At 59.6% G+C, this 228,985-nt stretch carries 210 protein-coding genes, 4 tRNA genes and 2 pseudogenes (1 of these 216 running past the window's edge); 77 read left to right on the forward strand and 139 right to left on the reverse strand.

Annotated elements, in window-relative coordinates; translation table 11 throughout:
• The 7 genes from gmk to fabD form a co-directional block, all read right to left on the reverse strand.
• Entirely contained in the window at positions 1-660 is a 660-nt protein-coding gene (gene gmk, locus ACM561_RS08810) for a guanylate kinase (protein ID WP_425909500.1), read from the reverse strand.
• Between the two features lie 3 nt (positions 661-663).
• Positions 664-1,551: a YicC/YloC family endoribonuclease gene (locus ACM561_RS08815; RefSeq protein WP_425909501.1), complete on the reverse strand. Its 888-nt coding sequence runs from the start codon at positions 1,549-1,551 to the stop codon at positions 664-666.
• Between the two features lie 263 nt (positions 1,552-1,814).
• Positions 1,815-3,026: an endolytic transglycosylase MltG gene (mltG, locus tag ACM561_RS08820; protein WP_425909503.1), complete on the reverse strand. Its 1,212-nt coding sequence runs from the start codon at positions 3,024-3,026 to the stop codon at positions 1,815-1,817.
• A 120-nt stretch (positions 3,027-3,146) separates the two neighbouring features.
• Positions 3,147-4,418 carry a beta-ketoacyl-ACP synthase II gene (fabF, locus tag ACM561_RS08825; RefSeq protein WP_425909505.1) on the reverse strand — a complete coding sequence of 424 codons (1,272 nt, stop codon included), beginning with the start codon at positions 4,416-4,418 and terminating at the stop codon, positions 3,147-3,149.
• Positions 4,419-4,513: 95 nt separating this feature from the next.
• Positions 4,514-4,753 carry an acyl carrier protein gene (locus ACM561_RS08830; RefSeq protein WP_009799564.1) on the reverse strand — a complete coding sequence of 80 codons (240 nt, stop codon included), beginning with the start codon at positions 4,751-4,753 and terminating at the stop codon, positions 4,514-4,516.
• A gap of 274 nt (positions 4,754-5,027) precedes the next feature.
• Complete coding sequence (gene fabG / locus ACM561_RS08835; protein ID WP_425909506.1) at positions 5,028-5,765, reverse strand: 3-oxoacyl-[acyl-carrier-protein] reductase; 738 nt, start codon at positions 5,763-5,765, stop codon at positions 5,028-5,030.
• 16 nt (positions 5,766-5,781) lie between these two features.
• Positions 5,782-6,741: an ACP S-malonyltransferase gene (gene fabD / locus ACM561_RS08840; RefSeq protein ID WP_425909508.1), complete on the reverse strand. Its 960-nt coding sequence runs from the start codon at positions 6,739-6,741 to the stop codon at positions 5,782-5,784.
• A 371-nt stretch (positions 6,742-7,112) separates the two neighbouring features.
• On the opposite strand from fabD, the gene rpsF reads away from it, so the two are divergent.
• From rpsF to rplI, 4 genes are all read left to right on the forward strand, one after another.
• On the forward strand, positions 7,113-7,532 hold the full coding sequence (rpsF, locus tag ACM561_RS08845) for a 30S ribosomal protein S6 (RefSeq protein WP_079446828.1): 420 nt from the start codon (positions 7,113-7,115) through the stop codon (positions 7,530-7,532).
• Positions 7,533-7,537: 5 nt separating this feature from the next.
• Positions 7,538-7,777: a 30S ribosomal protein S18 gene (gene rpsR / locus ACM561_RS08850; RefSeq protein ID WP_079446829.1), complete on the forward strand. Its 240-nt coding sequence runs from the start codon at positions 7,538-7,540 to the stop codon at positions 7,775-7,777.
• A gap of 129 nt (positions 7,778-7,906) precedes the next feature.
• Positions 7,907-8,893: a hypothetical protein gene (locus tag ACM561_RS08855; RefSeq protein ID WP_425909510.1), complete on the forward strand. Its 987-nt coding sequence runs from the start codon at positions 7,907-7,909 to the stop codon at positions 8,891-8,893.
• A gap of 39 nt (positions 8,894-8,932) precedes the next feature.
• Complete coding sequence (gene rplI / locus ACM561_RS08860) at positions 8,933-9,538, forward strand: 50S ribosomal protein L9 (RefSeq protein ID WP_079446831.1); 606 nt, start codon at positions 8,933-8,935, stop codon at positions 9,536-9,538.
• Between the two features lie 256 nt (positions 9,539-9,794).
• On the opposite strand, the gene clpA is transcribed toward rplI, so the two are convergent.
• The gene (gene clpA / locus ACM561_RS08865) at positions 9,795-12,203 is read right to left on the reverse strand and encodes an ATP-dependent Clp protease ATP-binding subunit ClpA (RefSeq protein WP_425909512.1); all 2,409 of its coding nucleotides are present in this window, start codon (positions 12,201-12,203) and stop codon (positions 9,795-9,797) included.
• Between the two features lie 245 nt (positions 12,204-12,448).
• On the reverse strand, positions 12,449-12,781 hold the full coding sequence (clpS, locus tag ACM561_RS08870; RefSeq protein WP_244553481.1) for an ATP-dependent Clp protease adapter ClpS: 333 nt from the start codon (positions 12,779-12,781) through the stop codon (positions 12,449-12,451).
• A 351-nt stretch (positions 12,782-13,132) separates the two neighbouring features.
• Here clpS and ACM561_RS08875 point away from each other — a divergent pair, with 351 nt between their 5' ends.
• Positions 13,133-14,977: a pilus assembly protein TadG-related protein gene (locus ACM561_RS08875; RefSeq protein ID WP_425909514.1), complete on the forward strand. Its 1,845-nt coding sequence runs from the start codon at positions 13,133-13,135 to the stop codon at positions 14,975-14,977.
• Between the two features lie 74 nt (positions 14,978-15,051).
• Here the strand turns inward: ACM561_RS08875 and ACM561_RS08880 are convergent, their stop codons facing one another.
• The gene (locus ACM561_RS08880) at positions 15,052-15,390 is read right to left on the reverse strand and encodes a phasin family protein (RefSeq protein ID WP_425909516.1); all 339 of its coding nucleotides are present in this window, start codon (positions 15,388-15,390) and stop codon (positions 15,052-15,054) included.
• Positions 15,391-15,752: 362 nt separating this feature from the next.
• On the opposite strand from ACM561_RS08880, the gene ACM561_RS08885 reads away from it, so the two are divergent.
• A complete protein-coding gene (locus ACM561_RS08885; protein WP_425909518.1) occupies positions 15,753-17,507 on the forward strand; it encodes a serine hydrolase in 1,755 nt (584 codons plus the stop codon).
• Positions 17,508-17,780: 273 nt separating this feature from the next.
• Here the strand turns inward: ACM561_RS08885 and ACM561_RS08890 are convergent, their stop codons facing one another.
• Complete coding sequence (locus ACM561_RS08890) at positions 17,781-18,503, reverse strand: DnaJ domain-containing protein (RefSeq protein WP_425909520.1); 723 nt, start codon at positions 18,501-18,503, stop codon at positions 17,781-17,783.
• Positions 18,504-18,588: 85 nt separating this feature from the next.
• Positions 18,589-19,365, reverse strand: coding sequence for a VWA domain-containing protein (locus ACM561_RS08895; protein ID WP_425909521.1), 777 nt, complete (start codon positions 19,363-19,365; stop codon positions 18,589-18,591).
• Between the two features lie 301 nt (positions 19,366-19,666).
• Here ACM561_RS08895 and panC point away from each other — a divergent pair, with 301 nt between their 5' ends.
• Positions 19,667-20,518, forward strand: coding sequence for a pantoate--beta-alanine ligase (gene panC / locus ACM561_RS08900; RefSeq protein WP_425909522.1), 852 nt, complete (start codon positions 19,667-19,669; stop codon positions 20,516-20,518).
• A gap of 22 nt (positions 20,519-20,540) precedes the next feature.
• On the opposite strand, the gene ACM561_RS08905 is transcribed toward panC, so the two are convergent.
• The 5 genes from ACM561_RS08905 to ACM561_RS08925 form a co-directional block, all read right to left on the reverse strand.
• On the reverse strand, positions 20,541-20,978 hold the full coding sequence (locus tag ACM561_RS08905) for a DUF1489 family protein (RefSeq protein WP_425909524.1): 438 nt from the start codon (positions 20,976-20,978) through the stop codon (positions 20,541-20,543).
• 26 nt (positions 20,979-21,004) lie between these two features.
• On the reverse strand, positions 21,005-21,952 hold the full coding sequence (locus ACM561_RS08910; RefSeq protein ID WP_425909526.1) for a hypothetical protein: 948 nt from the start codon (positions 21,950-21,952) through the stop codon (positions 21,005-21,007).
• A 157-nt stretch (positions 21,953-22,109) separates the two neighbouring features.
• Entirely contained in the window at positions 22,110-22,313 is a 204-nt protein-coding gene (locus tag ACM561_RS08915) for a hypothetical protein (RefSeq protein WP_087881150.1), read from the reverse strand.
• 252 nt (positions 22,314-22,565) lie between these two features.
• On the reverse strand, positions 22,566-23,222 hold the full coding sequence (locus tag ACM561_RS08920; protein ID WP_425909528.1) for a glutathione S-transferase family protein: 657 nt from the start codon (positions 23,220-23,222) through the stop codon (positions 22,566-22,568).
• A 61-nt stretch (positions 23,223-23,283) separates the two neighbouring features.
• Positions 23,284-24,054, reverse strand: a complete 771-nt coding sequence (locus tag ACM561_RS08925) for a hypothetical protein (RefSeq protein ID WP_425909530.1) — start codon at positions 24,052-24,054, stop codon at positions 23,284-23,286.
• A gap of 136 nt (positions 24,055-24,190) precedes the next feature.
• On the opposite strand from ACM561_RS08925, the gene ACM561_RS08930 reads away from it, so the two are divergent.
• Entirely contained in the window at positions 24,191-24,460 is a 270-nt protein-coding gene (locus ACM561_RS08930) for a DUF3253 domain-containing protein (protein ID WP_425909532.1), read from the forward strand.
• Positions 24,461-24,468: 8 nt separating this feature from the next.
• Here ACM561_RS08930 and ACM561_RS08935 read toward each other — a convergent pair whose 3' ends face one another.
• From ACM561_RS08935 to ACM561_RS08945, 3 genes are all read right to left on the reverse strand, one after another.
• Positions 24,469-25,272 (reverse strand): YdcF family protein, encoded by an 804-nt coding sequence (locus ACM561_RS08935; RefSeq protein WP_425909534.1) that lies wholly within the window; start codon positions 25,270-25,272, stop codon positions 24,469-24,471.
• Between the two features lie 87 nt (positions 25,273-25,359).
• The gene (locus ACM561_RS08940; protein WP_425909687.1) at positions 25,360-26,169 is read right to left on the reverse strand and encodes an aldo/keto reductase; all 810 of its coding nucleotides are present in this window, start codon (positions 26,167-26,169) and stop codon (positions 25,360-25,362) included.
• A gap of 100 nt (positions 26,170-26,269) precedes the next feature.
• Positions 26,270-26,617, reverse strand: coding sequence for a helix-turn-helix domain-containing protein (locus ACM561_RS08945; protein ID WP_425909536.1), 348 nt, complete (start codon positions 26,615-26,617; stop codon positions 26,270-26,272).
• Between the two features lie 145 nt (positions 26,618-26,762).
• On the opposite strand from ACM561_RS08945, the gene ACM561_RS08950 reads away from it, so the two are divergent.
• Both ACM561_RS08950 and ACM561_RS08955 read left to right on the forward strand, forming a co-directional pair.
• Entirely contained in the window at positions 26,763-27,527 is a 765-nt protein-coding gene (locus tag ACM561_RS08950) for a polysaccharide deacetylase family protein (protein WP_425909537.1), read from the forward strand.
• Between the two features lie 193 nt (positions 27,528-27,720).
• Entirely contained in the window at positions 27,721-29,010 is a 1,290-nt protein-coding gene (locus ACM561_RS08955) for a polysaccharide deacetylase family protein (RefSeq protein WP_425909538.1), read from the forward strand.
• Between the two features lie 119 nt (positions 29,011-29,129).
• Here ACM561_RS08955 and ACM561_RS08960 read toward each other — a convergent pair whose 3' ends face one another.
• Entirely contained in the window at positions 29,130-29,312 is a 183-nt protein-coding gene (locus tag ACM561_RS08960) for a hypothetical protein (RefSeq protein ID WP_425909539.1), read from the reverse strand.
• Between the two features lie 293 nt (positions 29,313-29,605).
• Here ACM561_RS08960 and topA point away from each other — a divergent pair, with 293 nt between their 5' ends.
• From topA to ACM561_RS08975, 3 genes are read left to right on the forward strand one after another with little or no spacing between them, the layout of a single operon-like run.
• A complete protein-coding gene (topA, locus tag ACM561_RS08965; protein WP_425909540.1) occupies positions 29,606-32,341 on the forward strand; it encodes a type I DNA topoisomerase in 2,736 nt (911 codons plus the stop codon).
• A gap of 1 nt (position 32,342) precedes the next feature.
• Positions 32,343-34,691, forward strand: coding sequence for a ribonuclease R (rnr, locus tag ACM561_RS08970; protein WP_425909541.1), 2,349 nt, complete (start codon positions 32,343-32,345; stop codon positions 34,689-34,691).
• Positions 34,688-35,131 carry a DUF983 domain-containing protein gene (locus ACM561_RS08975; protein ID WP_425909543.1) on the forward strand — a complete coding sequence of 148 codons (444 nt, stop codon included), beginning with the start codon at positions 34,688-34,690 and terminating at the stop codon, positions 35,129-35,131. The genes rnr and ACM561_RS08975 overlap by 4 nt, the downstream gene beginning before the upstream one ends.
• A gap of 160 nt (positions 35,132-35,291) precedes the next feature.
• Here the strand turns inward: ACM561_RS08975 and prfB are convergent.
• From prfB to ACM561_RS08990, 3 genes are all read right to left on the reverse strand, one after another.
• Positions 35,292-36,423, reverse strand: a protein-coding gene (gene prfB, locus ACM561_RS08980; RefSeq protein ID WP_139372876.1) for a peptide chain release factor 2 whose coding sequence is annotated in 2 segments (ribosomal slippage) — positions 35,292-36,353 and positions 36,355-36,423 — 1,131 coding nt in all. Because the reading frame shifts where the segments join, the coding sequence is not laid out codon by codon here.
• Between the two features lie 279 nt (positions 36,424-36,702).
• Complete coding sequence (locus ACM561_RS08985; RefSeq protein ID WP_425909544.1) at positions 36,703-39,195, reverse strand: penicillin-binding protein 1A; 2,493 nt, start codon at positions 39,193-39,195, stop codon at positions 36,703-36,705.
• Between the two features lie 201 nt (positions 39,196-39,396).
• Complete coding sequence (locus tag ACM561_RS08990) at positions 39,397-40,665, reverse strand: N-acetylmuramoyl-L-alanine amidase (RefSeq protein WP_425909689.1); 1,269 nt, start codon at positions 40,663-40,665, stop codon at positions 39,397-39,399.
• A 694-nt stretch (positions 40,666-41,359) separates the two neighbouring features.
• On the opposite strand from ACM561_RS08990, the gene ACM561_RS08995 reads away from it, so the two are divergent.
• On the forward strand, positions 41,360-44,464 hold the full coding sequence (locus ACM561_RS08995) for an Rne/Rng family ribonuclease (protein WP_425909546.1): 3,105 nt from the start codon (positions 41,360-41,362) through the stop codon (positions 44,462-44,464).
• Positions 44,465-44,543: 79 nt separating this feature from the next.
• Here the strand turns inward: ACM561_RS08995 and thiL are convergent, their stop codons facing one another.
• The 8 genes from thiL to ACM561_RS09035 form a co-directional block, all read right to left on the reverse strand.
• Positions 44,544-45,512, reverse strand: a complete 969-nt coding sequence (thiL, locus tag ACM561_RS09000; protein WP_425909548.1) for a thiamine-phosphate kinase — start codon at positions 45,510-45,512, stop codon at positions 44,544-44,546.
• A gap of 45 nt (positions 45,513-45,557) precedes the next feature.
• On the reverse strand, positions 45,558-46,040 hold the full coding sequence (nusB, locus tag ACM561_RS09005; RefSeq protein ID WP_425909550.1) for a transcription antitermination factor NusB: 483 nt from the start codon (positions 46,038-46,040) through the stop codon (positions 45,558-45,560).
• Between the two features lie 7 nt (positions 46,041-46,047).
• Positions 46,048-46,539, reverse strand: a complete 492-nt coding sequence (ribH, locus tag ACM561_RS09010) for a 6,7-dimethyl-8-ribityllumazine synthase (protein ID WP_425909552.1) — start codon at positions 46,537-46,539, stop codon at positions 46,048-46,050.
• A 69-nt stretch (positions 46,540-46,608) separates the two neighbouring features.
• The gene (locus tag ACM561_RS09015; RefSeq protein ID WP_425909554.1) at positions 46,609-47,238 is read right to left on the reverse strand and encodes a riboflavin synthase; all 630 of its coding nucleotides are present in this window, start codon (positions 47,236-47,238) and stop codon (positions 46,609-46,611) included.
• A 159-nt stretch (positions 47,239-47,397) separates the two neighbouring features.
• Complete coding sequence (gene ribD, locus ACM561_RS09020) at positions 47,398-48,549, reverse strand: bifunctional diaminohydroxyphosphoribosylaminopyrimidine deaminase/5-amino-6-(5-phosphoribosylamino)uracil reductase RibD (RefSeq protein ID WP_425909556.1); 1,152 nt, start codon at positions 48,547-48,549, stop codon at positions 47,398-47,400.
• Positions 48,546-49,028, reverse strand: coding sequence for a transcriptional regulator NrdR (gene nrdR / locus ACM561_RS09025; protein WP_425909557.1), 483 nt, complete (start codon positions 49,026-49,028; stop codon positions 48,546-48,548). Before nrdR ends, ribD begins: the two co-directional genes overlap by 4 nt.
• 158 nt (positions 49,029-49,186) lie before the next feature.
• On the reverse strand, positions 49,187-50,494 hold the full coding sequence (gene glyA / locus ACM561_RS09030; RefSeq protein ID WP_425909559.1) for a serine hydroxymethyltransferase: 1,308 nt from the start codon (positions 50,492-50,494) through the stop codon (positions 49,187-49,189).
• Between the two features lie 176 nt (positions 50,495-50,670).
• A complete protein-coding gene (locus ACM561_RS09035; protein ID WP_425909561.1) occupies positions 50,671-50,862 on the reverse strand; it encodes a DUF3606 domain-containing protein in 192 nt (63 codons plus the stop codon).
• Between the two features lie 258 nt (positions 50,863-51,120).
• Here ACM561_RS09035 and ACM561_RS09040 point away from each other — a divergent pair, with 258 nt between their 5' ends.
• Positions 51,121-52,116, forward strand: a complete 996-nt coding sequence (locus ACM561_RS09040; RefSeq protein WP_425909562.1) for a DUF4062 domain-containing protein — start codon at positions 51,121-51,123, stop codon at positions 52,114-52,116.
• Positions 52,117-52,249: 133 nt separating this feature from the next.
• Here the strand turns inward: ACM561_RS09040 and ACM561_RS09045 are convergent.
• Together ACM561_RS09045 and ACM561_RS09050 are read right to left on the reverse strand one after the other, a co-directional pair.
• Positions 52,250-52,334: transfer RNA gene (locus ACM561_RS09045), tRNA-Leu, on the reverse strand.
• A 221-nt stretch (positions 52,335-52,555) separates the two neighbouring features.
• Positions 52,556-52,798: a FliM/FliN family flagellar motor switch protein gene (locus ACM561_RS09050; protein WP_079446861.1), complete on the reverse strand. Its 243-nt coding sequence runs from the start codon at positions 52,796-52,798 to the stop codon at positions 52,556-52,558.
• 65 nt (positions 52,799-52,863) lie between these two features.
• On the opposite strand from ACM561_RS09050, the gene lipB reads away from it, so the two are divergent.
• Positions 52,864-53,589 (forward strand): lipoyl(octanoyl) transferase LipB, encoded by a 726-nt coding sequence (lipB, locus tag ACM561_RS09055; RefSeq protein ID WP_425909564.1) that lies wholly within the window; start codon positions 52,864-52,866, stop codon positions 53,587-53,589.
• Positions 53,590-53,655: 66 nt separating this feature from the next.
• On the opposite strand, the gene ACM561_RS09060 is transcribed toward lipB, so the two are convergent.
• The 3 genes from ACM561_RS09060 to ACM561_RS09070 all read right to left on the reverse strand — a co-directional run bounded on the left by ACM561_RS09060 (position 53,656) and on the right by ACM561_RS09070 (position 56,895).
• Positions 53,656-53,955, reverse strand: a complete 300-nt coding sequence (locus ACM561_RS09060; RefSeq protein ID WP_425909565.1) for an acylphosphatase — start codon at positions 53,953-53,955, stop codon at positions 53,656-53,658.
• Between the two features lie 76 nt (positions 53,956-54,031).
• The gene (locus ACM561_RS09065; protein ID WP_425909567.1) at positions 54,032-56,047 is read right to left on the reverse strand and encodes an acetyl-CoA carboxylase biotin carboxylase subunit; all 2,016 of its coding nucleotides are present in this window, start codon (positions 56,045-56,047) and stop codon (positions 54,032-54,034) included.
• A gap of 275 nt (positions 56,048-56,322) precedes the next feature.
• Positions 56,323-56,895: a hypothetical protein gene (locus tag ACM561_RS09070; protein WP_425909569.1), complete on the reverse strand. Its 573-nt coding sequence runs from the start codon at positions 56,893-56,895 to the stop codon at positions 56,323-56,325.
• A gap of 364 nt (positions 56,896-57,259) precedes the next feature.
• Here ACM561_RS09070 and ACM561_RS09075 point away from each other — a divergent pair, with 364 nt between their 5' ends.
• Together ACM561_RS09075 and ACM561_RS09080 are read left to right on the forward strand one after the other, a co-directional pair.
• Positions 57,260-57,919 carry a peroxiredoxin gene (locus ACM561_RS09075; protein WP_425909570.1) on the forward strand — a complete coding sequence of 220 codons (660 nt, stop codon included), beginning with the start codon at positions 57,260-57,262 and terminating at the stop codon, positions 57,917-57,919.
• Positions 57,920-58,117: 198 nt separating this feature from the next.
• Entirely contained in the window at positions 58,118-59,245 is a 1,128-nt protein-coding gene (locus ACM561_RS09080) for an S-(hydroxymethyl)glutathione dehydrogenase/class III alcohol dehydrogenase (RefSeq protein WP_425909572.1), read from the forward strand.
• A gap of 63 nt (positions 59,246-59,308) precedes the next feature.
• Here the strand turns inward: ACM561_RS09080 and ACM561_RS09085 are convergent, their stop codons facing one another.
• Positions 59,309-61,570 (reverse strand): CHASE2 domain-containing protein, encoded by a 2,262-nt coding sequence (locus ACM561_RS09085; RefSeq protein WP_425909573.1) that lies wholly within the window; start codon positions 61,568-61,570, stop codon positions 59,309-59,311.
• 375 nt (positions 61,571-61,945) lie between these two features.
• Positions 61,946-63,286, reverse strand: a complete 1,341-nt coding sequence (locus tag ACM561_RS09090) for a tetratricopeptide repeat protein (RefSeq protein WP_425909575.1) — start codon at positions 63,284-63,286, stop codon at positions 61,946-61,948.
• Positions 63,287-63,609: 323 nt separating this feature from the next.
• Between ACM561_RS09090 and ACM561_RS09095 the strand changes: the two genes are divergently transcribed.
• Together ACM561_RS09095 and ACM561_RS09100 are read left to right on the forward strand one after the other, a co-directional pair.
• Positions 63,610-63,686: transfer RNA gene (locus ACM561_RS09095), tRNA-Arg, on the forward strand.
• A gap of 361 nt (positions 63,687-64,047) precedes the next feature.
• The gene (locus tag ACM561_RS09100; RefSeq protein ID WP_425909577.1) at positions 64,048-64,398 is read left to right on the forward strand and encodes a GrlR family regulatory protein; all 351 of its coding nucleotides are present in this window, start codon (positions 64,048-64,050) and stop codon (positions 64,396-64,398) included.
• Between the two features lie 75 nt (positions 64,399-64,473).
• Here ACM561_RS09100 and ACM561_RS09105 read toward each other — a convergent pair whose 3' ends face one another.
• The 3 genes from ACM561_RS09105 to ACM561_RS09115 all read right to left on the reverse strand — a co-directional run bounded on the left by ACM561_RS09105 (position 64,474) and on the right by ACM561_RS09115 (position 71,876).
• Positions 64,474-67,155: a PAS domain S-box protein gene (locus tag ACM561_RS09105; protein WP_425909579.1), complete on the reverse strand. Its 2,682-nt coding sequence runs from the start codon at positions 67,153-67,155 to the stop codon at positions 64,474-64,476.
• Between the two features lie 131 nt (positions 67,156-67,286).
• Positions 67,287-70,781 carry an indolepyruvate ferredoxin oxidoreductase family protein gene (locus ACM561_RS09110; RefSeq protein WP_425909580.1) on the reverse strand — a complete coding sequence of 1,165 codons (3,495 nt, stop codon included), beginning with the start codon at positions 70,779-70,781 and terminating at the stop codon, positions 67,287-67,289.
• 279 nt (positions 70,782-71,060) lie between these two features.
• Positions 71,061-71,876, reverse strand: a complete 816-nt coding sequence (locus ACM561_RS09115; protein ID WP_425909582.1) for an isocitrate lyase/PEP mutase family protein — start codon at positions 71,874-71,876, stop codon at positions 71,061-71,063.
• 227 nt (positions 71,877-72,103) lie between these two features.
• On the opposite strand from ACM561_RS09115, the gene ACM561_RS09120 reads away from it, so the two are divergent.
• Complete coding sequence (locus ACM561_RS09120; RefSeq protein ID WP_425909583.1) at positions 72,104-72,379, forward strand: GCG_CRPN prefix-to-repeats domain-containing protein; 276 nt, start codon at positions 72,104-72,106, stop codon at positions 72,377-72,379.
• A 268-nt stretch (positions 72,380-72,647) separates the two neighbouring features.
• On the opposite strand, the gene ACM561_RS09125 is transcribed toward ACM561_RS09120, so the two are convergent.
• On the reverse strand, positions 72,648-74,768 hold the full coding sequence (locus ACM561_RS09125; RefSeq protein ID WP_425909585.1) for a sodium-translocating pyrophosphatase: 2,121 nt from the start codon (positions 74,766-74,768) through the stop codon (positions 72,648-72,650).
• Between the two features lie 293 nt (positions 74,769-75,061).
• On the reverse strand, positions 75,062-76,249 hold the full coding sequence (locus tag ACM561_RS09130; protein ID WP_425909586.1) for a pyridoxal phosphate-dependent aminotransferase: 1,188 nt from the start codon (positions 76,247-76,249) through the stop codon (positions 75,062-75,064).
• 133 nt (positions 76,250-76,382) lie between these two features.
• On the opposite strand from ACM561_RS09130, the gene ACM561_RS09135 reads away from it, so the two are divergent.
• The 10 genes from ACM561_RS09135 (at position 76,383) to aat (ending at position 86,248) form a co-directional block, all read left to right on the forward strand.
• Complete coding sequence (locus ACM561_RS09135) at positions 76,383-77,786, forward strand: M48 family metalloprotease (RefSeq protein WP_425909588.1); 1,404 nt, start codon at positions 76,383-76,385, stop codon at positions 77,784-77,786.
• Between the two features lie 38 nt (positions 77,787-77,824).
• Positions 77,825-78,589 (forward strand): DsbA family protein, encoded by a 765-nt coding sequence (locus ACM561_RS09140; protein WP_425909590.1) that lies wholly within the window; start codon positions 77,825-77,827, stop codon positions 78,587-78,589.
• 168 nt (positions 78,590-78,757) lie between these two features.
• Complete coding sequence (locus tag ACM561_RS09145) at positions 78,758-79,507, forward strand: DUF1236 domain-containing protein (RefSeq protein ID WP_425909592.1); 750 nt, start codon at positions 78,758-78,760, stop codon at positions 79,505-79,507.
• A gap of 260 nt (positions 79,508-79,767) precedes the next feature.
• Positions 79,768-80,229, forward strand: a complete 462-nt coding sequence (gene aroQ / locus ACM561_RS09150) for a type II 3-dehydroquinate dehydratase (RefSeq protein ID WP_425909594.1) — start codon at positions 79,768-79,770, stop codon at positions 80,227-80,229.
• Positions 80,230-80,274: 45 nt separating this feature from the next.
• Positions 80,275-80,757, forward strand: coding sequence for an acetyl-CoA carboxylase biotin carboxyl carrier protein (gene accB, locus ACM561_RS09155; protein WP_425909596.1), 483 nt, complete (start codon positions 80,275-80,277; stop codon positions 80,755-80,757).
• A gap of 25 nt (positions 80,758-80,782) precedes the next feature.
• Positions 80,783-82,138, forward strand: a complete 1,356-nt coding sequence (accC, locus tag ACM561_RS09160) for an acetyl-CoA carboxylase biotin carboxylase subunit (RefSeq protein ID WP_425909597.1) — start codon at positions 80,783-80,785, stop codon at positions 82,136-82,138.
• Between the two features lie 127 nt (positions 82,139-82,265).
• Positions 82,266-83,804 (forward strand): sensor histidine kinase, encoded by a 1,539-nt coding sequence (locus ACM561_RS09165; RefSeq protein WP_425909691.1) that lies wholly within the window; start codon positions 82,266-82,268, stop codon positions 83,802-83,804.
• Positions 83,801-84,241, forward strand: coding sequence for a response regulator (locus ACM561_RS09170; protein WP_425909599.1), 441 nt, complete (start codon positions 83,801-83,803; stop codon positions 84,239-84,241). Before ACM561_RS09165 ends, ACM561_RS09170 begins: the two co-directional genes overlap by 4 nt.
• Positions 84,238-85,326: a sensor histidine kinase gene (locus ACM561_RS09175; protein ID WP_425909600.1), complete on the forward strand. Its 1,089-nt coding sequence runs from the start codon at positions 84,238-84,240 to the stop codon at positions 85,324-85,326. The genes ACM561_RS09170 and ACM561_RS09175 overlap by 4 nt, the downstream gene beginning before the upstream one ends.
• Before the next feature lie 247 nt (positions 85,327-85,573).
• A complete protein-coding gene (gene aat / locus ACM561_RS09180) occupies positions 85,574-86,248 on the forward strand; it encodes a leucyl/phenylalanyl-tRNA--protein transferase (protein WP_425909602.1) in 675 nt (224 codons plus the stop codon).
• A 66-nt stretch (positions 86,249-86,314) separates the two neighbouring features.
• Here the strand turns inward: aat and ACM561_RS09185 are convergent, their stop codons facing one another.
• Together ACM561_RS09185 and ACM561_RS09190 are read right to left on the reverse strand one after the other, a co-directional pair.
• Positions 86,315-88,072, reverse strand: coding sequence for a methyl-accepting chemotaxis protein (locus tag ACM561_RS09185; protein WP_425909604.1), 1,758 nt, complete (start codon positions 88,070-88,072; stop codon positions 86,315-86,317).
• Between the two features lie 195 nt (positions 88,073-88,267).
• Positions 88,268-89,206, reverse strand: a complete 939-nt coding sequence (locus ACM561_RS09190; RefSeq protein ID WP_425909693.1) for a DUF2155 domain-containing protein — start codon at positions 89,204-89,206, stop codon at positions 88,268-88,270.
• Positions 89,207-89,633: 427 nt separating this feature from the next.
• On the opposite strand from ACM561_RS09190, the gene ACM561_RS09195 reads away from it, so the two are divergent.
• A complete protein-coding gene (locus ACM561_RS09195) occupies positions 89,634-91,394 on the forward strand; it encodes a FecR domain-containing protein (protein WP_425909606.1) in 1,761 nt (586 codons plus the stop codon).
• Positions 91,395-91,440: 46 nt separating this feature from the next.
• Here the strand turns inward: ACM561_RS09195 and ACM561_RS09200 are convergent, their stop codons facing one another.
• Positions 91,441-91,851, reverse strand: a complete 411-nt coding sequence (locus ACM561_RS09200) for an NADH:ubiquinone oxidoreductase subunit NDUFA12 (RefSeq protein ID WP_425909608.1) — start codon at positions 91,849-91,851, stop codon at positions 91,441-91,443.
• A 330-nt stretch (positions 91,852-92,181) separates the two neighbouring features.
• Here ACM561_RS09200 and ACM561_RS09205 point away from each other — a divergent pair, with 330 nt between their 5' ends.
• Both ACM561_RS09205 and ACM561_RS09210 read left to right on the forward strand, forming a co-directional pair.
• Complete coding sequence (locus ACM561_RS09205) at positions 92,182-92,463, forward strand: GNAT family N-acetyltransferase (RefSeq protein WP_425909610.1); 282 nt, start codon at positions 92,182-92,184, stop codon at positions 92,461-92,463.
• A gap of 134 nt (positions 92,464-92,597) precedes the next feature.
• Positions 92,598-92,867 carry a GNAT family N-acetyltransferase gene (locus ACM561_RS09210; RefSeq protein ID WP_425904575.1) on the forward strand — a complete coding sequence of 90 codons (270 nt, stop codon included), beginning with the start codon at positions 92,598-92,600 and terminating at the stop codon, positions 92,865-92,867.
• A gap of 109 nt (positions 92,868-92,976) precedes the next feature.
• On the opposite strand, the gene ACM561_RS09215 is transcribed toward ACM561_RS09210, so the two are convergent.
• A complete protein-coding gene (locus ACM561_RS09215) occupies positions 92,977-93,351 on the reverse strand; it encodes a DUF3597 domain-containing protein (RefSeq protein ID WP_425904577.1) in 375 nt (124 codons plus the stop codon).
• 408 nt (positions 93,352-93,759) lie between these two features.
• Between ACM561_RS09215 and ACM561_RS09220 the strand changes: the two genes are divergently transcribed.
• The 3 genes from ACM561_RS09220 to ACM561_RS09230 all read left to right on the forward strand — a co-directional run bounded on the left by ACM561_RS09220 (position 93,760) and on the right by ACM561_RS09230 (position 97,520).
• A complete protein-coding gene (locus tag ACM561_RS09220) occupies positions 93,760-94,686 on the forward strand; it encodes a DUF2189 domain-containing protein (protein ID WP_425904579.1) in 927 nt (308 codons plus the stop codon).
• A gap of 271 nt (positions 94,687-94,957) precedes the next feature.
• Positions 94,958-96,391, forward strand: coding sequence for a methylenetetrahydrofolate--tRNA-(uracil(54)-C(5))-methyltransferase (FADH(2)-oxidizing) TrmFO (gene trmFO, locus ACM561_RS09225; RefSeq protein ID WP_425904581.1), 1,434 nt, complete (start codon positions 94,958-94,960; stop codon positions 96,389-96,391).
• A 28-nt stretch (positions 96,392-96,419) separates the two neighbouring features.
• On the forward strand, positions 96,420-97,520 hold the full coding sequence (locus tag ACM561_RS09230) for a serine/threonine protein kinase (RefSeq protein WP_425904583.1): 1,101 nt from the start codon (positions 96,420-96,422) through the stop codon (positions 97,518-97,520).
• Between the two features lie 6 nt (positions 97,521-97,526).
• On the opposite strand, the gene ACM561_RS09235 is transcribed toward ACM561_RS09230, so the two are convergent.
• From ACM561_RS09235 to yajC, 5 genes are all read right to left on the reverse strand, one after another.
• On the reverse strand, positions 97,527-98,387 hold the full coding sequence (locus ACM561_RS09235) for a phytoene/squalene synthase family protein (protein WP_425904585.1): 861 nt from the start codon (positions 98,385-98,387) through the stop codon (positions 97,527-97,529).
• 211 nt (positions 98,388-98,598) lie between these two features.
• Entirely contained in the window at positions 98,599-98,985 is a 387-nt protein-coding gene (locus ACM561_RS09240) for an Mth938-like domain-containing protein (RefSeq protein WP_425904587.1), read from the reverse strand.
• Positions 98,982-100,004, reverse strand: coding sequence for a protein translocase subunit SecF (gene secF, locus ACM561_RS09245; RefSeq protein WP_425904588.1), 1,023 nt, complete (start codon positions 100,002-100,004; stop codon positions 98,982-98,984). The genes ACM561_RS09240 and secF overlap by 4 nt, the downstream gene beginning before the upstream one ends.
• A gap of 16 nt (positions 100,005-100,020) precedes the next feature.
• Positions 100,021-101,622, reverse strand: coding sequence for a protein translocase subunit SecD (secD, locus tag ACM561_RS09250; RefSeq protein ID WP_425904590.1), 1,602 nt, complete (start codon positions 101,620-101,622; stop codon positions 100,021-100,023).
• Positions 101,623-101,664: 42 nt separating this feature from the next.
• Positions 101,665-102,066 (reverse strand): preprotein translocase subunit YajC, encoded by a 402-nt coding sequence (gene yajC / locus ACM561_RS09255; protein ID WP_079446897.1) that lies wholly within the window; start codon positions 102,064-102,066, stop codon positions 101,665-101,667.
• Between the two features lie 187 nt (positions 102,067-102,253).
• On the opposite strand from yajC, the gene ACM561_RS09260 reads away from it, so the two are divergent.
• The gene (locus ACM561_RS09260) at positions 102,254-103,225 is read left to right on the forward strand and encodes an ATP-binding protein (protein WP_425904592.1); all 972 of its coding nucleotides are present in this window, start codon (positions 102,254-102,256) and stop codon (positions 103,223-103,225) included.
• 16 nt (positions 103,226-103,241) lie between these two features.
• Here the strand turns inward: ACM561_RS09260 and chrA are convergent, their stop codons facing one another.
• The 3 genes from chrA to ACM561_RS09275 form a co-directional block, all read right to left on the reverse strand.
• Positions 103,242-104,435, reverse strand: coding sequence for a chromate efflux transporter (gene chrA / locus ACM561_RS09265; RefSeq protein WP_425904594.1), 1,194 nt, complete (start codon positions 104,433-104,435; stop codon positions 103,242-103,244).
• A 156-nt stretch (positions 104,436-104,591) separates the two neighbouring features.
• The gene (locus ACM561_RS09270; protein ID WP_425904595.1) at positions 104,592-105,911 is read right to left on the reverse strand and encodes a peptidoglycan DD-metalloendopeptidase family protein; all 1,320 of its coding nucleotides are present in this window, start codon (positions 105,909-105,911) and stop codon (positions 104,592-104,594) included.
• 142 nt (positions 105,912-106,053) lie between these two features.
• Positions 106,054-106,707, reverse strand: coding sequence for a protein-L-isoaspartate(D-aspartate) O-methyltransferase (locus ACM561_RS09275; protein WP_425904596.1), 654 nt, complete (start codon positions 106,705-106,707; stop codon positions 106,054-106,056).
• A 226-nt stretch (positions 106,708-106,933) separates the two neighbouring features.
• On the opposite strand from ACM561_RS09275, the gene ACM561_RS09280 reads away from it, so the two are divergent.
• Complete coding sequence (locus ACM561_RS09280; RefSeq protein WP_425909695.1) at positions 106,934-107,314, forward strand: response regulator; 381 nt, start codon at positions 106,934-106,936, stop codon at positions 107,312-107,314.
• 76 nt (positions 107,315-107,390) lie between these two features.
• Here the strand turns inward: ACM561_RS09280 and surE are convergent, their stop codons facing one another.
• The 6 genes from surE to ACM561_RS09310 all read right to left on the reverse strand — a co-directional run bounded on the left by surE (position 107,391) and on the right by ACM561_RS09310 (position 112,547).
• Complete coding sequence (gene surE / locus ACM561_RS09285; protein ID WP_425909697.1) at positions 107,391-108,158, reverse strand: 5'/3'-nucleotidase SurE; 768 nt, start codon at positions 108,156-108,158, stop codon at positions 107,391-107,393.
• 220 nt (positions 108,159-108,378) lie between these two features.
• Entirely contained in the window at positions 108,379-109,872 is a 1,494-nt protein-coding gene (serS, locus tag ACM561_RS09290) for a serine--tRNA ligase (protein WP_425904597.1), read from the reverse strand.
• A 106-nt stretch (positions 109,873-109,978) separates the two neighbouring features.
• Positions 109,979-110,788, reverse strand: a complete 810-nt coding sequence (gene tatC, locus ACM561_RS09295) for a twin-arginine translocase subunit TatC (protein ID WP_425904599.1) — start codon at positions 110,786-110,788, stop codon at positions 109,979-109,981.
• Complete coding sequence (gene tatB, locus ACM561_RS09300; protein ID WP_425904600.1) at positions 110,785-111,309, reverse strand: Sec-independent protein translocase protein TatB; 525 nt, start codon at positions 111,307-111,309, stop codon at positions 110,785-110,787. Before tatB ends, tatC begins: the two co-directional genes overlap by 4 nt.
• A gap of 176 nt (positions 111,310-111,485) precedes the next feature.
• A complete protein-coding gene (locus ACM561_RS09305; protein WP_425904602.1) occupies positions 111,486-111,722 on the reverse strand; it encodes a twin-arginine translocase TatA/TatE family subunit in 237 nt (78 codons plus the stop codon).
• Between the two features lie 159 nt (positions 111,723-111,881).
• Complete coding sequence (locus tag ACM561_RS09310; RefSeq protein WP_425904603.1) at positions 111,882-112,547, reverse strand: protein-L-isoaspartate O-methyltransferase family protein; 666 nt, start codon at positions 112,545-112,547, stop codon at positions 111,882-111,884.
• 250 nt (positions 112,548-112,797) lie between these two features.
• Here ACM561_RS09310 and ACM561_RS09315 point away from each other — a divergent pair.
• A tRNA-Asn gene (locus ACM561_RS09315) sits at positions 112,798-112,872 on the forward strand.
• A 37-nt stretch (positions 112,873-112,909) separates the two neighbouring features.
• On the opposite strand, the gene ACM561_RS09320 is transcribed toward ACM561_RS09315, so the two are convergent.
• A complete protein-coding gene (locus tag ACM561_RS09320; RefSeq protein ID WP_425904605.1) occupies positions 112,910-113,137 on the reverse strand; it encodes a hypothetical protein in 228 nt (75 codons plus the stop codon).
• 712 nt (positions 113,138-113,849) lie between these two features.
• Here ACM561_RS09320 and ACM561_RS09325 point away from each other — a divergent pair.
• Entirely contained in the window at positions 113,850-114,059 is a 210-nt protein-coding gene (locus ACM561_RS09325; protein WP_425904606.1) for a hypothetical protein, read from the forward strand.
• Positions 114,060-114,602: 543 nt separating this feature from the next.
• Here ACM561_RS09325 and ACM561_RS09330 read toward each other — a convergent pair.
• Positions 114,603-114,779 carry a hypothetical protein gene (locus ACM561_RS09330; protein ID WP_425904608.1) on the reverse strand — a complete coding sequence of 59 codons (177 nt, stop codon included), beginning with the start codon at positions 114,777-114,779 and terminating at the stop codon, positions 114,603-114,605.
• 1,087 nt (positions 114,780-115,866) lie between these two features.
• Here ACM561_RS09330 and ACM561_RS09335 point away from each other — a divergent pair.
• Positions 115,867-116,145, forward strand: coding sequence for a hypothetical protein (locus ACM561_RS09335; RefSeq protein ID WP_425904609.1), 279 nt, complete (start codon positions 115,867-115,869; stop codon positions 116,143-116,145).
• A gap of 193 nt (positions 116,146-116,338) precedes the next feature.
• Here ACM561_RS09335 and ACM561_RS09340 read toward each other — a convergent pair whose 3' ends face one another.
• On the reverse strand, positions 116,339-116,845 hold the full coding sequence (locus ACM561_RS09340) for a hypothetical protein (RefSeq protein ID WP_425904611.1): 507 nt from the start codon (positions 116,843-116,845) through the stop codon (positions 116,339-116,341).
• 4 nt (positions 116,846-116,849) lie between these two features.
• Positions 116,850-116,951: pseudogene (locus tag ACM561_RS09345) on the reverse strand (tryptophan-rich sensory protein); the annotation flags it as partial.
• A 281-nt stretch (positions 116,952-117,232) separates the two neighbouring features.
• Between ACM561_RS09345 and ACM561_RS09350 the strand changes: the two are divergent.
• A complete protein-coding gene (locus tag ACM561_RS09350) occupies positions 117,233-117,475 on the forward strand; it encodes a hypothetical protein (RefSeq protein WP_425904612.1) in 243 nt (80 codons plus the stop codon).
• Between the two features lie 522 nt (positions 117,476-117,997).
• The gene (locus tag ACM561_RS09355) at positions 117,998-118,159 is read left to right on the forward strand and encodes a hypothetical protein (protein WP_425904614.1); all 162 of its coding nucleotides are present in this window, start codon (positions 117,998-118,000) and stop codon (positions 118,157-118,159) included.
• A 124-nt stretch (positions 118,160-118,283) separates the two neighbouring features.
• Here the strand turns inward: ACM561_RS09355 and ACM561_RS09360 are convergent, their stop codons facing one another.
• Positions 118,284-118,460 (reverse strand): hypothetical protein, encoded by a 177-nt coding sequence (locus ACM561_RS09360; protein ID WP_425904616.1) that lies wholly within the window; start codon positions 118,458-118,460, stop codon positions 118,284-118,286.
• Between the two features lie 316 nt (positions 118,461-118,776).
• Between ACM561_RS09360 and ACM561_RS09365 the strand changes: the two genes are divergently transcribed.
• On the forward strand, positions 118,777-119,007 hold the full coding sequence (locus ACM561_RS09365) for a hypothetical protein (RefSeq protein ID WP_425904618.1): 231 nt from the start codon (positions 118,777-118,779) through the stop codon (positions 119,005-119,007).
• 41 nt (positions 119,008-119,048) lie between these two features.
• On the opposite strand, the gene glmU is transcribed toward ACM561_RS09365, so the two are convergent.
• Entirely contained in the window at positions 119,049-120,407 is a 1,359-nt protein-coding gene (gene glmU / locus ACM561_RS09370) for a bifunctional UDP-N-acetylglucosamine diphosphorylase/glucosamine-1-phosphate N-acetyltransferase GlmU (protein WP_425904620.1), read from the reverse strand.
• Between the two features lie 144 nt (positions 120,408-120,551).
• Between glmU and ACM561_RS09375 the strand changes: the two genes are divergently transcribed.
• Both ACM561_RS09375 and ACM561_RS09380 read left to right on the forward strand, forming a co-directional pair.
• Positions 120,552-121,907: a hypothetical protein gene (locus ACM561_RS09375; RefSeq protein ID WP_425904622.1), complete on the forward strand. Its 1,356-nt coding sequence runs from the start codon at positions 120,552-120,554 to the stop codon at positions 121,905-121,907.
• Positions 121,908-121,969: 62 nt separating this feature from the next.
• Entirely contained in the window at positions 121,970-122,350 is a 381-nt protein-coding gene (locus tag ACM561_RS09380; RefSeq protein WP_079447045.1) for a hypothetical protein, read from the forward strand.
• On the opposite strand, the gene ACM561_RS09385 is transcribed toward ACM561_RS09380, so the two are convergent.
• Positions 122,310-123,944: a beta-(1-6) glucans synthase gene (locus ACM561_RS09385; protein WP_425904624.1), complete on the reverse strand. Its 1,635-nt coding sequence runs from the start codon at positions 123,942-123,944 to the stop codon at positions 122,310-122,312. The two genes, ACM561_RS09380 and ACM561_RS09385, sit on opposite strands and share 41 nt — an antisense overlap.
• A 235-nt stretch (positions 123,945-124,179) precedes the next feature.
• Between ACM561_RS09385 and ACM561_RS09390 the strand changes: the two genes are divergently transcribed.
• The 4 genes from ACM561_RS09390 (at position 124,180) to ACM561_RS09405 (ending at position 128,857) form a co-directional block, all read left to right on the forward strand.
• Complete coding sequence (locus ACM561_RS09390) at positions 124,180-124,746, forward strand: beta-1-3, beta-1-6-glucan biosynthesis protein (RefSeq protein WP_425904626.1); 567 nt, start codon at positions 124,180-124,182, stop codon at positions 124,744-124,746.
• A 185-nt stretch (positions 124,747-124,931) separates the two neighbouring features.
• On the forward strand, positions 124,932-127,598 hold the full coding sequence (locus tag ACM561_RS09395) for a glycosyltransferase (RefSeq protein WP_425904628.1): 2,667 nt from the start codon (positions 124,932-124,934) through the stop codon (positions 127,596-127,598).
• A 146-nt stretch (positions 127,599-127,744) separates the two neighbouring features.
• Positions 127,745-127,820, forward strand: a tRNA-Lys gene (locus ACM561_RS09400).
• Between the two features lie 836 nt (positions 127,821-128,656).
• Positions 128,657-128,857, forward strand: coding sequence for a twin transmembrane helix small protein (locus tag ACM561_RS09405; RefSeq protein ID WP_079446955.1), 201 nt, complete (start codon positions 128,657-128,659; stop codon positions 128,855-128,857).
• Positions 128,858-129,033: 176 nt separating this feature from the next.
• On the opposite strand, the gene ACM561_RS09410 is transcribed toward ACM561_RS09405, so the two are convergent.
• Positions 129,034-130,179, reverse strand: a complete 1,146-nt coding sequence (locus ACM561_RS09410; RefSeq protein WP_425904630.1) for a PcfJ domain-containing protein — start codon at positions 130,177-130,179, stop codon at positions 129,034-129,036.
• Positions 130,180-130,712: 533 nt separating this feature from the next.
• Between ACM561_RS09410 and ACM561_RS09415 the strand changes: the two genes are divergently transcribed.
• Together ACM561_RS09415 and ACM561_RS09420 are read left to right on the forward strand one after the other, a co-directional pair.
• Positions 130,713-131,063, forward strand: a complete 351-nt coding sequence (locus ACM561_RS09415) for a hypothetical protein (protein WP_079446957.1) — start codon at positions 130,713-130,715, stop codon at positions 131,061-131,063.
• Positions 131,064-131,079: 16 nt separating this feature from the next.
• Positions 131,080-131,577, forward strand: a complete 498-nt coding sequence (locus tag ACM561_RS09420) for a hypothetical protein (RefSeq protein ID WP_425904632.1) — start codon at positions 131,080-131,082, stop codon at positions 131,575-131,577.
• Positions 131,578-131,697: 120 nt separating this feature from the next.
• Here the strand turns inward: ACM561_RS09420 and cysK are convergent, their stop codons facing one another.
• Positions 131,698-132,675, reverse strand: coding sequence for a cysteine synthase A (cysK, locus tag ACM561_RS09425; protein ID WP_425904634.1), 978 nt, complete (start codon positions 132,673-132,675; stop codon positions 131,698-131,700).
• Between the two features lie 208 nt (positions 132,676-132,883).
• Between cysK and ACM561_RS09430 the strand changes: the two genes are divergently transcribed.
• Positions 132,884-133,099: a hypothetical protein gene (locus ACM561_RS09430; RefSeq protein WP_425904636.1), complete on the forward strand. Its 216-nt coding sequence runs from the start codon at positions 132,884-132,886 to the stop codon at positions 133,097-133,099.
• Between the two features lie 27 nt (positions 133,100-133,126).
• Here the strand turns inward: ACM561_RS09430 and tgt are convergent, their stop codons facing one another.
• The 6 genes from tgt to coaD all read right to left on the reverse strand — a co-directional run bounded on the left by tgt (position 133,127) and on the right by coaD (position 137,520).
• Positions 133,127-134,260, reverse strand: coding sequence for a tRNA guanosine(34) transglycosylase Tgt (gene tgt / locus ACM561_RS09435; protein WP_425904637.1), 1,134 nt, complete (start codon positions 134,258-134,260; stop codon positions 133,127-133,129).
• Complete coding sequence (gene queA / locus ACM561_RS09440) at positions 134,257-135,339, reverse strand: tRNA preQ1(34) S-adenosylmethionine ribosyltransferase-isomerase QueA (protein WP_425904639.1); 1,083 nt, start codon at positions 135,337-135,339, stop codon at positions 134,257-134,259. Before queA ends, tgt begins: the two co-directional genes overlap by 4 nt.
• Positions 135,340-135,554: 215 nt before the next feature.
• Positions 135,555-136,016, reverse strand: a complete 462-nt coding sequence (locus tag ACM561_RS09445; protein WP_079446961.1) for a peptidylprolyl isomerase — start codon at positions 136,014-136,016, stop codon at positions 135,555-135,557.
• Positions 135,992-136,420 carry a hypothetical protein gene (locus ACM561_RS09450; RefSeq protein WP_425904642.1) on the reverse strand — a complete coding sequence of 143 codons (429 nt, stop codon included), beginning with the start codon at positions 136,418-136,420 and terminating at the stop codon, positions 135,992-135,994. Before ACM561_RS09450 ends, ACM561_RS09445 begins: the two co-directional genes overlap by 25 nt.
• A 9-nt stretch (positions 136,421-136,429) precedes the next feature.
• Positions 136,430-136,990 (reverse strand): peptidylprolyl isomerase, encoded by a 561-nt coding sequence (locus ACM561_RS09455; RefSeq protein ID WP_425904644.1) that lies wholly within the window; start codon positions 136,988-136,990, stop codon positions 136,430-136,432.
• A gap of 32 nt (positions 136,991-137,022) precedes the next feature.
• Positions 137,023-137,520 (reverse strand): pantetheine-phosphate adenylyltransferase, encoded by a 498-nt coding sequence (gene coaD, locus ACM561_RS09460; RefSeq protein ID WP_425904646.1) that lies wholly within the window; start codon positions 137,518-137,520, stop codon positions 137,023-137,025.
• A gap of 321 nt (positions 137,521-137,841) precedes the next feature.
• Here coaD and ACM561_RS09465 point away from each other — a divergent pair, with 321 nt between their 5' ends.
• Complete coding sequence (locus ACM561_RS09465; RefSeq protein ID WP_425904648.1) at positions 137,842-138,096, forward strand: hypothetical protein; 255 nt, start codon at positions 137,842-137,844, stop codon at positions 138,094-138,096.
• 91 nt (positions 138,097-138,187) lie between these two features.
• Here the strand turns inward: ACM561_RS09465 and gyrA are convergent, their stop codons facing one another.
• From gyrA to ACM561_RS09500, 7 genes are all read right to left on the reverse strand, one after another.
• Positions 138,188-140,929, reverse strand: coding sequence for a DNA gyrase subunit A (gene gyrA / locus ACM561_RS09470; protein ID WP_425904650.1), 2,742 nt, complete (start codon positions 140,927-140,929; stop codon positions 138,188-138,190).
• A gap of 350 nt (positions 140,930-141,279) precedes the next feature.
• Positions 141,280-142,017 (reverse strand): SMC-Scp complex subunit ScpB, encoded by a 738-nt coding sequence (scpB, locus tag ACM561_RS09475; RefSeq protein WP_079446967.1) that lies wholly within the window; start codon positions 142,015-142,017, stop codon positions 141,280-141,282.
• Positions 142,018-142,036: 19 nt separating this feature from the next.
• Positions 142,037-142,873, reverse strand: coding sequence for a segregation and condensation protein A (locus ACM561_RS09480; RefSeq protein WP_425904653.1), 837 nt, complete (start codon positions 142,871-142,873; stop codon positions 142,037-142,039).
• Entirely contained in the window at positions 142,870-143,895 is a 1,026-nt protein-coding gene (gene nagZ, locus ACM561_RS09485; protein WP_425904655.1) for a beta-N-acetylhexosaminidase, read from the reverse strand. Before nagZ ends, ACM561_RS09480 begins: the two co-directional genes overlap by 4 nt.
• Before the next feature lie 47 nt (positions 143,896-143,942).
• A complete protein-coding gene (locus ACM561_RS09490; protein ID WP_425904657.1) occupies positions 143,943-145,349 on the reverse strand; it encodes an SPOR domain-containing protein in 1,407 nt (468 codons plus the stop codon).
• Between the two features lie 101 nt (positions 145,350-145,450).
• Entirely contained in the window at positions 145,451-147,424 is a 1,974-nt protein-coding gene (locus ACM561_RS09495) for an arginine--tRNA ligase (RefSeq protein ID WP_425904659.1), read from the reverse strand.
• 38 nt (positions 147,425-147,462) lie between these two features.
• Positions 147,463-148,677 carry a deoxyguanosinetriphosphate triphosphohydrolase gene (locus ACM561_RS09500; RefSeq protein ID WP_425904661.1) on the reverse strand — a complete coding sequence of 405 codons (1,215 nt, stop codon included), beginning with the start codon at positions 148,675-148,677 and terminating at the stop codon, positions 147,463-147,465.
• A 110-nt stretch (positions 148,678-148,787) separates the two neighbouring features.
• Between ACM561_RS09500 and erpA the strand changes: the two genes are divergently transcribed.
• Both erpA and xth read left to right on the forward strand, forming a co-directional pair.
• The gene (gene erpA, locus ACM561_RS09505) at positions 148,788-149,120 is read left to right on the forward strand and encodes an iron-sulfur cluster insertion protein ErpA (protein WP_309772763.1); all 333 of its coding nucleotides are present in this window, start codon (positions 148,788-148,790) and stop codon (positions 149,118-149,120) included.
• 100 nt (positions 149,121-149,220) lie between these two features.
• Positions 149,221-150,021 carry an exodeoxyribonuclease III gene (gene xth, locus ACM561_RS09510; RefSeq protein ID WP_425904663.1) on the forward strand — a complete coding sequence of 267 codons (801 nt, stop codon included), beginning with the start codon at positions 149,221-149,223 and terminating at the stop codon, positions 150,019-150,021.
• Between the two features lie 64 nt (positions 150,022-150,085).
• Here xth and ACM561_RS09515 read toward each other — a convergent pair whose 3' ends face one another.
• From ACM561_RS09515 to ACM561_RS09570, 12 genes are all read right to left on the reverse strand, one after another.
• The gene (locus ACM561_RS09515; RefSeq protein WP_425904664.1) at positions 150,086-150,901 is read right to left on the reverse strand and encodes a tetratricopeptide repeat protein; all 816 of its coding nucleotides are present in this window, start codon (positions 150,899-150,901) and stop codon (positions 150,086-150,088) included.
• Positions 150,888-151,244 carry a hypothetical protein gene (locus ACM561_RS09520; RefSeq protein WP_425904666.1) on the reverse strand — a complete coding sequence of 119 codons (357 nt, stop codon included), beginning with the start codon at positions 151,242-151,244 and terminating at the stop codon, positions 150,888-150,890. Before ACM561_RS09520 ends, ACM561_RS09515 begins: the two co-directional genes overlap by 14 nt.
• A gap of 343 nt (positions 151,245-151,587) precedes the next feature.
• On the reverse strand, positions 151,588-153,009 hold the full coding sequence (gene lpdA / locus ACM561_RS09525) for a dihydrolipoyl dehydrogenase (protein ID WP_425904667.1): 1,422 nt from the start codon (positions 153,007-153,009) through the stop codon (positions 151,588-151,590).
• 18 nt (positions 153,010-153,027) lie between these two features.
• Entirely contained in the window at positions 153,028-153,993 is a 966-nt protein-coding gene (locus ACM561_RS09530; RefSeq protein ID WP_425904669.1) for a DUF4892 domain-containing protein, read from the reverse strand.
• A gap of 28 nt (positions 153,994-154,021) precedes the next feature.
• Entirely contained in the window at positions 154,022-154,351 is a 330-nt protein-coding gene (locus ACM561_RS09535) for a hypothetical protein (protein ID WP_425904671.1), read from the reverse strand.
• 19 nt (positions 154,352-154,370) lie between these two features.
• On the reverse strand, positions 154,371-155,732 hold the full coding sequence (locus tag ACM561_RS09540) for a pyruvate dehydrogenase complex dihydrolipoamide acetyltransferase (RefSeq protein WP_425904672.1): 1,362 nt from the start codon (positions 155,730-155,732) through the stop codon (positions 154,371-154,373).
• A 12-nt stretch (positions 155,733-155,744) separates the two neighbouring features.
• Positions 155,745-157,166 (reverse strand): pyruvate dehydrogenase complex E1 component subunit beta, encoded by a 1,422-nt coding sequence (locus ACM561_RS09545; RefSeq protein ID WP_425904674.1) that lies wholly within the window; start codon positions 157,164-157,166, stop codon positions 155,745-155,747.
• Positions 157,167-157,192: 26 nt separating this feature from the next.
• Entirely contained in the window at positions 157,193-158,215 is a 1,023-nt protein-coding gene (gene pdhA, locus ACM561_RS09550) for a pyruvate dehydrogenase (acetyl-transferring) E1 component subunit alpha (RefSeq protein ID WP_425904676.1), read from the reverse strand.
• A gap of 189 nt (positions 158,216-158,404) precedes the next feature.
• Positions 158,405-158,722 (reverse strand): FtsB family cell division protein, encoded by a 318-nt coding sequence (locus ACM561_RS09555; protein WP_425904678.1) that lies wholly within the window; start codon positions 158,720-158,722, stop codon positions 158,405-158,407.
• A 60-nt stretch (positions 158,723-158,782) separates the two neighbouring features.
• Positions 158,783-159,340: an NADPH-dependent FMN reductase gene (locus ACM561_RS09560; protein WP_425904680.1), complete on the reverse strand. Its 558-nt coding sequence runs from the start codon at positions 159,338-159,340 to the stop codon at positions 158,783-158,785.
• Between the two features lie 129 nt (positions 159,341-159,469).
• On the reverse strand, positions 159,470-160,057 hold the full coding sequence (locus ACM561_RS09565; protein ID WP_425904681.1) for a protein-S-isoprenylcysteine O-methyltransferase: 588 nt from the start codon (positions 160,055-160,057) through the stop codon (positions 159,470-159,472).
• 15 nt (positions 160,058-160,072) lie between these two features.
• Positions 160,073-161,326, reverse strand: a complete 1,254-nt coding sequence (locus ACM561_RS09570; RefSeq protein WP_425904683.1) for a hypothetical protein — start codon at positions 161,324-161,326, stop codon at positions 160,073-160,075.
• A 221-nt stretch (positions 161,327-161,547) separates the two neighbouring features.
• Here ACM561_RS09570 and ACM561_RS09575 point away from each other — a divergent pair, with 221 nt between their 5' ends.
• Positions 161,548-162,222 carry a hypothetical protein gene (locus tag ACM561_RS09575; RefSeq protein WP_425904684.1) on the forward strand — a complete coding sequence of 225 codons (675 nt, stop codon included), beginning with the start codon at positions 161,548-161,550 and terminating at the stop codon, positions 162,220-162,222.
• Between the two features lie 99 nt (positions 162,223-162,321).
• Here ACM561_RS09575 and eno read toward each other — a convergent pair whose 3' ends face one another.
• Positions 162,322-163,605 carry a phosphopyruvate hydratase gene (gene eno / locus ACM561_RS09580; protein ID WP_425904686.1) on the reverse strand — a complete coding sequence of 428 codons (1,284 nt, stop codon included), beginning with the start codon at positions 163,603-163,605 and terminating at the stop codon, positions 162,322-162,324.
• Positions 163,606-163,819: 214 nt separating this feature from the next.
• Between eno and queF the strand changes: the two genes are divergently transcribed.
• Complete coding sequence (gene queF, locus ACM561_RS09585) at positions 163,820-164,296, forward strand: preQ(1) synthase (protein ID WP_425904688.1); 477 nt, start codon at positions 163,820-163,822, stop codon at positions 164,294-164,296.
• Between the two features lie 17 nt (positions 164,297-164,313).
• On the opposite strand, the gene ACM561_RS09590 is transcribed toward queF, so the two are convergent.
• Together ACM561_RS09590 and kdsA are read right to left on the reverse strand one after the other, a co-directional pair.
• Positions 164,314-165,525, reverse strand: coding sequence for an MFS transporter (locus tag ACM561_RS09590; protein ID WP_425904690.1), 1,212 nt, complete (start codon positions 165,523-165,525; stop codon positions 164,314-164,316).
• Positions 165,522-166,385, reverse strand: a complete 864-nt coding sequence (gene kdsA / locus ACM561_RS09595) for a 3-deoxy-8-phosphooctulonate synthase (protein ID WP_425904692.1) — start codon at positions 166,383-166,385, stop codon at positions 165,522-165,524. The genes ACM561_RS09590 and kdsA overlap by 4 nt, the downstream gene beginning before the upstream one ends.
• Before the next feature lie 138 nt (positions 166,386-166,523).
• On the opposite strand from kdsA, the gene ACM561_RS09600 reads away from it, so the two are divergent.
• Positions 166,524-166,880 carry a PAAR domain-containing protein gene (locus tag ACM561_RS09600; RefSeq protein WP_425904693.1) on the forward strand — a complete coding sequence of 119 codons (357 nt, stop codon included), beginning with the start codon at positions 166,524-166,526 and terminating at the stop codon, positions 166,878-166,880.
• Positions 166,881-166,984: 104 nt separating this feature from the next.
• On the opposite strand, the gene ACM561_RS09605 is transcribed toward ACM561_RS09600, so the two are convergent.
• The 3 genes from ACM561_RS09605 to tpiA form a co-directional block, all read right to left on the reverse strand.
• Positions 166,985-168,616, reverse strand: coding sequence for a CTP synthase (locus ACM561_RS09605; protein ID WP_425904695.1), 1,632 nt, complete (start codon positions 168,614-168,616; stop codon positions 166,985-166,987).
• Positions 168,617-168,782: 166 nt separating this feature from the next.
• Complete coding sequence (gene secG / locus ACM561_RS09610) at positions 168,783-169,172, reverse strand: preprotein translocase subunit SecG (protein WP_425904696.1); 390 nt, start codon at positions 169,170-169,172, stop codon at positions 168,783-168,785.
• A gap of 199 nt (positions 169,173-169,371) precedes the next feature.
• Positions 169,372-170,124 carry a triose-phosphate isomerase gene (tpiA, locus tag ACM561_RS09615; protein ID WP_425904698.1) on the reverse strand — a complete coding sequence of 251 codons (753 nt, stop codon included), beginning with the start codon at positions 170,122-170,124 and terminating at the stop codon, positions 169,372-169,374.
• 255 nt (positions 170,125-170,379) lie between these two features.
• Here tpiA and ACM561_RS09620 point away from each other — a divergent pair, with 255 nt between their 5' ends.
• The 3 genes from ACM561_RS09620 to trpC are packed head-to-tail and all read left to right on the forward strand — an operon-like array spanning position 170,380 to position 174,142.
• Positions 170,380-172,287, forward strand: a complete 1,908-nt coding sequence (locus tag ACM561_RS09620; RefSeq protein ID WP_425904700.1) for a SurA N-terminal domain-containing protein — start codon at positions 170,380-170,382, stop codon at positions 172,285-172,287.
• A 36-nt stretch (positions 172,288-172,323) separates the two neighbouring features.
• A complete protein-coding gene (trpD, locus tag ACM561_RS09625; RefSeq protein ID WP_425904701.1) occupies positions 172,324-173,337 on the forward strand; it encodes an anthranilate phosphoribosyltransferase in 1,014 nt (337 codons plus the stop codon).
• Between the two features lie 10 nt (positions 173,338-173,347).
• Complete coding sequence (trpC, locus tag ACM561_RS09630; RefSeq protein ID WP_425904702.1) at positions 173,348-174,142, forward strand: indole-3-glycerol phosphate synthase TrpC; 795 nt, start codon at positions 173,348-173,350, stop codon at positions 174,140-174,142.
• A gap of 151 nt (positions 174,143-174,293) precedes the next feature.
• Here the strand turns inward: trpC and ACM561_RS09635 are convergent, their stop codons facing one another.
• From ACM561_RS09635 to ACM561_RS09675, 9 genes are all read right to left on the reverse strand, one after another.
• Entirely contained in the window at positions 174,294-175,964 is a 1,671-nt protein-coding gene (locus ACM561_RS09635; RefSeq protein ID WP_425904704.1) for an arylsulfatase, read from the reverse strand.
• A gap of 84 nt (positions 175,965-176,048) precedes the next feature.
• A complete protein-coding gene (locus ACM561_RS09640; RefSeq protein ID WP_425904705.1) occupies positions 176,049-177,437 on the reverse strand; it encodes a BatD family protein in 1,389 nt (462 codons plus the stop codon).
• Entirely contained in the window at positions 177,434-178,969 is a 1,536-nt protein-coding gene (locus ACM561_RS09645; RefSeq protein WP_425904707.1) for a VWA domain-containing protein, read from the reverse strand. The genes ACM561_RS09640 and ACM561_RS09645 overlap by 4 nt, the downstream gene beginning before the upstream one ends.
• Positions 178,962-179,954, reverse strand: coding sequence for a vWA domain-containing protein (locus ACM561_RS09650; RefSeq protein ID WP_425904709.1), 993 nt, complete (start codon positions 179,952-179,954; stop codon positions 178,962-178,964). Before ACM561_RS09650 ends, ACM561_RS09645 begins: the two co-directional genes overlap by 8 nt.
• Positions 179,947-180,426, reverse strand: coding sequence for a DUF4381 domain-containing protein (locus tag ACM561_RS09655; RefSeq protein ID WP_425904711.1), 480 nt, complete (start codon positions 180,424-180,426; stop codon positions 179,947-179,949). Before ACM561_RS09655 ends, ACM561_RS09650 begins: the two co-directional genes overlap by 8 nt.
• Positions 180,419-181,408 carry a DUF58 domain-containing protein gene (locus ACM561_RS09660; RefSeq protein ID WP_425904712.1) on the reverse strand — a complete coding sequence of 330 codons (990 nt, stop codon included), beginning with the start codon at positions 181,406-181,408 and terminating at the stop codon, positions 180,419-180,421. The genes ACM561_RS09655 and ACM561_RS09660 overlap by 8 nt, the downstream gene beginning before the upstream one ends.
• Positions 181,409-181,418: 10 nt before the next feature.
• Entirely contained in the window at positions 181,419-182,453 is a 1,035-nt protein-coding gene (locus ACM561_RS09665) for an AAA family ATPase (protein WP_425904714.1), read from the reverse strand.
• A 76-nt stretch (positions 182,454-182,529) separates the two neighbouring features.
• The gene (locus ACM561_RS09670) at positions 182,530-184,173 is read right to left on the reverse strand and encodes an arylsulfatase (protein ID WP_425904716.1); all 1,644 of its coding nucleotides are present in this window, start codon (positions 184,171-184,173) and stop codon (positions 182,530-182,532) included.
• A 96-nt stretch (positions 184,174-184,269) separates the two neighbouring features.
• Positions 184,270-184,467: an SUMF1/EgtB/PvdO family nonheme iron enzyme gene (locus tag ACM561_RS09675; protein WP_425909698.1), complete on the reverse strand. Its 198-nt coding sequence runs from the start codon at positions 184,465-184,467 to the stop codon at positions 184,270-184,272.
• A 363-nt stretch (positions 184,468-184,830) separates the two neighbouring features.
• Here ACM561_RS09675 and ACM561_RS09680 point away from each other — a divergent pair, with 363 nt between their 5' ends.
• The 5 genes from ACM561_RS09680 to lexA all read left to right on the forward strand — a co-directional run bounded on the left by ACM561_RS09680 (position 184,831) and on the right by lexA (position 188,927).
• The gene (locus ACM561_RS09680; protein WP_425904718.1) at positions 184,831-185,076 is read left to right on the forward strand and encodes a DUF3302 domain-containing protein; all 246 of its coding nucleotides are present in this window, start codon (positions 184,831-184,833) and stop codon (positions 185,074-185,076) included.
• On the forward strand, positions 185,073-186,014 hold the full coding sequence (locus tag ACM561_RS09685; RefSeq protein WP_425904719.1) for an HlyD family secretion protein: 942 nt from the start codon (positions 185,073-185,075) through the stop codon (positions 186,012-186,014). The genes ACM561_RS09680 and ACM561_RS09685 overlap by 4 nt, the downstream gene beginning before the upstream one ends.
• Positions 186,015-186,090: 76 nt before the next feature.
• The gene (gene moaC / locus ACM561_RS09690; RefSeq protein ID WP_425904720.1) at positions 186,091-186,621 is read left to right on the forward strand and encodes a cyclic pyranopterin monophosphate synthase MoaC; all 531 of its coding nucleotides are present in this window, start codon (positions 186,091-186,093) and stop codon (positions 186,619-186,621) included.
• Positions 186,622-186,844: 223 nt separating this feature from the next.
• Complete coding sequence (gene glp, locus ACM561_RS09695; protein WP_425904721.1) at positions 186,845-188,059, forward strand: gephyrin-like molybdotransferase Glp; 1,215 nt, start codon at positions 186,845-186,847, stop codon at positions 188,057-188,059.
• Positions 188,060-188,222: 163 nt separating this feature from the next.
• Positions 188,223-188,927 carry a transcriptional repressor LexA gene (lexA, locus tag ACM561_RS09700; protein ID WP_425904723.1) on the forward strand — a complete coding sequence of 235 codons (705 nt, stop codon included), beginning with the start codon at positions 188,223-188,225 and terminating at the stop codon, positions 188,925-188,927.
• A 40-nt stretch (positions 188,928-188,967) separates the two neighbouring features.
• On the opposite strand, the pseudogene ACM561_RS09705 reads toward lexA, so the two are convergent.
• Both ACM561_RS09705 and ACM561_RS09710 read right to left on the reverse strand, forming a co-directional pair.
• Positions 188,968-190,677, reverse strand: a pseudogene (locus ACM561_RS09705) (ComEC/Rec2 family competence protein); the annotation flags it as partial.
• 146 nt (positions 190,678-190,823) lie between these two features.
• A complete protein-coding gene (locus tag ACM561_RS09710; RefSeq protein WP_425904724.1) occupies positions 190,824-191,003 on the reverse strand; it encodes a hypothetical protein in 180 nt (59 codons plus the stop codon).
• Positions 191,004-191,313: 310 nt separating this feature from the next.
• Between ACM561_RS09710 and ACM561_RS09715 the strand changes: the two genes are divergently transcribed.
• Positions 191,314-191,784: a hypothetical protein gene (locus ACM561_RS09715; protein ID WP_425904726.1), complete on the forward strand. Its 471-nt coding sequence runs from the start codon at positions 191,314-191,316 to the stop codon at positions 191,782-191,784.
• A gap of 45 nt (positions 191,785-191,829) precedes the next feature.
• Here ACM561_RS09715 and ACM561_RS09720 read toward each other — a convergent pair whose 3' ends face one another.
• From ACM561_RS09720 to ACM561_RS09730, 3 genes are all read right to left on the reverse strand, one after another.
• Positions 191,830-191,985, reverse strand: coding sequence for a hypothetical protein (locus ACM561_RS09720; protein ID WP_425904727.1), 156 nt, complete (start codon positions 191,983-191,985; stop codon positions 191,830-191,832).
• Between the two features lie 64 nt (positions 191,986-192,049).
• Positions 192,050-192,250 carry a cold-shock protein gene (locus ACM561_RS09725; protein ID WP_425904729.1) on the reverse strand — a complete coding sequence of 67 codons (201 nt, stop codon included), beginning with the start codon at positions 192,248-192,250 and terminating at the stop codon, positions 192,050-192,052.
• Positions 192,251-192,466: 216 nt separating this feature from the next.
• Positions 192,467-193,018, reverse strand: coding sequence for a hypothetical protein (locus tag ACM561_RS09730; RefSeq protein ID WP_425904730.1), 552 nt, complete (start codon positions 193,016-193,018; stop codon positions 192,467-192,469).
• Between the two features lie 511 nt (positions 193,019-193,529).
• On the opposite strand from ACM561_RS09730, the gene ACM561_RS09735 reads away from it, so the two are divergent.
• The 5 genes from ACM561_RS09735 to ACM561_RS09755 all read left to right on the forward strand — a co-directional run bounded on the left by ACM561_RS09735 (position 193,530) and on the right by ACM561_RS09755 (position 197,297).
• Positions 193,530-193,736 (forward strand): hypothetical protein, encoded by a 207-nt coding sequence (locus ACM561_RS09735; RefSeq protein WP_425904732.1) that lies wholly within the window; start codon positions 193,530-193,532, stop codon positions 193,734-193,736.
• Between the two features lie 1,324 nt (positions 193,737-195,060).
• Complete coding sequence (locus ACM561_RS09740) at positions 195,061-196,026, forward strand: IS481 family transposase (protein ID WP_425904734.1); 966 nt, start codon at positions 195,061-195,063, stop codon at positions 196,024-196,026.
• Positions 196,027-196,089: 63 nt separating this feature from the next.
• Positions 196,090-196,230 carry a hypothetical protein gene (locus tag ACM561_RS09745; RefSeq protein ID WP_425904736.1) on the forward strand — a complete coding sequence of 47 codons (141 nt, stop codon included), beginning with the start codon at positions 196,090-196,092 and terminating at the stop codon, positions 196,228-196,230.
• Positions 196,231-196,593: 363 nt separating this feature from the next.
• Positions 196,594-196,920: a PadR family transcriptional regulator gene (locus tag ACM561_RS09750; protein ID WP_425904738.1), complete on the forward strand. Its 327-nt coding sequence runs from the start codon at positions 196,594-196,596 to the stop codon at positions 196,918-196,920.
• A complete protein-coding gene (locus ACM561_RS09755) occupies positions 196,917-197,297 on the forward strand; it encodes a hypothetical protein (protein ID WP_425904740.1) in 381 nt (126 codons plus the stop codon). Before ACM561_RS09750 ends, ACM561_RS09755 begins: the two co-directional genes overlap by 4 nt.
• 169 nt (positions 197,298-197,466) lie before the next feature.
• Here the strand turns inward: ACM561_RS09755 and ACM561_RS09760 are convergent, their stop codons facing one another.
• From ACM561_RS09760 to ACM561_RS09775, 4 genes are all read right to left on the reverse strand, one after another.
• Complete coding sequence (locus ACM561_RS09760) at positions 197,467-198,084, reverse strand: hypothetical protein (RefSeq protein WP_425904741.1); 618 nt, start codon at positions 198,082-198,084, stop codon at positions 197,467-197,469.
• Positions 198,048-199,274, reverse strand: coding sequence for a tyrosine-type recombinase/integrase (locus ACM561_RS09765; RefSeq protein ID WP_425904742.1), 1,227 nt, complete (start codon positions 199,272-199,274; stop codon positions 198,048-198,050). The genes ACM561_RS09760 and ACM561_RS09765 overlap by 37 nt, the downstream gene beginning before the upstream one ends.
• Before the next feature lie 116 nt (positions 199,275-199,390).
• Complete coding sequence (locus ACM561_RS09770; protein WP_425904744.1) at positions 199,391-199,903, reverse strand: DUF4131 domain-containing protein; 513 nt, start codon at positions 199,901-199,903, stop codon at positions 199,391-199,393.
• Between the two features lie 197 nt (positions 199,904-200,100).
• Positions 200,101-201,780: a glutamine--tRNA ligase/YqeY domain fusion protein gene (locus ACM561_RS09775; RefSeq protein WP_425904745.1), complete on the reverse strand. Its 1,680-nt coding sequence runs from the start codon at positions 201,778-201,780 to the stop codon at positions 200,101-200,103.
• A gap of 214 nt (positions 201,781-201,994) precedes the next feature.
• Here ACM561_RS09775 and gltX point away from each other — a divergent pair, with 214 nt between their 5' ends.
• Both gltX and gltA read left to right on the forward strand, forming a co-directional pair.
• Entirely contained in the window at positions 201,995-203,419 is a 1,425-nt protein-coding gene (gene gltX / locus ACM561_RS09780) for a glutamate--tRNA ligase (protein WP_425904747.1), read from the forward strand.
• Between the two features lie 142 nt (positions 203,420-203,561).
• The gene (gltA, locus tag ACM561_RS09785) at positions 203,562-204,863 is read left to right on the forward strand and encodes a citrate synthase (RefSeq protein ID WP_425904749.1); all 1,302 of its coding nucleotides are present in this window, start codon (positions 203,562-203,564) and stop codon (positions 204,861-204,863) included.
• 161 nt (positions 204,864-205,024) lie between these two features.
• Here gltA and lpxB read toward each other — a convergent pair whose 3' ends face one another.
• The 16 genes from lpxB to pyrF all read right to left on the reverse strand — a co-directional run bounded on the left by lpxB (position 205,025) and on the right by pyrF (position 225,207).
• Positions 205,025-206,212, reverse strand: coding sequence for a lipid-A-disaccharide synthase (gene lpxB, locus ACM561_RS09790; RefSeq protein WP_425904751.1), 1,188 nt, complete (start codon positions 206,210-206,212; stop codon positions 205,025-205,027).
• Positions 206,212-207,069 carry an LpxI family protein gene (locus ACM561_RS09795; RefSeq protein WP_425904753.1) on the reverse strand — a complete coding sequence of 286 codons (858 nt, stop codon included), beginning with the start codon at positions 207,067-207,069 and terminating at the stop codon, positions 206,212-206,214. Before ACM561_RS09795 ends, lpxB begins: the two co-directional genes overlap by 1 nt.
• Before the next feature lie 19 nt (positions 207,070-207,088).
• A complete protein-coding gene (lpxA, locus tag ACM561_RS09800; protein ID WP_425904754.1) occupies positions 207,089-207,895 on the reverse strand; it encodes an acyl-ACP--UDP-N-acetylglucosamine O-acyltransferase in 807 nt (268 codons plus the stop codon).
• A complete protein-coding gene (fabZ, locus tag ACM561_RS09805) occupies positions 207,895-208,350 on the reverse strand; it encodes a 3-hydroxyacyl-ACP dehydratase FabZ (RefSeq protein WP_425904755.1) in 456 nt (151 codons plus the stop codon). The genes lpxA and fabZ overlap by 1 nt, the downstream gene beginning before the upstream one ends.
• A gap of 31 nt (positions 208,351-208,381) precedes the next feature.
• Positions 208,382-209,458, reverse strand: coding sequence for a UDP-3-O-(3-hydroxymyristoyl)glucosamine N-acyltransferase (gene lpxD, locus ACM561_RS09810; protein WP_425904756.1), 1,077 nt, complete (start codon positions 209,456-209,458; stop codon positions 208,382-208,384).
• A 32-nt stretch (positions 209,459-209,490) separates the two neighbouring features.
• On the reverse strand, positions 209,491-212,019 hold the full coding sequence (bamA, locus tag ACM561_RS09815; protein WP_425909700.1) for an outer membrane protein assembly factor BamA: 2,529 nt from the start codon (positions 212,017-212,019) through the stop codon (positions 209,491-209,493).
• 284 nt (positions 212,020-212,303) lie between these two features.
• The gene (rseP, locus tag ACM561_RS09820; RefSeq protein ID WP_425904758.1) at positions 212,304-213,455 is read right to left on the reverse strand and encodes an RIP metalloprotease RseP; all 1,152 of its coding nucleotides are present in this window, start codon (positions 213,453-213,455) and stop codon (positions 212,304-212,306) included.
• Between the two features lie 44 nt (positions 213,456-213,499).
• A complete protein-coding gene (dxr, locus tag ACM561_RS09825; RefSeq protein ID WP_425904760.1) occupies positions 213,500-214,723 on the reverse strand; it encodes a 1-deoxy-D-xylulose-5-phosphate reductoisomerase in 1,224 nt (407 codons plus the stop codon).
• 3 nt (positions 214,724-214,726) lie between these two features.
• Entirely contained in the window at positions 214,727-215,569 is an 843-nt protein-coding gene (locus ACM561_RS09830) for a phosphatidate cytidylyltransferase (RefSeq protein WP_425904762.1), read from the reverse strand.
• Between the two features lie 189 nt (positions 215,570-215,758).
• Positions 215,759-216,517, reverse strand: coding sequence for an isoprenyl transferase (locus ACM561_RS09835; protein ID WP_079446653.1), 759 nt, complete (start codon positions 216,515-216,517; stop codon positions 215,759-215,761).
• A gap of 18 nt (positions 216,518-216,535) precedes the next feature.
• Positions 216,536-217,099, reverse strand: a complete 564-nt coding sequence (frr, locus tag ACM561_RS09840) for a ribosome recycling factor (RefSeq protein ID WP_425904764.1) — start codon at positions 217,097-217,099, stop codon at positions 216,536-216,538.
• 51 nt (positions 217,100-217,150) lie between these two features.
• The gene (gene pyrH / locus ACM561_RS09845) at positions 217,151-217,867 is read right to left on the reverse strand and encodes a UMP kinase (RefSeq protein ID WP_079446655.1); all 717 of its coding nucleotides are present in this window, start codon (positions 217,865-217,867) and stop codon (positions 217,151-217,153) included.
• Positions 217,868-217,916: 49 nt separating this feature from the next.
• Positions 217,917-218,840, reverse strand: coding sequence for a translation elongation factor Ts (gene tsf / locus ACM561_RS09850; protein ID WP_425904767.1), 924 nt, complete (start codon positions 218,838-218,840; stop codon positions 217,917-217,919).
• Positions 218,841-218,967: 127 nt separating this feature from the next.
• Positions 218,968-219,966 carry a 30S ribosomal protein S2 gene (locus tag ACM561_RS09855; protein ID WP_425904768.1) on the reverse strand — a complete coding sequence of 333 codons (999 nt, stop codon included), beginning with the start codon at positions 219,964-219,966 and terminating at the stop codon, positions 218,968-218,970.
• Positions 219,967-220,156: 190 nt separating this feature from the next.
• A complete protein-coding gene (gene dnaE / locus ACM561_RS09860) occupies positions 220,157-223,663 on the reverse strand; it encodes a DNA polymerase III subunit alpha (RefSeq protein ID WP_425904770.1) in 3,507 nt (1,168 codons plus the stop codon).
• Between the two features lie 821 nt (positions 223,664-224,484).
• A complete protein-coding gene (pyrF, locus tag ACM561_RS09865) occupies positions 224,485-225,207 on the reverse strand; it encodes an orotidine-5'-phosphate decarboxylase (RefSeq protein ID WP_425909702.1) in 723 nt (240 codons plus the stop codon).
• A gap of 231 nt (positions 225,208-225,438) precedes the next feature.
• On the opposite strand from pyrF, the gene ACM561_RS09870 reads away from it, so the two are divergent.
• Positions 225,439-225,690 (forward strand): DUF3551 domain-containing protein, encoded by a 252-nt coding sequence (locus tag ACM561_RS09870; RefSeq protein ID WP_425904771.1) that lies wholly within the window; start codon positions 225,439-225,441, stop codon positions 225,688-225,690.
• Between the two features lie 36 nt (positions 225,691-225,726).
• Here the strand turns inward: ACM561_RS09870 and ACM561_RS09875 are convergent, their stop codons facing one another.
• From ACM561_RS09875 to proS, 3 genes are all read right to left on the reverse strand, one after another.
• On the reverse strand, positions 225,727-226,425 hold the full coding sequence (locus tag ACM561_RS09875; RefSeq protein WP_425904773.1) for an ABC transporter ATP-binding protein: 699 nt from the start codon (positions 226,423-226,425) through the stop codon (positions 225,727-225,729).
• Positions 226,426-226,432: 7 nt separating this feature from the next.
• Entirely contained in the window at positions 226,433-227,713 is a 1,281-nt protein-coding gene (locus ACM561_RS09880) for a lipoprotein-releasing ABC transporter permease subunit (RefSeq protein ID WP_425904774.1), read from the reverse strand.
• A gap of 73 nt (positions 227,714-227,786) precedes the next feature.
• On the reverse strand, positions 227,787-228,985 hold the 3' portion of the coding sequence (gene proS / locus ACM561_RS09885) for a proline--tRNA ligase (protein WP_425904775.1). It continues 121 nt past the right edge of the window; only the last 1,199 of its 1,320 coding nucleotides appear in the window; its start codon lies beyond the right edge, outside the window — the gene reads right to left on this strand; it ends in the stop codon at positions 227,787-227,789.

Here is a 228,985-nt window from a genome sequence, read left to right on the forward strand (position 1 = left end):
CTAAGTCTCAAGTTGCCGCTGCAATTCTCGCACGAACGCCGTCAATCCGGTTCGGCGTTCGCGCTTGAGCCGTTCAGCCTTTAGAATTGACTGCACCTCAGCAAACGCGTCATCAACATTCTGGTTGATGACGATGTAATCGTACTCGGCCCAGTGGCTGAGCTCATGCGTGGCGCGGTCCATTCGTTCGCGGATAACATGGTCGGCATCTTGGGCGCGGGTATGCAAGCGTCGTTCCAGATCAGTGGCGGACGGCGGCAGAATAAAGACGCTGACCACGTCGGCCCGTGCCTTCTCGCGCAATTGCTGCGTGCCTTGCCAATCGATATCGAACAATACGTCGCGGCCGGATGACAGTGCCGCATCCACAGGTGCGCGCGGCGTGCCGTAGCGATTGTCGAACACGACGGCCCATTCCAGCAGATCATTGTGCTTGACCATGGCCGCAAAGGTCGCGTCGTCGACGAACTTATAGTCACGACCATCGACCTCGCCCGGCCGCATCGGTCTCGTGGTCGCAGAGACCGACAGACTCAAGCCCTCAACGCGCTCGATCAGCAGCCGTGACAGCGTGGTTTTTCCGGCACCGGAAGGCGACGATAGCACGAACATCAGGCCGCGCCGTTCGACTCCGTCGAAACCCCGATCGTGAGCAGTCATCGATCACTCCAGATTCTGGACCTGTTCGCGAAACTGTTCGACGGCGTTTTTCAGTTCAAGTCCGACATTGGTCAGTTCGAGATCGTTCGACTTCGAGCAGCAAGTGTTGACTTCCCTGTTGAATTCCTGCGCAAGAAAATCAAGCTTTCGTCCGATCGGACCGCCCCTGCCGATCAACTCGCGCGTCTGCGAAATATGCGAGGCAATGCGATCCAATTCCTCGCGGATATCGGCCTTCGTTGCGATCAAGATCGCTTCCTGATGGAGTCGATCCTGATCGAAGCGGTCCGATGTGTCGAGCAATGCGGTAATCTGCTCGGCAAGTCGCGCCTTCACTGCGCCCGGTTGACGGCCAGGGGCGGCCTCTGCCCTGCGCGCGAAACGCTCGATCTCATCCATGCGCTGCATCAGTACGCCGCCAAGCGTAGCTCCTTCACGCTCGCGCATATCAACAAGGCTGCGCAGCGCCTGCTCGAAAGTTTCAGCAACGGCGGTCTTTGCTGCGAGTTCCTCGACATCGTCGGACTCCGGTTCAACGACTTCCATAACACCCTTTATCGATAGCAAACCGTCAATGCTCGGCGCGAGCGCGTCGATTTTGCCGCACAAATCGCGCGCGACCTTCAGAAGAGATGCCAGGACCTGTTCATTGACGCGAACGAGGGGAGCCGCGTTGCTGCGCTTCACCGTTAGATTGGCGTAGACCGTTCCGCGTGACAACACTTGTACTGCGCGCTTCCTTATCGTCGCTTCTATATCGTCCCAGCCGGTCGGTAGCCGCGTCCGAAGGTCGAACCCTTTGGCGTTTACGGATTTTAACTCCCATTCGAACGCATACGGCCCACTGGCGCCGTGGCTTCTTGCAAAGCCGGTCATGCTCGACAACGCCATCGCGTGGTTTCTCCGAAGCACCCAGATGTGAGATTCGTTTAACGGATCGTCCCGACGTTAGAGAATTTTGTGGCCGAGTGAAATCCGCTTCTAATGGAATCAGAATCGAAGTTCTGCGCTTTTGGTTGATGCGTTTTCACGCGAACATGGAAACCGGTTTTGGATAAGGTGATGCGCGATCAAAGGTGAATCAGGCACCAGGCCGAATGCGGTCTGATTCGATCCCTGTTGTTGAATAATGTGCTGCGAGGCTCTACAGCGCCCTACCGGTTTGGCCGGGTTCGCGCCCGCGGCGCAGGCTTCGGGGCAGGCTCATCTTGTGTTGCGCCGGTTTCTGGTGTGGCGGGCGCGACAGCCGGCGCCGGCTCCTCCATCGGCTCAACCGCATCGTTCTGAATCTGCTTTTCCATGGTCCGCAACCGAGCGACATTCTTCTGGTGTTGCTCGTAAGTCTCGGTGAAGCTGTGCCCCCCGTTTCCATCGGCAACAAAGAACAAATCGCGGGTTCGCGCCGGATTCGCCGCTGCTTCGAGCGAAGCTCGGCCGGGATTAGCGATCGGTCCCGGCGGCAACCCTTCAATCACGTAGGTGTTGTATGGAGACCCTTGCATAATTTCGCTGCGCTTGATCGGCCGCCCCAGTGTCCCCTTGCCTCCGACCAGACCATAAATGATCGTTGGGTCGGACTGCAGTTTCATTTTCTGTTTCAGACGGTTGGCGAACACGGCCGCAACCCGGCTGCGTTCATCCGCCTTGCCTGTTTCCTTTTCAATGATAGATGCCAGCGTAACGAGTTGATCAGATGTTTTGACGGGCACATCTGAGGCACGACGCTCCCAGATTTCTGCGAGCACGCGCTTCTGGGCCTGCTGCAAGCGCTGGATCACTTGCTCCCGACTGGTGCCTCGCGGAAACTTGTAAGTCTCGGGCAGCAATGTGCCCTCGCGTGGAATCTCTCGAACGGTCCCTGAGAAAATCTCATTCTCCGAAAGCCGTTCTATAATCTGTTCGGAGGTCAGGCCTTCTGGGATAGTCACGGGATGCTGCACCACCTTGCCTTCGACAATAGTGCCTATGACTTCGCGCAGGCTGGCCTGTTTCTGAAACGCATACTCTCCTGGCTTCAGATCCGCGCGCGCTTTTAACGCAAATACGCTTCCGATAAACGCCCAGCGATTGTCGTCGATCACACCTTCGCGCTGGAGAATTTCGGCAATGTCGTTCATTCCGGCGCGGGCGGGAATGTTGACGATCTTTTCGTCCTGTAGCGGTCCCGGCGCTTCGATCTTCTGCTTGCCGTAGAAGAAAACGCCGCCGGCACCAAGCATCCCGATCAGTAAAACCGTAATGATCGCGTTGCCCGCAACCACCAGCGGGTTTCGCACGCGCGCAGAACGCTTAGGCGGTGGGGGTACCTGTTCGGGTTCAAGCGCGGCGCGCGGACTGCGCGGAGAGATGGGCGGCCTTTCAGTCATCGATGCAACATAAATCCTGTCGGTTTAATCGCGGCCGGCGAATTCCCTGCCCCGGCCAACAGCATGCGGCCGTCTCTAGGATTTATCATCGAATGCGGCGAAACAGTGGATTTGCGTCCATCACAGGTTAATTGGCGAGCGCCGCATGATAATTGATGCGTTGGTACCGCCGAACCCGAACGAATTTGACAGTACGACGTTGATTTCCCGCTGACGCGCCTTGTGTGGGACGAGATCGATCGCTGTTTCCACCGAAGGATTATCGAGATTGATTGTTGGTGGGGCGATGTTGTCGCGAATCGCAAGGACGCTGAAAATAGCTTCGACTGCGCCCGCGGCACCCAGCAGATGGCCGATAGAGGACTTTGTGGAGGACATCGACATCTTTGACGCGGCGTTGCCCAGCAATCTTTCCACCGCCTTCAGTTCGATTTCATCGCCGACCTGGGTCGATGTACCGTGGGCGTTGATATAGTCGATATCCGATGGAAATATGCCAGCGCGCTTCATCGCCGCGGTCATGCTCCGAAACGCACCGTCGCCGTCCGGGGACGGCGACGTGATGTGATAGGCATCCCCCGAAAGGCCGTATCCCGTAATTTCGGCATAAATTCTCGCACCGCGCTGCCGTGCATGCTCGTACTCCTCGAGCACAACGACACCAGCACCTTCTCCCATGACGAAGCCGTCGCGATTGTTGTCGTAAGGACGCGATGCCTTTTGCGGCGTGTCGTTGAAGCCGGTGGACAGCGTCCGCGCGGCGCAGAAGCCTGCCATGCCGATGCGGCAGATCGGCGATTCCGCGCCGCCAGCCACCATGACATCGGCGTCGCCGAGTGCGATTAGGCGGCTCGCATCGCCGATTGCATGCGCGCCTGTCGAGCAGGCTGTCACCACAGCATGGTTCGGTCCCTTCAGTCCGTGTTCGATCGACACGTATCCCGAAGCGAGGTTGATCAGACGTCCCGGAATGAAGAATGGCGACACCTTGCGGGCTCCCCTCTCCTTCATGAGGACCGCAGTGTCGGCGATACCCGAAAGGCCGCCAATGCCGGAACCAATCAGGGTGCCGGTCGCGCAACGATCTTCGTCGGTTGAAGGATGCCAATCCGCATCGTCGAGCGCCTGTCTGGCGGCGCTCATCGCGAAGATAATGAAATCGTCGACCTTGCGCTGGTCCTTCGGCTCCATCCACAGGTCAGGATTGAAGGTTCCGTCAGTCCCGTCGCCACGTGGTACGACGCAAGCGATTCGGCACGGCAAGTCGGTAACGTCGAACGTCTCGATCTGCTTCGCGCCGCTCATGCCGTCGAGTATGCGCTTCCAGGTCGGCTCGACTCCGCAGCCAAGCGGCGACACCATGCCAAGTCCGGTGACGACGACGCGCCTCATCTGGAAAACTCCAGCTTCCTTACAAATCATAAGGAAAAGCCGGTGGGCCGTTCGAACACGACCCGTCCGGCTTCATGTAAGACCGCGGAAGAGCGTCAGCTTTTCGCGTTCTTCTCGAGAAACTTTGTGGCATCGCCGACGGTTAGGATCGTCTCCGCCGCGTCATCGGGAATCTCACAACCAAACTCTTCCTCGAAGGCCATCACGAGCTCGACCGTATCGAGACTGTCTGCGCCAAGATCGTCAATGAAGCTGGCACTCTCGACGACTTTCTCGGGCTCTACGCCAAGGTGCTCGACCACGATCTTCTTAACCCGCTCGCCAATCTCGCTCATCATTAAACCTCGCGCTTGTTCAATTGGACCCGACCGCAAACGAGCCATCGTGGAGCATTAAACTAGCTAATTCCTGTCGCTATTTGCAGTCGTGTAGGATTCGGTCTTTTCCGCCTTGTGCGGGTGCGGACCGGCAAACGACGGCAGCCGCCACACCGCCAATATACAGGGTTTCATATTCCTGCAATGGCGTTCTTTGCCCACCCGTTCTTGGTCCGGTTATCACACATCGAAAGCCTTGACCACAAGCCCGGTAGGCGGGGCCAAAAGCGCCTCAAATCATTGCCATTCCGCCATTGACATGAATCGTCTGTCCCGTCACGTAGGCTGCTTCGTTCGAACTCAGATAGACCGCCGCCGCCGCAATATCTTCCGGCGTTCCGAGGCGGGCTGCGGGGACTTTCGTCAGAATCGTCTCTCGCTGCTTCTCGTTCAGCGCGTCGGTCATCGGCGTTGCGATAAATCCGGGTGCAATGCAATTGGCTGTCACCCCGCGCTTCGCGTATTCCGCGCCTAGCGTTTTGATCATGCCGATCAGTCCGGCTTTCGATGCGGTGTAATTCCCCTGCCCCGGATTTCCGGTGACGCCGACCACCGAGGTGATCGCGATGATGCGGCCGAAGCGTTTGCGCATCATCAGTTTTGTTGCCGCGCGCGCCAGGCGGAATGTCGCTGTCAGATTGATCCTGATCACATCATCCCAATCCTCGTCGCGCAATTGCACAAACAGGTTGTCCCGTGTGACACCCGCATTGGCGACGAGAATATCGACGCGTCCCATCGCCTTCTCGGCATCCGGCACCAATGCTTCGACCTCCGCCGTATCCGATAGATTGCAGGGCAGCACATGAACGCGTTCGCCAAGCGTACCCGCCAGCGCCTCCAGCACCTCCCGACGAGTACCGGAAATCGCGACCGTCGCCCCTTGCGCATGGAGCGCCTTCGCAATGGCGCCGCCGATACCGCCTGTTGCGCCTGTCACAAGCGCGGTCCTATCGGTCAAGTCGAACATCGCTCCTCCTTGTCTTTTAAGCCGAGCGTGCGGCCGCTAGTGCTTCCCTGGCCGACGCGATATCGTTCGGTCCGCCGACGGCCACGCCGATGGCGCCATCCGCTATGCGCTTGACGAGTCCGCTCAGAACCTTGCCGGCTCCGATCTCGAAAAAGCGCGTCACCCTGTGTTCGGCCATATAGGCGACCGACTCGCGCCAGCGGACGGTTCCTGTCACCTGCTCGATCAGCCGCCGGCGGATTTCGTCAGGGTTCGTGATCGGGGCGGCCAGTACGTTGGAAATGACTGGCACCACCGGCGTGCTGATCGCCACGTCAGCTAGTGCCTTCGCCATCGCGTCGGCCGCGGGTTGCATCAGCCTGCAATGAAACGGTGCCGACACCGGCAGCAGCATCGCGCGCTTGGCGCCTTTGGTCTTCGCGATCTCGACTGCCCGATGAACCGCCTCCTTGTCGCCGGACACGACAACCTGTCCGCCACCATTGTCGTTCGCGGCCTGGCAAACCTGACCCTGCGCGGCTTCGTCGGCAACGGCGACCGCGGCTTCATAATCAAGGCCCAATAGAGCCGCCATAGCGCCAGCACCGACAGGAACCGCCTTCTGCATGGCGAGGCCACGCGTCCGCAGCAGCCGCGCTGTATCCGCGATGCTCAGGCTGCCCGCGGCCGCCAGCGCGGAATATTCTCCGAGCGAATGTCCGGCCACGAAGGCGGCATCCCTTGCCACCGAAAATCCGGCCTCGGCTTCGAGTACGCGGAGAGTGGCAATAGAGACTGCCATCAAGGCCGGCTGGGCATTCTCGGTCAATTGCAGGGTTTCAGCAGGCCCATCCCAGATGGTGGCGGTCAGCTTTTCGCCGAGGGCCGCATCCACCTCGTCAAAAACGGCTTTTGCGACGTGAAAAGCCTCGGCCAGCGCCTTGCCCATACCTACGGTCTGGGAACCCTGCCCCGGAAAGGTGAATGCCGCGGTCATATGCTCGCCCCTTGAAACCCCGGGCGGAGAGACACCGCTGACCGAATGATGTCAAGACAGGTGGTTGCAAGGCTCATCAACTGCTTGCGGCGGTCCTTGAGCTTCGTGGTTTGATGGCTTAGGCCGCGCGCCGCGACGGCGTTATCTCTTGCAACCGGCCCGAATATCCGTATAACCCGCGCCATCCGCAGATCCCGGCCGGGAGCTGAACGGACGGTCTCAGCAATATCGCCTGTCAGGCGATATTGATGCGGCAGGGCCCATCGGCCCGTCGTCCCGTGCTTCCGCCTTCTGAGCTTATCCCGAGTCCTTTCCCAAGGTCTCGAAGGGCTTGCCGCCGGGGTCCGCGCCAATTTGAGGAAAGGACATCCATGCCTCTCTATGAGCATGTTTTTCTCGCGCGCCAAGATGCGAGTTCCCAGCAGGTCGAGGAATTGACCAACCAGATCACGGGCGTAATCACGGGATTGGGCGGCAAGGTCACCAAGACCGAGAACTGGGGTGTACGTTCGCTCACCTATCGCATGAAGAAGAACCGCAAAGCGCATTTCGTGCTGCTCAACATCGATGGGCCTGCCACGGTCGTCAATGAGATCGAGCGCCAGGAACGCATCCACGAAGACGTCATCCGCTATCTCACCGTGCGGGTCGAAGAACATGAAGAAGGTCCTTCGGCGATGATGCGCAAGGCCGATCGCGACCGTGAGCGTGACGATCGTGGCGGCGGTTTCCGTGGCGACCGCGGTCCGCGCAGACCGCGCGATGACGCCAACGCAGTGGTTGAGGAGTAAGAATCATGGCTGATGCCGGTGCACGCCGTCCATTTTTCCGCCGCCGCAAGACCTGCCCGTTCACGGGTGCGAATGCGCCGAAACTCGATTACAAGGATTCCAAGCTGTTGATGCGTTACGTCTCCGAGCGCGGCAAGATCGTGCCGAGCCGCATCACCGCTGTATCCGCCAAGAAGCAGCGTGAGCTCGCGCGCGCGGTTAAGCGTGCGCGTTTCCTCGGTCTACTTCCTTACGTTATCCGGTAATTAACGGCCGCCGGCGGCATCGCCGGCGTCTATCATCGTTATGTTTCATAAGGCTTCCGGGTTATCCCGGGGGCCGATGGTTGGGGCTCGAACGAGACCTCTAACCGCTCGAGAGGAGCGGGACAGCTGATGACTATGAACCTCCTCATTGCGGTCGCAGCCGGATGCGCCTCCGCGCTGATGTTCGCGTCGATCATTTCGGGCGCGCTGATCTCGCTGCTGCTGTTCTATCTGGCTCCATTGCCGCTGATGGTCGCGGCAATGGGATGGGGTCCGACCTGCGCAGCTATCGGCGGTGCGTTCGCCGGTGCCAGCCTTGGCGTCTTGTTCGGTCCGCCGTATTCCGCAGCTTTCGTGCTGACTGTCGCGCTGCCCGCGTGGTGGCTGGGACATCTGGTGCTGCTCGGCCGCCCGGTCATCGCGGATACGCCGCCGCAAAGCACCGACGCAGTGCCGCCCGCTCTGTACCCGGTCGACTGGTATCCACTTGGACGCATACTGATCTGGATTGCCTGCTTCGCCGCGCTGACCACGACCGCCGCGCTTCTTACGCTCGGCTCCGACGCATCGACGATTACGGATACCCTGCGGCGCGGTCTGGTACGCATCGCCAATGTGCAGGATGCAGCGTCACGCGATCGGGCCTCGGAGGTCGTCGATGCGTTTGTGGCCATTGCCCCTGCCGCTGCCGCAACGATTGCTATGGCGACGCTGACGCTCAATATGTGGCTGGCGGCCAAAGTCACCGCCACCTCCGGCCGGCTGCGGCGCCCCTGGCCCGACATGAGGACAACGACGCTTCCGCCGATGGCTCTGGTTGCGATGATGGTCGCGCTGGCGATGTGCTTCGTCGGCGGCTTGCCTGCGATCCTGGCCCAGATCGTTACCGCGTGTCTGATGATGACGTATGCGCTGGTAGGTTTCGCCGTGTTGCACACGATCACCCTAACGATGCGGAACCGTGGGCTATGGCTCGGCTCGGTCTACGCCGTCGTGCTGATGTTCGTATGGCCCATTGTCACGATTGTAGGCATCGGCATCGCAGACGCAATTTTCGGATTTCGGCAACGTTACCTGCAACGGCACAGGCCTCCGCCGCTCGCGCCGAAATCGTGACTCAATACAGTTACTCAACACCGAACAAGAGGATCGAACATGGAAGTCATTCTGCTGGAACGTGTGGCCAAGCTTGGGCAGATGGGCGAGGTCGTGAAGGTCAAGGACGGTTTCGCCCGCAACTTTCTTCTCCGACGCGGCAAGGCCCTGCGTGCGACTGCCGAAAACCGGGCCAAGTACGACGGCATGAAAGCCGAGCTTGAAGCTAACAACATTAAGGCCAAGGGCGAAGCCGCCAACGTCGCCGAGAAGATCAACGGACGCGACATTGTCATTATCCGCCAGGCTTCCGAAACCGGCCAGCTATTCGGTTCGGTCACCGTCCGCGACATCGTCGCTTCGTTGGCCGCCGACGGCATTATCGTCACCCGTCCCCAAGTCTGGCTAGATGCGCCGATCAAGACGATAGGTAAGCAGAAACTGACGGTAGCGGTCCACCCGGAAGTTGAGGCTGAAATCACGGTGACTGTCGCCCGCAGCGTCGACGAAGCCGAACGCATCCAACGCGGCGAGGACATCAGTACTCGACAGGAGGATCGCGACGCCGCCGCCGAAGCGATTGCCGCCGCCGGCGAATTCTTTGATCCGGAAGCACAACATGACGAGCCAGCCACGGGTGACGAGCAGAACACTGAGGAGAGATAAATCCCGTTTTCACGAGCGGCGCTCGCGTCTTTCTGCCAAGCTCGTCAGAAGTTCCTAGCCGCCGGCGCCATCGCCTCAACAAGGCTGTGGATGCACGCTTATGCGTCCACACCGTCGTGTTTCGAGCGAAGTGGATACCGGTTCGCGTAGATTGCGGCTTTGATTTCAAAGCCGCAATGGCTCCATCGCTCAAGCCCACGAACAACGCAAAACGGCCGGCACTTTCGTGCCGGCCGTTTGTTTTTTGTATCCGCGGTCAGACTTTGAGGAGCGGTTCCTTCGACGTGAGCCCTCCGCCGCCAGGCTTGGGTTTGCGCGGCGGTGTCCGCTTGCGGGCGCCCGGAAGTTTCTCCGGTTTGGGTGTGACCGGCCCATCGAGGAACTCGAAACCGATCTTCTCGAGATCGACGCCCGCGACCGCTTCGTCCTTGACGAGAACGACGCGTACGTGGCCGCCACCCTTGAGCTTGCCGAACAGCACCTCGTCTGCCAGCGGCTTCTTGATGTGCTCCTGGATCACCCGCGCCATCGGCCGGGCACCCATTTGCTCGTCGTAGCCGTGCTCGACCAACCAAGCTTTGGCCGGATCAGAAAGATCGATCGTCACAAAACGATCCGCAAGCTGTGCCTCGAGCTGCAACACGAACTTCTCAACCACCAAGCCAATCACGTCGGTGCTGAGATGGCCGAATGAGACAGTAGCGTCGAGCCGGTTACGGAACTCAGGCGAGAACTGACGGTTGATCGCCTCGCGATCGTCCCCTTCCCGCTTGCTACGCGTGAAGCCGAACGCAGCCTTCGCCATGTCGGAAGCGCCCGCATTGGTGGTCATGATCAGGATCACGTTACGGAAGTTAACCTGCTTGCCGTGGTGATCGGTAAGCCGCCCGTGGTCCATGATCTGCAACAGCACATTGTAGACATCCGGATGCGCCTTCTCGATTTCGTCGAGCAGCACCACCGAATGCGGATGCTGATCGACGCCATCAGTCAGCAGACCACCTTGATCGAAACCGACATAGCCGGGAGGCGCACCGATCAACCGCGAAACGGTGTGCCGTTCCATATATTCGGACATGTCGAAGCGCAGCAGCTCCACGCCAAGCGCCTCTGCAAGCTGTTTGGCGACCTCCGTCTTGCCGACACCAGTCGGGCCGGAGAACAGGTAGGAGCCGATCGGCTTTTCCGGCTCGCGCAAGCCGGCGCGCGCGAGCTTGATCGCCGCCGTCAGAGCCTCGATTGCGCGATCCTGTCCGAACACCACGCGCTTGAGAGTCTGCTCAAGATGCTTGAGAACCTCCGCGTCATCCTTCGACATACTCTTGGGCGGGATCCGGGCCATGGCCGCGATCGTCGTCTCGATTTCCTTGATACCGATCGTCTTCTTCCGCTTGCTCTCGGTCACCAGCATCTGCGCCGCGCCGGATTCGTCGATCACGTCGATCGCTTTGTCGGGCAGCTTGCGGTCGTGAATATACCGCGACGACAATTGTACCGCCGCCTCGATCGCATCGTTGGTGTACTTCAGCTTGTGGTAGTCCTCGAAATACGGCTTGAGGCCCTTGAGAATGGCAATGGCATCCTCGACCGACGGTTCGTTGACGTCGATCTTTTGGAACCGTCGCACCAGCGCGCGATCTTTCTCGAAATGCTGCCGGTATTCCTTGTAGGTGGTTGAACCCATGCAGCGGATCGTTCCCGACGCCAGCGCAGGCTTGAGCAGATTGGAAGCGTCCATCGCACCGCCGGAGGTCGCTCCCGCGCCGATTACCGTGTGAATCTCATCAATAAACAACACTGCGTTCGGATGGGCTTCGAGTTCCTTGAGAACCTGCTTCAATCGTTCTTCGAAATCGCCGCGATAGCGTGTGCCGGCCAACAGCGTTCCCATGTCGAGCGAGAATACGGTCGCGGCCGCCAACACCTCGGGAACTTCGCTGTCGACGATGCGCTTCGCTAACCCTTCGGCAATCGCGGTCTTACCGACACCGGCGTCGCCCACAAAGAGCGGATTGTTCTTCTGCCGGCGACACAGCACTTGGATCGCTCTGTTGATCTCGGCGTTTCGTCCGACCACCGGGTCGATCTTGCCGTCCCGCGCCTTCTTGTTCAGATTGACGCAGTAGGTTTCAAGCGCATCGCCCTTCTTCTTGGCATCGTCGCCACTCTTCGTTTCGGTCTCTTCGTCGACGCCGCGCACCGGTCGCGCTTCGGAGACGCCGGGGCGCTTGGCAATGCCATGACTGATGTAATTCACCGCGTCGTAGCGCGTCATATCCTGCTCTTGCAGGAAGTAGGCGGCATGGCTTTCGCGCTCCGCGAAAATCGCAATTAGTACGTTTGCGCCCGTCACTTCCTCCCGGCCGGACGACTGCACATGAATCACAGCCCGCTGGATCACGCGCTGGAAACCAGCGGTCGGCTTGGCGTCGTCAGCAGCTTCCGCCGTGACCAGATTCTCAAATTCGGTCTCGAGATAGTTCACCAGGCTGCCGCGCAGCTTGTCGAGATCTACGCTGCAAGCCCGCATGACCGCTGCCGCATCCGAATCGTCGACCAGCGATAGCAAAAGGTGTTCGAGCGTGGCGTATTGATGATGCCGCTCATTTGCGATTGCGAGCGCCCGATGCAGGGATTGTTCCAGGCTTTGAGAAAAAGTTGGCATTCCGCGTCCTCTAGGGTCTCTTGGCCATCATGATCGCCATCGCCCCGTCAGGCAACAACAACCTTCGTCAACAATATAGTAATATACCGCCCGAGGGGAAGGTCCGTCTCCGCGAACATAGTGCGCGGCAGACGCGAATCGCACAGAGGCTTGGCCGAATCACGAGCTTTGCCGAGCCGCAGCGCTGATTGAACCGGCCTGACCAGAAAGCAAAAAAATCGTTCCGACTAATCGGGTCGGCGCAGTTACTTTTTTTCCATCACGCATTGCAGCGGATGCTGGTGCTTGCGCGCGAAATCCATCACCTGCGTGACCTTGGTCTCGGCAACCTCGTAGGTGAACACGCCGCATTCGCCGATACCATGATGATGGACATGCAGCATGATCTGGGTGGCGGCCTCCAGATCCTTTTGAAAGAACTTCTCGAGGACGTGAACGACGAACTCCATCGGTGTGTAGTCGTCATTCAATATAAGCACACGATAAAGACTGGGACGTTTCGTCTTCGGCCTGACTTTGGTGATTACCGACGCGGCCGGATCGCCCTGGCCGCCGACGCGGTCTTCGTCTTCACTCATTCTTGGTGCTGAAGGGACATCCCTCACGCACGATCCAGGTATTTGAATGACAGGCAGCTTCAACATGGCTCAAGCGTTCGATATCTGCTCACGATCAACGACGGCCCCGGCCAAGTTACCGCGCGCCGTGTCAAGCTGCGACGCATAGGGCCGCTCATCCCTGTGTGAACGTCGGCTGGTCCGGACGGCTTAAGTATGGGTTTGTATTCGCCTCACCGCAAGATCGTAATTGTCACTGAGTCAGCTGGCGATCGAGGTTCAACCGTCCAGTTGGCGGTTAACCAACTCCTTCTGACCCTCAATAATCTCAGCTAATCCCATTTAAGCTCCATTGACGATGGATAAGCAATTTTGAACGATCGTCGCAATTTGTGCGGCTATTTACCTGCTTTCTCAGGACAACTTTACCACCCGTTTAGCCCAGAGGCTCGAAAATGCGCTGGAACCAACGGATCGGTGACAGCTATGTCTGGGACGTCAATTTACAAACGGACTCGCAACTCAATCGGGCATTTTAGTCGCGATTCTCGAGGTAATATCGCACCTATTTTTGCGATCGCGCTCCTGCCGATATTAGGCTTCGTGGGTGCCGCCGTCGATTATACGCGGGCGAATGCCGCACGCTCCTCGATGCAGGCCGCCATGGATTCGGCGGTGCTCATGGTTTCCAAGGACGCTGCGGCCAACCCGACGATGTCTTCACAACAGATTACGGAGGCGGTGCAGCGGTATTTTTCGTCGCTTTATACGGACAAATCCGCTTTCGGCGTGACCGTAAGCGCGACCTATACCCCGAGCACGTCATCAGCGGCGGCAACAATCCTCGCCTCCGGACAGGGCTCGATCAAAACCGATTTCATGAAGGTCGCCGGCTTTCCGGAACTTAGTTTCGGCACCAGTTCCACGTCCACATGGGGCAATTCGCGCATGAGGGTCGCGATGGTGTTGGACAATACCGGCTCGATGGAGTCCAACGGCAAAATGGCGGCGTTGCAAACCGCCGCGAAGGATATGGTCGATTCGCTGTCCGCTTTCTCCAAAACCACTGGTGACGTCTATATTTCAATCATTCCGTTCGCAAAGGACGTCAACGTCGGAACCGCCAAGGTCAATGCGGCTTGGCTGAATTGGTCGGAGTGGGAGGGTGAACCTCCAATCCTCGACACAACCAAAACCATTTTCGGTAGCAGTCAAAAAGGTTCGAAGCCGAGTAATTGGGACACCACAATCGGCGGATCATCTTGCCCGTTTACAAACACCAATCACAGGTTCACCTGCATGGATCGACCCGCAACTTTGAGCGGAGCAAAGAGCGTAAGTACAATTCCCTCGAGTGGAACCTATGCAGGTTACATCTGCCCCAGCGTGGATAGCGGCAAGAAAATTCCCGGTAAGACCGGCATTTTCTACAATGGATGCTACACGACTGTTACGACGCCAGGAAAAACCATTGCCTCTGGCTCGGGCGCAAGTTGTGGATCGACCAGTAACTGCACCTGCTCGGGAAGCGGCAAGAACAAGGTTTGCAGCACACCGACGACCTACTCGCACCTTTGGCGTGGCGATGGCACGAGTGCCACTGCCGCTGCGGCACCGGCGCGGAGCACCTGGACCGGTTGCGTCAACGACCGCGACCAAGACTACGACATTTCAAATGTCGCTCCCTCCACGGCCGTTGGCAGCGACACAGCGCCCTCCACGAAATTCTACACCGAACAATGGTCAGACTGTCTCCCGGCCACGATCACGCCTATGAGTTACGCGTGGGGCGATCTGAAAAACCAGATCGACGCGATGACGCCCAGCGGCAACACTAACCAGGGTATCGGCCTTGCCTGGGGTTGGCAGTCGCTCAGTACGACGAATGGTCCCATCGCGGCACCCGGAAAAGAGTCAGCGTACGTCTATCAGGACTATATCGTCCTTTTGTCCGACGGCCTGAACACGCAGAATCGCTGGTACACGAGCGCGTCCAATATCGATGCGCGACAGGCATTGTTATGCCAAAAAGTCAAGGATAGCGGCGTCGTCGTCTTTACAATCCAGGTCAACGTCGGCAGCAAGGATCCTCTATCGGAAGTGCTCAAAAACTGCGCCACCGACGGAAATTTTCAGATGATCACATCGGCGACGCAGACTGCCGACGCCTTTCAGAACGTTCTCACGCAAATCTCGCAGCTGCGCATCGCCAAATAACGCGCTCGCGGTAGCACAACAAATAGCCCGGCCGATGATATTGGCCGGGCTATTCTTTTATTTGAGAATTTTTCTTAGCGCGCTGTTGGAGCAAACTTCGCTGTAAAGTCCTCAAGCGGCTTGTAGGCTTGTTTGGCGAGATCGGCGTAGAGGCCGCCGATCTTTTGAGACTCATTCACGAATGTCTCGTAAGCCGTTCTGACATATTCAGTTTGTGCCGCTACGGTTTGGTCCAGCGATTTCGCCCCGGCGAGTTTCTCGGTGAATACGTTGCCATCTTCAACCGATTTCCGAGTGTAATCGCCAAAGGCTACAGCGATGGCCTGAACGCCCTTGTGAAAGCTGCTCGCGGCTGCGACAGCGGCGTCCAACTGTTCCTTACCCTGTCGCTGGATCTCTTCAGTCGTGGTCATGATGATTCCTTTCGTAATAAAGCGGAGTGTCGCTGATCTGGTAGAAATATAGTGCAGTGCACAATAAATTCAAGCGCTATTGTGCTTTGCACAATCGTCGCATTCATTCAAATCCGTCCAAGTCCATCAACAGTTGCTTAACTCTTTCGAAACTCCAGCCCCCTACGCTGGTATTCGAATCTTGAGCGTTTCCCGTGGCAACGGCAAAAATGTCATGGAACCAAGCTCTTAGCCAGAACGGTAATCTGACCTGCCACCTCGCCTAGAGAATCGGTTTGCGCTGAACGTTCAGATCAGTCGGTCGGGCACAATTTTGCCTCACGAACCGGTGACTAGAGTCGAAAATGGGGACGGGGAAGTACATGCTTCGCATCACCTTGGCTTCCTCGCGCGCGATGCGCGTTGGCGCATTCGGACTTGCTGCGATAGTCGCGGTCGTTTTTACGGTCGATCAGGCGGATGCGCGGCGTGCTCGTCACCACCATCGCCATCATCAGCAGCAGGAGCGGCATAGCTACAATCCGCCATTCGCTTCGATCGTGGTGGATGCCAATTCCGGAGCGACGCTGTCGTCCACTAATCCTGACAGTCTTCGTCATCCGGCATCTCTCACCAAAATGATGACGCTCTATATGCTTTTTGAGCGTCTGGATTCCGGCAAGATCGGCCTCGACACCGAGATGCGCGTCTCAGCGCACGCGGCTTCACAGGATCCGACGAAGCTAGGTCTGCAGCAGGGTCAGACCATCCGTGTCGAAGATGCGATCAAAGGACTGGTGACGAAATCCGCTAACGACGCGGCGGTCGTAATCTCCGAGGCAATCGCAGGGGACGAAGACGACTTCGCCAGAATGATGACGCGGAAGGCCCGCGCGCTCGGCATGACGCGGACGGTCTATCGGAACGCCTCAGGTCTTCCCGACGACGATCAAATCACCACCGCGCGGGATCAGGCGACGCTTGGCCGTGCCTTGCAAGATCGTTTCCCGCGTTACTACCGTTACTTCGCGACCACCTCATTCACGTTCCGCGGTCGCACCATTCGGGGCCATAACCATTTGCTCGGCAGCGTAGATGGCGTCGATGGAATCAAGACCGGCTATATTCGATCCTCCGGCTTCAACTTGGTCACCAACCTCAGGCGCGGCAATCGCCACCTCGTCGGCGTCGTTCTTGGCGGTCGCAGCGGCGGCTCACGCGATGCGACCATGCGCCAGCTGCTGGCCCAGAATCTCGAGATGGCTTCAACGCGGCGGACGGTTGCCGCTATTGCCGAAAGCAGTGTGGCGGAGGCCAATGCGAAAGCGGCTGAAGATCAGGCGCGGTCACGGCCCACTGGCGTGACGCAGGTCGACGGCGCCGTTCAAGTCGCATCCAATGTGCCCGAACCCGTCACGCTGCCGCCGGAACGTCCTGCTCGCTCGCTGATAACGGCTTCGAACGCTGCGCTGCCCCCGAAAAGGCCTGTGTCCGAACCCGCTGCTTTGACGAGTGGCGTTATCAAGACCCAGCCCATCGACGCCGTTCCCGGAGCCACTGAACCGATGAAGCCGGTGCGGGTCAAAACGGTGCAGGTCAAGGCAAAATCGGTCAGGCTGGCTTCGGCCGGGCCGGCACCCTCTGTGTCGCCGGCCGCCGGCAACCCCACAACGGATCACGATGGGGCACCGGAAACATCGGGCTCTGTCGTAGCGCGGGCGAATGTACCGCCGCAACCTGCCAACTTCGGCAATGGTCAGGGCATCTTGGGCGTGCTCCCCGCTTCGAGTCTTTCTTCTTCGACAAAGCAGGCGATGGCTCATGCGGATTCAGGAGCAGAGGTTCAACCGCAGACCGTTCAGAAGAATGGCGCGCTGAAACCAGTGGCATCGCATTCGGGTTGGATCATTCAGGTTGGCGCACTGGAAACGGAAAGCCAGGCGCGTGAGCGTCTCGATACGGCCCGAGATCGCGCTCCCAAGATGTTGGGCAAGGCCGATCCCTTCACTGAGTCTGTAGGCAAGGGAAACAAGAAACTTTATCGCGCCCGCTTCGCCGGTCTCGACCGCGACGAAGCCGAAGCCGCGTGCCGTACCCTGAAGCGTTCGGATATATCCTGCATCACGATCAAAAACTGATCGCCCAGCCCGCATTGTGTGCGACGTCAGGATTGATCCGGGCTAATAGCGTTTTCGAGCGAAATTGATGTCGGTTCGTGAGCCGCTTCTGATTTCGTCAAAAACGGGACTCTCGGTCATCTACGCCCTGCCCCGCGCAAACCACTCGTCAAGAATTAGCGGATAATATCCAAGCAACGATCGACCTGCCGGACAACGGCGGGCGAAACGAGGCCTCGTCCGACAGAGAAATAGAAGCAACTCGCAGTGTAGCGTTTGGTAGCGTTGTTGGAGTTAGCTGCGATGAGTGCGAAGCAAAGTATCCTTGGCCGCGTTTACCCGGGCCGCCAGATACGTCGACCCCCCCTGATCGGGATGCAGTTTCTTCATCAACCCCCGATGCGCACGACGAATCTCGTCCTCTCCCGCCCCCGGCTGCAAGCCAAGGATCTGATAGGCCTCCTCGTCCGTCATTTTGCCGCCCGGCGACGCGTGGCTCCCCCCCCCTGCCGGATCGCTATGCGCGTTTTGACGCCAGGCGGGAAACCGGCGGTCCAGATAAGTTTCAAGTAACGCGCAGCTCTCCGCATCAAAGCCGGTCATCATTGCGAGAAGCTGAGGCAGGTCGAAATCATCCAGTGCGCGGCCGGTGTCGGGTCCGTCAATGATCCGTCCGCCGAGACGACCGCTATCGTGATCCAAGACCATATCGAGGAACTGCGAGCGAACCTGGGAAGTATGTCCGGTGGTCGTATGCTGCTTTCCTGCGCCGAAAAGTCTGGCGAAAAAGGACATGCCTGACGATGACCAGCCCAAAAGTCCGACACCGAGAGCCGCCAGCGGCAGCGCAAGCGCCAATTCTCCCTTGATGCCGATGAAAGCCGCCATCGCGAACGCTATGATGCCGCCGGCGAGCCTGATAGCTCGCGCCAATACGGCCGGATTTGCTGCCCGCAACAATTGAAGCAGCAAATACAGAAATAGGAAGGTGAAGAGGCCTGCTATCAGGGTCGGCATGGTGGATAAATAGTAGCTCGGCGCAGTCAAAGAAAGCGGTTGTAGGCAGCGGTTACAGAGGCATAGAGACGCTACGAAATCCGGGCTACGGAGCTAATTGCATCTGTCCCAATAGCCGGGTCGCACTTGTTACCGTCGTCGACAGCCGCTGCAAGGCTTCCCGGCCGCCTGCTGCATAAGCCGCTGCTGCACGAAGCAGTTCGCGCAACTGGCCCGCTGCACCCGGATCGAAACGACACCAGGCGCCGCCGGTCAATCGCGCGATTTCGCGAAAGGCCTGCTCGGCAATCGCATCATGTCCTTCCTGGAACATGAACACAGGGACTTTCAATAATCCCAATTCCCCAGCCTTCGCACAAAGATCGTCGACCGGTTCTTCCATCGCGTCGCCGACAAATACAACGGCCTTGATACCGGAAGCGACCGCTTCGCTGCGGGCGTGCGAGAGAACTTTGCCGATCTGGCTGTTGCCGCCGCGGCAATCGATGGTGCTCATCAACCTTGCGAGCTTTGCACTGTCGGATATCCAGCCGCTCGAGCGACATTCGTTGAGCCCGCGATAGTAGACAAGGCGAATGTCGAGGCTACCGATGCCGACCGCTTCGCGAAACATGTCGGCCTGAAGGGCGCAGGCCATGTCCCACGTCGGCTGCCGGCTCATGGTAGCGTCGAGCGCGAACATCAGTCTGCCATGGCCGCCTGCCGAATGAGGTGACATCGAGCGCGCCTTGGCGACGAATGCGGCTATATCGGACGACGACGAGGACTTTACGTCAGGCAGCGGAACACTTCTGTCGGACAGCTGGCTCCGGCAGGTCGACGGGTTCGGGGGACGTTTCAGAGACTCCGGATCGTAGGACATCGAGACTCGCAAGGATTAAAGGCACTATGTGGCGCAAACCGCTGACAATTCAAGCGGTACGCATCTGCTGGAGAGCCGGCTGGCCGATCAAAACCAAGCCACCTCCGGTTCTTTCCCGCGGACATGACATATAAGGCTAAAAGCCGTGCCGCCAATCGCGGATACCTTGCATCGCCCACCGTCGCCGCCAAATCGCTCGAAATCCGACTGCGTCTGAATGGCGATGCAGGATCGAGCCTGATAAGGTTCGCTTTTCGCCGCAGCTCAAGCCACGCCCCCCAAGATCTATCACCGAACAGCAATGCCAACCGCTCCCATCGTTGTCCGCACGCTTCCCTCGCTGCGCCGCGCCATGGAGCGCCTGCGGGCTCGGCGAGCAACCATTGCCTTGGTGCCGACCATGGGCGCCCTTCACGAAGGGCATCTGGCGCTGGTGCGTCAGGCAAAACGGCGCGCGTCAAAGGTTGTCGTTTCAATTTTCGTCAACCCGACCCAGTTCGCGCCGCATGAAGATTTTGGATCGTACCCGCGAACCTGGAAGGCCGACATGGCCAAACTCGCCGAGGCAAAGGTCGACCTGGTATGGTATCCGGACGTCAGCACCATGTACCCGCAAGGCTTCGCGACCCGGATATCGACTGAAGGACCAGCCATCGCGGGTCTTGAAGATCGTTTCCGACCGCATTTTTTCGGTGGTGTCACTACTGTAGTCGGCAAGCTGTTCATTCAATGCCGGCCGGATCTCGCCCTGTTTGGTCAGAAGGACTATCAGCAACTCAAGGTCGTGACGCGAATGGCCGCTGATCTCAATCTTGGCGTGAAAATCATTGGAGTTCCGATCGTACGCGAACGAGACGGGCTCGCAATGTCGTCACGTAACGTCTACCTGTCGATCGAGCAGCGCGCTGTTGCGCCGACGCTCTATCGCGTCATGAAGGATGCGGCTGAGCGGTTACGAAAGGGCAATAATCTCGAAGCCGTCTTGGCCGATGGGGCAAGAACGATCGAGGACGCGGGCTTCTCGCTGGATTATTTCGAAGCCCGACACGCTGAAACGCTGTCACCGGTTCGTTCGATAAAGGATGGTCCGGTCAGGTTCTTGGTCGCGGCGAAAATCGGGGCCACCCGTTTGATCGACAACATCGGCGTTTAGTTCACCGCCTGCTTGTTCCAGCTTACAGCAACCCCAGATCGCGCAATTCGCGGCGCAGGGGCTCGGGCATCGCCGCGACGCTCGCGGCGTTGCTGCCGAGGTCGGGAGGGGCATCCGCAACGGATAGATAACGCCACCCCTGAAACGGGCGCATCGGGCGCGGCCTGACGGCAACCACCTTCGGCTGCATGACCAAACGACATCGACCGACGCCGTCCCCGTCGCGGAACGGCTCGATGCCGATCAGCTTCTCCCGGGCCGCGATTTCACCCTTGATGACCCAATAAAGCGAGCCGCCCGCGAGCAATTCCTCGCCGCGTTTCGGTGTCATCCGGGTGATGTGGACATGATGGCGCGGCAACCCGTTCCGGGTCGCCTGCTTCATGCGTTCGGCTATCCAGCCCTTGAGCTCCTTTACGGATTCGCAGCCTACGGCGAGTTTGACCAGGTTGAGATGCATGTCAGCGATAGTTGTTGAATGGAGGGTCAGTTCTGCGCTGACGGTGCAGGAGGCGTAAGGCTGACGGGCGGCGGCGCGTGCGGCTTTGGTGCGGGCGGCTTCTTCGCGGCCGGATGCGGTTGACGCGGTTTCGGAGTCGCCTGCGCAGCCGCCGAAGACGAAGCAGGCGGAGCCGCCGCCGTACCGGTCGCGGGCTCAGGCGTCATGATGTTGATGGGTGGAATAGATGCGGCGGTCGGATAGTCGATGGTGGTTGGCTTGCCAGTCGGCTCCGATGCGAGCGCCGGCGGCACAGGCTTATCGGGTTCGGCGGCCTGCGTCGCTACCGCTGGCGCGTTCCAGGACGATGCGTGACGCATCACCATTTTTTCGTAGAGCTGCTCCTCCATGTTCGCTGCAATTCGACTGTGATCAGTCAGCGATTGGAAAGCCGGACATTCTGACGGCTGGCAATGATCGCGCGCAACCAACACATGGGCGACCAGACCATAACGGTCACGTTCGATCGCTCGCCGCAGTGCCTCCAACTCTGGCGACATGGCGCTGTTGGCGGCAGCGACGTCGCCGAATGACCTTAGTCGGCTGATTTCCGAAGCAACATAGGAAACGGCGGCGGCCGCCGTATCGGGCATCCCGAACAGCGCCTTCTCGCAAGCGCTCTCAATTAGTTCGCCAGCCAGCCCGTCGATGCAGAACAGCGCAGGCATCGCAACGTTCATTGGTGCGCTGCGGTTCTTCGAATCCAAAATCCGACCGCCGTCCGACTCGAAGCCGCGGAGCGTAACAGCCGCCGTAACCCCGATCGCGAGCAACGTGATGATGGCCAAAACACCGTTGGCAACCGACTTCTCGGCACGAATGAGCGTCAGGAATAAAATGAACGCGAAGAAAACTGCCCCAGCAAGCGTCAGCCACATAGGGAATGCTGGCGAACGCCAGAATTGATCGAGTGATGTCACCCAAGCCCAGTTCATGCTCGATGCCCCTCATGCCGAACCGTGAGCCCGCATAAACAATCGGCGAATGCCAATGAAGCCCGGCTATTCAATGATCCGGGAATACGGCAAAATCAGTCCAAACCAGTGCGTTACGGAGAGTTCTGGACAAAATAGCTCGATCGTGCCGCTGATCCTAGCAGGCGGCGAGCTGGCTTTCCTTTGCGACGCGTTCGAAAGCCTCGGCCGAATTCTTGATCCGATACTGAAAGTCGTCGCCATCAGTGGGAAGCTGCCGGATCACCTCGTAAGTGCCGCTCGCAGCCGGGCGCGCCACGTTGCTCGCGGTGAAAAGGACCGTTTCTCCAACGATAAATTTATGCTTCAACGCCTTCTCCATCGACCCCAATACCGGTTTTCGCGCTACAGCGCGTGCGTCCGGTCAGGCTTTTAGGCTGCTATAACATGCCGCCGAGGCGTTTGGCGAGTCATAACGACACCATGAAATTGCCAATTTCGCAGGTTTTCCAGTAACGTAAACGCATTGCGGTTGTTGCGGAGGGAGTCCGCGAGTCAGGGTTGTAGACGTTGTCTGCAGCACGGTAACCGTTGGCTGGCCGACGGTGGCGCCTAACGGCAAGCGGACGTCAACTCAATCGATTTCGAATTTCTCGATCACCAAGGTTTCCGCGAGACCCTCCTCGGTCCACTGGCGAAAGGCGGGCAGCGCCATCATCGCATCCATGTACTCCTGCACCGGGGACGTCACTTCGATCGCGTAGGTCCGGAAACGATGGATCACCGGCGCATACATTGCATCCGCTGCGGTGAAGGATCCGAACAGGAACGGCCCCTCTCCCGCGGATCGTCGACGGCAATCGGTCCACAGTTCCTGGATACGAGCGATGTCGGCACGCGCATCGTTGGAAAGCGCCTTAGCGCCGATCCGCCGATGCAAGTTCATCCCGCACTCGCTGCGTAGCGCCGAAAAACCGGAGTGCATTTCCGCCGAGATCGACCGTGCGCGTGCGCGGCTTGCGGGGTTTGCCGGCCACAAACCTGCCTTCGGAAACCGTTCGGCGGCATACTCGATTATCGCGAGCGAATCCCAAACGGTCACGTCGCCATCGATCAGCGCCGGGACTTTGCCGGCGGGGGTTATATCGAGGATGCGCTGTTTGTCGGCCGGGCCGGCATAGAGGGGTATGAGCCTTTCTTCGAAGGCGATATCGCCGACTCTGAGCGCTAGCCAGGGCCGCATCGACCACGACGAATAATTCTTATTTCCGATCACGAGCGTCATCGTCATGAATTTTACTCCTGCACCGCAAGCTGCGCGCCGGCGACCGCCGCCACAGGCTGACCTTTCGTTAGCTGCCTGAGAAATCGCGCGGCGTGAAGCTGAGATCGAGGACCTTCCACTGGTCGTATTTATCTGACGGCAGCATCGCGTAAGGCTGACACGCCATCAGTGCTTTAATCGCGCTCTTCATCAAGGCTGGCCCCTTCGCCGACGCACTGGCTTCGATCAAGGCAGGCGGCGCGGCGATTGTCCCATCGATGGCGAACGGCACACGCAGCACGATGCGGATATTGTCGCTGGGCGAGAGGGACGCGGGCATCTTCGAACAGGTCTTGAGGTGACGCCGGAATTGCGCGGTGTCCATCGCCGAAATATCCGCCTTGATGGCTTCCGCAGCGCCGCTATCGTCGTCAATATGACCCGGCGGTAGACCAAGCAGAACCCCATATCTCAAACTGATATCTGGTTCGGGCGCATTGTAAGACGGCGGCGCGGCATCCGGCTGCGGCGAAGGCTCAACAGCCGCCTGTTGCGAAGCGGGTGGCATGGAAGCGCTTGAAGGCGGAACCGGTTGCGCCGAATCCTTGGCCGCCTCCGTATCTATCTGCGGCTTATTGTCTAGGCTATCCAACCTATCAGGCGGGAAGGTTTGCGACGGTTTTGGAAGATCCTCCTTTGCGGGGAAAGGAATTTCCTTCGACGAAACGATATCGACCGTAATCAGCTGCTGCGGGACATTGTCGAATGGGCGCGCCTCGGCCAAAAGGAAGCTGGCTGCCAAAGCCAAGTGAGCGGCAATCGACGCAACGGCGGAGCCCATGAACACCTGCGATTCCATCGTTCCGCCAGCCCTGCTACCCCGGCTGTCATCATAACAACCGATCTCGGTTCCGTGTGTAGCGATTTTGAGTCGAGGCCCCCTACTGGACGACCGCTCTTGCAGAGCGTCCGTCATTGCGACATGGCATTGATCCATGACCACGCAAGATTCGCATTCGACGCTCTCCCTTGAAGATGACATTCTGATGGTTCTGACGCGCGACGTCACCAGAACGCTGAGCGCGCCGGAGCTTGCACAAGCCATCGCCGCTGAATCCGATTGGCACAGTCTGCTCATGCCGATCCGGCGCGCGGCTGTGGCGCTGGCTCAATCCGGACGCCTCGTGATCTACCGCAAAGGTAAGCCGGCCGATCCCCTCGACTTTCGCGGCGTGTACCGGGTGGGCTTGCCGCGGCAGGACTGAGCGGCTCTCTATTGTCGCCGCAGCCCTGGAAACAACGCGTCGCTGCGACCCGCCATCCAGTATGCCAGCAGTCCGACCCATTCGTGGACGGCGGTATCGGCGCACGCGAGACCCCCGCTCAGCCTATCGAATGGCATCGAGGCATCGATCCAGCCCCGCGTGCGCCAGTCGACGGGATAGGGTTCGACGTCGAAGCCCGCCTTGCGGAATACGCCGACAGATCGCGGCATGTGATACGCCGACGTTACCAGTAACCAGCGTTCGCCGGGTTTTGGTGAAACCAGCTTGCGGGTGAACCGCGCGTTCTCATCGGTCGTGCGGGAGCTGCTTTCCAGCACGATACGCTCGGGTGATATTCCGAATGTCTCCAGCCGCCGCCTGGCGATCGGCGCCTCGGCAACGGAGTCCGCGATCAGATTCCCAGTTCCGCTACTGTAAACGATACGTGCCTTGGGAAATCGTCGCGCCAATTCGAGTGCTGCGATCACCCGCTCCGCTGAACCATTTGTTTCGACGGCGCTCCGGGCAGCCGATATTTCGGCATCGATGGCGCCACCGAGGACGATGATGCCGTCCGGATCGCGTCCGTCGTACTGCCATGCCGGAAAACGATCCGACAATGTTAGCAGCAGGACATTCCCGGCCGGCGAATATCCGAACAACAGCAGCGAAACGATGCCAACCGTCAGCAGGCTGGTGCCCGCGCGCCTCCACCTCATGAGCAGCAGACAAAGACCAACGCCACTGACGATCGCAATCGCGTTCGAGGGCAGCGTGATAAATCCGATGATTTTGGAGAGCAGGAAGAACATGCAATCAGCCGGTAAGCAGGGGGACGTCCTGCATGCGCGAGTGGTAGGCCGAAATCAACAACTACGGTTCATCTCACGCTGTGCGAGCTAGTCCCAATTCGGAGCAAATCCGAAATCGGTCAGACGTCCATTGGCGGTGCTCATCGCCGAGATCCGCGCCATCTCATCATCGGTCAGAGCGAAGTCGAAAATCTCGATGTTCTCCGACAGCCTTTCTATTCGCGATGTTCGCGGAATCGCCGCCACGTTCTGCTGAACGAGCCAGCGCAGGCAAACCTGCGCCGCGGTTTTGCCGTAGGCGGCCCCGATCCGCGCCAGCGTTTCATCGTTCTTGATACGGCCCTTGGCGACGGGACTGTAGGCAACCAGTGCCATGTCGTGGCGCCGGCATGCTTCCAGAACCTTGGCCTGATCGAGATATGGATGATACTTGACCTGATCGCAAACCAGAGGTTCCGGACAGAGCGCCGCCGCCTGCTCGATCAATGCGACGGTGAAGTTCGACACGCCGATGTGACGCGCCATGCCGAGCCGCCTGACGTTGGCAAGAGCGCTCAAAGTCTCTGACAGCGGAATTCGCGGATTGGGCCAGTGCAACAACACTAGATCGATCTGCGCAACGCGCAGTTGCTTGAGGCTTTCCTTGACGGACCGCTCCAAATCATTTGGCGCGAAGTGCGTAGTCCAGACCTTGGTCGTGACAAAAACATCGTTACGATCGACACTAGACGCGCGCAGGCCTTCGCCGACTTCGCGCTCGTTCTCATACATCTGCGCGGTGTCGGTATGGCGGTAACCGAACCTGAGCGCCTGCTCCACGAGACGCGCGCAGGTCCGGCCGCGAAGCTCCCACGTGCCCAATCCGATTGTCGGAATGCGCGCACCATTGGCTTCAATGAACTGCGTCGCCCCCCTCCGGTCATCGAGCCGAAAGCAAGCTAAACCTTATGCCGTTGGTGACAACATTGCCAGTCAATCCGACGGCGCCCGGACGCGTTCAGTCGGCATGACCATCGAGGGCGGCGAATACGATTTCGGGTGCATGCGCGACGACTGCAAGAAGTGCGCGTGCGGGTCCGCGCGGCATCCGCTTGCCCTGCTCCCAGTTCCGGATGGTTTCAACCGGAACGCCCAGTCGCGCCGCGAATTCGACCTGTGTCAAACGCGCCCGTCGACGCAGGCTTCTGACTTCAGGCTCTGTAGACGGAGATGCGGCTGCCGGCGCAGGCCTTGCAACGCGGTTCGGAGCGGCACTCGCGACCGGCATGGACGGCGCAAGCGGAAACTCTTTCCCATCGCGGATTTCCACGATCCGGCCGTCCGCTTTCAAACGCAAGCGCTGCATTATCATCCTCCGATTCGCAGGATCGTCGGTGATGTGCGTTAAGTCCGAGTGAACAGCAGGACCATCGCCCCGGCGATCAGCAAAGGCTATAACGAACGTAGGTACACGTGCAGATGATGACGTAGGGTTGGTTCGGAACAGCGCCATGAGCATACTGAGGGTTACGCTTCTCGTTTTTGTGGCATGGACCACGTCTGCATGGGCCAGCGACTGCCCGCGCCAGGGAACGCTCGGCACTTCGCGTATTCTTGAGGTCGATGCAGCCAAGTATCCCCGTGTCGGCCTAAAGAGCTTTCCTCAAACGCTTCCGCTCGACGACAAGGAAGTGGTCCTCACCTTCGACGACGGGCCGGCTGCGACAACACCGCGGGTTCTGGCTGCGCTCGCTCGCGAATGTGTCCGCGCGACCTTCTTCCATGTCGGCAGGAATTCGCAGGCGTCGCCGGGCCTCGTCAAGAACGCCGCAACGGGCGGCCATACGCTGGGGCACCACAGCTGGTCGCATCCCCATCTCAATGCGATGACTTTTGCAGCCGCCAGGGACGACATCGACCGTGGGATATCCGCTGACGAAGTCGCCCTCAACGGCAAGGCGACGAGTGTCCCCGACACGCGGTTCTTCCGCTTTCCGTACTTCGAATCCACCCCCGAGCTGCTCGAAATGCTGCAAGCCAGGGGGATCGTTGTGTTCGGCGCCGACTTCTGGGCCAGCGATTGGCGACCGATGACTCCGAAGGATGAATTGGAGCTGATTACCAGCCGACTGACGGCCGCGCGGAAAGGCATCATCCTGTTTCACGATACCCGTGCGCAAACCGCTGCTATGCTGCCAGATTTTCTGAAATACATGCGCCTCAATGGCTACCGCGTGGTGCATGTTGTTCCGAAGCCGAAAGGTCCAAAAACGTGAACGCCGACGGGCGCTTGAAGACCCGCTCGATCAACGACCTCAAGCCGCAGCAGGCTCCGAGCGCATTGGTACGATTATTGGCGTGAGCGTAATAGTTCCCGCCAAATGGTCCGTTCCACCGGCTGATGAGTTAAGGTCGCGTTCATCGGCGGCCCGTAGTTTCGGCCGGAATGGATGCACGAAGGTGTTCTGGATGGCACGGATATTAAAAGGAGGCCGGCGGAGGTCGCAGTGGATTCTTTGGCTCGGTCTGCTCGCCGCTACCCTCGACCTCACGGCATTTCCGGCTATAGCCGGCGATTGTCCCGGCAATTCCAATGCCCTCGGAACTTTTCGGACCCTGGTGGTGGACCCCCGGGAACATCCCCGTGTAGGCACCATGCAGTATCAGGAAACGTTGCCACTTCGCGATCACGAGGTGGTGCTGACCTTCGATGACGGCCCATTGCCGCCCCACAGCCTCCAGGTTCTCGATATCCTCGCGCGTGAGTGCGTGAAGGCGACCTTCTTCACAGTTGGGCAGATGGCGCGCAACTACCCGCAGTATCTCCGCAGAGTGCTTGCGGCTGGACATTCTATCGGCACCCATTCGCAGAATCATCTGCTCAGCATGAATCGGATGCCGATCGAACGCGCTCGGCAAGAAATCGACGACGGAATCGCTTCCGCTGCAGCCGCACTGAGCGATCCTGCGGCTGTGGCGCCATTCATGCGCATTCCAGGTCTGCTGCGGGCGAAGGGTGTCGAGGATTACCTGGCTTTCAATGGCATTCAGGTCTGGAGTGCTGATTTCCCGGCGGACGACTGGCGGCACATCTCGGCCGAGCGCGTCTATCAACTCGCAATCAGCCGGATCGAAGCCAAGCGTAAAGGCATTCTGCTATTGCACGATATCCAGGCGCGGACGGTAGCTGCGCTACCCAGAATCCTCCGAACGCTGAAGGAGCGAGGCTACCGCATTGTTCACGTGGTGCCGGCCACGCCGAACCAACTGAAGACGACCACGGAGCCGCAAGATTGGCGGATGCGTCCTGCGCCGGTAACCGTCGCGATCGCGCATAGGCAAGAAGCTCCGGCTTTCAGTTTTGCTAACGTCGGCACCCTCCCCGCTTCGGCGATCTGGGATGCGCACCTAAACCAAAAACAGCTTGTTCTTTTGCCAGAGGTTTTCGACCGGTCGCAGCGCTTCGTTCGCGGTGCCGGACCGCTGTTGCAGGAAAGAGCCTTCTGGCCGCGCAAACCGACGGTCGCCACTGACAACGCCACCGACAGATTTTTCGTTTCTGGACAGAATTTTTTTGCGCTTCAGGAAAAATCCGCAGTGTCGCTCCGGACGGTTGTTCCTCTACCCACGCAAGCCCAACCAGTGGTCGGGACGGGTCGTCCTGTCGAGGACAATGTGCAATCGATTTCGATCGATGCAAGCGCTGCGAAGCGCGCCATTCCGGGAAGCCAGCCGGCGTTGCGATCTGCTTTATACTAGGGCATCGTCCGGGTTTCGGGGACATGCTCGGACCGCTCGTTTGTCTCATTAAGAAAACTCGGAGTTTCAGGCCGAGCTTGGGGTACCGGAAAACTTGAGCCGCCCATTAATCGCTTCCTTCAGCGTCCCCCACGTCCAGCACGGAGTCGGACGATATCTTCGGCCTCCATCTGCGCCATATCGAGGAGGAAGCCGAGGGTATCCAGCCCATGACGCCGGGCAATTAGTCCAAGATCGGCAACCGCAACCGCCAGATAGTGCGCGGCCTCGTCCGGACCACCGTCGCCCGCGGTTTCGCCCAAGCGCGGCTCGTGATTGCTAGATTCCTCGTTCCGGTTTGGTCGTCCCCTCATCCCCCGAAAACTCCTCTCATCATGCCAGGTGGAAGCTGCATTCAGCACCATGACCCTGCACGATAAAAACAACTACAGGTTTATATTATAACAAAAATACAATTTATAGATGTAATCGAGCCGATAGGTTTTCACACAAGTCTATTTGACTTAAGGCGATGCTGCACCCATGTTCGCCCCGAAACAGCCGACGAGCCTCTCGTGAATCGGTTTGAAATTTATCAATAAGATATTGGAAGAACATGAATATCGTCATTGTTGAGTCGCCCGCAAAGGCGAAGACGATCAACAAATATCTGGGAGCTTCCTATGAGGTGTTAGCGTCTTTCGGCCACGTTCGGGACCTTCCAGCCAAAAATGGATCGGTTGATCCCGATGCCAATTTCCAGATGATCTGGGAAGTCGATCCGAAGGCAGCCGGTCGACTCAACGACATCGCCAAATCGCTCAAGGGGGCGGACAAGCTCATTCTCGCCACCGACCCTGATCGTGAGGGCGAAGCGATCTCCTGGCATGTGCTCGAGGTGCTCAAGCAAAAGCGCGCGCTGAAGGACCAGAAGATCGAGCGCGTCGTCTTCAATGCCATCACCAAGCAAGCCGTTACCGACGCCATGAAAAACCCGCGCCAGATCGACGGCGCGCTGGTGGATGCCTACATGGCGCGCCGTGCGCTCGACTATCTGGTCGGCTTCACTCTCTCCCCGGTGCTGTGGCGCAAGCTGCCCGGCGCGCGCTCGGCCGGCCGGGTGCAATCAGTCGCCTTGCGGCTGGTCTGCGACCGCGAGCTTGAAATCGAGAAATTCGTCCCGCGCGAATACTGGTCGCTAATCGCGACCCTGGCGACGCCGCGCGGCGATGCCTTTGAAGCCCGCCTGGTCGGCGCTGATGGCAAGAAAATTCAGCGGCTCGACATCGGTTCGGGCGCCGAGGCCGAAGATTTCAGGAAGGCGATCGAGGCCGCCAACTTCACCGTGTCGACCGTCGAGGCCAAGCCGGCGCGCCGCAATCCGCAGGCGCCCTTCACCACCTCGACGCTGCAGCAGGAGGCCAGCCGCAAGCTCGGCTTCGCGCCAGCGCATACGATGCGGATCGCGCAACGGCTCTATGAAGGCATCGACATCGGCGGCGAGACCACCGGCCTCATCACTTACATGCGAACCGACGGTGTACAGATCGACGGCTCGGCGATCACGCAGGCGCGCAAGGTGATCGGCGAGGATTATGGCAACGCCTACGTTCCGGACGCACCGCGCCAGTATCAGACCAAGGCCAAGAACGCGCAGGAAGCCCATGAGGCGATCCGGCCAACTGACCTGTCGCGCCGTCCTGCCGACATGAAGCGTCGTCTCGATGCCGATCAGGCTAGGCTTTATGAGCTGATCTGGATCCGGACCATCGCGAGCCAAATGGAATCAGCAGAGCTGGAGCGGACCACTGTCGATATTGCGGCTCGGGCTGGTGCGCGCACGCTGGAGTTGCGAGCCAGCGGCCAGGTCATCAAGTTCGATGGCTTCCTGGCGCTTTATCAGGAAGGCCGCGACGATGAGGAAGACGAGGACGGCCGTCGCCTTCCCGCCATGAGCGAAGGCGAAGCGTTGAAACGCGAGAACCTCAGCGTCACCCAGCATTTCACGGAACCCCCGCCGCGCTTCTCGGAAGCCTCGCTGGTCAAGCGCATGGAGGAGCTCGGTATCGGTCGGCCTTCGACCTACGCATCGATTTTGCAGGTGCTCAAGGATCGCGGCTACGTGAAACTCGAGAAAAAACGGCTCTATGGCGAAGACAAGGGCCGCGTTGTCGTTGCATTTTTGGAGAATTTCTTCGCGCGCTATGTCGAGTACGACTTCACCGCCAATCTCGAAGAACAGCTCGATCGCATTTCGAACAACGAAGTATCATGGCAGCAGGTCCTGAAGGATTTCTGGGATGACTTCATCGGCGTGGTCAATGACATTAAGGATGTCCGCGTTTCCGAAGTGCTCGATGTGCTCGACAACATGCTCGGACCGCACATCTATGCACCGCGCGAAGACGGCGGCGATCCGCGCCAGTGCCCCACCTGCGGCACTGGAAAACTGAACCTCAAGGCGGGAAAGTTCGGCGCCTTCGTCGGCTGCTCCAACTATCCGGAGTGCCGCTATACCCGTCCCCTCGCTGCCGATGGCGACGCCGGCGGCGACCGCGTTCTCGGCAAGGATCCAGAGAGCGGTCTCGATGTCGCGGTGAAGTCCGGCCGCTTCGGACCTTACATCCAGCTCGGCGAGGCCAGCGATTACGCCGACGGCGAGAAGCCGAAGCGCGCAGGCATCCCGAAAAACACGTCACCCGCCGACATGGAGCTGGACCTTGCAGTGAAGCTGCTTTCGCTTCCTCGTGAGATCGGCAAGCATCCGGAGACCGGCGCGCCAATCACGGCAGGCATTGGCCGCTTCGGTCCGTTTGTCCGGCATGAAAAGACCTATGCGAGCCTTGAAGCCGGCGACGAGGTGTTCGACATCGGTCTCAACCGCGCGGTGACGCTGATCGCCGAGAAAGTCGCCAAGGGGCCGAGTCGGCGCTTCGGCGCCGATCCCGGCAAGCCCCTCGGTGAGCACCCGACACTCGGCGCTGTCGCGGTGAAGAGCGGACGTTATGGCGCCTATGTTACGGCAGGCGGCATCAACGCCACGATTCCAAACGACAAGACGCAGGACACCATTACGCTGCCGGAGGCCATCGCGTTGATCGACGAACGTGCCGCCAAGGGTGGCGGCAAACCGAAACGCGCGGCGAAGAAAGCCAAGCCCGCCGGCCCCAAAAAGAACGGCAAGGCCGGCGCTGCGGCAGAAAAGTCAGCCAAAAAGGCAACTTCCAAACAGGCTCCGGCGAAGCCGAAGTCTGAGGCTGTGAGCAAAGCACGTGGTTCGATTGCCGCGGCCAAACAGCCACCCAACCCTGTGAGTACGGCCGCAAAAAAGAGCGCTGGCAAGAACGGCTGACGTGAGCAAACCGCGCGCCAGGGATTTTCCGGATCGCGAGACCATCGTCGCCTTCATCCGTGCACACCCCGGCCGGGCGGGGACGCGCGAGATCGCGCACGAGTTCGGCTTGAAGAATGCCGATCGCGCCGAACTCAAGCAGATCCTGCGCGATCTCGCGGACGACGGCACGATCGTTAAACGGGGCCGCAAGCTGCGTCAGCCGGAAACGCTGCCGCCGACGCTGATGGCAGATATTACGGGACGCGATAGCGACGGCGAACTGATCGCCACACCTACCGAATGGGACGAGGAAACGACGCCCGCACCGAAGATCCTCATCCATGTGCCGCGCCGCGCGAAGCCCGGCACGGTGGCTGGTGTCGGCGACCGCGCGCTACTGCGCATCGAAGCGATGGAGCCCACCGAATCCGCACGCTATCGTGCTCGTGTCATCAGGGTGATCGATAACACCCGTGCGCGTATACTTGGCGTCTATCGCGCCTTGCCCCAAGGCGGTGGACGCCTCGTGCCGGTCGACAAGAAGCAGGCCGGTCGCGAATTGAACATCGCGGAAGCCGACAGCGCCGGCGCGAAGGACGGCGATCTCGTTAGTGTCGAGCTCGTGCGTACTCGCGGTTTCGGACTTGCTTCAGGCAAGGTGAAAGAGCGGCTTGGTTCGCTCGCGACCGAAAAGGCCGTCAGTCTGATCGCGATCCACGCTCATGACATCCCTCAAGCGTTCTCGCCGGCTGCGCTCCGCGAAGCAGACGCTGCGAAGCTCGTAACGCCACGAGGACGCGAAGACTGGCGCCAGCTATCGCTCGTCACCATCGATCCGCCCGATGCGAAAGATCACGACGACGCGGTTCACGCCACGCCAGACGACGATCCAAACAACAAGGGCGGTGCCATCGTCACCGTCGCCATTGCCGACGTTGCTTACTATGTGCGGGTTGAATCGGCGCTGGATCATGATGCGCTGAAGCGCGGGAATTCGGTCTATTTCCCCGATCGCGTGGTCCCGATGCTGCCGGAGCGAATTTCTAATGATCTTTGCTCCCTGATCCCGGGCAAAGAGCGCGGCGCGCTTGCTGTACGCATGGTGATTGGTCCCGACGGCCGCAAACGTTCGCACACCTTTCATCGCATCCTGATGCGCTCGGCGGCAAAGCTGAATTATGCGCAGGTACAAGCCGCGATCGACGGCAACCCCGATGACATCACCGGCTCCCTGCTCGAACCGATCCTGAAACCGCTCTATGCAGCCTATGCGCTGGTGAAGCGGGCGCGTGATGAGCGCGATCCGCTCGATCTTGAATTACCCGAGCGCAAGATTTTGCTGAAGAATGACGGAACGGTCGATCGTGTGATCGTACCGGACCGACTCGAGGCGCATCGACTCATCGAGGAGTTCATGATCCTTGCAAATGTCGCCGCAGCCGAGACGCTGGAAAAGAAAGAACTGCCGCTGATTTATCGTGTTCATGACGAACCGACGGTAGAGAAAGTTCACAACCTTCGTGAATTTCTGAGAACGCTTGATCTGTCCTTCGCCAAGAGCGGCGCGCTGAGACCTGAGCTGTTCAATCGGGTACTCGACCACGTTAAAGGCCATGACTCGGAGTCGCTGGTGAACGAAGTGGTTCTTCGTTCGCAGGCGCAGGCTGAATATTCGGCGGAAAACTATGGCCACTTCGGTCTCAACCTACGGCGCTACGCGCATTTCACATCCCCGATCAGGCGATACGCAGACCTGATCGTGCACCGCGCCCTGATCCGGGCGCTGGGCCTTGGCGACGGCGCATTGCCGGGTTCCGAGAACGCCGAGACGCTGGCTGAAATCGCGGCGCGTATTTCCGTTACCGAGCGTCGCGCCATGAAGGCTGAACGCGAGACCGCCGACCGCCTGATCGCGCATTTTCTTGCCGATCGCATCGGTAATATTTTCGAGGCCCGTATTTCCGGTGTGACCCGCGCCGGCCTTTTCGTGAAACTGACCGATACGGGCGCCGATGGGCTGATCCCGATCCGCTCGTTGGGCACCGAATACTTCAAGTACGACGAGACCCGCCATGCACTGGTCGGTTCGCGCAGCGGTTCCATGCACAAGCTGGGTGACGTGGTCGAGGTTCGTTTGGTAGAAGCTGTACCCTTGGCTGGCGCTCTGCGTTTCGAACTCTTGTCCGGAGCTCAGGTAGGGTCGCGCTCCCTCCGCGCGCGCGGTGGACGGAAAACAAAGGCGCAGCGTGGTCGGGACGCGCGTCATCCTGAAGTCCAATTGAAGGGCCATCCAGGCCACAAACCGCGCAAGACGTCGCGCAAGCCGGGCAAGAGCAAGGCTGGCAAACCGAAGAAGGGCAAATCATGACGGCGCTTCCTCCAGATCCTGCGAGCACAGCCGCCAAAACCTGGACCCGGGAAGGCGAGAAGCGCGACGCCTGGGCCGCGGTGAGGCGCGGCTTTTTCTGCCGTTGCCCAAGATGCGGCGAAGGCAAACTTTTTCGTGCCTTCCTGAAAACCGCCGACAAGTGTTCGGAATGCGGACTTGATTTCACCCCGCATCGTGCAGACGACCTGCCCGCCTATCTTGTCATCGTCGTCGTCGGCCACATCGTGGTACCGCTTGCGTTGCTGATCGAGAAGGAGTTTTCGCCGCCGCTGGCGGTTCAATGGGCGATCTATTTGCCTATGACGCTGCTCATGGCGCTATGGCTGATTCAGCCTATCAAGGGCGGTGTAGTCGGCCTCCAATGGGCCTTTCGTATGCACGGTTTTGACGAGAATTTTGTCGACGACCACGTCGTCTGATCCGGTGGCTTGGCTCAGGTCAGCCGAGGCACCGAGCGACAAGAGCGAAACGGTGCAGCAATTATGCGGCGCGCCAACGATCACTCCTGCGCGTTTTCTTCACGCGAACCGGTATCAATCCTCGGGTCAAACCCGAGAACATGCTTCGCTCGGAAATGCATTAATCGACGTCTTCAATGGCACCGGGCGTGCTACCAAAAGCTCTCTGGGCCAGCGTCGCTGCCATGAATTCGTCGAGGTCGCCATCGAGCACGCCCGAAGTGTCTGACGTTTGCACGCCCGTTCGGAGATCCTTCACCATCTGGTAGGGCTGCAAGACGTACGATCTGATCTGATGGCCCCAGCCGATGTCGGTCTTGGCGGCCTGATCAGCGGCGGCCTGCTCTTCCCGCTTCTTGAGTTCGATCTCGTAGAGTCTCGCCCGCAGCATGTCCCAGGCCTGCGCGCGATTCTTGTGCTGTGAACGCCCGGCCTGACAAACCACCGCGACCCCAGTCGGGACGTGTGTCAGCCGCACCGCCGATTCAGTCTTGTTGACATGCTGTCCACCCGCTCCGCCGGAGCGCATGGTATCGGTGCGGACGTCCGATTCCTTGATGTCGATCTTGATGCTGTCGTCCACAACCGGGAAGATCGCTATGCTTGAAAACGACGTATGGCGCCTCGCATTGGAATCAAACGGGGAAATTCTCACGAGACGATGCACGCCTGCTTCGGTCTTGAGCCAGCCATAGGCGTTGTGCCCGCTAACCTGGATCGTCGCTGATTTGATACCAGCCTCTTCGCCAGGCGTTTCTTCCAGATACTCGATCTTGAAACCGCGCTTCTCCGCCCAGCGTGCATACATGCGCAGAAGCATCTGCGCCCAGTCCTGGCTTTCGGTACCGCCCGCGCCGGCATGAACCTCGAGATAGGTATCGAAGCGATCCGCCTCTCCCGAAAGCAAGGCTTCGAGCTCGCGGCGGGCGACCTCCTTCTTGAGGGTCTTCAGGGCGTTTTCGGATTCGTTGACGACGGCCTGATCATTCTCGGCCTCGCCGAGTTCAATCATGCCGATCTGGTCCTCGAGCTCACGCTCGACGTTGCCGATACCGGTCAGCGAATCCTCCAGGGAGGTTCGCTCCTGCATCAGTTTCTGGGCCTTCTGGGGATCGTTCCAGAGGTCTGGATCCTCGGCGAGCTTGTTCAGCTCCGCCAGACGCGCGGTCGATGTCTCGACGTCAAAGATGCCTCCTCAGCAGCCCGACCGACTGCTTGATCTCTTCGACAAGTCTTTCGATTTCAGCGCGCATGGCTTTCTCTGCGGCTCACACCATCAACAATGGCTGGTGATTTAGCTGCGAAGGTCGCAAAGCGCAATCGTGTAGAGCATGAACAAACCGGAAAGACTGCGCGAGCAAAAGTTGAAACGGGATCGTACTCATCAAAACAATAAGGCTGGAGCCGGTCCAACACAGTTGAACCGGACGCTATAGCGCTATTGAGCCAAGTGGAATCCGGTTCGCGTGAAGAAAACGCGCCAAATCAAAAAGATGGAGTTGTTCACCGTTTCCGCGAGGCGGCGAAAGATTCTAGTAAAGTCCTCCGGTGCCGGGCCGGAACAAGCTGCGGTCGGCGTCGGGCAGCGGCTGTGGCTCGCGTCCGTTTGCATCAGCCACACCGATCACAGAGTAATTGTCGGGAGGCGCAGTGCCAGGCTTGAAAGCCTCAAGGATCGTCTTGCCGCTACTACCTGGCCCTGCGCGCATACCCGTCTTGGAATCGACGCGAACCAGCTTGATGCCGGCAGGAATGCGGAACGGAGTAGCGGGCTTGTCAGCAAGCGCAACCTTCATGAAATCATGTGCGATCGGAGCCGCCAGATGTCCGCCCGTCGCTTGACGGCCGAGATTGCGCGGCTTGTCGTACCCGACGTAGATGCCGACGACGAGATCAGGTGAGAATCCAATGAACCAGGCATCCTTCTGGTCGTTGGTGGTGCCGGTTTTACCGGCGATCGGCTTGCCCAGATCGCGCATGACCGTAGCGGTGCCGGCCTGCACCACGCCCTCCATCATTGAGGTGATCTGATAAGCCGTCATTGCATCCAGCACCTGCTCGCGGTGGTCGATCAACTGAGGCTCAGACTGGTTCTTCCAGCCTTCCGGCGCGTCGCAGCCGCCACACTCCCGCGTGTCGTGCTTGTACATGGTGTGACCGTAGCGATCCTGAATGCGATCGATCAGGGTAGGCTTCACCCGCCTGCCGCCATTATCGAACATCGAATACGCCGTCACCATGCGCAGAACCGTGGTCTCGCCTGCTCCCAGTGCGTAGGACAGATAGTTCGGCAGCTCGTCGTAAACCCCGAAGCGCTTTGCATATTCGCCTATCAGCGGCATGCCGATATCCTGCGCCAAACGGACCGTGACGGTGTTGAGCGAGAGCCGCAGCGCATTTCGAAGCGTTTGTGGTCCGTAATATTTTTCTTTCGAGTAGTTTTCTGGACGCCAAACGCCTGAGCCATGCCCCTGATCGATCTCGATCGGCGCATCGACCACGACTGTCGAAGGCGTGTAGCCGTTGTCGAGCGCGGAGGAATAGACGAGCGGCTTGAATGAGGATCCAGGCTGCCGGTAGGCCTGCGTGGCGCGATTGAACTGGCTTTGATCGAAGGAAAAGCCGCCGACCATTGCCAGCACACGGCCGGTCCGCGGATCCATCGCCACCATCGCGCCGGATACTTCGGGCAATTGGCGCAGTCGGTACTCCCCCTCGACGATCTTGCCGTCCTTTGCAATCAGGGGGTCGGCATAGATCACGTCACCGGGCGAAAGCACTTGTGACACTTTCGTCGGCGTACGGCCTCGCATCGACCCGGATGCACCCTTGGCCCACTTTACCCCTTCAAGCGTAATCAGGCCCGTTTGCCGCTTTTTGCTTACGGCGCCGCCAAGTTCGCGCCCGGGCTGAAAGCCGATCCGCGCGGACTTGTCGTCGGACTCGAGCACGACCGCCAATCGCCACGGGGAGATATCGGAGAGTGATTTGACCTCGGCGAGCTTCACGCCCCAATCGCCGGAGATGTCGAGCTTGCTTAGCGCACCGCGCCAGCCCTGAGCCTCGTCATACGTGACGAGGCCATTTGCCATGGTCTTGCGCGCTATCACCTGCAATTCCGGGTCGAGCGTCGTCCGGACCGACAACCCCCCTTCGTAGAGCTTCTTTTCGCCATAGCGTTCGAACAGGTCGCGCCGTACCTCCTCAGCGAAATATTCGCCGGCGAAAGTATGCGCCAGGTTGGTTCGGCTCGTGACGATCAGCGGCTGCTTGCGAGCTTTTTCCGCGTCGGCCTGGTTGACCCAGCCGTTTTCCAGCAACCGGTCGATGACATAGTCGCGTCGTTCGATCGCGCGGTCTCGGTTCTTGACGGGGTGCAGCGTCGAGGGCGCCTTGGGTAGAGCCGCGAGATATGCAGCTTCGGCAACGGTCAATTCATTGACTGACTTGTCGAAGTACACGAGCGAAGCAGCCGCGATGCCGTAGGCGCCAAGACCGAGGTAAATCTCGTTCAGATACAGCTCGAGGATCTTGTCCTTGGAATAAGTGCGCTCGATGCGCATCGCCAGCAACGCTTCCTTGATCTTGCGGGCAAAGGAAACTTCATTGGTCAGAAGAAAGTTTTTGGCAACCTGTTGGGTGATCGTGGAGGCACCCTGCGGTCTCCTGTTGCTACCGTAATTCTGAGCATAAAGCAGCGCCGCACGCAGCATCCCTTGATAATCGATGCCGCCATGTTCATAGAAATTCTTGTCCTCCGCAGCCAAAAACGCGTTGATGACCAACTTCGGCACTGCCTGTATCGGCAGGTAGAGCCGCCGCTCCTTCGCGTATTCGCCGAGCAGCGAACCATCGGACGCATGGACACGCGTCATCACGGGTGGCTCATAATTCTGAAGCTGCGAATAGTCCGGCAGATCCTTGGAAAAATGCCAGATCAATCCCGCTACTGCCGCGACCCCGACCAGAAACAGGATGGTTCCCGCTGCAAACAGAAAGCCCGTGAATCGCAGCAGCAAGCGCATTGTTGAATGTCCGTTTCGTTGCCGGGGCTTGACGATATCGGCTGCAAGCCTTGTCGCCGGGCGGACGCTTTCGTTGGTCGAAGCATCCGCCGGATGAGTATGCCGGTTCTGACCGATTCTGCGAACTTACGACGACTTTTCTATAGGGCGGCGGCTGTGGCCAAACTAGGGCTTCTAACCTTTAGCGCGCCACTTTTCGCCTCAGTCGGCCGGAGCGACTGACACCATTCTTTTTGCAAGGAACGTCTCGACGGCCTTCGTGACCGAACGGACAGTCCTGGAACGCCACTCTTCCGACGCCATTTGGCGAAGATCTGCCTTGTTCGAAACGTAACCGAGTTCAACCAGCACCGACGGCACATCGGGAGCCTTCAGCACCCTGAATCCGGCTGACTTCAGCGGGTGCTTATGCATCCGCGCGGAGGTTTTCATCTCACTCATCAATAACTGGGCGAAGCGATTGGAAAACGTGCGTGTTTCCCGTTGCGCAAGATCGATCAGGATATCGGCCACCTCGGTCGGCTCCTCGGTCAGATCGACACCGCCGATGGCATCCGCCTTGTTTTCGGCTTCGGCCAGTCGTTCCGCTTCGCGGTCCGACGCCTTGTCCGACAGTGTGTATATCGTTGCGCCTTGTGCATCACCCTCGTGGCGCGGCAAAGCGTCCGCATGAATCGACACGAATAATGCAGCGCGGTTGTTGCGGGCGATGCGCAAGCGATCGGCCAGTGGCACGAAGGTGTCGTTCGTCCGCGTCATGACAACGCGATATTTACCGCCCTGCTCTATGCGGTCGCGCAACGCTGACGCAAATGCCAGCACCAGATCTTTTTCGGCCTCTCCGGTTGAAGCGTGGGTTCCATTATCAATTCCGCCATGGCCGGGATCGATTACAACCACTAGGCGCCCGTCCGCGAGCCCGGTCAGGCCAGGCGTACCTGGGATGGACCCTGAAGAATCGGCATCCTTCGCCGGTTCTGGGCTGCTCGATCTCGCCAATAGGCCGTTGAATGCAGCACGTTCGACGGCCTCCAGTTCGACGACCAGGCGGGAGGGCTGACCGTTCGCGGCGTCGAGCACGTAAGCTTTCTGGATTTTCGCAGGTCCTGCGAGATCGAAGACAATCCGCGATCCGCCCGGCATAACCAGACCGTAGCGGAACGCCTTGATCAGGCCGCGTCCGGTTTCCCCGGCTTTGGGCGCAAGGCGAAAACTGACCTGGGGAATATCGATGACGGCCCGATAAGGATCAGTGAGCAAAAAGGCGTGAATATCGATCTTCTTGTCGAGATCGAGAATGAAGCGGGTCTGATTCAGATCGCCCGCGAGTCGCACTTCGGATGCGACCGGAAAATCACCGGCGATCTCCAGGCGGACGGGTTCGTTCCCGGCGGCAAACGAAGCCGCGCCGGGAGCCAGTATCGCTATGGCGCATAGCCAGACGATTCGCAGATTTGCGCGGCCCGCCAACGAACCCATGCCTCCGAGCTGCTTTTAATCACAATAGATACAGTACGGTTAATCCGGACTTAATCCGATACCCCGTTATTGCTCCGGATGACGACGCGGTCCCTTGCAAGCGACAGGCAATCCACGTATGTAAGTTAATGCTGACGGTTAAACTCACGGTTGTGTCGCGTTCAGCTTCCCGGTGCAGCGTTAGGGCTTCAGATTGTTCGAAGTTCCGGCGTTTCCTGATCCCTCCACACAGCCAGCGCAGCGCGCGGCCGAATTGAAGAGGTGTTTTTCAGGTTTGGGAGGGATCCGGTCCCAGGTTACCATTTGCACCTGGGGGCAGCTTGGAGAGGTCGTAACCGATTGTCCCGGCCTGTGGCCACGCGGTACGACAACCGACAAGGTGCTTTGGCGCCGCGTCGGTCCGGCAGCGAGATAGATACGCGGCGGTGTTTTTGCCGCCAACCTGTTCAGACGGGCTGACGCCTGATGCGCCATACTGAAAAGCTGACCATTTTTTCCGCAAAGACCGCACCGAGGCGAAGTGAAAACTTCGCGCATGGCGTCTCGTCGGGATCAGGGTCGGCACGGCGTTCCAGATCGCGTCGCAGCCTTCCCCTCACCCCCGAATCAGGTGGACCGTTGCGTTACCCGGCCGCGCGAGATGCGCGCGCCGTGCCATGCGCCCTCCGCCCCCAAGAGCTTCAAAATGTCCAACAAACCCAACAAAATGTTGATCGACGCCACCCACCCGGAAGAAACCCGGGTGGTGGTGGTCCGCGGCAACCGCGTCGAGGAATTTGATTTCGAATCAGCTCAACGCAAACAACTGCGTGGCAACATCTATTTGGCCAAGGTCACCCGGGTTGAGCCTTCGCTGCAAGCCGCGTTTATCGAATACGGAGGAAATCGGCACGGTTTCCTGGCGTTCAGCGAAATTCATCCGGACTATTATCAAATTCCGGTCGCCGACCGGCAGGCGTTGATCGAAGCCGACGAGCGCGCTCATCGCGAGGCAGAGGAAGAACCCGAAGATCGCCCCAACCGCCGCCGTTCGCGGCATCGCAACGCACGTCGGCGCGATCACGGCGAACGCGTGCAAAGCGCCATCGTCGAGGATGGGGATCAGGAGGTCACGGGGATAGACGCGACACAGTCTGACTCGTCGTCTGATGAAACAGCAGTGGGCGATCAACTCGGGCAACATCATGATCATCCCGACGCGGATGACGGAGCCGACGACGCCATACAGCGCGATCACGCACGCGCACCTGCGCACGACATTGGATCAAGCTCTCTAAACAGCGCCGACAACTTACAGGAGTCGCATGACTTCGCTGGCGCGCTCGACTCCGACGATGTGGTCCGCGAGCATCGCGACGAAATTCAGGAGGGCTCTAGTGAGGACCTGGTCGCGGCCTCATCGGATGAAGACCCGGCCCCGATAGCACCGGGTCACGCGACCAGCGTCGAACCGCTTGCTGACGATAACGCTCAAAACGATCACACCGGACCGGCCGTTTCCGCTGATGAAGCGCGCAATGAAGTTTACGATCGTGAGAGTGGTGACTATGCCGGCGGCCATCCTCATGAGGTCGGTTTCCATGGGGACGAAGCTCGCGTCGAAGATCGCACGGAAGATGACGATAGTGACGATGACGAAGAAGAAGAGGAGCAGGTTGAATCCGTCGGCGGCGATGATGCTCTCGAGGAGGTGCCGGAGCGGGGTTACCGGCCGCGCCGTCAGTACAAAATCCAGGAAGTCATCAAGCGTCGCCAGGTCATGCTGGTCCAGGTGGTCAAGGAGGAGCGCGGCAACAAGGGCGCCGCGCTGACGACCTATCTATCTCTGGCCGGCCGGTATGCGGTGCTGATGCCCAATACAGCCCGCGGCGGCGGCATCAGCCGCAAGATCACCTCGGCGCAAGACCGTTCGCGCCTGAAGGAGGTGGTGCAGGATCTCGATGTCCCCGAAGGAATGGGAGTCATCCTGCGCACCGCGGGCGCTTCGCGCACCAAGCCGGAGATCAAGCGCGATTTCGAGTATCTGATCCGCATGTGGGAAACCGTAAGAGATATGACCCTGCGGTCCCAGGCTCCGACACTTGTTTACGAGGAAGGCTCGCTGATCAAGCGTTCCCTCCGCGATCTCTACAGCAAGGAAATCGACGAAATCCAGGTGGCCGGTGAAGCCGGCTATCATGAAGCGCGCGATTTCATGAAGATGCTGATGCCATCCAACGTCCGGGCAGTGAAGCAGTATCGCGACTGCCAGCCATTGTTTTCGCGGATGGGCGTCGAGAGCCAACTGGACGCGATGTTCCTGCCGACGGTGCAGCTTCGCTCCGGTGGATACATCGTCATCAACCAAACCGAAGCGCTGGTATCGATCGATGTCAACTCAGGTCGCTCGACCCGTGAACATCACATCAAGGATACGGCGCTTAAGACCAATCTGGAAGCTGCCGAGGAAGTCGCCCGACAGTTGCGACTGCGTGATCTTGCCGGTCTGATCGTCATCGATTTCATCGACATGGACGAGAAGCGAAGCAACCGCGCGGTGGAGCGCAAGCTGAGCGAGTGTCTGCGCCACGATCGCGCGCGCATCCAGGTCGGCCGCATTTCGCACTTCGGTCTTCTGGAAATGTCGCGCCAGCGAATCCGCGCCAGTATGCTGGAAAGTTCGACAGAGCCTTGCTCGCACTGCGGCGGCACCGGCCATGTCCGCTCGGTTCCGTCGGTGGCGTTGCAGTTGTTGCGCAGCCTTGAGGAAGTTCTGATAAAAGGCGCGACGCACAACCTTGTCGTGCGGACGCGCATTAACGTTGCGTTGTATGTGCTCAATCAGAAGCGAGGACATCTGCGCGCCCTCGAACACAGCTTCAAAGTTGGTCTCTCCCTGGTCGCCGACCCCTCGCTCGCGGGTCAACAATCCTTCGTCATTGATCGCGGTGAGCAGGTGCATACTCTGGAGGCGGCAAAAGCGCTGCTGGCCACGCAACTCGCCATAGACCCGCCGCAGGCCGAAGAGGTCCATCAAGACGAGCAGCCGGTCGATGTGGAAACGGAGATCGAGGTCAACGACGCCGAGACTCGCGCCGATGAACAGGCGGGCGGTGAAACCGAGGGTGACGGCCGCAAGCGCAGGCGACGTCGGCCCCGGCGTGAACGCTCTGGCGAAACGAGCGACAATCAGCCTCCGCAAACGGTTGACGGTCCGGACAGCGTCCAGATTGCCGCCGATTTCGCCGCGGCACGCTTTATGACCGAGGACGACGTCGAAAATGATGGAGAGGACTCTTCGGCGCAGGGCAGCGAGGTGCGAGCCGATCAGTCGCCGGACGGAGATGAACGGCGACCGCGTCGTCGTGGGCGTCGCGGTGGTCGTCGGCGCCGGGGTAGCAACGGTGCGAGTCCTGTCGACTCGATTTCCGACGAGTTGACCCCTCCGTCAGCATCAGAAGCCGTCGAGGCCGTTGCGGACTTCGATTCTGTGTCGATAGCGCCAGAAACGCAGACCAGCCCGGCCGAAGCTGAAACTCAGCCGCAACAGCACACCGCAGAACCGACAATCCGCACGGCTGAGGCCAGGAGCGATACCGTTTCGGAATCCGAGAAGGCCGTTTGCCGTCGCTCGACCGTACGGGAAAAGGTGAGCTTCGCCTCGCAAGAAGCATCGCCTGCCGTTCCCGTCATTCAAAGCCATCCGGAAGCAGCGACACCGGAATCGCAACAGTCTCCTCCGGAAGTATCGGACGAAACCCGACCGCGACGTGCGGGGTGGTGGTCTCGTCGGTTCGGCAGCGGAACCTAAACGAGCCTTCTTTTCAACGGCAAGACGCCCGGCCAGGCCGGGCGTTTTAGTATGCAGTGGGGCTGGCTGTCGTCACTATTCAGAAATGGCTGTAGGAAAGCCGCGGAAGCGCGACATCCTCGCCTTTTGTATCGAGCCATTTCGGAGCTGCGTTGCCCGCGATGATTTCTCCGATCGGAGTTACGGCGACGCCAACGTTTCGTGCCGCCCGCGCGAAGTTGTCCCAGCGATCCTTCGCGATCGTACACAAAACCTCGTAATCGTCGCCGCCGCTCACAGCGGAGACGAAACTCGTCTGCCCCTGCTCTATCAGTCCGCGTGCAGATTCAGAGAGCGGAATGGCTGCTGCATCGATGATTGCCGAAACTCCGGACGCGATGCAAAGTTTTGCGAGGTCACCAGCTAGACCATCGGAAACATCCATCGCCGCCCGCGCATAGTGGCGGACAGCCTCTGCGAGAGGGATGCGGGGTTGCGGGACCCGATACCGGTCGATCAACGACTCACGAATCGCGGCGTCGTCGACCGTCACGTTGCCTGAGAGAACGGCGAGCCCGAGTGCGGCGTCGCCGATCGTGCCGGAGACGACGATACGGTCACCGGGCTGCGCGCGGCTACGCAAGATCATTCCACCAACCGGCGCGCGACCGAACGCAGTGATGGACATCGTCAGCGGCCCCGGAGTGGCGACGGTATCGCCGCCGAGCAACGGACAATCAAAGGTGATGGCGTCTTCGGCAAGCCCGCTCGCGAAGGCCGAGAGCCATCTCTCATCCGGCTCACGCAACGCCAGAGTCAGAACGAATCCGGCGGGCGTCGCACCTTTGGCGGTGAGATCGGACAGGTTGACACGCAACGCTTTCTTGGCGACCGTTTTAGGCGGATCGCTGCTCCGAAAATGTACACCTTCGACAATAGCATCGGTTGTGACCACGAGATCGTCGGTGCCGCCTCGCAAGACAGCCGCATCGTCAGTGAGCCCCAACGCACCCGGATTGGTCGCGATCGGCTTGAAGTAGCGAGCGATTAGATCGTCCTCAACCGACATATTTCGACCCGTCAGGGTTCATGCGCAGCCGTAGCGGAATAGGCGTCAGCGAGTAAACTCGGCGGTGCGGAAATGGCGTGCGATCTGGTCAAGCACCGCATTGACCATGCCAGCTTCATCATTTTCGACGAAAGCGTGTGCGACATCGACATATTCGGATACTACGACCCGCGCCGGGATATCTATGCGATGCTCCAGTTCGTATGAACCGGCGCGGAGCACCGCGCGCAGGATCGCCGCGATCCGCTTCAGCGGCCAACTCTTCGACAGCGCATCGTCGATCAATGGGTCGATCCTGACCTGATCGCGAACCACGCCTGCCACCACGTCTCGAAAGAAGGCAGCCTCCGCAGGAAGATATCTGTCGCCTTCGACTTCGTTGCCGAGCCAGTGGCTATCGAACTCCGCAAAGACATCGTTAATGCCCGCTCCGCCGATCTCCATCTGATACAGCGCCTGCACCGCGGCGAGCCGTGCCGCGCCGCGCCTGTTTGCCTTCCTGTCGATACCTGCCTTGATGTCCGCCATCGCTCCGCTACGCCTTCGCCAATCGGCGTTTAATCCGCAGCATTGTCAACGCCGCCTGCGCCGCATGGCCACCCTTGTTCAATTCGCCTGCCCTCGCCCTCGCCCACGCTTGCGCGTCGGTGTTGACCGTGATGATGCCATTGCCGAGGGGTACGCGCCGTTGCATCGACAGATCCATCAGCGCGCGCGAGGATTCCATCGAGACAATCTCGAAATGGATGGTATCGCCCCGCACGACGCACCCGAGTGCGACCACAGCATCGTAAGGCGCGCCGCTCCGCTCTGCCGCATCAAGCGCAAAGACAATGGCCGCAGGAATCTCCAGGGCGCCCGGAACGGTGACGACGTCATAACGGACGCCGGCAGATCGCAATTCGGCGACCGCTCCTTCGAGCAACGCATCCTGGATATCGTCGTAGAACCGCGCTTCTACGATCAAGACATACGCGCCCGAGACGCTTGTTTGATCCTTCAACGGTGCGTGCCTTGCCTCTGCCATTTATGCTCCGGTTCGCCGTGCCGGGCTCGCCCGGTATTCTTTCTGTCAAAGAGGCCCGCAGCCCGCGTATCATATTTCCGTCGATGAAGCGCACTTCATCTCGCTCAGGCGCGCGGCGTAACGCGCCATCAGGTCGACCTCGATATTGACCTCGCTGTCCGGGCGCCAGTTGCCCAGCGTGGTAAGGTCGAGCGTGCGCGGAATAGTGAGCACCGAGAACGCCTCCTTCCGAACGCTGTTTACCGTCAGCGATACGCCGTCCAATGTCACCGAGCCCTTGGCGGCGATGAAACGTGCTAAATTCGGGGTAGCGCAGAATTCAAAACGCGCCATGCCGTGTTGGTCGTCGCGCGTCAGTATGGTCGCGATTCCGTCGACATGACCTGCGACAATGTGGCCGCCAAGCTCGTCGCCGATCTTCAACGCGCGTTCGAGATTGAGCCGCGTTCCCGCCGTCCAGTGCTTTGCGGTCGTCACGTCGAGCGTCTCCGTCCCGACATCGACGTCGAACCAGGTCCGGCCCCCCGCGACGCCGGAGAGAACGACTGTCAGACACGTGCCGTTGCAAGCGATCGAGGCGCCATCTGCGATGGTGGTTTGATCATAGTGGCAGAGGATGCGGACTCGGTGCAGCCGGTTCTGCGCCGTGTGCGTCACACTTTCGATCTCGCCGACGTCGGTCACTATGCCGGTAAACATCAGAACCTTCCGAATCCAGTACTTCCGAGCGTTATGGCAGGACCGCTCGGTTCAAAGAATGGCGTCACTTCGCTCGTCATGCCCCACCATCACATGCGGCGACTGAAAGACGTAGATGCCAGACGCCAGGACGGCGCGACGCTCCGAACGTAACTCCATTTAGACACGCTCGTAAATCGCGAGAGCGTCCTGATCCAACGTCTCGCTCGCACGCATTTTGAACTGCGGTGACCCGGTAATGGTGGTTAGCGGCAAGGCCCCGAGGGCGGCCACACCGTCGTCGCCGATCGGATCTGGACCGCGCAGCAACCACGCTTCGTCAACCAACGCCGCCGCGACAAACGATGCCGCAACACGCGCTCCGCCTTCGATCATCAGCCGGTTGACCCCTCTTTCAGAGAGGGCGCGGAGAATCGCCACGAGATCGAGCCCGGGCGTTCCAGCCGCGACCGGAACACGCATCACGTGCGCGCCAGCCGCGCCGAGTTTCATCGCCCTTGACGCTTCGGCAAAATCCGAGGTCATGATCCAAAGTGGAGTTTCGCGCGCGGACTGAACAAGGCGGCTGCTTTCCGGGATGCGCAGCGCGTGATCCAGGATCACACGCGGCGGCGAGCGCGTTTCCATGCCGGGAAGCCGGCAGGTCAGGAGTGGATCGTCAGCCAGAACGGTGCCGATGCCAACCAGAATCGCGCTGCATTGGGCCCGCAGCAGATGCGTCCGCGCCCTCGCTGCCTCGCCCGTGACCGCGACCGGTACGCCTCCGGCGGCAGCAATCCTTCCGTCGCTGGACACCGCGAGTTTAAGAATGACGTGGGGGCGTTTGTCCCGGACCCGCCGGAAATGCCCGGCATGATGGTGAGCCGCTTCGGCCGCACAAAGTCCGACATCCACCGATATACCGGCAGCCCGCAACCGCGCATGACCCTGCCCTGCGACTTCGGGCGTGGGGTCCTCGATTGCGGACACAACACGCGTAATGCCGGCTGCGATCACCGCGTCGGCGCATGGCGGCGTTTTTCCAACGTGAGAACACGGCTCCAGCGTGACATACAAGGTTGCACCTCGTGCCGCGTCTCCCGCCCGCCGCAGCGCCTCGGCCTCCGCGTGCGGGCGGCCTCCAGGCTGGGTCCAGCCGCGACCGACAATCACCCCGTCTTTCACGATGACGGCGCCCACGGCCGGGTTAGGTGCGCTCGCGCCCAAGCTGCGACGGCCCAGCGCAAGCGCCAATTGCATGAAATGCAAGTCGGTGGCCTTTTCCATCCGGAGGTTAGCGCCGTTCTGCTCTTCCAGAATGCGGAAGATCATTTGCGCAGCGGTACCCGCCGCGTATCGTCCTCGCTGGAAAGTTCGCCCAATACCGCCTCGAAATCCTTGGCCTCGCGGAAATTGCGGTAGACCGAGGCAAAGCGCACATAAGCCACATCGTCGAGGCTTCGCAGGTGTTCCATTACGATCTCGCCGATGGTTTCGGACGAAATTTCCGCCTCACCGCCACTCTCAAGTTCGCGGACGATGGCCGAGACCATGGTTTCGATCCGCTCGGGTTCAACCGGCCGCTTGCGCAAGCTGATTTGCAGTGAACGCACCAGCTTGTCGCGGTCGAACGGTACCCGCCGGCCGTTGCGCTTGATAACCGTGAGTTCGCGCAGTTGCACCCGCTCAAATGTCGTGAAGCGGAAATTGCAGGCCATGCAGACCCGCCTGCGCCGGATAACGGCCGAATCCTCGGTCGGCCGGGAATCCTTGACCTGCGTATCCAAACTATTGCAGCTCGGGCAGCGCATCTCTCAACTCACCTTACATCGTCGAAAACGGCCGTTCGAAGCCGGATTTCTTAGCACTCTTACCTCCTATTAATTTATCATTTTCAAGGAGATGAGTGCGTGAGTTAATTCAATTCAGAGGGCGACTTTTCAAAACGTCACCAAATCCATACGCGAGTTCATCTGTCCTGATAGATCGGAAAGCGATCCGTCAACGCCTTGACCTTCTCCTTCACGGCCGCCTCAACCAGCGGCGCCTTGCCGTCCTCCGACTGTGCAATGGCCTTGAGTACTTCCGCTATCAGGCCGCCGACCTGTTTGAACTCGGTCACCCCGAAGCCGCGCGTGGTGGTGGCCGGCGTACCGAGGCGCAGGCCCGACGTTACGAATGGCTTTTCAGGATCGAAAGGAATGCCGTTTTTGTTGCAGGTCAGCCCAGCGCGAACGAGCGCCTTTTCCGAAATGTTTCCCTTCAATCCCTTGGGCCTGAGGTCCACCAGCATCAGGTGGTTGTCTGTGCCTCCGGAAACGATGTCGAAGCCGTGGCCACGCAGGCTTTCGGCAAGCGCCTTAGCGTTTTCGACGACGTTCTTCGCGTAGATCTTGAAGTCCGGACGCAACGCCTCGCCGAACGCCACGGCCTTGGCGGCGATGACATGCATCAGCGGGCCGCCCTGCAGGCCTGGGAAGATTGCCGAATTGAACTTCTTGGCAAGCGCTTCATCATTGCACAGGATCAGGCCGCCGCGCGGACCGCGCAGCGACTTGTGGGTGGTGGTCGTTGTCACATGCGCGTGCGGCACTGGCGAGGCGTGCACGCCACCGGCGACGAGGCCGGCGAAGTGCGCCATATCCACCATCAAATACGCTCCGACGCTGTCGGCGATCTCGCGAAAGCGCTTGAAATCCCATGGCCGCGAATAGGCCGAACCGCCGGCGATGATCAGCTTCGGCTTCACCTCCTCAGCGCGATGAGCCACCTCGTCCATATCGATCAGGTGATCGTCGCGCCGCACGGTGTAGTGTGCGGCCTTGAACCACTTGCCGGACATGTTGACCGGCGCGCCATGCGTCAGGTGGCCTCCGGCAGCGAGGTCGAGCCCCATGAAAGTGTCGCCAGGCTGCAGGAGCGCCAGAAAGACCGCCTGGTTCATCTGGCTGCCCGAGTTCGGCTGGACGTTGGCAAACCGGGCGCCGAACAGCTTTTTGGCGCGCTCGATCGCCAGCGTTTCGGCGACATCGACCCACTCACATCCGCCGTAATAACGCGCGCTCGGATAGCCTTCCGCGTACTTGTTGGTCATCACCGAGCCCTGCGCCTCCAGAACCGCGCGGCTGACGATGTTTTCCGACGCGATCAGTTCGATCTCGTGACGCTGACGGCCCAATTCGCCCTTGATCGCGGCGGCGATTTCCGGATCGGCCTCGGCCAGGGCGGAAGCAAAGAAAGGATCGGGGGCGGAGGCGGTTTTGGCGGAAGAGTCCATGCAGAATACCCTCGGCAGCGCAGCCGTAATGCACGGGTGCGAACAGCAATAGCACGTGATCGAAGCGGCTTCCGCCAGATAGCACATCGAATCAGGGTGGCCAAGGTGTTGCGCCTCGGCTCCGAGGTTCAGGCAATATATGGTGGATGCATTGGCGAAATTCCGGCGGAGAGCCTCTATTTTTCGAGGCGGTGCCGCACGGCGGCCAGCGAGGTCCCCACCTCCGAAATGGCTTCCAGCAGCCTCTCGCGGGGTACATTCAGCCGGCTCGCCCAAAGATCGGTTTGAGCGCTGTCATTCGGGTCCACCGTGCCCGCCGGTTTCTGGTAGATGGATATCACGGTGGCGACTGAGACAAGCCGGATCATCCTGCAATTCTAGCACTCGAGCGTCATCCCGCCACTCTGCCGAGCAGCAACGGTTAAAATCCGGTGTTTTATTCGATTAAAAGCAGCGGCCAACCGTGAGCGCGAATGCTCTGGTCTGGTAAACAAAGATTTAGACTCACATCGGCTTGGCCGCGACGTGCCCGAAACGCCTTCCACTTGTCCCAGCCACATGACAGATGATTGACGAATCCAGGTGCCGGCAGCGAGGGTCAAATCCGGTGATGAGGAAAAGTTCAAGTGGATCGGGTTTTTCAGATTTTCATTACTTCGACGGACGCCGATTTGAAGGACGAGCGTCAGGCCGTCAGCAACACGCTGGCAAAAGCAGGATACATGCCCGCCGGCATGGAATCGTTTCCAGTAACTGATCAACAGCAACTGGACTATATCAAGCGGATCATTGATCGCAGCGATTATTATATCATGATCGTCGGCCGCCGTTACAGCTCGCTGTCCGGCGATGAACTGACTTTCACGGAAAACGCATTTGAATATACGCAATCAAAAGGCATTCCGATACTTGCGTTCCTTCCGGAAAACCCGGGCGGCATTGCGTGCGGTACTGAATCAGAAGCACCGCTAAAAGAAAGACTGGATGCTTTCAAAGCTCGTTTGAAGGCCGGTCGTATCGTCGAATCCTGGAGCAACGAAAACGACCTTTGCATGAAAGTTGTGATGGCCGTCGCAACGGCTGTGAATTTGAAGCCTGGTGTTGGCTGGATACGTGGTGATCAGGCCATCAATCCAAAGCTTCTCCAGGAGCTGGAAAAGCTGCGAATCGAGAATACGGATCTGCGTCAAAAGCTTGCCGATCTCGATAGTGACAAGTCATCACATCGTTCGACTCCAGATGGGCTGGCCGACCCAGTTGCGGTGGAATTGCTTATCTATCGAACGGAAGAAGGGACACCGGACAAGGTCTCGCACCCGATTTTATTGGGCGACCTTTTTGCCGGGCTCTATGGCCATCTCCTCAAAAGCCCATCAGAAGCATACGTTCGGGAGCTTATTGGATTCTGGTACCGGCAGAAACTTCACATTTCTGATCATTGCGAACTTAGCGACAGGAGCACGATCGTCATCCGGGATAAACTGGAAGCTTTGGGTTTGATCAAGTCTCGGTCGATCATCGCGGGTTTTTCCAATCACATCGCTTGGTCTCTGACTGAAAAAGGAAGACGGTTTCCCGAGTCGGGGCACATACCAATCGGCCACTCAGGCTCCGAAACTTAAAAGAACCTCACATGCCGTTGACCCGGAGATCCGGGATGCTCGGCAGGAGTAAGCTCTCGCGGATCAAAAACGGAAGACTCGCCGCAGGCGCGCATCGGGACACCGCGGCGGTTATTCGATCCATCTTATCAGGTGGTGCGCTCGAAAGGACTCGAACCTTCACGAATTTCTTCACTGCCACCTCAAGGCAGCGCGTCTACCAATTCCGCCACGAGCGCTTAAAAGTCGGTTCAGGCTGACCGCCTGACCATCAATGGCGCCGATTTAACAAAACAATGGTGGAGGGACAAGGCCTAGCGAGACGTTCCTTTTCCGATCGAGGCCCGAAAGCGCGGCATCAGGACGTTTCTGCGTTCTTTTGATCCAGATGTCAGATTTCGAGCCCTTCCGCTTCTGACAGAATGAAAAGCGGGGCTCCATAATTTTGATCGGAGTAGCTTTATCGGCGGTCTGGCGTGCGAGGCAGCATCTGTTTGACTTCAACTGCGATGCGGTTCCGGTTGACCATCACAACACCGCTGGCGATCGGCAAGTTATTGGCCAGGATCTTGACCTCGTCTTGCTCGGTGGCATCAAGCTCGATGATGGCGCCACGGCTGAGACGCATGACCTGGTGGACGGGCATGGACGTGGTCCCCAGCACCACCATGAGATCGACAGATACTTTATCGAGCGTCGCCACGAAATGCAGACTCACCAACCGTGCGGATTGCTACCATCTCCAGACCACCACGTTAGGGTTAGCCAATGGTTAATGATCGTCAAACCCTCGATTTGAAGCTGTTTGCCGCCTCGCCCCGCGAGCCTGTGGAGTGGCGACAGTCCGATCATCCCGTGCCCTATCTGGAAGCTGTAGAGGCCATGGAAAGGCGGGCCGCGGCGATTGCCTCGGGTGAGGCTCCGGAGCAGGTCTGGCTGCTGGAGCATCCGCCGCTTTACACCTCCGGCACCAGCGGGCGCGAAGCCGATCTGGTCAAAGCCCGCTTTCCGCTATTCGCGACCGGCCGTGGCGGCCAGATCACCTATCATGGCCCCGGCCAGCGCGTCGCCTATGTCATGCTGGATTTGAAGCGCCGCCGGCCCGACGTGAGGGCGTTCGTCGCCAGTCTGGAGGAATGGATCATCCGCACGCTCGACGCCTTCGGCGTCAGGGGGGAAAGGCGCGAGGAACGGGTCGGCGTTTGGGTGGCGCGCCCGGACAAGGGGCCGGGCCATGAAGACAAGATCGCTGCGATAGGCGTGCGGCTGCGCCGCTGGGTCTCGTTCCACGGCGTCTCGCTCAATGTCGATCCCGATCTCAGTCATTTCGCCGACATCGTGCCCTGCGGGGTCACCGACCCGCGTTACGGCGTGACGAGCCTCGCAGACCTTGGTCTGCGTGTCGGGTTGACTGACGTCGATGACGCCCTGAAGCGTGCCTTCGGCGAAGTCTTCGGGTCTTCGGAACTGCGTCTCACGGAAACAACAGCCTGACCGTCACGAAGCCGCGCGATCACAGTCCGTTCTGTGGATAGGCCGGCTTTCGTTGCGTATCTTCGCCTACGCCGTCGGAAGTTGTGAGAAGCGTTCGCCCGGCCGGATCATCTTCAAGGCGTTCGCCGTCACCGCCTGATCTTCGACCCCATCCACGCGGGCAAATTCCGGGCCATTCTGGCACCGCGCCGTCATCTCCGCGACAGCCTCGGCCGATCCTGCGAACAAGGCCTCGACGCTGCCGTCACGCCGGTTTCGTACCCAGCCGCCAACACCGAGACGGATTGCTTCGCGCATCGTCCAGTAGCGGAAACCAACGCCCTGAACGCGACCGCGGATCACGACCTGGCGAACTACCTCATCCATCCAGAACTCCGGTCGGGCGCCGCCGGGCGGAAGCACGGCACGCAAGTTTCAGGGCATCTAGGCATCATGGGAAACCTCAGGCGAATTCGAGGATGAGCGCATCCACCGCCAGCGTCGCTCCGGGTACGGCCGCAATCGCCTTGACCGTTCCGTCTTGCTCGGCGCGCAGCACGTTCTGCATCTTCATCGCCTCAATAATCGCCAGGGTCTCGCCCGCCTTGACCTCCTGCCCTTCAGTGACGGCGATCGAGACGACGAGGCCCGGCATCGGGCACAGCAGCTTTTTGCCGTTATCAGCGGCCGACACCACCGGCATAAGCCGCGCAGCTGCCGCCTCGGTTTCGGTAAACACATTGATCGCGACTTCGCAGCCCTGATGCGCAAGCCGAAATCCGTTCGCGATCGGCCTCACCTGTACTGCGATCGGATGCCCGTCGAGCGTGCCCTGCCAGACCGGCTGGCCAGGCACCCATCGTGAGAGCAATCGATGCGCTTTGCCGGCACCCTCACCCGCGTCCACGAAGCAAACTATTATGGTGTCGCCGTCACGCGAGATATCGAGCAGGATTTCATCGCGGTCGAGCCAGACAGCGCGGCGGCCTTCCCTCGTCACCGGGCGACCGTTCAACTGACCGGAAATCCGTCGCTTACGTTCGCCGAGCACGTGATCGATCGCAGCTGCTACCGCCGCAAGCCTGCGCGCGATCTCGCCTTCCGGCGCGCGCGCGGTGAAACCTTTCGGAAACTCCTCGGCGATGAACCCGGTCGAAAGATTACCGGCGCGCCAACGCGCGTGACCCATCAAGGTCGACAAAAACGGAATGTTGTGTCGGATGCCGTCGATGTAGAATGCATCCAGCGCCTGGGCATGCGCCTCGATGGCGGCGACGCGGGACGGCCCATGAGTCACGAGCTTGGCGATCATCGGATCGTAATGAACTGTAATCTCGCCGCCCTCGCACACGCCGGTGTCGTTGCGCACGGTGACATTGCCTTGGCTCGCTTCCGCCGGCGGCCGATATTTGACGAGGCGTCCGATTGAAGGAAGAAAATTGCGGAAGGGGTCTTCGGCATAGACGCGTGACTCAATTGCCCATCCCGTCAGCGTCACGTCCTTCTGCGCTATCGGCAGTTTTTCGCCTGCGGCAATGCGGATCATCTGCTCGACCAGATCGATGCCGGTAATCAGTTCGGTGACTGGATGCTCGACCTGTAGCCGTGTATTCATCTCGAGGAAGTAAAAGCTCTTGTCCTGCCCGGCGACAAACTCGATCGTGCCTGCCGAGTCGTAGTTTACAGCTTTGGCCAGCGCCACGGCCTGCTCGCCCATCCTGCGCCGCGTGACTTCATCGAGCAGCGGCGACGGCGCCTCCTCGATGACTTTCTGATTTCGCCGCTGGATCGAGCACTCGCGCTCGCCGAGATGGATCACGTTGCCATGCTTGTCGCCGAGCACCTGGATTTCGATATGTCGGGGATCGACGATAAACTTCTCGATGAAGACGCGGTCGTCTCCGAACGAGGCTTTCGCCTCTGTCTTCGCCAGATTAAAACCCTCGACGACCTGGGCGCTCGAATGCGCAATGCGCATGCCCTTGCCTCCGCCGCCCGCCGACGCCTTGATCATCACTGGATAGCCGATCTCGCCGGCGATCTTCACCGCGTGCCTGTCGTCCTCGATCACGCCTAGGAAGCCCGGCACCGTCGAGACCCCGGCCTTGGTCGCCGCCTTCTTGGATTCGATCTTGTCGCCCATTGCGGCGATCGCGCCGGGATTGGGCCCAATGAAAACGACGCCGGCATCTGCCAGCGCTCGCGGGAACTCCGCGCGCTCTGACAGGAACCCGTATCCGGGATGGACGGCCTCTGCGCCGCTCTTGCGGCAGGCTTCCACGATTTTCTCAATCACGAGATAACTCTCGGCGGCCGGCGGGGGACCGATCGGCACGGCCTCGTCGGCCATCACGACGTGAAGCGCGTCGTGATCCGCCTCCGAGTACACGGCAACGGTTTCGATGCCCATTCGGCGGGCCGATCTGATGATCCGGCAGGCGATCTCGCCGCGATTGGCGATCAGAATTCGTTTGAACATGCCTGGCGACCTGCAACCTTCGGGCGCGGTCCAATCTTCAGCACGGCGTACGCGGTCCCGCCTACGACGCTGTCATGTTCCTCGTACAGAAAAATCAAACAGCAGCAAAGACTTTTCAGCAGGAGCGAACATCGAGGAGCCTCGATATGTCACCTTTCCGCTGATTGCCTATGACCTCGCTAAGCCGCTTCAGTTGTGGCTGCTCGAGCCGGAGCGCCCGACAAAAAGGCGGGCAAGAAGCCCGCCGTTCGTCGATTTAGTAAATTCCGCGTCCCTTACATGCCGAGGTCGAGAACGTTTGGAAGGTGCGCCAGCGGCAGGGTCGCCGCGCCGATCAGGCTGGCGACCAGTGCCATCAACTGACGATTGCTGCGGCGTTTGCCACGCATCTGGTTCGCAATCCATTCCAGCACTTCAATGTTGACGCCCACTGCCCGGGTCGGCGCCCAGCTTTCGATATCGGTATCCGGAGCCAAAGCGATGCGGCGCGCCGGCACCGGAAGCCCTGATGCGGACGCCGCGTGGTGGACGATGGCTTTGGCGAACAGATCGTCGAACCGTCCGTCATCGCTTCGCTCGGTGGCGGCATCATTGATTTCAAATAACGCTTCAGCCTCTTCCCGGCTTACCGGCTGGTTGTCTACGGCAGCAGCCGTCAAAAGGTGCACACACCAAGACGTATCAGTGGAATCAAGCATTCTGGAGAAATGAACCCGGCCTCCGGCGGTCGGCCCCTCCCCGGTGATGACCCCGTTACGGACCTTTGCAAGCGCTGCCACCACGTCCTTCCGACTCGCAATGGCAAAAATATCGATAGGGGCGACGGCGGCGGACAGGTCGGAAAGCATGGGAATGGTTCTCTTTTCTGGATCAGATCAGCAATTTCATGAGGGCGTGAATCGTTCGTTAAAATTCGAACAATCTGTCGCCATGTCTCGCGTTTGATGGTCAATGAGGTTGTCGCCCCCATGGCGACCCCGGTTCAAGACGATGGCAACACCTTCCGGCGCGGATGGGGCAACATCGGGACATCTGCGATCACAATCTCGTAGGCTTTAATTCGCTGTACCTGCCAGTCGTCGACAGGAAGATGCTCCGCAACGCTCGCCAAGAGAAAAGATATTGCCCTTTTTCATTACCGGTTCCGTTTCGCCTAGCCCGAGCCTATAGTCCCGCCACCCCCGTTTAACTGTGACACGAGGACGTGAACTTATGACCTTATCGATTGGTTCGACCGCCCCTGATTTTGAAGCCGAGAGTACTGAAGGCAACATCAGCTTTCACAAATGGCTCGGCGATAGCTGGGGGTTGTTTTTCTCGCACCCCAAGGACTTCACGCCGGTCTGCACCACCGAACTCGGCGCCGTCGCCCGGCTCAAGCCGGAGTTCGACAAGCGGGGCGTCAAGCTGATCGGCATCAGCGTTGACCCAACCGACAAGCATCACCTTTGGTCCAAGGACATCGAAGAGACGCAGGGTGTTGCGCCGAACTATCCGCTGATTGCGGATGTCGATTTCAAGGTCGCCAAGCTCTACGGCATGTTGCCCGCCAGCACGTTCGGCGACGTCAACAAGCGGACACCTGTCGACAATCAGACCGTGCGCAACATTTTCGTGATCGGTCCCGACAAGCAGGTCAAGATTGTCCTCATTTATCCGATGAGCACTGGCCGCAACTGGCAGGAGGTGCTGCGCGTCATCGACTCCTTGCAGCTCACCGCCAAACACGGCGTCTCGACGCCGTCGGACTGGAAGCAAGGCGACGATGTGTTCTTTTCGGCCGCGGTTCCGGAGGAAGAAGCCCGCAAGAAGTTCCCAAAGGGATGGAAGTCGCCGAAGCCATATTTCCGGATTGTCGAGCAGCCGAAGTAACGCAAGCTGTATTCAATCGAGAACATGCAAGAAGGGACGCCGCAGCGGCGTCCCTTCTTTTTGTTTTTGGTGCTGAGGCAGTTCGTGCCCGTCCGCCACCTGTCATTGCGGCCTGAGGACACGACCTTATCCTGGGCTAACTAGCATGCCCGTGGAATGTTTTTGCAATTTCAAAACATCTGCCGAAGAGAAGTCACCATGCACGTTCGCGCCGCAGTTGCTATTGCCGCTAGCAAGCCACTTGAAGTCACGACGGTAGAACTCGATGGCCCGCGTGACGGAGAGGTCATGGTCGAGATCAAGGCGACCGGCGTCTGCCACACCGACGAGTTCACCTTGTCCGGCGCAGATCCGGAAGGGTTGTTTCCGGCGATCCTCGGTCATGAGGGAGCCGGTATTGTCGTCGATGTCGGCAAGGGTGTGACCTCGGTGAAGAAAGGCGATCACGTTATTCCGCTCTACACGCCAGAATGCCGGCAATGTCCGTCATGTCTGTCGCGCAAGACCAATCTCTGCACGGCAATTCGCGCTACCCAGGGCCAGGGACTGATGCCGGACGGCACGTCGCGCTTCTCTTTGGACGGCAAGCCGATCCATCACTACATGGGCACTTCGACCTTCGCCAATTACACGGTGCTGCCGGAGATCGCGGTTGCCAAGATCCGCGAAGACGCCCCTTTCGACAAGGTCTGTTACATAGGCTGCGGCGTCACGACCGGCGTAGGTGCGGTCATTAACACCGCGAAGGTCGAACCCGGAGCCAAGGCGATCGTGTTCGGCCTCGGCGGCATCGGTCTGAACGTTCTACAAGGGTTGCGGCTCGCCGGAGCCGACATGATTATCGGCGTGGACATCAACGACGACCGTAAAGCGTGGGGCGAACGCTTTGGCATGACGCATTTCGTCAATCCGACTGACGTCGGAAAGGATCTTGTCCCTTATTTGGTCGATATGACGAAGTCCGGTGCTGATCAGATCGGCGGCGCGGATTATACCTTCGACTGCACCGGCAACGTGAAGGTGATGCGCCAGGCGCTGGAAGCCTGCCACCGTGGGTGGGGACAGTCGATCGTCATCGGCGTCGCACCCGCCGGCGCGGAAATTGCGACGCGGCCGTTCCAGCTCGTCACGGGTCGCGTATGGAAGGGCACAGCGTTTGGCGGCGCACGCGGCCGCACCGATGTGCCGAAGATCGTGGACTGGTACATGCAGGGCAAAATCCAGATCGACCCGATGATCACGCACGTCATGCCGCTCGACGACATCAACAGAGCGTTCGACCTGATGCGCAAAGGCGAGTCGATCCGCAGCGTTGTGACCTTCTAGAGCCTTTCCGCTTCTGGCAAGATCAGAAGCGCGGCTCCATGATTTTGATCTGACGCGTTTTCTTCACGTTGCGTGGAGCGATGTGATCTGTTCGGCCAAGCGGTGATAGAAATCCTGCATGTCCTCGCCGGCGAGCTCTTGACAACGGGCCAGGGCGACTGTCGCCTCAGGCCCCTCACCTGTTTTGATTGCGTTCAGTAGCGCGCCGTGCTGACGCTTCAATTCGGCGAACTCTGGCGATCCCGCCATCGTGTCGTCACCAGCGATCGCATAAATTTTTGTGGGCCGTGACTTGCCTTTAAACAAGATCTCGCCCGCCTCGAGCAACGCAATTCCTTTGACCCGTCGCGCCACGTCTTCCGAAACCAGAAGATCCACATTGAGCGCCTTGCTTGCCGACTCGATTCGTGCCGCCACGTTCACAACGTCGCCCATAGCCGAATAATTAAATCGTCTTTGCGATCCCATGTTGCCGACGCAAGCCAGTCCGGCATTGATGCCAACCCCGATCTTGACGCGCGAGTCGTCGAAGCCGCGCGCAGAGAATCCAAAGACATCAGCGTCGTTGAGCGCGCCGAGCGCCGCACGCATCTTGAGCGCGGCTTGGCAGGCCCGGGTCGCATGATCGGACACGTCGACCGGCGCGTTCCAGAATGCCATGATCGAATCTCCGATGTACTTGTCGATTGTCCCCAGTTCATCCTGTATCGCGTCGGACAGCGGCGCGAGCAGCGTGTTGATGAAATCGACAAGCTCCGTGGCGGTCAGAGCTTCAGAGATCGGAGTAAAACCGCGCACATCCATGAACATCACGGAAATATCGCGGGATTCCCCCCCAAGGCGCATCCCTTGCGGTGAATTTTCAAGCTGGGTCAGCAATTCCGGCGCGAGATACTGACCAAAGGCCTGCCGTACGAACTTCTTCTCTCGATCGGAGGCAACGTGAAGCACGCGCTCCACGGCGATATAAACCGCCAGCGCCGCCAGCGACGGGAAGATCGGATCAATCAAGAGACGAAATTGCGAGAAAGCGATCCACGATCCAGCAAGCCCCGCGACAAATCCCACCACGCCGGCATAGAACGAGAACCGGGCGCCGAACGTCAGGACCAGGCCGGCGACCAAGGCGCCGAACAATACGGTCAAGACGATTTCCAGCCCGTTCGTCCAGTCCGGACGCTCGATGAAGTCCTGCGCGAGGATCTGCTCGATCAACTGTGCCTGGATGGCGACGCCCGGAACCGGTCCGCCCAGAGGCGTCGCGCGTGAATCCATCAAACCCGCAGCCGATGCGCCGACGAGGACAATCGTCCCATCGATCAGCGGCTTCACCGTAGCCTCTTTGGCGGGATCAAGAATGTCTTTCACCGACACGTAACCCTGCGGCCGGTCGCGACTGAAATAGATCCGGGATTCGCCGTTGCTTGTTAACGGCAACTTGAACGCGCCTACCCGCATATCGATCAGCGCGTCGTGACCCGTGTTACTGTCCCCGCTCGCTCCCGTGCCTCGCACGATAATGCTTTTCTGGTTCTGAGCGACCCGCAGCGCCTCAATCGCAAGGCTGGGGTAGATGCTCACGCCGTCAGAAAACACCATAGGCACCCGGCGGACGATGCCGCCGCGATCGAGCGAACTTAAATTGATGCCGCCGATACCTGCTGCCTTTTCGTTGAATATCGGCAGGCTCGACACCGTGCCGTGAAAGGGCGCAAGCACCTTCGTCGGATTGACGCCGACAAAGGCCACCCCGGCCCGGCCCGGCGGGCGGTTGTCGTTGGCGGCTCTGGTGGCGGCAAAGCCGAGTACGACCCCCGTCTTGCCGATAGCATCGGCGAACGCCTGATCGTGGTCAGGCAGGTTCGCGAGCAGCTTCATGGTTTGGTCGAGATCTGATGCGCTGGAATCCCGCAAATCGTCGACAAGTCGGCTCGGCGTAGTTCGATCCGGCTCGGAGAAAATGACATCGTAAGCGATCACGCCCGCACCGAGATCGGCAAGCCGACGGGTCAGCGCCGCAAGACGTGTCCGGGGCCAAGGCCACTGGCCGTATTCCGAGATCGAGGCTTCATCGATATCGACGATCCGCACCGGCAGATCGGTATAGGCGCGCGGTTTGAGCCGTTGGTAGGTATCGAACGTACGCTCCTTCAATTCGGTGACGATGCGCGGATCATAAGCGCGCAGCGAAGTAAGCAGCACAAGGGTCGCTATCGCAGCACCGACCGCGCGAAGATTCTTGTTACGCGTCAGCCGGCGCAGACGCGCCCACGCTAACATCGTCCGCACGCGCAAGGTGCTGCGTAAACGCGTTGCAGCCTTCATCGGTTCGTCTCGGCTTCAAATACGAACAGGCGAATATTATGGCCGATGCAGTCTGAAAAGCTTGTCAGATCGCGGCCCGCATCTGCGGGCCTTCTACGCAAGCTTAGATCGGCGTAATCAAGGGACGACGACAAAGGGTCTATATCCGGTTCAATGATTCTGTGATCGGCTCGACAATCCGTGGGCACAACGGCATTGCGAAATGTTTCCGGCACATTAGCGGAATCCGTTCCGTTTGGCGTACAAAAATAGCAGTCGATTGGGTGCAGCTATTTGGTAATCGCCTGATGCATCGGCGAAGAACGCGGGCAAATTTGGCGGTTCACCTTCGTGCCCGCGGCTTTGGCGCGAGACGCATCGGGATAGACCTCCGGCTCAGAACCGCGCGGCCGGTCCGATCGAGACCGAGAAGTTGTCGGTTGTGTAATTCGGCAGCGACGAGTCGATCTTGGTGTACAGAATTTGAGTCCGCAAACCCACATTTTTGTATACTTGCGCATCGAAGATCGCGCCGTATCGTTGCTCTTTGTCGTTCCGTATTTGAAACGGATCGACGATCGGATTGGGCGCATCAAAATTGGCCCAGCTGAAGCCGATCGTCGGCGCGATCACGAACTGATGCGGTGTGCCGAACACCGACAAGACAAACCCATAAGGAGCAGCCATGTCGATCGAATAGCGCTTGTATGAGTAATAATCGAAGACAGCACGATTTTGTTCGAAACCTACACGCGTCGTCCAGTGCACTGGCCCGAAGCCCACGTCCGAGGTCACCACCGCCGATAGCAGGTCTCCGGTCTGTTGGGCGGCTGTCGGAAAGTTGGACGAATTCGAAAAATCACGATGCCGTTGCTCGACGAACGCCTCCAGAATACCGCGGTCTCCGAGCGTCGTGCGCGCGGAAACGCCGCCTCCTCCGGCCGAGAAATAACTGGCGTCCCCCAGCCAGGCCTGGTCTCCGATGCCGTAAAGTTTGAACGATGCGTTCTGTCCGATGGCGATACGCGGGCCGACCACGAGCTCGACCAGACCAAGGTTGAATTGGTTGAGTTTGTATTGGCGCGAATTGATACCTAGGAAGCTCGCTTCGATGGCATCTCCCCGCGTGCCGATCTTATAGGCGTAGTTGGCTGTAAGTGTCTGGAACATATTCCAGTCCGGACGCTTGCCGTACGCGCTGTTGAGGATTGCATCCTGACCCAGCGCGCGCACCATCAGGCTTGAGGGGCCGAGGTTAGCGTTGGTCTGGTAGCGCAAGCCGGCGGTGGTAAATACGCTGAACTCGTAGCGCGCAAGCCGGCGGTCGATCTCGGTCAAATAGGCGCGGACCTGGACGCGAATGTCATCAGGGGCGTCAGCCGCCTTGATCGCCTCCTGAAAATAGCTGCGCGCCAGTTCGTATGAGCCGAGCTTGAAATACAGTACGCCCAATTCGAGTTTGACGCGCGGCAAATTCGGATTGAAGAACAGCATCCGTTCAAGGGCGCCGATAGCGGCTTCATAGTCGCCGCGTTTGACGGCTTGCTCGGCGAACTTGAAACTGGCTTCCAAATCGGAAGGGTTTTTGTACATCTGCTGGAACAGCGCATCGTAATCCTGCTGAACCACGGATGCTGCGGAAATGGGAGACGTCGTCGATTGCGCCGCGGCACCCGAACAGCACGCAGTCATCGTAAACAAGACGAACGCGACTTTCGCGGTCTGAATAAGTTTCACGCCACCCACCAAAACTAACTTGATGCGAGGGCTCCCTTCCATCTCCGTGGAAATATGGAGCAAATTCGCAACGTTATGGCGGCCAGATTAGCGACAGCCTCCCCGATTGGAACAACGATAGCCGCTGGCTGGCACGATTTTAGAGTGACGTCACCTTTTTATCACACATTGATTCAATAAAATCAATAGCTTATCGGCATAGGGCGAACCGCGGCGAGACCAATCCGAACCCATCCAGGGATCGGCTGTTAAATCCCCCTGGAAGAAGGATGGCCCGCCAAATCGCGTGACATCGGGACCCCGCAGTTCCTATAAGGAGGCCTGCGCTCGTAGCTCAGCTGGATAGAGCATCGGATTTCGATTCCGAGGGTCGGGAGTTCGAATCTCTCCGAGCGCGCCACTAGACTGTTCCCTAGCGTTCATCCTTGTTCACCCGCGGAAGACAAGCCTCGCAGCGCGGGGCTTTTTTCGTTTTTGTCTCGGCGCGTGTACAGACACGCAGACGGTTGCGAGATGGACGGGAGCAAATCCGGGAGTCGGGAGCAAAGTCCAAAAATACGAAATATGTTAACAACTACAACGCTGGTTGACACTCTTCGAACGCGTCAAGCCTCGCGGGCGGGGATCGAGCTCTCGGATTTCTCTCGCAGGTTCCCCTAAGAGGCGCGCGCGTTGGCTTGGGTGTCGCATTGACGCGCTCGCGCCCTTTTTGACATAATGAGATCGGGACAAGACAAAATTGCGGCTGCGAGCGGATCACCATGAAAAATGGGCTGTATTCGATTCACATCGCCTTGCTTGATGGGCGTGTGGGCAAGGGCAGTGGCGTGTTGATGTTCCGCGATGGAAAAATTCTGGGCGGTGATGCTTATCTGTTCTATACGGGCAGCTATTCCACCAAAGAGGATGGCACTTTCAGAGGCGAAGTTCTAATTCAACGCCATACGCCAAGTCGCGACGTGAACCTGCTGTTTGGCAATTCGGAATCGGTTGGAATCGGCGTTACCGGAACATTCACTGATACGACCGGCACGATGAACGGCACGGCGCTGGTCGGAAAGGCGAGTCAGATTTTCGAGGCCACGCTCCGAAAGCTAGCCGAAGCAGATTGACCCGATAGAGTTCTTTCAACGTTTCACGGAACTCTCGTGGAGCTCCTGATTATAGCCATTTGCTGCGCAGTCGAGTTATTCCGCGGCGAGTTCCATCGGTGCGACCCGCGGTAAAACAATGTGGATGCGCGTGCCTTGCCCGAAACCGGAATCAAGTTCGAGACGCCCTCCCAAACGGCTCGTTACGATATTGTAGACAATGTGCAGACCCAGGCCCGTTCCTCCTTGATCGCGCCGCGTCGTGAAGAACGGATCGAATGCCTTGCGCTGCACATCGGGGCTCATGCCGCAACCATTGTCGGAAACCAAGATCTGGACACTGTCCCCGCCTACTCGCCGCACAACAATATCGACCGCGCCACCCTTGCCGTCCGGAAAGGCGTGCGCGACGGAATTGAGAAAAAGGTTGGTCAACACCTGGCCGTAAGGCCCCGGATAGCTGTTCATCGTGAGATCTGGTTCGCAATCGACCGTCAACGTTACATGATGCTTGCGCAGGGCGGGACGCAAACTCATCACGACCTGTTCGGTGAGTTCGCCGAGATCGAAAGCTCGCTTGTCTGAATAATTGCGGTCGGCGGCAACCTGTTTGAATGACTGGACCAGTTCGGCAGCGCGATTGAGATTGGCGACGAGCTGAGACGCGGCATCGCGGTTCGCCGCGATGAAATCGTTGAGGCTTGAGCGCCGCAACTGCCCACGCTCCACCTCCTCGGTGAACAAGGTAATTTTCCGTTCCAGCGAAGAGGCCACCGTCAAGCTGATGCCGACCGGATTGTTGACCTCGTGAGCGACGCCTGCCACCAGGCGACCGAGCGCCGCGAGTTTTTCCGCCTCGATCAGCGAATTCTGTGTTTCGCGCAGATTACGCAGTGCCGCCTCGGCTGCGTCCTTGGCGCGACGCATTTCCTGTTCGCTCCGCTTGCGGTCGCCAATATCAAGCGCGACCGTGACGATATTTTCGACGCGACCGTCAGCGTCGCGGATAGGCAGCTTATTGACAAGCCATTGCCGCAGCTCACCCGATGCATCCTTATACTCTTCTTCGTAAAAGCCGAGCTCCTTACCGCTCTCAAGAACCTTCCTGTCGGTCTCATCCGTCTTTGCCGCATCGTAACGCGACATAACCTCGTGCGTCGTGCGTCCGATCGCATCGGCGGGTTCTATTCCGAAGATGCCTGCCATATAGCGATTCATCAGAACGTAACGCAACTCCGCATTCTTGACGTTAATCACCGCGGGCACGGTGTCGATTACCAGTTGCAGCAGCCGCCGCCCTTCTGCAATCGTCTCCTCGGCTCTCCGCTGATCAGTGATATCGCGAACCACGCCTTCATAGCGGATCATGCGACCGCTTTCATCGCGTATCGCAGTCGCGCTATCGGAGAGCCAGAGGATGCCACCATCGAACTGACGCACCTGATATTCGAACCCGCGAACGGTCCCATCGCGCTCCATTCGGAGTTGGTATTTGACGGGCACCTCGGGATCGACGTGAACCGTCTGCGCGCTGTTACCAATGCCACGGATGAGATTGTCGGGAGTGTCATACCCCATCATTCGCGCCAACGCCGGGTTGGCATCAAGCAGTTGACCGGCCGGCGTCATGACATAGATTCCGTCGACCGAACCTTCGAATAGCTTACGATAGCTTTCCTCGGCGAGGCGCTGCTCGGCTAGCGCCCGAACGGCAGCTTCTCGCGCCGAGTCCGCTTCAGCGAGCGTTCGACGAAACACCTCGGCGGCCCGGGCGATATCCCCGATCTCGTTTTCGACATGGGTTGATGGGATCGATGTTTCCTTTTGGCCGCCAGCCAGTTTCCGGATCGCCCTCGCGATGGCCTTCAGTGGCCGGACCGTCCGGCGAACCACGAATGCCGCAGCAAGCCAGCCAATCGCTATTCCCACGCTGCCGAGGACGAGGCTCTGCCATTTGGTTTCGGCAAGCGTCCGGGCAAAATCGCGCGACAGCACCCGCTTGCGCTCCGCGCTGAGCTCGCGCAGCAGTTCCGTTACTCGCCCGATCAGCCGCCCCTCCGCGCCCAGCACATCCCTATCGAGATCTGCTATCTTCCGCTCCCGCAAGGATATCGCGATCACGGCATCGGCGTACGCCTCAACGGCTGCACGTACCTTGGGCTCGTCAACATGAATGGCGCGTATCTTTTCAGCCGCCTGCTCTGCGGTCGTTGGATCATGCCCAAGCAGTGCGGCGGCGACATCGCTTTGCGCACGAAACAGTGTTCTTGATGTAGACTGATCCGCGGACTGCTCGATGATGAGTTCGAGTTTTTCACGAAGCGGCGGCAGCGTTTCGACCAGCTTCGCACGGTCTGCAATCAGGTTCATCGCCCGCTCTATACCCTTGCGATAGTTCTCCAGTCGCGGTGCGACGCCATCGATCATCTCCTGCTGCTCAGGAGCAAGCTTGATGCGCGTCATTTTAAGCAGGTCGTTAAATGATGACGTGGCGCTCCACACCCGGCTGGACTGCGCTTTTGGATCGGTGACGTAATCACGCGCCGCCAGCCGCAAATCGTTCATGCGACGATCGAGTTCTTCGGCGAGATCACCGACGCTGTCCAGCCGCTGCAATTCGGCAAAGGTGTTGTCGAGATGACGCGTCGCGACGACATTGGCCACGCTAGTTATCGCGATGATCGTCAGCACCAGAAAGAATCCGCCAAAGGTAATTTGGCCGATCGATAGCGACGACGATCGTATCCGCTGAAAAAATGCTCTGAACCCAGATGGCATGGTGTTAGACCGTCTCCCGACGGTCCTATATAGGCTGGATCTTCGTTTCGGGAAACATGAGGATCGGCCCGGCGGAAGCATCGCTGGGCTACAGATTAGCCTCCAGTGACCCGGAGCGCTGTTTCAGCCGCCTATTCCGCCGCCATCTGCCGTGGCACCGGAGGAGGATTGGCGAGATCGCGCAGCAACTCCGCATGCCGGGCCTTGGTGTCGGCCACCGCCTGCTCCTTGACCGGGCCGTAACCCCGGATACGATCGGGCAGCGACAGCAGTTCGATCGCGGTCTCGACGTTGGCCGGTGAAAGTCTGTCGAGGACAGCAGCCACATCGTTTTCGTATTCCGCAATCAGGTTTCGCTCCAACCTGCGCTCGGCGCTGTATCCGAAGATGTCGAGGGCGGTGCCACGCAAGCCCTTCATTTTCGCCAGCAAACGAAAAACCGGCATCATCCGTGACCCGTTATAGGATCTCTTGGCGGGCCGCCCGAGCGCATCCTTCTTGCTATCGAACACCGGCGGCGCGAGATGGAAGCTAATCTTGTAGTCACCCTCGAACTGATCGCCGAGCTGCTTTTCGAACCGACCATCCGTGTAGAGTCGCGCCACTTCGTACTCGTCCTTGTAGGCGAGCAATTTGGCGTAATTGATCGCAACCGCACGCGGCAAGGCATCGCCGTAACCGCCCTCTCTCGCTGCCTGCCGGACCCGGCTCACCATCGCCCGATATTTGTCCGCAAGCCCCGCATTCTGATATTCGGCAAGGTACGCCGAGCGATGCAAAACGATCTCGTCCAGCGACATGTCTTCCAGCACCTTCGGCGCGACCGCCTCATCGGTCCCCTTCATCATCGCGACAAGGCGCGCGGGGTCCACCACTGCAAGCCGTCCAAGCCGGAAGGCCTCCACATTCATTTTCACGGCAACACCGTTCACCTCGATCGCCTGCTCGATTGCCGTCGCGGTCAGCGGCAGCCAACCCTTCTGATAGGCGTAACCCATCATCATCATATTGGTGGCGATGGAGTCTCCAAGCAGAGTTTCGGCCGGCCTGGTAAAGTCGAAGAAGGTCGAATCCTTGCGCAAGGCGGTTTCTAGGACGCGGCCAACCTTGGCGCTCTGGAAATTGAAATCGCGATCAAGAATGAAAGCGGCGGTCGGAATAAGGTGAGTGTTGATAAGACCGTAAGTGCGGCTCGATTCGCAGAGTGTGATCGTTTCCTTGGCTGCCGCGACCACTTCATCAGCGGCGATGACGAGATCTGCCGTGCCGGTGACGATGCGCGAGCAGGTCACCTCCGCGGGGTTTTGTGACAGCCGGACGTGGCTCAAAACCGCACCGCCCTTCTGGGCGAGACCGGACATGTCGAGGATCATGCTGGCCTTGCCTTCGATATGGGCCGCCATACCAAGCAGCGCGCCGATCGTCAGCACGCCGGTGCCGCCTACCCCTCCGACCCCGATGTTGTAGGGCCGATCGAGCGAAGGGCGCGTAACCGGTTCGGGCAAGTCGCCAATCTCGCCGAGGTCCGCCGGCGCGCGCTTTCGCAATCGCCCGCCGTCGATCGTGACGAACGAAGGGCAGAACCCCTTGAGGCAGGAATAATCCTTGTTGCAGGACGACTGATTGATGGTGCGCTTGCGCCCCATCTCGGTCTCCAGCGGCTCCACCGAAATGCAGTTCGATTGCACCGAACAATCGCCGCAACCTTCGCAAACTGCGGGATTGATCAGCACACGGCGTTGCGGATCTTCCATGGTGCCGCGCTTGCGACGCCGCCGCTTCTCGGCGGCGCAAGTCTGCACGAACACGATAGCCGAAGCTCCCTTGATCTCGCGACAGGTTCTCATGACCGCGTCAAGGTCATCACGATGCGCGGTCCGGGTACCCGGCGCGATGTCGGCAGCCGGATAGCTGTTCGGGTTCTCCGACACCAGATAGATGTCGCGGATGCCTTCGGCGTGAAGCTGAAAGGTGATCCGCTGCGGCGACAACTCGCCGTCGATATGCTGGCCGCCGGTCATGGCCACGGCGTCATTGTAGAGGATCTTGTAGGTGATGTTCGCCCCGGAAGCGACCGCCTGCCGGATCGCCAGACTCCCGGAATGGAAATAGGTGCCGTCGCCAAGATTGGCGAAGATGTGCTTCTCGTTGGTGAACGGCGCGGTACCGACCCAGGGCGCACCCTCGCCGCCCATATGGGTATACGTTTCAGTGTTGCGATCCATCCATATCGCCATGAAGTGGCAGCCGATGCCGGCTGTGGCCCGGCTGCCTTCGGGCACCTTGGTCGAGGTGTTGTGAGGACACCCCGAGCAGAAATACGGTACGCGCATGACCGGGGTCGCCGGCTGCATTTGCGACGCCTGACGACCGTTGAACCAGTCAGCCTTGGTTCGAAGCATCTCGGCGATTTCGGGATTGAGGTTCAAGTGCAGTAAACGCTCAGTCAGGAATGTCGCCAGGGAAGCGACGCCCAATTCCTGTGCGAACGGTAGGAAACGCTTGTCGTGATCGTCCATCTTGCCGATGATGCGTGGCCGCACGTCGTCGCGCCAATTGAACAGTTCCTGCTTGACCTGGTTCTCGACGATCTCACGGCGCTCCTCGACGATGAATATCTCCTCGAGGCCGACGGCAAATTCGCGCACGCCCTGCGGCTCCAGCGGCCACGGCATTCCGATCTTGTAAAGCCGCAGACCAATTTTCGCGGCGACCTGTTCGGTAATGCCCAGCTCGCGCAACGCCTGGCGGATATCCTCGTAGCTTTTTCCCGACGCCATGATGCCGAACCGCGCGTTCGGGGAATCCATGGTGACGCGATTGATTTTATTGGCGCGCGCAAACGCGACCGCAGCAAAACCTTTGTGATCCTGTAGACGCCGGTCCTGATCGTAACGGTCGTCGGGCCAACGTAGGTTCAGTCCACCTGGCGGCATCTCGAAATCGGGCGGAATGACGAACGGCTTCATCTCGTCGGTCAGATCGATTTCGGCCGTCGTTTCCACCGTCTCGGTGATGACCTTCATCCCGACCCAGCAGCCCGAATAGCGCGACATCGCGATGCCGAGCAGTCCCATCTCGATCATTTCGTGGAGACTGGACGGATAGAGATACGGCATCAGCGCAGCGATGAACGCATGATCAGACTGATGCGGCAAGGTCGAGGACTTAGCGCCATGATCATCGCCCGCCAGGCACAGCACGCCGCCGTGTCTCGCCGAACCCGCAGCATTGCCATGACGGAATACGTCGCCGCAGCGGTCGACGCCAGGCCCCTTGCCGTACCAAATCCCGACGACGCCGTCATAGCACGCACCTGGGGACAGATTGACCTGTTGCGAACCCCAGATCGCTGTCGCCGCGAGGTCCTCGTTTACACCAGGCTGGAATTTGATCTCGTGTCGTTCGAGATGGCTGCGAGCGGCAAGGAGTTGCTGATCGTAACCGCCGAGGGGCGAACCGCGATAACCGGAAATGAAGCCTGCGGTGTTGAGGCCAGCGGCGCGGTCGCGGCGAATTTGCGCCATCGGCAATCTAACCAGCGCCTGAAGGCCGGTCATGAAGACGTGGCCTGATCCCTGGGTGTATTTCTGATCGAGGCTGATCGAACCCTGATTGATACCCATTGCGCCCTCTTCGTCCTTGGCCGCCTTCCTAAAGCTAATGATGCAAATCCTTTAGAACCAGTGTTGTTATCTCATGAATCAAGCACTTGAGAAAAATCAGGTCGCTGGAACGAGCTAAAAAAGGGGTCGTAATTTCGTTACGAGAAATTACCGGACGATTTCGGCTTGTGTCGTTGCAGAGCTGTCTGGCGCAAGGACGTTATTGTAGCCACAAGCCAAGTGAAAACCGTCGACGGTTGGGCCGAGGCACGCGGAGGAATGCGCTCCGAGCAAAAGGGATTATGCAGAGAACATCCGGTTCAGCTCGCCGGCCGGATAGCCCGAGCCGAGTCCGTCAAATGTGCCGCTATCGGCAATATTCGTTGCCGCACGCAGAAAACCTGCCCACGCCGCGCGCGCCAATGCGCCGCCGACACTGATACGCCGCACGCCGAGATCGGCCGCTTCGGTAACGTTGAGACCGGGCCAGCCTATCAGCAGATTGACCGGCTTGGGGTGAACGGCTTTTACCGTGGCCGCAATGTCGTCTTTCGACTTCAAACCTGGTGCATAAAGGCAATCGGCCCCCGCCTCCGCATAGGCCTGCAACCGCCCGATCGTCAGCTTGAGATCGGGCATCCCCCACAGGAAAGCCTCACAACGGCCGACCAGCAGGACGTTGCTGCGATCGGTATCGATGGCCTTGCGTGCGGCGCGGATGCGCTCGATCGCCAGATCGACGTCGTAAAGCGGTTTCGCCTTGTCGCCCGTGGCGTCCTCGATCGATAAGCCGGCGATGCCCGTCTTCGCTGCACGCGACACGTGGGCTGCAACTCCTTCCGGTTCATCGGCAAAGCCATTTTCGAAATCGGCATTGATCGGCAGATCAACCGCCGCGCACAAGGCGCTCAGATGGCCACAAAGATTGTCCAGCGTAACCCGGTTGTCGGCTTTGCCGATCGACCATGCAAACCCGGCGCTGGTCGACGCGAGTGCCTTGAATCCCAACCCCTGCAACGCTTTGGCGCTGCCGACATCCCAGGGATTGGGTAACACGAAGCAGCCGCTGTCATGCAGTTTGTGGAATGCGACGCGCTTATCTTCTGTCGATGGCATCAAACTCTCCTACCCATGTCGTTCATGACCGACCGGTGTAAGCGACTATGAACCTGTAGATACTCACTTCTTGATGCTTGGGTTATGATTAACGGTTGAGTAAACTGTCCGACCGGCATACTCGGGCGAATCATGTTTCGCCAGATTCTGGACAGAGTCATGGCCGACGTTCCCAGTGCGAGTCACTAGAGCTGCCGCGCTATCGCGGTTGAACCAGAGGACGATTAATGAAATCAGTTTTTGCAACAGCCTTCCTAGTTGCCACTGTCGCAACCTTCGGTATCGCCGACGCCATGCCGTTGGCTCCTCCAGCGACAGGCGTGAACGCTGACGTCATTCAGGTTGCGGGTGGCTGCGGACGTGGCTTCCATCGCGGCCCCAACGGTGGCTGCCGCGTGAACCGTGGCGGTTCCGTGGTTGTGGTCCGCCCGGCAGTTCGCCCCGTGCCCCGCCGATGCCGTTACTGGGGTGCAGGCCACACCGTCTGCCGTACCTGGTGGTAAGAGACCACACCAATCCCGCATTTGGCGGCTTCGAGTTTTGTAGTTGACGCAAAAAGGGCGGGATCGATCCCGCCCTTTTTTCTTAACGACTCCGCTTCGGACCGGATTTCAGTCGGAGGCCGCTGGCACTTGCGATCCGACGTTCTGCCGTTTTCTCGCTTGCTATGACCAGCTTACGAGCGACGTCCATCCCTCTCGATCCTCACCACGTAAGCAACAAAAAAACCCGCGGCTCACGCCGCGGGTTTTTATGGTTTGCTGTGATGTCTCAGTGCGCCAGAACCGCCAGCAACAACAGGGCCACGATGTTGGTGATCTTGATCATCGGATTGACCGCAGGTCCGGCCGTATCCTTGTAGGGATCGCCGACAGTGTCGCCGGTGACCGCCGCCTTGTGCGCGTCGGAGCCCTTGCCGCCATGATGGCCATCCTCGATGTACTTCTTGGCGTTATCCCAAGCGCCGCCGCCCGAGGTCATCGAGATCGCAACAAACAAGCCCGTCACGATCACGCCGAGCAGCATCGCGCCGACCGCCGAGAAGGCTGCCGACTTGCCGGCTGCACCACCGCCTGCAAGCGCGTAGATCAGGAAGTAGACAACGATCGGCGACAACACCGGCAACAGCGACGGAATGATCATTTCCTTGATCGCCGCTTTTGTTAGCAGGTCCACTGCCTTGCCGTAGTCGGGTTTGTCGGTGCCGCGCATAATGCCGGGCTTCTCGCGGAACTGGCGACGGACTTCCTCGACAATCGCGCCCGCTGCACGTCCCACCGCGGTCATCCCCATCGCGCCGAACAGGTACGGCAGCAGGCCGCCGAACAGCAAGCCGACCACGACATAGGGATTGTTCAGGGAGAAGTCCGGGTTAACGCCCTGGAAATAGGCATGATTCGCGGCATCACCGATGAAGAACTTGAGATCCTGATTGTAGGCCGCGAACAGCACGAGAGCGCCGAGCCCAGCGGAGCCGATCGCGTACCCTTTGGTGACTGCCTTCGTGGTGTTACCGACAGCATCGAGTGCGTCGGTCGACTTGCGCACTTCTTTCGGTAGGCCCGCCATTTCGGCGATGCCGCCGGCATTGTCGGTTACCGGACCGAACGCGTCCAACGCGACGACCATGCCAGCGAGCGCCAGCATGGTGGTGGTGGCAATCGCGATGCCGAACAGACCCGCGAGGCTATAGGTCACCAGTATGCCCGCAATAATGACGATCGCAGGCATCGCGGTCGATTCCATCGAGATTGCGAGCCCCTGGATAACGTTGGTGCCGTGCCCGGTTACCGACGCCTGCGCAATTGACTTCACCGGGCGATAATCAGTGCCGGTGTAGTATTCGGTGATCCAGATGATCAGTCCGGTGACGACAAGGCCGGCCACGCCGCACGCGAACAGTTCGAGGCCGGTATAACTGACGCCCGCCAGAGGACCGAATCCGATCAGCCAATAGATGATGCCGCCAACGCCTAGCAGGGACAGAATGCCGGTGGCGATCAAGCCCTTGTAGAGCGCGCCCATGATCGACTCACTGGCGCCGAGCTTGACGAAGAATGTCCCGATGATCGAGGTGATGATGCAGATGCCGCCGATAGCGAGCGGCAGCGTCATCATGTTCACCAGCAACGGCGAGGTCGCGAAGAAGATCGCGGCCAGCACCATGGTGGCGACGGCGGTCACCGCGTAGGTTTCGAAGAGATCGGCGGCCATGCCTGCGCAGTCACCGACGTTGTCGCCCACGTTATCGGCGATTGTTGCCGGATTGCGCGGATCGTCTTCCGGAATGCCGGCTTCGACCTTACCCACGAGATCGCCGCCGACGTCAGCGCCCTTGGTGAAGATGCCGCCGCCGAGACGGGCGAAGATCGAAATCAGCGAGGCGCCAAATCCGAGTGCGACCATCGCGTCGACAACCGTGCGGCTGTTTGCGGCGTAACCCGCGCCGTGCGTAAGATAGGCGAAATAGATGGTCACGCCGAGCAGCGCCAGACCGGCGACCAGCATCCCCGTGATCGCGCCGGCCTTGAAGGCAAGCTCCAGTCCACCGGCCAGCGATTTGGTCGCCGCCTGCGCGGTGCGCACGTTGGCACGGACCGAAACGTTCATGCCGATGAAGCCGGCCGCGCCCGACAAGATCGCACCGATCGCGAAACCGACAGCCACCAGTACCCCGAGGAAGTAGGCGAGCAGCGCGAAGATCACGACGCCGACCATTCCGATCGTCGTGTACTGCCGACGCAGATAGGCTTGGGCGCCCTCGCGCACAGCCGCGGCGATTTCCTGCATCCGCGGATTTCCCGCATCCGCCTTCAATACGGATGAGGTCGCCCAGATGGCATAAATGATCGAAAGCGCTCCGCAGAGCACAATCACTACTAATGCTGTCATTGAATTTGCCTCAGAATTCCGGAAGTTGCCCCGACAATGCCGCGAGCCCGCGAACGGACGTATCAAGGAGGTCCGCTTTGTCGCAAGGCGACATCAAATCGGGCGCGACCATGCCAAAATCGAACCCCCTGCGCAACGTCGGCTTGCGGCTAAACGATCGAATTCCGTAAGGAATTGCAATAAAATGCCGGGACTTACGGAAGAATTCCAAACGTTTGTTTGGGCGTGGTCGCCAATGATACCGGAGTCAGCCAGCATCACGGATTGCCCCAGGATGCGGGGCTTCGGGCAACCTAAGTCAGCCATTGCCTGATGCGCGCGACCGCGTCGTGCATCTCGGCCGCCGAACGGGCGTAGGAAAATCGTAAGAACGAGCGGCCGCGGACTGGATCGAAATCGACGCCGGGCGTCGCGGCAACGTGTGCCTGCTCCAGCATCTTGCGTGCGAAATCATGGCTGTCTGTCGTGAATTTCGAGACGTCGGCATAGAGGTAGAACGCGCCATCCGCAGGCAAGAATTCGCTCAAGCCGGCCTGCGGCAGCCCCGCAATCAGGATTTGGCGATTCTCCTCATAGCCGCGCTTCACGATCTCCATTTCCTCGCGACCTGCGAAGGCCGCCTCGGCCGCGATCTGCGACAGCATCGGCACCGAAATGGACAGGTTCTGTTGCAGCCGTTCGATCGGCCGCACCAGTTGTTCCGGTACGACCATCCAGCCGACGCGCCAGCCGGTCATGCAGAAATATTTCGAAAATGAGTTGATGACCAGCGCACGCGGTGACAGTTCAGCCGCGGTTACGGCGGGAAACGCATAGTCGAGACCGTGATAGATCTCATCGGAAATAAAGCGGATGCCTTCGCTTTCGGCAGCCGTCATCAGATGCGTCAGCGCCTCGCGCGACATCATCGTTCCCGTCGGATTTGCCGGACTTCCGACCAGTACCCCCTTCAGCGGCGTCTTGCGGTGTACCGACAACAGCGTCTCTCCGCTCAGCGCGTGACGGTTTTCACTTGACGTCTCGATCAGCACCGGCTCGCAGCCAAGTGCAGTCAGGATGTGCCGGTACGGCGGATAGCCCGGCACCGTCACCGCGATGCGGTCACCCGGCTCGAACATCGAAAGAAATGCAAGAATGAAGCCGCCCGATGATCCCGTCGTCACGACGATCCGCTCAGGACTGACCGTGCAACCGTAAGACTCGTGGTAGTGTCGCGCGATCCGTTGCCGCAGCGAGGGGATACCGAGTGCAGAAGTGTAATCTATCCGGCCGTGCTCCAGCGCGGCACGAGCCGCGTTCAGCGCGGTTCGAGGCGCCGGTGCCGACGGCTGCCCGACCTCCATGTGAATGACGTGTCCGCCTCCGGCCTCGATCCGCGCCGCCGCCGCCATGACGTCCATGACCATGAAGGGTGGAACCTGGCTGCGGCTAGATGCCGTCAGCACGCCGGCGGCCCGCTCTCTCGATGTCGCATCGACCATGGAAATCTGTTAATGCGCTTTCGCCTGCGGCGATCGCCGAAGGCCGCGTTACCGCCGTATTCGGCGGGTTGTTAGGACATACAACGTATTCGAACCAACGCCAATGATTCCGAAGGCAATGACTAAAGAAGAGATGACCAGGCGGCCCCTCACCTCCGCACGTCGTCGTGTCTCGAAGCTGATTACGCTGGTCACGGTCTGCGCGCTCGCGAGCACCTCTATTCCGGTCCATGCGCAGCAATCCAGCGGACTGCCGATGTTGCGGGACAGCGAGACGGAGCAACTGCTGCGCGACTATACGCGGCCGATCCTGAACGCGGCGGGGTTACAGAAGCACAACATTCAGATGGTCATCATCAACGACAAGTCATTCAATGCCTTTGTCGCCGACGGCCGCCGCATCTTCGTGAACTATGGCGCGATCATGCAATCGACCACGCCGAACCAACTGATCGGCGTGCTCGCGCACGAGACCGGACATCTCGCCGGTGGCCATCTGTCCAAGTTTCGCGAGCAGCTTGCTCGGACCCAGACTCAACTCATCATCGCAATGCTTCTCGGCGCCGGCGCTCTCGCCGCTGGGGCCGGCCGCGGAAGCAACAGCGCCGGCAGCAATATCGGCGCGGCCGCAATCAGCGCACCTCAGGAGATCGCGCGCCGAAGCCTGTTGGGCTACCAGCGCCAGCAGGAGGAAAACGCCGACCGCGCTGGCGTGAAATTCCTCAACGCCACCGGGCAATCCGCCCGGGGGATGTACGAAACCTTCAAGCGATTCACCGATGAAAGCCTGTTTGCTGCGCACGGCGCTGATCCGTACGTGCAGTCGCATCCGATGCCGGCCGACCGCGTCGCCGCGCTAGCGGAACTCGTCAAGACAAGTCCCAATTGGGACAAGAAGGACGATCCGGCGCTGCAGATGCGCCACGATATGGTACGTGCCAAGATATCGGCGTTCATGGAACGTGATGATACGGTATACCGGCGCTATCCGCGGTCCGACACCAGCCTGCCCGCCCGCTATGCACATGCTATCAGCACGTATCTGCACGGCGATCTTCGTTCGGCCATCGAGCAAATCGATGCGCTGATCAAGCAGCAACCCCAAAATCCCTATTTCCACGAGGTGCGTGGACAGGCCCTGCTCGAGGGAGGTCGTCCCGCGGAGGCCATCGCCCCGCTGCGGCTAGCCGTAAAGCTCTCGCATAACGCTCCGCTCATCGAAATGTTGCTGGGTCAGGCGCTCGTGGCCTCGAATAACAAGGCGAATGCCGACGAAGCCATCGCAATTTTGCGGGCAGCGCTGGCACGAGAGCCGGAGGCCCCGCTCGGTTATATGCAGCTTGCAATAGCTTACGGCCGCAAAGGCGACTATGCACAAGCTGATTTGGCTTCGGCTCAGGCTGCGTTTCTGCGCGGCGACAACAAGACAGCGCGAGAACTCGCATCACGCGCGAAAACCCGTTTCGCAATCGGCACTCCCGGATGGGTCAAGGCGGATGACATCGTCTCAGCCAAGCTCCCGGACAAGAAAGATTAGACGGCTCCGCCACGCTGCCCCTTTCAAAGGATTTGACAATGTCCTCTCTCCGTTTTCTCGCTCCCGCCCTTCTTGCGCTCGCGTTTGGCGTAGCGCCCGCCGCGTCTGCTCAGAGCTTCTCCGACAGCCAGCGCGGCGAGATTGAACAGATCGTAAAAAGCTATCTGCTCGCCCATCCCGAAGTCCTGGAAGAGGTTTCGACCGAACTCGGCAAGCGCCAAGCGGCTACCGAAGCGTTAAAGCATGAGGCCGCGGTCACGGAGAATGCGGACGCCATTTTCAACTCGCAGCGTGGCGTGACGCTCGGCAACAAAAACGGCGACGTCACCTTCGTCGAGTTCTTCGATTACAACTGCGGCTACTGCAAGCGCGCGATGATCGACATGCTTGAGCTTCTGAAGTCGGATCAAAAGCTCAAGATCGTGCTGAAGGAGTTTCCCGTGCTTGGCCAGAGTTCGGTTGAGGCTGCGCAGGTTGCCGTGGCGGCGCGAATGCAGGACCCCACTGGAAAAAAATACCTCGACTTCCATCAGAAGCTTCTGGGCGGCCGCGGCCAAGCGGATAAGTCGCGAGCGTTGGCCGCCGCCAAGGAAGCCGGATTCGACATCGCCAAGATCGAGAAGGATATGACAAGCCCCGAGGTGCGCGCCACGCTCGAGGAGAACTTCAAGCTTGCCGAGTCCATGGGCATGAATGGCACACCAAGCTACGTCATCGGCAAGCAAGTCGTCGTGGGCGCCGTGGGTCTCGAAAACCTCAAGGAGAAAATAAACACGGCGCGTTGTGGCAAGGCCTCCTGCTGATTGCTTGCTGCTGCTTCAAGGCAGCCGCTCTCGGTAGAATGTCGTTCGCACGCCGTCGCCCGTTCATCAGGCATTCATAAAACAATCTCCGGAAACCCGCATTTGCGCCGGAACATCGCTCCTCCTCGCGCCGTTGTTGAAGGCATCCCACACACTGAGGAGACAGCGATGACGAAACACTTTCTCGTATCAACCGCAGCGGCGGCGTTGATTGTTGGAACCGGATTTGCTTACGCGCAGGGCACAGGTATGAGCCAAGGTGCCGGCGGTGGATCAGCCGCTTCGCAAAGCTCACCGTCGACGCCCGGCTCGGCCGATCGGAACGTGCCGTCTCCGAGTTCCGACATGCAGGCGAAGCCGATGGACTCTTACGAAAAGACACCTCATGAAAATCGAGGCGCTCGGAGCGACATGGATCACGACAGGTCGAACTCCATGCGGTCGCAGAGCAGTGATCCCGGCAAATCTGAGAAGAACATGCGGAGCGAGGACCGCAATAGAAAGGACGAGAACCGAAACCAGCGGGCTGAGGACCGAGACGGAAAGTCCAAGGATCGCGATCGGAATTCCGCAGAGCGAACCGGAAGGGATTCGGACTCTTCCAAGAGCGCTGGCGACAGCAACAGGAAGTCAACCACGACCACGGGTCAGGCGAGTTCCGGCGCCAAGCTTTCGACCGAACAACGCAGCAAGATCACAACGGTCATCAGGAACGAAAGGGTTCAGCCAGTCACCAATGTCAATTTCTCGATTGCGGTTGGAACCCGGGTGCCGCGAACGGTGAATTTCTACCCTCTGCCAACGGCAATCGTTGACATTTATCCGGCCTGGAGCGGCTACCAGTTCTTCTTGGTCCGCAACGAGATTGTTGTCGTGGACCCGCACACTCTGGAGATCGTAGCGGTTCTGGATGCCTGATCTAAGTTCCTATTGGCGGCGCTGGTCCTCCATCCTGGACCCGCGCCGCGGGGAACCGCTCAACTAGGCGACGCCCACTCCGTTACCAGGTTCACGTTGGTTAACGAATAATTTCTGTATGTTCTAAATGATTCCTCGCGAATAGCATGAGGTATATTGAAGCCGAATCCGAGAGTGTTCAGGCTTCCCCTTGGCTCCCTTGTTACATATAACGACCCGAACCCCGGCGCGCAGCGGCGGAGACCGTTTCGGGAATTCAGATGGCCAAAACGATTTACGTGCTCAACGGCCCGAACCTTAATATGCTAGGGACGAGAGAGCCGGACACCTATGGCCGCGCCACCCTTGCTGACGTCGAAAAGCTTTGCACCGAAACGGCCACCGATTTTGGACTGGCTGCGGATTGCCGCCAGTCAAATCGTGAGGGCGAACTGATCGATTTCATCCACGAGGCTCATGCAAAACAGGCGGCCGGTATCGTCATCAACGCCGGCGGCTACTCGCACACCTCTATTGCACTTCATGACGCGCTCCTTGCCGTCAAAATTCCGACCGTCGAAGTTCATATCAGCAACATCCATGCGCGCGAGGACTTCCGACATCATTCCTTCACGGCCAAAGCTGCGTTCGCAAGCCTGTCCGGCTTCGGGATTGATGGCTACCGACTCGCGATCAATGGCCTTGCCGCCAAAATCGGTGCGGTGAGCTCGTCGAAAAAGTAACCCTGACATATCAGTCATTTTCCCAGAAAGTTTCGGATCGAGATCATGTCCCGCCAGCCCGGAGAACCTACAAAAATCAAAACCGGCAACGAACCGCGCGAGGAGAGCGATGTGATCCGCGAGCTCGCTGCGCTGCTCGACGAGACCAGGCTCACGGAAATTGAAATCGAGCGCGACGGACTTCGCGTACGTGTCGCACGCAATGTCACCGTCGGGGCGGCAGTACCGGCCGCCTATCAGGCTGCGCCCGCCCCTGCCGCCGCGCCGGCTGCGAGCGTTGCCGACATCAAGCATCCGGGCATGGTTCCTTCGCCAATGGTCGGAACGGTCTATTGGGCATCGGAACCCGGCGCCAAGCCCTTCATCGAGGTCGGCTCCAAGGTCGCCGCGGGTCAAACGCTGCTGATTATCGAAGCCATGAAGACCATGAACCAGATTCCGTCGCCGCGGTCGGGCACCGTCAAGCAGATTCTGGTCGAGGATGGTCAGCCCGTCGAGTTCGGCGAGCCGCTGGTCATCATTGAATGACGCCGTTCGAACCGCGGACGCAGTGATGTTCGACAAAATCCTGATAGCCAATCGCGGCGAGATCGCCCTGCGCATCCTGCGCGCCTGCAAGGAGCTGGGTATAGCGACCGTGGCGGTACATTCCACCGCCGATGCCGACGCCATGCATGTCCGGCTCGCGGACGAAAGCGTTTGTATCGGACCGCCGCCAACGAAGGACAGTTACCTCAACATCCCGGCGCTGCTGGCAGCCTGCGAGATCACTGGCGCCGATGCCGTACATCCCGGGTACGGCTTTTTGTCCGAGAACGCCCGTTTCGCCGAAATTCTCGCCGAGCATCACCTGCATTTCATTGGCCCCAAGGCCGAACACATTCGCCTCATGGGCGACAAGATCGAAGCCAAGAAGACCGCGAAGCGGCTCGGCATTCCGGTGGTCCCGGGCTCAGATGGCGGCATCGGTCCCGACGACGACGCCATGGCGATCGCCAACGCGATCGGCTTTCCCGTGTTGGTGAAGGCGGCCGCCGGCGGTGGAGGGCGCGGCATGAAAATCGCCAAGACACCCGACGACCTGATGATGGCGATCTCCGCGTCGGGGAACGAGGCCAGAGCGGCGTTCGGCGATGCCTCTGTCTATCTAGAGAAATATCTGCAGAAACCGCGTCACATCGAAATCCAGGTGCTTGGCGACGGCCGCGGCGGGGCCATTCATCTGGGAGAACGCGACTGCTCACTCCAGCGGCGTCACCAGAAGGTTTGGGAAGAAGGTCCCTCGCCCGCGCTGACGGCGGCGGCTCGAAACAAGATCGGTGAAACCGTTGCCAAGGCCATGAGTGAGATACGGTATCTCGGCGTCGGAACGGTCGAATTCCTATACGAGGACGGCAGGTTTTATTTCATCGAAATGAACACCCGCATTCAGGTCGAGCATCCGGTCACCGAGATGATCACCGACATCGATTTGGTGCTGGAGCAGATTCGCATCGCCGCCGGCGGCGACCTTCCCGCCACCCAGAAGGAAATCGTCGTGAACGGCCACGCGATCGAGTGCCGCATCAACGCAGAAAATCCCGTCACCTTCCGTCCCTCCCCCGGCAAAATCATGCAATTTCATCCGCCGGGCGGACTCGGCGTCCGGATCGATTCCGCCGTTTATCAGGGGTATGTGATCCCGCCCTATTACGACTCGCTGGTAGGCAAGCTGATCGTTCACGGCAAGACGCGCGCAGAATGCTTGATGCGGTTGCGCAGAGCACTCGACGAGATGGTCGTGGATGGTGTCGAGACCACCTTGCCCCTCTTCCGGGCGCTGGTCCGCGAGGCAAGCATTATCGACGGCGACTACCACATCCATTGGCTGGAGCAGTACCTCTCCAGCGGCGGTCTGACAGGAGCCTGAACCCACTCCGCCCGGACTGAAATTATGTAGGGCAGAAGTGCGGAACCGACTGCGGATTGAGACGTTTAGCAAATAGCCGGTAACCGCGCGGGGGCGATTCAGACTGTCTCGATCCGAACATGATGCGATCACGGTGCCGTCCACCAGATCGTCACGCACTACGCTTGGCCAACTGATCCTGCTGACGGCAGGTCTGGTGGTTCTGACGCTGATCAGTGCGATGTCCGTCTATTTTGTCAACAAGGCACGCCACGACGCACGCTGGGTTCTGCACAGCATGCAAATTGAGAATGAAATCTCGCTGGCCCTGTTACAGATGCGGCGTGCCGAAAGCGCGCAGCGCGGCTTCCTGCTGACGCAGAAACCGGAATTCCGCAGCGCATTCGAGGAAGCGAGCAGCCAGATTTCGCCGAGTTTCGAGCGGCTCAAAACGCTGACGATTGATAATCCCTATCAGCAGCAGCGGCTCCAGCAGATAATCCCGCAGACCTATCAACGGATCGAGGAGTTGCGGCGCGGCATCGACCTGACGCTGGCGAACCGGCAGAACGAAGCTGCCGAGATCGCGCGCCAGGAGGCCGGCCGTGACGCCATGGGGCATATCCGTAACCTCGCCAGCGAGATGCGGGCTGAGGAAAGTCGCCTGTTCTCGACGCGGGCGACATCAGCCGATGCCAGCCAGTCGCTCTCGGCATCGATCACCAGCATCGGTTCGGGACTGGTCGTGGTGTTCGCAGGGCTGTCGATCTTCTTGGTGCGACGCTCAAGCCGGGCGCGCGACGTCGCCGAAGCCCAGTTGCGCGATAACAATCTCAATCTCGAGTCCATCGTCGAGGAACGCACCAGCGACCTCCGCGAGGCCAATGAAGAAATCCAACGCTTCGCCTATATCGTCAGCCATGACCTGCGCTCGCCGCTGGTCAACATCATGGGCTTCACCAGCGAGCTCGAGGAACTGCGCGGCGACCTCTTCAAACGGATCGTAGACCTGAGCCGGCCCGACGGCCTCCCGCTTCCGGCGACGGAAGATTCAGCGGCTGCCATCGAACCGGTTCTCGACGAACCCGACAAGCAATTGTCACAGGATTTCACTGAGGCACTCGGGTTCATCAAGTCGTCGATCGCCAAGATGGACCGGCTGATCAGCGCGATCCTCAGCCTCACCCGCGAGGGCCGGCGCGAATTTCACCCCTCTGCGATCACCATGCGCGACCTGATCGAGAGCATTGCATCCACCGTGGCGCATCAGGCCGCCGAGGCCAACGCCCAGATCCGGGTCGAACCATTGCCGGATATTGTTAGCGACCGCATCGCGATCGAACAGATTTTCTCCAATCTGATCGACAATGCCTTGAAATACCTCAAATCTAATGTTCCCGGTGATATTGCTATCCGCGGTCGGCGTAAGCTCGGTTTTGCGATTTTCGAGATCACAGATAACGGCCGCGGCATCGATCCGAAGGACCACCAGCGTATTTTCGATCTGTTCCGCCGGGCGGGACCGCAGGATCGGCCAGGCCAGGGTATCGGTCTCGCACACGTCCGTGCATTGGTGCGAAGGCTCGGAGGAACCATATCGGTCTCGTCAGAGCTTAATACCGGCAGCACATTTACCGTTACGCTTCCTGTCGCATGGATCGGCACCAACCGGGACAAACAATCATGACCACGCCAGTCACCATCATCATGATCGAAGACGATGAGGGGCACGCCCGGCTGATTGAGCGCAATATTCGGCGTTCCGGTGTCAACAATGAGATCAAGCCGTTCAGCAACGGTACGGAAGCCGTCAACTACCTTTTTGGGGCGGATGGCAACGGTATGCCTCATAAGGGAGAGGCGCTGCTCATCCTGCTCGACCTTAATCTGCCTGACATGACCGGAATCGATATCCTGCGGCACGTGAAGGAAAACAAAGTTCTAAAGTGCGCACCAGTGATCGTGCTGACGACAACAGACGATTCTCAGGAAATCAAGCGTTGCTACGAACTCGGATGCAGCGTCTACATTACGAAGCCGGTGAACTACGACAGTTTCGCCAACGCGATCCGGCAACTCGGTCTGTTTTTCTCCATCATCCAGGTACCTCAGGCCACTCCATGAAACTCAAGCCTACCCTGTTGTACGTGGATGACGACAAGGCGCTCGCTCGCCTGGTGGAGCGCGGCCTGACGCGCCACGGATTTTGCGTGGAGCACGCGCCCGACGGCGAATCCGGGCTCGCACGCATCGCGCAAGGCGGCATCGATGTGATAGCGCTCGATCAATATATGCCTGGCCTCGACGGGTTGGAAACACTAAGACGGATTCTGGCAATTCCCGACGCGCCCCCCGTGGTGTTCGTCACCGCCTCGCAAGACTCAAAAATCGCAGTTACCGCGCTCAAAGCGGGCGCTGCCGACTATCTTGTCAAAGATACGCTCGGCGAATTCGTTCCGCTGTTGCACCTCGCGGCTGAAGTGGCGATCCGGCAAGCGCTCGTTCGAAAAGCGCGCGACGAGGCTGAAGCCGAGGTTCGCGCCTCGCGCGACCGCTATGCGGCGCTAGCCGCCGAGCGCGAGATGCTGCTGCGCGAGGTCAATCATCGCATCGGCAACAGCCTCCAGATCATCGCGTCGCTGCTTCACCTGCAAGCCAGTTCAAGCCCCGAGGAAGACATCAAGGCCGCCCTTACGAATGCAATGGGACGGGTGGCAGCAGTGGCGCAGGTGCATCGTCGGCTTTATACCTCACACGACCTGAAGAACGTCCTGCTCAACCAGTATCTTGAAGCTCTGCTCGAGGATCTCCGACGTTCCACCGAAGGCAACCAGCTATCACGTCTCGGCCTGAAGGCCCAACCGATCGAGATCGATCCCGATCGTGCCGTGGCCATCGGAATCATCGTCAACGAACTGGTGATGAATTCAGTCAAATACGCTTATCCCGATGGCCCCGGCCCCATCCACGTCGAACTCGCGACCAATGGGGATGATGTCGTGCTGTCAATCGCCGACGATGGTGTTGGCCTCAATGCCAAGACCGATCCGCGCTCGACCGGGATGGGCCAGCGGATCGTCTCCGCAATGGCGCAGAAGCTCGACGCTCAAGCCGAACGCGATCCCGCCCATGCAGGCACGCGTATCGTGTTGCGGTTCCGCCGGGGAATTCCACCAGTCACAGAACCCTTATCTGCGACCGCGGCCTGAGCACGGCAGCACCAAACCGCAAACGCGCCTGCACCTGGCGTCTGATTCAAAACGGCGCTCAATTCGTTTCCACAGAATTAGAAGCGAACTGCATGTTTTCATTCAGGCAAGGCAAATAGCGCGATCAAAAACACTGTGCAGTATCCGCTTGTTCGAGCGGGATCTGTTGGCAAACAGTCTGGACTTTTGGACGCGCTTTAGCAGATTATCGACGCGATAGACTTAGAGCTCTGCTATAAGACTCTGGATGTCCCGCGAGACCGCCTCGTCCGAGATCACGCCCGAACTGCTGCTGCGCGCTTATGCCTGCGGCATTTTTCCGATGGCGGAAAGTGTCGACGATCCGACGCTCTTCTGGGTCGAGCCGAAGATGCGCGGCGTCATTCCGCTCGAGAGCTTCCGAGTCCCGTCGCGGCTCGCGCGCACCGTCCGATCAGACAGTTTCACCGTGACCATCGATACAGCCTTCGACGCGGTGATCGACGGCTGCGCCGCGCCACAACCTGGACGCGACAATACCTGGATCAACCGTCGTATTCGCGAACTCTATGTAGGTCTGCACGAACTCGGCCATTGTCACAGTGTCGAGGTCTGGCAAAATGACCAACTCGCGGGAGGCCTCTATGGCGTCAGGCTCGGCCGCGCGTTTTTTGGGGAGAGCATGTTCCATGTCGCGCGGGATGCGTCGAAGGTCGCGCTCGTGCATCTGGTCGCCCGATTGATCGCGGGAGGCTTCGTCTTGCTCGACACCCAATTTGTGACCGACCATCTGCGCGGATTCGGTGCAATTGAAATCCCGCGCCGGCGCTACCGGGCCTTATTGGATGTTGCGCTGGAAGGCGACGCCGATTTCGGGACGCTGCCGCTTGACCGGCCGGTGCCAGGCACCGAAGCGCTCCGGATTATCGCCGGCCGCGGGTGACATCTTCGGCACTTGCCATCGACCGCACTGGAACGCCTTTGGCGCGCCCAGCGCGTGGCAGTGTCTTTACGCAGCTCGAACTGAATTCAGGAATTTCCCGACTTCGAGCTTAAGCCGGTTTCCGTCACTGGACAGTGACTGCGCCGCCGATAACACCTGTGACGAGGCTGTGCCTGTTTCCGCCGCACCGCGCCGTACGTCGGCAATGTTGGAAGATACCTGCTGGGTCCCTTGTGAGGCCTGCTGCACGTTCCGCGAGATTTCTTGCGTCGCAGCCCCTTGTTCTTCCACCGCTGCCGCGATGATCGAGGCAATATCCGAGAGCTTCTCGATCGTGCCGCCGATCTCCCTGATGGCATCGACCGAGTGCTGCGTCGCGGCCTGGATGCCTGAAATTTGCTGGCCGATCTCGCCGGTGGCTTTCGCGGTCTGCTCGGCGAGCGCCTTCACCTCGGAAGCAACCACCGCAAAGCCCCGGCCAGCCTCGCCCGCCCGAGCCGCCTCGATAGTAGCGTTGAGGGCAAGCAGGTTTGTCTGACCTGCAATTGTGTTGATCAGCTCAACGACCTCTCCTATGTGGCCCGCGGCACGAGACAGCTCACCGACGCGATCATTGGTTTTGCGGGCTTGGTCGACTGCTTCATTCGCAATGCGCGCTGATTCCTGCACCTGACGGCCGATCTCGGTGACGGACGATGCCAACTCTTCGGTTGCGGCGGCAACTGAATGAACGTTGGTCGATGCTTCCTCGGAAGCAGCCGCAACCGTCGTTGTCAGGTGCTGGGCTCGCTCGGCTGTGGACGTCAGCGTACTGGCCGAGGCTTCCAGTTCGGTCGAGGCGGACGCGACTGTTTCGACGATCTCGCCTATGGCAGCTTCGAACGAATTGGCCAGCTTGATCATGTCGGCCTTCCGCTGCTGGGTGGCAATCTCGTCTTGATTCCTCTTCGCTTCGGCTTCCTCGCGAGCCTTCTGCTCGGACACAACCTTGAACCTCTCGACGGCGGCAGCGACGGCGCCAACTTCGTCCTTGCGGCCAAGTCCTGGCAGCACGACCGAGAAATTGCCTTCGGCCAGTTCCAGCATGGATTTGGTCAGCGCCGAGATCGGTTTGGCAATAGTGACGATCGACAAGACGCAGGCGCCGATTAGCAGCAGTGCAACCGCGACACCGAGTATCATCGAGATCCGTTCAGCCGACGCTCCTTCGCGTGCCGCCGCTGCTTTTTCCTCTTCAACGCGCCCCGTGGCGAACTCGACGACCTTCTCCGAGACTTCGGCCAACTCCTTCGCTGTCGGTAGGGCGACTTCCTTCGTCAGTCGGACAGCCTCATTCTCAAGCTTGGCAAGCCCCGCACCGACATCCACCTTCATGTCGGCACCCTGTTTTGCTTCGATCTCCAGCAATTCGCCGCGAGCTGCGCCAATCGGCTTTGCCGCATTGTTCAGATACTGGTCGGCAAGCTGATTCATCTTCTCAAGTCTCGCACGGTTTTCGGCCGACTTCGAAAGCTTAAGGGCTTCACTGATGAATCCTCGTGCAGCCTTGTAATGATTAACGACATCTTCTTGTGCGGCCAGCAGCTGCGCCCGCGTGCTTGCGAGACGAATATCACGGACTCCGATCATCATGCCGCGAGTCGATGATTTCGCTTCGATGCCTTTCATTGCGAGCAGATTCTGATTTTCTGCTTTCTCGTTGGCTTGGCGCACCGCATCGCTACCGCTCATCTGAGCATAGATCAGTGCGACAACCATGACGACGCTGAGCAACGATGTGATCGCGAGCTTTGTGCCGATTCGCAGATTCTCGATGAAACGCATCGTAAGTAGCTCCAGAAAATTAGGCTGCGGCACTCGTATGGGCTGATTGGCAATGTTTCGAATCGCCGACGATAATGGGCCGATCGGAGCAATAGGCCCTCAGATGCGAATAAATCGTTATAGCAACGGACGGACCACGAGAGCGCCACCCAAAATTGCCTCCCGGCCGGCCAACCGTAGTTGAGGCTTTCAGGACTATCGCCCGAACGGCGGGAACGAAGGATTGCCCTGCGGTTGCCTTTGTGGCGGAGGCGATGGCGCCGGTTGGGATGGCGGTGCCGGCTGACGCGACTGGCGCGCGGATGGCCGTGGGCGCTTGGTCGAAGGCGGCGCGGGCTTCGGCTCATCCGGCTGCGCGGCGATAACAGTCGTCTCCGGATCCTTGCAGTCGGTCAACCAGACGTCATAGATCGGATGCTCGACGCCATGCAGGCCCGGGCTTGACGCGAACATCCAGCCGGAGAAAATCCGCTTCACCTCGCCCTGAAGCGTAATCTCATCGACCTCGACAAAGGCGTCAGTATTAGCGGCTTCGGTCGCGGGCCGCGTATAGCAAGCGTTGGTCTTCACCCGCAGCGCGCCGAACTGCACCGTTTCTCCGACATCCGCATCGAAATGGATGATGCGGCCAGTGATCTTGTCGAGGCCGGAAAATGCCGCCTTCTTGTTCACAACCTTCTCGGCCGGGGCCTCGGTGACGACCTCGTCGCCGGGTTGCAGCGTGGCCGGCGTTGGCGGCGCCGGTCGCGTGGAACTCTGTTCGGGAGCCTTAGGAGGTGAAGGCGGCGCGACGGCTACGCCACCTGGAGCATTGCCACTTGGGGCATTCTGCGGAACCACGGTGGTGCCGGGCGGCGGCGGCAGTGGCTGGGACTGAACCGGGCCGGGCGGTGGAGCACCTTGCCCCGGCGCAGGATGCATCGGCGCCGGCAGTACCCGTCCTTGTTGCGGCAAGTCGGGCACTTCTTCCTCGTCGTCCTCAGGCGCGACCTGACCCTGTGGAATTGCGCCGGGCGGACGCGGCGGAGAGTCTGAAAAAATATTACCAATTTGGGCGTGCGCAGAAGGCGCGGCAACGACGAGGGCAGCGCTCGCAAAAGCTGAACAACCGGCTATAACAATAGTTCGAAACATCATGCGCGGCTTTGTGAGGCTCGAATCAGGGCCGGACCATTGTACAGGGATTAAAGGCTCCGAGCCGCTCGCAGCATCCGGTTAACACGTCGATTGCGGCGGGGAAAGGGCGGCCTGCTCCGCGTCCACTGACGGCTGCTGCAGTGCGCTTTCCCCATCGAGTAACTGGTCGCGCGGAACGCAGATACAGACGACACCGAGGGGCGAACCGCTGTCCCCTTTAGTGCCGGATCGGCGCCACCCGCAAGGCGGGTGGCACGCCCCACTCCGCAGGTTCTGAGGATGCAGGTGCTCAGCGTGGATTTACGGCAACAGACGCGATCAATCGCTCGTATAGGGTTTTTGAGAGGATCGGAGGTTAGCGCATTCCGATTATTCAAGGTTATACTTGCCCCGGGTTTGTCAGTTTTGAGTGTCGGGAATTGCCATGAGCCGGACGGGGGGGCTTTATATCGCGATGACGGCGGCTGCGCTGGCGCTCGGGGGCGCAACGGTGCAGGCTCAGCAGGTCGGCACTGCATCGGCAGTCAACCCTGCCGCAACCGCCAACCTGAAAACCATCGTCATCGGCCAATCGATTGCCCACAAGGAACACATCCAGACCAAGGCTAGCGGCTCGGTGCAGTTGCTGTTCCTCGACAAGACCTCGATGACCATCGGTCCGAACAGCGACCTCACAATCGATGAATACGTCTATGACCCGAAAGCCAACACCGGCAAGCTGGCGGCAACTCTCGGCAAGGGAGCGCTGCGTTTCGTAGGTGGCCAGATCAGCCACAACGGCGATGCCGAGATCAAGACCGCGTCGGCTTTGATCGGCATTCGTGGCGGCGTGATGATGACCGACGGAAAAGGCGGCATCTATTCCGGCTACGGCACAATGACCGTCACGTCCGGCGGCCGGTCCGTCGCACTGGGCGCCGGCGAGTTCACCCAGACGCAAGCGGGAGCCCCCCCAACACCACCCGACCTACCGCCGCCAGGGTTCGTGCAGCAGCAGATAGCGGTCTTCCAGAGCGCGTCCGGTCAAACGGGCGGCGTCCGCGCAGGCGCAGCATCGGCGAAGAATATTGCGACGGCCGCGCAAAGAGCGACAGGGTCCTCCAACGGAATGGTGACCGGATCGGGTGCTCCTCCCACTCCCGCTCCGCCCCCTATTGTCGAGCAACTCAGCGCAATCTCGTCAGCCTTTACCCAGTCGATCCAGATCTCCAATCAGGCGGAGGCGGTGCAACAGATCGCACAGGATCAGCTTCCGGACCATTCACCGCCGGATAATCACAACCCTCTACCGACGGACAACAACACTCCCCCGCCCAACGCGCGGCCGTCGGTGACGCTGCGCGGATATGCCGGCGGACTGTACATCGTCACTGGCAATCAGACCTCGGTAACCGGTACATCCGAAATCACCCTCGACGCCGCCAATAATCGCGTTCAGGGAAACCTGGATATCTACGCATTCGACTCGAGAAATCCGTTCACGCAGCTTGCCGGCACGTTTCACGCGCTGTTCGAGTTCGGATCGAAAGGATCGAGCGGTCCGGCCAACAGCGCTTACGTAGACTACAACAATTTCTACGCGAACACGCCCAACAACAGTGTTGTCAACGGCGTACCGGTTAACGGCGTGATGGTGTCAGCCAACGGCGCAGCCACCAGCCAGATCGTCAACGGCGCAATTCCGAACCTGACGCCCTGTCAGTGCGAGTATACGCGCTGGGGTTTCTGGTCGGTCGAATCGACGAGCGCTCATCCGAACAACACAGCCCAAACCCCGCGCGAAGTCCTCGTGGGCACCTGGGTCGCCGGCCGGCCAGTGGGCAGCATTGGCGATGTCCCAACGATAGGCCAAGCAACCTATACCGGACACGTCATTGCCAACGTAAATGATGGGAGCTTCGTCGCCGGCGGTTTCTCCAACACCGTCGATTTCGCAGCGCGCACCGGAGCGGTGAGCGTGACCAATCTCGACAACACCAACTATTCCGGCAACGTTAATTTCAACACCGACCCACGCAATTTCGGCGGTACGATCGCCGGTAACAACAACAATCGTAGTATGACCCTGCAAGGCAGCTTCTTCCAGGGTCCGAGCAGTCCGGTCGGCGAAATGGGCGGGCGCGTTGGGATTTCGGGAGACAACAATTATCTCGGCAGCGGCATTTTCGCGGCCACCAAGCGCTGACAGCGCATACTCGCATGACCGGCATCACCGCGTTGATGCCGGTTTTCTACTGCCCCGGTGTCCAGGGCTGGTAATCGCCGGTCGCCTTCGGACGGCGGCCGCTCGCTAGCGTCGAGCCGGACGGTCGATAGGCTGCCGGCGTCCCGGTCATGTTCGGCACATGCGGCTTCTGCCATTCGCGCGGCTGATAGTTCTCTTTGGTAGGTGGAACATCCACGACGTGATGAATCCAGCCATGCCATTCGGGCGGAATGCGGCTGGCTTCCGCAAGGCCATTGTAGATCACCCAGCGCCGCTCGAAGCCAAGCGTCGGGTCGATCTTCCCGCCCCGCGTCCGGTAATAGCAGTTACCTTGGCTGTCCTTGCCGACCAGTTCACCAAATCGCGCGGTCCAAAGTTGCGTACCGAAGGTCTGGCTATTCCACCAGGTAAAGAGTTTGAGGAAAAACTGCTTCATTGCCGCAAATCCGTCGCGGGAGTTTCACGGACCCTCCGCAAGGGTTCGCATTTCGACAGGTTTGATGCCATCCCGCCGAGGTCTTGTCCAGCCAACCGCGGCCAAATAGCGCGACCTAGGGTCCGCCGGCAGCACCAAAGGGTCCAAATTTGCGGGTTGCACTTCGGCTAACACGCCTTTACCCAACCCTCCTCATCCAAGCGTGGTCTGGCGTCATCCAAGGCGAGCAATGGCGCAGAAATGACAAGCCGCAGGTGTTCTGCGGCTGTTGACTGGTCCACTAAAACTTTGAATGTTGCCTCTCAGGCATAAAGAACAAAAGGCTGTGAAATGTCCAAAGTCGTCAACAACATGGAAAAGCATCGCTACGAACTCGAAGTGGACGGGCATATCGCTGCAACCTACTATCGATTTCTGGACGGGGTTCTGGTCTTCACGCACACCAAGGTGCCGCCCGAACTCGAAGGCAAGGGCATCGGCTCAGAGCTGGTGAAGGGCGCGCTGGATCAGGTACGCGCGGATAAATTCAGGGCTAGCGCTCAATGCCCCTTCGTGAAGGCGTGGCTCGAGAAAAATCCGGATTATGCCGATCTGCTGAGGCCGAATTTGTGAGAAGGCGCGAGGCCTCGTCTCGAAGAGTGCTCAGGTCAGATTTTGGGTCTCGCAACATGTGTCGCCACCAGATGAAGCAGCGCGCCGTGGCGGGGAACTGAGGGTGGCGGGACCGAAGGGATTTGAGCGCAGGAATGACCGCCGTCAACGACAACAAAGCCCTGAGCCGGTTTGAACTTGAAGCCGAAGGCGGCGTTGCTTTCGCAAAGTACCGCCTTGCGCCCGGTATGGTCGTCATCACTCACACAGAAGTGCCACGCGAACTGCGCGGCGGCATCGCCTCGACGTTGGTGAAGGGCGCGCTGACGCTGATCCGGGCCGATGACCTCAAGGTTGCAGCCCGCTGCGGGTTCGTGGCCGCTTATCTCGACAAGCATCCGGAAGAAGCCGACCGAGTGGAATGAGGCCGCATCTAACGCATGCGTTCGCAGCCTCATCAAAACGCACGCCTTTCTCTCATCGAGACGACGTGTCCATCGGCGGACCGTCCAGAGTGCGCGCTCTTCTATCCTATCAGTGCTTCATGTCGGGAGGCAACTTGCCACCGTTAGCTGCCAGTTGAGCCATCATCTGCTTATGCAGCCAGATGTTCATCGCCGCGGAATCGTTGGTGTCGCCCGGGTATTTCAGGTCCTTTGCCAGTTCCTTGCGAGCACTCAGGCTGGAGTCGACATCAAGCGCCTTCATCAGATCAACGATTGAAGTCCGCCATGCCAGCTTTTCCTTCTTGGCGGCGACGGCTTTGTCGAGAATGGCCGCGACGTCGACGCCCTTCGATGCCGAGCCCTCTGACGAGGGCGCAGCGCCGCTACCAGCTTCACCTGTCGGTGTTGCCGCTTCGGCGTGCGTGCCGAAGACGGCGCTCATGATCTTTCCAAATATGCTCATTGTGCCGCTCCCAATTGCTTCAGTCTTTGAACCAAATTCGCGGTGGAACCGCGCGTCTGTTTCCGCCGGATCGCCAAAAGACTAACCGGCTCACTGTGGCTTGCCAATGCGGACAATGCTGGAAGCGCAGTCGGCGCCAGTTTCACACTCCCTGCAACAACAAAAACGGCAGGTAAGCAGTCGAACCAACGTGTGCGCGGCATGCCGGTCACCCGGGCGCAGAGTGACATCAAAATTCACTCAACCGTGAGCAACTAAAATCGCAGATCGGAATTAGAATGGTCTTACAGGTCGCGGCAAGACCAGGTTGCTTGCCCTTGCGTCTGGTCTTGATCGTGATCGTTTCCGAGGGGCGAACTCGCGCCTTCCGGCGGCCAGAGATCGACCCGCGAAAGGGAGACAACGAACATGGCCACTTATCCTGTTGACATTACGTCACACTCGGGAATGGCCGGCGCAGACAGACCTGTGGTCCGTCACATCGGCTTACCCGACCTCCTCGATGCGTTGAGGCTGGGCTGGGAAGACTTCAAAGCGGTTCCCAGCCACGCCATCGTTCTTTGCGTTATCTATCCCATAATTGGCATTGTTTTAGCGCGAATAGCGCTTGGCTACTCGGTCCTACCGCTCCTGTTTCCGGTCGCCGCCGGTTTTGCCCTGATCGGGCCATTTGCGGCGCTAGGACTTTATGAACTGAGCTATCGGCGCGAACTCGGCCAAGAAGCCTCCGCCTGGCATGCGTTCGGCGTGCTACGGGCGCCGTCGTTTGGATCGATGCTTGGACTGGGCGGCTTGCTCCTAGTCATTTTCTTCGTGTGGGTGGCAGTGGCTCACGCGATCTACGTGTCCACCTTCGGTAACACTCCGGCAGCGGCAATTCCCGATTTCTTCACGCAGGTCTTCGCCACGTCCGAGGGCTGGCGCATGATCATGATCGGTGTCGGCGTCGGGTTCCTGTTCGCAGCCGTCGCGCTGTGCATCAGCATTGTATCGTTCCCGCTGATGCTTCATCAACACGCTGACATGAGCGATGCCATGCTGACGTCAATGCGCGTGGTAGCGAAGAATCCAATCGCAGCCGCGGAATGGGGTCTGATCGTTGCTGTCTTGCTGACGCTCGGGTCGATTCCCTTCTTCCTTGGCCTCACGATCGTCATGCCGTTGCTGGGTCATGCGACGTGGCATCTCTATCGCAAAGCGATCGAGAGCCCTTTGACGTCGTCAGCACACGAGCCTCCGGAAACGGAGAAAGAAAAGCGCTACGCGGCCGATTTCCCGTCCGTCTTGTTGCCCCCATACGGGCGCAAGCACCGGTTCTTCGACAGTTCGGATTGACGGAAAGACGCTCGTTCTCGCAAGGCTGTCTCGGTGTCAGGAGCTTTTGAACTCGCTCGCTGGCCAACCGAGGCAGCCGCTGCGTTCCACAGTCAGCATTCCTGGTAGACCGGATCCGGACGCGAATACCGTCCACGCGTTGCAAGTGCCAGATCAGCATCCATTTCTGTTCCCGATCCAAAACGGGATCATACAAGGAAACGAGAGTGCCGTCGCGGTTACTCGCGCTAACGCGTTCCTTTTGACTTGAAAACGCGCTACCCCTCGTCCCATGACACAGTTTGAATCCTCCCGCGCTACGGTCCATATCGTCGGCGCCGGCCTGGCAGGTTCGGAAGCAGCTTGGCAGGTCGCGAGTCAGGGCGTTCGAGTGATACTGCACGAGATGCGACCGCACCGAATGACCGCGGCGCACCGGACCGACGGGCTGGCAGAGCTGGTCTGTTCAAATTCGTTCCGATCCGATGATGCTTCCAATAATGCGGTCGGACTCTTACATGCCGAGATGCGCCGGCTAGGGTCGCTGATCATGCGCTGCGCCGATGCTAATCAGGTTCCGGCAGGCGGAGCGCTCGCAGTGGATCGCGATGGCTTTTCCGCTGCGGTCACCGAAGCTCTTGACTCCCATCCGCTGATCGAGATCGACCGTGCCGAAATCGATGGCTTGCCGCCCGTGGACTGGAGCAACGTCATCGTCGCCACGGGTCCCCTCACCTCGGCCCCTCTCGCCGCCGCGATCCGCGCATTGACCGACGAATCCGCGCTCGCCTTTTTCGACGCCATCGCGCCAATCGTTCATCGCGGCTCCATCGATATGTCGAAAGCCTGGTTCCAGTCTCGTTATGACAAGGCTGGTCCGGGCGGCAGCGGCGCCGATTACATCAATTGTCCGCTGACCGAAGCGCAGTATCACGCCTTTGTGGACGCGCTGATTGAGGGCGAGAAGGTAGACTTCAAAGACTGGGAAACCGACACCCCCTACTTCGACGGCTGCCTGCCGATCGAGGTCATGGCCGAACGCGGCCGCGAAACTCTGCGCTACGGTCCGATGAAGCCGGTAGGCCTTACCAACCCGCACGATCCCACCACCAAGCCCTACGCCGTCGTCCAGTTGCGCCAGGACAACAGACTGGGCACCCTTTACAATATCGTTGGCTTTCAGACCAAACTGAAACATGGCGCGCAGACTCGCATCTTCCGTACCATTCCCGGTCTTGAAGGCGCGGAGTTTGCCCGCCTCGGCGGCTTGCATCGCAACACATTTCTGAACTCGCCGAAGCTCCTTGACACCCAGCTACGGCTGCGTGCCGAACCACGGCTGCGCTTTGCGGGTCAAATGACCGGATGCGAGGGTTATGTGGAATCCGCCGCTATCGGACTGATAGCCGGACTCTATGCCGCTGCGGATGCACGGACACACACGTTTGAGGCCCCGCCGCAGACGACGGCGTTGGGCGCGCTGCTCGGCCACATCACGGGCGGCCACATCGAGACCATTGACGCTGGACCCCGCTCTTTCCAGCCGATGAATATCAATTTCGGATTGTTTCCGCCGCTCGTTAATCCACCAAACAAAAAATCGGACGGCACGCGCCTGCGTGGCAACGAAAAGGCAATCGCAAAAAAACAGGCGATCTGCGCGCGCGCGCTGTCGGACCTCGATCGCTGGATCGCGAATGCACTTCGTCCGGCAGCCGCGGCATAGGTTCAACACGCCATCTCCAGGATCATTCATGTCACTTCCAAAGCAGGACGCAGCATTCCTGTCCACGAGCTGGACTGAAGGAGTCCTGCTGAAGCGCGACGTGTTTTCGACCGTGGAGCGCGGGCGGCTTCGGACAGCCTCCGGCGAGATCAACGCGGTGCTGCGGCGTCTCGATCAGGTGCCCTGGTGGTCGCACCTTGTGGCAAGGCATTTGTTCGAGCGGGAACGTAAGGCGCTGACGCTCGCTCGCGATCTCGGCGTCGGCCCAAAACTTTTGTGGAGCGGCCGCAGCGCATTGGTGAGAGACTTCATCGATGGCGTGGCGCTGCATCTCGCAAGACCCCACGGTGACTTATCCTACTTCCGATCGGCCAAGGCAGCGCTGCGCAAGTTGCATCGCGCCGGCATATGCCACAATGATCTTGCCAAGGAACAGAACTGGCTGCGCGGCAACGAAGGCAACGCCTATCTGACGGACTTTCAGCTCGCCGCGTGCTTCAAACGGCGATCACGCCTGTTTCGCATCGCGGCTTACGAAGACCTGCGGCACCTTCTCAAACACAAACGCACCTATGCGCCCGACGCCCTGACGCCACGCGAGCGTAAGTTACTTGAGCGAAAGTCGGTCATTGCGCGCATTTGGCTGATGACCGGCAAAAAGGTCTACCAAGCCATCACGCGCGGCCTGTTCAGTTTCACCGACCGCGAAGGCGGGGGCCGACGTCTCGTCAACGATGCTCCTGTGCTGGTCGCTCGCATCAGGGAGAATCCTGCGGTGCGTGATGCCGCCATCGTTGCCTTCGCGGACCGCCGCAGCGGTGTCGGACTTTACGCCTTTGTCGAGGCAGACCTGCCCGAACTCGAAGCGCGGTTGCATTCTACGCTCGCCGCTGCAAACGAGCCGAAACCTCCCGAGCACATCCAGGTCGTTTCGCGCCTTCCACGCGGTGCCGGCGGCAAAGTGCGTACCGAAATCCTGCAACTCATCGCAATGAACCAGATCGATCTAATTGAGCCGTTGATCACTAGTCCGGAAGATCGTGAATTCTTCCGCGATATTCTGGGTAGCCGGAAAAACCTTCGAGACCGCTTCAACTTCGAATCGACCGACCGAGCGCTGCCGTCCTGACCTCGTTCAACCGCGAAACGGCCGAGTGCGCGATGCCCGCCACATGGTCCACAGGATACGCAGCCGCGATACGGGCCGCGCCGAAAAGGGATTGATGTCAGGGCCGATGACATCATTCAGTGCGCGGCGCACAATCACCAATGGAAGATAGACACCGCGAGACTGCGGCGGCAGGTTGGGCAGCAGACTCAGCGCCACCTCCAGATGCGATCGTGCTTCATCGGCCAGTTCGCCAATGGCCGTGCGAAGTGAAGGCGTGTCCCGGCCCGCGAATATCTGTTCCAGATCGACGCCGTGCTGCTCCAGCAACGGCAGCGGCACATACGACTGCCGCCGCGAAGCGTCAAAACCGAATTTCGCGATAACCCGCGCCCTACCGCCCGCGAGACCAGCGTGCCGCGCCAGATGGTCCGTCTCGTCCGATCGGTGTCCGACGACGCGCGAGGCGAGCGAAAACAGCGCGCACGATGTATCGCCGAGGTATCGTTCTAATGCTGTTATGTCCGGCATCGGATCGTTGTAGAGATCGAACTGATGCGCTTCGATCAGTCGCGACAACAGCTCGACCGGCAGATCATGATCCCGGATCGCCAGCAGAAGTTCTGCCGCGACTGGATTACCTTCAACGCCGCCATGTCCAGCGCCGCTAACCATATCGATCCACCATTGCAGGCGGATTTCGCCCGGCAACGGCTGGGTGATCTGCTCTCGTACCCTGACGATCTCCACGTTGAAAGCATAGAGAGCCAGCAGAGCACGACGACACCGGAGGGGCGCGAACAAAGTCGTCGCATAGTTGTCGAAGTCATGAGTTCGCACGAGTTCCGCGCAAAACGCCGCGGACGTGTTCTCCGTTGTACCGTTCATGACACCACAATCATGCGCGCTAGAGTATTTCACCTATAGGGAGCTCATCGACATGACGCTTGCCACTATACGGCATCAGCGCCGTCAGGCGCTGCCGATGGCGGGAGGAAATCATGGAACGGCTATCAGCGCCGTCAGGCGCTGCCTCGTCCTCGCGTTTGTCATGGAACGGCTATCAGCGCCGTCAGGCGCTGCCTCGTCCTCGCGTTTGTCATGGAACGGCTATCAGCGCCGCCGCGACCCTGCGCCGTTCGCCCAGCATGATGTTGTAAGTCCGGATCGCCGGTCCCGTGAGCATGGTGTCCACTCCGATGTTAACGCGGCGCAGGGCTGTGCGCAGCTCGGTGGGAACAAGCCAGACCTCTGTCCCGGTACCGATTAACAGCGTATCGATTAGAGGCGAGCCCGCAAACACACGCGCCAGCGCATGACGGTCGATGTCATCCGCGCGCGTTACGGGCCACGCCCAGACGCCGTCCGGCAGGCAAAGCAGCGAACCGCGATGCGACATGGTGTCGAAGCGAAAGCCGCCGTTGCCATAAGCCTCGATGACGGCCGGCCGCGGAAGATGCGGCACGCCCGGCAGGTCGGCACTCACGGCTTTGCTGGCTTCTGCGATTTAGCCGGCTTCTCCTCGACATCGGCACGGCTCTCGCCGACGCCAAGGTAGATCAAAATCGGAGCCGCGATAAAAATTGAGGTGTAGGTGCCGACCAGCACCACGCCGAAGGTCATCACCGCGGTGAAGCTGTGGATGGCCGGCCCGCCGAACAGCAGCAAAGCGACCAGCGCCAGGGTCACCGTGACGTGAGTGATGATCGAGCGCGAAAGCGTCGAGTTGATGGACGCGTTGAGCAGTTCGGGCATCGGCATTTTCTTATAACGCCGCAGCATCTCGCGGATCCGGTCGTAAATAACGACGGTGTCGTTGAGCGAGTAGCCGAGAATTGTCAAAAGCGCCGCGATGCTGGTGAGGTCGAAGTCGACCTGCGAAATCGACATAAAGCCGATGGTCAGCACGATGTCATGGACGTTCGCGACCATGGCTCCGAGCGCAAACTGCCACTCAAACCGGAACCAGAGATACATCAGGATGCCGAGGATCGCCAGCATCAGGCCGATCATGCCGTAGGCAAGGAGTTCGCCGGACACGCGCGGCCCAACCACCTCGACCCTGCGATAGTTGACGCTGTCGCCCAGCGCGCCGCGCACCTTCTGGACCGCAGCCTGCTGTGCGGCGTCTCCGCCCGGCTGCTCGGCGACGCGGATCAGAACTTCCGTCGGGCCGCCGAACTGTTGAAGCTGGACATCGCCGAGGCCGAGGCCGTTCAGCGTCGAGCGCATCGCCGCGATGTCAACCTCGCCCGACTTGGCTTGCACCTCGAGCAGCGTGCCGCCCTTGAAGTCGATGCCGAAATTCAAGCCATGCGTGAAGAACAACGTGATCGCGACGATCGAAAGCACGGCGGAAATCGGAAAGCTGATGCGGCGGAAGCGCGTGAAATCGAAACGCGTGTCGTCCGGAACGATCCGCAGCGAAGGCAGCAGGCCGAAGCAACTGACGATGGTCAGTACGACGATGAGGGCACCGAGCCCGAGTAAAATCCATTGGGTCACAGCCGGCTCCGGGTCATCAGATCGGCACGGTTTGCGGTCGCTTCCAGCGCACCCAGGTCGCGACGATCAGCCGGGTCACCTCGAATGCAGTGAACACCGTTGTAATGATGCCGATGCCGAGCGTTACGGCGAACCCGCGCACCGGGCCGGTGCCGATATAAAACAACACGGCGGCAGCGATGAACGTCGTGATGTTGGAATCCAGAATCGTTGCCAGCGCCCGCTTGAAGCCGGCGTCGATGGCCGAAATAGCAGTACGACCGCCCCGGATTTCTTCACGGATGCGTTCATAGATCAACACATTGGAATCGACCGCGATGCCCACCGTCAGCACGATGCCGGCAATGCCGGGCAGCGTCAGTGTTGCGTTCAGCAACGATAGCACGCCGAAGATCATGGCGACGTTGATGGCAACGGCGATGTTGGCAAATACCCCGAACAGCCGATAAGTCAGCAGCATAAACAGGATCACCATGATCGATCCGACATAGGCCGCGAGTTCGCCCTTTTCGATCGAATCCTGTCCGAGGCCGGGTCCGACGGTGCGCTCCTCGATGATTGTCAGCGGTGCCGGCAACGCACCGGCACGCAGCAGGATCGCAAGATCGTTGGCCTCCTGCACAGTGAAATTCCCGGAAATCTGACCGGAGCCGCCGGTGATCGGTTCGCGGATGACCGGCGCCGAAATCACCTCATTGTCGAGGATGATGGCGAACGGCTGTCCGACGTTTTCGGTCGTCGCCTGGGCGAATTTTCGCGCGCCGTTGCTGTTGAAGCGGAAAGTCACGATCGGCTCGCTGGTACGCGAATCGAATCCTGGCTGAGCATCGGTCAAATCGCCGCCAGAGACGAGCACCTGCTTCTTGACGACATAAGGCGTCTTGGGCGCCTGCGAACTCATCAACACGTCGGAATCGGCAGGCACCCGGCCCTGCACGGCCTGATCAGGAGAAACGCTCGAATCGACCATGCGGAAGTCCATCTTGGCGGTCTTGCCGAGGATTTCCTTCAGCCGCGTTGGGTCCTGCAACCCCGGCACCTGTACCAAAATGCGGTCGGCACCCTGACGCTGGATCAGGGGTTCGACGGTGCCGAGTTCGTTGACGCGCTTCTCGATGATCTGAATCGACTGTTCAACCGACTGGCGGATGCGGTCAGTGATGGCAGCCTGCGGCACCGTCAGGCGAACCAACCCGCCGTCCGCGCTGCTGACTTCGAGGCTACGCTGGCCGTTCGAGCCGAGCAGACCTCCAAGCGGCTGCGATAACTCACGCAACTTGCCGAGCGCGGTCTGGAATTCCTCCTCTTTGCTGATACGGACCTCGACGGCGCCATTCTTGGCGGCAAGGCCGGTATAAGCGATCCGTGCGTCGCGTAGCGTCTTGCGGGCGTCATCGCGAACCTGATCAAGTTTCTCTTTTTTGACGTAGTTGGAATCGACCTCAAGCAGCAGATATGAACCGCCCTGAAGATCAAGTCCGAGCACGATGTGGCGTTGCGCCCATTTCGGCCATGTCTTGACCTGTGCCTCGGGAAAAAAGTTAGGCACGGCGCACAGGCAGATCGCGAGAGCGGTCATGATGATCGCCAGCGCCTTCCACCGTGTAAAATACAACATCGAGATAACTCGTCAGATTCGAGGAATGATCGCCTGGACCACCTAGCTCGCCGCGGCGTCGTCCTTGGAGCCATCCCCTTTAGCGGCGCCCTTTGCCGACTCACCTTTCGTCGGCTCGCCCTTGGCCGGCTCGCCCTTGGCGCGGACAATCGAAATCATCTGCCGCATCTGCCGCACCCGGACGCCGTCCGCTATCTCGAACTCGATCTGGTCGTCATCCACCACTTTGGTGACCTTTCCGACGAGACCGCTTGACGTGATGACGGTGTCACCTCGACGGATATTTTTCACCAATTCGTTGTGCTCTTTCGCCTTCTTTTGCTGGGGCCGGATGATCAGAAAATACATAATGATGAAGATCAGCGCGAAGGGCAGCAGCGACATCAACAAGTTGTTGGTGTCGGTGGCGCCGGCGGCCTGGGCAAAGGCAGGGGTAATAAACATTCGGGCTATTCCTTGGGAGCAAACCGGCACGAGCACAGAGTCAGGCCGATCAAGGGCAAATTCGCGCGGACTATAGCGGCCACGGTCCCAATTGCAACGCCACCAGACCCTTGATCGGGCCTCATTATTCCGCTGCTTGCAGGAGCCAGGTCACCTCGCTAAGGGTGCGCGCTCAGGAAAGGCAAAGATGGCGAAAAAGTCTCGGAAAACAAGCCTTCGAAAGACCCCTCTTAAGGCACCAGGAGATCACTCCGGTCGTCGGGGGAGCGCGACAAAAGGTCGGAAAGCGGCCGTTGCGTCCGATGCCGCGGACCGGATCGCCCGTGCTCTCGAAGTGATCGCCGACGCCACGACTGCCGCCACTGAACGGACCGACAATCACGCTGCCATGAAACGCGCCGACGCCTTCGTCTGGCATCCTGACGGACGATTGATGCCGGTTTCGCGAGTCAGCCGCGTCGATCTTGGCCTGCTCAAGAGCATCGACCGAGTGCGCGATATCCTGATGGAGAACACTGTTCGCTTTGCCAAGGGCCTGCCAGCGAACAATGCCCTGCTCTGGGGAGCGCGCGGCATGGGCAAGTCGTCGCTGGTGAAGGCGGCACATGCCAGTGTCAATGCCGAAGTCGGCGGCCTGCTCAAGCTGATCGAAATTCACCGCGAGGACATCGAAAGCCTCCCCGGCCTGATGGAACTGCTTCGCTCATCCGAGTTTCGTTTCATCGTATTTTGCGACGACCTCTCGTTTGACGGCAATGACGCTTCGTACAAGTCGCTAAAGGCCGCGCTCGAGGGCGGTATCGAAGGACGCCCCGGCAACGTCATCCTGTACGCGACATCAAACCGTCGTCACCTGCTGTCGCGCGACATGATCGAGAACGAGCGATCGACCGCGATCAATCCCGGCGAGGCCGTCGAGGAAAAGGTCTCACTATCTGACCGCTTCGGCCTTTGGCTCGGCTTTCATCAATGTAGCCAGGATGACTATCTCGCGATGGTGCACGGATATTGCTCCCACTTCGGCATCAAGCTCGACGATACTGAACTGAAACGGGAGGCGCTGGAATGGTCGACCACGCGCGGCTCGCGCTCCGGCCGCGTTGCCTGGCAATTTACGCAGGAGCTCGCAGGCCGGCTTGGCGTGCGGATCGCGACGTAATCGACCTGCCGCAAATTCACAGCGCCGCCAGCAGCTCCGCGCAGACGGCGCAACCGACAACGACCAGCCAGGGCGGCGTTCGCCACACGAGCAACAACACAAAGGCAACCACAGCCAGCCCGAAGTCTCCCTTGGACAGGATGCCCGAGGTCCAGACTGGATTGTAAAAGGCGGCCAGCAAAAGGCCTACGACCGCGGCGTTGATGCCGCGCAGCATCGCCCTCGTCGCGGTCCGCCGCCGCAATCCGTCCCAGAACGGCATCACGCCGATGACGAGCAGGAAGGACGGCAGGAAGATCGCAACAAGACACAGCGCAGCCGTTTTCCAGCCGCCGATCGTCGCGCCGAGATAGGCGGAAAACGTGAAAAGCGGCCCCGGCACGGCTTGCGCAGCGCCATAGCCCGCCAGGAACGCATCGTTACTTACCCATCCCGGCGGCACCACCTGCGCCTGGAGCAGCGGCAGCACCACATGTCCGCCGCCGAACACAAGCGAACCGGTGCGGAAAAAGGTATCGAAGAGCCGCAAATCCGCATTGCCTGAGACGGCCGACACGACAGGCAATCCCACGAGCAAAGTGGCGAATACCGCCAGCGCGAATACCGCAATCGCCCCGTTCGTCCGCGGTGTTGCACCGAAGTGATCCGCCGGTACGGCCTCGCACTTCAACACGGTCATGCCGGCGATCGCACCGACAACGATCGCGCCGATCTGCCCCCAGACTGAAGCGATCACCAGCGCCGTGACGGCTGCCAACGCCGCGACGCTGGCGCGCTCGCGATCGGGCGTCAGCGTTCGCGCCATGCCGAGAATCGCGAGCGCCACCACTGCGACGGCGGCCACCTTCAGGCCGTGCAGCCACCCGCTACCCAACGCGCTCCCGAACAAGGATATGCCGTAGGCGAATGTAACCAGTGCCAGAGCCGACGGCAGCGTGAACGCCGTCCACGCCGCGACCGCTCCCGCGTAACCGGCGCGCGCCAGACCGATGGCTATGCCGACCTGGCTGGATGCAGGGCCCGGCAAGAACTGACACAGCGCGACAAGATCAGCGAAGTCCTTCTCTTCAAGCCATTTCCGCTTGATCACGAATTCGTCGCGGAAGTAGCCGAGATGAGCAACGGGACCGCCGAATGCTGTCAGGCCGAGCTTCAAAAATGCCGCAAATACCTCGACCGCGCGCCCCTTCTCACGCACATCGGACGTCATGCGATAGCATCTGCCATGAGCATTGATTCCCACAAGTTCAATGGTCCCCGGCCCGACACCCTTCGTGCGCCAAATCAAAACGGAGTTGGCCGCGAAGCGAACTTCGCGGCCAACTCAGGTGTATACTACTCTAGACTAACGGAACCGCTGAAAATCTCATGCCCCATTGAGGAAGTTCAGTGGGTCAACCGGTGTCGATCCCTTTCGGATCTCAAAGTGAAGCTGCGGCGACCCCGCTTCGCCCGACTGACCTGATTTGGCAATGACCTGTCCGCGCTTGATAGAATCTCCGCGCTTCACCAGCACATCACTCGCGTGGGCATATGCGGTCACGTATCCGTTGGAGTGCCGAACCAGGACCAGGTTGCCATAGCCCTTAAGTTCGTTGCCGGCATAAGCAACGACGCCATCCTCGGCAGCCTTTACCGGTGTGCCCTCGGGTACGGCGACGTTGATGCCGTCATTGGATTTACCGTTGGTCCGGGCGCCATAGGCCGTGATCACGCGGCCACGCACCGGCCAGCGGAATGTCGGCAAAGCGCCGGTTGCCTCTGCGTCTTTCACCGCATGTTTGATCACGGCTGCTTCGGGTGTCGCCGTCGCAACCGCGAGGTTGACCTTCTGCACCGGACCTGCGGGCGCAGCAGCCGCGTGAACCGCCGGCATAGGCGCAGGTGTAGCAAGAGGCGCGGTCGGAACGGCAACAGGCTGCGCGGACGCCACAGCGACCTTCGTTGGCACTGTGATCTTCATGCCGGTCGTCAGTTTCGCGTCCGATTGCAATCCGTTCGCGCGAGCAAGCTCTCCGACGGAAACGTGATTGCGACGCGCGATGCTCATCAGCGTGTCGCCGCGATTGACGTAGTGGGTGCCGGACGCAGCCATAGCGACCGCAGGCTTCGCGGCCGGAGCTGTTTGGGTATCCGCCACTGACGCGCGCTTCGGAATGATCAGCCGCTGGCCAGGTTGCAACCGGCGAGGACCGTGGTAGCCGTTGGCCTTCAGGATTTCAGCAGTGGATACACCATATCGGCGCGACAATCCTTCCAGCGTATCGCTGGTGCCGACAATGATCGGGGTGCCGCCGCTATGATTCCAGCCGTCCCGCGCTGTGACAGCACTGGCGGGCTCGATCGGGTGCACGGGAGCCGCATGCGAAGCGATGCTGCGTTCATTGCCCGATGCAACCGGATAGGATTTTGGCGTCGATATCGGAGGCAGCGGTTGGGATTGGTATTGCGGGCGCGAATACTGCGGCAACTCGCTGCGTTGAATTGGAGCCACGGGAGCGGCGGGCGCCGCAGGCACCGCGCCGGTCGTGTCGCGCTGCCATCCGAAATTTGATTGCTGGGGGTCGATTTGAGCGAGGCGCGAGGACATGTCCGCGCTGCATCCGGCAAAACCGATGGACACCAGCGCCAGCACCGCTACTTGCGGTACGCGACGCGAGTAAAGCAACTCGACGACACGGGACATGTTACTCACTCATACGCAACTTGATACAAATTGAGTAAACACCCCCGGCAGTAAACAAGCCTTTAACCCTGACACGCCGCCGCCTTCAAAATTAACATCGCTGGAACAATGTGTTGCGGCAGCCGCCGGGCGGGGGGCCGGGTTAGAGTTCGCGGGCGATACCTGGCAGCGCCGGCACGAAGCGGACGTCGATCAGCTCCTTGCGGATAATTCCGGCGGCGGCACGTCGCAGGAGGATCAGTGTCTGACGTCCGTTCTGCGGACCGACAGGCGCGATCAAAAGCCCGTCGGGCTCAAGCCGGGTCGTCAGCGCCTCTGGAATCTGCTCCATTGCCGCAGTGACCATGATGCGATCGAACTGCCCTACTCCGGCAGGAATGTCGAAGCCATCCCCCAGCAGAACTTCTATATTATCGTAACTGAGTTGCTCCAGCCGGGCACGGGCGCGATCCGCGAGCACCCGATATCGTTCGATAGTCACGACCTCGCGGCAAAGGCGCGACAGAATAGCGGTCTGATAGCCTGAGCCGGTGCCGATCTCCAGCACCCGGTCATCGTCACGCAATTCCAGCCGCTCGGTCATGTAGGCCACGACGAAAGGCTGGCTGATGGTTTGCCCGCAGGCGATGCCGAGCGCGGTATCGCACCAGGCATCCTCGCGATCGTCCCGTTCGACGAAAGCATCGCGCGGGACGTTATCCATCGCGCGAAGCACGCGCTGATCGCTAATACCGCGTCGCCGCAGGTTTAGCTGAAACATCATCTTTTCGGGCGGCAAACGATCCGCGGGGGGCATGGGCGAACTCTCAAGCGCTGGCGCTTCGCCGAACGATTACCACGATAAGTTGACGCAATCTGCGCAGATCACCCGCCGGGTCAATCCGGCGGGACAAGTATTTGTTCCGGCGGAAACAGCCGGCGCGACGGCTCAGGCCGTCCTGCCCGGGCGCGACAACGGCACGGATTGCGTTCGTCCGCATAATTTGCGACCCTGCGTTGGCCGAAAGATCGAGATTTCTACCATGGTACCAACAAGGCCGCCCGGCGGCTCGGTATTCCTCGTCGAAGACGAGGTGATGATCCGCATGATGGTTGCGGATATGCTGGAGGAACTCGGCTATAGCATCGCCGCCGAAGCGGGCGACATCGAGCAAGCTCTGGAGCTCGCGCATACCACTAACTTTGACGTCGCGATTCTCGACGTCAACGTCAACGGAAAGCTGATTTCCCCTGTGGCCGAGGTTATCGCGGCCCGCAACCGGCCCTTCATCTTCGCAACGGGCTATGGCACGCAAGGGCTTCCGCCCGAATATCGCAACCGTCCATCCTTGCAGAAACCCTTCCAGATGGATGGTCTTGCCGCCGTGATCCAGCGCACGCTCAAGGGCAGTGCCGCGGCCTGAGCCAGCCGAACAAAACGGCGAACGGCTGCCTTGAAGTCGGCCGTTATTTTTGCAAGCGACAAGACACCAAGCAAGTCTACTTGAAGCGCGCCTTCAAGATCTCGCCGAACGCATCGTCGGTGCGGTCCAACCGCAGCGGTGTCACCGAAACGCATTGCGCCGCGATCGCCGCGAGATCGGTCCCCGACGCGGGTGTATCCACGGCGTCGGCCTTCTCGAATCCGATCCAGAAGTACGGATTGCCGCGGCCGTCGCGCCGTTCATGGATCTTGAGAAAACCGAGATTGCGCTTCCCCATCCGCGTCACCAGCACCCCGGCCACCTCCTCCGGCGCGCAGGCCGGAAAATTGACGTTGACCACCGTGTTCTTCGGGATGCCGATGTCGATCACCTTACGGAGGATCTGCGGCGCGAACGTAAGCGCGGTTTCCCACACCGGCCTGTCGCCGGTCTCCAGGCTGAACTCCTGCGACAGCGCGAAAGACGGTAGCCCGAGCATCGTGCCCTCGAGCGCTCCCGCGATGGTGCCGGAATACACCACGTCCTCGGCGAGGTTACGGCCGCGATTGACACCGGACAGCACAAGATCCGGACCTTTGTCGCCGAGAATGTGCCGCGATCCCATGATCACGCAATCGGTCGGCGTGCCCTTCACCGCGAAATGGCGAGGTCCGAGCTGGCGCAGCCGCAGCGGATCGTTGAGCGTCAGCGAATGCGAGACGCCGGACTGATCGTGCTCAGGTGCGACCACCCAGACATCGTCGGACAGCTCCTTTGCGATCTGCTCGATGATTTCGAGGCCCGGTGCGTGGATGCCGTCATCGTTGGTACAGAGAATCCGCATTCGTGAGAGTGCCTCTTTCGGCCGCTGCGAGAGCGCTTTCGAGCGAAGTGGATAGCGGTTCGCGTGAAGAAAACGCGTCAAATCAAAACCATAGAGCCCCGCTTCTGTTCTATCAGAAGCGGAAACGCTCTAGCCGTTCGGGGACATCTCATATCCGGCCCGGCCGAGGCTGGCAAACTCGCCGTCCAGGCTAATTCCGAAGGCAAAAGTCCCCGCGCGACTACGTGCCTTTCGCGATCACCTTCAGGCCGCCCATGTAAGGCTGCAAGACATCGGGTACGGCGATGGAGCCGTCCGCCTGCTGATAGGTTTCCATCACCGCGATCAGCGCGCGGCCGACGGCGGTGCCTGAGCCGTTGAGCGTATGCACGAAGCGCGGTTTGCCGTCGCTTGCGCGATAACGCGCGTCCATGCGCCGCGCCTGGAAATCGCCGCACACCGAGCAGGATGAAATCTCGCGGTAGGCGCCGCCCTCGCCTTGCCCCGGCATCCAGACCTCGATGTCGTAGGTCTTTTGCGAAGCGAAACCCATGTCGCCGGTGCACAGCGTCATCACGCGGTAATGCAGGTCGAGCCGGCGCAGCACTTCTTCCGCGCATGACAGCATCCGCTCATGCTCGTCTTTTGAGGTTTCCGGCGTCGTGATCGAGACCAGTTCGACCTTGGTGAATTGGTGCTGTCGGATCATGCCGCGCGTATCGCGACCGGCAGCGCCCGCTTCAGCGCGGAAACACGGCGTCAGCGCGGTGAGCCGCACCGGCAGTTCTTTTTCATCGAGGATAGATTCACGGACGAGGTTTGTGAGTGAGACTTCGGCCGTGGGGATGAGGCCAAGACGTTTTGGAAGAAGCGGCCTCTCACCTCCGATTTCCATTGTCGCGAACGTGTCTGCTATTAAAAGATAAGAAGCGGCGTTCTTTGCCACTTTTTCCACGATTGCATCCAACTCGGCACGCGTAAACGATCTTTCGCCCGGACCAAGTGTGCTCTTGGCGCCGCTGTTTATTTGCTCGTAGGTTTTTTCAAACCATTCGGGCGTCCGAGGATCAGTCCAAAACTGATCCTCCTCAAACTTCGGCAACTGCGCCGTTCCAAACATCGCGTCGTCGCGCACCAAAAGCGGCGGGTTGACCTCGGTATAGCCGTGCTCGCCGGTGTGAACGTCGAGAAAGAACTGTCCGATCGCGCGTTCGAGCCGCGCCAGCCCGCGTTTCAGTACCACGAAGCGCGCGCCCGACAATTTTGCCGCTGCCTCGAAATCCATGTCGCCGAGCGCGCCGCCAAGATCGTCGTGCGGCTTTGGCGTAAACGCATAGTCGCGCTTCTTGCCGAACACATGACGCCGCACATTGCCGTGCTCGTCCGCGCCGTCGGGCACCTCGTCGAGCGGAAGGTTCGGAATTTGCGCAAGCTCCTTGCGGAGCTCATCATCCGCCGCCTTCGCCGCCGCTTCCCTCTCGGGCATGGTGGTCTTGAGCTCGGCGACCTCCGCCATCAGCTTCGCGGCACGCGCGTCGTCCTTGGCCTTCTTGGCCTCGCCGATTTCCTTCGAAGCCGCGTTGCGGCGCGCCTGCGCCTGCTCCGACTCCAGAATTGCCGCGCGGCGTTTCTCATCGATCGCGAGCAGCGACGACGACAGCGATTCAAGCCCCCGCCGCTTCAGCGCGGCGTCGAACGCTTGCGGGTTGTCGCGGATCGCTTTGATGTCGTGCATGGAAAATCGGCCCCGGAAAAGAAAGCGGTTGAAGTCCACGAAGGTCTTTGCCCGCGAAAACGGGCATTCAGTAGCCTGAACGGCTGCGATTGGAAACAGTGGCGCTCTACTCCGCCGGGTTTTCCGCTGGCGGCGAGGTGGCGGCGGAGGCAGACGGCTTGGCCGCTTTCTTCTCCACGACAGCCACGGCGAGAATCGAGCCTTCGTAAAGCAGGAGCAGCGGCAGCGCCAAGGACATCTGGCTCAGCACGTCTGGCGGCGTCAGCACCGCCGCGATGACAAACGCGCCGACGATGAAATAGCGACGCTTGGCGCGCAGCATTTTCGCTGTGACGACGCCGATCCGCCCCAGGAGCGTCAGGATCACCGGCAACTGGAAGGCGATGCCGAAGGCGAAGATCAACGACATCGTCAGCGACAGGAACTCGCCGACCTTGGGCAGCAACTGGATTTCCGCGGTTTCGGGACCGGCCATCTGCTGCATCCCGAGCGAGAACCGCACCAGCATCGGCAGCACCGCGAAATACACCACCGTCGCGCCCAACACGAAGAACGCCGGGGTCGCAATCAGGTACGGCAGGAAAGCGTTGCGTTCATGTTTGTAGAGTCCGGGCGCCACGAACTTGTAGATCTGCGTCGCCACGATCGGAAACGAAATGAAGGCGGCGCCGAACAACGCGAGCTTGAGCTGGGTGATGAAATATTCGAGCAGCGCGGTGTAGATGAATTTCGAGTTCTCCGGCCCTGCGACCCAGACAAACGGCCATATCAGGATGTTGTAAATCTGCCTGGCGAAGAAGAAGCAGGCAATAAATGCCACGCCGAAGCCGACCAGCGCCTTGATCAACCGCGAGCGCAGTTCGATCAGATGATCCATCAGGGGGGCCTTGCTGGCCTCGATGTCTTCGTCGCTCATGACGCTTTGGCGTCCCTGATCGTCTCGTCCCTGCCCGCCTCGTGCGGCGTTTTCGGCGCAGCCGCAGGCGGTTCAACAGGAGTCGCATCCTGAACCTCCGGCGTGATCACCAGCGGCCCGGATGCGCTCGCCTCGACGTCGGCTTGCGTCAAAGTCTCAGGAACCCCGGCTTCCGGTGCGGCCGATCCGCTCACGGAAGCGGAGTTGGCGGTTGTGGATGGCTTGTCGAGGTCCTCGAGCCTAGGCGGCTCGCCGAGCGAGTCGGTTAGCCGGGTCATCAGGTTGCCACGGGTCAGACCGCTGGTCGCATCGCGCACCTCGTCGAAGGATTTTTTCAGGTCGGCCATTTCGGCCTCACGCATGGCCTCGTTGAAATGACCCTGAAATTCAGCCGCCATCCTGCGTGCCTTGCCCATCCACTGGCCGATCGTGCGCAGCACGCCAGGCAGCTCCTTGGGGCCGATGGCGATCAGCGCGACGACCGCGATGACGAGCAGTTCACTCCACCCGATGTCGAACATGAAACTTTCCGCTCACGCGAGGCTTGCGTCGGTTTCCGCACCGCAGCCGACGTCCCGTCTTGTCAGATCTTGCTTTAAGCCGGCACAGGGATATGCGTTTCGATAGTACGGCATCCCTGGTTGTCGCGCCTCGATTATGTATCACTGCGGATAAACGGCCTCGCGCGGAGCCTGCGTTAGATGACCTTGCTGCCGGTGTTAGACCGTGCCGCACCGGACCCGTCCGCATTGTGATCGATCGTTTTCACGGGTTCGGACTTTTCCGCAGTATTCTCATCGTCCTTCATGCCCTTTTTGAAGGCCTTGATGCCCTGCGCGACGTCACCCATCAGGTCGGAAATTTTGCCGCGGCCGAACAGCAGCAGGATCACCGCGACCACCACGATCCAGTGCCAGATGCTCAGTGAACCCATCTGCAACCCTCCAAGTCGGCGGCCGGCGTTTGGCCGAAGCTATGCGGAACGTATGCCCGAGGGTTGGCAAAAACAAGGATTCCAGGTCCGGCGGGCATCAATAAGAACCCGGTAACCCTATGGCTTTTGACCGGACCGCGCGACGTCGGAACTGCTTCGTTAAAATACAAAGGCTGGTGGTTGTTCGAGGCCCGGCAGGACCGGAACCGACGCATCGAAGAGAGCCCTGCGTCCGAAATCGGAATGCGAGTGGGTAACGATGACCGCCCGAGGCGCGCCACTCATGGCAAACACGCCAACCAGGCGACCCTCGCCAGCGAGCTGTCCGTAAAGCGTATCTGGAGCAATCTCGGTCGCACCCTCCAAAATGATGACGTCGTAAGGTGCGTGGGCGGGCGCTCCTTTGCACGCCGCCGCCGTAACGATGGTCACGTGACCGAGTCCGAGGCTTGCGAGAATGTCCGATGCCTTCGCCGCCAGCGCCGGATCGCTCTCGGTCGCCGTCACTCGATCCGCGAGCTTCGCCGCCAACGCGGCGGTATAGCCGGTAGCACAGCCCACCACGAGAACGTTGTCGGTGCTTTTGATCTCAGCTGCCTGGATCGTTTTGGCGACGACCATGGGCTTGATCAGATACCGTTTCGGCACCCCCCTTTCGCTGACGTCCAGATCGAGATCCAGGTAAGCCAGCGCGCGGCGATCCTCGGGAACGAAAATCTCCCGCGGAAGCGCCATCATCGCGTCGATAATCCGCGGATCGGTGACGTCGCTGGTCCGTACCTGACCGTCAACCATTTTCCCGCGAGCGGTCGAGAAATCAGACATCAGCGATCCTTAACCCGTGCCAAAGTTCTCGGAGGACTAAGGCACCCCCATGGTCGATGCAAGCCCTTGCTAAGCATGCCTGATTTGCCGTCGCATTTTGTCGCAGCGTTTTCCATCGGTCGCAGGAAATGCACGATCTTCGACGGATTCACCTTACCTTTGTCCAGAGGCGCCGGGGTGCCCTTTTCTGCTTTGCAAGCGTTGGGGGCTTTGTTATAGGCTGCCGTCTTGCGAAGGATGCTTCGCGTGTTCCCTGGTAGCTCAGTGGTAGAGCATTCGACTGTTAATCGAATGGTCGCTGGTTCGAATCCAGCCCGGGGAGCCATTATTTCAGCGAAAAGTAGCTGATTTTGTTGTTCTTTTCAAAAGATCAAAACAGCCTTCCCCGCCATCTCTCCCTGCTTTTGGAAGTAGCCCGCCACGTTTCCGAGGCGAGCCTTCGCGCGTGACTCGTGCTGCGCCAGCACCTCGCACCAGCGCAGTACCTTCCCAGCCGTCAGCGACGCAGCCCACTTCTTTCGGACGGCGCCGATGCCTTCCTCAAGGTCGGTGACGACGCTCCAACTACCGCCCTCTTGGACGTTACCCATGCCCCAGCCGAGACTGTGTTCATCGTCAACGTCAGGTTCGGCGTCCTCGCCGGGTTCGGCGTCCTCGCCGGGTTCGCGGCCACAGTGCTCGTCTTCTAGCCGATTATTACCGAAGCAAGAGCGGCATCAGCCTGACTGGGGAGCCGGCTATGATACACTTAAACGGCTCTTAGTCAGAGGCTACGTGGTCAGTGTGGATCAAGATCCAAGGCCCCAATGCCTGTCTGTAAAATCACCCCTGAAGGCGAAACGGCATGGCTTGCAGTTGCCTACCGCGAAGGAATTGATTTTTAGTTGTGGCTCGACTCTTTGTTCTCGGATGTAAAAATGCAAAGCGACACCGACACAATCAAATGTCCCGAATGCGGCATCGAAGCCCACGTTGAGGGCAGCGGATCGGAAAAATCCTTCTCGTTTTCACAAGAGGAGATGGCGCTAAAATGCAAACACAGCGGCGGCGCTATCTGCCCTAACATTCGGCAAGTGCTGGATCGGCTTAGATTCGATGTTGCGTTAGATACTAGACCTTCTCGTCCTTAGATGGCGCAGGCGCCTCGAAGCATGATCAACGAAGATCCCGAGATTGAGAATCGTCACTCAGCGGCATGGTGGCTCGCGAGCGAAACTCACTTCCGGTTGACTTAGATCAAGGCCAATCGTCGCCCGATGTCCCAAGTCCGGGACTGGCCGGAGGAAAACAGGAAGACGTCCAGTGATCAGGTTCGAGCTTCTCAGCGATGCTGGCGTGCTGGTTGTGGAACCGAAAGGCGCACTCTCGGCTGAAGATTTCCGTGAAATTTCCGGAGGGATAGACCCCTACATTCGCGAGAAGGGCAAGCTGACTGGATTGCTAATTGAGGCAGCGTCATTTCCCGGATGGGAAGGGGCGCAATTGGGAAAAGCGGAAACTGGCGAGGGATAGGTAAAAGCAAAAAAACCCGGCTGCTGGTTAAGGCAGCCGGGTCAGTCCAGAGGAGAAACAGGGCCCAGGCGGGCCCGTAGCGTAAGCATTATTCAAGCATCACTTTCAGGCGCATTATTTGATCTAGCGCAATGCGGCAGTCACATTGTCGTCAACCCCACCTCCAGTATCAAACCCGGGGAACAACTTTCCTTCGGCTGTATTAAATCACTGGAACGGGTTGACCCACAGCTTCATGATCCCCGAACCCAAATTGGCCCGCCGCGTCTTCTCACCTCTGGCGGGCCTTTTTGCAGGCCCATCTCAGTCTCAGCGTTCCCGCTTAGATCCTCAGCGCGCCGCATGAGCTGCACCGGCCAGCGCGTGGCTGCCGTCGTCTGACGGTCTGACGGGGGTTTGTATTTTGGCTGCCCGTAACCAGCCGCATAGACAGGCGAGGACTGGTGCGTGCAAAAACGAGCGGCGTGGATGACCGCGGCAACGCACAAATAAGCAACCGGAAAACCATATCGCCCGGTCGATCCATTAGTCGGCCAAACAGATTCAGCTTGCTCCGGTCACCGGAGATCCCGCGGCGTCACCGGGACGAAGTTTTGCCGCCGCCTTAAGAGCCTCGATCCGCGCCGGACCGCTAGGCAGTTTGTGGGCTGCATCAATGGCCTGGATAGCTCGCGTTTCGCGCTCCAACACGTCGTTCGGAAATGGTCCCCGCTTTTTCATGATACCATTCCTCGAATTGCATCGGCTGGATAAACCGCGCGGCCCAGAAACGTTCCGCCAGCCACGCCGGCGCCGAGCGCCATGGCCCGCGCCCTAAATGGAAGGACGTCGGACAGCGATTGTTAGATGACGGCCGCCAGCAGCGGACGGAGCGTCACTCGACGATGCTTTTTAGATTAATAGCCGCGGGGCTTTCATCGGTAAGCCATACTTAGGGTGAAAACCAGAAAGACCGCGACTAGACCTCCAGCAACGAGAACCCGATTAAGTAACATGACTTTGGGCCTCCTAAGATTAGGATCGCACCCTTTAGATACGTACTTGAACGCCATTCACGACTTCGAGGGAATGATTATTTGCTTGGCGGTCGCCGTCCAAATTGATTCATATCAACCGATGCGCCATTCGCAATGCGCCGGGCTTCATCCGAGGTCAGGTGATTATGGGCGAAACGAACGCTTTGAAGGTCGTCTCGGCAAGGCACGTAAGCGACCGGCACACCTTTCGCATCACTGACGACGAAAGGCCCCCTGCGCCCTTCCTGTGTACGCTCCTATGCCGCGGGAAACGCAGTTTGGGATGGCTTGACCAAAGAGAATAAAGTGTGAACACTATCCTAGACAGTCAAGCTGGAAAAAGCGAGCGGAGCGCTTTTCCGAGCGAAGCATCTGATGGGACAGCAGCGGAATTTTCTGAAAAACGAAACCGGTGTTCGAGCGGCCACGGCAGCGTATGCTGATTTCTCAAATGCAATTGAGACATCGGCCGCCGACGCCGCCCTCCTCTTCACCATCCGCTCCCGCTTAACCGCGACAGGCCGGAAACCTGCCGCTCTAGTCGCCAAGCCCAAGTCGATCAACGTGGGCATGATGGGCTCACCGGCATTTTCGCCAACGCGCGCTGCATCTGGCGCGTGTCGTCCGAGGTCAAATAGAACCTGTTGTTAAACGTCTAACATTAATCTTTTCTCCGTTATCTGCCGCCACTGCGGGCCTATTCACCGCGCTTACAGGGACTTTGATTGGTTCTTTGTTTACCTGCGGACGGCGCAGAGGCAGGTCTGCTGCAGGGCTGAGGACATCCGAAAATGAGACAGTTTTTCTTAAGTGTGATTGCGCTGATTATCAGCGCAACGCTCGCGCATTCACAGGAATTTTCAGTTGCACAGACCAACGATGTCGATGCCATGCCTTGCTCTATCTTTCTGAACGACTCATCTTTCATCTCACTGAAAGAGGGGGCGTCCTTAAGCTTCTCTGTACAACCGACCAACAATGCTGATCTATTCAACAGGCTTGCTGAACGGATGAGCCAATGCAGATCCGGAATCGCAGATGCGGCCGCACGAGCCGAAGCTGCTCAGTAGCGTTCCTCGACATCCATTCTTGTCGATCGCGTCCGTCGCCTGGACCATGTTCGGCGTGGCGCGTGTCAAGGCAATACACGTTGCCAAGATGGACAAGGAATAAAATCCAGTCCGGGAGCCATTTTACAGACCAGCACGTTCCATTCGAACCAGCCGGTATAAAGCCGGTTGCGCAGGACCGTGGGGATGCCTTCTAGATTTTCCGGCTGTCATAGGCCCAATGCAAGAGCGCCTGCCGTTGGCGCGGCCGGCACATGGGATCGCCCGGCTCGCAATGCTTCCTGACTTGAGAGACATGCCGCCGCATCGCCTTCCAGCGGCCGATCTGGCGCGCGTCCTCGTCCGGCATGCGCCGTCCGATGTAATAGCGGCAATACCACTGGAACCAACCACGCGGGTCGTCGGGATGAATCCAGCCTTTCCTTCGCCAGACCGAAAGCGGCTGACTGGCATCGACGCCGAAATAATTGAGCGAACAATCGCGGCCCGAGGGTGAAAGCTTGGCCCGCGCGAACCAGTTCGCGGGAAACTCGTCCCGGCAATCGGTCAGATATTTGCCGCAAAACACGCCGAGTTCGAGCATCTGCTTCGGCGTGAGTTCGGGCCGGAAGGCAGGATCGAAATTACGGCCGGACGGTGCCATCAACCGATAGCGATAGCCGCTCTGCATCCGATCGTTGACGGTGATGACTCGGTCCATTCGGTCAGTTCAGCGCAAGAAACGAAGCGTTGAGGAACGAGGCGAAGGCGACCCACGCGGCATAGGGCACGAATAGCCATGCCGCAACCCGATCCCGCCGCCATGCCGTGTTTCACTGGTGAGTGATAGTTTCGTGGGCCACTTATCATCGGCTTTGGCGTTCCGGCATCGAACACCAACACCGCCATGAAACTCTGCCAGTACACGAGACCTCGGGAAAGTTATGATGTGCTGCTCGATAGGCGTGACCCGTCGGAGCTTTCGTCGCATAACTCACGTCTTACAACGCCGTCGTCTCATGCACGAAAAACTTCAGTCCTTTACACGTTCCGTTGGCGGGCATGAGATTTCAACCTTCGTCTTCAGCGCATAGCATAGGAGATTTAAATGGCAGAAGAAAACCTTGAGATTGAAGCTGAAAGTTCCGCAATCGCAGCATTCACGCTGGCTCAGTTCGCGTTCTGGGGTCTTATCGAGAGCGGAATTATCTCAACTGAGAAGGCGTCGGATATGCTGGAACAAGGAATAGCAGCGCATTCCAAGGGAGATTTGACCAACCGGAAGGCGGCGCAAATGCTGCAAACCATCCTCGACATGGTGCAGCGAGATAAAAGGTCACCGGTAAACTAGGTCACCCCCGCGTCAAGCGGATGCGGATGCGCACATTCTTCGCAATGGGTCGAAACTCTGGTTCTGACTACATTGAGTGAGCGTCTCTTTGATCGAACATGATCCTGCCCAAAAAAGCCGGTTTCCATTGGGATCAGGATCTAGATAGAGCACCGTTTGTCGCGCAGCACCTAACAACATTTATCAAGATGTCATGTCATCAAACATCGAACCGCTTGCCCGAGCGATGGCAGAACGAATCTGCCGGTCTCATCAGATGAATGAATCGGAAATTCAGGGGTGGGTGGACCGCCACTGGGAGATCGCAGCCGCAATGCTTGAGTCCGGCGCCATGGACGAAAGGGGCGAATGGCAACCCGGGCAGGATTGGCGACGCGGACTGGAAGCATACCGCGAGCGACTGGCTGCGAAGCATGAGATCCGATAAAATCTCGCTTCCACCCCTCTCGACTCCTCACGCAAGAAAAGGGCATGATCGGGATCTGGGCGCCTTTTCCCTTCGTCCCATCCGAGGGTCTCCCGATGGACGTATTGAATTTCCCCGATCAACTCAGCATCGTCACGGTAAAGGCTTCGCGCCCTTTGATCCGGCCTGACGGTCGCTACGCGATTGAGCTGGCGACGACCGAACTTGGCTCCATCGCGTTCGAGGTAGATGAGCAAGCACTTTTCGCCTTGCGTTAGGCTATAGGTGAAATCGAGACGGAAATGAAACGGAGGCCCGGAAGGGCCTGATTCAACCACCCGAGGCTGTTACCCCTCGTGGAGCATACGGTTCATCAATTCCCGGATCCTCACCTAACAAGTATCAAGCCTTCCGGATCCTTTTGGTTTGCAGCGGCAGTTCCTGCTGCCAGACACTGCTCGTATGGGTCGCCCCATGATCGTTCTTCTGAACAGCCGCGATCAGCGCGTTGAGGCCCAGCAATGTTGCGATGATGAGAATGACTGCCAAGACAATTTTAATCTTCATTTCGCTGTTCATGTCGTTTCTTCCTCTCTAACAACCGGGAACCGTGCGCCAAAAGGAAACGGGCGCACATGCGTTGAATGTGCGGTGAGGTAGACTGATTGTGGGATCACTGTCGATAAGCGGGTCACCGGAGCAGGCATTCCAGACACTATGCTGTTTTCCGACGCTTCGCGACGGATTTTATCGCCTCACGCCAATTGTCCAGGCTTTGAGCACTCCGCCCTGCGCCCCCTCCATGGCGCGTCGCCACGATTCGACTTTTGGGCGCTCTTTTAACGAACGCGCAACGTTTATGCAGAAAGATTCCATGATAGGGGAGCCATGGAACGTGAGCGATACACGCGATTTCAAGAGCACCGGACTGCATCGCTTTTCCCGAGCATCCACCCGCTCGCTTGCGCAAACGTCATCCCGCCTTGCCCATTGGCCACCGCCTTTCCGCAGCACGGCCGCAAAGCCGAAGATCGTCCGGCATACCCCGGATGAGAAGCCACAGCGGGCGAAGCCGCGCGGCTGGCGCCTCACGCGGGCGATGTTCTCCGAATTCGAAGACGAGTGAATCTTTCGGTTCTCTGGGGCCTGCTCGCCATGGCTCCTTCTTCATCCGCTCTTCGGCTTTTTGGCGAGCAGCTTCATCTCGCGAAATCTCTTTGCCCAACCCTCGCGCAGGGTTTGCTGGCCGCGGCCGACCGCAAGCGCGTTGTCAGGCACGTTTTTGGTGATGACCGAACCCGATCCCACATAAGCTCCGGCGCCGATCTTAAGCGGCGCGACCAGGGACGAATTGGAGCCGACGAAGGCGCCCTCGCCGATCTCGGTGCGATACTTGTTAAAGCCGTCATAGTTGCAGGTAATGGTTCCCGCACCAATATTCGCGTTGGCGCCGACACAGGCATCGCCGATATAAGTCAGGTGGTTGACCTTGGCTCCGGCTTCGAGAACGGCGGCCTTGGTCTCGACGAAATTCCCGATCCGCGCGCCCTCGCCCAGCGACGTTCCCGGCCGCAGCCGGGCGTAGGGACCGACAGAAGCGTTCCTGCCGATTGACGCCTGCACCAAGTGCGAGAATGCGTGAATAGCCGCGCCGTCGGCGATAGTCACGCCTTGCCCGATGACTACGTAAGGTTCGATGGTCACGTCCTTGCCGAATGAGGTGTCAGCGGAAAGAAAGACCGTCTCGGGAGCCACCATCGTCACTCCGGCTTCGAGCGCCGCCGCACGCAATCGTGTCTGCATGACCTGTTCGGCCTCGGCCAATTGAGCCTTGGTGTTGATGCCGCGCACCTCGTCCTCGCTGGTTTCGATCACCGCCGCCGTCAGACCAAGCTCGCCAACGATGCCGACGGCATCGGTGAGATAGTATTCGCCCTTGCTGTTGGTGTTGCCTATCTTTTCAATGATTTGCAGCGCCGTCTTGCCGTCGAACGCCATAACACCAGCGTTGCAAAGCGTAACGCGGCGTTCGTTATCGCTGGCATCCGCTTCCTCGCGGATCGCCGTAAGCCGGCCATCGGTCACGATCAGCCGACCGTACCCCGCAGGATTGCGGGCATGAAAGCCAAGCACGGCCAGTGACGCACCGGCCTGTAATGGCGCTCGCATGCGCGTGAACGTATCGGCCGAGATCAGTGGCGTGTCGCCGAACGCGATCAGCAGATCGTCGGCGCCGCGGATGATAGCCTCCTTTGCTGCAAGGACAGCGTGTGCTGTTCCCAAGCGCTGGTCCTGGACGAACGCCATGACGTCGGGCCGCACCCGCCTCGCTTCATCGGCCACAGCCTCATGGCCAGGACCAACAACAACCGCCAGCAACGTTCCCGGTCCGCCCGGCGAGGCCGCCAACACATGCGACAACAGCGTCTGCCCCCCGACCGAATGCAGCACTTTAGGCAGCGAGGAGCGCATCCGTGTCCCCTCACCCGCTGCAAGCACGATGGTCAGACAACTCCGGCCGTTCATTCGAATCCTCGTGGTTAGCGCATCAAACGTCGCCGTCATTAAGCTTTTTTTGTCGAAAGTGAAAACCGCCAACCTCCCTGAGATCGAGCAGGTTTCCTGTTAACATCCGGACACGATTCGGAGCGGGGGCCCGGCGTCATCGTTATGGCGAAGAATCAGAATGGTTTAGCCGAAGGCGTGCAGGCCAACGAAAGCGGTGGCTGGCCGGGCGGCTTTCTTGCCGAAGAGGAAGGATTCGACCGCCGCGCTTTATTGCGGCTCGGTTTCTGGGGCGTCGGGTCAGTCGGGGCCGTAATCGTCGCTCTCCTGGCTTACAATTCCGGTGCCGGTATCCGGCCCCACCAAGTCGTCGCCACCGATCTCGCAAAGCAATCGTCGCATGTGGAGATTGCGGAAGCGGCCAAGAAGGAAATAAGACGACTTTCGTCCGCTATCGACACATTGAACGGTGATCGCGATCGGCTGTTTGCCCGTATCGCCGCGCTCGAACAGGGATTCGAATCCGTCACCGGCTCCATTAGCCGGAACGCGGCGCGAGGAACCAACGCCGTAACGATTACGGCCTCCATGCCGCCGGCTATTGAGCCAGATCCAGCCAGAAAACCGGACTCATCGGGTTTAGACGCATCGACAACCGGAAATACTTCTACGGATGCGCCTCTCTCTGCACCGGTTGCTTCCACCACCGCGGCGGCGGTGAAACCCCTGATCACCACCTCCTCCCCCGCGGATGCTTCATCGAGGTCCGCAAACATTCAGCCAACACCCTCTCCCACCGCAGGTTCGTCGTTCACGCCGACCACGCATGGAAAGGAATCATCCGCGGCGGTTGCGACACCCATCGCGCCTGAAGCCGCAGCACAGCCCGCGCCGGCCGCACATGATCCGCCCGCAACACTGCCTCGCGGACAAGATCAAACGGCAACCCTTGGGACCGAATCCGAACCCGAGCGAAACCTTGATCATAAGGAAGCGCAAATCGTAGCTGCCTCCATTTCTACGATCGCAGATGCCGTGCAGCCACATTCATACCCTAGCCCCGTTCCGGCGCCGCGCACAGATTTCGGCGTCGATCTCGGAAGCGCGAGTTCGATCAAAGGTTTGCGAGCGCTTTGGCAAGGTCTTCTGAAATTAGAGGCAAAAGAACTGACTCCGCTGCATCCGATCATCGTGCTGAAGGAAACCAACAACGGGAGCGGCACGCAGTTGCGTCTGGTCGCCGGGCCGCTGGCCGACGCGGCAGCCGCGGCGAGGATATGCGCTGTGCTATCCGAGAACGGCAGAAACTGCGATACCGCCGTTTTCGACGGCCAGCGCCTTCTCGAAGACAGCAAAGACAACGATATTGCCCTCGCAACAAAAAGGCCGAAGGCAGCGCACGCGTCGCGACATCGGCATAGCCGGAAGTCGACAAGCGTCGAAGCACCGGCTCCGACTCCACCCCCGCCCTTGCCCCTGCCGCCAAAGCCGTCGACATTCGGTTCTTCCGTTTCACACTGATGCATCCGGCAAGAGCCGGATTTCGGGTTGTGGGGTCCACAGATCCGGATCATATTCACGCGATGAAAAAAGATCCGTTCCGACTGACGCCTTATCAGGTGCAATGGCTGCTGATCGTGGGCTTCTTGAGCGTCGGTTACGCGCTCTATCTTCGTTATCTTGCGATCGAGCTGTCTACGGTATCGCTGGCTTGCGACGCCGGCCTGCAAACCATGCTGTGCAGGGGCCGGAGCGTCGCAACGTATCTGTTTCGCAACCATGTCTTCGGCATTACGGCGCTGGTCGTCGCAGTGCTGCACGTGATCCGGCCGTCGATCGTGCTGTTGACCGCGGGGCTCGTCGCCGCCGGCGTTGGAATCGTACTCTATAATGTCGGCCTTTCGGGTCTTGCAATCGGCCTGCTTATTCTGGGGTTTGCGCGGCCCGCGCCCGCCACAGCGTAATCCCGAGCACGGCGTAGATCAGACAGGTCGAAAGCGACTGCCAGTTCTTCGGACCTTCGTTAAATCCGACATAAACCGCAGCAATCATCAGCAGACCGGCAAAAACCGATTCCGCGACGGGTCGAACGCCGACGAGCGGACGATTGAGCCATGCCAACGCCCAGAACGGCACCACGGCCATTGCCAGCGCAGCGAAGGGAAAATCCCGGTACCGTGCATCGAAGACGAAGCCAAGCGCCGTCTCCGCCGCGATCAAGGTGGTTACGAGCAGTGTAATTCCCAGCATCACCGTCAGCACCGAGCCGGTGCGGCCCGGGCGGGGACCGATCAATTCGACGAACGTCGGCAGCGCGCGTCCCGACATCAGGGCGTTCGCACCCAGCAACGGAGAGACGACTCCCGCCGCCAGCAGCAGACCCCAGCGCAGCGAGTTGCCTAGTCCGTAACTCTCTTGACACAGCTTGTCTGCAGCAACTCCGAGCAGGATTCCCGCCGAGGTCGCCGCGACCGCGACCGCGATCCAGGACATCCACCGAGGTTTCCAAGGTTTCCGCCGCAACGTCAGCATGGCGACCATGAAGATCAGGACGCACAATCCCATCCCGGCGCCCATCTGGATTTTCCAGAGCGGAAAGTTGCTGATCGGCTCGCCGGCAGGATATTTCAGCTTGCGGCGGGCGGCGTCGATCAGGCCCCAGTTGCCGCCGACCGTGCCCTCGAGCTGGCGTTTCCAGGGCTGATCGTAGGCCTCGATCAGGTTGACGCGGAATTTCTCCCGCTTCGCCATGTCGAGGATTTCCGACACCACCCGCGCCTGATTGGCGCGCGACGGCAGCGCGCCCTCCCGCATCCGGCCGGCGCTCGGCCATCCGGTTTCGCCGATCAGGATTTCCTTGGCGGGAAAGGCGGCGGCGACCTGCTTGCGGATGGCGTTGACATGCGCTGCGGCGTTGCGCGCGCGGATCGGAAAATCCTCCCAGTAAGGCAGGATGTGGATGGTGACGAAATCGACCGCGTCATAGACCTCGCGGTTGCGCAGCCAGTATTCCCACACGTCCGCATAGGTCACGGGCACTGTGACCTGCGACTTCACCAGGCGGATGTTGGCTGCAAGATCGGCGGCGGTCATTTCCCCGCGCAGCAAAACCTCATTGCCGACAACCAGCGCGATGATGACGTCGGGGTACTCTTTCGCAAGGCCGACGGCGACGTTGATCTGGGCGAGATTCTTCAGCCGGTTATTGCCCAGCCAAATGCCCTGGATGACCTTGAGGCCAACCCTCTTAGCAAGAGCGGGCAGCCGGTCGAGGCCGTTTTCGATCGAGTAGGTCCTGACGCATTTCGAGATCTTGGCCAATTGGGCAAGATCTTCAGCAATCTGCTCGGGCGCAATCTCGGTTGTTGTGACCAGTGGCGTCTGCTGACCCCGGAACGGTGCATAGGACACGCATTCCAGTTTCGCTGCCGGGTCGATCGGAGCCCGCGCAAGCTGGATCGGCGCGGCGAGCCACCACCACACTGCTGCGATCAGGCCTAGCGAAATGATGAGAAGCGCCAGTGGCGTACGAAATGAAATCGGCCCTATCCTCCGCAAGATTCGTTCGATTAGCTTGTCGGGGCCTTTCTGCCAAGAGCAGCCGCCTTCCGACCACAATCATTCAGGCCACGTGTTACCCCGATGCAGTCAAGCCGCTCGTCTGCTGGACAAAATCCAAAATCTCCGTCATTTGGGAATCCTGAGAAGCGACCGGGGCGCCTCGCCGCATTGGGGACCAATTTGCCCGTCATCTGATTGCGCGGTTGCGGCGGGCAAGAGTCGGGGGACTTTCATGCGTCGAATGCTGTTTGGGTTTGAGAAAGCGTTGTTGCGTGGCCTTGCCGTTCCAGGCATCGCCTTGCTGTTCAGCATCGGCGGAGCGATCGCGCAAAGCGGCGACCTTCGAGCCCAGGATCAAAACAAGCCAGCCGCGGGGGGCACGACAAATGGAGCCGACGGCGCCAAAGACAGTCAGCGCAAAACCGACGAATTCGTCGAATCCGCGCGCGTTATTGATGGTCCGGCGGGAAATCCGGAATGCGTCTGGCTCGGCCGCCGCGTAGTTCTTCTGATGTGGCGCGATGACCTGGATACGGCCTTCCGTCATCTCGATCTCTACGATCGCTTCGGATGCCCGGGTGGTCACGTCCAGGCGGCATTCCGTTGTCTGGTCCGGTTCGGACCTATTGACCCCAAGGCGCCCGATGCGCTGAGCGGCCGCGTTCATACCTGCTGGATCAACCCGGATGCACAACCATCCGAGCCTGGCGCTGAGACTTCTTCGCCGGCAGCTCATCCTGCGCCCGCGACGCCCCCTCCGCCGAAGCCCGCTCCAGCTCCCGCCGCGCCGAAGAAATAATTGCCGTTACGACCGCCAAGAACGATTCTAGATTTTCGAGGCTAAAGCGCGGAACCGCCCTCAAAACGCCACGGCGTCATACCAGTTGTAAAATTATGTCGCAGAATTATGTCTGCTGATGTGTCGGTCGGACCTAGGGGCAGGTCCGCATTTCTGGCAGGCACGCCCCTCATGGTTTAGTTGCGATGCGCGCCGTCGTCGCCGTTCTACTACTTGTGACCGCTGCACATGCTGCACTCTGGGGAGTTCTTCAGGACAGGCAGCAGGCTCCTGACTTCAAGGGTGTTCTGAGCAGCGTCTCCTACGCGCCCTTCGAAGGCACTGCTCATCCGGACGTCGATAATATCCCTACCGGCGAGAAAATCCGGTCCGACATGAAGGCGCTGGCGCCACTGACCCGCGCGATCCGCCTGTATTCGTCAACCGGCGGCGTGGAGCTTGTGCCCCCCATTGCCAATGAATTCGGCCTCAAGGTCATGGTCGGCGCGTGGATCGATAAGTTTGTCGAGCGTAACGAGCGCGAGATGCTCGCCGCCATCGATCTCGCCAAACACAACGGTAACGTCAATGGCATCGTCGTCGGCAACGAGACGATCTATCGAGGCGACCAAAAGGTTTCAGATCTCATCAAGCTCATTCAGCGCGTAAAAGGTTCCGTAAATATACCGGTTACGACAGGTGAAATCTGGAACATCTGGCTCGAGCATCCTGAACTTGCATCGTCGGTCGACTTCATCGCCGCACACATCCTGCCCTATTGGGAAGGCTTTTCGAGCAAGCAGGCCGTTGATCAGGCTCTCATCATCTATCAAAAGCTGCGCGACGCCTTTCCCGGCAAACGGATCGTAATCGCCGAGTTCGGCTGGCCGAGCGCCGGATATAATCTCAAAAGCGCCGATCCTGGCCCGTTCCAGCAGGCGGCCACGCTTCGCAATTTTGTGGCCAAGGCCCAGTCGATCGGCATGGAGTACAACATTGTCGAAGCCATCGACCAGCCTTGGAAGTTTTTCGAAGGTGGCGTCGGCCCGTATTGGGGCATTCTCAACGCGGATCGCGAACCAAAATTTTCCTGGAGCGGCCCTGTCGTCAATGAAGCCTACTGGAAACTTGCCGGCATCGCACTTTTGATCGGCGTCCTGCTGTCCTTGCCCATTCTGCGACTCGTCCGTCCCACCGTGATGCAGGCTGTGCTGCTGTCGGCAGCCGCCAACGGCGTCGGCGCCTGGGTTGCGACGGTTTTCGCCTACTGGACCGGCCATTACTTCGTTTTGGGCTCGGCTTTCGCGCTAATGCTCGGGTTGATTCTGCTTGTACCGCTGATCCTGATCGCGATGGCGCGCATTGAGGAAATCGCGACTGTGGCATTCGGTGAGCGCCCGCGGCGGTTGATTACCAAGGAGGCGGTAGCCCTCCAGGCGACCACCGACGCACCGCTGCCCAAGGTCTCGATTCACGTGCCCGCATATTTCGAGCCGCCCGAGATGCTTAAGCAGACGCTCGACGCGGTCTCGCGCCTCGACTATCCGAATTTCGAATGCGTCGTCATCATCAACAACACACCCGACCCAGCCTTCTGGCAACCCATCCAGGATCACTGCCGCGCGCTTGGTGAACGATTCAAGTTCATCAACGCCGAAAAGGTTGAGGGCTTCAAGGCGGGAGCGCTGCGTATCGCCATGGAACGCACCGCCGCTGACGCCGAGATCATCGGCGTCATCGATGCCGACTATGTGGTGCAGTCCGACTGGTTGAAGGATCTGGTGCCGGCCTTCAACGATCCCAGCGTTGGTCTCGTTCAGGCGCCGCAGGATCACCGCGACGGCGACCGCTCGTTGATGCATTACGTCATGAACGGAGAATATGCCGGCTTCTTCGACATCGGCATGGTCCAGCGCAACGAAGCCAACGCGATCATCGTCCATGGCACGATGTGTCTGATCCGCCGTGCCGCGATGGACATGGCCGGCGGCTGGGCCGGGGACACGATTTGCGAGGATACTGACCTTGGGCTCGCTATTGCCCAGCATGGCTGGGTCACGCACTACACCAACACCCGTTACGGCTACGGCCTGCTCCCGGACACCTACGAAGCCTTCAAGAAGCAGCGGCATCGTTGGGCCTATGGCGGCTTCCAGATCGTGAAGAAGCACTGGCGTCGCTTTCTGCCGGGCGCGAGCCGCCTGTCGCAAGAACAGAAACGCGAATTTACCCTGGGTTGGCTCAACTGGCTGGGCGCTGAAAGCCTCGGCGTCGTGGTTGCGATCCTGAACCTGATCTGGGTGCCGATCGTCGCCTTCGCCGACATCGCCATCCCCGACAAGATCCTGACATTGCCAATCATTGCTGCGTTCGTTGTGTCTCTGCTCCATTTTCTGGCGCTGTATCGCCTTCGCGTGCCGATTAAAACTGCGCAGATGTTGGGAGCGATGGTAGCGGCCATGTCAGTGCAGTGGACCGTATCGCGAGCGGTCGCACAGGGACTTATCACGGAGCACCTTGCCTTCGCCCGGACCTCGAAGGGCGGGCTGTCGCGGATGTCGATTGAGTTTCAAGCATTCTGGGAGGCGGTGATCGGCATTCTCCTGTTGGTCGGGGCTGCGGTGCTGATCGCATCCAACCAGCACAAGGAAGTCACCGAAATCTACATCTTTGCAGGCGTGCTGATGCTCCAGAGCCTACCGTTCCTGTCGGCCGTCGCCATTGCCATCCTTGAGACATCACGCATCAACCAGTTTTCATTCTGGCGCAATGCTCGTATCCGCAGCGCCGAACTGATCGGACTGCGGCCGGCGCCAATGCCGACAAGCGGGCCGTCGCCCGTCGGCTCCGAAATTCAGCGCGAAACAACCTGATCCGGCCGGCAGCCACCGTGTGCAGGCTGCTGAAAAGTTTTGTCTAAGGTCTGGATTTGGATGGGTTAATTGTGTTGTGCATTATCCCACACAGGCACCGGCGCTATTGACCAGCGCGGACTGGCCCCCTACACAGCGCGACATGTGAGCGCGTAGCTCAGGTGGTAGAGCACGTGACTTTTAATCATGGGGTCGAGGGTTCGAGTCCCTCCGCGCTCACCACAAAATCAACTCGTTAGCCATCCGGCTAGACCACCCCTCGCCGTAGGTGCAAAAACGTTGGCCCTAGTGGGATATCCGAAGTTTTCGAAACCGTTATTCCCTAGAAGACCGCTGGGTGGTTTTTGAGCGCTTCGTCCCCTCGGCTCGCCAACCGCTTTCATCCGTTATAGCACCAGCAATTGGGGCTATAGACGTCCCGAGGGGGACCTCGCATACGATCTCGCGCCCAAAGTCGCCTAATCGTCCCTACTTGAGGTACGAGCCTCGGGACCATCTAATGGGTATAGCGATCGTAATATCGTTGAAGACTGTTCCGGGGCGGCTGAGAGCCTTTGGTTAAGATCACGCCCAGCGCGAAACCGATAATTCCCGCCGTTAAGAGAGCGCTCCCCGGGCTTCTGGCGACGAGATCGGACCCGTGATCGTAAGCGGCTGAACCCGATTTCGTTAAGTTAGCAGCCAAGTCTCGCGTGGCGCGCTTGACCTGATCGGATGCATTTCGGAGTGCGCCTTCATTTTCCGCGTCGCCGCTAATATTCGCCATCAATCGCTCCCTTTGATCGCTCCGTTTGAAGCATCAACCGAGCGCGAGAGAGATGGTTCCGAGGCTTCGCGCCTTGGCGAGACGTTCGACGCGCCAGCGCCGCCGTTACGATTGGAGGTCAAGAGCGACGGCGATAGTCCGCGCCAGCCTTGTCGCAATTCAGGGCTCCGCGTCGTATAAATCGTCGCCAAACTCGGACTTCGTTTGACGGGGCGAGAAGGTTTCCGGTTGCGGAACCCTTCCCTCTCGTACAGTTTATTAGATCGATCAAGCAGCGTGAGACTTTACCGGCATGACAGAATTCCTAAGTCAAATTATGATCCCGATCGCGCTGGCTTCCGTCGCGGCCGTACTGGTGCTAGGCCTCGTAAACATGATGCGCGGCGGCAATCCGTGGCGCTCGCAGTACCTGATGCAAACCCGGGTTGTACTGCAATTCATCGCGATCGTCTTAGTCATGCTGACGATCTGGTCGATGATGGGACAGCAGTAGATCGTACACAATCTCGGGAACCATCTGCCTCTCAGCGCATTGCCCGATCCGGGCGGTCCCTTTGGCCGGGTACCGTCCGACTTCACTCGACCTGGCCCGCCTCCCTCACGAGAGGATGGCGGGCCTTTTGTCGTCACTATTGGACCTGGGATTTTTGAACCTGGGACAAAAACTACTCAACCGACCGTTGGGGCGGCTTGATTCAGGCTGGAGATAAACGCCTGAATCGCCTTCTCAACGTCCTGGGAGACCTCGGCATTGTACGGTCCCTTGATCTGAATAAGCTTGTAAGGCGAGCGTTTTCTGGCAGGCAATTGAAGAAATTCGCCCGACGCAAGCAGGAAGCCTGATTTACTGACCTCGAACGTCGCAAGCCGCTGGCCGTCTCCGCGCACCGAGAAAATTCGGCTGAAGCCGCGTATGACATTTCCCGCGTAACTCGCAACGCAATGATGCATGTCCGCGCCCTCGGCGTGAAGCGCCGCGCCTGACTGGAGCGCTACAATTTCATACCCATCAATGATTCTCCTGCGCGGCAGGTCTCCATAGTCGATGACCTCGTTCCACCCGATCTTGTGGGTCAGAAGGTACGCCTTCTCGCTGCTGGCTTGCGCAAGCTCATCGTGCCACTCGAGCGCCGCTCGGTAAGCGCGTTCATAACTCCAGCGCCGATTGAACTGGCCGATATGAAATGCCGCATAATCCGCAACAGCGGACGCCTGATCCAGGGGACCACCCGCCGTGCTCGCCGCATGATCACCCATCGCGCACACTGCCCAGTCAAAGAGGGCCTTCGCGCTCTGCTCACGACGACACATTGCCTCGGACCATTCCCCGAGCGCGCGCAACCAGTTGTGCTGCTTGCGGATCGCGGATGGAATTGCCTGCGCCAATGGTGAGGGCGGGATATCGCACAAATTCTGAATGGTCTGATATTCGGTGGGACCAGCACGAAACGCTTGCCCTTTGAGCGCGCGTAAGGGGCGGATAAGTCCATAATACCTCAAGAGATCCCGCAATTTTGGGCGATCATGAATAATCGCTTGCCAGTCCTGCTGGATAAATTCTCGTTCGCTTGGGCGAAAACATTCCATGCCCTGCGCCGCCGCGACGACAAGGACCGGAGCTTGCCGCAGATAATCGATCGCGAAAGGTTCGGCCACGACCATGGTCACAGCCGCGATCGCCAATGGCCTGACCGCGAACATGTTCTCAGCTTCGCGTGCACAGGCCTGAACCCAAGGCTCATCCCGCAGCAGACCGTTCGCTGCGAATTCGGGAGCCAGCCACTGCAGCAGGCTCTTCTGTGCGTCATCCTTCATGCGAGGCCTTGAGCATTCCCGACCAGAAACGTCCTGACTTTAGGCTTCGGTCGGATTGAATATATTCTCTCCTTTGAACTCCTTTGAAGCAACACGGTGGGTAACCTCTAGCTGCCAATCGTCGAAGGCATAGGGCCCGCATGTCGCTATCCACAACGAACAGCATCTGAAATTCTGGCTTGCCGGCAGCCGTATATCGTCATATCCAGCCTCGATACGGCGTCTTTTGAAGATCTCTGTTCTTCCTCGCCGAAACTGAGTATGAGCGTTTCAAGGTTCAATAAACTGCCCGATTCGTTACGGTTTTGCTGGACAGCAACAGTGGCGGGTCAGGAATTTTCTTTAAGCGCGTAACTGAATGCGCGGAGGTAATATATTGAATTGATTAGTGATTGGCCAATATCGGCCGAGACACTATTTCGTGCGCGAACCTGACGCTGGACTCAAGCCAGCGGCCGTGATCCGCCCTGCCGCTATTTTGGACACAATCTGCCGGAATAACGCGGCAATCACGAAAATCGAGGAATTAGTTCATGCGTCATGTTCGCATTCATGCTGTTCTTTTTTCATGTGGCCTGATTGCGGGCTTGGCCTCCCCGGCGCTTGCCGGAAAAACTTATGACGGGCTTTGGAACGTCAAGATCGTCACCAAGACGGGTACCTGCGACCCGGTGGCGCAATATCCGCTGACCGTTACCGACGGTAAGGTTTCAGCAGCAGGCGCTGATATCACCGGCAGCGTCGGAAACCAAGGCTACGTGAAGGTATCGATCCGCGGCGCTTACGCCAACGGACAGCTCAACGGTAACGTCGGATCAGGTAAGTGGAACGGAGCGTCCGGAGGAGTTCCTTGTAGCGGACGCTGGGAAGCTTCGCGTCAGTAATATTGGGATGATGCAAATGGGATTTGGGGGGACCATGTTACGAGGATTATCCGCCGCGTGCGCGCTCGGCGCTGTGGTGATGCTGTCGATATCCGCTAGTTCCGCGGGAGCGGGGCCGTTTGAAGGCCTGGCGGGCGTCTGGACCGGACGTGGTACTATACAGCTCGAGGATGGCTCGACCGAAAAGATCCGCTGCAAGGCCACCTATGCCGTGAGTGGCGATTCCCAGGGCCTCAATCAGACTCTGCTCTGCGCCAGCGACAGTTACAAATTCGAGCTCAAAAGCAATGTGCTCGCTCGTAACGGCGTTCTGTCGGGAGAGTGGCGCGAGACCAGCCGCAATGTTAGCGGAACCCTCGAAGGACGGGCCGGTAACGGCCAGTTTAACGTCGACGTCAGCGCTCCCGCATTTACGGCAAAGCTCAAGATGAAGACGAACGGCAACCGACAGGACGTGGTCATCAGTTCGGACGGTCAGTTCAAGGGGGCCAGTATCTCGCTGTCCCGTTCCTGATTTCAAGCGCAGTCTTCGGCATAGCGCTTCCGAGCGAAGTGCAATTCGGTTGCGTGAAGAAAGCGCGTCAGAAAAAAGATCGAGTCTTTCACCGTTCCGTGAAGCGGTGAAAGACTCTGGTCAGATTCCCTCGAACAACGCCGTCGAGAGATATCGCTCCGAGAACGAGGGGACGACGGCAAGAATGGTTTTGCCCTCGCTGCCGGGCCTCCGGCCGATGGCAAGCGCCGCTGCAACAGCTGCACCGGACGAAATCCCCCCTGGAATGCCTTCGCTGCGCGCCAAGGCACGGGCGGTTTCCAATGCCGTGGCGCTATCGACTTTCACGACCTCATCAATGACGGAACGATCTAGGATTTGGGGGACAAAGCCCGCGCCGATCCCCTGGATCTTGTGCGGCGAATGCCGTCCGCCCGACAGTACCGCGCTCTCCTCGGGTTCGACTGCAACGATGCGCAAGGACGGCTTGCGGGGCTTCAGGGCCTGACCAATCCCCGTTATGGTCCCGCCAGTACCGACCCCAGCCACGACCCAATCAATGTTCCCGCCGGTATCGTTCCATATCTCTTCGGCCGTGGTGAGCCGGTGAATCTCCGGATTTGCGAGGTTCTTGAACTGTTGCGGCATGACGGCGTGCGGGGTCGTGCGCACCAGTTCCTCGGCCATGGCAATTGATCCTTTCATACCCTCTGCCGCCGGCGTCAGAACGATTTCCGCTCCTAGAAAGGCCAGCATCTTGCAGCGCTCCGTCGAGACCGACTCTGGCATCACCAGCTTCAGACGGTAGCCACGCGAGGCCGCAACGAACGCCAGCGCAATGCCAGTGTTTCCCGAGGTCGGTTCGATCAGAACCGTGTCGGCATCGATCTTGCCAGCTTTCTCCATTGCCGCGATCATTGCCGCGCCGATACGATCCTTCACGCTCGTGGCTGGGTTGAAGTATTCCAGTTTGGCCAGAATGATTGCATTCACACCATGCTGCTGTGGCAGCCTGCGCAGCCGGACGATCGGGGTGTCTCCAACCGTATCGACAATGCTGTCGAACACACGGCCACGGCCGGCATGGTGCGGTGCATCAACCTTTGATTTTGTATCCATGTCAGCGTCCTCGAGTAGTTGAACAATGCTCATCACGATCAGCCAGCGTGTCGGGGGCTAAAAGCCTGGCAGCAATACGTTGCGCCAAACCCGATTCTTGCAGGACTGGAATTCGTAAAAGAAACGTATTTGTGTTGCGACATCGTCAAACGATGCGTGTACCGTGCCCGAAAGTCCAGACTGATTAATTTTCATAAGGAGGTCACGAATGCCAGCGATTGCTGAAATCCGGCCGACCGCCCTGTCGCACTCCGCGCCTCGCGGAAGCGATCTTCCGACATGCCCGGTTTGCGCCGACTCGATGATTGCAGCGGAAGCATCCGCATACTTACCCGACAACGTCATCGGCCACTTGTGGAGCTGCGACACATGCGGTTACGGCTTCGTAACCAAGCATGTCGTCCGACGCATCGCCTGCAATTGATACGATCTTTTCCGATGCAGTCAAACATCAGCGCATGGCGATATCGCCGCGCGCCCAGCCTTCGCGTGCCCGCTCGCGAAACTGCCGAAAGGTGCCTCCTATAATCGCCGTGCGCATGGCCTGCATCAAACTCTGATAATATGCGATGTTGATCCCGGAGAGTAGCATCGCGCCGAGCGTTTCGCCGGATCGCACGAGATGATGCAGATAGGCGCGCGAATAATTTCGCGATGCCGGCCATGAACTCTCTTCGTCGAGTGGACGCGGGTCGTCGGCGTGACGGGCGTTGCGAAGATTGATCTGGCCGAAGCGGGTGAAGGCCATGCCGTGGCGTCCGTTCCGCGTCGGCAGGACACAATCGAACATATCGATGCCGCGCGCGACTGCTTCCAGCAAATCCTCCGGCGTCCCCACACCCATCAGATAGCGCGGCCGTTCCACCGGCAGCCACGGCGCGGTTTCCTCGATCATCGCAAGCATGATGGCCTGCGGTTCTCCGACCGCGAGACCGCCGATGGCGTAGCCGTGGAAGCCGATCTCGGTCAGCCCGCACGCGCTCGTGCGCCGCAGGTCGGAGCTGTCCCCACCTTGCACGATGCCGAACAGCATGTTGGCGGCGGGGGCGCCCTCGAAAGCGCGCCTGCTGCGCTCGGCCCAGCGCAGCGAGAGCTGCATAGCGCGCTCAATGTCTGTACGCTCGGCGGGGAGCCGAACGCATTCGTCGAGCTGCATCGCGATGTCGGAGCCGAGCAGCCGCTGAACCTCGACGGCGCGTTCAGGCGTCAGTTCGATCGCGGTACCGTCGATATGAGAGCGAAACGTCACGCCCTGCTCTTTCACCTTTCGCAACTGGGCCAGCGACATCACCTGGAACCCGCCGGAATCCGTCAACATCGGCCCGCCCCAGGTCGTGAATTTTTGTAAGCCGCCGAGTTCGTCGATCCGCTCAGCTCCGGGCCGCAGCATCAGGTGATAGGTATTGCCGAGCACAATATCGGTCCCGGCGTCGCGCACCTCTTGCCATTGGAGGCCCTTCATGGCGCCTTGTGTCCCGACCGGCATGAACGCGGGTGTCCGCACCGCGCCGTGAACTGTGGTGAGAAGTCCAGTGCGAGCGCTGCCGTCGCGTCCGAGAATTTCGAAATGGTTGGCGAGGCTCATGCGTCCGACCTGTCCGGAAACAGCAAGCAGGCGTCGCCATAGGAATAGAACCGGTACCCCCCCGCGATCGCATGAGCATAAGCATGTTTCATGGTTTCAAGACCGCTAAAGGCCGAGACCAGCATAAACAGCGTCGACCGCGGCAGATGAAAATTTGTCATCAGGATATCGACCGCGCGAAAGCGATAGCCCGGCGTGATGAATATCGCGGTCTCCCCGGTGAACGGCGCGATTTGACCGTCGTCGCCTGCCGCGCTTTCCAAAAGCCGAAGCGATGTCGTTCCAACGGCAACGATCCGACCACCGCTCGCTCGCGTCGCGTTCAGCGCGGCCGCGGTTTCAGCGGATATCGTACCCCATTCTGAATGCATACGGTGCCCAGCGCTGTCTTCGGCTTTGACCGGAAGAAACGTACCGGCACCGACATGCAGGGTGATCCGATGAAGGCCCACGTCGCGTTCGCGCAGTGCCGCTTCGATCGCCGGCGTGAAATGCAGCCCCGCGGTCGGTGCAGCAACGGCTCCCTCATGAGCTGCGAACATCGTCTGATAGTCTGCTGCATCGCGGTCGTCGGGCGCGCGCTTTGATGCAATGTATGGCGGTAGCGGCGTTGAGCCCAGATCGGCAATGGCCTGATCCAGCGTCGGTCCGTGAAACGAGAAGGCGAACGTCACTTCGCCCTCCCCGCCTTTGCTTTCGACCTGCGCATCGAGGTGCCCGAGGAAGCACACCCGTCCCTCGTTGCCAAAGCGAACGATGTCTCCCGTCATGAGCTTCTTGGCCGGCCTGACCAATGCGCTCCAGCGCGAACCGTCGAGGCGCTTGATCAGCGTGGCGTCGATCCTCGGCTCAGTCTCGCGACCGATGCGGCGGCCATGCAACTGAGCGGCGATGACACGCGTATCGTTCACGACGAGTTGGTCACCGGGCCGCAGCCATTCTGGAAGATCTCTTACCCGTTGGTCGCGTAAACCGGCCCCGGGCTGTACCACGAGCATCCGCGCGGAATCGCGCGGGCTCGCCGGACGCAGCGCAATGCTCTCGGCCGGCAATTCGAAATCGAAGAGATCGGTTCGCATGAAATTATCAAGCTATAGCGTTTTCAAGCGAAGCGGCCACCGGTTCGCGTGAAGAAAACGCGTCAGATCAGAATCTGAGGCTCCCGCTTCTGATTCCATCAGAAGCGGAAAGGCTCTGACGGATGTAACCCGTCACTGAACCCGTTAGCCCGAAACGTCAATGGCCGGAACGCATCCGGCCATTTTACGTCGGTCTGAAGAGTCGGAATATCGCCTCAAGCGTCGGCCGCTATCCTGGCCTTCACGATCTTGTCGGGATTTTGCACTGGCTCACCGCGCTTGATCTTGTCGACGTTCTCCATACCTTCGATCACTTTGCCCCAGACGGTATATTGCCCGTTCAGGAAAGACGCATCGTCGAAGCAGATGAAGAACTGACTGTCACCCGAATCAGGACTTTGCGCTCGCGCCATGGATGCGGTGCCACGTACATGGGGCTCCCTGTTGAACTCAGCCTTCAGTTTTTGGCCTGAGCCGCCCATACCGGTGCCTTGCGGGCATCCGGTCTGCGCCATGAAGCCATCGATAACGCGATGGAATACGATACCATCGTAGAATCCCTCACGAACCAGTTCCTTGATCCGCGCAACATGACCGGGAGCGAGATCGGGGCGCATTTCGATAGTCACGGGTCCCTGCGTGGTTTCGAGGATCAAAGTGTTTTCGTTTTCAGCCATGCTCTCTTCTCTTCTCTTGCTTTGGGAGGGGTTCGTCGATCGTCAAATCGGATGGTCAGGGGACGGCCCGCAATCGCTTCGCCCATGCCTGAGGTAAATGGCATCGGTGCGCAGCGTTGTAATGCTTCCATCACGGCCGTCCGGTAGAGAATGCGCTCTCCGTCCGTTGCGTCGTGCCTCTCGTAAGTAATCCGCGGCCGACCCAACAAGCTACCGTCTCGCTTGAATGTGAACTGCACGGTGATCTCCATGCCGGCACTGTCGCGCGGCAAAGCGGGCGGCTGCCAGCATCCCTTCAAGCGCGCGGACATGGCGGCCAGATTCGCCACGCCGCCGTCCTGCGCCATCGTATCTGGTGATACGCCGACGATGCAGATCGCAACCATTACGGTCAGCCAGCGCATGGGCTGCGCTCACTTGATATCGGAGGCAACCTGAACCTTCAGCATCTTGTCCGGATCGGTGACGGTGCCGCTTCGCGACCCGGCGGGCGCCTTCTTCAACTTGTCCACCACATCCATGCCGGAGACGACATCGCCAACCACGGTATATTTGTTGTTGAGGAAGGACGCGTCGTCAAAGCAGATGAAGAACTGCGAATTCGCCGAGTCATTACTTCCCGCGCGCGCCATGCCGACCACGCCTCGCTTGAACGGAGCGGTAGAGAACTCGGCCTGGAGGTTCGGATACTTCGAGCCGCCGGTGCCGTTGAAATTTTTGCCGTCGCCGGTCTGCGCCATGAAGCCGTCCATGACGCGATGGAATGGAACGTTATTGTAGAAGCCATCACGAGCAAGCTGCTTGATGCGCTCGGCATGTTTGGGCGCAATGTCGGTCCGCAGCTTGATGACGATGGGACCCTTCGTGGTCTCGATTACGATCGCGTTCTGCTTGTCGAGATTGGCTGGCAGCGGCTGGGCGAAAGCGGGGATCGCGAAGATCAGCGCGGCGGCGAGGCCAAGGATTCTAATCATGATAACTCCGGATCAGAGGAAGATCGGTTCATTCAACCGGCGAATTTGGTCTTGAGCTTGGAGGCGACCAGTTGCGGAACGAAAGCTGAGACATCACCGCCCATCGTTGCGATCTGGCGCACCAGTGTGGCGGTGATCGGGCGGACGCCGGGCGAAGCCGGAACGAACACCGTATGCACGTCGGGGGCCATAGCCTCGTTCATGCCGGCGATCTGCATTTCATAGTCGAGATCGGTGCCATCGCGTAGGCCCCGAACCAGAATCGTGGCACCGGCCTTATGTGCGGCTACGACTGTGAGGTCGTCGTAAGTCGTGCAATCGAAGGCGCAGCCCGCTTCGACCGCGATCGGTTCGAACACCGAGCGTGCCATCGAAAGACGCTCTTCTGCCGAAAACAGTGGCGTCTTGCCGGGGTGAACGCCGACAGCCACGATCAGCCGGTCACATAGGACGACGGCGCTTCTGACGACGTCGAGATGGCCGTTGGTGACGGGGTCGAACGATCCCGGATAGAGCGCGACGCGTAGCATCACCCCCTCTAGCGCGCCTGTTCAGGGGCCGCAAGCAGGCCGGGTTCCACAATATTCGAGGCTTCCGTCGATATTTATTTCTTGGCGCCGATCGAACCGCTGCGGGGGTGTACGCGTCTTATCGTACGTCAGGGGACACTGAAATCATTACAGATTTCAGGATTCTGTTTCGTCCGAAAGACCAGGTGAAACAATTCTTCGCATGATGAAACCTCTTCTCATAGCTGGCGAAGATGTCGCGAAACCAGGGCCGGTTATCAATCCGCCCAACAAAACGGGCCGCCAAAACAAACGGACAGGCTCAAATCACAGGGGACCGTCATGATCAAAGCTCTTTCCGCAGTCGCGGTCGCGGCGTTCATCGCAGCCGCCCTCACCGTTCTTCCCGGTTTTGCTCCCCAGGTTTCCGCCAGCACGCCCGTTCCGCTCGCTAAAGCGGACCGGCTGGACATCCACCCGGTTGGAACGACCTGCTCACAGCGAGCCTGGCCGAATTTCGAAGCATCCTGCCTTCGCGCCGCCGGCTCCAAAACGGTAGTTCGTGAAGCTCGGCTCGTCACGCCAGAGCATCGCTGATCCGGATTTAATTCCGTTCCTTGATCGCCTAACGAGGGGCCGCCCGCATGACGCGAGCGGCCTTTATGTTGGCCGCAAAGGGCGAAGCCCGCTATCCGCCGTTGCCGTTTTCGCCATCCTCGCGGATATGTTCGACCGACACCACATGCTCATCATCCGCCGTATTGAACACGCGAACGCCTTTGGAAGCGCGGCTGGTGATGCGGATGCCTTCAACCGGCACTCGGATCAACTGCCCGCCATCGCTCACCAACATGATCTGATCCGACATTTCGACCGGGAATCCAGCCACGAGATGGCCGATCTCGCCGAGTTTGGTCGGATCGGTCGCGCGGATGCCCTTGCCGCCACGTCCTGAAACCCTGAATTCAAACGACGACGATCGCTTGCCATAACCCTGCGCGGTGACAGTGAGCACAAACTGCTCGGCGGCGCCCATCTCCACATAGCGCCCTTCGGGCAGCGAGAGATCGGTATGTGCGGCCTCGTCAGCCTCGGGTGTCGCCTCCTCGGGCTCGATATCCTCGCCGGTTGCAGCGCGGCGGATCGCGCCGGACTGTTTGAGGTACGCCGCGCGTTCGGCCGGCGTGGCGTCGAAGTGATGCAGTATCGACAGTGAGATAACCCGGTCGCCCTTAGCCAGCGCGATGCCGCGCACGCCCATCGATGTCCGGCCCGAGAACACGCGCACGTCGATGACCGGGAACCGAATGCACTGACCGCCTGCGGCGGTCAGCAGCACATCGTCGCGCTCGGTGCAGATCTGGACGTCGACGATCGACTCGCCCTCACCAAGCTTCATCGCGATGATGCCGGAGCGTCGGACATCGACGAAATCGGAGAGCTTGTTGCGGCGGACCGTTCCGCTGGTGGTCGCGAACATCACATCAAGGTCGGCCCACGACGATTCATCTTCAGGAAGCGGCATAATGGTGGTGATGCGCTCGCCCTGTTCGAGCGGCAGAATGTTGATCATCGCCTTGCCGCGCGCATTCGGGGCCGCCATCGGCAGCCGCCAGACCTTTTCCTTGTAGACCTGTCCGCGAGATGAAAAGAACAGCACTGGTGTATGGGTTGATGCCACGAACAGCCGGCTGACGAAATCTTCATCCCTCGTCTGCATTCCGGAGCGGCCCTTCCCGCCCCGCTTTTGAGCGCGATAGGCCGATAGCGGCACCCGCTTGACATAGCCCGCGTGCGAGACGGTCACGACCATGTCCTCGCGTTGGATCAGGTCCTCGTCCTCGACCTCGCCTTCCTGTTCGACGATAATCGTCCTGCGCGGGGTGACGAATTCGGACTTCACCGCGCCAAGCTCACTTTTGATGATGGCCTGTACGCGGGCACGCGACCGCAGGATATCCAGATAATCGGCAATCTCGATGGCGAGCTTGTCGAGCTCGTCAGAAATTTCCTCGCGGCCAAGCGCGGTCAGGCGTTGCAGGCGCAAATCGAGAATAGCCTTGGCCTGCTCCATCGACAGCCGCGCGGTGCCGTCCGGCGACATGCGGTGGCGCGGATCGTCGATCAGCGTGATCATCGCCGCCACGTCCTTCGCCGGCCAGTCGCGCGACATCAGGGTATCACGTGCTGTGGTTGGATCGGGAGACTCCCGGATCACACGAATGATCTCGTCGATATTGGCGACGGCGATTGCCAGGCCAACCAGGATATGGGCGCGGTCGCGGGCCTTGTTGAGCAGGAATTTGGTTCGGCGGGTGACGACCTGTTCGCGGAACGCGATGAACAGCGTCAGCAGGTCTTTCAGATTCATGAGCTGCGGACGACCTGCATCCAGCGCCACCATGTTGGCGCCGAAGTTGGTTTGCAGCGGCGTGAACCTGTAGAGCTGGTTGAGCACGACCTCCGGAACGGCGTCTCGCTTCAACTCGACGACGACGCGGAAACCCTCTCGATCGGATTCGTCACGCAAATCCGAAATACCGTCGATCCTCTTCTCGCGCACCAGCTCGGCGATACGTTCGACCATACTGGCCTTGTTGACCTGATACGGGATTTCCGAAATCACGATCGCTTCGCGGTCCTTGCGGATCGTATCGATCGACACCTTGCCGCGCATCACGATCGAGCCGCGGCCGAGGTGATAAGCCGAGCGGATGCCTTGCCGCCCGAGGATAATGCCGCCGGTTGGAAAATCCGGGCCCGGAATGATGTTGATGAGGTCGTCGATCCCCAGCGCGGGATTGTCGATCAGCGCCACGCAGGCGTCGATAACTTCGCCGAGATTGTGCGGCGGGATGTTTGTGGCCATGCCGACGGCAATGCCGCCGGCGCCGTTGACCAAAAGGTTTGGAAACTTCGCCGGAAGGACCGAGGGCTCCTTCTCGCTGTTGTCGTAGTTGGGCTGGAAATCGACGGTGTCCTTGTCGATATCGTCGAGCAGCGATTGCGCGATCTTGGTAAGGCGGGATTCGGTGTAGCGCATAGCCGCCGCCATATCGCCGTCCACCGAGCCGAAATTGCCCTGCCCGTCAATCAGCGGCACGCGCATCGAGAAACCCTGCGCCATGCGCACCAACGCGTCGTAGACCGACTGGTCGCCGTGGGGATGGTACTTACCGATCACGTCGCCGACGGTGCGCGCCGACTTGCGATAGGGCTTATTCCACTCGAAACCGTTCTCGTACATCGCGTAGAGAATTCGCCGGTGAACCGGCTTGAGACCGTCGCGCGCATCCGGCAGCGCCCGCGCCACGATTACGCTCATGGCGTAATCGAGATAGCTGCGTTTCATCTCATCGAGGATCGAAACGGGCCGAATACCCGAAGGCGCCGGCGGCTCCCCGGGCTTGGTGTCGTCGGTGTCTGACAAAGAAGGATTCCGGTCGGTTTCTACTTGGATTCATATAGCTTATTGAGGCTCGGAAGACCACCTTCGGCAGTCCCGCAAGGCGGTTTTTTCCCGTCGTTTTTTCAGACACTTATAGGCTATAATGGCAACCAGAATCTGATGGTGGAATGGTGGTCCTGAACTACGCGCTGACGACCTTCGTGGCGCTTATGGTGGTGGGGTTCGGCCGGCGCGAGAGGCCCAGCAGACAACGCAAGCGGCGGAGGAACACGCGCGAAATATCGCGGCTAAACGCGTCAGACAAAAAAACATCGAGCCCGCGACCGATCCCATCGGAAGCGGAGAGCCTCTAGCCCGAGCTAGGCTTAGCCCTACTGCGCCGAGCCGCCGCTGCTCGAACTATCGCTTTCAGGATCCAGAGGCGGAACTAGCGCCAGTTCGAGATCGCCCGCCTCAAGCGGCTCCTCATCGTCACGCAAAGTCGGATCGTCGGAAGGTGTGGGAACACTGAACCCGCCCGGCAAACGAGAATCCAGCAGCCCCGTTCCCTTCAGTTCTTCCAGGCCCGGCAGGTCGCCGAGATTTTCGAGACTGAATTGGGACAGGAACGTCTCCGTCGTTCCGAAGGTGAGCGGGCGGCCCGGTGTCTTGCGGCGGCCGCGCGGCTTGATCCACCCGGTCTCCAGCAACACGTCGAGCGTCCCCTTGGAGGTGACGACGCCGCGAATTTCCTCAATCTCCGCGCGAGTCACAGGCTGATGATAGGCAATGATCGCTAACACCTCGATCGCTGCGCGCGACAGACGCCGGGTTTCCGTGCTTTCCCGCGTCATCAGCCACGCCAGATCACCCGCTGTACGGAATGTCCACTTATTGGCGATGCGCACTAGGTTGACGCCCCGCGAGGCGTAGTCCGCCTGCAACTGGGCAAGGGCCATTTTGATGTCGACGCCGTCGGGCATCCGCTTGGCCAGCGCGGCCTGATCCAGCGGCTCGGATGAAGCGAACAGCAACGCCTCCAGCAACCGCAATTCCTCGGGACGCGCTGCGGGTCGTTCCGACTCAAACTCCTCGAGCTGCTCCACGCGCATTTCCGCCAGGCTTGCCATGCTCGCTCTCCTTCTTCACTTACTGCGCCGAGGTGTCCGGCCCCGCCATCGGATCGGGTGCCAGCTGCCGCGCACGCTTGCGAAAATAAAGCGGCGCGAAGGCTTCTTTTTGATTCAGATCCATGACGCCCTCGCGCACCAATTCGAGCGCAGACGCAAAACTCGACGCGAACACGGTAGCCCGCTGCGACGGATCGACAACAAAGGTCATCAGATACTGGTCGAGGCATCCCCAATCCTCGCCGGAGAGACCGACCAGACGCTCAAGCGAGGCTCGTGCTTCGCTCAACGACCAGACCGTTCGCTTGGCTATATGAACGGTCGTCAAGACACGCTGCTGCCGCTGCACAGCATAAGCGGAGAGCAGGTCGAACAGCGTCGCGGTGAATCTTGGATGGCGGATCTCAGCGATCGATTCCGGGTTGCCTCGCGGAAAGATGTCACGCCCCAACTGCTGGCGATTCATCAGGCGGTTCGATGCCTCGCGGATGGCCTCAAGGCGTCGCAGACGATTTGCAAGCGCCGTCGCCATCTCACCGGCGCTGGGCCCATCCGGCGTCGGCGGCTCCGGCAGCAGCAAGCGCGATTTCAGAAATGCCAGCCATGCCGCCATGACAAGATAGTCGGCAGCCAGTTCGAGACGAATCTTGCGGGCCGCCTCGATGAAAACGAGATACTGATCGGCAAGCGCCAGAATGGAGATTTTCGCCAGGTCGACTTTTTGCTGGCGGGCGAGCGCCAACAACAGGTCCAGTGGCCCTTCATAACCCTCGACATCGACCACGAGCGAAACCTCGTCGGTGACGATGGGCTCGGTGGGCCGGCCTGTTTCAAACGACAGAATTTCCGCGCTCATGCGCTCGCTGCCCCCGCTGCCGTTAACGCGTCGAGTTCTGCCCGCGCCGCCTCGCGGTCGAACGGTTGCGGCGGTTTGCGCGCCGCCAGCGCTCGCCGGGCGCGGTCCAGCGCCAAACCCGACAGCTCCGGAGCTTCGCAGACGACCTGCCGCATCTCATCCAGATTGCCATTGCAGTGCAGGACTATGTCGCAGCCAGCCGCAACGATCGCCCTCGTCCGCTGGGCGATTGATCCCGCCAACGCGTTCATGGACACGTCATCACTCATCAACAATCCCTGAAACCCGATGGTGCCGCGAATCACCTGTTCGATGATTGTCGCAGATGTCGTGGCCGGTTGGGTGACATCAATTGCACTGAACACAACATGTGCGGTCATCGCCATCGGCAGGTCCGCAAGGGGACGAAATGCAGCGAAATCAAAGGCCTCCAGATCGTCTTTCAAGGTTTCCACAATCGGGAGTCGGTGATGGGTGTCAGCAGTCGCCCGACCGTGACCCGGAATGTGCTTGAGAACCGGCAGAACACCACCCTGCTCTAGTCCCTCAGTAACGGCCCGCGCGATCGTCGCCACCTTGTGAGGATCGGCGCCATAGGCGCGATCACCGATGACTGCATCCGCGCCCGGCACCGGAACATCCGCCAGCGGCAGGCAGTCGACTGTGATGCCGAGATCGGCGAGATCGGCCGCGATCAGTTGTGCGCTGAGCCGTGCGGCCTTCAGCCCCATATCACGGTCGCGGTCATAGAGGACGCCGAACGTCGCGCCCGCCGGATAGACGGGCCAGTGGGGCGGTCCCAACCGCTGCACGCGGCCACCTTCCTGGTCTATCAGGACGGGAGCATCGCTATCCTCGACCGCTTCTCGAAACTCCTGAACCAAACGAGCGACTTGCAGGGGATTGTCCACATTCCTTTTGAATAGAATGAATCCCCACGGGCGCTGTTCGCGCAGGAATTCGCGCTCCTCCGTTGTCAGACTCAGGCCTGACGCTCCCGTGATGAATGCGCGCGAACTCATGGCGGCCGATTAGCCTTCATCGGCCGCGACGGTCAAGGAATCGGCCGTTAATTCCTTTGGACGACGCACTGTCCGCCGGCCGATTTGAGGCTTCCGCAGAAACGCGAGGCCTCCTCGGAAGAACCGAACGGACCGACCATCGCACGATAGTAGACACCCTTGGCGCCAAGGTCTGCGCGTTTGATTAAAGGAGCGCGCGATCCCAGCACCGGGAATTTACCCTGCAGGTGCCGGAACGACGCTCGCGCGTCCGCCTCGTTACGCTGAGAGGAAACCTGCACCAAATAACCCCCAGCACCGGCGACGACCGGCGCCTGCTGGGTCGGATTGGTCGAAGCTATTCGGGTGCGCGGTTCGGCAGCCTGTGGTGACACCGACTGAGGCGCATTTGCCCCGGATGCAGGCCCCGTGGGAGTCGTATGCCGAGATTCGGAGGACTCAGGCCGAGCAACGGCCGCCGCCGTTAGATCGGCCGGATCACCACGGACCGTCAGGGTCCTGACCCTGTGTGGTTCATCGCCAGCAACTGTTCCGTTTGCCGCCGTCGCGGGAGGCTTAATGTTCGGAGCCACGCTTGCTGCGGACGGCGGATGGCCATTCTGGTTCAACGGCGGGAATACGACACGCGGGCCGGCGTTAACGGCATCTTTGACGTTAACTGGCTGCTCCTCACGGGACACCATCTGCTCGGTGCCGTTCTCCGTAGACATCCGGTCCTGAAGCAACTTGCCAACGGCATCCCCCGAAGCGGTCTGCTGAGGCACGATCTTGTTCGGTTCGGTGTTGGCCCTTATGACCGGAGGCTCACCTTTCGGGGCAGTTCCAACAAAGGTGCGATAAGCATATGCCGCACCGGTACCGACCACGGCGAGCACTAAAACCGCGACCACGGTTGCCATTTTGCCGCGACGCCCGGGTACCGGTTCATCTTCCTCATAACCGTTCTCGTAGCCGAATGGCGCTTCCGTATAAGTCTCGCGCGGAAACTGGCCTTCATACGCGTCGCGTGGAACATGATCCCCATACGCCGGTTGCTCGTCCGGGCGCTTCCCGTACAGCACGTCGTCATAACGGTCGGCCTGATAATATGACTCTGGCTCAGGCGACTGATGCTGGTTGTCAGGATAAACCGCCGCGCGCCGCAGAACCGGATGCGGCTGGGATTCGAACTGCTCCGGCGATGGATCAGGTTGGGCCATCCGCCTCTGAATCCACTGAGGCGGACCGGCTGGAACCTCTTCCTCTACGGCTGGCTGCGGCTCGAAGTGATCCACGGGATCATCCACCGGAGCCACCGGTGCTCCTCGTTTGACATCGCCGAAGGGATCGGTCTGACCAATCAGACGCGCAAGTTCCGCAAGCGGATCCGGCTCCGGGGGGGCTGTCGCGCCCCGATCGTCGCGCCCGTAATCATCGTCCTCCGGGAAAGGTCTGTCCTGATATCGATGAGCCATTGTGATGTCGCGTCCCTTTCGGAAAGGCGCCAACTCGCTCGTTCTAAACGAAACAGCTGCCAATCAAGCCCATCACGATCCCCTTCATGATGGCTAAACCACTATCGCATCTCGGTCGGCGCGTGAACGCCGAGAACAGCAAGTCCGGATGCCAGAACAGCGACAACACCCTGAACCAGCGCCAACCGTGCCCTGGTTATTTGTGCATCATTATTGATAATGAAGCGTAAATGAGGCAAATCGCGCCCTTTCGTCCAAAGCGCGTGAAATTCACTTGCAAGATCATACAGGTAGAATGCGATCCGGTGCGGTTCGTGTGCCACGGCGGCCGCTTCGACGGTTCGCGGGTAGAGCGCCAGCTTCCGTAGCAGGCTGATTTCCACCGGATCTGACAGCCGTTCCATGTCCGCCGTCCCGAGGAAATCCCTCCGCGCCGCATCCGCTTCGGGAAGGTCCGGAAACACCTCCCCTGCATTGCGGAAAATCGAAAAGCCGCGAGCATGACCATACTGCACGTAGAACACCGGGTTATCCTTCGACTGCTCGATTACTTTGGCAAGATCGAAATCCAACACCGCGTCATTCTTGCGGAATAGCATCATGAAGCGGACGGCGTCGGAGCCGACTTCATCGACTACGTCGCGCAAAGTGACGAAATCGCCGGAGCGCTTTGACATTTTCACCGGCTCGCCGTTGCGCAACAGCTTGACGAGCTGCACGATCTTGACGTCGAGCGTCGCCTTGCCTGCGGTAACGGCTTTGATCGCTGCCTGAACGCGCTTGATGTAGCCGCCGTGATCGGCGCCCCAGACATCGACCATGTTGAGGAAGCCGCGGTCGAATTTTGTCTTGTGATAGGCGATATCGGAGGCGAAGTAGGTGTAACCGCCATCCGATTTTTTCAGCGGACGATCGACATCGTCGCCGTAGGCTGTGGCGCGGAACAGAGTCTGCTCGCGATCCTCGTAGTCCTCTATCGGAGCGCCCTTCGGCGGCGGCAACCGACCTTCGTAAATGAGCCCCTTATTGTGAAGTAACTCTAAGGTCCTCCCCAAATAGTCCGGCTGCCCAATAGGACTTGGCGCTTCTCTTATGTCAAATGTTACAGTGGTGGCATCGCTCATCGACTTTAGCTTGCGCTTTGCCAGATACGCTCGAATCCCGCTCGGACCTTGTGGACTGAAATCATACGATTTACGCCCGAAAAAGAATACGGGCAGCTGATCGGGCGCAGAAAATTCAATCGCTCCTTCGACCAGAGCTTTCTCTGAAAAGAACCTATCAAAAGTAATGTTTAGTTTTTCCAAGTCTTGCAGAATTAAAACCAACATCCACTCAATCGAGGCTTGTCGAACTATCGGCAACCATTCCACTTCTGTCTTTTGTAGAAGTTTATTGCCGTACAGATTGACGAGAACGGCACCCACCGGCTTCAGATAGTCGCCGGGGTAAAGCCCTTCCGGAATTTCGCCGATGTTTTCGCCGAGTGCCTCGCGATAGCGCAGGAATGCCGAGCGCGCGAGCACGTCTACCTGCGCGCCCGCATCGTTGATGTAGTATTCGCGCGTGACGTCATAGCCGGCGAACGACAAAAGGCTCGCCAGCGCGTCGCCAAACACCGCACCGCGGCAATGTCCGACATGCATGGGGCCGGTTGGATTGGCGGAGACGTATTCAACGTTGACCTTTTCGCCCGCGCCGGCCGCGCTACGGCCATAGCCCTCGCCTTCGCGCAGTAGATCGCGCAATACATTAGACCAGACTTGCAACTTCAGGGTTAAATTAATGAAACCGGGACCGGCGATCTCGGCATTTTCGACCAAGTCGTCGGAGCGCAGTTTCGTCACGATCCGTTCGGCAAGATCGCGCGGCTTGGCCTTGGCGTCCTTCGCTAGCACCATGGCGGCGTTGGTCGCCATGTCACCATGGGCGGCATCTTTCGGCGGCTCAACCACGATCCGCGACAGATCGAGCCCGGCCGGCAGCGCGCCGTCTTCCACGAGCGCGGCGCACGCCTTAAGCACTCTTGCAAGCACATTCGCGAAAAGATGCTGCGATGGACTGGAATTGGTCATGACTTCTGCGATTTGAGTGGGCCTAGAATAGGCGCCGCCTAACGCAATTCCGGAGTCGAGTCAAAAAGGCGCCTGTGCTCGTTGATAGCGAACCGGTCAGTCATCCCGGCGATGAAATTGCCGACCCTGCGCGCTTTTTCGGCATCGAATTCGCGGTTGTCGCCATCCTCCGGCAGCCATTCGGCAGGCAGCGCCGCCGGATCGTCGCGGTAGCGCACAAACAGGTCCCGAACAATGGTCTCGGCCTGGTCCATCACTCGCACGACGCGGGGATGGCGATACATCCTTTGTTTAAGGAACGCCTTGATCCGAGTCTCGGCCTCTACGGCCTCCGTCGGAAAGGCAAGCAGCGGCGCAGAGTGCCGCCGCACGTCATCAACCGACCGCGGCTGTGCAACGGCAAGCCGCCTGCTTGCCTCGGACAGAACGGCCATGATCAGATAGGAGATCAGCTCACGCACCAATTCGGCGCCGCGCCGGCCATGATCCAACGTCGGATAACGGCGTCTGATATTAGCGATTATTCCAGCAGTTAACGGCATTTCCTTAAGATCATCGACAGCGAACAAACCGGCGCGCAAGCCATCGTCGATGTCATGGGTGTTATAGGCGATGTCGTCGGCAATGGCCGCAACCTGCGCCTCGAGCGAGGCGAAGCTCCATAGCTCAAGATCGTAGGTCCGGTTGAAATCGACGATGCCCAATGGAACACCGCGACACTGATAACGTCCAATGGCGTGCCCCGTGGCATCGGTCAGTGGACCGTTGTGCTTGACGATCCCCTCTAGCGTTTCCCAGCTCAGGTTGAGGCCATCGAAATCCGGGTAGCGGCGCTCCAAAAGGGTTACGATCCGCAGCGTCTGCGCGTTGTGGTCGAAGCCGCCATACGGACCGAGACAGAGGTCCAGCGCCCGTTCGCCAGCGTGGCCGAACGGCGGATGGCCGAGATCATGCGCCAGCGCCAGCGCTTCCGTCAGATCCTCATCGAGCCCGAGCTGCCGAGCCAGCGCACGGGCGATCTGCGCCACTTCGAGGGTATGGGTGAGCCGGGTCCGGAAGTGATCGCCCTCATGATAGACGAACACCTGGGTCTTGTGTTTCAGCCGCCGGAACGCCGTCGAATGGATCACCCGGTCGCAATCGCGCCGAAACGCGCTGCGGGTCCGGCTCGGCGACTCGTCACACAACCGACCGCGGCTGCGGTCGGGCTCGCTGGCAAAAGGCGCGCGGGGAGCTGCCATTCCGACTGCCACGGCACTTGCCCCCTTCCGATCGTTTGATTCTGTCGCCCGGGCACTTAACTATGGCTTGCGGGTAATTCAAAATATTGGACAATGTCCGCCATCTCATACGGAGTCGCAGGATGACAGAAACCAACATCACCGTCAGCGAGCGCGCGGCGCGGCGGATCGGGGAAATCCTGAAATCCGAGGGTGACGGCGCCATGTTGCGCATCAGCGTCGAAGGCGGCGGTTGCTCGGGCTTTCAATACAAATTCGATATCGAACGGGCCAAGGCCGACGATGATCTGGTGATCGCGCGAGATTCCGCAGTGGTGCTCGTCGATCCAGCCTCCGTCCCGTTCCTGAGCGGGTCCGAAGTCGATTTCGTTGACGATCTTATCGGAGCGTCGTTCCGGGTCGTTAATCCGAACGCTACCGCCTCCTGCGGCTGCGGCACCAGCTTTTCGATCTAGGCCTTCATGTCATGCGCGGGTTTGACCCGCTCCTCCGCCGAAAGAAGACCTTTGCGCGGGATTGCCCGATCAGGTCGGTCATCGCACGCGGGACCGTCTCATGCGCATAGCCACCTGGAACGTCAATTCGGTCCGGCAGCGCTTGGATCACCTTCTCGCTTGGCTGCGGGAGACCGTGCCCGACGTCGTCTGTCTCCAGGAAATCAAATGCGTAGATGAACAATTCCCGCGCGAAGCCATTGAGGCGCTCGGCTACAATGTGGTGACGCACGGTCAGAAGACCTTTAATGGCGTGGCGCTGCTATCGAAATTCCCGTTCGATGAAACCCGCCCTCGGCTGGCTGGCGATGACGACGACGTACAGTCGCGATTCCTTGAAGGCGTTGTCTCACTCAAGCAAGGGGTCGTCCGGATTGCCTGTCTCTATTTACCCAATGGAAATCCGCCTAACACCGAGAAATATCCTTACAAACTCAGATGGATATCGCGACTTATTGAGTATTCAAAAGAGCGGCTAAAAGGCGAAGAATCCTTCGTACTTGCCGGCGATTTTAACGTCATCCCTACAGCGGGTGACGTGTACAACCCCTCCGCATGGGTCGATGATGCCTTGTTTCGCCCGCAAACACGGCAAGCGTTTCAGACGCTGCTCGGGCTGGGCCTGACCGACGCATTACGAGCGGTGTCGGATGCCTCGGGAGAATACACCTTCTGGGACTATCAGGCGGGCGCCTGGCAGAAGAACAACGGATTGCGGATCGATCATCTGCTGCTGTCGCCGCAGGCCAGCGACCGGCTCAGCGGAGTAGGAATCGATCGTCATGTCCGCGGCTGGGAGAAGGCGTCCGACCATGTTCCGGTGTGGATCGATCTGGAGCTGGACCCCGCCGGACAGCCTTAGCGACGCAGTCTTCTTGTTTTAGAGATTTCAGAGCTGTACGGCGGACTGCTAACGCACTTCCGCGCTAATCCCGTCGCCCCTGCACCCAGTGCTCCAGCATCTGCAGCGCCATGGCGCGATCGTCTTCCGAAGCCTTCGCGATCGCCTTATTGTAGCTCTCGGTGATCCAGGTCTCGTCCGGCTGAGCGGCATCCCGCGCCAGCGTCAGCCACATCAGTCCACGGGCAGCCTGCCGGGGTAACTGATCGCCGACAAACAGCATCTTGCCGAGCATCGCCTGCGCCTGATGCTGGCCCTTTTGCGCCGCAAGACCTAGCCAACGGGCGCCGTATTTGACATCGTGAGGAGCTCCGACCCCTTTCAGATAAAGCCGCGCCAGATCGTATTGCGCATCGGCATTGCCGAAGTAGGAGGCCGCATAGGAAAACATCTCTCGTGCGCGCTCGGCGTCGCGTTTGATGGTCGAGTTAGGAATCCCCTGTAGGTAATAGCGTCCAAGCGCAACAAAAGCATTGGCTACAACGGGGGCTTGCGGCGCCGAAGGGCTGTCCTCGGCATGCGCATTGGCAATACGGCTGAAGTACTGGAAAGCGCGTAGATCGTCCTGGGTGACGCCGTCGCCGTTGGCGTACATACGCCCCAGCCGCCACTGGGCAATCGGGTGCCCACCCTCGGCCGCATACTGCAGGGCTGTCAACGACGCGCTCGGGGCCACCGCCTTTTTCAGCGTCTCCCCACCAGCGAGGGGCGCAGTGGCTACGGGAAGCGCCGCTGCGGCATCCTGCTGTCCGGCCACGGTTCCATCGAAGGCAAAGGCCGACACGCTCACGCACGCCACGCTCCACGCCAACGCAAAAGCTGTACTCCTAGCCATCCGCATAACGCAACTTCTCGAACATCCGACCCGAATAGGTCAGGGTACCACTAAACATTTGTCCAAACTGCCGAGCGTATTTTGTGCGCTCGCCGGATGTAGGATTAGTCGCGCCGATCCGCCATTCGGTCTCGCGGTCAGGGCATTGGGCACAAATCAAATTTACGTCAGAAGGCCAGCCGACCGCCGTTACGATCCGCGTGTCGCCAACAACGATCGCGAGCCCGGCAGGGTTAAGCGAAACGATCCATCGCGCGCCATACGAATCCGAACGGCCGGGCTCGCGCGTCTGACCTTCCGCGACGTGACGGTTCGACAGCCTGCTCTTGATGCCCGCCTCGACGTCCATCGCGAACCCACTCCTCCCAGCGGCCTTTTTTCTGAAGACGCTTCCGGGAGGTCCCGAGCCACCAAAAGCGCCAGCCTTTAGCCGACGAGTAAATTCTTCACGAAGGGGTGTGGCTAAATAGCGGCGTCTGCAAGAGCCACCTGTTTGTAGGGTTAAATGACCGGCTGGTGTTGCGACCTGGCAACAACGCTTATCGCGGGGCAACATGGCTCTGTTGCCCCGCGGCATGGTGCCCTCAATCAATAACTCGCGCGGTTTCTGACCGAGCAATATCCAGTTTTGCGGTAGTCCGAGCAGGCTAAATCCGAGCCTGCGCGGTTGCTGTCCAAACCCGCTATTGCTCTTACATGTTCAGCACGCGCCCGTAGGCGTCGAGGACCGCTTCCTTCATCATTTCCGAGAGCGTCGGATGCGGGAAGATGGTGTGCATTAATTCCTGCTCGGTCGTCTCCAGGTTCATCGCGACCACGTAACCCTGGATCAGTTCGGTGACTTCCGCGCCGACCATGTGCGCGCCGAGCAATTGCCCAGTCGCCTTGTCGAAGATGACCTTCACCAGCCCCTGATCCTCGCCCAGCGCAATGGCCTTGCCGTTGCCGGCGAACGGAAAGCGGCCCACGCGGATGTCCTTGCCCGCCTCCTTGGCCTTGGCTTCGGTCAGGCCGACAGACGCGATTTGCGGGTGACAATAAGTGCAGCCCGGGATCAGCAGCTTGTCCATTGGGTGCGTTTTCAGCCCCTTGATGGTTTCGATGCAGATGACCCCCTCGTGCTCGGCCTTGTGCGCCAGCATCGGCGGTCCCGCGACATCGCCGATCGCATAAATGCCAGGTACGTTGGTTCTGCCGTAGCCGTCGATCACGATGCAGCCACGATCAGTTTTCACGCCGAGCTTTTCCAATCCGAGATTTTCGATATTGCCGACCACGCCGACCGCCGAAATCACCCGCTCGAACTCGGCGGTAACCGGCTTGCCATCGCCTGCGTCAATGGTGGCGACGACGCTGTCCGCCTTCCTGTCGAGCTTGGTCACCTTGGCGCCGGTCATGATCTTGATGCCCTGCTTCTCGAACTGCTTGCGGGCAAGGCCGGCGATCTCGGCATCCTCCACGGGGAGGATCTGCGGCAGCACCTCCACAACTGTGACCTCGGCCCCCATGGTGCGGAAGAATGAGGCGAACTCGATGCCGATCGCGCCGGAGCCGACGACGAGCAGAGACTTCGGCACGCGATCGGGCACCATCGCCTCGAAATAGGTCCAGACCAGCTTCTTGTCGCCTTCCAGCCCCGGCAGCACGCGCGGCCGCGCCCCGGTCGCGACGATGATGTGCTTGGCGTGATAGCTGCCCGCACCCAGCACGCCCTTCGGCGCATCGGTGCTGCCGACCTTCACCGTGATCCTTCCGGGTGCATCGATGGATGCATCGCCCCAGACCACGGTGATCTTGTTCTTCTTCATCAGGAAGCCGACGCCTTCATTGAGGCGCTTGGACACGCCGCGCGAGCGCTGCACTACAGCCTTCGGATCGTAGCTGACCTTCTCCGCCGACAAGCCGTAATCCTTGGCGTGCTGCATGTAGTGATAGATTTCCGCCGAGCGCAGCAGCGCCTTAGTCGGAATGCAGCCCCAGTTCAGGCAAATGCCGCCGAGATGTTGCTTCTCGACAATTGCAGTCTTGAATCCAAGCTGGGCGGCACGGATCGCGGTGACATAGCCGCCCGGACCGGAGCCGATAATGACGACGTCGAAGGAGGTATCAGGCATGGCCTCTGCTTTCTGTCCTCAATTCGTGGCGTCGACCAACTCGACCCGCCGGTTCAGCGCACGACCTTCTTCGGTGCGGTTTGTCGCCATCGGGGAGGCCATCCCGACTCCAAGTGGAGTCAGACGCGCCGCGACGACGCCATAGTCGCGGCTAAGAGTCTCAACAATGGATCGTGCGCGGCGATACGACAGGTCGCGGTTGTAGTCGAGCGCTCCCTTGGAATCGGTATGCCCGACAATCAGCACTTTCATATTGGGCTGCTCTTTTAAGAGCTTGGCGATCTCTTCGATCTGCGGTTTCGAATCGGAGCGCATGGTGTCTTTGTCGAAGTCGAACAGGATGCCGTGAACCGCGACACGTCCCTGTGCAATGATATCACGCTGCATGGCGGACGAGTCCACCACTACCATCCGTTCTTCCATCGGCTTGACTTCGGTGATTTCGAGAAGCGCCAGTGCACGGTCCTTGAGCGGTCCACCGCCCGAGCGGTGCATGATGACATAGAGCGAGGCATAGACGTCGCCTTCGGCCCGCTTGAGCCGCGCGGCGATGTAGCGCTGGTCGGCCTGCTGGTCTCCGAACAGCATGTAGAGCGGGTCGCCGGCGATAGCGAGGCTGAAGTTTCGCCCGCCGCATGCCTCGCGCTCGCAAGTGAAGAGCGTCTCGAAGCCGGCTTTCTTGATCGCCTGCTCGTAGTTGCGGAACACCTCCAATGCCGCGCGGCCTTCCGGCATCTTGTAGGAGATCTGCGTGAACTTACCCTCCAGCGGGGTCACGGAATTCGCGTTCTTGTCCTTGCCGCCGGGACTTTTTATCGGCGCGATCGCGAGCTTGTAGTCGGTGAACGCTTCCTGCTTGTAACGGATGATCTCCGAGCCGTCATATCGCGGCAGCAACGGATGATCCTTGCCGCCCTTGGTGTCCGCTGCCTGCACGGACGCCGCGACCAGAACTACACCAAGAGACATCAGGAAGGTCCGCATCTTTTTTCCTTCACACGCTCGGTCAAATTTACGACTTGCACTGCTTCTCGCCGAGATCGACCCGAACGATCCGCGATGGTCCTGGTACCGGTCTCCCGTCGGGACTCTTCGCGGGCTCACGCACCACCGTGGCGAGGATCGCGCAATTGCCGCCGTGAATATTGAAACGACCCACGCCAATCCGCTCGATACGATCGACCGTGCCGAGTCGCTCGGGAATATCACGCATCGCAACGATCGCCGCAAAGTTCTGCCACACTGTGAACTGCGGCGGCAATTCGGCGCGCACCAAACCCGTCGCATCGATGCAAAAACATGCCATCAGCACTACAACTGCGAGGGATTTTCCGATGGTCATCGAAAGTTTGCCGGCGTGCTCACACCATCATCATCACGGGATTCTCGATCAGCGTCCTGAACGCACCGATCAGTTCCGCGCCGAGCGCGCCGTCGACCGCGCGGTGGTCGCAGGACAGCGTCACGCTCATGATGTGCGCGGCCTCGATCTTGCCGCCCCGCACGACTGCGCGCTCCTCGCTGGCGCCGACCGCGAGGATGGTGGCGTGCGGCGGGTTGATGACGGCGGTGAAATCCTTGATGCCGTACATGCCGAGATTCGAGACCGCCGTGGTGCCGCCCTGATATTCCTCGGGCTTGAGCTTTCGCGCCCGCGCCCGCGCGGCGAAGTCCTTCATTTCGGACGAGATCGCAGAAAGCGATTTTGTTTCTGCCTTGCGGATGATCGGCGTGATCAAGCCGCCCGGCATCGCAACCGCGACTCCGACATCGGAATGCTTGTGTTTAAGCATACCGCCTTCAGTCCAGCTGACGTTGGCATTCGGCACGCGTTGCAACGCCACCGCCATCGCCTTGATGACGAAGTCGTTGACCGAGAGCTTGTAGAGCGGCTTCTTCTCCTTGTCCTTCGGCGCCGACGCGTTAATGTCCTCGCGCGCGGACAGCAGCCGTCCGATGTCGCAGTCCATCGTCAGATAGAAGTGCGGAACGTTCTGGATCGAAGCGGTCAGGCGCTGCGCGATCGTGCGGCGCATGTTGTCATGCGGGACGAGTTCGTAGGAGCCGTCCTCGAACAGCGACAGAATTTGCTTGTCCGACATCAAAGGCGCGATTGAAGACGCACCTGCTGGTGCGGTCGCCGGCACCTTCACGCCCTTGCCGGATTTCGCCTGCTCTACGTCGCGCGCGACGACACGTCCATGTGGGCCGCTGCCCTCAATGCGCGCCAGGTCGATGCCGGCTTCGCTTGCGAGCCGCCGCGCCAACGGCGAGGAGAAGATGCGGGCGTGACCGTTCGCTCGCTGCGCCGCTTGAGTTTCTGACGATGCAGGCTTAGGCGCGGGCGCACTGGAGGAAAGGTCGGCGATTCGAGTCGCACCTCTGCTAACAGCTTTCGTGTCTGCTTTGGATTCTGCTTTTGTTTCGGCCTTCGGCTCGCCTTTCGAAGACGCACCGCTGGCGGCGGCCTTCACGTCCTCGCCGTCACTGGCGAGCACCGCGATCACGTTGTTGACCGGTACGTCCTGCGTACCTTCCGGCACCAGGATTTTTGCGATGGTGCCCTCGTCCACCGCCTCGACTTCCATGGTCGCCTTGTCGGTCTCGATCTCGGCAATGACGTCACCGGACCTAACCTTGTCGCCCTCTTTCTTGAGCCACTTGGCGAGATTGCCCTTTTCCATCGTCGGCGACAGCGCGGGCATCAGGATGTTAATCGGCATGACTGACCCCGCTCACCGATAACAAACGGCCTTGGCCGCCGCGACGACTTCAGCCACCGACGGCAGCGCCAGCTTTTCGAGGTTGGCCGCATATGGCATTGGCACGTCCCTGCCCGAAACGCGCGTCACCGGCGCATCGAGATAATCGAATGCGTGCTCCATGATGCGCGCGACAATCTCGGCGCCAACGCCAGATTGCTGCCAGCCCTCCTCCACGGTCACCGCGCGGCCGGTCTTCCGCACCGATGTCACGATTGTTTCGGTGTCCATCGGGCGCAGCGTACGCAAGTCGACGACTTCGGCCTCGATGCCCTCCTTGGCGAGTTCATCCGCGGCCTTCAATGCGTAGGTCATACCGTTCGACCACGAGACCAGCGTAACGTGCTGACCGGTACGCGCGATCCGCGCCTTGCCGATCGGCAGCACATAGTCGTCGAGTTTCGGCACCGGACCGGTGTGTCCATATAAGATTTCGTTCTCGAGGAAGATCACCGGATTGGGATCGCGGATCGCGGCTTTCAAAAGTCCTTTGTAGTCGGCGGCGGAATACGGCGCGATCACCTTGAGCCCCGGGATTTGCGAGTACCACGCCGAATAGTCCTGACTGTGTTGGGCCGCGACGCGCGACGCGGCGCCGTTGGGGCCTCGGAACACGATTCCGCAGCCCATCTGTCCGCCGGACATGTAAAGCGTCTTAGCAGCCGAATTGATGATCTGGTCGATTGCCTGCATCGCGAAGTTGAAGGTCATGAACTCGACGATCGGTCTCAACCCCGCCATCGCAGCGCCGACGCCGACGCCGGCAAAACCGTGCTCCGTGATCGGCGCGTCGATCACCCGCCGTGCGCCGAATTCCTGCAAGAGACCCTGCGACACCTTGTAGGCGCCTTGATATTCGGCGACCTCTTCCCCCAACAAGAAAACGTTGTCGTCACGGCGCATTTCTTCGGCCATGGCGTCGCGTAGCGCCTCGCGGATGGTCATGGTCACCATCTCGGTGCCCGCAGGAATGTCGGGATCTTCGGGAATCTCTATCGCCGGCCCGGCAGGTCGTTGCGGGTCCGAGATCATGGGCTTGCCCTCGCCGACCGGCGAACGGGATTCCGCAACTTCCTTCGAAACGTCCTGGCCGGAAGCGGCCGATGTTTTTAACGCTTTCGCTTCGATCTTGCCGAGATCGGCCGCGCTCTCGCCATCGGCAAGAATGGTGGCAATTGGCGTATTCACCGCCACGTCCGCGGTTCCTTCAGGGATGAGTATCTTGCCAAGCGTGCCCTCGTCGGTCGCCTCGACTTCCATGGTCGCCTTGTCGGTTTCGATCTCCGCGATGACGTCGCCAGACTTGATCGTCTCGCCCTCCCTCTTCAGCCACTTGGCGAGGTTGCCTTTCTCCATTGTCGGCGAAAGCGCGGGCATCAGAACTTGGATTGGCATGATCGCTCCGAAAAAGGCTTGCGCGCTTAGCGATAAATATCGGTGTAAAGCTCGGACGCGTCGGGCTCTGGATCGTTTTGCGCGAAGTCCGCGGCCGTATTGACTATCTCGCGCGCTTCCGCGTCGATCTTCTTCAGATCGTCCTCGGGGAGCTTGGCTGCCAACAGCCGGTTTCGGACCTGTTCGATCGGATCCTGATCGTGCCGAACCTTGTCGACCTCCTCGCGCGTACGATACTTCGCCGGATCTGACATCGAGTGACCGCGATAACGGTAGGTCTGCATTTCCAGGATGTAGGGACCGTTACCCTCGCGGCACCATTTCACAGCCTTGTCGCCTGCCGCTTTTACGGCGCGGACATCCATGCCGTCCACCTGCTCGCCGGGAATGTTGAAGGACACGCCGCGCCTGGAAAAATCTGTCTGCGCCGACGAGCGCGTCACGGACGTGCCCATTGCGTAACGGTTGTTTTCGATGATGTAGACCACCGGAAGTTTCCAGAGCTCCGCCATATTGAAGCTCTCGTAGACCTGGCCCTGATTGGCCGCCCCATCCCCAAAATAGGTGAGACTGACGCGATCGTTGCCGCGATAACGGTTAGCGAAGGCGAGGCCAGTTCCGAGCGACACCTGCGCACCGACGATACCGTGGCCGCCGTAGAAATGCTTCTCCTTGCTGAACATGTGCATGGAGCCGCCCTTGCCCTTGGAATAGCCGCCGCGCCGCCCGGTCAGTTCGGCCATCACACCCTTGGCATCCATACCGCAGGCCAGCATGTGCCCGTGATCGCGATAGCCCGTTATGACCTGATCGCCCTCCTCGAGCGACATCTGCATTCCGACGACGATCGCCTCCTGGCCGATGTAAAGATGACAAAAGCCGCCGATCGCACCCATTCCGTAGAGCTGGCCGGCTTTTTCCTCGAAACGGCGGATCAGCAGCATTTCGCGTAACGCGTGAAGGTCTTGCTCGCGCGTGAACGAGGGGGGTGGCTGGCTCGTCGAGCCGTTGCCTACCACCTGCGTGACGCTCTTCTTGGATGCGACCATGGCAATTCCGGATGCGAGAAAGGATCACCCTCTCTAGCCCAAGTCAGGCAACCTTGAAAGCGCGTGATCTTACCGATGTTCGATACGCCGCGAAATTCCGTGACCGAAAATCAGCGGTTTTTGAAATTAGACAAAAGCCCTTTGCGAAAAGGATAGAATACCGCGAGCAATGCGCTCCCAACGGCGTTCCTATTTCTGACGGATGATCTGAATCAGATCGCGCGGATGGGCGTAGTCGAGCTGATAACGGACGCGCTCATCGAGCATGTCGGGGTCGATTCCGCTTGACCTTAAAAGCGCGACCCGCTTCTCGCCCTCCGCGCGCTCCGCCTTCAGCCGCTCCAGTTCGGACGTCAGCGCAACGATCTCCTGATCGAGCTCCTGCCGCGCATTCAGCCCGTACTTCCCGATATAGGCGTTAACACCGAAATAGCCGACGATCATTGCCGCCATCGCATAGAGAGCAAGGCCGGTGAGCAGCGATATGAGTCGTGAGCGCGAAACCATGGCTCGACGATGCGGTCGTCCGGTTAATGCTTCGCTAACAACCAAGGGTCGCCCAAGTTGCTATTTTTTATGCTGGGCTACCCAGGCGGCGAAAGCGTTGACATAGGCTGCGAGGAACTCGCGCAGTGAGGCCTTGACGAGATCTCCCCTCTCATCGAACGCATCACCGATACCGCCAATATAGGCTTCCGGCTGCTGCAAAACCGAAACGTTGAGAAAAACCAGCGACTGGCGCAGATGATGATTGGCGCCGAAACCGCCAATGGCACCCGGCGAATTGCTGATAACCCCGCCCGGCTTGCCGTTGAAAACGCTCTGCCCATAGGGACGAGATCCGACGTCGATGGCATTTTTCAACACGCCGGGAACGGACCGATTGTACTCTGGCGTCACGAACAGGACGGCGTCAGCGCTCCTGACGCGATCGCGAAAGTTTCCCCAGTCAGCCGGCGGCGTTGCTTCCAGATCCTGATTGTAGAAAGACAATCCATTCAGCGTGATGACGTCGAGCTGAAGCGAAGGCGGCGCGAGCGTCGTCAAGGCCTTGGCTATTTTCAGCGAAAATGACTCTTTGCGAAGGCTGCCGACGATGACGGCGGTGCTGGATTGGGATGCCATGAAAAATCCTATGGTTGTACGGCACTCACGCTGGCTTGATTACAACCTGACGATGCGAAGAAGCTGTAGGGCTCAGTCTCCTGCGAGAGACTAATCATCAAGGAACTTGGCCGGGCCTTCGACCTCCGGTCAATACACGCCGGGAATGATACGGTGTGTTTGCTGCATGTAGCGGCGATAGTCTTCCCCGAACATCTCGATCATCATCCGCTCCTCGAAGCGCACACGCGCGAAAAACAGCACCGCCACAGCGACGATGCCGCTGAAGGCGGCGACGAGGTTCGGCAGCAAACAGGCTTGTGCGATCGCCCACAGCCAGAATGACGCATACATCGGATGACGGATCGTCCGGTACACACCGGTGCGAACGACCCGATGCCCCTCACGCACCTCGAGTGAGGCCGACCACTGCCGACCGAGATCCTTGTGTGAGCGGCGGAACAGCCAGAGCGAGAAGGCAAACAATACGCTGCCAAGCACAACGAGACCATAACCCGGATCGTAGGCGCATGCGCGCGGCCATCCCGTCGCGAGATTGACCATCGGAATGGCAAACAGTCCGACAAAAGACGCCGCCAGAAGCACGCGCTCTCGCCAGGTACCATCGCGCCGCAACGTTGCAGTGCCCCGCGCCCGCCGGGCGTAGGGATAGCGGATGATAAACCAGGCGACGAGGCCGATAAGCCATATCGTCTGTCCCAGAGCGATCGAAGACATCAGCCGCCGCCGCGCTTACGCAGCGCCGACGGCGGCGCCCGCCAGCCTGGTCGTGGCCGCGGTCACCTCGGATGACGCGCGCTTCAGAAGCGAGCCGTCCTCTCCGAAACGATCAACACCGCCACGGGGCACCGTGATCTCGTCGAACGGCAGCGGACCGCAAACGATAAGGCAATGGTCGTAATTGGCACGCACGCTGTTTCCCATCAAGAATTTGTAGTGCAACAGCATGAAGTTGAACCGATGACGCCGGAAGCTAGCCTTGTCCATCATGTCGTGCAACTGCACACGCCGGATGTTCGGACGTCCCTCCGAACGCTCGCGGCTGACACGCTTTAATATAACGGGATCGAAGCGATAGAAACTGATGGCGTCGTCGCGAGCGTGGTATTCGGTCCACGGGATTCGGAGTTCCTCGGCAACGGATTGCGTGGCCTGACGAATGCGCTCGCCGCGCGGATGCAGCGAGAATTTCGCAATGGTAGAGCCGACGGTGAGGACGCACAATGAAGCGCCGCGCCGTGAAAGTTTGGGATCGCGTTTGAGTGCGCGCGCGATCGTATCCATGACCAGCGCGGCGCCGAGGCAATGACCTACAATGACAACCTCATCGATATCGGCATCGCGAACCCGATCGAGTATCCGCTCTGCGAACCGATCGATCCGAGCATCCATCCGCGGCCGCCGGCCGTAAACAAACTCGCGCGAAAAGATCCAATCGTCGAACACATGGTTGATTGGACGCCGCCAGCCCAACAGACGCCACAAGCCGGCCGTGACGCCCACGATCGCCGTACCCCCGAGCACGACCGCCTGGAACCCGGTCACGCCTGTGAGCCAGACTAGACCGTATCCCACCGCCGCGCCGCATCCGATGAACCCTGCGACATACAGATACGGAAACAGAAAGAAGCCAGCATATTTCCAGTTCGCATACATAAAACGGAACAGCGTGCCGGTCACAATGAAATCAACCAGCGTGACGAGGCTCTGCCCGAGGCGCGACCACATGCCCCGCGCGTGATCCTCAAGGATCAAGTCGTCCCATCGCAACATTTCATAGGATGTGCGCGTGTTCCAGTTGGGTCCGGACGCCTCGATGTCCCAGGACGCGCTAACCGGCGTCGCCTCGATCGCGCTCACGATTTCGGCCCTCACGCCCCATGTGCGTTGAAACACCGACAGTGATCGTTCACAGCGACGATGCTGCTGCTCCGGCGAAATTGGATCGTATCCGCCAATATGAAAGACATGCCGCCGTGCGATCATCCCGCCACTTCCGTAGTCGTCGTCTTTTCAAGCCAAGCAGAGAGACGCAAATTTTCGGGCTGCGAATACGATACCCAACTTCGGCCTCGAATACTTCCCTGGAAACACTCCATCTGTGGCGTTTCAATCACAACACACAAGATTTCTAGCAACACACAATTGACGCGAGAATGCGAAGGCGAAATATAGACTCTTCAAGCGATTCAAAATGGAACTTATTGATGCCTACTGATTGTCCGTCTGCTCGCCGCGGCCTGCGTGCCGGGATCGGAGGTCTTATCCTGTTTGCGCTAGGCGGATTCATGGCGAATTCGGCCATCGCGCAGACTGTGGCGCCACACAGGCCAGGTCATGTTTATCTTATGCGGGGCCTGTTTAACGTATTTTCGCTAGGCATGGACGACCTGGCCGCGAAGCTCCAGAGAGCGGGCGTGAAGGCCGAAGCCGTGTCCTACACATCCTGGTCCTCGCTCGCTGACAGCATTACCGCTAATTTTCGTGCCGGCAACCGTGAACCGATCATCCTGATGGGTCATTCCTACGGCGCGGATACGACGATCTCACTGGCACGCACGCTCAACGATCGCAGGATTCCGGTGGCGCTGATCGTGAACTTCGATCCGACAGCGCCGGATCGGGTTCCACCTAATGTCCGACGGATCATTAATTTCTACGTTCCCACCGCCTGGGGACGCCCGGTCGAGGCAAGCAAGCAATTTCATGGTAGCCTATCTAACCTCAACGAAGGCGGGCAATACAGCCATTTTGACGTCGACAAGGCTGAAGCCCTCCACCGCAAGGCGATCGCTGCCGTGCTTCAGGCCGTCGGCCGGGGCACGTATCGCGCCAAGCGACCTGCCAAGCGCGATCATGTCTCCGAAGCCCCAGTGCAGTAAGCGGAGCAGCCTCTTCGCCGTTTCAAGCGGCGAGATGCTGAGCGAATCCTCGTTCTGAGGAAATCCTGCGTCCGCCGCTGCTTCCGTCTGGTAGTCGCGCTATGCCAACGCCTTTAGCGTCGCACGGCCCGCGTACCTCGCCTGCGAGCCAAGTTGCTGCTCGATGCGAAGTAGCTGATTGTACTTGGCGGCACGATCCGAACGCGACAGCGATCCGGTCTTGATCTGTCCGCAATTGGTGGCGACCGCGAGGTCAGCGATGGTGGAGTCTTCGGTCTCTCCCGAGCGGTGCGACATCACGGCGGTGTAGCCGGCCTTGTACGCCATCTCGACAGCGGCAAGCGTCTCGGTCAACGTGCCTATCTGGTTGACCTTAATGAGAATGGAATTGGCACGCCCATTTCGAATGCCGTCGGCGAGCCGGGTCACGTTGGTAACGAACAGGTCGTCGCCGACAAGTTGGCACGTCTTGCCGATCATGTCGGTGATGATCTTCCAGCCCTCGAAATCGTCCTCGGCCATACCGTCCTCGATTGAAACGATTGGATAGTCAGAGGCCAGCTTGGCGAGATATTTTGCCTGTTCCTCGATCGAACGGGTCTTGCCCTCGCCTCCGTAAACATACTTGCCGTCCTTGAAGAATTCAGTCGAAGCCGGATCGAGCGCCAGCGCCACGTCATCACCCGGCCTGTACCCAGCCTTGACGATCGCACCCATGATGAAATCGAGCGCCGCACCGGCCGATGGCAGGTCCGGTGCAAAACCACCCTCGTCGCCGACGTTGGTGTTGTGACCGGCCTTCTTCAGCTCGGCTCTCAATGTGTGAAAGATCTCGGAACCGCAGCGCAGCGCGTCCGAGAACGTTTTGGCGCCGACCGGCATGATCATGAATTCCTGAAAGTCGATCGGATTATCGGCATGCACACCGCCGTTGACGATATTCATCATCGGCACCGGAAGCGTTCGCGCCGTGACGCCGCCGACATAACGGTACAGAGGTATGTCGAGAGAGTCCGCCGCTGCCCTAGCGAGCGCCAGCGACACGCCGAGAATCGCGTTGGCGCCGAGTCGACCCTTATTCGCGGTCCCATCAAGCTCGATCAGGATCTCGTCGATCTGCACCTGCTGCTCGGCGTCCATGCCCCCGATCGCATCGAAAATCTCGCCGTTCACAGCGTCGACCGCTTTCCGTACGCCCTTGCCCTGATAGCGGCTCTTGTCGTCGTCACGCAGTTCGACCGCCTCATAAGCGCCGGTAGAGGCACCGGAGGGCACCGCGGCCCGTCCCATCGCCCCATCTTCGAGCACCACATCGACCTCGACGGTCGGATTGCCGCGGCTGTCGAGAATTTCGCGGCCGATGATGTCGACGATGGCAGTCATAAGAACCTCTTGAATCACTAGATTTTGCGCTGCTTCTACAGCAATGCTTGGGGGCGGGAAAGGCCGTGAATCGTGACGCCCTCGTGACGAGCCCGTTAGGATTGGCTATCAGCAGAAATTCGCGAAAAGATCATGCGCTGAATAAATCTATTTGCAGCGTAATCGATGCAAAACCGGCTCCACTTCCGCTGCTCCCGCTTTGACAGAGACGATCATGCCAGGAAAGCTCCTCTCTTCGCCAAAATCGTCTCCTTTGCAACTCGGCCGCGCCGTGGCGTGGCCTGATTCTCCGGAGAAGGCAAAACTCGACCGTGTGCCCAATCCCCAGAGAGGCACCAATTATGTCGCGCGGTTCACGGTGCCGGAGTTTACCGCGCTGTGCCCGGTCACCGGTCAGCCGGATTTTGCGCATTTGGTAATCGATTATGTGCCGGGGTCCTGGCTGCTGGAGTCGAAATCGCTCAAGCTCTATCTCGCCAGTTTTCGCAATCACGGGGCTTTCCACGAGGACTGCACGGTGGCAATCGGCAAGCGCATCGTCGGCGCGGTCAGGCCGAAATGGCTGCGTATCGGCGGCTACTGGTTTCCGCGCGGCGGCATTCCCATCGACGTATTCTGGCAGACAGGCACGGCGCCGAAGGGCGTCTGGATTCCCGATCAGGCCGTCCCGTCCTACCGAGGCCGAGGTTGAGCGCTGACCGAGTTTCTTTAGCGCGCGCGTGAGGCGGCCCTGCCGGTCAGTAGCCCCGCACAAGCCAACCCGAGAATTGCGATGACGACGGCGTTCGCGGCAAGCGTGGGAAATTTTCCGGCCCAGGAAAGGCTCACGCCATAGGCGATCGGACCGGCAGTCTGCCCCATGTAAAAGAAGAACGAATGCAGCGACAACGCCGTCGCCCGCGCCTGCTCGGATAATTCGCTGGCGAACACCTGCAGGCAGCCGTGCAGCATGTAGAAGCCCCAGCCCATCAGGATGAAGCTGAGCATCTGGATATGCCAGTCCGGACCGAAGGCTACCGCGACAAGTTGCGCCGCCACCATCATTGCGCCTGATATCATCAAGCCGCGTACGCCGAGCAGCGACAGGAACTGCGATATCGTCATGGTGTAGAACAGGCCGCCGACGGCAAATCCGGCAATGACGATGCCCGCGATCGAAAGCCGGGTTTCACCGAGTTCGAACAGGAACGCCGCGACGTAGGGAAACAGTCCAAGTACGCAGCAGCCTTCGATGAAAACAGCAGAGTAGCAGACCTTGGCGTTGGAATTGCTGAAGATCTGCCGATAACCCTGCCGCAGATCGGCAAACTTCATCTGCCGCGAGGTTGCGATCGCGTCGCCGCGGTGAAATCCAAGCCTAACAGCAATCGAAGTCGCAAGAACCAGCGCTCCGAGCACGACAAGCACACCGCGCCAGCCGACGAGATCGCCAATCACGCCGGAAAACGAGGCGCCCAGCAGGTTGCCTCCCATCGTACCCGCAATGGTCCGGCCGATCGCCACCTGGCGCTGCGGCACCGACACCAGGTCGCTTGCCATGCCGAGCGCGACCGGGAAAACACCGCCCGATGCTATCCCCGCAAAGACGCGCGTCACGAACAGCGCGCTGTAGGACGAGCACAATGCGCCGGCGACGTTCGAAATGCCGAGCAGCACCAGGCACATCAGCATCAGCCGTCCCTTGCCGAAGATATCGGCTGCAGCGCCGATCAGCGGCTGCACGACCGCAAACGAAAATGCGGTGACCGCCGAGAGGCCGGCGGCGGTGGCGACCGTCACCGACAAATCGTCGGCGACATGCGGCAACACCGGATCCATCGCACGCGTCGACAGGCTCGCCGCGAAGGTAGCCAGAGCAATGATATTGAGGAGCGGCGGCAGTCTGTGCTTTTCGGCCGCTGCCGGGGGCACCGATGTCATTTCGGGCGGGCCGGATCGGTCGCCTTCGCCAGCGCATCAAACGCCATCAGCCTTCGCACCAACGCCTCGAACTCACGCAGCGGCACCATGTTGGGGCCATCCGATGGCGCATGATCGGGATCTGGATGGGTCTCGATGAACACGCCGGCGACGCCGACCGCAACCGCCGCACGCGCCAGCACCGGCACGAATTCGCGCTCACCGCCAGACGAGGTACCCTTGCCGCCCGGCTGCTGCACGGAATGAGTCGCATCGAAGATGATGGGCGCGCCGGTGGTGCGCGCAAGGATCGGCAGCGCGCGCATATCGGACACCAGCGTATTGTAGCCGAACGATGCACCGCGCTCGGTCACCAGCACATTGCGGTTGCCGCCGCCAGTGATCTTGGCCACCACGTTCCCCATATCCCATGGCGCCAGAAATTGCCCCTTCTTGACATTGACGACTTTGCCGGTCGTCGCCGCCGCCAGCAAAAGGTCAGTCTGCCGGCAAAGGAATGCGGGTATCTGCAACACATCGACCGCCTGCGCGACCTCGGCGCACTGGGCTGCCTCGTGGACGTCGGTCAGCACAGGCAATCCGAGCGATGACCGAATCTCTGCGAAAACCGGCAGCGCCTGCTTCAACCCGATCCCCCGCGCGCCCGAAGCGCTGGTGCGGTTGGCCTTATCGAATGAGGACTTAAAGACAAGGCCGATGTTCAGCCGCGCGGCGATTTCCTTCAGCGCACCGGCCACCTCGACTGCGTGAGCCCGGCTTTCCATCTGGCACGGACCGGCAATGATCGACAGGGGCAGGTCCTGGCCGAAAGTTACGGAGCCGACGGAGACGACGGGCGCTGCGGAGACGGACTGGTTCAAGGTGAATTCCTTTATCGGCGGACCATGCCGGGCCGCAGCGGCAGGATCAACCCGCATGCACGGAATGCGAGCGTGCGCGCGAAGCATAGCCCCCTCGGGACCGGTTTGATAAGCTTTCGGCATTGCCCCGGAGGCCAAATGCGACTGCTCCTTATTGTTTTTACCGTCTCTGCATATGCCTTTATCGGTGCGGCTCAACTGGGACCGGCGTGGAGCCAGACGCCAAACCCGGCATCGCAATCGCCGGGCGTCGTGACCGGCGGAAGTCAGGACGTGATGGTCAACGGCAAACCTGCCGCGCGTCAGGGCGACTCTACGACCGGCGGCGCGTTGATCGAGGGATCGCCTAACGTCTTCATCAACGGCAAACCCGCAACGGTGACCGGCGACCGAACCGGATGCGGCGGCTCCGTCACATCGGGCAGCCATGGCGTATTCATCAACGGCAAGCCGATGGCGCGTCAGGGCGACCAAACATCCGGGTGTGCGAAATAGCTATAGCGTTTTCGAGCGAAGTGGATACCGGTTCGCGTGAAGAAAACGCGTCAAAACAACAATCTAGAGCGCCGCTCCTGATTTAGTCAGAAGCGACGCTCTAGCTACACCAGCCGGCTCTGCACCACCGCTGCCTGGATGAACGAGGCAAATAGCGGGTGCGGCTCGAACGGCCGTGACTTCAGTTCTGGGTGGTATTGCACACCGATGAACCAGGGATGATCTTCGTACTCGACGATCTCCGGCAGCACACCGTCAGGCGAGAGGCCCGAGAACCGTAGTCCGTGGTGCTCCAGGCGGTCCTTGTAGGCAGTGTTGACTTCGTAGCGATGGCGGTGCCGCTCGGAAACCTCCAGCGCCCCGCCGTAGATTCCTGAGACGCGACTGCCGCGCCTAAGCGCCGCCGGATAGGCACCGAGCCGCATGGTGCCGCCGAGATCTCCAGCCTTCGCGCGCTTCTCCAGTTCGTTACCACGGAGCCATTCGGTCATCAGCCCGACCAGCGGCTCGCTGGTCGGGCCGAATTCGGTCGAGTTAGCGTCTGCAATTCCAACCAGGTTGCGGGCCGCCTCGATCACGGCCATCTGCATTCCAAAGCAGATGCCGAAATACGGTACACGCCTTTCGCGAGCGAACCGCGCCGCCTTGATCTTGCCCTCGGCGCCGCGCTGACCGAAACCGCCCGGCACCAGAATTCCATCGACATGTCCGAGGAATGGTGCGGCATCTTCGTTTTCGAACACTTCGCTCTCGATCCAGTCGAGATTGACTTTCACCTTGTTGGCGATACCGCCATGGGACAGCGCCTCGATCAGCGATTTGTAGGCGTCCTTCATGCCGGTGTACTTGCCGACAATCGCAATCGTCACTGCTCCTTCCGGATTGCGGATGCGCTCGTTGATCTCATGCCAGCCTTGCAGCGCCGGAGGCGCAGCCGGCTCGATTCCAAACGCCGCCAGAACCTCGTCGTCGAGGCCGGCGGCGTGATAGACTTCCGGTACGGCATAGATGTTATCTGCATCGCGCGCCTCGATCACGGCGCTTTCCCGGACATTGCAGAACAATCCGAGCTTCCGGCGCTCCTCCTTGGGGATTTCCCGGTCGGTGCGGCACAGCAGGATATCGGGCTGGATGCCGATGGACCGCAATTCCTTCACCGAATGCTGCGTAGGTTTGGTCTTCAACTCGCCAGCGCTCGGGATGAACGGCAGCAGCGTCAGGTGAACGTAGATCGCGGCACCGCGCGGGAGATCGTTCTTGATCTGCCGGATCGCCTCGAAGAACGGTAGCCCCTCAATGTCACCCACCGTGCCGCCAATCTCGCACAGCACGAAGTCATAGCCATCATTACCGTCGAGGATGAAATGCTTGATGGCGTTGGTGACATGGGGAACCACTTGGATCGTAGCCCCAAGATAGTCGCCGCGGCGCTCCTTGGTCAGGATGTCCTGATAGATGCGGCCGGTGGTGATGTTGTCCTGCTTGGTCGCGGGGCGCCCGGTAAAGCGCTCGTAATGACCGAGATCGAGATCGGTCTCGGCACCGTCGTCAGTCACGAATACTTCGCCGTGCTGGTAAGGCGACATCGTTCCCGGATCGAGGTTGAGGTAGGGGTCGAGCTTGCGAAGGCGGACCTTGTAGCCACGCGCCTGCAACAGCGCGCCGAGCGCCGCCGAAGCCAGACCTTTTCCGAGCGAGGAAACCACGCCGCCGGTGATGAAAATATACCGCGCCATGGGTCTCAACCTTTAAGGCTCCCGAGACGATTCGCCAAAACCAATCCCAGCCGTCAGCCGGAATGCAGATCGACTGTGGGTGACTTCAAAATTCAAACGATTGCAGTCTCTTGGCTAAGGCTTTTGATGCAAAGCGGCAATCCCGCTCCTGCATCGATGCCCCGCTTTATTGCGAACGCGGCGCTTGCGGACCGGCGGGCGCCGGCGGGGCCGGCTGGTCCGATTGTTTCAGCGAATCGAGAAGGCCGCCGCCGGAGGGCGGAGTTGCCGGGGTCGTGCCTCCTGCCGGCTGGGACTGCGACGCTGGGGCGCCATCCAGGATCGAACCCGGATTTTGATGGACGCCCGCAAGCCATGACAGGAACAGGCTGGTCACGAAAAAGCCAGCCGCAAGGAAGGCCGTAGTGCGCGTCAGCAGATTCGCGGTGCCCCGGCTTGACATAAATCCGGCGCCGCCGCCCATGCCGAGGCCGCCGCCTTCGGACTTTTGCAGCAGCACGATGATGGTCAGTACCGAAACGATGATCAGGTGGATTACGATAACAACGGTCTGCATCTTGGCCTTCCATCACAGCGCTCGCCCGCCAGCCGGAGTCACGATCTTGCGGGGCTTGCTTGCGGGGCTTGAGAAGTTCGCCTGACGGACTCGCTGACGCTGAAAGCGAACTTCTGAACCGCCACACTCGGCGGTATCTACACGATCAGGCGCGACGTTGTCACCCCCGCAGGGTCGCTGGGCACCAAGAGATGAACGGTCAGGCAACGGCTTGGGCGATCCCAAGGAAATCTGCCGCCTTGAGGCTGGCGCCGCCAATCAACGCTCCGTTTACATTTGGAACCGCCAACAACTCCGCAGCGTTCGACGGCTTCACCGATCCGCCATAGAGGATACGAGTTTTCGCCCCCTCCACGCTAAACCGTTCCGCGAGCTGTTCGCGGATAAATCTATGGACCTCCTGAACATCTTCCGATGTCGGCGTACGTCCGGTGCCGATCGCCCATACCGGCTCGTAGGCCACGACGAGATTGGTGGCGGTCGCGCCGTCCGGCAGCGAACCCGTAAGCTGTTGTCCGACCACCTCAAGCGTCTGACCGGCATCACGCTGGTCCTGGGTTTCGCCGACGCAGACGATGGCGATCAACCCCGCCCGCCAGGCGGCTTCGGTTTTTTGTCGCACCAGAGCGTCGGTCTCTGTATGATCGGCGCGGCGCTCGGAATGGCCGACGATGACGGCGGTGGCGCCCGCATCCGCCAGCATCTCGGCGGAAATATCGCCCGTATGAGCGCCGGAGGTTTTGGGATGACAATCCTGACCGCCGATCCGCACCGGTGAGCCCTGGACCGCACCCACAAACGCCAATACCAGCGTCGCCGGCGGACAGATTAGCAGATCGGCTTTTTGCGCGGGGCCGTCCGCACCTGCGATCATCTGGCCGAGCTCGCTGGCCGAAGCCTTGAGGCCGTTCATCTTCCAGTTTCCAGCAATCAGCGGTCGCAGCCCGGTCATGGATCTCTCATGGATGATTTTGACGTTGCGCCACCTCGGTATACCGGCAATCCGACGCCGAGGTTGGCGGACCTTTGCTAGCAGAGGTTATCGGCCGGGGCCAGTCTCCGGTACCCGGTGCGGCTTATAGTCGAGGCGTTCCACTGAGGTTGCGACGGCGCGCTTGCCACTTTATGATGCGTTATCAACTCGGTGGCGCCCTGGCGCGGCTTCCGCTCAGGTGCGACCCGCTTCCCTCCTACAAAAGACGGACTCATGCTTCGAGGAATACGCAACGCCTCATCAAACTGGCTCGGCAAGGCCATCATGACGATCGTGATGGGCTTGTTGATCGTCGCCTTCGGCATCTGGGGCATCGCGGACATCTTTCATGGCTTCGGCCAGTCGTCGCTGGCTACGGTCGGCAGCACCGAGATTTCGACCGAGCAGTTTCGGCAAATCTACAACGACCGTCTGCAACAGATCGGACGCCAGTTCGGCCGCGCGCTGCCTCCCGATCAGGTCAAGGCCCTCGGCCTCGACCGTCAGATTTTGCAGCAAGTGATCGCGGAAGCCGCGCTCGATGAGGACGCCCGGCGCAAGGGCCTCGCTGTTTCGGATAAGGAAATCAGCCGCCAGATCATGACCGATCCCAACTTCAAGGGAGCTCATGACGCCTTCGATCCGGCGCGCTTCGCCGGCCTCATCCGACAGCTGGGGTATACCGAGCAACGCTTTGTTGCCGAGCAACGGCATACGACGCTGCGCCGCCAGATCGCCGGAACGGTGACGGCGGGAGTAGAACCTTCAACGAAGTTGCTGGAGGCGCTGAACCGCTTCCAGAACGAGCAGCGGACCATCGATTACGTCAAGCTCGGCGTGGCACAGGCCGGAAGCATCGATCCTCCCACGGCGGACCAATTGTCCGGTTATTTCAACGCCCACAAGGTGCAGTTCCGCGCGCCGGAATATCGCAAGATCGCGTTGGTGATGCTGACGCCCGAAGAGGTCGCCAAATGGACGGCGGTGTCCGACGACGACGCCAGAAAGGTCTATGAGGAACGCAAGAACAAGCTGTCCACGCCCGAACGGCGGCAACTCCGGCAGATCATGTTCCCCAACATTACAGACGCTCAGGCCGCACGGGAGAAGATCACCAGCGGCGCGTCATTCGACGATATCGCCAAGGAGCGCGGCCTTGCAGCGTCCGACATCGACCTTGGTACGATCCCGAGATCCGAGATCGTTGATCCCGCCATCGCCAACGCAGGGTTTGCGATGAAAACCGATGAAATCAGTCAGCCGATCCAGGGCAAATTCGGCGTCGCGCTGATCAAGGTCGGCCGCATCGAGCCAGGAAATCAGCCGACGTACGAAAGCGTTGCCGAAAAATTGAAGCACGACGTCGCGGTTGAACGCGCGCGCTCCGAGATCAACAACCTCCACAATAAGATGGAGGACGAGCGCGGCGGCGGCGCGACCGTTATCGAGGCCGCCAAGAAGCTTGGACTGACCGCGGTCACCATCGAGGCCGTCGATCGGTCCGGACGTGCACCGGACGGCAAACCCGTTACAGGGCTTCCGCAGGGAGCCGACCTGATCGCGCAGGCATTCGCCAGCGATGTCGGCGTCGACAACGAAACGCTGCAACTCGGTAATAATGGTTTCGTCTGGTTTGACCTTCTCGGCGTCACACCCTCGCGCGACCGCACCCTCGACGAGGTCAGGAACAAGATCGAGGCGGGGTGGCGCGACGAACAGATCAGCGGCCGTCTGCTGACCAAGGCCACGGACATGGTCCGCAAGCTCGACCAGGGCGGCAAGCTCGCCGACGAGGCAGCCGGACTCGGTCTCAAGGTCGAAAGCGCGAGTGCTATCAAACGGGACGCCACAACGGCCGAATTGCCTGCCGCCGTGGTCGCCGCCGCATTCCGCGTCGTCAAAGGCGGAGCCGGCCAGGCGCCGGGCGCGGGTCACGAGGAATGGATCGTTTTCCGCGTCACCGACGTGACAGTGCCACCGCTCGATCTTGCCTCCGATGAGATGAAGAAGCTGCGTGAGGGCATCCAGCGCAGCCTGTCGGATGAGTATGTCGGCCAGTACATCGTCAAGCTCGAAGGCGAGATTGGCACCACGATCAATCAGGCGGCCGTGGCGCAAATCATCGGCGCCAGCAACTTCTGACGGGACCGACGCGCTCCCGTATTCCGAAAGCATCCGATGGACGATCTCAAGGTTCTCATTGGAAAAGTCGCTACCGGCGCGACACTGACGCGTGAGGAAGCTGCATCAGCGTTCGACCGTATGATGTCCGGCGAAGCAACGCCCTCGCAAATGGGCGGGATTTTGATGGCGCTGCGCGTGCGCGGCGAAACCGTCGACGAAATCACCGGGGCGGTCTCGGCGATGCGATCGAAGATGCTGCGAGTCAAAGCGCCCACGGACGCGGTCGATGTGGTCGGCACCGGTGGCGACGGCTCAGGCTCAGTGAATGTCTCAACCTGCGCGTCGTTCATCGTCGCAGGTGCCGGCGTGCCCGTCGCCAAGCACGGCAACCGCGCGCTATCGTCTAAATCCGGAGCTGCCGACTGCCTCGCTGCGCTCGGCATCAAGATAGACCTCACCCCTGAACAGGTAGGCCGCTGCGTCAACGAGGCCGGCATCGGCTTCATGTTCGCGCCATCGCACCATCCGGCGATGAAGAATGTCGGCCCGACACGCGTCGAACTCGCAACCCGCACCATCTTCAATCTGCTGGGGCCACTGTCCAATCCCGCCGGCGTCAGGCGGCAGATGGTTGGCGTGTTCTCGCGGCAATGGGTGCAACCGCTGGCGCAGGTGCTGAAGAACCTCGGTTCCGAATCGGTATGGGTGGTTCACGGCTCGGACGGCTTGGATGAGATCACCCTCACCGGCCCAACATTTGTCGCCGCGCTCGAAAACGGCAATATCCGCTCGTTCGAGGTGACGCCGGAGGACGCGGGATTGTCCCGCGCGGGTGGCGATGCGCTGAAGGGTGGCGACGCCGAGGCGAACGCGGCGTCCTTGCGCAACGTGCTTGAAGGCAAGCCCGGCGCCTTCCGCGATGTCGCCCTGCTCAACGCGGCGGCGGCCCTGATCGTGGCAGGCAAGGCGAAGACCTTGAAGGACGGCGTCGCGCTCGGCACAAAATCGCTCGACGGCGGAGGCGCCATGAACAAGCTGAAGCAGCTGGTTGCGGTTTCCAACGGGTGAGGACGGTGGCGTGGCCGACATCCTGATCAGGATCGAAACCTATAAGCGCGAGGAGATTGCGAGCGCAAAGCGCGCACGTCCTCTCAGTGACGTCACGGCCGCCGCAAATGCCGCTTCGCCGCCGCGCGGCTTCGTCCAAGCCATCCGCAGCAAGCTCTCCAAGGGAGAATATGCCCTGATCGCCGAGGTCAAGAAGGCCTCGCCCTCGAAGGGCCTGATCCGCGCCGACTTCGATCCGCCCTCCCTCGCCCGAGCCTATGAGTCCGGCGGTGCCGCTTGCCTCTCCGTTCTCACCGATGCGCCATCATTTCAGGGCCATCTCGACTTCATGGTCGCCGCCCGCGCCGCAACGTCGCTGCCGGTGCTGCGCAAGGATTTCATGTTCGACACCTATCAGGTTGTCGAGGCGCGGGCGCATGGAGCGGACTGCATTCTGATCATCATGGCCGCGCTCGACGATGCTACAGCGACAGACATCGAGGCGGCCGCGCTCGATCTCGGCATGGATGTGCTGCTCGAAATTCATAACCGCGAGGAGTTGGATCGTGCGCTGAAGCTGCGTTCGCCGATGATCGGAGTCAACAATCGCAATCTGCGCACGTTTGAGACGATGCTCGAAACCAGCGAAGCGTTGGCGCCTCACATTCCGAAAGATCGGCTAATGGTGGGAGAAAGCGGTATCTTCACGCCGGACGACCTCGCGCGACTCGAACGGGTTGGTATCTCAACCTTCCTCGTCGGTGAAAGTCTGATGCGGCAAGCCGACGTCACCGCCGCAACCCGCACGCTGCTCAAGCATGCGTAGCCCTCGTCTTGCTTCCTTCTTCCCTTTTGTTAGCTGATTCCGGCACGCTATAGCTCCGTCCGGGTCAGGATGGCGGCGTTGCGCCACTCGGCACCATTTCATACCCGCGACGGACCGCGGTATCGCGGTCCGCCGCCAACCGTTACGCCGATCAGTTCTTGCTCGGACTACCTGTTGTCAGCTTCTCCATCACGTCGCCGACAGTGAAACTTGCCGCTTTGGCGCGTGGCGGAAACTCCTTGAAGCTCTCGATGTATCTTGCGACGATGCCCTGCGCCGGCACCTGTATAAAAACATGCCGCGCTAGCCAATCAGCGTAGTACATGCTGGTAGGTCCACGCTCGAATGGGTCGGAACGCAGATTGTAGAGCATGGGTGCTCGTAATTTAGTGAATTGACCCTGCCAAACGCCGACCGGATTCGCGGGGCTAACCTCAGTGTGTTGCTCCAGGAAGGCGATTTTCCATTCCTTGACTCGAAGCGCCATCAAGTCTCCATCGTCGCTCCAGTACAGGAACTCGGTCCGCGGCGATTCTTTCACCTCGCCTTTGAGGAATGGCAGCAGGTTGAAGCCGTCGAAATGGACCTTGAACTGCTTGCCGTTGAGCGTGGTACCTTTCTTCGTCCGCTCGACCAGGTCGGTGTCGCCGTTGGCCGCCGCGAAGGTCGGGATGAAATCCTCATGCGCGCAGATGTCGTTGATGACCCTGCCCGGCTGGATCACGCCGGGCCACTTGATCAGGCAGGGTACGCGGAAACCTCCCTCCCAATTCGTTGCCTTCTCGCCCTTGAACGGCGTGGTGCCCCCATCGGGCCAGGTGAAGACCTCCGCGCCATTGTCGGTGGAGTAGACGATGATGGTGTCGTTAGCGACGCCGAGGTCGTCGACGAGCTTCAGCAATTCGCCAACCATGCCGTCGTGCTCGACCATCCCGTCTGGATAGATGCCGAGGCCGGTCTTGCCCTGCGACGCCGCCTTCAGATGCGTGAAAATGTGCATCCGTGTCGAGTTGAAATAGCAGAACCACGGCTTGTCGGCCTTGTGCTGCCGGTTGATGAAATCCTTGGCGGCGTCAAGAAACTCCTGGTCTATCGTCTCCATGCGCTTGGTGTTGAGCGGGCCGGTATTCTCAATCTTGCCATCGGCGGTCGACTTGATGACGCCGCGCGGGCCGAACTTCTTCCGGAACTCCGGACTCTTGGGATAGTCAGGGTTCTCCGGCTCTTCCTCCGCATTGAGGTGATAGAGGTTGCCGAAAAACTCATCGAAGCCGTGCGCGGTCGGAAGATGCTCGTCGCGGTCGCCGAGGTGGTTCTTGCCGAATTGGCCGGTGGCGTAACCGTATGTTTTGAGAACGTCGGCAACGCTGGGATCGAGCGGCCCGAGGCCGAGCGTGGCGCCAGGCAGGCCAACCTTGGTGAGACCGGTACGAACCGGCGTCTGTCCCGTAATGAAGGCAGCGCGCCCGGCGGTGCAGCTCTGCTGGCCATACCAGTCGGTGAAAATGGCGCCTTCCTTGCCGATCCGGTCGATGTTGGGCGTGCGATAGCCCATAATGCCCATGTTGTAGGCGCTGACATTGAACCAGCCGATGTCGTCGCCCATGATGAACAGGATGTTTGGTTTCTTGCCACCGGCAGCCCCGTTTGACGGAGACGTCGGCTTCGTCCTGTGTGCCTGCGCCGTGGCTTCCGATGTCAGTGCCGCGGCTACGACCAGCGAGGACGAGCCAAGCAGCACGGCGCGGCGATTGAAGGTTGACGTGTTGTCAGGACCAGAGCCGGTAACGGCTTGACCTTTATTCTTTTCTTCCTTGCTCATTTGACACTTCCTAACGTGTGAAATGGAATGGTGATCGGATGAAAAAAGCTCGCGTTCGAGTTTGTGAGGTTGTGAGTGCTCCTATCATCTGGCCGGCTTGCGCCAAATCTTGGTCGGTGCTTCCGGAATGCCCATCGGATTGATGTGCTGAGGTAACTGCCGTTTCGCGCCGCGACTGGCCGCTTGCCTGCGCAATTTGCGGCGCGCGGCCCCAACCCGCCACAGCAAGCGGCGTGACGACCATTCACCGGCGTTGCGGTGCGACGCGAACAATTGCTGCTCGATCGATCCGATTTCGGAGTCGAGCACGGGATCGGCCGCCGCGGCCTTAAAAGCTTTGATCGTGCGATCTGACGCAACAGGTTCGAACCGCTGCAGCCAGTCAAGCATTGCAAAGTACACCGTGCGAGCATCGCCGCTGCCTGCTACGCGGCGAAGGCGACGGAACGACCAGGCTTCGGATTGCAGATAGGTCTTCCGCCGCTGCTGATACGCTGCCGTGATCGATCTTGCCGCGACCGGCGCGAACCAGGCGATCACGGCAAATGCGGTTGCAATCAGCACTGTCAGCAGCCAGTGCTCGGCAATACCGTTGCGAACGGCGGACCAATTCCATCGCGCGCGGGCTCCGTCGGAAATTGTCCCTTGCGTGGCCGGATTAGCAACGACTTGGTATGACATCGCGTCTAGGTGCGCCGTCTCCACTTTGCCGGCGCCGACATTCCACCATCCAATGTCGATTGCCGGTAAAATGAATTGACCCGCTTGTTGCAGCATATGCGTGACCTGATCGATACGGCGCGAGACAAGCACCCCGGTTCGGGAATCGTACTTATCCTGGAACTCCGGTTGTGCCGGATAAGCTTCGGCTCCAGGCGAGCGGACAAGAGGCAGAGGCGGCAACAGCATCGCCGGCGTGCCGTCGGATTCGATCGTAACGGTGCGGACAACGGAGTCGCCGACCTTGAGATGATCTGACGAAGGCTTGATCTCCTGGTGAACAACAAGCCGTTGGGCGGAGACGAATGGATCGAGCGCCTGTGCCTCATCGGGAATGACTGCCTGGAAAGACAAAGACGGAATGCGCACAACCGCCTCGCGCGATTCTGGAGGGTCGGCCGCGTAAGTAACTGTCATCGACCGCTCCGAAATGACGTAAGCGCCCGGCTCTTGCGGATAGAGCAGGAATTCGTACCGCACTCCGGCAAAGCTCACACCGTCTATCTGTTCCGACATGTTGATCGTCGACCCGTCATGCGTGACGGCATTGCGGATCTGGAATGCCGGCAGCACCGGCGGCTTTGTCATGTAGTTGGGCACCAGAACATCGAGGGTCAGCGTCGCGCTCTGACCGACGACGACCGTCGGGGGATCGAGCTTGGCGCGCACGATCGGCTCAGGAGCCACAGTTTGTTGCGCATCTGCGCCAGCGACAGACAGCGCAAACAGCGCGAATGCGGCCAGTGTTCTCATCGCGGCGAACTCCCGCCCGGCGTTGAGCCGCTGTTCGCCTGTATCGCGAACTTCAGTTTGAGGAAATCCGCCGGCGTCGTCTGCACCTGACGCATCCAGGCGTCGGCGGCGCCAGCCGTCGTCATGTCGTTCGGTGCAACTCTTATGCGTTTGCCACCCTTCTGTTTTTCGTCGACCTTGGTTTCATCGGGCTTGAGATCAGGCGGCGCGGCATCTTGTTGCTCATCCTTGCGTCGTTTTTCCTCGGCATCCTCAAAAGCCTTCCTGACGATAGCGAGGTTAGTCTTTGCCGCGACGTTGTCTGGCTGCTGCGCCAATACGTCGTCGTAGGCTTTGATCGCCTTCTCGTAGGCATGGTTTTGCGCCTCGGCATTGCCGAGTGCGAAACGGCCTTCGACCGTCTCGACCTTCCGGAAGGCCTCCGCGGCAGCCAGGAAATCATAGGCGCGATAGGCGGCGATGCCACGCCACATCGGATCGGCGAACAGTTTTGACGCGCTCGCATAGTCGCCGCGGTCGAAGGCAATGCGTCCCTGCTGATCCGGCGTCAACCAAAGGCTCGCAAAGCGTGACGGCGCTTCGGCGGGCTGCGCCTTGGCTGGGCGTCCATATAGCAGGAACAGCACCAAGACCCATTGCACCGTCATGCCCCGGCGAAACCAGAGCGCACCGAGCAGCGCTATCGGCCAAAGCAACCAAAATCCCTCGTCACGCCAGCGCGTTCCACTTTCTTCCGCCTGGGCGCTCTCGAATTGGGTGTCGATACGGCGCTCCAAAGCTTGGATGTCCGACTTGTCGACGGTGACTTCAACGTTGTCGACTGGGATACCAGCGGTGTCCTGCGGCGGCCTGACGCTAAGCATCACCACGCCGTTACGGCCTGCGGCCTTTCGCATTTCGCTTGCATCCGTGGTTCCGACGCCATCGGCCACCAAAAGAACAGTTCCCGCGACCGGTTCGCCTTGAAGAGACGTTGCGGCAAGTGCGAGAGCCGCGACTGGATTTTTACCCTGCACCGGCATCAAGCCGGGCGTCAGCGCCGCCAGAAACGGTTCGATGACGCGGCGATCATCGGTCAGCGGCATGACGAGATGCGCGCTGCCGGCGTAGGCGATGAGACCGGTGCGGGCGCTGCCTCGCGCGGCAAGCATGTCGAGGATCTTCTGCTTGGCACGCTCCAGCCGCATCGGAGCTACGTCGGACTGCCCCATCGATGCAAAGACATCCAGCGCGATCATCAATGGCGCTTTGTCCTCGACAAAAGGCGGCAACTCGCGCCGCCACGTCGGCCCGGCGAGCGCGACGACGCCCAGTCCTAGCGCCAGCGCGACAAGATAGGAGGGTTTGATATGCCACCGCCGCTGCGGCGTAACGATCATGTGCTTCAGCAGGCTGGGTGCAATGACGCCCCGCCATTGCAGATCGACACTGTCTCGCCGTGAAATAAGCGCCAGGATCAGCCCGGTTGGCACGAGCGCGAGCAGCCACCACGGCCGAAGGAAATGAAATGCCTCGACGGCCTGCTCAAACATCGCTAGGCGCTCCGAAAGTCAGGCCGCGCAGCAGCAATACCGTCCAAAGTCCGAGACCAAGCACCACGGCTGCACCGAGCGGCCACTGGAACAGCGGCAGCTTCGGCCTCCAGCTCTCGGTTTGCACCTTTACCGGCGCAAGCTTGTCGATGTCGGCATAAATCGCTTCGAGCTGCTCGCCGTTCTCGGCGCGGAAAAACCGTCCGCCCGTCGTGCTCGCCACTTCGCGGAGCGCCGGCAGATCGACGCGGTTTTCGCCAGAGGCTTCAGTATCTCCGACGCCGATCGTGTAGATCGTGAGCCCGCGCTGCTGGGCGATCTCAGCGGCATGCACAGGCGGCACGCGGCTTGCCGTATCGTTGCCGTCGGTGAGCAGGATCAGCACGCGCTGCTTCGTTTTGCTCGTATCGAATGTCTTGATTGCCAAGCCGATGGCGTCGCCGATGGCCGTCTGCTCGCCCGCCATGGCGACTGCGGTCTGATCTAACAGCATCTGGACAGTCTGCAGATCCTGCGTGAATGGCGCCTGCAAAAAAGCGCGCGTGCCGAACAAGATCAAGCCAATGCGATCGCCTTTACGGCGGGCAATAAAGTCGTGAACGACCTGCTTCACGCCATCGAGCCGCTGCAGCATCTTCTGGTCAAGCGCCTTGAAGTCGGGCTGACTCATCGAGCCGGAGATATCGATCGCCAACATCATGTCACGCGCCGCGATTTTATGCGTGATCGGATCGCCGACCCATTGAGGGCGCGCCAGCGCGGAAATCATCAACAGCCAAATGATGACGGCAACGATCATCTGCAGGGGCAAGCGCCGCAAGATCACCGCGCCTGGTTGCGGCTTCTGCCCGGTCGCCTCGGCGACACGGGCGAAAAACGGAATCTGGACCGATGCGCGGCGCTCCCGATAAGGCGGCAACAGCCACCAGACCAACAACGGCAGCGGCAAAAGGGCGAAGGCCCAAGGCCAGGCAAATTCAAGCATGGTGCGCCTTGATCCAGTGCCGGATAATACCGAAAAGCGCGCGGGGATCGTCGGCGATCGGCTGATAGGCTTCGCGCGCCAGCACTCGCCCCACACCCTCGGAAAAGTCTCGCGTGTCAGCGGTTCGGTCGAGAAACGTCAGCCATGCCTGGCCAGCCAGCGATGCGACCTGTCCCCGCGGAAAAGCAGCCAGCGCGGTGCGGCGGATCAGCGACGCCAAAGCGATGGACGTGCCAGCGGGATTCTCCGGATTCCACGTGCGTTCGATAGCCGCAAGTTCGGTCAGCGCCGCTCGACGATAACGGTTGCGATACCACCAGTAAGTCAGCCGCCACAAACCAAATAGAAGGCCGGCCGCGGCAACGGTCAGCGCAATCCGCAACGGCCATGTCTGGGGCCAAAGACTGATCGCCGGCGGCAACGGAATGTCGATCAGGCCGGCGACTGGATCGGATTGTGGAGAACTAGCCAAGGCTCGCCTCCGGAGATGGTGGATTTCCGCCTCGCCCGCCGCCGCCCGGCAAACGGCCCATCAGGCGGCGCAATTGAGGGGCGGTTTTTTCTGCAGCGCTCAGAGGCAACACCGGCACGCCGATCTCGCGCGTCCACGCGAACACGTTACGCAACCGTGCATCAGTCGCCTCCTGAATGCCTTTGCGTACACTTTCACGGCCGACCTCCAGCATGATTTGCAATTCGCCGTCGGTGACAGTCATGCGCGCCGATGAGGGCAGATCGCTTTGCAGCGGATCGTGGACCAGCAACGCGACCACGCTGTTGTGCTGCGCCATGCCGCCGACCAAACGCTTGGTCGTGTCGTCGGCACCATCGAAGTCACTGATGACAATGACGGTCGAGTCATGCATCGCGAGCCGCCGCGCTCGGTCGAGCGCACGGTTAATCATTGTCGGTGCGCCCGAAAGGCCGCGCCCGACGCCGAGCGCCTGGTTCTGCCCAACGATATGCCCTAGCAGTTCGAGTACGTTCCGGCGGCTTCGCTGCGGCCGCACCTCGGCAATGTCTGAGTCATTGAAAATGATGCCGCCAATGCGGTCACCCGCCGCGAGAATTCGCCAAGCGGCCAACGCCGCAGCCTGTGCGGCCGTCACTGACTTCATGGCGAAGCGGCTACCGAAGAACATTGATAGCCGCTGGTCGACCACGAGCAAGCCTTGGCGGTCGCGCTCTTCGTTGAACACGCGAACGTGGGGCTGCTGTAAACGCGCCGTCACCTTCCAGTCGATCGAGCGCACGTCGTCGCCGGGACGATAGTCTCTGATCTCCTCGAAGTTGAGCCCTCGTCCACGCATCCGCGAGGCGTATCGGCCCGACAACAGGCTGTGGACAGGTTGACGAGGAAGAAACGAGACCCGGCGGCCTCGTTGCTCCAGCGCGATCAACTCGCCGAGATCGACATAGACGCCGGGAACCGCCGCTGCGCTCGCTGCCGGCATCGCATGCTCCTCACACCGGCGCCACCAGCGACGCGATTTTGTCGATGGCCTGATCGGCGGTGACACCTTCGGATAAAGCCTCGTAGGTGAGGATCAACCGGTGCCGCAGACAGTCGTGCATCACCGCTCGGATATGATCGGGAGTCACAAACGATTGGCCGTCGAGCCACGCGCGCACCCGCGCGCAGCGGTCGAGCGCAAGGCTGCCCCGCGGACTCGCGCCGACCTGAATCCATTTGCTGAGCGGCTCCTTGTAGCGCGACGGAAACCGCGTGGCGAAGACGATGTCGACCATGTAGCACTGCGCAGCATCCGACACGAAAACACCGTCGATCTCGCGCCGCGCGTCGAAGACTGCCTGCTGCGGCACCGCGGCAGGCTCCGCCGCTTTTTCCTTTGACGCTTGCGCGACTTCCTCGCGATTGAGCTTGATGATCGCGCCCTCGACGTCCTCTTCTGGATAGGTGATGACGACGTGCATCAAGAACCGGTCGAGCTGCGCTTCCGGCAGCGGATAGGTGCCTTCCTGCTCAATCGGGTTCTCGGTCGCGAGTACCATGAACAGCTCGGGCATCTTGTAGGTCTTGCCGGCGACGGTGACCTGCCGCTCCTCCATCGCTTCGAGAAGCGCCGACTGCACCTTGGCAGGCGCTCGGTTGATCTCGTCGGCCAGCACGAGGTTGGCGAAGATCGGTCCCTTCTGAAACTGGAACTGCCCGCCCTTGTCGGTCTGCGCGTAAATCTCCGCGCCGGTGATATCGGACGGGAGCAGGTCCGGCGTGAACTGCACACGCGACAGATCAGCAGCGAGATTCTTGGCCAAGGACTTCACCGCGCGCGTCTTTGCGAGGCCGGGCAGGCTCTCGATCAAAAGATTGCCGTTGCCGAGTAACCCGATCAACATGCTTTCGATCAGATGATCCTGGCCGAGGACGGATTTACCGATGCGCACCTTCAGGTCGAGGATGGCGTCACGGGCAGCGGATGAGCCCACTTTTACGGGCGCCGCCCCGGTGGGAGGGCTCACTACGCTCGCATCAGCCATCGGTTTGCTCCCCTTCGACAAATAACGTGCATGCTGGCCGGCATCACTGCCCGGCCAGCATGTGGTATTTCGGCCCTCAGCGTGTCTTAACACTCTCCAGATCTTTGAGCCGCTTCATCGCGTCCTGCTGGCGTAGCAACGCATAGTTGATACCACCTGCATTGAGTGAGTTGCCTGTCTGGTACGGATACTGATCGAAGTCGCTGAAGAACTCCTTGACCTTCCCCTGAATAGGTACGAGCAGCCAGATGTTGCGCGCAAGGAATTCGATGGCGCCACCTCCTTCTTCAAGCCCCCTCTCGTAGGGATCCATTCGCAGGTTGGTGATTAACGCCCATGCTGATGTCTCGCGAACGCCTGTCGCGATGTTACCTTTCGCTGTCGCAAAGCTCAGCTTCCAATCACTCCAACGGATCGCATTCAGGTTGCCGACTTGGTCGAAGTAGTAGATCGTGTCGCGCGGCGGCTCCTTCGTTTCTCCCTTGAGGAACGGCAGGAAGTTGTAGCCGTCGAGATGAACCTTGAAGGTCTTGTTGCCGGCGTGGAATCCGGTCTTCATCCGCTCCTTGAGATCGGGAATACCCGCCGCTGCAGCGAGCGTCGGCATCCAGTCGATCAGCGAAATGGGCTCGTTGATTTGCGTGCCGGGCTTCACAACGCCAGGCCAGCGAACCATCATTGGAATGCGCATGCCGCCTTCCCATGTCGTGCCTTTCTCGCTCTTGAACGGCGTCATCGCGCCATCCGGCCACAGCGCAATTTCGGCGCCGTTGTCGGTCGTGTAGAGCACGATGGTGTTGTCGGCGATGCCGAGGTCGTCGAGTTGCTTGAGCAGTTCTCCCACCATCCCGTCATGCTCGACCATGCCGTCGGCATGAATGCCTTTGCCGGTCTTGCCCAGGGACTCCTTTTTAAGATGGGTGAAGACGTGCATGCGCGTTGAATTGAACCACACAAAGAACGGCCGGTTGGCGCGCGCCTGACGGCCGATGAAATCCTTGGCAGCGCCCAGGAACTCCTCGTCCACCGTCGGCATGCGCGCGACGTTCAGCGGGCCAGTGTCCTCGATCTTGCCGTCCGCCGAAGATTTGATGACGCCACGGGGACCGTACTTTTTCCGGAATTCAGCATCCTTCGGATAGAAGTAGCCCTCCGGCTCCTCTTCGGCGTTGAGGTGGTAGAGGTTTCCGAAGAACTCGTCGAATCCGTGCTTGGTCGGCAAGTGCTCGTCACGGTCACCGAGATGGTTCTTGCCGAACTGGCCGGTCGCATAACCCTGCGTCTTCATGACGTCGGCAATGGTCGGCATCCAGTCCTGAATGCCGTGCGGGTCGCCCGGCATGCCGATGGTCAAAAGGCCGGTGCGGAACGGCTCCTGTCCGAGAATGAACGAGGCTCGCCCCGCGGTGCAGCTTTGCTGTCCATAAGCATCGGTAAAGATCGCGCCTTCATTCGCAATGCGGTCGATGTTCGGTGTACGATAGCCCATCATGCCCATGGTATAGGCGCTGATCTGTGGAACGCCGATGTCGTCGCCGAAGATCACGAGGATGTTCGGCTTGCGGCCGGCCACCGGCGCTGCGGGATGCCGCTGCGCCTGCGCGAGGTGCGTGGACGCAGTAGCGCCGAGCGCCGCCGCTGCGAGCGACGTGCTGGCGAGCAAAAGCTTGCGACGATCCAGAGTGCCAATCTTCGATGTGTTCTGATGGTCCTTGCTCATCTTGTCCTCTCTTGAGTACCTTTGGATGAACTTTTCAACAGCCGGCAATACGGCCGACCAATCTATTGACGCGCTATTTCCACGCTCACCATCTTGCTAACTGGCCGATAATCGGCAGCCACCTCCAACCGTCACTTTGTGACCGGTCGCTCTCACAAACTCTCTGAAGTGCCGATTGGTGACAGCAGTACGGTCCATCCAGAAAGCGCCGATGGTAACCGGTGCGCCGCCGCCTCTTTCGGATAATGCTTGTCTGATCCAATGCGGGAAGGTACCGCCGGAAATTAACATCATGCGGCTGTCACGAACCGCATTGCGAAGCGCGATATTGCTCACGTTCAGCACGGAACACACCCACTGGCAATTAACGGGGCATCAGCGCATTTTTGTAACAGGCGTCTAAAATTAGAACCCTCAGTATCCGGAACAACATTAATCCTCAGAACCGCCAGCCGTCCATACCTTTCGCAATCAATGCTGCGGCTCGTATGGATTTTCGTTTGTCCGGCCGACGAACATCAAACCTTATTAGCAACGGCTGCGCACATAGTTGGAGACAAGGCAAAACGTGCGTATAGTCGTCTTCGCCACATAAGCCACATAAAAAAGGGCGGGCAGCAAATTGCACCGCCTGGCTAGTTGCGAGGTAGCCGACCGATGAGCGCTCTCGATTATTTCGCCTGGGTCGTCCTCGTTGTCCTCGTAGCCAGCACCGCATTCGTCGTCATCTTCATGGCGATGCTGCCGGGCATGATCGCCAAGCGCCGCAATCATCCCTGGGTCCAGGCCGTCACGGTGGCTGGCTGGATTACGCTCTTCCTCGGCTTCGCCCTGTGGCCGGTCGCCCTGATCTGGGCCTATGTCGATGTCCCCGCGCCGCGCAGGACAGAGGTGGTGTCGTGATCGTTGTTCTGCTCAACGTCTATCTCGTCATCCTCTTCATCCTGGTGAAGCTAAAGATCGTTTCCTTCAATCTTTTTTGGAAAGTTTCACCTGTCATCGTGTTGTTGCTGCTCCTGGTCGGGCTCTTTATCCCAATGGGATGGGGCGCACCGCAGGGCCCGGCCCTAGTGGTGCGCAATTCTGTTCAAATCGTCTCCAACGTAACGGGCGAAGTGTCCGAGGTACCGGTTCAAGCCAACACGGCGCTAAAGGCTGGCGACATACTTTTCAAAATTGATCCGACGCCCTACCGCGCGACCGTTGACGCGCTGACGGCGCAGCTAAAATTCGCTCAACTGCGACTGTCACAGATGACGCAGTTGTATGAGCGTGCCGCGGGACGCCACTTCGACGTTGAGCAACGGCAATCCGAGGTTGATCAACTGAGAGGACAACTAGAGGGAGCCCAGTGGAATCTAGACAAAACGACCATTCGCGCGCCGACCGATGGTTATGTAACCAATGTTGCGCTGCGGAAGGGTGCGCGAGTGGCCAATCTACCGCTGGCTCCGGTGATGGCATTCATAGACACATCCGACACTCTAGTCGGTGTCGAACTGGCACAAAATGACGCGCGATATGTAGCGCCCGGACAGGAGGTCGAAGTTACGTTCAAGTTTCTGCCGGGCCAAATTTTCCCCGCGAGGGTCGAAAGCGTCCTTCAGGCGATCGCCACCGGCCAGGTACAAACATCGGGCCTCGCCGTCCAGCCAAAGCAGATTGAAGCGGCTCCCTTCGTCGTGCGCGTTAAGCTTGATGACGCTAGGCTTGCAGCGAGCCTTCCCGCCGGCACCACCGGCACAGCCGCCATCTTCACTGATCGCGTAAAGCCAGCCCATATCATTCGCAAAGTTCTGCTGCGACAAACGGCGATTATGAACTACATATTGCCGTTCTAGGCATCACGAAACTCACGCAGGCGTCTAGCCTCTCCCTTGTGAGTGAGGGAAGAAAACAGCTCAGGATTTGATTGATATGGCAGACAAGAAAAACAAGACCGCCGGGAAACACAAACCCGCCCTCACCCACATCGACGTCAAAGGCGAGGCGCGGATGGTCGATGTCTCGGCAAAGCCCGCAACCGAGCGTGTCGCCGTCGCCGAGGGTCAGGTCGTCATGACCAAGGCGACGCTCGACTTGATTGAAAGCGGCAACGCCAAGAAGGGCGACGTGCTTGGCACCGCGCGCATCGCCGGCATCATGGCGGCCAAGCGCACTTCGGATTTGATCCCACTCTGCCATCCCCTGGCGCTATCGAAGGTCACACTCGATATCGAGGCCGACAAGAAAATTCCGGGCTGCCGCGTCCGCGCAAGCGTCAAAGTCTCCGGCCCGACCGGAGTAGAGATGGAAGCCCTCACGGCGGTATCCGTCGCCTGCCTGACGATCTACGACATGATCAAGGCCGTGGAACGCGGCGTTCGGATCGAGGGCATTCACCTCGTCGAGAAAAAGGGTGGCAAGTCTGGCCACTATCTTGTGACGGATACCGCCTCAGAACCATAGCCGCCGCGCGAACGCGTCGTTAAGCGGCATTTTGGCTCTTAGTACCGTTGTATGCGAGCCGCGAGTTCGGTAGATGTTTGACGCGTCCGCCAGGCGCATCGCGCCTAGCGCGTATTCCGCAAAATGGATACCGGTTTTTCGATCGGAATACGCGCAAGTTATTGATTGAGGGGATTTTCTTACGGCTGATCGCACGGCCGGAAAATGCTCTAGGAGAATGGCCATGCCCCTGATGACGGTAGCCGACGCCCTTGCGGCCGTTCTTGCCGGAGTCGAACCGCTCCCGGAGGAACCCGTGGCTCTCGAAGCCGCGCATCGCCGGGTGTTGGCGCGCGATCTCCCCTCGCGCCGGACTCAGCCGCCGGTCGCAATGTCGGCGATGGACGGCTATGCAGTGCGCGCAGCGGACATTGCGACAATTCCAGCACGGCTACAGGTGATCGGTGAGATCGCCGCGGGACGACCGCTCGAGCGCGCGCTGCAAACTGGCGAGGCCTTGCGGATTTTCACCGGCGGCGTAGTGCCGGACAGCGCCGATACAGTCGTGATCCAGGAAGACACCGAACGCGACGGCAACCACGTCATCGTCAAGGAAGCCACTGCTCCCGGAAAGAACATTCGTCCTGCCGGCGTGGACTTTCGTGAGGGCGACGTCCTGATCCGGGCCAGCAGCCATCTCACCGACCGCCATCTTTCCCTTGCTGCCGGCATGAACTATCCAGACCTGCCGGTGCATCGCCGTCCCACAATAGCGATGCTCGCCACGGGCGACGAACTGGTCTTGCCGGGCGCGACGCCCGGTCCGGGCCAGATCATCCTATCCAATGGTTATGCGCTTCGCGCACTCGCCCGAGGCGAAGGCGCCGAGGCGATCGACCTCGGTATCGCCGCCGACACAATGGATGCCACAACCGCCGCGATCCGCCGCGCCCGCGAGAGTGGCGCCGACATTCTGGTTACGACCGGCGGCGCGTCGGTCGGCGACCATGACTTCGTCAAGCGTGCGCTGGAGGCGGAAGGCGTGGAGATTGCGTTCTGGCGGATCGCACTGCGGCCTGGCAAGCCGATGATGCACGGACGTCTAGGCCCGATGCGGGTGATCGGCCTCCCCGGCAATCCCGTCTCGTCCTACATCTGCGCGTTTCTGTTCATGGTACCGCTGATTCGTGCGCTATCGGGGCGTGAAGATGTGCACCACTGCATCGAACCGGCGCTGCTCGGAAGCGATGTTAGCGCCAATCAAGCTAGGCAGGATTATCTGCGCGCCCGGCTCACGCCCTCGACGGACGGCCTGCCGATCGCGACGCCGATCGGGCATCAGGACAGCTCGCTGATGGGGAAACTCGCTGCGGCAGAGGCTCTCGTAATCCGCACGCCATTTGCGCCGGCTGCAAGCAAAGGCGAGCCCTGCGCCATCATTAAGCTTTCGCTGTCATAAAACGTCGCTTTGTTGACCTTAAATTAAAGGGTTGCGGAACACATATCGAACATATAGTGTATGTTCATGATTTGTTTCGAGGTTCGTGCTGCGGGGTTATAAGGGCTGCAGGCCCGATGTCCCCTAGTTGGCAGGAATCCCATCAACCAGGGACTGGGTCGGGATGCTCACGCGCAAACAGTATGAACTCCTGCGTTTTATCAACGAACGGCTGAAAGAATCCGGCGTGCCGCCCTCGTTCGATGAAATGAAGGACGCGCTCGACCTGCGCTCGAAGTCCGGCATCCATCGCCTGATTACCGCGCTGGAAGAACGAGGATTCATCCGCCGTCTGCCCAACCGCGCCCGCGCCATCGAAGTTATCAAGCTGCCCGAACTCGCCGCCAGCGGCGGCGGCCGTCGCGGTTTCACACCGAGCGTCATCGAAGGCAATCTGGGCAAAGTCCGCCGCAGCAGCGGCGGCACTGTCGTCGACGATGCGGAACGTCCGGTCGCCGTTCCGGTGATGGGACGGATTGCAGCCGGCACGCCGATCGAAGCGTTGCAGACCTGCAGCCACACCGTCAGCGTGCCGCCCGACATGCTTGGTACCGGCGAACACTACGCGCTTGAGGTACGCGGCGATTCCATGGTCGATGCCGGAATTCTCGATGGCGATCTTGCGTTGATCCAGCGGAACCAGACCGCTGATACCGGCGACATCGTCGTTGCGCTGATCGACGACGAGGAGGCGACGTTGAAACGCTTCCGCCGTCGCGGCGCTTCGATCGCGCTGGAGCCGGCGAACACGGCTTACGAAGTTCGCATACTTCCGCCCAATCGGGTCCAGATCCAGGGCAGACTGATCGGCATTTACCGCAAGTATTGATTTCATCAGGAGCGAAAAACTCCGACCGTGGACGAACCGTTCAATCGTCCGGCTGGAGATCCTCGGGCGCCGGCGTGGCGTCGGCCGGGGGCTCTGGTTTTGATTGCAGCTGTGCCGACAGTTCATCGACGGCAGCGGATGACCAGGGACGATCGACGCCGACAGGACGTACGGCATCAACAGCAAAGTCGGATCTTGAAGCACCAGATCTTGAAGCACTTGGAGTTCGCCACAAGGCAAGAGCGCCTTCACGCCGCAGCCTGTTTTGATCGATCACTTGCGCAGGGCACCCCTCCGGAGCCTGCCACGGCGTCAACATGAGCTCGGCCCGAGCGCAATCATCCTGCATCGCCTCCGGACGCCGCGTAAGCGCGACAAGTCCACCTCCACTCATCTTGACCACGCAGCCCTCATCGTCGCATGAGACGCCCTCCGCCAACGTAGGGTCGGCAGACCCACGCCCATCCCCGTCGGCGGCGAGCCATTCCCTGACCGTGAAAGGGTCCTTACTCGTGCTGATGAGACGCAGCCGGCCGTCCCCGCCCCTCACGGCGACGTTGCGGCCTTCCGCGGAGATCAAGATATCCGGCGGCGTCACCGCAAGTGACCACATGATCGCCAGCCCGACCACAGCTGCGCCGCTCCAGCGCAGCCGCGTTCTCAACAGTCCCAGCAGAATGATGCCCGCAGTCGCCGCGAGCAGCGGCCCCGTTCCAAAAGCAGCCGTATGACCGACGGCGCCCGGAAGCGCCGCTACCCATTGAGCCACAGCGACCATCCATTCGATGCCAAAGTCCATCAGCCGCCAGAACACGCCGTCGAAGCCAAACGGCATGGCCGCAAGTCCGAGAAGCCCGGCCGGCATCACCAGCGCCGAGATCACCGGCATCGCCAGCAGGTTCGCAACCATGCCGTATGGCGTCACCCGATGGAAATGGAACGCGACATACGGCGTGGTCGCGAGTCCGGCCACGAGTGACGCCAGCGCCAGCATAGCGATTTCGCGTCCACCCCACAGAGCGGCCCTCGCCGTCGGCGAGTGATCGGGGGTTGCAAGCATCTTCGGCATCCCGACCTGAACCAGCGCCACCAACCCGAGCGTCGCCGCGAACGACATTTGAAAGCTCGGGTGGATCAATGACTCCGGTGCGATCACAAGCACGATCATCGCAGCGACCGCGAGTGTGCGAAACGTAATGGCGCGCCTGTCCACCATTATCGCAATCAGCACCACCGCCGTCATAAAGAACGAGCGTTGGGTCGCGACCTCGGCGCCCGACAGCAGAAGATAAAAAGCGGCTGCTACGAGCGCCGCTGCCGCCGACCACTTCTTAATCGGGAACGTCGCCGTCAGCGCCGGGACAAGCGCCAATAGCGCACGCACCGCGAAGAAGACCACGCCAGCGACGACGGCCATGTGATAGCCGGAAATCGAAAGCACATGGCCCAGCCCCGAAATGAACATCGCCTCATTCACCGGCGCCGTGATGGCGTCGCGCCGTCCGGTCAGGAGCGCGGTGGCAATGGCTCGCGAGTCGTCACTGAGAACAAGACGGATACGGGCGTCGATGGCGTCGCGCAGTTCCTGCATCAGCGCGGCATAGCGCAACGCGAGCCCACCACCATGCGGAGAGCTCACGGTCTTGATGGCGCCCATGACGAAGCCGGACGCGCCAATGCCATGGAAATACATATCGCGGGCGAAGTCATAGCTTCCGGGCCGCACAGGCGTAAGCGGCGGCTGCAGCCGCACGAATACAATATAACTTATTGAAATACTTATATTATAAAAATGCCAGTCTTAAACCCCACAAGACTACCCACAATAGCGCTAGGAGCCTACAGCTTACGCGGCGGCGTTCGAAGCACAGGATTCTTCGCGGGACGAACGGCTGCCTATCGCGATGCGATTTTGATAATCCACTTTTTCGGCGTGCTCGACACATCCTCCAGGACGGAGTGAACAATTCCAGCCACGGTCAGGCCGGACAGGGTCACGCTCGCTTGCCTTCCGCTGAGCTGGGCAAAGCGAAAACGCCTTGCTTCAATGAATTCTGTTGTTTCGAACGTCTGCATGAATTGCTCCGGTATCGCGGCAAGACGCGCGAGACATAGCGGACAAGCGTTAAAGAGATTCAAAACGAAAATCGCTCGCCGAGAGACCAGCGGGGACCGTCCGATGGAAAAGCATTGCACGCGTGGCTCCCGGGGACTGGGCCGCTACCGCGGCTTTCAGATTTAGCGCGCTCCAAAATTTCCTGCGCGTGAGCGGCTTGGGATAACCCTGTGCACAGCCTGTGGAAAACTGCCTAAATTACGACTAATTTTATCAGCTAAGCTGCTGTTATTGTGTCTTTTTATTTTCATTTGTTGCGTGGTGCTCAAAATGAAAAGATTTCAATTGCTTGTTCTCGCGGCTTCCATAGTCGGAATTTCGCCACCTGCATTCTTCTTATCGGCAATGCCTGCGCAGGCAACCCAATGCGTTACAGAACGACCGCCAAACGCGCGATCGCATTGGTCCTATCGGCTCATAGACAGCCGAAAATGCTGGTATGCGGGCAAACCGATGTTGTCGAAATCAATGTTGTACTGGTCGCCGACCCGAACGACACAAGCGCGCAAAACGGAATGCGGTGGTCTGTCCGAAGCCGCTCAGCTTAGGGTTTTGACCGACGAGAATACAAAGCTGAAGAAACTGCTGGCCGACGCGCAATCCTACCGAAAACCAAACGGGCTTCCAGCAAATTACACTCTCCTGGACGCACAGGCTTCAATGCAGGACGATTCTTTAATTCAGGACGAATCCTTCGAGGCGCTTTGGCGCGTACGCTTCCTAGAAGCGATCGAAAAATAGCAATCGTTAAGCCGCCGGCGAACCGGCGGGCCTGACGCAAAGACATCAACCCGATTTGTTCAGCTTCTTGATCTTCGCGTCGGTGGCTTCGATCGACGCGGCGAGTTCCAAGATTGCCTTGGACAAAAGCTCTGCCGCCTCTTTGTGATCCTGCGATCGCGCTGCACGAAGCGCGTAGTTTTTGGCTGAAGACAGCGACATCGGTCTTTCCTTACCGGCAAGCCTGAGGGCAAATAGGGCCGCCGGCGTGACCGGCGGTCTTTCTTCAAACGCGCAGGTTCTCTGCCGATTCCTTGCCGCGGTTCGCGACAACTTCATAGCTGACCTTCTGACCCTCGTTGAGGTTCGAAAGCCCAGCCTTCTCGACGGCCGAGATATGAACAAACACGTCCTTGCCACCGTCGTCGGGCTGAATGAATCCAAAACCCTTTTGCCCGTTGAACCACTTCACTGTGCCTGTAGCCACGTAAGTATCTCCACAACGATTTAAGAACCCAGATCACAAACCAGGCATGACCGACTGGCCTGCGTGGACGGCGCTAGAAGGCGGACCCGTCCGGCAACCATAACTCCAATTGCTCGATCTGGTTCCCGGAGCTCGCCCAGGCGAGGAATGCAAGGAAAACCCGCCGGCGGACCGGCGGGCTTTCGACTCGGTCGGGATCACGTCATCGGGGATCGGCTATGCGCTCGCTCGTTCGACCTCCGCCTGATCGGCCCATTTATCGACCTTGTGTGTGAGCCAGTTCGGGCCGCGATCGCCGAGGTGTGCATAGGTCTCGACGATCGGCCGGATTGGCTCATAATCTTTGCCAAGGTCAGCGACCATCACGTCCGCGGCCGATTTCACAAGTCGCCTGATCCGGTCGACATAGTCATTGAGACAGGGTTCGCTCTCGCCGGCCTGACAGCCCTCCAGCGTGTCCGCTAATGAGCGGAGTTCGTGCATGGCCCACGCTATCTGGATCACCGCACCTGGCATCGAGGAAGCAACCGTGTACGTGCCGACAAGCTCCAGCGAGCTCCGCCATTCGGTTAGCTGGGTGCATCGCTCGCTAAGAATCATGCCGTCGGAAATCTGGGCATTGGACTTTTCGACTTCCGCGCCTGCGTGAGCATCCCAGAGGCGCTGAATATCACGGGCTATGGCAACGACGGGGTCGTCTGAAGTCGTCTGTGAGTGGCCTCTGTGAGGTGCTGCGGAGGGTTTCGTGGTATGTCGTGAATCAGCCATGGCGAAGAAGCCCTTTTCTCGCTGGGGTTAGAGCCGGGTGCAAGGTAGCCGCCTTGCCCCGGCTTGCATATTCTGGTATCAGTTTTTATGGCAAAGTCAACAAAAACTGGTAGCAGTAAAAAGAAGCGCGGTAGACCTGCACTGTATGAGGGCAGCGAGGGCAAGGGGGCGCCACAGATTGGGCTTCGCCTGCCACCTGGTGAATTGGCCGCCATCGATGCATGGATCAAGAAGCAGTCGGACACTCTAAGCAGACCGATAGCCATCCGCCGCCTCGTCGAGATCGGGCTGAAGGCAAAGGGCCCCAAATAACGGGAGTGCGGCCGCCATGGATGACTACACATTCACCGTTGAGAAAGACGAAGTCGGCCTAGTTACTGCGTCATTGTGCAGTGGCTGGATGGTCGTCGGGAATGCGTGACTGGCTTTGGTGACCAGCATCAGGCCGAGCAATGGATCCAACTTGAAGCTCCCGGATGGCTGCTCGACACCCTGAAGAAGGGCAAATGAAATGAAGGCCCCTTATAAATTCGAACGTGCTGAGCCGGTTTCGAAAGAGGAGAAGAAAGCTCGTAAAGAGCTTCGGGCAGCCGATGCGAGAGTGGCAATGGCTGAGCATGAGAAGGCAACCGAGGCGTTCGCCAAAAACCGCGAGCGTCTTAAAGCCGAGCGGCTGGCCCGTGAGGCTGGTGCCACCACGCCGCCGAAGCGAGACTGAAAGGCGGTTAGGAATGCTCTTGCGCGCCCACGCATTGTTCGGCTGGGACGGGATTACCGCACCTTTCGTCCCGAACCCGAATTGGCCCGCTGTTCCTCCAACTCCGGCGGGCCTTTTTGAGCGCGTTGGGTGATGTCCTCCATCTCGCCATGTTCAGCGGGCTTTTTGCACACAGTTTGGTCTGACTGGAGCCATTTCCCGTAGGCATTAACCCCGCCCAGGACGGCTGAGCAGCCCGTCTGCACTCCAATGGGTGACTTGATCCGCCGGGAAACTGGCGGGTCTTTTTTGTGCCGGCCAAAGATTCGCAAGGAACGCCCTTCCCGTCCGTGCGTTGTCCAGGAGACGGAGAAACGCCCCCCACGTTCCTTCGTTCAACCCCCTGCAGCCCGTCGGCGCGCCCCTCGCCGGCGGGCTCGCGCTTTCCAAGACACTCCGCCTCTCTCGGCCTTACGTAACTAGCCGAATCTTACGTAGCCGGTAACGTTAAGGACGGATGCTAGTGAACGTTATCCGGCCCACCCATATTTTTGGTGGATGGGTGTGACGCCTAAAAAGTCTTTTGACGTTTACCGCAACAAGAGCCGCCCCTCGGTACGCTTGGCAATCAGACCTGGCGCTAAGCTGCCTCCCCAGTTTCCGGCAAAAGATTGGGTCTTGATCAGCGAGCGCGAGAGCTCCACGGTTCATTCCGACGCAAGGTTAGACATAGCTGTTAAGGGCTATTGCTATTTCGAAGTCATCAAGGGATAGGGCAACTCGGAAAAGCAAATGGCCCGAAGCATTGCCCGGACCATTCACATCGAGAGCAAGCGTACATCCGGCTCGGCTCACTGGGTCAACGATCAGCCGCCCCGAAGGTTCCCAGCGCTTTCCTTGCCGCGGTTCGCCACCACTTCGAAAGACACTTTGGCGCCTTCATAGAGCGAGCCAAGCCCGCTTTCTATCCTTCAGCCCGACAGCGGCGGTTAGGACGTGTTCGTCCACATCTCGGCGTTGTGCGAAGGCTCGCAACTGCGGCGAACTAGCCGATGAGGCGAAGGATTTACCGTCGAAGAACCGCTACAGACGAATGCAGGACGCTTGGCACGCGCTTGCCGACGAGCAAGACTGGCTAGATGGTCAGTTACCACCTCATAAATAGGTACGGGCCTGTTTCCGACCTCAGTGGCCTAATTTGATTTTAGGAGTGGCCTACTTTGCCGAGTGCGATTTTTGAAACCAAATCCAGTTCTAAAAGTTAACAGCCACACCGAGCAGACCTAGGGTGTTTGATCCCGGACTTTGATGGTGCAGTCTTTTCCTTGGAATGGAAGGATGCGCTATGGGCCAAATTCTGCACGGGAGCGCCACAACGACAGAGGCGGTCCGTCGAGCGATACAACATAGTCAAGAGAGCCTGAGGGCACTGGCCAAGCGCTATGGGATAAACCAGAAGACGGTCGCCAAGTGGAAGCAGCGCTCGTCGGTCAGCGATTTGCCGACCGGCCCTAAAGAGCCAAAGTCGACGGTTCTTTCCGTCGAGGACGAGGCGATCGTCGTCGCCTTCCGTCGGCATACGTTACTGCCGCTCGATGATTGCCTCTACGCCTTGCAAGCGACGATCCCGCACCTGACGCGCTCGTCATTACATCGTTGCTTGCAACGGCACGGGATCAGTCGGTTACCCGAGGTTGCGGGCGACAGACCACCAAAGAAGAAGTTCAAGTCTTATCCGATAGGCTTCTTTCACATCGACATCGCCGAAGTGCAGACGGCCGAAGGCAAACTCTATCTGTTCGTCGCTATCGATCGCACGAGCAAATTCGCGTTCGTGCAGTTGGTCGAGAGCGCCAACCGTGTGGCCGCCTCAGACTTCCTGGTCGCGTTGATTGCCGCCGTTCCTTACAAGATTCACACGATCCTGACGGACAACGGCATTCAGTTCCGTTTCGCGCCACGCTACGCCGATGGCCCAACCGCCCGCTACATGACACACATGTTCGACATGCGATGCCGCGAGAACGGCATCGAGCATCGCTTCACCAAAATCAATCATCCGTGGACCAATGGTCAGGTCGAGCGAATGAACCGCACTATCAAGGAAGCCACCGTCAAACGCTATCACTACGACAGCCACTACCAACTGCGACGCCATCTCGCTGATTTCGTCGACGCTTACAATTTCGGTCGAAGGCTGAAAACCCTCAAAGGCCTCACGCCTTACGAGTTCATCTGTAAATGCTGGACAAGCGAACCGAAGCGATTCAAACTAAACCCGCTCCAGAAAATGCCGGGACCAAACACCTAGGCTTCTATCCTAGGCTTCTATCGGTGATGAGAACCGCTCCCGCCCGTTTCAGGGAGCGCGCATATGGATTTTGAGACGCTCGTGGGTAAACCAAATCCCGAACTGCAGACAATTTCTTTCCCCCAGAAAATCATGCTCGCCATTGTTGCCGGCGGCACCGCTATTCTGACCGGATCGCTTTTTCTGTTGATCGGATTTAAGTAAGGCCGCCGCCAATGGGCGGCTTTTTCTTACAAAAGACTGGGATAACCGGCTTAGGACGGTCCCGGCAGCCTGCAAATGCCGGGGCGCCCTTCGCCGAGAGGCGTCGTCCCTGAACGCCCCCATAGCTAAGCACCCCACTGGCATAAGGTTGCTGGAACGGCCCGAAAGAAAACCCCGCCGGAGCGGGGCTGAGGGCGAGGTGGTAGCGGTCAATCCCGCTCGCCCAGATCTGAATATTTTCCAGGTTCTGGAACATTGCATTCACCGATTTATTCTTTATATTGGAAGATACCTGTTCTGGTTTGAATGTGTGAATGTGAAACGTTTTGAAAGTGATCAAGTGACCAGAAGGCAAATGGAAAAATGGAAACGCATCTGAAAGACAGCGAAAAGGCAGTGATGATCGCGGTTATGCGAAAAAATGGAGAAGCGTACGGCGTGTCAATTTTCGAGGACCTATCGAAGCGTCTCGACAAAGAGATGCCGATGGCGACGATTTATTCGACACTCGATAGTCTTGAAAAGAAAGGGTTTGTGAAAAGCCGCAAAGGGGAAGCTACGGCCGAACGAGGAGGTCGCGCCAAGATGTATTTCGCTATTACGGGGAAAGGGCAGAAGGCCCTGAGCGCATCAATCAACAGCTTCCATCGGCTGATTGAGGGCTTGGAATGGAAAGGAGCTATGGGGTGAAACTCGATTCTGAATCGAAAGCTGTTGCCGTCGAACAGGATGACGGATCTTTTTGTATTTTGACGCCTGACAGTCCCCCATGGACTGTCAGGTTTCCGGAAGCCATTTCCGCATCCGAGCGACAATTATTCCTGCATGAATACCTGCGCCAGTACCGAAAAGAGATCGGCTATATCGAAGTGTTTCCGCTAACCAAGCGCAGCCCCGAATCCCAAGATGAGAAGCAGTCGAACTCTGAGGTGGTGGAGACCGCTGAACCTCCTCGGCTGGCAGAAGCCGCCTTCGCCTGGCTTGCTCCGAAAGGTACTGTCGACGCGCAATTGGGCGACCTTCAGGAATTGTTTGGCAAAAAACCTGGAAATACAGGGTTACCGTAGAGCCCGCTGGCTATATTGGTTGCAAGTTATGCGCGCCGTTGCACCGGCCCTATTTCGCCTTCTGAAGCGGATCGGTTTCATCGGTTTGGTTATCGATTATTGTCGGACAAAGCTTGGGCTGTGACACGTCACTGCCCCTTTAAGCACGTTACAATGCCTGCCGATCGGGTCACGCTGCCCACCGCTGTGCCCGTTGATCGGCCTGGCGCCCCCGCTTGCCGGCCTTCAGCCGGCCATGGGCGCGTCGGATCTCGGCGGTGCCGATGCGCTCGCCGACGACGATACGGCGTTCCAGCGCGTCCCGCACGGCCGCTGGCAACGTCGGTGATGCAAGGTGCAGCAGCGCGTTCCAGGAAAGGCGTGTGAAGATCTCAGGCCGGGCGCCATACACCCGCGCGACCTTCATGACCTCGCAAGCGTGCTGGCCATCGATATCGAATTGCCTGCGGACAGCGCGGCCGAAGGCACAGTTCGATTTGATGGCGGAGCGCAGCGCCAGCAGCTGCAGGCCGAGGGCGATGTTTTTCTCGACGCCAGGAACGCGGGTCAGAGAGGCCGGCGGCTTCTGTTCAGCCTTGACCCTTACCGGCTTCGGCGGTTTCGGTAACACGGACGGTCCGAGAATCTTTTCCAGCTCGACGCAAATCAGCGTTGCGATTCCGACCCTCAGCAGCTTCACTTTCGCAGCTTTCACTTTGCGCCTGAGTTCAATCAGCGCGATCTTGTCGAAGGCGGCCAGCCATTCAAGACCTAGATTCGCCCAGCGCGGATGGTGACGGATGACCAATCAGCCATCAACCGTCGGCGCTTGTCGAACAGATCGCCGCGGCGATAGGCAGCCTCAACGGCGTTGGGGATCTTGTGCGCCAAGGCCATTTCTGAGACCTCGTTCGAATACGCTGTCTGCTCTGACGCCCAATCTTTGAAGGTCGATCGGAAGCCGTGCACGGTAAAGCCAGGCTGGATAGCCTTCAGCACCTTCAGCATCGCCACATGCGCAAGCTTCTTCTTTGGGGTCTTCCCGGAAAACACGAACGCGGTGCCACGATCCAGCTTATCGAGAATCTCGAGCATACGGTCCGACAGCGGAACGCGATGATCGGCATCGGCTTTCATCCGAGCCGCGGGAATCGTCCAAAGGCCTTTCTCCGTGTCGACCTCCGACCATGTGAATCCCAGCGTGTCATCGGTCCGCGCGGCCGCGAGGATCGTCCATTCTAAGGCCGCCGCTGCAATGCTCCTCTCCTTGCGCAGCTTACCCACGAAGCCCGGAAGGTCGTCATAGGGCATCGCCGGATGATGCGTGATCTTCGCGATCTTGGCCGGCTTAGGCAGCGCGTTTTCAAGGTGCCCCTTCCACCGCGCCGGGTTCTCGCCGTCCCGGTAGCCATGGATCTTTGCCCAATTCAGGATCAACTCAATCCGAGATCGAACATCGACGGCCGTTTTGGTCTTCGTCGCCCAAATCGGCTTCAGGACCTTCAGCACCAGCGCAGTGTCGATCGCGGCGACGGGGAGTCCGCCGAGCTCCGACAACACGTATTTGTTGAGCGACCCTTTCCATAACTTGACGTGCTTCTCGCCCTTCCACTCGGGCGCGTGCTCTTTGATGTACTCGGTAGAGCAATGCCCGAACGTCATTGCCTTGGCTTTCTCAATCCGCTCAGCGGTCTTGCCGGCCCGCTTGACATCCAGCGGGTCGATACCGGCCTCGAGCATCTCGCGCGCCTTGGTGCGCTTCTGGCGGGCCTGCGCGAGCGTGGTGTAACCATCGCCTTTGCGCATGGTGGTGGCGCCGAGGCCCATCTCGCGAGAGGTCGAGCCACCCCGCATGTACCGAAAGAGCCAGCTTTTGGTGACGCGCCCGTCTTTGCCGGCTGACACCTGCAGATAGAGGCCGCCACCGTCGGCGTATCGACCTGGTATCTCGACGGTCTCCACGAATTTTGGACTTAGAACGTTGAGCTGTCTGGACACGCCGCGCCTCCGTAGCCCACAGGCCAACCCACAAATACGAGTTGGATTTAGCCGGAAACCATCGGACGTGTCTAGATGTCGAATTCGAGAAATAAATAAGGGCAACTTTGAACATCCTAAGACGAGATCGGAAGTCGATCCAGTGGAGGCTGCAACCGCGCTTTCAACTCCACGAAGCTCCCAACGGCGGGCGCGGCGCCCTTCCTGACCGACAACCGCACGCGATCAAGCTTGACGTGCGACCGCCGGTTGTCCATCCGAACGACGCGCAGAACAAATCTATCGGTCCGCTCCCGCACCTCGCTGGTTTCGACGAAGCCCTGGAGCAAGGGAGTGTACATCGGCCGCATCAGGACAACGTGGGAAACCTGTGCTGTCTTGATCGTGGCGACGGCAAATCCTGCAGCGACCGCCGCAACCATGACAGCGGCGGCAAACACCCGGTGCCGGCGCAAGAGCAGCGCCACCACAAACAGAGCTACGGCGGTCGCGGAGACAACCCAGAGAACGGGCTCGTGGTCGGCCGAAAAATAGATCGCAATACCTGTGCCAAATGCCACCGGCACCCACGGCAAGAGTTGGCCGGTTGCCGCTTCCGCGCCAGCCCAGGCTCGCAGCCGCGCCACCATTGCCGGTAAGGTGCCCGAAGGCGTTTCTGAAGGAGCAGCGACGGCTTGCCGCGTCGGCCACGTTCCTGCGTACCCTCCCCTCCGATCGCGAGCCCTGCCCCGCTCCGCCATCCGGCCACCCCTTCACGCCCTCGCGGCGATGCTAGCGGAAGAGGCTGCACGGCGAACAGTGGAACGGATACGGAATACCGGCGAAATCAGGAACCGGTCACCGCTACCTTGGCCCAGGTGTCGCGGAGGCCAACTGTCCGGTTGAACACAAGGCTGCCGGGAGACGAATCCTTATCCCGGCAGAAATAGCCCTGCCGTTCGAACTGCACTGAACCTCCGTCATCCTCTCGGGCGAGAGCGGGCTCAACCATGCAGCCGGACAAAGTTTGAAGCGATTGGGGATTGAGTTGGGATACGAAGTTCGCCGCGTCGGGCTGCTCGGTATCGAACAGATGACCGTAAAGTCTGATCTCGGCCGGCACGGCGTCCGCCGCGTTCACCCAATGCATTGTGGCCTTCACCTTTCGTCCATCAGGCGCATTGCCACCTTTGGTCGCCGGATCGTAGGTGCAGCGGAGTTCGAGCACTTCACCCGCGGAGTTCTTCACCACCTCGCGGCATGTGATGAAATACGCATATCGCAGCCGCACTTCCTTGCCCGGCGACAAGCGGAAGAACTTCTTCGGCGGGTTTTCCATGAAGTCTTCCTGCTCGATATAAATCTCGCGCCCGAACCGTATCCATCGGGTGCCCTGCGAGGGATCATCGGGATGGTTCACGGCCTCGAGCTCCTCACTCTGGCCCTCCGGATAATTCTCGATCACGACCTTGAGTGGACGCAAGACGGCCATGCGACGCGGCGCGTTCCTGTTGAGAGCCTCTCGAACGGCGAAATCGAACATTCCGACATCGACCATACTGTTCGCTTTCGCAACGCCAATCCTCTTGATAAACTCTCGCAGCGCCTCAGCCGGCACACCGCGCCGCTGAAGGCCCGCAAGGGTGGGCATGCGAGGATCGTCCCAGCCCGCAACGTGACCACCGCGAACCAGTTCGGTCAGCACCCGCTTCGACAAAAGCGTATACGTGACGTTGAGCCGTGCGAATTCGTACTGATGCGGTCGCGACGGCACCGGAAGATTGTCGAGAAACCAGTCATAGAGTGGCCGGTGATCTTCAAACTCCAGCGTGCAGACGGAATGCGTGATGTGTTCGATCGAGTCGGACTGCCCATGGGCGAAATCATAGCTCGGATAGATGTTCCACGTGTTTCCCGTGCGCGGATGATGGGCGTGTAGAATCCGGTAGAGCACGGGATCGCGCAGGTTGATGTTGCCGGACGCCATGTCGATTTTCGCACGCAGTACCCGCGCGCCATTGGGAAATTCTCCGGCCCGCATCCGCGCGAACAGGTCAAGATTCTCATCGATCGGCCGGTCGCGGAACGGGCTGTGTCTGCCAGGTTCGGTCAGCGTACCGCGAGCCAGGCGGATCTCCTCCTGGGTCTGATCGTCGACATAGGCCTTTCCTGTGCGAATGAGGTGCTGCGCCCAGGCGTAGAGCTGTTCAAAATAGTCCGAGGTATAATAGAGGTGTGCTCCCCAATTGAAGCCCAACCAGCGGACGTCACGCTGGATCGCGTCGATGTATTCCTGCTCCTCTTTGGTCGGATTGGTGTCGTCGAAGCGGAGATGGCAAAGTCCGCCGAAATCCTCGGCAATGCCGAAATTCAGGCAGATCGATTTGGCGTGCCCAAGATGTAAATAGCCATTCGGCTCCGGCGGAAACCGGGTGACGATGCTCTTGTGCTTTCCGGACGCAAGGTCAGCGGCCACGATATCGCGTATGAAATCCCGGCCCGCTTCCGCAGTCGATTCGTCGGTCATTGTGTGCCTTTCACTCCGGGCCTATGTGCCAAATCCACGCGCAGCCGCCAAGGGCTGAGATACCGGCAAACTGGGAAACGGCACCGTCCCGGCGTTCCGCTTAGAGATAGAAACGGACAAAATATCCCTTCACTACATTGACGCCGCGAAGCAGGCCAGTTAGCCGTTCATGCGAATCCCGATACCCTCTTCCGAAGTGTCAGATCCGCCAAAAATGACAGCACCCGTCGTTACACGCTTTGCGCCATCCCCGACCGGTTTTCTTCACATCGGCGGCGGCCGGACCGCGCTCTTTAATTGGCTCTATGCGCGCAAGCACGGAGGCAAGATGCTGCTCCGGATCGAGGATACCGATCGCGCGCGTTCCACGCCGGCGGCCATCGATGCGATCCTTGACGGGCTGAAGTGGCTGGGTATCGAGTGGGACGACGAAGTCGTGTACCAGTTTTCCCGCGTTGCGCGCCATCGCGAGATCGCTGAGCAGTTGCTCGCCGAAGGCAAGGCATACCGATGTTATGCAACGCCGGAAGAGCTGTCCGAGATGCGCGAGAAGGCGCGGGCCGAAGGCCGTGCCAAGCTTTACGACGGCCGTTGGCGCGATCGCGACGAGTCCGAAGCACCGCCAGGCGTCAAGCCAACCATTCGCCTCAAGGCGCCTCTGACCGGTGAAACCGTGATCGAGGATCAAGTTCAGGGACGCATTGTCTGGCAGAACGAAAACCTCGATGACCTCGTGCTGCTGCGCGGCGATGGCACGCCGACCTACATGCTCGCCGTCGTTGTCGATGACCGCGACATGGGAGTGACACACATCATTCGCGGCGACGACCACCTCATCAATGCAGCCCGCCAGAAGCAGATATACGATACCCTTGGATGGCCTCTCCCGACAATGGCCCACATTCCGCTTATCCATGGCCCCGACGGCTCGAAGCTTTCCAAGCGTCACGGCGCCCTGGGAGTCGATGCCTATCGCGCGATGGGATATTTACCGATAGCACTTCGCAACTATCTGGTTCGGCTCGGCTGGAGCCATGGCGATCAGGAGATCTTCTCCACACAGGAAATGATCGATGCGTTCGATCTGTCTGCTATTGGACGCTCCGCTGCACGCTTCGACTTTGCCAAACTCGAAAACCTCAACGGCCATTACATTCGCAGTTGTGACGATCGTGCTCTGGTGACCCTGTTCGAGAATGCGCTTGATTACGTTCCGCGCGGACCGGACATCAAGCCGAAACTCAACGAGGTTACACGAGCGCAACTCCTGCGCGCGATGCCGGGACTCAAAGAACGAGCCAAAACCCTGATCGAATTGATCGAGGGCGCTCGATTTATCTTCGCAGATCGACCTTTGACGATGGAATCCAAAGCCGCCGCGTTGCTGACGCCGGAGATACGCACACTGATCGGAAGGCTTCGCGCGGTCCTTGAATCGGTGACTTCGTGGAGCGCGGAAACGACCGAGGCCGCGATGCGGACGTTTGCCGAACAGAACAATCTCAAACTCGGCGCTATCGCGCAGCCGCTTCGAATTGCGTTGACCGGTCGCACGACATCGCCCGGCATATTCGACGTCCTCGCTACACTCGGAAAAGAGACGTGTTTGGCCCGGCTTGGAGATCAAAGTTCACCGTAACGCCCACCATCCGGTTTTTTGGCGATCTTGCGGTGCACATAGCAATACGATACCCCTTTGCGCGGCGCTTTTGTAATGGCCGACTAGTCTCCTCATCGAGAGACCAGGCGATCCGCAACGATCTCATCGGGGGGGCTTCACGATGAACGCAACGAGCACAAAAACCGCAACGTTGACGGTCGAGAATAAGAGTTACGAGTTCCCCGTACTGAGTGGTACGGTCGGACCGGATGTCATCGACATCGCCAAGCTTTACGCGCAGGCCGGCTTGTTTACTTACGACCCGGGATTCACGTCTACCGGCAGCTGCCAATCCAAGATCACCTATATCGATGGTGACGAAGGCGTGCTCGAATATCGTGGTTATCCAATCGAGCAACTCGCGGAAAAAGGCGATTTTCTCGAGACCTGCTATCTGCTGCTCTACGGTGAGCTGCCCACGACGTCGCAGAAGAACGATTTCGACAAGCGTGTCATCCACCACACCATGGTCCATGAGCAGATGACGCGGTTCTTCCAAAGCTTCCGCCGCGATGCTCACCCCATGGCGGTCATGGTGGCTGCGGTCGGTGCGCTTGCCGCCTTTTATCACGACTCCACTGACATCAACGATCCCAAGCAGCGCATGGTCGCATCCATGCGCATGATCGCAAAAATGCCGACGCTGGCTGCGATGGCCTACAAATATACGATCGGCCAGCCGTTCATCTATCCGAAGAACTCCCTGAGCTTTGCCGAAAACTTCCTCTATATGTGCTTCGCCGTGCCGTGCGAAGACTACAACATCAACCCTGTTCTGGCGAACGCGCTCGACAAGATCTTCATTCTGCATGCTGACCACGAGCAGAACGCATCGACATCGACCGTGCGCATCGCAGGCTCCTCAGGTTCGAACCCATTCGCGTGCATTGCTGCCGGCATCGCCTGCCTGTGGGGACCCGCACACGGCGGCGCCAACGAGGCGGCGCTAACCATGCTCTCTGAAATCGGAACCGTAGACAGGATTCCGGAATTCATCGACAGGGTGAAGGACAAGAACAGCGATGTCCGGCTGATGGGATTCGGACATCGGGTCTACAAGAACTACGATCCCCGCGCGAAGATCATGCAAAAAATGTGTCACGCGGTGCTCAACGAAACGGGTCATGGCAATGATCCCATGCTCAAAGTAGCGCTGGAGCTCGAAAAGATCGCTCTGAACGATGAATATTTTATCGATCGCAAACTGTATCCCAACGTCGACTTTTATTCGGGCCTCACTCTGAAAGCGATGGGCTTTCCGACCTCGATGTTCACGGTGCTGTTCGCGGTCGCGCGCACCGTCGGCTGGATCAGCCAGTGGAGCGAGATGATCGAGGATCCGCAGCAGAAGATCGGTCGCCCGCGGCAGCTGTATACCGGCGCGACCCGGCGCGATTACATCGACATGGCCAACCGCAGGTAATGTCGCGGAACTATAGCGTTTCGAGCGGAAGATACCGCTTCGCGTGAAGAAGAAAACGGGACAAATTAAAATCATAGGGTCCGCTTCTGATTCCATTAGAAGCGAAAAGGCTCTCGTTGTGTCGGACCCAATCACGCGTAACTGTCTCTTACCTTTCTCGTCTATGTCCGTCCGCGCGACTCCCGCATGACTTCGAGCACGATTTCGGCCGCGCCTTCGCTCGGCGAGCGCTGTCCTGTGGCCATGATCGTGTCGAGCTTGGCAAAAGCCTCAAGCTGAGACTGCCGCATAGGTGAATCCGTCAGAACCTCCCGCAGCGCCGATGCAAGATTTCGGGCTGTACAATTTTCCTGGAGGAATTCCGGGATGACATTCTCACCGATCACGAGATTGGCCAAGATGACCGATGATACGCGAACGACGCGCTGCGCGATCCACGCCTCCACCCTCCCCCCTTTGTAGGCAGCAACCATTGGCACGCCCGCCAAGGCAAGCTCGAGCGTCACGGTGCCTGACTTGGCGAGTGCCGCGCGCGCCGCGCGAAACGCGGCGCGCTTGTCATCGTCGCCGACCACGATCCTCGGCCGGCGCGACCAGTTCGCGACGGCTGTTTTGATCTCGTCGACGAGATGCGGCATCGTGGGCAAAATTACGTCGATCTCGGGGGCGCTCTGCCGCAACACCTCAATGGTCTCGCCGAAGACAGAGAGGTGATGGCGGATTTCACTACGCCGGCTCCCGGGCAATACCAGAAGCGTCGGGGTTGCCGCATCGCGCCGCTGACGTTCCTGGGCGTCCGGCCGCAGCACTCCAACCTGCTCAAGTAGCGGATGGCCGACATAGGTGCAGGGCGGACCTTCAAGCCTGCGATACGCTTCCGGTTCGAATGGCAGCAGCGCCAATACGTGATCAACATAGCTACGCATGGCCCGCGCCCGGCCTTGCCGCCAGGCCCACACCGAGGGGGAGACGTAATCCACGATCGGCAAGCCGCGCCGCCGGGCGCGCACGCGTCGCGCCACGCGGTGGGTGAAGTCGGGACTGTCGATAATGACGAGCATGTCCGGCGCAGCCGCGATAACGGCATCCGCTGTCTCGCGTATCCGCCGTAGGATCATGGGAAGCTGCTTCACCACGGCCGCGAATCCCATAATCGACAGATCTTCGATCGGGAACAACGACACGAGACCTTCGCGCGCCATTGACTGACCGCCGACGCCTTCGAACCGCACAGTGTCGCCGAGCCGCCGCCGCAAAGCTTTCATCAGGCTAGAGCCGAGGCGGTCGCCGGACTCTTCCGTTGCAATGAGGAATATTTTTCGGGAGCGATCTGCTGACGCCTTGTCCATTACGCAGACAGCCCGACAACGAACAGGTTTGATGCGTCCGCCTCGCCGACCAGCGCCTGTGGTTCTGCGACGAGCGTATTCCCGGCGACAACGGCCAGTCCGGCGAGCCCAGCGGCGGCCGCATTTTCGATGGTTTGCGGACCTAGCGTCGGCAGGTCGTAGCGCAAGTCCTGTCCCTGCTTTGGTGCCTTTACGAGCACGCCCCGCTGGGTCTTGGCACGGATTCGTCCGTCGGCACGCAGTTGGGCGATACGAGCCAAAAGCGCGTCCGTTCCTTCGATTCCCTCCACGCCGACCACATGGCCGTCGATTACAACGACAGCCTGCCCGACGTCGAAGGGACTGAGGGCGCGCAGCATGTCCAACCCCTTGGCTATGTCACTGGCCGCGGATTGATCCGGCGTTTTCCGGGTCAAGCATCCGGCAGGCATCAGCAGATCCGGCGCGATGTCCTTGATCCCCACCATTCGAAACCCGTCGCGTTCCAGAATGCGACCGATCCCCGACAGCAAATGGTCATCGCCACCCCGAAACGCCGCCAAAACGTGTCCCATTACCCGAACGGTTCCCCAGTCCAGGCGAATCTCCGACAGCGCCGGGCGAACCAGCGTCCCGATGAAAATCAGATCTCGGCAGTTTTCCGCGCGCAACAGCCGCACAACTTTTCCGATCTGGCCGACCGCGATCCAGTGATGTGTGAAATGCGATACCTTTTCCGGGTCGCATACGCCCTTCAACGCGAAAAAGACGGGTTTGAGACCTCGCGCGGTTAGCGAATCGGCAACCGCGAACGGCAACACTCCGCCGCCGGCGATCAAGCCGATCGGCGAGGAAATACCCGAAACACGATCAGTCATGACTAACACGCCGGCTCCGCTATGCGGATTTGTTTGCGCCGCCCTCCGGCAGACAGAGAGGACGATGCTTATCCTCGCCAATAAACGTCAGTATCTCCGCAATAGCAGGATCGTCTGACGCATGTGATTGGACACGCTGGAGACGGTCTGCAAAGAGACCCGGCCCGTAAAACAGTTCCTGATAGAACGACCTGACCTTGACGAGACGCTCGCGGGTAAACTTGCGGCGTCTCATGCCGACAACGTTAAGGCCCTCAAGATGCCCATGCTGGCCATTGACGAAGCCGTAGGGAATAACATCGCCACGGATGCCCGTGAGGCCGCCGATCATAGCCTGCCTGCCGATACGTGCGAATTGATGCACGGCAGAAAGACCGCCGATATAGACGAAATCCCCGACTTTGCAGTGTCCGCCCAGCGTTGCCGAATTGGCAAAAATCACGTCATCGCCGACCTGGCAGTCGTGGCCGACATGGCTGTAACTCATGAAGAACCCACGCGCGCCGATGCGTGTAACGCCGACATCCTTGGGTGTGCCGACGTTCATCGTCACACTTTCACGGATCGTGCAGCCATCGCCAATCTCAAGGCGCGTCGGCTCGTTCCCATAACCCATATCCTGCGGCGCGCCACCAAGCGCCGCGAACGGATAGATCGTGCAGTTGGCCCCGATAGTTGTGTGTCCCGTGATGGACACATGCGAGATCAGGCGGCAGTTCGGACCGAGGACAACATGGGGACCAACCATGCAGAACGGCCCGATCTCGGTCGATTCTCCGATCACGGCGCCAGCTTCAATCCGGGCGGTAGGATCGATCCTGCTCATCAGTCGGTCAGCATCGCGCCGACATCGGCTTCGGCGACGATCACGCCGTTCACCTTGGCATCGCCGTGAAACCACCACATCGTCTTGCGGCGCCCGATGCTGCGCATGTGATACTCGACAATATCGCCGGGCATGACTGGTTTGCGAAACTTGCATTTATCGATCGTCAGAAAATAAACCGCGCGCGGCTTTTCCGTGCCCTCCACCGACATGATGCCGATGACGCCCGCCGTCTGCGCCATCCCCTCGATCATAAGCACTCCCGGATATACCGGTCGTTCCGGAAAATGGCCCTGGAACGCAGGCTCATTGACCGTGACGTTCTTCACGCCGATCCCGCTATGGTCGGCCCGAATATTGAGAACCCGGTCGATCAGCAAAAACGGATAACGATGAGGAAGGGTCTTGAGAATGGTGGCAATGTCCACATGCTCGAACCTGACCGGCGACTCCATTACTCAGCACCTCGATCCTTCATTCGGTAATTCAATCCTTCGGAGCGGCTTTGGCCGATCCGGCATTAGGAGCACTATTGCGCGCCAGGCGCTCCACTGCAAAAAGTTCACGGTACCATTGCTTGGTCGGTTTCGCGAAATAGCCGCCCCAGCGACCGTTCGGGGGGATATCGTCCTTGACCCCGCTCATGGCAGTGACCTGCGCGCCGTCACCGATGTGAAGGTGGTTGTTGATCCCGACCTTGGCGCCCAGCGCCACGTTGTCGCCGATCGTCAGGCTGCCCGCCAGGCCGATCTGCGCCGCCAGCAGGCAGCGCCGGCCGATCGTCACATTGTGTCCGATCTGAACTTGATTATCGATTTTTGTCCCCTCTCCGATAACGGTGTCGCGCAGGCTGCCGCGATCAATGGTCGTACCCGCACCGATTTCGACATCGTTCTGGATCAGCACACGTCCGGTCTGCGGGACTTTCACATGACCTTCCGAGCCAAAGAAAATGAAACCGTAGCCGTCCTGCCCGATATGGCAGCCCGGGTGAATGAGAACATTGTTGCCGATAAAGGCAGCTTGAATCGTCGTTCCTGCACCGACGTTGCAGTTTCTGCCTATCCGGACGCCTGGGCCAATCACAGCACCAGAACCGATAACCGAACCAGCTCCTATCTGCGCTTCCGGACCGATCACCGCCAACGGATCGATCACGACTTCGTCTTCGAGATGCGCAGACGGATGTATGACGGCGGATTCAGCGATAGCCGCGTTATCAAACCAGGACTGCGGTCGCAACACATCGTCATGAAAATCACGAGCGATGCTTACGAACGCACGAAACGGAGCTTTCGAGCGCAGAACCGCCACATGAGCCGGAACATCAGCTTCGAAACGCGGACCTACCAGACAGGCGCCCGCCTTCGTCGCCGCAAGTTGCGCGGTATATTTGTGGTTGTCAAAAAACGCGAGATGCATGGGGCCGGCCTGATCGAGCGAGGCCAAGCCGACAATCCGAAGGTCGCTCCGGGACGCATCGACCAACTGCGCTCCCGTCGATGAGGCTATCTCCGCCAAAGTCAGCGGCCGCGGCCGCTTAAAGAATGCCGGTTGCGTCATTCCATCCGTCGCGGTTCGCGCAGTGGTCACGCTCAGAACGTGGTTCCGCCGCCAAACCTGAACTCCTGCACGCGGTCGTACTGGCCCTTCGTGATCGGCACGGCGTAGTCGAAGCGAAGCGGACCAAACGGAGACTGCCAGATCAAGCCGACGCCGACCGAGCTTCGGATCACATTGGTGTCGTCAAATTGAAGACCCGCGCAGGTACCTGGACTGGTGCTCGACGTGCTTCGCACACAGCCGGGCGCATTGAATTCATTGGTCAGTGCGTACGACGTCGGTCCCTGGTAGCCCCAGAGCGAGCCGGCATCCGCGTAAACGGCGCCCTTCAAGCCCACTTCCTTCGGCATGAACCAGAACGGCATCTGCAACTCGACCGACGCGCCCCAGTACTTGGTGCCGCCCAAAGCATCCCTCGTGCTCAGGAAATTGATATCGCGCGGACCAATGCCGTACGGCGCGAAGCCTCGCACCAGATTTGGTCCCATCTGGAAGTTATCCAGCATGCGAATTCCGTTCTGTCCGGCATAAGCGCCGACATTGTTCAGAATACCGCCTTGCAGATGGATCAGCCCGACAATGTCGGAGACCAGTGGTTGATAGTACTTCGCGTCGAGCGCCGTCTTCAGGTATTTGACGTCGCCGCCGATGCCGGCAAAATCCTGCCTAAAATCGATCAGCAGACCAGTGGTTGGGTTCTTATTGTTATCGAGGGTGTTGTAGGTCAGCGTGTAGCCGAGCATCGAGGTCAGCGTCCGGCCGCGCTCCAGCTCCCGGCGGATCGGCAAAGAGGCCTCGCCATCGGAGTAGCAGCCGAGGCTCGAACCATCCCACACTCCATTGGCATTCATGAACGCTGGCGAGGGATTGTAGTTCGGATCGCCGAAGTTGTTGTTACAGTTCCGCAGAGCGCTCGGCAGGCCGATCTCCTGCTGGAAGATCGAATAACGCAGTTGCAGCGTCAGATCCTCCCGCAGGCCGAAGCCTAGCCGCGGGCTGAATCCGAGCGTCTTCATGTTATAGGAAATCCATTGGTTGGCGAGTTGTTCGCGCTGGTAAAGGTCGAGCCCGAGCGCGACGCGATAGTCCAACAGGAACGGCTCGACAAACGACAGCGAGTATCCCCTCGCCCACTGCCCGTATTGGACCGAAGCTTTCGCATACAGACCGCGGCCGAGCAGATTGCGCTCGGAGACGCTGACTTCCGCAAGCGCTCCTTGGGTCGTGGAAAAGCCGCCGGACACCGAGAAGTCGCCGGTTGATTTGTCTTCGACCTCGACATCAAGAATCACGCGGTCACTTGAAGAGCCGGGCTCAGTCGTGATCTTGACCGTCTTGAAGAAGTCGAGATTTTTCAGGCGGCGCTCCGCACGATCCACCAGCGACCTATTGTAGGCATCGCCCTCCGAAATATCGAACTCACGCCGGATCACATAGTCTCGGGTCCGTGTGTTGCCCCTGACGTTAATGCGCTCGATATAGGTTCGCGGACCCTCGTCGATCGCGAATACGATTGAGACGGTATGGGCATCGAAGTTGCGATCGCCTCGCGGACGCACGACGGCGAAAGCATACCCGCGCCGAGACGCTTCGACTTGCATCTCCTCGACAGACTTCTCCAGTGCTTCGGCGTTGTAGAGCGATCCGACGTGGACACGAGAAAAACTGCGCATCGAATTTCCGTCGAATGTCGGAATCGACGACTCAAACGCCACCGATCCGACCCGGTACTGCTGGCCTTCGTCAATCTTGAAGGTCACGAGGAAACCGTGGCGACCGGGATCGTATTCGGTCAGGGCAGCGATAATCTGAACATCGGCATAGCCATGCTTCAGATAATAGCGGCGCAGCAAGTCGCGGTCGGCCTCGACGCGGTCGGGATCATACGTGTCCCCTCCGCCGAGGAAGCTGAGGAAGTTCGATTCGTGCGTCTTGATGACGTCCTTCAGCCGGTAGGACGAAAAGGCTTGGTTGCCGATAAACTCGATCGAGGCGATGCCGGTCTTGTCTCCTTCAGCGATTGTGAAAATGAGATCGACGCGATTGTTGGGCTGTTCAATGAACTCGGGGGTGACGTGCACATCGTAGCGGCCGGAATGGCGATAGATTTCGACGATTCGCCGGACGTCAGACTGAACCATCGGCCGGGAAAACGTACCGCGCGGCTTGGACTGGATTTCCGACTTCAGTTGGTCGTCCTTCACCTTCTTGTTGCCCTCGAAGGCAACCCGGTTGATGACCGGATTCTCGACGACCGAGACCACCAGCCCGTTCCCCACCCGGTTGATACTGACATCCTGAAACAGGCCGGTTTCGATCAGCGCTTTCAAGGCGTCATCGATGCTGGCCTGGTCAAGGCGCCCGCTGGCATCCGGCTTGAAATAGGAACGGATCGTATCCAACTCGACGCGGCGGTTCCCCTGGACGGAAATCGACGACAACGTCTGGGCGGCAGCGGGAGACGACGCGAGTGGGACGGTCATCACAGCGGCGACCGGCACGCCAATGAAAATCAGGGCGGCGAGCAATGTCCCCCTTAACACTCGCATTCCAACATTCATGCGCAACGCGCCCTTATCAATTCTGATGCCGCCCAGTTCCCCCTCAGGCGGCAGATTCCCATTCGCGCTGTTTGTAGCCAATTTTCCTTCAGTGGCAAACGGCCATTCGCAGTGCAATTCTAATTTAATTCCAAGACGTTGCCCATAAGTCACGCCCGAATCACGACGATCCTGGACTAAGCCTCAGCCAGAATCGAACGTGATCGATTCCAAGAAATTTTAGAGCGGCGTGCGGACGGAAAATCGCGAAGAATTTTTCCTCATCCCGCCCTGGAGCGAACGACTCACGATCCAGCCAGATGCAGAATATCGTTGTAGGTGGCGAAAACCATTAACATCAACACCAGACCCAACCCGATTCGAAAACCCACTTCTTGCGCACGCTCGGATATCGGCCGACCTCGCACGGCTTCCGCCGCGTAAAACAAAAGGTGCCCGCCATCCAGCAACGGAACCGGAAACAGGTTCAGCAGTCCAATCGATACGGAAAGAACGGCGGCAAGATGGATCAACTCAGCGAAGCCGATCGTGGCTACCTGCCCGGAAATCTGAGCAATCCGCAGCGGTCCTCCAACCTGGTCGGCGGCCTCGCGCCCGGTAAAAATCCCGCCGATATAAGCCATCGTGCGGTCAACCACGAACCAGGTTTCCTTAACTCCCAACCATAGTGCCACCGCCGGGTTCACATATTCCCTGGTGACGTCCCCTGGCGACGTCGCGCGCGTAATTCCGAGAACGCCGATCCGGTAAATGTTTCCGAACCGGTCCTTGATCTCCTTGAGCTCCGGCACTCCTTTGAGATCAATGATGGAATCGCCTCGCTTCACTGCGAATGTCAGCGTCTCGCCGGCACTGGTGCCGACGATCCGCTGCATGTCAGAAAAGCTGTCGATCTTACCGCCATTGATCGCGGCCACGATATCGCCGGCCTTGAAACCGGCGGCTTCAGCAGCGCTGCCGGGCTGTATCCCGTCTACGCGAGCTGTCGTGCTGGGCTTACCGAGAAACATCAACAGGCCAGCGAAAATAACAATCGCGAGGATAAAGTTGGCGATGGGGCCGGCAGCAACGATCGCGGCGCGCGGACCAACGTTCTTGTGATGAAAGCTGCTCTCGCGCTCCTCCGCCGTCATGGAGGCAAGGGTCGCGTTCGAGGGATTGCTGGCTTCGGAATCATCGCCAAAGAACCTGACGTATCCGCCCAGGGGAATCGCGGAGAGCTTCCAGCGCGTTCCGTACCTGTCGTTGAAGCCCGCCAGCTCAGGGCCGAAGCCTACGGAAAACGTCAGCACCTTCACGCCCGCCCAGCGCGCTACGAGAAAGTGGCCAAGTTCGTGAAAGAAAACAACGATAGTGAGGACAAACAGGAACGGAACGATGTAGCCAATCAAACCTGAACTTAACATACTGAAACTATTAAGAAAAAAATCGGCCATTCCGTTTCCCTCGTCCAGGGCCGGTGGCCCTGTTCCGTCCACGCCTAAAATGCCTTTGCGGCAATTTGAGGCAATAGCGAAGCAGCCATATTTCGCGCGTTATGGTCAACGGCGATGGCGTCATCAGCCGATGCCAAGGGCGCGAGATTTCCTGCCCGGACCCAGCCATTCATGGTGGCTTCGACCAGACGTGCGATGGCGCCGAACCTGATCTTCTCTGCGATAAACGCCGCAACGGCAATCTCGTTTGCGGCGTTGTAGACCGTGGTTGCGCCATTTCCGGTCCGCAGCGCATCATAAGCAAGCCGCAAAGCGGGAAAACGGGCGAAATCCGGCGCCTCGAAAGTCAGTTGTCCGATTTTAGCGAGATCGAGCTTCGCCGCCGGTCCCGCAATGCGTTCCGGCCAGCCGAGGCAATGCGCGATCGGCGTGCGCATATCGGGGGTGCCGAGTTGAGCGACAACGGATCGGTCTGAGAATTCGACCATGCCGTGGACGATCGATTGCGGGTGAACCAGGACGTCGATCTCGTCCGGCGTCAGCGCAAACAGACAGGCGGCCTCGATGACTTCGAGCCCCTTGTTCATCATCGACGCTGAATCGATGGTGATCTTCTGTCCCATGCTCCAGTTCGGGTGCTTCAACGCCTGCGCCAACGTCGCCTTCTCGATGTCAGCCGCCGCCCAGGTGCGAAACGGTCCTCCTGACGCGGTGATGATAACGCGCGTGAGTTCATCGCGATTTCCCGAACTCAGAGCCTGAAACAGGGCATTGTGTTCGGAGTCCGCTGGCAGGATGCAAGCTCCCGCCTTCGCGGCGCGCTGCATGAAGAAATCGCCGGCGCAGACCAGGCATTCCTTGTTCGCAAGCGCAATCGTCGTCCCTCGGTCGACGGCTGCAAGCGCGGGCTTCAGTCCAGCCGCGCCGCTCACCGCGGCCATCAGCCAGTCGGCTGGACGCGAAGCGGCCTCGATGATCGCGCTTTCGCCGACACCACACTCGATACCGCTACCAGCAAGCGCATCCTTTAATTCGCCAAAGCGAGCGGTATCCGCGACCGCCACAAACCGCGCGTCGAATTCGCGCGCCAGCTTGGCAAGGCCTTCAACATTGGAGTTCGCGGTTAGGGCCTCGACCCGATAGCGGCCGGGCGCGCCGCGCAACAAATCCATGGTGCTGTCGCCGATCGATCCGGTCGCTCCCAGAACCGTCACGGTCCTGACGCCAGCCTCAACCGGCTTGTCGTTTTTCAACGGAACAGCACTCATACCTCACCAACCCATAAGAGCGTGACCGATGCCATTGGCATCGCCAAGCAGAAATCCGAAAAACATGGCGAACACGATCGCCGCGACAAAGCCGTCGAGACGATCGAGCAAGCCGCCGTGACCGGGAATGATCTGACTGGAATCCTTGACCCCGAATCGCCTTTTGACCGCAGATTCAAACAAATCGCCCGATTGCGACACGATTGACAGAACCGCCCCAAGGAAAAGCAAAGACGTCAGATTTCCAAAACCAAAAGCCGAAAATCCCGCGGCAACTGCAAGGCTCGCGACGAAACCGCCTGCCGCACCCGCCCACGTCTTCTTCGGACTGACGCGAGGCCACAATTTGGGTCCGCCGATTCCGCGGCCGGCGAAGTATCCCCCGATGTCCGTCACCCACACCACCAGGAGCACAAACATCAACGCGACAAATCCGTATTCGCCATCGAGGCGAACCTGAACCGCCGCAAATGCGGCAGCCGCCGCATAACAGAATCCAGCGACTGACCAGAGCCGCAACTGTTGCGACATCACTGCGACCGCCGCGGCGCCGATCAGGAGAACAATCAGCGAAAATGCGCCGTATCCGAGCGCCAGGCACAGGCTGGAGACAACGAGGGCAGCGCTCCCCGCGGCCACCGTCCGCCTTTCCTGCGCGGTGCCGACGATCGTCAGCCATTCGACGTACATGCCGATGGCCGCGAGGGTCACAAGACCTATCCATAGCGGTCCGCCAGCCCATGCGATCGCAATCGCAGCTGGCGCAAGCACCAATGCCGCAATGATACGCGTCCGGAGATTTCGCGATCCGCTTTCAGCAACCGGCGCGAGTTGATCCTGATTCACGCTAATGTCCCGAGTCCAAGTTCGAATGTCCGTAGCTAGCAACCTTTGATACGAACTTCGGAATCAAAGGCAAACTAACATCTTATAGTTCTAGAATCTTTCCGCTTCTGATGGATCATGCGGACTCTACGATTTTGATTGGCGTGCTTCTTCACGCGACCGATAACCACTTCGCTCGAAAAGCTATGATCACGATCCGGCTTTCGCAGCCAGCCCGCCAAAGCGTCGTTCGCGTCTGGCATATTCGGCGATCGCGCCTTCGAGCGCCGTTCTGTCGAAATCCGGCCAGTGAATCGGGACGAATACAAACTCACTGTAAGCTGCTTGCCACATCAGAAAATTCGACAGCCGCTGCTCGCCGCTCGTGCGAATGATCAAGTCAGGATCGGGAATGTCCGGCGCGTCGAGATATCGACCCAGCGTATCGGCGTCGACCGTGGCCGGGTCGCGCTTGCCGTCAGCGACTTCACGAGCAAGACGCTGGGCGGCTTTCGCAATTTCCTGTCGCGAACCATAGTTGAATGCAACGACAAGATTAAGCCGGTTGTTGTTCTTCGTCAGGTCCTCGGCCTCTGTCAGCAGCGCGCAGATATCTGGCTCCAACCCGGCACGCTCGCCGATAACTCGCACCCGCACTCCGTCGCGGTGCAGCGTTGCCAGATCATTACGGACGAACCTTCGCAGCAAGCCGAAGAGATCGCCGATCTCGCTCGGAGGCCGCGACCAGTTCTCGGAGCTGAATGAAAAAATGGTCAGATAAAGGATGTTCAATTCGCTTGCAGCACGGACCACGCGCCTCAACGCCTCGACGCCGCGGCGATGACCCTCCGCGCGCGGCAATCCTCGAGCGGCCGCCCAACGGCCGTTGCCATCCATGATGATCGCAACGTGCAACGGTGTATCGGATTGGTCCGATCCCTCGATTGCAGGCGCAACAGCATTCGACATCAGGCCAGTCCAATCCAGCTAAACGGTAAGGATTTCCTTTTCCTTGCCCGCCAGCAACTGATCGATTTCGGAGATTACGCCGTCCGTAGCCTTCTGAACATCGTTCGCCAGGCGCTTCTCGTCGTCCTCGGAAATCTCGTGATTCTTCTCGAGCTTCTTGAGCGTATCCAAGCCATCGCGGCGAACATGACGAGCCGCCACCTTGGCCGCCTCCGCATATTTGTGCGCGACCTTTACCAATTCCTTGCGCCGCTCTTCGTTAAGTTCGGGGATACGCAGTCGCAATACCTGTCCCTCGGTAGCCGGACTCAGTCCGAGGTTAGAATCGACGATCGCCTTCTCGACAGCCTTCACCATCGATCTGTCCCATACCTGTACCGACAGCAGGCGTGGCTCGGGGACACTGATCGTTGCAACCTGATTCAACGGCATGTGGCTGCCATAGGCATCGACTTGCACCGGGTCGAGCATTGACGCCGACGCCCGACCGGTCCGCAAGCCTCCCAGTTCATGTTTGAGGGACTGTATCGCTCCCTGCATTCGCCGCTTCAAGTCGCCGATATCGAAGTTTTCCGACGCCATGTGCCCTCCATCTGGAACTTGCCTGAACTACATCCGATCCGACGCCACGGATCAACTTGCGACGATCGTCCCGCGGCCGGTCCCCCTCAGGATAGCGCCGATAGAATCCGGTTCGGCGATCGAGAACACAATGATAGGCAGCGACGTCTCGCGAGCAAGCGCGAAAGCCGTCGCATCCATGACCTTATAGCCGCCTTCGAGCGCCTGCGAGTGACTTAACCGTTCGAACCGTTTCGCCGACGGGTCCTTCTTCGGATCGGCACTATATACGCCATCCACGTTGGTCGCCTTGAGCACGGCTTGCGCGCCGATCTCGGCGGCACGAAGCACCGCCGTCGTATCGGTCGTGAAATAAGGATTGCCGGTTCCGCCCGCGAGCAAAACAATTCGGTTCTCTGCAAGATATTTGTGCGCCGCACGGCGGGTGAAGAGCTCACAGACTTCGGGCATTACAAACGAAGAGAGAGCGCGCGCCGACTGCCCGCGGCGTTCGAGGGCGGCCTCGAGCGCCAGGCAATTCATGACGGTTGCAAGCATTCCCATCGTATCGCCGGTCGGACGCGAGACGCCGCGGGACGATACCTCGACGCCCCGGAATATGTTTCCTCCGCCGACAACGACCGCGATTTCAGCTCCCAGCGCGCGGGCCGCGGTCAGATCGCCGGCGATACGATCGATGGTGGGCTGATCGATGCCGAAAGATTGCGAACCCGCCAGATATTCCCCCGACAGCTTCACGACAACACGACGGTAGGCCGGCTGATCCATGATGCGTTAGCTCCGTCGCGAGTCAGACTGTCCCGCCTCAGATCCGGCGTCAGCCCTGTCCGGCCGCCGCCGCAACCTCGGCCGCAAAATCGGAATCGGCCTTCTCGATTCCCTCGCCGAGAGCATAGCGCACAAAGCCTGTAATCTTCACGGGCGCCCCAACCCTGCCCTCGGCTTCCTTGAGCGCCTGGCCAACACTCTTCTTGTCGTCGAAGATAAACGGCTGTTCCAGCAACGTCTGTTCCTTGAAAAAGGTCTTCAGGCCGGACTCGGTGATCTTCTCGATCATCGCTTCCGGCTTGCCTTGTTGCCGAAACTTGTCAGCGAGGACGTCCTTCTCGCGCGTGACAACATCCGGGTCGACTCCCGAGGGATCGATGGCCAGCGGATTCGTGGACGCGACATGCATCGCAATCTGGCGGCCAAGCGCTGCGAGCTCGTCGGCATTGCCGGCGGACTCAAGCGCGACGATCACCCCCAATTTGCCTGCACCGTCGATCACGGCATTGTGGACATAGCTCGCGACGACCCCCTTGGCGACCTCCAGCGAATCCGCGCGACGCAACGTCATGTTCTCGCCGATGGTAGCGATGGCATCCGAGATCGCCGTCTCCACGGTGGCGTTACCAACCTTGGCGGCCTTGATCACCTCGACATTGGCGCCGACGCTAAGGGCGACCTGCGCCACCATTTTGACCAATCCTTGAAACTGCTCATTGCGCGCAACGAAGTCGGTTTCCGAATTGACTTCAACGACGACACCCTTGTTGCCGCTGGTGACGACCCCGATCAGGCCCTCGGCTGCCACACGCCCCGCCTTTTTGGCAGCCTTGGAAAGTCCCTTCTTGCGCAGCCAGTCAATCGCAGCCTGTATGTCACCGTTGTTTTCGGTCAACGCCTGCTTGCAATCCATCATGCCGACGCCAGTGGTTTCGCGCAGCTCCTTGACCATCGCCGCGGTGATTGTCGTCATTGCTGTAGTATCCTTTTCCTGTCGGGAGATTGCGGTACGGCTTTACTGCCCCCGCCACCTCTATTCAGGGATCGAGTCAGAAAATCAGGTGTGAAGCGGCCGGCCGCAACACCGCCCGCGCGTCACGTTATTCGGCCTCGGCGGTCATTGCCTTAGCCTGGGCAACCCAGCCGTCGGCCCGGCTTGGAAGGCCAACTTCTTCGCCAATCCTGTGCGCGGTATCGTGATCGAGCTCGGCAAGCTGCCAATAGTGAAAGATGCCGAGATCGTTGAATTTTTTCTCTATCGCCCCTGAGACGCCCGTGAGTTTCTTGAGATCGTCGGCGACGCCTCGCGGCCCGGCGAGCCCCTGGAAGCCGGCAGGCTGCGCGGCATCCGGAAGCTGTTCCTGCACCGGCGCAACAGAGGCGCCGACGTCGATGCCGGAATCACCCTGAGCCCGCGAAATGCCGTCGATTGCCGCACGGGCAATGAGGTCGCAATACAGGCTGATGGCGCGGCCCGCATCGTCGTTACCGGGCACGATATACGTGATGCCTTTCGGATCGCAGTTGGTGTCCACGATCGCCGCGACCGGAATGTTCAGCCGCTGGGCTTCCTGGATCGCAATGTCTTCCTTGTTGGTATCGATCACGAAGATCAAATCGGGGAGACCGCCCATGTCCTTGATACCGCCGAGCGAACGATCGAGCTTGTCGCGCTCGCGCTGCAGCGTCAGCCGTTCCTTCTTGGTGTAGGCATTGGCATCGCCGGAATTGAGCACCTCGTCGAGATGGCGCAACCGCTTGATCGAACCGGAGATCGTTTTCCAATTGGTCAGCGTGCCGCCCAGCCATCGCGAATTGACGAAATATTGCGCCGAGCGCTTCGCCGACTCGGCGACGCCGTCCTGCGCCTGCCGCTTGGTGCCGACGAACAGGATGCGGCCACCCTTGGCGACGGTATCGCTGACGGCCTGCAACGCGCGGTGCAGCATCGGCACGGTCTGCGCGAGGTCGATGATATGGATGTTGTTACGCGCACCGAAAATGTACTCCGCCATCTTCGGATTCCAGCGGTGCGATTGATGACCGAAATGAACGCCAGCCTCAAGCAGCTGACGCATGGTGAATTCAGGTAGCGCCATGGTTAAATTCTCCGGTTGGTTCCTCCGGAAACGTGTGAGCAGACCGAACCGTCAAACCAAAAGGAATGCGGTCCGGCAGCCACCGGACGGCTTTTTAGGCCATGTTTCCGTGTGAGATGCGGCCTGTATAGCGAGGGTACCCGCTATACGCAAGGCAATCCGACCCCGCCGGCTGCGCGGCCCGGGCCGGTCAGACGGCCTGAACGTCCACGACCCCCGACACCGCCTTGATCGCGCCGGCGATCTGAGGCGAAACCCGAAAGCGGCCCGGAAGCTTGATCTCCACCTCCGTTTCAAGGTCCAGCAACATCACCAGCGAGACGTCACCGTCGCCGGCTTGCCTTGACGCTGAAACTCCGGCGACCCCGGCCGGGTCACCGCTTTCGTTTGCCAGGAGACGTTTTTCGATCGACTCGAGCGGCTTGGAATCGCGCAGGAAAATCCGCAGACCCTTCTGTGTCTTGGCCGCGGCATCGTCGAGCGGCTCGGCACGGGACACCCGCGCCCGCACATCCTCCCCCTGCAACTCCGCGTCGAGTTGCAACAGCACCGCTGCTCCCGGCTCAAGTACGTCCCGAAATAGCGCCAGACCTTCTGAGAACAGCACCGCCTCGAAATGGCCGGTCGGATCGGACAGGCCGATGATGCCCATCTTATTACCGGTCTTGGTTCGCCGCTCCGTCCGCGAAAGCACCGTCGCAGCCACCTTGCCGGCGGTCGCCCCAGCCTTCACCGCGCGGGAAAATTCGACCCAGGACTGGACGCGCAACCGCTTTAGCGCTGTCGCATAGTCGTCGAGCGGATGTCCCGAGAGAAAAAATCCAACCGCCTCGTATTCGCGTCTCAGCCGATCAGCAGGCAGCCAAGGCTCCGCCCGAGGCAGCATGATGTCGGGCGCGTCCGCCATGCCGCCGAACATATCGTTCTGGCCGAGCATCGTTGCCTCGTGACTGCGCTGGCACGCGGCAAGGATCGCCTCGGCGCCGGCGAACACGCGGGCGCGGTTGGGCTCGAGCGCATCGAACGCTCCGGCGGCTGCGAGGCTTTCGATCACGCGCTTGTTGATAGCGCGTGGCGGCACCCTGGCGGCGAAATCGGCCAGCGAGGTGAAAAAGCCGTTCTTGCGGGCTTCGACGATCAACTCGACCGCGTGCGCGCCAACCCCTTTCAGCGCGGCCAGCGCATAACAGATGACGCCTTCGTTCACCTCGAAGGTCGCGCCAGAACGGTTGATCGACGGCGCTTCGACCTTGATGCCCAGGCGGTGGGCTTCCGCGCGAAATTCCGAAAGCTTGTCGGTGTTGCTCATATCGAGCGTCATTGACGCCGCCAGAAACTCGACGGGGAAATGCGCTTTCATATACGCCGTCTGATAGGAGACGAGCGCATAGGCCGCCGCATGGCTTTTGTTAAATCCGTAATCAGCGAATTTCGCCAGCAGCTCAAAGATCGTTTCCGCTTGGCCTTTGGGAACGCCGCTTTTTACGGAGCCGGCAACGAAGATCGCGCGTTGCTTTTCCATTTCCGCACGGATTTTCTTGCCCATCGCCCGCCGCAGCAGGTCGGCGTCTCCGAGCGAGTAACCGGCCATAACTTGGGCGATCTGCATCACCTGTTCCTGATAGATGATGACGCCGAAGGTTTCCTTCAGGATCGGCTCGAGCATTGGATGAAGAAATTCCGCCTCTTCCTCGCCGTGCTTGCGCGCGCAATAGGTCGGAATATTCGCCATAGGCCCCGGCCGATACAGCGCGACCAGCGCGATGATGTCCTCGAAACGGTCCGGGCGCATGTCCACCAGCGCTCGCCGCATACCCTGGCTTTCAACCTGAAACACGCCGACCACGTCGCCTTGCGCCAGCATCTGGTAGCTGGGTGCATCATCGAGTGGCAGTGTGGCGCGATCGACGTGGATATTGCGTTGCTTTAGCAACTTCACCGCAACGTCCAGAACAGTCAGCGTCTTCAGGCCGAGAAAGTCGAACTTCACGAGGCCTGCCGGCTCCACCCACTTCATATTGAACTGAGTCACCGGCATGTCAGACTTTGGATCGCGATACAGCGGCACGAGTTCGCTCAACGGGCGGTCGCCGATCACGATGCCCGCCGCATGGGTCGAGGCGTGGCGTGTCAGCCCCTCGAGGCGCTGGGCGATATCGAACGCGCGCGCCACCACGGGATCCTCATCGCGAAACGCTTGAAGCTTCGGCTCCCCTTCGATCGCCTGCTTCAACGAGACCGGCGCTGCGGGATTTTGCGGCACCAGCTTGGTGAGCTTATCCACCTGACCGTAAGGCATCTGCAGGACGCGACCGACGTCGCGCAGCACGCCGCGCGCCTGTAGCGTGCCAAAGGTGATAATTTGCGCGACCTGATCGCGACCGTAGCGCTTTTGCACGTAGTCGATGACCTCTCCGCGCCGTTCCTGGCAGAAATCGATGTCAAAGTCCGGCATCGATACGCGTTCGGGATTGAGGAAACGCTCGAAGAGCAGGCCGAACCGGATCGGATCGAGATCAGTGATAGTAAGCGCATAGGCCACCAATGAGCCGGCGCCGGAACCGCGTCCGGGCCCGACCGGGATTCCCTCGGACTTGGCGTACTTGATGAAGTCCGCAACGATCAGGAAGTAGCCCGCATAATTCATGCGAGTGATGACGTCGAGTTCAAAACCAAGGCGCACGTCGTAGTCGTTCTCCGCCATTCCAGTCGAGACGCCGTGCACCGCCAGACGTTTCGCAAGCCCCTCTTCCGCCTGCCGCCGCAATTCAGCGGCTTCATCGTTTTTGCCTTCTGCCGCGGCGGCGTCGGAAGCCACCGTAAAGTTCGGAAGGATCGGCTTGCGTGTCATGGGCCGGAACGCGCAACGTTCTGCGATTTCAACCGTGGACGACAACGCTTCGGGGATGTCGGCAAACAGGACAGCCATTTCCCCGCGGGTTTTGAAGCGATGATCGGAAGTCAATTGCTCGCGTTCGGTCTCCGCAACCAGGCGGCCGCCGGCGATACACAGCAAGGCGTCATGGGCTTCATAATCATCGGAGGTGGCAAAATACGGCTCGTTGGTTGCAACCAGCGGAAGGCCCTTCGCATAAGCGAGGTCGATCAACGCACCTTCGACTCGCCGTTCCTTGTCCAGGCCATGACGCTGCAATTCCACGTAGAGCCGGTCGCCGAAAATCCTGGCGAGTTGATCGCAGCGGGCCATCGCAAGCGTTGAATGATCGGCGTTGAACGCCAACGCCACAGGGCCCTCCGGCCCGCCGGTCAAGGCGATCAAACCTTCGTTCTCATCCCGAAGCCACTCCCAACTGATGTGCGGCCTGTAATGCACCGGCGTTTCGAGGAACGCCCGGGAGTTCAGTCTCATCAAGTTACGATAACCGGCCTCGCGCGTTGCCAGCAGGACGATTCGGGCAAACGGAAGCGCATTCCGGGCATTAGCGTCCTGATCTCCGAAATCAACTGCCAGTTCACAGCCGATGATCGGCTGAATGCCCTGGCCCGCGACTTTGTCGGAGAACTCCAACGCACCGAACATATTGTCGGTATCAGTGAGCGCCAATGCCGGTTGGCGATCCGCCTTGGCGAGCTCCGCCAGCTTCTGGATCTTGATCGAGCCCTTCAACAACGAATAGGCCGAATGGACATGCAGGTGAACGAAACCTGCGTTAGCCGCGACGGTTTTCTGGATCATGGCTTTGAGCAATCATCGGGGCGAATCGGCACAGGCCGACCCGCAGCGAATGAATGGTGAGGGCTTGCACCTAGTGAGTCCATTCCAAACCCCCACACCGACACAGCTGTTCTCACTTTCCCCAGTCCGCCGGACCTCGTTCACGAAAGTTGAGGAATAAGCTGCGCCCAGACGGCAACCATTCCGACGAACAGCACGATCGACGCCAGCGCCGACGCCTCCTCCACAAACATTCTCAACATGGTTAGGCCCTCCTCTGACTAGAACATAGGAGGAACACTGTTCTCTTTATGTTCTAAAAGTCAAGTAAGGCCGACCTTTGAAAAAATCCCTTGGTTAATGGCGCGTGGTTTTGCCGACCACCATCACTTGCGTGGCCGCTTGGTCAATTTGTACGACCACCACGCCGTTGCGTGGTTCCAGCTTTTGATGGGGAGGCTACAGACGTCACAATCCGCATGCCCCGTGTCCTTAAACGGACTGGTATAGACCGTCACTGCGTAGACGGCGCCGCAACCAGAACAGGTATATTCACCGCCGTCGCGGCTTCGCACGCCAGGTTTGAGTTTTTGAGCCATAAGGGGCGGATAGCGCTCCTTGCTCCACTTCGCAAGTCGTTTCGTTCGCTGCGAAGCGAAAAACTACTAAAGGTTCAGGCACGGCTTAGCTGAGAAAAAATGACCTGCCGTATCTCGCGTGGTTACCGCCGAACTGGAAAAGCCGGGTCGGGATTCCGAAGAGTCTTTCATTTGACGCGTTTTCTTCACGCGAACCGGATTCCACTTCGCTCGAAAACGCTTCAGCCTTTCGTGAGATAAGCCTTAATCCGGGCGCAACGCATCCGCCATTTCCTGAATGATCGCTTGCGCGGCGGCTTTTGGATTATCCGCGGCGTAGATCGGCCTGCCCAACACCAGATAATCCGCCCCCGCACGCATGGCTTCAAACGGGGTGGCCACCCGCTTCTGATCATGCCTGGCGCCGCCGCTCGGGCGGATACCAGGCGACACAATCATCAGCTTGTTGCTGGTCTGCTTGCGAAGCTCGGCGACCTCTAAGGCCGACGCGATGACGCCATCGACTCCAACCTCAAGCGCCCTCTTCGCGCGTGCAACGACCAGGTCTTCGACGCTGCATTCGAATCCCATTTCCTTGATATCATCGGCATCCATGCTTGTGAGCACAGTGACGCCGAGCACCTTCATGTCGGAATTGCCGCGACCGGCGACGGCTGCTTTCATGATGCTCGCAACGCCATGCACGGTCAGGAAGGTGATCTTCAACTCGGCTGCCTGGGCGACCGCGCGCTGAACGGTCTCTGCGATGTCGTAATACTTGTAATCCAGGAAAACCCGTTTGCCCTCCGCAATGAGTTCCTTGGCAAATTCGTTTCCGCCGACGAGTTGCAGTCCTAAACCGACCTTGAAAAAAGAGACTTCGTCGCCCAGGTCCCGAACGAGCTTCCTTGCATCCTCGATATTCCAGTAATCGAGAGCGACAATCAGCTTCTCACGAGCGAGATCAAGATAGTGTGAGCCGGTCATGCCGCGGGCCATCTCAATGCTTGTCACAGGACCTCGAACGTTCGAGGATTGGTTAGCCTGACACCGAACTTTTGAAGTTTTGCGTTTAGCGAGATGGAACTACTTCAGGCGAGGATATATATCAATATACGGGGCAGTCACACGCCCACCTGCAAGCTATGCCACTTGATAACTTGATACGCGGCCAAAAAGCGAAAGTGCTTATCAGTTCATTCATTCAGGACTCATTTGATGCGCGGAACTTTCATCGCTCTAGCTCTGATTTTCTCGTGCGCCACAGCTAACGCCCAGAACTGGGACCCCCGTTATCCGGTCTGCCAGATGCTTTACTCACCGGTCACGATGAGTGACTGCCGCTTTGAAACCATGGAGCAATGTAGAGCGTCAACAAGGGGCTTGTACGCCCAATGCATGGAGAACCCCTATTTCGCCAGCACGCCGGATGATCGGAGGCGGCCACGACGACGACACCACTACCAATAATCAAGACGAAAGTCGGCGCCGTCTGGTCAAATCGCCTCAGTCGAGTTCGACCACGTGACCGTTCTCAAGCGATACCCGCCGGTCCATCCGATCTGCGAGTTCCAAGTTGTGCGTCGCGATCAGCATTGCCACCTGCGTCGCTTTCACGAGCTGCATCAGCGCATTGAATACGTGATCCGCTGTTTGGGGATCGAGGTTGCCGGTCGGTTCATCCGCAAATAGCACCCGCGGTGCGTTGGCAACGGCTCGTGCGATCGCAACCCGCTGCTGTTCTCCGCCGGATAACTCCGCCGGACGATGGGTGACGCGGTCCTCGAGCCCGAGATAGGCGAGAATTTCGTGTGCGCGCTTGACCGTCTCTGCGCGTTTGAGACCCCGGATCATCTGCGGCAGCATAACGTTTTCAAGCGCGGTGAATTCCGGAAGAAGACGGTGCGACTGATAGACGAACCCGATATCGGTGCGCCTTATCTGCGTACGCTCCACGTCCGAGAGCCCGGACGTCGCGGTTCCTCCGATATAGACCTCCCCTGCATCCGGGCTTTCGAGCAGCCCGGCAATATGCAGCAGGGTTGATTTGCCCGATCCCGACGGAGCCACCAGCGCGACGGACTGGCCCGCCCACAAGGCAAGCTTCGTGCTGTCCAGAATGGTCAGTCTCGTTTCACCCTGCGTATATTGACGCCTGATATCGTGAAGATAAACAACCGGTACTTCCTTCGTCTCTTGCTCCATGTCGGGCTCACTCGTACCGCAGGGCATCGACGGGATCGAGCCGCGCCGCGCGCCATGACGGATAAAGAGTCGCGAGAAACGACAGCGTCAGCGCCATGATCACAACGGCGCTGGTCTCCCGAACATCGATTTCGGCCGGCAGTTTGGACAGGAAGTAAAGCTCAGGTGAGAATAGCTCCGTGCTGGTAAGCCATGAGAGAAATTCGCGGATCGACTCGATATTGAGACAGATCACGAGCCCCACGACAAAGCCGGTAAGTGTGCCGACGACGCCGATTGCCGCCCCCGTGATCAGGAAGATGCGCATGATCGCTCCCTGAGAAGCCCCCATGGTGCGCAAAATGGCGATATCGCTCCCCTTGTCCTTAACCAGCATGATCAGCCCTGAAACGATATTCAGCGCCGCGACCAGGACAATCAGCGTCAGGATCAAAAACATCACATTGCGTTCGACCTGGAGCGCATTGAAAAACGTCGAATTCCGCTGCCGCCAGTCGACCAGGAACACCGGCCGGCCCGCGGATTCCGTTACCGATTTGCGGAAGTCATCAATCTTGTCCGGATTATCCGTATAGACTTCGATCGCGGTGACATCGTTGGCGCGATTGAAATAAGCCTGCGCTTCCGCCAGCGGCATGAACACGAACGTGGAATCGTATTCGGACATCCCGATCTCGAACACCGCCGCGATCTTGTAGGGCTTGATGCGCGGAGTCGTGCCCATCGGAGTTACGGCCCCGCGCGGTGCGACCAGCGTCACGCTGTCGCCTGCGTGCAGCGAAAGCTGATCGGCAAGACGCCGGCCGATGGCCACGCCTTGTCCCTCGTCGAACCCATCGAGTGTTCCCTGTTTGATATTCTGGGCGATGGAGGTGAGATTGTTGAGGTCATTAGCCCGGATGCCCCGGACGAAAACACCGGCGGCATTATACGGCGAAGACGCGAGCGCCTGACCATCGACGACAGGCGCGGCAAGCCGTATCCCCTGCACTTGACTGACACGGTCCGCAACGTCCTTCCAGTCGGTGAGTGGCGACTCCAGCGGCTGAACCAAAAGGTGCCCGTTCAGGCCAAGGATCTTGCTGAGGAGTTCCGTGCGAAAGCCATTCATGACGGCCATCACGATAATCAGCGTGGCCACGCCGAGCATGATGCCGAGGAACGAGAAGCCGGCAATGACGGAGATGAACCCTTCCCTCCGCCGCGCTCGCAGGTAGCGCCCGGACAGCATCCATTCAAAGGCGGCAAACGGCTTGGTCCGAAGCGGTTCGTTCATGGTCTCATCCATCGTTCGATAATCCCATGATTCGCGGCCAATTGTGGCCGGAATGGCATTGAATGCCGCGCGCGGTGGATAATCGCTACGTCATCAACCGCGCAGCCGCATCCTCCAGCGCGACACTTTCACGTAACCCATCCCTGCGGCGCTTGATTTCGACCTTGCCTTCGGCGAGCCCCTTCGGGCCCACCATCACCTGCCAGGGAATGCCTATCAAGTCGGCGGTTGCGAACTTCGCGCCTGCCCGCTGGTCGGTGTCGTCGTAAAGCACGTCAACTCCCTTGGCGGAGAGTTCGCGATAGAGCCGTTCGCAGGCCGCATCAGTATCACTGGCGCCTTGTTTCAGATTCAGGATCGCCACCGTGAACGGCGCCACGGCGTCCGGCCACTTGATGCCGGCCTCATCGTGACTGGCCTCGATGATCGCGCCGACGAGACGGGAGACCCCCACTCCGTAGGAGCCGCCATGGATCGGCTGCTCGACGCCGTCGGGGCCGGCCACCAGCGCCTTCATCGACTCGGAATACTTGGTGCCGAAATAGAAGATCTGGCCGACCTCAATGCCGCGGGTATGAACGCGTCTCTCTTCCGGAACCTCGCGCTCATAGCGCGCCCCATCATGAACGTCCTCTGTCGCGGCATAGGCTGTGGTCCATTGCTTGACGATCGGCGTCAGATCGCCATCGTAATCCACATCCATGTCAGGAACCGGAAGATCGAGAACATCCTTGTCGATATAGACGCCGGATTCTCCGGTCTCGGCGAGAACGATGAATTCATGACTGAGATCGCCCCCGATCGGGCCGGTCTCCGCCCGCATCGGAATCGCCTTCAATCCCATGCGCGCGAATGTGCGCAAGTAAGCGACGAACATCCTGTTGTAGGATCGCCGCGCGCCAGCTTCATCGATATCGAAGGAATAGGCATCCTTCATGAGGAATTCGCGGCCGCGCATGACGCCAAAACGGGGGCGCTGCTCGTCACGGAACTTCCACTGGATATGGTAGAGGTTGAGCGGCAGGCTTTTATAGGAACGGATATAGCCGCGGAAGATCTCGGTGATCATTTCCTCGTTGGTCGGACCAAACAGCAGCTCGCGCTTGTGGCGATCCTGAATCCGCAACATCTCCGGCCCATAGGCATCGTAACGCCCGCTCTCGCGCCAGAGATCCGCGAGTTGCAGCGTCGGCATCAATAGCTCGATCGCGCCGGCGCGGTTCTGCTCCTCGCGCACGATCGCCTCGATCTTCTTGAGCACCCGAAGACCCAGCGGCAGCCAGG

Origin of the sequence: Nitrobacter sp. TKz-YC02 (genome assembly GCF_049852135.1) — a bacterium.
Lineage (GTDB): Bacteria > Pseudomonadota > Alphaproteobacteria > Rhizobiales > Xanthobacteraceae > Nitrobacter > Nitrobacter vulgaris.

What these genes read in the sequence shown, in the direction of transcription:
- erpA (WP_309772763.1), top strand. Translation starts at nt 148,788, where the DNA reads ATGACAGAAACCAACATCACCGTCAGCGAGCGCGCGGCGCGGCGGATC.
- ACM561_RS09340 (WP_425904611.1), bottom strand. Translation starts at nt 116,845, where the DNA reads ATGGACCGAGTCATCACCGTCAACGATCGGATGCAGAGCGGCTATCGC.
- ACM561_RS09395 (WP_425904628.1), top strand. Translation starts at nt 124,932, where the DNA reads ATGCGCGCCGTCGTCGCCGTTCTACTACTTGTGACCGCTGCACATGCT.
- ACM561_RS09545 (WP_425904674.1), bottom strand. Translation starts at nt 157,166, where the DNA reads ATGCCAATCCAAGTTCTGATGCCCGCGCTTTCGCCGACAATGGAGAAA.
- ACM561_RS08885 (WP_425909518.1), top strand. Translation starts at nt 15,753, where the DNA reads ATGCTTCGCATCACCTTGGCTTCCTCGCGCGCGATGCGCGTTGGCGCA.
- ACM561_RS09730 (WP_425904730.1), bottom strand. Translation starts at nt 193,018, where the DNA reads ATGGCTGATTCACGACATACCACGAAACCCTCCGCAGCACCTCACAGA.
- rpsF (WP_079446828.1), top strand. Translation starts at nt 7,113, where the DNA reads ATGCCTCTCTATGAGCATGTTTTTCTCGCGCGCCAAGATGCGAGTTCC.
- ACM561_RS09420 (WP_425904632.1), top strand. Translation starts at nt 131,080, where the DNA reads ATGGGATTTGGGGGGACCATGTTACGAGGATTATCCGCCGCGTGCGCG.
- ACM561_RS09835 (WP_079446653.1), bottom strand. Translation starts at nt 216,517, where the DNA reads ATGTCGAATGCTGTTGCGCCTGCAATCGAGGGATCGGACCAATCCGAT.
- fabZ (WP_425904755.1), bottom strand. Translation starts at nt 208,350, where the DNA reads ATGGAGTCGCCGGTCAGGTTCGAGCATGTGGACATTGCCACCATTCTC.
- ACM561_RS09115 (WP_425909582.1), bottom strand. Translation starts at nt 71,876, where the DNA reads ATGCCATCGACAGAAGATAAGCGCGTCGCATTCCACAAACTGCATGAC.
- ACM561_RS09350 (WP_425904612.1), top strand. Translation starts at nt 117,233, where the DNA reads ATGGCAGAAGAAAACCTTGAGATTGAAGCTGAAAGTTCCGCAATCGCA.
- ACM561_RS08925 (WP_425909530.1), bottom strand. Translation starts at nt 24,054, where the DNA reads ATGGAATCGCAGGTGTTCATGGGCTCCGCCGTTGCGTCGATTGCCGCT.
- ACM561_RS09455 (WP_425904644.1), bottom strand. Translation starts at nt 136,990, where the DNA reads ATGATTAGAATCCTTGGCCTCGCCGCCGCGCTGATCTTCGCGATCCCC.
- ACM561_RS09305 (WP_425904602.1), bottom strand. Translation starts at nt 111,722, where the DNA reads ATGGGTTCACTGAGCATCTGGCACTGGATCGTGGTGGTCGCGGTGATC.
- glyA (WP_425909559.1), bottom strand. Translation starts at nt 50,494, where the DNA reads ATGGACTCTTCCGCCAAAACCGCCTCCGCCCCCGATCCTTTCTTTGCT.
- pdhA (WP_425904676.1), bottom strand. Translation starts at nt 158,215, where the DNA reads ATGGTCGCATCCAAGAAGAGCGTCACGCAGGTGGTAGGCAACGGCTCG.
- ACM561_RS08915 (WP_087881150.1), bottom strand. Translation starts at nt 22,313, where the DNA reads ATGGAGAAGGCGTTGAAGCATAAATTTATCGTTGGAGAAACGGTCCTT.
- ACM561_RS09555 (WP_425904678.1), bottom strand. Translation starts at nt 158,722, where the DNA reads ATGGTTTCGCGCTCACGACTCATATCGCTGCTCACCGGCCTTGCTCTC.
- fabD (WP_425909508.1), bottom strand. Translation starts at nt 6,741, where the DNA reads ATGACCGCGGCATTCACCTTTCCGGGGCAGGGTTCCCAGACCGTAGGT.
- serS (WP_425904597.1), bottom strand. Translation starts at nt 109,872, where the DNA reads ATGCACGACATCAAAGCGATCCGCGACAACCCGCAAGCGTTCGACGCC.
- ACM561_RS09280 (WP_425909695.1), top strand. Translation starts at nt 106,934, where the DNA reads ATGGTACCAACAAGGCCGCCCGGCGGCTCGGTATTCCTCGTCGAAGAC.
- ACM561_RS09650 (WP_425904709.1), bottom strand. Translation starts at nt 179,954, where the DNA reads ATGCTTGAATTTGCCTGGCCTTGGGCCTTCGCCCTTTTGCCGCTGCCG.
- ACM561_RS09880 (WP_425904774.1), bottom strand. Translation starts at nt 227,713, where the DNA reads ATGGATGAGACCATGAACGAACCGCTTCGGACCAAGCCGTTTGCCGCC.
- ACM561_RS08855 (WP_425909510.1), top strand. Translation starts at nt 7,907, where the DNA reads ATGACTATGAACCTCCTCATTGCGGTCGCAGCCGGATGCGCCTCCGCG.
- ACM561_RS09380 (WP_079447045.1), top strand. Translation starts at nt 121,970, where the DNA reads ATGAAAAAAGATCCGTTCCGACTGACGCCTTATCAGGTGCAATGGCTG.
- ACM561_RS09330 (WP_425904608.1), bottom strand. Translation starts at nt 114,779, where the DNA reads ATGAAAAAGCGGGGACCATTTCCGAACGACGTGTTGGAGCGCGAAACG.
- tsf (WP_425904767.1), bottom strand. Translation starts at nt 218,840, where the DNA reads ATGACGACAATCACCGCGGCGATGGTCAAGGAGCTGCGCGAAACCACT.
- gmk (WP_425909500.1), bottom strand. Translation starts at nt 660, where the DNA reads ATGACTGCTCACGATCGGGGTTTCGACGGAGTCGAACGGCGCGGCCTG.
- ACM561_RS09590 (WP_425904690.1), bottom strand. Translation starts at nt 165,525, where the DNA reads ATGACATCGGTGCCCCCGGCAGCGGCCGAAAAGCACAGACTGCCGCCG.
- ACM561_RS09715 (WP_425904726.1), top strand. Translation starts at nt 191,314, where the DNA reads ATGAAAAGATTTCAATTGCTTGTTCTCGCGGCTTCCATAGTCGGAATT.
- glp (WP_425904721.1), top strand. Translation starts at nt 186,845, where the DNA reads ATGCCCCTGATGACGGTAGCCGACGCCCTTGCGGCCGTTCTTGCCGGA.
- coaD (WP_425904646.1), bottom strand. Translation starts at nt 137,520, where the DNA reads ATGCTACGCGTCGCGCTCTATCCGGGATCGTTCGACCCCGTCACCAAC.
- ACM561_RS09520 (WP_425904666.1), bottom strand. Translation starts at nt 151,244, where the DNA reads ATGGACGTCGAGGCGGGCATCAAGAGCAGGCTGTCGAACCGTCACGTC.
- ACM561_RS09200 (WP_425909608.1), bottom strand. Translation starts at nt 91,851, where the DNA reads ATGAAGCAGTTTTTCCTCAAACTCTTTACCTGGTGGAATAGCCAGACC.
- ACM561_RS08955 (WP_425909538.1), top strand. Translation starts at nt 27,721, where the DNA reads ATGGCACGGATATTAAAAGGAGGCCGGCGGAGGTCGCAGTGGATTCTT.
- secG (WP_425904696.1), bottom strand. Translation starts at nt 169,172, where the DNA reads ATGCAGACCGTTGTTATCGTAATCCACCTGATCATCGTTTCGGTACTG.
- lipB (WP_425909564.1), top strand. Translation starts at nt 52,864, where the DNA reads ATGGTTAATGATCGTCAAACCCTCGATTTGAAGCTGTTTGCCGCCTCG.
- aat (WP_425909602.1), top strand. Translation starts at nt 85,574, where the DNA reads ATGTCCCGCGAGACCGCCTCGTCCGAGATCACGCCCGAACTGCTGCTG.
- ACM561_RS09660 (WP_425904712.1), bottom strand. Translation starts at nt 181,408, where the DNA reads ATGCCGGCAGCGAGCGCAGCGGCGGTTCCCGGCGTCTATGTCGATCTC.
- nagZ (WP_425904655.1), bottom strand. Translation starts at nt 143,895, where the DNA reads ATGAGTTCGCGCGCATTCATCACGGGAGCGTCAGGCCTGAGTCTGACA.
- ACM561_RS09175 (WP_425909600.1), top strand. Translation starts at nt 84,238, where the DNA reads ATGAAACTCAAGCCTACCCTGTTGTACGTGGATGACGACAAGGCGCTC.
- pyrF (WP_425909702.1), bottom strand. Translation starts at nt 225,207, where the DNA reads ATGACCGGCTCACACTATCTTGATCTCGCTCGTGAGAAGCTGATTGTC.
- scpB (WP_079446967.1), bottom strand. Translation starts at nt 142,017, where the DNA reads ATGGCAAGCCTGGCGGAAATGCGCGTGGAGCAGCTCGAGGAGTTTGAG.
- rpsR (WP_079446829.1), top strand. Translation starts at nt 7,538, where the DNA reads ATGGCTGATGCCGGTGCACGCCGTCCATTTTTCCGCCGCCGCAAGACC.
- gltA (WP_425904749.1), top strand. Translation starts at nt 203,562, where the DNA reads ATGAACGCAACGAGCACAAAAACCGCAACGTTGACGGTCGAGAATAAG.
- ACM561_RS09355 (WP_425904614.1), top strand. Translation starts at nt 117,998, where the DNA reads ATGGACGTATTGAATTTCCCCGATCAACTCAGCATCGTCACGGTAAAG.
- ACM561_RS09230 (WP_425904583.1), top strand. Translation starts at nt 96,420, where the DNA reads ATGTCACTTCCAAAGCAGGACGCAGCATTCCTGTCCACGAGCTGGACT.
- clpA (WP_425909512.1), bottom strand. Translation starts at nt 12,203, where the DNA reads ATGCCAACTTTTTCTCAAAGCCTGGAACAATCCCTGCATCGGGCGCTC.
- aroQ (WP_425909594.1), top strand. Translation starts at nt 79,768, where the DNA reads ATGGCCAAAACGATTTACGTGCTCAACGGCCCGAACCTTAATATGCTA.
- ACM561_RS08910 (WP_425909526.1), bottom strand. Translation starts at nt 21,952, where the DNA reads ATGAACTGGGCTTGGGTGACATCACTCGATCAATTCTGGCGTTCGCCA.
- topA (WP_425909540.1), top strand. Translation starts at nt 29,606, where the DNA reads ATGAATATCGTCATTGTTGAGTCGCCCGCAAAGGCGAAGACGATCAAC.
- ACM561_RS09415 (WP_079446957.1), top strand. Translation starts at nt 130,713, where the DNA reads ATGCGTCATGTTCGCATTCATGCTGTTCTTTTTTCATGTGGCCTGATT.
- ACM561_RS09210 (WP_425904575.1), top strand. Translation starts at nt 92,598, where the DNA reads ATGACCGCCGTCAACGACAACAAAGCCCTGAGCCGGTTTGAACTTGAA.
- fabF (WP_425909505.1), bottom strand. Translation starts at nt 4,418, where the DNA reads ATGAGGCGCGTCGTCGTCACCGGACTTGGCATGGTGTCGCCGCTTGGC.
- ACM561_RS09360 (WP_425904616.1), bottom strand. Translation starts at nt 118,460, where the DNA reads ATGAACAGCGAAATGAAGATTAAAATTGTCTTGGCAGTCATTCTCATC.
- ACM561_RS09770 (WP_425904744.1), bottom strand. Translation starts at nt 199,903, where the DNA reads ATGGTGGCGCGGCTGCGAGCCTGGGCTGGCGCGGAAGCGGCAACCGGC.
- mltG (WP_425909503.1), bottom strand. Translation starts at nt 3,026, where the DNA reads ATGACTGAAAGGCCGCCCATCTCTCCGCGCAGTCCGCGCGCCGCGCTT.
- panC (WP_425909522.1), top strand. Translation starts at nt 19,667, where the DNA reads ATGCCAACCGCTCCCATCGTTGTCCGCACGCTTCCCTCGCTGCGCCGC.
- fabG (WP_425909506.1), bottom strand. Translation starts at nt 5,765, where the DNA reads ATGTTCGACTTGACCGATAGGACCGCGCTTGTGACAGGCGCAACAGGC.
- ACM561_RS09185 (WP_425909604.1), bottom strand. Translation starts at nt 88,072, where the DNA reads ATGCGTTTCATCGAGAATCTGCGAATCGGCACAAAGCTCGCGATCACA.
- ACM561_RS08950 (WP_425909537.1), top strand. Translation starts at nt 26,763, where the DNA reads ATGAGCATACTGAGGGTTACGCTTCTCGTTTTTGTGGCATGGACCACG.
- ACM561_RS09745 (WP_425904736.1), top strand. Translation starts at nt 196,090, where the DNA reads ATGGATTTTGAGACGCTCGTGGGTAAACCAAATCCCGAACTGCAGACA.
- ACM561_RS09710 (WP_425904724.1), bottom strand. Translation starts at nt 191,003, where the DNA reads ATGCAGACGTTCGAAACAACAGAATTCATTGAAGCAAGGCGTTTTCGC.
- rplI (WP_079446831.1), top strand. Translation starts at nt 8,933, where the DNA reads ATGGAAGTCATTCTGCTGGAACGTGTGGCCAAGCTTGGGCAGATGGGC.
- ACM561_RS09015 (WP_425909554.1), bottom strand. Translation starts at nt 47,238, where the DNA reads ATGTTTACCGGCATAGTGACCGACGTCGGCGAGATCGAAAGTGTGACG.
- xth (WP_425904663.1), top strand. Translation starts at nt 149,221, where the DNA reads ATGCGCATAGCCACCTGGAACGTCAATTCGGTCCGGCAGCGCTTGGAT.
- lpxA (WP_425904754.1), bottom strand. Translation starts at nt 207,895, where the DNA reads ATGAGCAGGATCGATCCTACCGCCCGGATTGAAGCTGGCGCCGTGATC.
- ACM561_RS08935 (WP_425909534.1), bottom strand. Translation starts at nt 25,272, where the DNA reads ATGTTCTTCCTGCTCTCCAAAATCATCGGATTTATCACGCTGCCCTCG.
- clpS (WP_244553481.1), bottom strand. Translation starts at nt 12,781, where the DNA reads ATGAGTGAAGACGAAGACCGCGTCGGCGGCCAGGGCGATCCGGCCGCG.
- ribH (WP_425909552.1), bottom strand. Translation starts at nt 46,539, where the DNA reads ATGGCAGAGGCAAGGCACGCACCGTTGAAGGATCAAACAAGCGTCTCG.
- accB (WP_425909596.1), top strand. Translation starts at nt 80,275, where the DNA reads ATGTCCCGCCAGCCCGGAGAACCTACAAAAATCAAAACCGGCAACGAA.
- yajC (WP_079446897.1), bottom strand. Translation starts at nt 102,066, where the DNA reads ATGTTTATTACCCCTGCCTTTGCCCAGGCCGCCGGCGCCACCGACACC.
- ACM561_RS09645 (WP_425904707.1), bottom strand. Translation starts at nt 178,969, where the DNA reads ATGTTTGAGCAGGCCGTCGAGGCATTTCATTTCCTTCGGCCGTGGTGG.
- tatC (WP_425904599.1), bottom strand. Translation starts at nt 110,788, where the DNA reads ATGAGCGACGAAGACATCGAGGCCAGCAAGGCCCCCCTGATGGATCAT.
- ACM561_RS09170 (WP_425909599.1), top strand. Translation starts at nt 83,801, where the DNA reads ATGACCACGCCAGTCACCATCATCATGATCGAAGACGATGAGGGGCAC.
- thiL (WP_425909548.1), bottom strand. Translation starts at nt 45,512, where the DNA reads ATGTCGGTTGAGGACGATCTAATCGCTCGCTACTTCAAGCCGATCGCG.
- ACM561_RS09135 (WP_425909588.1), top strand. Translation starts at nt 76,383, where the DNA reads ATGACCAGGCGGCCCCTCACCTCCGCACGTCGTCGTGTCTCGAAGCTG.
- ACM561_RS09110 (WP_425909580.1), bottom strand. Translation starts at nt 70,781, where the DNA reads ATGGGTATCAATCAGGGTTCGATCAGCCTCGATCAGAAATACACCCAG.
- ACM561_RS09220 (WP_425904579.1), top strand. Translation starts at nt 93,760, where the DNA reads ATGGCCACTTATCCTGTTGACATTACGTCACACTCGGGAATGGCCGGC.
- ACM561_RS09635 (WP_425904704.1), bottom strand. Translation starts at nt 175,964, where the DNA reads ATGAGCAAGGAAGAAAAGAATAAAGGTCAAGCCGTTACCGGCTCTGGT.
- ACM561_RS09620 (WP_425904700.1), top strand. Translation starts at nt 170,380, where the DNA reads ATGCTTCGAGGAATACGCAACGCCTCATCAAACTGGCTCGGCAAGGCC.
- lpdA (WP_425904667.1), bottom strand. Translation starts at nt 153,009, where the DNA reads ATGCCTGATACCTCCTTCGACGTCGTCATTATCGGCTCCGGTCCGGGC.
- ACM561_RS09035 (WP_425909561.1), bottom strand. Translation starts at nt 50,862, where the DNA reads ATGATCCGGCTTGTCTCAGTCGCCACCGTGATATCCATCTACCAGAAA.
- ACM561_RS09125 (WP_425909585.1), bottom strand. Translation starts at nt 74,768, where the DNA reads ATGACAGCATTAGTAGTGATTGTGCTCTGCGGAGCGCTTTCGATCATT.
- ACM561_RS09140 (WP_425909590.1), top strand. Translation starts at nt 77,825, where the DNA reads ATGTCCTCTCTCCGTTTTCTCGCTCCCGCCCTTCTTGCGCTCGCGTTT.
- moaC (WP_425904720.1), top strand. Translation starts at nt 186,091, where the DNA reads ATGGCAGACAAGAAAAACAAGACCGCCGGGAAACACAAACCCGCCCTC.
- ACM561_RS09775 (WP_425904745.1), bottom strand. Translation starts at nt 201,780, where the DNA reads ATGACCGACGAATCGACTGCGGAAGCGGGCCGGGATTTCATACGCGAT.
- ACM561_RS09855 (WP_425904768.1), bottom strand. Translation starts at nt 219,966, where the DNA reads ATGGCGCTACCTGAATTCACCATGCGTCAGCTGCTTGAGGCTGGCGTT.
- ACM561_RS09085 (WP_425909573.1), bottom strand. Translation starts at nt 61,570, where the DNA reads ATGAAGGCTGCAACGCGTTTACGCAGCACCTTGCGCGTGCGGACGATG.
- ACM561_RS09480 (WP_425904653.1), bottom strand. Translation starts at nt 142,873, where the DNA reads ATGAGCGCGGAAATTCTGTCGTTTGAAACAGGCCGGCCCACCGAGCCC.
- ACM561_RS09130 (WP_425909586.1), bottom strand. Translation starts at nt 76,249, where the DNA reads ATGGTCGATGCGACATCGAGAGAGCGGGCCGCCGGCGTGCTGACGGCA.
- ACM561_RS09490 (WP_425904657.1), bottom strand. Translation starts at nt 145,349, where the DNA reads ATGGCTCATCGATATCAGGACAGACCTTTCCCGGAGGACGATGATTAC.
- ACM561_RS08815 (WP_425909501.1), bottom strand. Translation starts at nt 1,551, where the DNA reads ATGGCGTTGTCGAGCATGACCGGCTTTGCAAGAAGCCACGGCGCCAGT.
- ACM561_RS08945 (WP_425909536.1), bottom strand. Translation starts at nt 26,617, where the DNA reads ATGCAGCGCTTGCGTTTGAAAGCGGACGGCCGGATCGTGGAAATCCGC.
- secD (WP_425904590.1), bottom strand. Translation starts at nt 101,622, where the DNA reads ATGTTGTATTTTACACGGTGGAAGGCGCTGGCGATCATCATGACCGCT.
- accC (WP_425909597.1), top strand. Translation starts at nt 80,783, where the DNA reads ATGTTCGACAAAATCCTGATAGCCAATCGCGGCGAGATCGCCCTGCGC.
- ACM561_RS09195 (WP_425909606.1), top strand. Translation starts at nt 89,634, where the DNA reads ATGAGCCGGACGGGGGGGCTTTATATCGCGATGACGGCGGCTGCGCTG.
- ACM561_RS09675 (WP_425909698.1), bottom strand. Translation starts at nt 184,467, where the DNA reads ATGATGTTAATTTCCGGCGGTACCTTCCCGCATTGGATCAGACAAGCA.
- rseP (WP_425904758.1), bottom strand. Translation starts at nt 213,455, where the DNA reads ATGGCCGATTTTTTTCTTAATAGTTTCAGTATGTTAAGTTCAGGTTTG.
- chrA (WP_425904594.1), bottom strand. Translation starts at nt 104,435, where the DNA reads ATGACGTCCGATGTGCGTGAGAAGGGGCGCGCGGTCGAGGTATTTGCG.
- ACM561_RS09735 (WP_425904732.1), top strand. Translation starts at nt 193,530, where the DNA reads ATGAAGGCCCCTTATAAATTCGAACGTGCTGAGCCGGTTTCGAAAGAG.
- ACM561_RS09605 (WP_425904695.1), bottom strand. Translation starts at nt 168,616, where the DNA reads ATGGCGCGGTATATTTTCATCACCGGCGGCGTGGTTTCCTCGCTCGGA.
- tpiA (WP_425904698.1), bottom strand. Translation starts at nt 170,124, where the DNA reads ATGACCGGGCTGCGACCGCTGATTGCTGGAAACTGGAAGATGAACGGC.
- eno (WP_425904686.1), bottom strand. Translation starts at nt 163,605, where the DNA reads ATGACTGCCATCGTCGACATCATCGGCCGCGAAATTCTCGACAGCCGC.
- ACM561_RS09375 (WP_425904622.1), top strand. Translation starts at nt 120,552, where the DNA reads ATGGCGAAGAATCAGAATGGTTTAGCCGAAGGCGTGCAGGCCAACGAA.
- tgt (WP_425904637.1), bottom strand. Translation starts at nt 134,260, where the DNA reads ATGAGCCTCGCCAACCATTTCGAAATTCTCGGACGCGACGGCAGCGCT.
- ACM561_RS09260 (WP_425904592.1), top strand. Translation starts at nt 102,254, where the DNA reads ATGGCGAAAAAGTCTCGGAAAACAAGCCTTCGAAAGACCCCTCTTAAG.
- ACM561_RS09065 (WP_425909567.1), bottom strand. Translation starts at nt 56,047, where the DNA reads ATGTTCAAACGAATTCTGATCGCCAATCGCGGCGAGATCGCCTGCCGG.
- ACM561_RS09665 (WP_425904714.1), bottom strand. Translation starts at nt 182,453, where the DNA reads ATGGCTGATGCGAGCGTAGTGAGCCCTCCCACCGGGGCGGCGCCCGTA.
- ACM561_RS09390 (WP_425904626.1), top strand. Translation starts at nt 124,180, where the DNA reads ATGCGTCGAATGCTGTTTGGGTTTGAGAAAGCGTTGTTGCGTGGCCTT.
- frr (WP_425904764.1), bottom strand. Translation starts at nt 217,099, where the DNA reads ATGGCGTCGGAAAACTTCGATATCGGCGACTTGAAGCGGCGAATGCAG.
- dxr (WP_425904760.1), bottom strand. Translation starts at nt 214,723, where the DNA reads ATGAGTGCTGTTCCGTTGAAAAACGACAAGCCGGTTGAGGCTGGCGTC.
- ACM561_RS09450 (WP_425904642.1), bottom strand. Translation starts at nt 136,420, where the DNA reads ATGCGCTGGCTGACCGTAATGGTTGCGATCTGCATCGTCGGCGTATCA.
- tatB (WP_425904600.1), bottom strand. Translation starts at nt 111,309, where the DNA reads ATGTTCGACATCGGGTGGAGTGAACTGCTCGTCATCGCGGTCGTCGCG.
- ACM561_RS09310 (WP_425904603.1), bottom strand. Translation starts at nt 112,547, where the DNA reads ATGTCTGATTTCTCGACCGCTCGCGGGAAAATGGTTGACGGTCAGGTA.
- ACM561_RS09145 (WP_425909592.1), top strand. Translation starts at nt 78,758, where the DNA reads ATGACGAAACACTTTCTCGTATCAACCGCAGCGGCGGCGTTGATTGTT.
- ACM561_RS09405 (WP_079446955.1), top strand. Translation starts at nt 128,657, where the DNA reads ATGACAGAATTCCTAAGTCAAATTATGATCCCGATCGCGCTGGCTTCC.
- bamA (WP_425909700.1), bottom strand. Translation starts at nt 212,019, where the DNA reads ATGAATGTTGGAATGCGAGTGTTAAGGGGGACATTGCTCGCCGCCCTG.
- trmFO (WP_425904581.1), top strand. Translation starts at nt 94,958, where the DNA reads ATGACACAGTTTGAATCCTCCCGCGCTACGGTCCATATCGTCGGCGCC.
- ACM561_RS09465 (WP_425904648.1), top strand. Translation starts at nt 137,842, where the DNA reads ATGATCAAAGCTCTTTCCGCAGTCGCGGTCGCGGCGTTCATCGCAGCC.
- ACM561_RS09445 (WP_079446961.1), bottom strand. Translation starts at nt 136,016, where the DNA reads ATGGCTGAAAACGAAAACACTTTGATCCTCGAAACCACGCAGGGACCC.
- ACM561_RS08930 (WP_425909532.1), top strand. Translation starts at nt 24,191, where the DNA reads ATGACCACGCAAGATTCGCATTCGACGCTCTCCCTTGAAGATGACATT.
- ACM561_RS09100 (WP_425909577.1), top strand. Translation starts at nt 64,048, where the DNA reads ATGAAAAATGGGCTGTATTCGATTCACATCGCCTTGCTTGATGGGCGT.
- ACM561_RS08895 (WP_425909521.1), bottom strand. Translation starts at nt 19,365, where the DNA reads ATGTCCTACGATCCGGAGTCTCTGAAACGTCCCCCGAACCCGTCGACC.
- ACM561_RS09540 (WP_425904672.1), bottom strand. Translation starts at nt 155,732, where the DNA reads ATGCCGATTAACATCCTGATGCCCGCGCTGTCGCCGACGATGGAAAAG.
- ACM561_RS08995 (WP_425909546.1), top strand. Translation starts at nt 41,360, where the DNA reads ATGTCCAACAAACCCAACAAAATGTTGATCGACGCCACCCACCCGGAA.
- ACM561_RS09270 (WP_425904595.1), bottom strand. Translation starts at nt 105,911, where the DNA reads ATGTCCCGTGTCGTCGAGTTGCTTTACTCGCGTCGCGTACCGCAAGTA.
- ACM561_RS08905 (WP_425909524.1), bottom strand. Translation starts at nt 20,978, where the DNA reads ATGCATCTCAACCTGGTCAAACTCGCCGTAGGCTGCGAATCCGTAAAG.
- ACM561_RS09515 (WP_425904664.1), bottom strand. Translation starts at nt 150,901, where the DNA reads ATGCGGATGGCTAGGAGTACAGCTTTTGCGTTGGCGTGGAGCGTGGCG.
- lpxB (WP_425904751.1), bottom strand. Translation starts at nt 206,212, where the DNA reads ATGGACAAGGCGTCAGCAGATCGCTCCCGAAAAATATTCCTCATTGCA.
- ACM561_RS09335 (WP_425904609.1), top strand. Translation starts at nt 115,867, where the DNA reads ATGAGACAGTTTTTCTTAAGTGTGATTGCGCTGATTATCAGCGCAACG.
- dnaE (WP_425904770.1), bottom strand. Translation starts at nt 223,663, where the DNA reads ATGATCCAGAAAACCGTCGCGGCTAACGCAGGTTTCGTTCACCTGCAT.
- ACM561_RS09080 (WP_425909572.1), top strand. Translation starts at nt 58,118, where the DNA reads ATGCACGTTCGCGCCGCAGTTGCTATTGCCGCTAGCAAGCCACTTGAA.
- ACM561_RS08890 (WP_425909520.1), bottom strand. Translation starts at nt 18,503, where the DNA reads ATGCCGACCCTGATAGCAGGCCTCTTCACCTTCCTATTTCTGTATTTG.
- ACM561_RS09215 (WP_425904577.1), bottom strand. Translation starts at nt 93,351, where the DNA reads ATGAGCATATTTGGAAAGATCATGAGCGCCGTCTTCGGCACGCACGCC.
- ACM561_RS08985 (WP_425909544.1), bottom strand. Translation starts at nt 39,195, where the DNA reads ATGCGCTTGCTGCTGCGATTCACGGGCTTTCTGTTTGCAGCGGGAACC.
- nusB (WP_425909550.1), bottom strand. Translation starts at nt 46,040, where the DNA reads ATGGCGGACATCAAGGCAGGTATCGACAGGAAGGCAAACAGGCGCGGC.
- ACM561_RS09075 (WP_425909570.1), top strand. Translation starts at nt 57,260, where the DNA reads ATGACCTTATCGATTGGTTCGACCGCCCCTGATTTTGAAGCCGAGAGT.
- ACM561_RS08830 (WP_009799564.1), bottom strand. Translation starts at nt 4,753, where the DNA reads ATGAGCGAGATTGGCGAGCGGGTTAAGAAGATCGTGGTCGAGCACCTT.
- ACM561_RS09740 (WP_425904734.1), top strand. Translation starts at nt 195,061, where the DNA reads ATGGGCCAAATTCTGCACGGGAGCGCCACAACGACAGAGGCGGTCCGT.
- gltX (WP_425904747.1), top strand. Translation starts at nt 201,995, where the DNA reads ATGACAGCACCCGTCGTTACACGCTTTGCGCCATCCCCGACCGGTTTT.
- lexA (WP_425904723.1), top strand. Translation starts at nt 188,223, where the DNA reads ATGCTCACGCGCAAACAGTATGAACTCCTGCGTTTTATCAACGAACGG.
- ACM561_RS09720 (WP_425904727.1), bottom strand. Translation starts at nt 191,985, where the DNA reads ATGTCGCTGTCTTCAGCCAAAAACTACGCGCTTCGTGCAGCGCGATCG.
- ACM561_RS09535 (WP_425904671.1), bottom strand. Translation starts at nt 154,351, where the DNA reads ATGACCATCGGAAAATCCCTCGCAGTTGTAGTGCTGATGGCATGTTTT.
- cysK (WP_425904634.1), bottom strand. Translation starts at nt 132,675, where the DNA reads ATGGATACAAAATCAAAGGTTGATGCACCGCACCATGCCGGCCGTGGC.
- ACM561_RS09670 (WP_425904716.1), bottom strand. Translation starts at nt 184,173, where the DNA reads ATGAGCAAGGACCATCAGAACACATCGAAGATTGGCACTCTGGATCGT.
- ACM561_RS09530 (WP_425904669.1), bottom strand. Translation starts at nt 153,993, where the DNA reads ATGCGGACCTTCCTGATGTCTCTTGGTGTAGTTCTGGTCGCGGCGTCC.
- surE (WP_425909697.1), bottom strand. Translation starts at nt 108,158, where the DNA reads ATGCGGATTCTCTGTACCAACGATGACGGCATCCACGCACCGGGCCTC.
- ACM561_RS09495 (WP_425904659.1), bottom strand. Translation starts at nt 147,424, where the DNA reads ATGACCAATTCCAGTCCATCGCAGCATCTTTTCGCGAATGTGCTTGCA.
- queF (WP_425904688.1), top strand. Translation starts at nt 163,820, where the DNA reads ATGCCAGGAAAGCTCCTCTCTTCGCCAAAATCGTCTCCTTTGCAACTC.
- ACM561_RS09105 (WP_425909579.1), bottom strand. Translation starts at nt 67,155, where the DNA reads ATGCCATCTGGGTTCAGAGCATTTTTTCAGCGGATACGATCGTCGTCG.
- ACM561_RS09875 (WP_425904773.1), bottom strand. Translation starts at nt 226,425, where the DNA reads ATGGAGCAAGAGACGAAGGAAGTACCGGTTGTTTATCTTCACGATATC.
- nrdR (WP_425909557.1), bottom strand. Translation starts at nt 49,028, where the DNA reads ATGCGCTGCCCGAGCTGCAATAGTTTGGATACGCAGGTCAAGGATTCC.
- ACM561_RS09575 (WP_425904684.1), top strand. Translation starts at nt 161,548, where the DNA reads ATGCCTACTGATTGTCCGTCTGCTCGCCGCGGCCTGCGTGCCGGGATC.
- ACM561_RS09190 (WP_425909693.1), bottom strand. Translation starts at nt 89,206, where the DNA reads ATGTTTCGAACTATTGTTATAGCCGGTTGTTCAGCTTTTGCGAGCGCT.
- ACM561_RS08975 (WP_425909543.1), top strand. Translation starts at nt 34,688, where the DNA reads ATGACGGCGCTTCCTCCAGATCCTGCGAGCACAGCCGCCAAAACCTGG.
- ACM561_RS09680 (WP_425904718.1), top strand. Translation starts at nt 184,831, where the DNA reads ATGAGCGCTCTCGATTATTTCGCCTGGGTCGTCCTCGTTGTCCTCGTA.
- ACM561_RS09070 (WP_425909569.1), bottom strand. Translation starts at nt 56,895, where the DNA reads ATGCTTTCCGACCTGTCCGCCGCCGTCGCCCCTATCGATATTTTTGCC.
- lpxD (WP_425904756.1), bottom strand. Translation starts at nt 209,458, where the DNA reads ATGACGCAACCGGCATTCTTTAAGCGGCCGCGGCCGCTGACTTTGGCG.
- ACM561_RS08880 (WP_425909516.1), bottom strand. Translation starts at nt 15,390, where the DNA reads ATGACCACGACTGAAGAGATCCAGCGACAGGGTAAGGAACAGTTGGAC.
- ACM561_RS09320 (WP_425904605.1), bottom strand. Translation starts at nt 113,137, where the DNA reads ATGGGTAACGTCCAAGAGGGCGGTAGTTGGAGCGTCGTCACCGACCTT.
- ribD (WP_425909556.1), bottom strand. Translation starts at nt 48,549, where the DNA reads ATGATCTTCCGCATTCTGGAAGAGCAGAACGGCGCTAACCTCCGGATG.
- ACM561_RS09060 (WP_425909565.1), bottom strand. Translation starts at nt 53,955, where the DNA reads ATGGATGAGGTAGTTCGCCAGGTCGTGATCCGCGGTCGCGTTCAGGGC.
- ACM561_RS09275 (WP_425904596.1), bottom strand. Translation starts at nt 106,707, where the DNA reads ATGCCCCCCGCGGATCGTTTGCCGCCCGAAAAGATGATGTTTCAGCTA.
- ACM561_RS09640 (WP_425904705.1), bottom strand. Translation starts at nt 177,437, where the DNA reads ATGAGAACACTGGCCGCATTCGCGCTGTTTGCGCTGTCTGTCGCTGGC.
- ACM561_RS09205 (WP_425909610.1), top strand. Translation starts at nt 92,182, where the DNA reads ATGTCCAAAGTCGTCAACAACATGGAAAAGCATCGCTACGAACTCGAA.
- ACM561_RS09600 (WP_425904693.1), top strand. Translation starts at nt 166,524, where the DNA reads ATGCGACTGCTCCTTATTGTTTTTACCGTCTCTGCATATGCCTTTATC.
- ACM561_RS09750 (WP_425904738.1), top strand. Translation starts at nt 196,594, where the DNA reads ATGGAAACGCATCTGAAAGACAGCGAAAAGGCAGTGATGATCGCGGTT.
- ACM561_RS09795 (WP_425904753.1), bottom strand. Translation starts at nt 207,069, where the DNA reads ATGACTGATCGTGTTTCGGGTATTTCCTCGCCGATCGGCTTGATCGCC.
- ACM561_RS09560 (WP_425904680.1), bottom strand. Translation starts at nt 159,340, where the DNA reads ATGGCATCCCAATCCAGCACCGCCGTCATCGTCGGCAGCCTTCGCAAA.
- pyrH (WP_079446655.1), bottom strand. Translation starts at nt 217,867, where the DNA reads ATGGATCAGCCGGCCTACCGTCGTGTTGTCGTGAAGCTGTCGGGGGAA.
- queA (WP_425904639.1), bottom strand. Translation starts at nt 135,339, where the DNA reads ATGCGAACCGATCTCTTCGATTTCGAATTGCCGGCCGAGAGCATTGCG.
- ACM561_RS09870 (WP_425904771.1), top strand. Translation starts at nt 225,439, where the DNA reads ATGCGCGGAACTTTCATCGCTCTAGCTCTGATTTTCTCGTGCGCCACA.
- ACM561_RS08920 (WP_425909528.1), bottom strand. Translation starts at nt 23,222, where the DNA reads ATGACGATGACGCTCGTGATCGGAAATAAGAATTATTCGTCGTGGTCG.
- ACM561_RS09430 (WP_425904636.1), top strand. Translation starts at nt 132,884, where the DNA reads ATGCCAGCGATTGCTGAAATCCGGCCGACCGCCCTGTCGCACTCCGCG.
- ACM561_RS09565 (WP_425904681.1), bottom strand. Translation starts at nt 160,057, where the DNA reads ATGTCTTCGATCGCTCTGGGACAGACGATATGGCTTATCGGCCTCGTC.
- ACM561_RS09235 (WP_425904585.1), bottom strand. Translation starts at nt 98,387, where the DNA reads ATGAACGGTACAACGGAGAACACGTCCGCGGCGTTTTGCGCGGAACTC.
- glmU (WP_425904620.1), bottom strand. Translation starts at nt 120,407, where the DNA reads ATGAACGGCCGGAGTTGTCTGACCATCGTGCTTGCAGCGGGTGAGGGG.
- ACM561_RS09120 (WP_425909583.1), top strand. Translation starts at nt 72,104, where the DNA reads ATGAAATCAGTTTTTGCAACAGCCTTCCTAGTTGCCACTGTCGCAACC.
- ACM561_RS09410 (WP_425904630.1), bottom strand. Translation starts at nt 130,179, where the DNA reads ATGAAGGATGACGCACAGAAGAGCCTGCTGCAGTGGCTGGCTCCCGAA.
- ACM561_RS09570 (WP_425904683.1), bottom strand. Translation starts at nt 161,326, where the DNA reads ATGATCGCACGGCGGCATGTCTTTCATATTGGCGGATACGATCCAATT.
- trpD (WP_425904701.1), top strand. Translation starts at nt 172,324, where the DNA reads ATGGACGATCTCAAGGTTCTCATTGGAAAAGTCGCTACCGGCGCGACA.